The organism is Halomonas sp. SCS19 (genome assembly GCF_040147015.1).
In the GTDB taxonomy this organism is placed as follows: Bacteria; Pseudomonadota; Gammaproteobacteria; order Pseudomonadales; family Halomonadaceae; genus Halomonas; species Halomonas litopenaei.
Window position 1 is genome coordinate 3,146,274 of sequence record NZ_JAMSHN010000001.1, and the last position, 230,686, is coordinate 3,376,959.

192 protein-coding genes, 1 tRNA gene and 1 pseudogene (2 of these 194 only partly in view) are annotated in these 230,686 nt (G+C 63.0%); 116 read left to right on the forward strand and 78 right to left on the reverse strand.

Annotated features, from left to right (window positions below):
- The 3 genes from NFH97_RS13730 to NFH97_RS13740 all read left to right on the forward strand — a co-directional run.
- On the forward strand, nucleotides 1-644 hold the 3' portion of the coding sequence (locus NFH97_RS13730) for a DctP family TRAP transporter solute-binding subunit (RefSeq protein ID WP_375037969.1). It extends 388 nt beyond the left edge of the window; 644 of the gene's 1,032 nt are visible here — the last part of the coding sequence; the start codon falls outside the window, past its left edge; it ends in the stop codon at nucleotides 642-644.
- Between the two features lie 89 nt (nucleotides 645-733).
- On the forward strand, nucleotides 734-1,210 hold the full coding sequence (locus NFH97_RS13735) for a TRAP transporter small permease (protein ID WP_045994089.1): 477 nt from the start codon (nucleotides 734-736) through the stop codon (nucleotides 1,208-1,210).
- Complete coding sequence (locus tag NFH97_RS13740) at nucleotides 1,200-2,495, forward strand: TRAP transporter large permease (RefSeq protein WP_045994088.1); 1,296 nt, start codon at nucleotides 1,200-1,202, stop codon at nucleotides 2,493-2,495. The genes NFH97_RS13735 and NFH97_RS13740 overlap by 11 nt, the downstream gene beginning before the upstream one ends.
- Before the next feature lie 76 nt (nucleotides 2,496-2,571).
- Here the strand turns inward: NFH97_RS13740 and NFH97_RS13745 are convergent, their stop codons facing one another.
- Together NFH97_RS13745 and NFH97_RS13750 are read right to left on the reverse strand one after the other, a co-directional pair.
- Nucleotides 2,572-3,099, reverse strand: a complete 528-nt coding sequence (locus NFH97_RS13745; protein ID WP_204248980.1) for a macro domain-containing protein — start codon at nucleotides 3,097-3,099, stop codon at nucleotides 2,572-2,574.
- 11 nt (nucleotides 3,100-3,110) lie between these two features.
- Nucleotides 3,111-3,977, reverse strand: a complete 867-nt coding sequence (locus tag NFH97_RS13750) for a carbon-nitrogen hydrolase family protein (RefSeq protein ID WP_052704464.1) — start codon at nucleotides 3,975-3,977, stop codon at nucleotides 3,111-3,113.
- A gap of 419 nt (nucleotides 3,978-4,396) precedes the next feature.
- Between NFH97_RS13750 and NFH97_RS13755 the strand changes: the two genes are divergently transcribed.
- The 6 genes from NFH97_RS13755 to NFH97_RS13780 all read left to right on the forward strand — a co-directional run bounded on the left by NFH97_RS13755 (nucleotide 4,397) and on the right by NFH97_RS13780 (nucleotide 12,665).
- Nucleotides 4,397-5,380, forward strand: a complete 984-nt coding sequence (locus NFH97_RS13755; RefSeq protein ID WP_045994086.1) for a TAXI family TRAP transporter solute-binding subunit — start codon at nucleotides 4,397-4,399, stop codon at nucleotides 5,378-5,380.
- A 213-nt stretch (nucleotides 5,381-5,593) separates the two neighbouring features.
- On the forward strand, nucleotides 5,594-8,188 hold the full coding sequence (locus tag NFH97_RS13760) for a TRAP transporter permease (protein ID WP_213229156.1): 2,595 nt from the start codon (nucleotides 5,594-5,596) through the stop codon (nucleotides 8,186-8,188).
- Nucleotides 8,189-8,199: 11 nt separating this feature from the next.
- Nucleotides 8,200-8,628, forward strand: coding sequence for a universal stress protein (locus NFH97_RS13765; RefSeq protein ID WP_213229158.1), 429 nt, complete (start codon nucleotides 8,200-8,202; stop codon nucleotides 8,626-8,628).
- A 221-nt stretch (nucleotides 8,629-8,849) separates the two neighbouring features.
- Nucleotides 8,850-9,668 carry a DUF2189 domain-containing protein gene (locus tag NFH97_RS13770; RefSeq protein WP_045994083.1) on the forward strand — a complete coding sequence of 273 codons (819 nt, stop codon included), beginning with the start codon at nucleotides 8,850-8,852 and terminating at the stop codon, nucleotides 9,666-9,668.
- A 242-nt stretch (nucleotides 9,669-9,910) separates the two neighbouring features.
- A complete protein-coding gene (locus tag NFH97_RS13775) occupies nucleotides 9,911-10,324 on the forward strand; it encodes a putative pterin-binding protein (protein ID WP_240184182.1) in 414 nt (137 codons plus the stop codon).
- Between the two features lie 166 nt (nucleotides 10,325-10,490).
- The gene (locus tag NFH97_RS13780; protein ID WP_108448257.1) at nucleotides 10,491-12,665 is read left to right on the forward strand and encodes an ATP-binding protein; all 2,175 of its coding nucleotides are present in this window, start codon (nucleotides 10,491-10,493) and stop codon (nucleotides 12,663-12,665) included.
- 53 nt (nucleotides 12,666-12,718) lie between these two features.
- Here NFH97_RS13780 and cra read toward each other — a convergent pair whose 3' ends face one another.
- Nucleotides 12,719-13,717, reverse strand: coding sequence for a catabolite repressor/activator (gene cra / locus NFH97_RS13785; protein ID WP_349624959.1), 999 nt, complete (start codon nucleotides 13,715-13,717; stop codon nucleotides 12,719-12,721).
- A gap of 331 nt (nucleotides 13,718-14,048) precedes the next feature.
- Between cra and ptsP the strand changes: the two genes are divergently transcribed.
- From ptsP to NFH97_RS13815, 6 genes are all read left to right on the forward strand, one after another.
- Complete coding sequence (gene ptsP, locus NFH97_RS13790; protein WP_349624960.1) at nucleotides 14,049-16,937, forward strand: phosphoenolpyruvate--protein phosphotransferase; 2,889 nt, start codon at nucleotides 14,049-14,051, stop codon at nucleotides 16,935-16,937.
- Nucleotides 16,934-17,935, forward strand: coding sequence for a 1-phosphofructokinase family hexose kinase (locus tag NFH97_RS13795; protein ID WP_349624961.1), 1,002 nt, complete (start codon nucleotides 16,934-16,936; stop codon nucleotides 17,933-17,935). The genes ptsP and NFH97_RS13795 overlap by 4 nt, the downstream gene beginning before the upstream one ends.
- Nucleotides 17,932-19,695, forward strand: a complete 1,764-nt coding sequence (locus NFH97_RS13800; protein ID WP_108132453.1) for a PTS fructose-like transporter subunit IIB — start codon at nucleotides 17,932-17,934, stop codon at nucleotides 19,693-19,695. The genes NFH97_RS13795 and NFH97_RS13800 overlap by 4 nt, the downstream gene beginning before the upstream one ends.
- A gap of 410 nt (nucleotides 19,696-20,105) precedes the next feature.
- Nucleotides 20,106-20,678 (forward strand): putative antibiotic biosynthesis monooxygenase, encoded by a 573-nt coding sequence (locus NFH97_RS13805; protein ID WP_204248979.1) that lies wholly within the window; start codon nucleotides 20,106-20,108, stop codon nucleotides 20,676-20,678.
- Nucleotides 20,679-20,775: 97 nt separating this feature from the next.
- Entirely contained in the window at nucleotides 20,776-21,981 is a 1,206-nt protein-coding gene (gene nosP, locus NFH97_RS13810; protein ID WP_349624962.1) for a nitric oxide-sensing protein NosP, read from the forward strand.
- Entirely contained in the window at nucleotides 21,965-23,377 is a 1,413-nt protein-coding gene (locus NFH97_RS13815; RefSeq protein ID WP_231498611.1) for an ATP-binding response regulator, read from the forward strand. The genes nosP and NFH97_RS13815 overlap by 17 nt, the downstream gene beginning before the upstream one ends.
- A gap of 35 nt (nucleotides 23,378-23,412) precedes the next feature.
- Here NFH97_RS13815 and NFH97_RS13820 read toward each other — a convergent pair whose 3' ends face one another.
- The gene (locus NFH97_RS13820; RefSeq protein ID WP_108132455.1) at nucleotides 23,413-24,111 is read right to left on the reverse strand and encodes a response regulator; all 699 of its coding nucleotides are present in this window, start codon (nucleotides 24,109-24,111) and stop codon (nucleotides 23,413-23,415) included.
- 147 nt (nucleotides 24,112-24,258) lie between these two features.
- On the opposite strand from NFH97_RS13820, the gene exaC reads away from it, so the two are divergent.
- From exaC to phnX, 3 genes are all read left to right on the forward strand, one after another.
- Complete coding sequence (gene exaC, locus NFH97_RS13825) at nucleotides 24,259-25,779, forward strand: acetaldehyde dehydrogenase ExaC (protein WP_045994075.1); 1,521 nt, start codon at nucleotides 24,259-24,261, stop codon at nucleotides 25,777-25,779.
- Nucleotides 25,780-25,968: 189 nt separating this feature from the next.
- The gene (gene adhP, locus NFH97_RS13830; RefSeq protein ID WP_349624963.1) at nucleotides 25,969-26,997 is read left to right on the forward strand and encodes an alcohol dehydrogenase AdhP; all 1,029 of its coding nucleotides are present in this window, start codon (nucleotides 25,969-25,971) and stop codon (nucleotides 26,995-26,997) included.
- A 148-nt stretch (nucleotides 26,998-27,145) separates the two neighbouring features.
- Complete coding sequence (gene phnX / locus NFH97_RS13835; RefSeq protein ID WP_213229178.1) at nucleotides 27,146-27,979, forward strand: phosphonoacetaldehyde hydrolase; 834 nt, start codon at nucleotides 27,146-27,148, stop codon at nucleotides 27,977-27,979.
- A gap of 3 nt (nucleotides 27,980-27,982) precedes the next feature.
- Here phnX and NFH97_RS13840 read toward each other — a convergent pair whose 3' ends face one another.
- From NFH97_RS13840 to NFH97_RS13850, 3 genes are all read right to left on the reverse strand, one after another.
- Nucleotides 27,983-28,330 (reverse strand): DOPA 4,5-dioxygenase family protein, encoded by a 348-nt coding sequence (locus NFH97_RS13840; RefSeq protein WP_349624964.1) that lies wholly within the window; start codon nucleotides 28,328-28,330, stop codon nucleotides 27,983-27,985.
- Nucleotides 28,331-28,506: 176 nt separating this feature from the next.
- Nucleotides 28,507-30,552, reverse strand: coding sequence for a choline BCCT transporter BetT (gene betT / locus NFH97_RS13845; protein WP_124803252.1), 2,046 nt, complete (start codon nucleotides 30,550-30,552; stop codon nucleotides 28,507-28,509).
- Between the two features lie 416 nt (nucleotides 30,553-30,968).
- Nucleotides 30,969-31,595, reverse strand: a complete 627-nt coding sequence (locus tag NFH97_RS13850) for a hypothetical protein (RefSeq protein ID WP_108448263.1) — start codon at nucleotides 31,593-31,595, stop codon at nucleotides 30,969-30,971.
- A gap of 279 nt (nucleotides 31,596-31,874) precedes the next feature.
- Between NFH97_RS13850 and NFH97_RS13855 the strand changes: the two genes are divergently transcribed.
- On the forward strand, nucleotides 31,875-32,471 hold the full coding sequence (locus tag NFH97_RS13855) for a LysE family translocator (protein ID WP_349624965.1): 597 nt from the start codon (nucleotides 31,875-31,877) through the stop codon (nucleotides 32,469-32,471).
- 27 nt (nucleotides 32,472-32,498) lie between these two features.
- On the opposite strand, the gene NFH97_RS13860 is transcribed toward NFH97_RS13855, so the two are convergent.
- Nucleotides 32,499-33,410, reverse strand: a complete 912-nt coding sequence (locus NFH97_RS13860; RefSeq protein ID WP_349624966.1) for a helix-turn-helix transcriptional regulator — start codon at nucleotides 33,408-33,410, stop codon at nucleotides 32,499-32,501.
- Between the two features lie 291 nt (nucleotides 33,411-33,701).
- Between NFH97_RS13860 and NFH97_RS13865 the strand changes: the two genes are divergently transcribed.
- Nucleotides 33,702-35,225, forward strand: a complete 1,524-nt coding sequence (locus tag NFH97_RS13865; protein WP_349624967.1) for a DUF3360 family protein — start codon at nucleotides 33,702-33,704, stop codon at nucleotides 35,223-35,225.
- A 281-nt stretch (nucleotides 35,226-35,506) separates the two neighbouring features.
- On the opposite strand, the gene NFH97_RS13870 is transcribed toward NFH97_RS13865, so the two are convergent.
- From NFH97_RS13870 to NFH97_RS13900, 7 genes are all read right to left on the reverse strand, one after another.
- Entirely contained in the window at nucleotides 35,507-35,827 is a 321-nt protein-coding gene (locus NFH97_RS13870; RefSeq protein WP_108132465.1) for a helix-turn-helix domain-containing protein, read from the reverse strand.
- The gene (locus tag NFH97_RS13875; RefSeq protein WP_348814726.1) at nucleotides 35,808-36,194 is read right to left on the reverse strand and encodes a type II toxin-antitoxin system RelE/ParE family toxin; all 387 of its coding nucleotides are present in this window, start codon (nucleotides 36,192-36,194) and stop codon (nucleotides 35,808-35,810) included. The genes NFH97_RS13870 and NFH97_RS13875 overlap by 20 nt, the downstream gene beginning before the upstream one ends.
- 237 nt (nucleotides 36,195-36,431) lie before the next feature.
- Nucleotides 36,432-37,139: a response regulator gene (locus NFH97_RS13880; protein ID WP_045994066.1), complete on the reverse strand. Its 708-nt coding sequence runs from the start codon at nucleotides 37,137-37,139 to the stop codon at nucleotides 36,432-36,434.
- A complete protein-coding gene (locus tag NFH97_RS13885; protein ID WP_349624968.1) occupies nucleotides 37,136-38,575 on the reverse strand; it encodes an ATP-binding protein in 1,440 nt (479 codons plus the stop codon). The genes NFH97_RS13880 and NFH97_RS13885 overlap by 4 nt, the downstream gene beginning before the upstream one ends.
- A 148-nt stretch (nucleotides 38,576-38,723) precedes the next feature.
- Nucleotides 38,724-39,851, reverse strand: coding sequence for a LacI family DNA-binding transcriptional regulator (locus tag NFH97_RS13890; protein WP_349624969.1), 1,128 nt, complete (start codon nucleotides 39,849-39,851; stop codon nucleotides 38,724-38,726).
- A 339-nt stretch (nucleotides 39,852-40,190) separates the two neighbouring features.
- A complete protein-coding gene (locus NFH97_RS13895) occupies nucleotides 40,191-41,117 on the reverse strand; it encodes a LysO family transporter (protein WP_222570125.1) in 927 nt (308 codons plus the stop codon).
- Between the two features lie 348 nt (nucleotides 41,118-41,465).
- Entirely contained in the window at nucleotides 41,466-42,155 is a 690-nt protein-coding gene (locus NFH97_RS13900) for a hypothetical protein (protein WP_349624970.1), read from the reverse strand.
- Nucleotides 42,156-42,330: 175 nt separating this feature from the next.
- Between NFH97_RS13900 and NFH97_RS13905 the strand changes: the two genes are divergently transcribed.
- The 5 genes from NFH97_RS13905 (at nucleotide 42,331) to yghU (ending at nucleotide 46,939) form a co-directional block, all read left to right on the forward strand.
- Entirely contained in the window at nucleotides 42,331-42,888 is a 558-nt protein-coding gene (locus tag NFH97_RS13905) for a DJ-1/PfpI family protein (RefSeq protein ID WP_045992037.1), read from the forward strand.
- A gap of 138 nt (nucleotides 42,889-43,026) precedes the next feature.
- Complete coding sequence (locus NFH97_RS13910; RefSeq protein WP_108132469.1) at nucleotides 43,027-43,611, forward strand: TetR/AcrR family transcriptional regulator; 585 nt, start codon at nucleotides 43,027-43,029, stop codon at nucleotides 43,609-43,611.
- 285 nt (nucleotides 43,612-43,896) lie between these two features.
- Nucleotides 43,897-45,003, forward strand: a complete 1,107-nt coding sequence (locus NFH97_RS13915; RefSeq protein WP_045992035.1) for an alkene reductase — start codon at nucleotides 43,897-43,899, stop codon at nucleotides 45,001-45,003.
- Between the two features lie 123 nt (nucleotides 45,004-45,126).
- Entirely contained in the window at nucleotides 45,127-45,885 is a 759-nt protein-coding gene (locus NFH97_RS13920; RefSeq protein WP_045992034.1) for an SDR family oxidoreductase, read from the forward strand.
- 178 nt (nucleotides 45,886-46,063) lie between these two features.
- Nucleotides 46,064-46,939 carry a glutathione-dependent disulfide-bond oxidoreductase gene (gene yghU / locus NFH97_RS13925; RefSeq protein ID WP_349624971.1) on the forward strand — a complete coding sequence of 292 codons (876 nt, stop codon included), beginning with the start codon at nucleotides 46,064-46,066 and terminating at the stop codon, nucleotides 46,937-46,939.
- A 166-nt stretch (nucleotides 46,940-47,105) separates the two neighbouring features.
- Here the strand turns inward: yghU and NFH97_RS13930 are convergent, their stop codons facing one another.
- Complete coding sequence (locus tag NFH97_RS13930; protein ID WP_349624972.1) at nucleotides 47,106-48,050, reverse strand: 2-hydroxyacid dehydrogenase; 945 nt, start codon at nucleotides 48,048-48,050, stop codon at nucleotides 47,106-47,108.
- A gap of 31 nt (nucleotides 48,051-48,081) precedes the next feature.
- Nucleotides 48,082-49,488, reverse strand: a complete 1,407-nt coding sequence (gene ehuR / locus NFH97_RS13935; RefSeq protein WP_108132471.1) for a MocR-like ectoine utilization transcription factor EhuR — start codon at nucleotides 49,486-49,488, stop codon at nucleotides 48,082-48,084.
- A 210-nt stretch (nucleotides 49,489-49,698) separates the two neighbouring features.
- Here ehuR and doeA point away from each other — a divergent pair, with 210 nt between their 5' ends.
- From doeA to NFH97_RS13975, 8 genes are all read left to right on the forward strand, one after another.
- Nucleotides 49,699-50,898 (forward strand): ectoine hydrolase DoeA, encoded by a 1,200-nt coding sequence (doeA, locus tag NFH97_RS13940; protein WP_108132472.1) that lies wholly within the window; start codon nucleotides 49,699-49,701, stop codon nucleotides 50,896-50,898.
- Nucleotides 50,899-51,214: 316 nt separating this feature from the next.
- Entirely contained in the window at nucleotides 51,215-52,228 is a 1,014-nt protein-coding gene (gene doeB, locus NFH97_RS13945) for a N(2)-acetyl-L-2,4-diaminobutanoate deacetylase DoeB (protein ID WP_108132473.1), read from the forward strand.
- 114 nt (nucleotides 52,229-52,342) lie between these two features.
- Nucleotides 52,343-52,828 (forward strand): Lrp/AsnC family transcriptional regulator, encoded by a 486-nt coding sequence (locus NFH97_RS13950; protein ID WP_045992028.1) that lies wholly within the window; start codon nucleotides 52,343-52,345, stop codon nucleotides 52,826-52,828.
- 246 nt (nucleotides 52,829-53,074) lie between these two features.
- The gene (locus NFH97_RS13955) at nucleotides 53,075-54,544 is read left to right on the forward strand and encodes an NAD-dependent succinate-semialdehyde dehydrogenase (protein ID WP_045992027.1); all 1,470 of its coding nucleotides are present in this window, start codon (nucleotides 53,075-53,077) and stop codon (nucleotides 54,542-54,544) included.
- A 109-nt stretch (nucleotides 54,545-54,653) separates the two neighbouring features.
- On the forward strand, nucleotides 54,654-56,063 hold the full coding sequence (locus NFH97_RS13960) for an aminotransferase (RefSeq protein ID WP_045992026.1): 1,410 nt from the start codon (nucleotides 54,654-54,656) through the stop codon (nucleotides 56,061-56,063).
- A gap of 264 nt (nucleotides 56,064-56,327) precedes the next feature.
- The gene (gene eutB, locus NFH97_RS13965; protein ID WP_108132474.1) at nucleotides 56,328-57,362 is read left to right on the forward strand and encodes a hydroxyectoine utilization dehydratase EutB; all 1,035 of its coding nucleotides are present in this window, start codon (nucleotides 56,328-56,330) and stop codon (nucleotides 57,360-57,362) included.
- 58 nt (nucleotides 57,363-57,420) lie between these two features.
- Nucleotides 57,421-58,380 (forward strand): cyclodeaminase, encoded by a 960-nt coding sequence (locus NFH97_RS13970; protein ID WP_287164182.1) that lies wholly within the window; start codon nucleotides 57,421-57,423, stop codon nucleotides 58,378-58,380.
- 61 nt (nucleotides 58,381-58,441) lie between these two features.
- Entirely contained in the window at nucleotides 58,442-59,254 is an 813-nt protein-coding gene (locus NFH97_RS13975) for a DUF1206 domain-containing protein (RefSeq protein ID WP_108132476.1), read from the forward strand.
- Nucleotides 59,255-59,270: 16 nt separating this feature from the next.
- On the opposite strand, the gene NFH97_RS13980 is transcribed toward NFH97_RS13975, so the two are convergent.
- Nucleotides 59,271-60,143: a DMT family transporter gene (locus tag NFH97_RS13980; RefSeq protein WP_108448279.1), complete on the reverse strand. Its 873-nt coding sequence runs from the start codon at nucleotides 60,141-60,143 to the stop codon at nucleotides 59,271-59,273.
- Nucleotides 60,144-60,817: 674 nt separating this feature from the next.
- Between NFH97_RS13980 and dctP the strand changes: the two genes are divergently transcribed.
- The 5 genes from dctP to NFH97_RS14005 all read left to right on the forward strand — a co-directional run bounded on the left by dctP (nucleotide 60,818) and on the right by NFH97_RS14005 (nucleotide 67,947).
- Entirely contained in the window at nucleotides 60,818-61,987 is a 1,170-nt protein-coding gene (dctP, locus tag NFH97_RS13985; protein WP_083970293.1) for a TRAP transporter substrate-binding protein DctP, read from the forward strand.
- 93 nt (nucleotides 61,988-62,080) lie between these two features.
- A complete protein-coding gene (locus NFH97_RS13990) occupies nucleotides 62,081-64,276 on the forward strand; it encodes a TRAP transporter large permease subunit (RefSeq protein ID WP_108132477.1) in 2,196 nt (731 codons plus the stop codon).
- A gap of 292 nt (nucleotides 64,277-64,568) precedes the next feature.
- Nucleotides 64,569-64,958, forward strand: coding sequence for a DUF4168 domain-containing protein (locus tag NFH97_RS13995; protein ID WP_108132478.1), 390 nt, complete (start codon nucleotides 64,569-64,571; stop codon nucleotides 64,956-64,958).
- 362 nt (nucleotides 64,959-65,320) lie between these two features.
- The gene (locus tag NFH97_RS14000) at nucleotides 65,321-67,219 is read left to right on the forward strand and encodes a DUF294 nucleotidyltransferase-like domain-containing protein (RefSeq protein WP_349624973.1); all 1,899 of its coding nucleotides are present in this window, start codon (nucleotides 65,321-65,323) and stop codon (nucleotides 67,217-67,219) included.
- A 5-nt stretch (nucleotides 67,220-67,224) separates the two neighbouring features.
- Nucleotides 67,225-67,947, forward strand: a complete 723-nt coding sequence (locus tag NFH97_RS14005) for a 3'-5' exonuclease (RefSeq protein WP_253552983.1) — start codon at nucleotides 67,225-67,227, stop codon at nucleotides 67,945-67,947.
- A 109-nt stretch (nucleotides 67,948-68,056) separates the two neighbouring features.
- Here the strand turns inward: NFH97_RS14005 and NFH97_RS14010 are convergent, their stop codons facing one another.
- From NFH97_RS14010 to NFH97_RS14055, 10 genes are all read right to left on the reverse strand, one after another.
- Nucleotides 68,057-69,727, reverse strand: coding sequence for a BCCT family transporter (locus NFH97_RS14010; protein ID WP_349591637.1), 1,671 nt, complete (start codon nucleotides 69,725-69,727; stop codon nucleotides 68,057-68,059).
- A 345-nt stretch (nucleotides 69,728-70,072) separates the two neighbouring features.
- Nucleotides 70,073-70,927 (reverse strand): glycine betaine ABC transporter substrate-binding protein, encoded by an 855-nt coding sequence (locus NFH97_RS14015; RefSeq protein WP_045992018.1) that lies wholly within the window; start codon nucleotides 70,925-70,927, stop codon nucleotides 70,073-70,075.
- A gap of 106 nt (nucleotides 70,928-71,033) precedes the next feature.
- Nucleotides 71,034-71,867: an ABC transporter permease gene (locus NFH97_RS14020; RefSeq protein WP_045992040.1), complete on the reverse strand. Its 834-nt coding sequence runs from the start codon at nucleotides 71,865-71,867 to the stop codon at nucleotides 71,034-71,036.
- A gap of 5 nt (nucleotides 71,868-71,872) precedes the next feature.
- A complete protein-coding gene (locus tag NFH97_RS14025; protein WP_045992017.1) occupies nucleotides 71,873-73,075 on the reverse strand; it encodes a quaternary amine ABC transporter ATP-binding protein in 1,203 nt (400 codons plus the stop codon).
- 373 nt (nucleotides 73,076-73,448) lie between these two features.
- Nucleotides 73,449-74,579, reverse strand: coding sequence for a PQQ-dependent sugar dehydrogenase (locus NFH97_RS14030; RefSeq protein ID WP_052704292.1), 1,131 nt, complete (start codon nucleotides 74,577-74,579; stop codon nucleotides 73,449-73,451).
- 121 nt (nucleotides 74,580-74,700) lie between these two features.
- Nucleotides 74,701-75,576: an AEC family transporter gene (locus NFH97_RS14035; RefSeq protein ID WP_349624974.1), complete on the reverse strand. Its 876-nt coding sequence runs from the start codon at nucleotides 75,574-75,576 to the stop codon at nucleotides 74,701-74,703.
- A 16-nt stretch (nucleotides 75,577-75,592) separates the two neighbouring features.
- A complete protein-coding gene (locus NFH97_RS14040; protein WP_349624975.1) occupies nucleotides 75,593-77,842 on the reverse strand; it encodes an FUSC family protein in 2,250 nt (749 codons plus the stop codon).
- Nucleotides 77,842-78,705 (reverse strand): efflux RND transporter periplasmic adaptor subunit, encoded by an 864-nt coding sequence (locus NFH97_RS14045; RefSeq protein ID WP_045992013.1) that lies wholly within the window; start codon nucleotides 78,703-78,705, stop codon nucleotides 77,842-77,844. Before NFH97_RS14045 ends, NFH97_RS14040 begins: the two co-directional genes overlap by 1 nt.
- Nucleotides 78,706-78,924 carry a DUF1656 domain-containing protein gene (locus tag NFH97_RS14050; protein ID WP_108132484.1) on the reverse strand — a complete coding sequence of 73 codons (219 nt, stop codon included), beginning with the start codon at nucleotides 78,922-78,924 and terminating at the stop codon, nucleotides 78,706-78,708.
- An 88-nt stretch (nucleotides 78,925-79,012) separates the two neighbouring features.
- A complete protein-coding gene (locus NFH97_RS14055; protein ID WP_124803206.1) occupies nucleotides 79,013-79,948 on the reverse strand; it encodes a LysR family transcriptional regulator in 936 nt (311 codons plus the stop codon).
- Between the two features lie 570 nt (nucleotides 79,949-80,518).
- On the opposite strand from NFH97_RS14055, the gene NFH97_RS14060 reads away from it, so the two are divergent.
- The 5 genes from NFH97_RS14060 (at nucleotide 80,519) to NFH97_RS14080 (ending at nucleotide 86,602) form a co-directional block, all read left to right on the forward strand.
- Nucleotides 80,519-82,396, forward strand: coding sequence for a ligand-gated channel protein (locus tag NFH97_RS14060; protein ID WP_502878711.1), 1,878 nt, complete (start codon nucleotides 80,519-80,521; stop codon nucleotides 82,394-82,396).
- A gap of 169 nt (nucleotides 82,397-82,565) precedes the next feature.
- Nucleotides 82,566-83,549, forward strand: coding sequence for an ABC transporter substrate-binding protein (locus NFH97_RS14065; RefSeq protein WP_349624976.1), 984 nt, complete (start codon nucleotides 82,566-82,568; stop codon nucleotides 83,547-83,549).
- Between the two features lie 29 nt (nucleotides 83,550-83,578).
- On the forward strand, nucleotides 83,579-84,547 hold the full coding sequence (locus NFH97_RS14070; RefSeq protein ID WP_502878712.1) for a FecCD family ABC transporter permease: 969 nt from the start codon (nucleotides 83,579-83,581) through the stop codon (nucleotides 84,545-84,547).
- A 2-nt stretch (nucleotides 84,548-84,549) separates the two neighbouring features.
- Nucleotides 84,550-85,665, forward strand: a complete 1,116-nt coding sequence (locus NFH97_RS14075) for a FecCD family ABC transporter permease (RefSeq protein ID WP_502878693.1) — start codon at nucleotides 84,550-84,552, stop codon at nucleotides 85,663-85,665.
- 61 nt (nucleotides 85,666-85,726) lie between these two features.
- Complete coding sequence (locus NFH97_RS14080) at nucleotides 85,727-86,602, forward strand: ABC transporter ATP-binding protein (RefSeq protein ID WP_083970345.1); 876 nt, start codon at nucleotides 85,727-85,729, stop codon at nucleotides 86,600-86,602.
- A gap of 267 nt (nucleotides 86,603-86,869) precedes the next feature.
- Here the strand turns inward: NFH97_RS14080 and NFH97_RS14085 are convergent, their stop codons facing one another.
- Nucleotides 86,870-87,472 carry a hypothetical protein gene (locus NFH97_RS14085; protein ID WP_108132487.1) on the reverse strand — a complete coding sequence of 201 codons (603 nt, stop codon included), beginning with the start codon at nucleotides 87,470-87,472 and terminating at the stop codon, nucleotides 86,870-86,872.
- A 384-nt stretch (nucleotides 87,473-87,856) separates the two neighbouring features.
- Here NFH97_RS14085 and NFH97_RS14090 point away from each other — a divergent pair, with 384 nt between their 5' ends.
- On the forward strand, nucleotides 87,857-89,560 hold the full coding sequence (locus NFH97_RS14090; RefSeq protein WP_349591627.1) for a multidrug ABC transporter permease/ATP-binding protein: 1,704 nt from the start codon (nucleotides 87,857-87,859) through the stop codon (nucleotides 89,558-89,560).
- 314 nt (nucleotides 89,561-89,874) lie between these two features.
- Entirely contained in the window at nucleotides 89,875-92,013 is a 2,139-nt protein-coding gene (locus NFH97_RS14095; protein ID WP_349591626.1) for a TonB-dependent siderophore receptor, read from the forward strand.
- Between the two features lie 191 nt (nucleotides 92,014-92,204).
- On the opposite strand, the gene NFH97_RS14100 is transcribed toward NFH97_RS14095, so the two are convergent.
- The 4 genes from NFH97_RS14100 to NFH97_RS14115 all read right to left on the reverse strand — a co-directional run bounded on the left by NFH97_RS14100 (nucleotide 92,205) and on the right by NFH97_RS14115 (nucleotide 96,652).
- Nucleotides 92,205-92,759: a peptide-methionine (S)-S-oxide reductase gene (locus NFH97_RS14100; RefSeq protein ID WP_349624978.1), complete on the reverse strand. Its 555-nt coding sequence runs from the start codon at nucleotides 92,757-92,759 to the stop codon at nucleotides 92,205-92,207.
- Between the two features lie 50 nt (nucleotides 92,760-92,809).
- Complete coding sequence (gene fhuB, locus NFH97_RS14105) at nucleotides 92,810-94,816, reverse strand: Fe(3+)-hydroxamate ABC transporter permease FhuB (RefSeq protein ID WP_124803196.1); 2,007 nt, start codon at nucleotides 94,814-94,816, stop codon at nucleotides 92,810-92,812.
- Entirely contained in the window at nucleotides 94,803-95,777 is a 975-nt protein-coding gene (locus tag NFH97_RS14110) for an iron-siderophore ABC transporter substrate-binding protein (RefSeq protein WP_239452531.1), read from the reverse strand. The genes fhuB and NFH97_RS14110 overlap by 14 nt, the downstream gene beginning before the upstream one ends.
- A 107-nt stretch (nucleotides 95,778-95,884) precedes the next feature.
- Nucleotides 95,885-96,652: an ATP-binding cassette domain-containing protein gene (locus NFH97_RS14115; RefSeq protein WP_045992323.1), complete on the reverse strand. Its 768-nt coding sequence runs from the start codon at nucleotides 96,650-96,652 to the stop codon at nucleotides 95,885-95,887.
- A gap of 383 nt (nucleotides 96,653-97,035) precedes the next feature.
- On the opposite strand from NFH97_RS14115, the gene NFH97_RS14120 reads away from it, so the two are divergent.
- From NFH97_RS14120 to NFH97_RS14135, 4 genes are all read left to right on the forward strand, one after another.
- Nucleotides 97,036-97,647: a superoxide dismutase gene (locus NFH97_RS14120; protein WP_045992322.1), complete on the forward strand. Its 612-nt coding sequence runs from the start codon at nucleotides 97,036-97,038 to the stop codon at nucleotides 97,645-97,647.
- A 158-nt stretch (nucleotides 97,648-97,805) separates the two neighbouring features.
- Nucleotides 97,806-99,605 carry an ABC transporter ATP-binding protein gene (locus NFH97_RS14125; protein WP_124803194.1) on the forward strand — a complete coding sequence of 600 codons (1,800 nt, stop codon included), beginning with the start codon at nucleotides 97,806-97,808 and terminating at the stop codon, nucleotides 99,603-99,605.
- Between the two features lie 395 nt (nucleotides 99,606-100,000).
- Nucleotides 100,001-101,005, forward strand: a complete 1,005-nt coding sequence (locus NFH97_RS14130; RefSeq protein ID WP_349624979.1) for a ComEC/Rec2 family competence protein — start codon at nucleotides 100,001-100,003, stop codon at nucleotides 101,003-101,005.
- The gene (locus NFH97_RS14135) at nucleotides 101,002-102,012 is read left to right on the forward strand and encodes a hypothetical protein (RefSeq protein WP_349624980.1); all 1,011 of its coding nucleotides are present in this window, start codon (nucleotides 101,002-101,004) and stop codon (nucleotides 102,010-102,012) included. Before NFH97_RS14130 ends, NFH97_RS14135 begins: the two co-directional genes overlap by 4 nt.
- 48 nt (nucleotides 102,013-102,060) lie before the next feature.
- Here the strand turns inward: NFH97_RS14135 and NFH97_RS14140 are convergent, their stop codons facing one another.
- Entirely contained in the window at nucleotides 102,061-103,296 is a 1,236-nt protein-coding gene (locus tag NFH97_RS14140) for an oxidoreductase (RefSeq protein WP_349624981.1), read from the reverse strand.
- Nucleotides 103,297-103,433: 137 nt separating this feature from the next.
- On the opposite strand from NFH97_RS14140, the gene NFH97_RS14145 reads away from it, so the two are divergent.
- A complete protein-coding gene (locus NFH97_RS14145) occupies nucleotides 103,434-104,306 on the forward strand; it encodes a LysR family transcriptional regulator (RefSeq protein WP_222515936.1) in 873 nt (290 codons plus the stop codon).
- A 27-nt stretch (nucleotides 104,307-104,333) separates the two neighbouring features.
- Here NFH97_RS14145 and NFH97_RS14150 read toward each other — a convergent pair whose 3' ends face one another.
- From NFH97_RS14150 to NFH97_RS14165, 4 genes are all read right to left on the reverse strand, one after another.
- Nucleotides 104,334-105,638, reverse strand: coding sequence for a TRAP transporter large permease (locus NFH97_RS14150; protein ID WP_349624982.1), 1,305 nt, complete (start codon nucleotides 105,636-105,638; stop codon nucleotides 104,334-104,336).
- Nucleotides 105,639-105,692: 54 nt separating this feature from the next.
- On the reverse strand, nucleotides 105,693-106,250 hold the full coding sequence (locus NFH97_RS14155; RefSeq protein ID WP_108448300.1) for a TRAP transporter small permease: 558 nt from the start codon (nucleotides 106,248-106,250) through the stop codon (nucleotides 105,693-105,695).
- A gap of 156 nt (nucleotides 106,251-106,406) precedes the next feature.
- On the reverse strand, nucleotides 106,407-107,399 hold the full coding sequence (locus NFH97_RS14160) for a TRAP transporter substrate-binding protein (RefSeq protein ID WP_349624983.1): 993 nt from the start codon (nucleotides 107,397-107,399) through the stop codon (nucleotides 106,407-106,409).
- Nucleotides 107,400-107,530: 131 nt separating this feature from the next.
- A complete protein-coding gene (locus NFH97_RS14165; protein ID WP_045992313.1) occupies nucleotides 107,531-107,968 on the reverse strand; it encodes a VOC family protein in 438 nt (145 codons plus the stop codon).
- 315 nt (nucleotides 107,969-108,283) lie between these two features.
- Here NFH97_RS14165 and NFH97_RS14170 point away from each other — a divergent pair, with 315 nt between their 5' ends.
- The 3 genes from NFH97_RS14170 to NFH97_RS14180 are packed head-to-tail and all read left to right on the forward strand — an operon-like array spanning nucleotide 108,284 to nucleotide 110,717.
- Nucleotides 108,284-109,036: a 5-oxoprolinase subunit PxpA gene (locus tag NFH97_RS14170; RefSeq protein WP_349624984.1), complete on the forward strand. Its 753-nt coding sequence runs from the start codon at nucleotides 108,284-108,286 to the stop codon at nucleotides 109,034-109,036.
- Nucleotides 109,033-109,755: a 5-oxoprolinase subunit PxpB gene (gene pxpB / locus NFH97_RS14175; protein WP_349624985.1), complete on the forward strand. Its 723-nt coding sequence runs from the start codon at nucleotides 109,033-109,035 to the stop codon at nucleotides 109,753-109,755. Before NFH97_RS14170 ends, pxpB begins: the two co-directional genes overlap by 4 nt.
- The gene (locus NFH97_RS14180) at nucleotides 109,752-110,717 is read left to right on the forward strand and encodes a 5-oxoprolinase subunit C family protein (protein WP_349624986.1); all 966 of its coding nucleotides are present in this window, start codon (nucleotides 109,752-109,754) and stop codon (nucleotides 110,715-110,717) included. The genes pxpB and NFH97_RS14180 overlap by 4 nt, the downstream gene beginning before the upstream one ends.
- 132 nt (nucleotides 110,718-110,849) lie before the next feature.
- On the opposite strand, the gene NFH97_RS14185 is transcribed toward NFH97_RS14180, so the two are convergent.
- The 5 genes from NFH97_RS14185 to NFH97_RS14205 all read right to left on the reverse strand — a co-directional run bounded on the left by NFH97_RS14185 (nucleotide 110,850) and on the right by NFH97_RS14205 (nucleotide 117,243).
- On the reverse strand, nucleotides 110,850-113,024 hold the full coding sequence (locus tag NFH97_RS14185; protein ID WP_502878694.1) for a TonB-dependent siderophore receptor: 2,175 nt from the start codon (nucleotides 113,022-113,024) through the stop codon (nucleotides 110,850-110,852).
- Nucleotides 113,025-113,379: 355 nt separating this feature from the next.
- On the reverse strand, nucleotides 113,380-114,402 hold the full coding sequence (locus tag NFH97_RS14190) for a helix-turn-helix transcriptional regulator (protein ID WP_348814705.1): 1,023 nt from the start codon (nucleotides 114,400-114,402) through the stop codon (nucleotides 113,380-113,382).
- A 2-nt stretch (nucleotides 114,403-114,404) separates the two neighbouring features.
- Nucleotides 114,405-115,277: a siderophore-iron reductase FhuF gene (gene fhuF, locus NFH97_RS14195; RefSeq protein WP_349624987.1), complete on the reverse strand. Its 873-nt coding sequence runs from the start codon at nucleotides 115,275-115,277 to the stop codon at nucleotides 114,405-114,407.
- 74 nt (nucleotides 115,278-115,351) lie between these two features.
- On the reverse strand, nucleotides 115,352-116,377 hold the full coding sequence (locus tag NFH97_RS14200; protein WP_349624988.1) for a ferredoxin family protein: 1,026 nt from the start codon (nucleotides 116,375-116,377) through the stop codon (nucleotides 115,352-115,354).
- Nucleotides 116,374-117,243 carry an ABC transporter ATP-binding protein gene (locus NFH97_RS14205; protein ID WP_349624989.1) on the reverse strand — a complete coding sequence of 290 codons (870 nt, stop codon included), beginning with the start codon at nucleotides 117,241-117,243 and terminating at the stop codon, nucleotides 116,374-116,376. The genes NFH97_RS14200 and NFH97_RS14205 overlap by 4 nt, the downstream gene beginning before the upstream one ends.
- Nucleotides 117,244-117,789: 546 nt before the next feature.
- On the opposite strand from NFH97_RS14205, the gene NFH97_RS14210 reads away from it, so the two are divergent.
- The 6 genes from NFH97_RS14210 (at nucleotide 117,790) to NFH97_RS14235 (ending at nucleotide 128,412) form a co-directional block, all read left to right on the forward strand.
- Entirely contained in the window at nucleotides 117,790-119,925 is a 2,136-nt protein-coding gene (locus NFH97_RS14210) for a TonB-dependent receptor (protein WP_124803174.1), read from the forward strand.
- Nucleotides 119,926-120,265: 340 nt separating this feature from the next.
- On the forward strand, nucleotides 120,266-122,092 hold the full coding sequence (locus NFH97_RS14215; RefSeq protein ID WP_349624990.1) for an IucA/IucC family protein: 1,827 nt from the start codon (nucleotides 120,266-120,268) through the stop codon (nucleotides 122,090-122,092).
- Complete coding sequence (locus NFH97_RS14220) at nucleotides 122,085-123,356, forward strand: type III PLP-dependent enzyme (protein ID WP_349624991.1); 1,272 nt, start codon at nucleotides 122,085-122,087, stop codon at nucleotides 123,354-123,356. The genes NFH97_RS14215 and NFH97_RS14220 overlap by 8 nt, the downstream gene beginning before the upstream one ends.
- A gap of 8 nt (nucleotides 123,357-123,364) precedes the next feature.
- Nucleotides 123,365-125,473 (forward strand): IucA/IucC family protein, encoded by a 2,109-nt coding sequence (locus NFH97_RS14225; RefSeq protein WP_349624992.1) that lies wholly within the window; start codon nucleotides 123,365-123,367, stop codon nucleotides 125,471-125,473.
- A complete protein-coding gene (locus tag NFH97_RS14230; protein WP_306168585.1) occupies nucleotides 125,467-126,231 on the forward strand; it encodes an HpcH/HpaI aldolase family protein in 765 nt (254 codons plus the stop codon). The genes NFH97_RS14225 and NFH97_RS14230 overlap by 7 nt, the downstream gene beginning before the upstream one ends.
- A gap of 105 nt (nucleotides 126,232-126,336) precedes the next feature.
- Nucleotides 126,337-128,412: an IucA/IucC family protein gene (locus NFH97_RS14235; protein ID WP_349624993.1), complete on the forward strand. Its 2,076-nt coding sequence runs from the start codon at nucleotides 126,337-126,339 to the stop codon at nucleotides 128,410-128,412.
- 78 nt (nucleotides 128,413-128,490) lie between these two features.
- Here NFH97_RS14235 and NFH97_RS14240 read toward each other — a convergent pair whose 3' ends face one another.
- The 6 genes from NFH97_RS14240 to NFH97_RS14265 form a co-directional block, all read right to left on the reverse strand.
- Nucleotides 128,491-129,114 carry an RraA family protein gene (locus tag NFH97_RS14240; protein ID WP_349624994.1) on the reverse strand — a complete coding sequence of 208 codons (624 nt, stop codon included), beginning with the start codon at nucleotides 129,112-129,114 and terminating at the stop codon, nucleotides 128,491-128,493.
- A gap of 273 nt (nucleotides 129,115-129,387) precedes the next feature.
- Nucleotides 129,388-130,470, reverse strand: a complete 1,083-nt coding sequence (locus NFH97_RS14245; protein WP_349624995.1) for a FecCD family ABC transporter permease — start codon at nucleotides 130,468-130,470, stop codon at nucleotides 129,388-129,390.
- Nucleotides 130,467-131,471 carry a FecCD family ABC transporter permease gene (locus tag NFH97_RS14250; RefSeq protein ID WP_349624996.1) on the reverse strand — a complete coding sequence of 335 codons (1,005 nt, stop codon included), beginning with the start codon at nucleotides 131,469-131,471 and terminating at the stop codon, nucleotides 130,467-130,469. Before NFH97_RS14250 ends, NFH97_RS14245 begins: the two co-directional genes overlap by 4 nt.
- Entirely contained in the window at nucleotides 131,471-132,607 is a 1,137-nt protein-coding gene (locus tag NFH97_RS14255; protein WP_349624997.1) for an ABC transporter substrate-binding protein, read from the reverse strand. The genes NFH97_RS14250 and NFH97_RS14255 overlap by 1 nt, the downstream gene beginning before the upstream one ends.
- 138 nt (nucleotides 132,608-132,745) lie before the next feature.
- Nucleotides 132,746-134,305, reverse strand: a complete 1,560-nt coding sequence (locus tag NFH97_RS14260; RefSeq protein ID WP_349624998.1) for an MFS transporter — start codon at nucleotides 134,303-134,305, stop codon at nucleotides 132,746-132,748.
- Nucleotides 134,306-134,510: 205 nt separating this feature from the next.
- Nucleotides 134,511-136,670 carry a TonB-dependent receptor gene (locus NFH97_RS14265; protein ID WP_349624999.1) on the reverse strand — a complete coding sequence of 720 codons (2,160 nt, stop codon included), beginning with the start codon at nucleotides 136,668-136,670 and terminating at the stop codon, nucleotides 134,511-134,513.
- 381 nt (nucleotides 136,671-137,051) lie between these two features.
- On the opposite strand from NFH97_RS14265, the gene NFH97_RS14270 reads away from it, so the two are divergent.
- The 16 genes from NFH97_RS14270 (at nucleotide 137,052) to NFH97_RS21225 (ending at nucleotide 150,201) form a co-directional block, all read left to right on the forward strand.
- Nucleotides 137,052-138,092 (forward strand): hypothetical protein, encoded by a 1,041-nt coding sequence (locus tag NFH97_RS14270; protein WP_349625000.1) that lies wholly within the window; start codon nucleotides 137,052-137,054, stop codon nucleotides 138,090-138,092.
- 392 nt (nucleotides 138,093-138,484) lie between these two features.
- Nucleotides 138,485-138,561: transfer RNA gene (locus NFH97_RS14275), tRNA-Ile, on the forward strand.
- 96 nt (nucleotides 138,562-138,657) lie between these two features.
- The gene (locus NFH97_RS14280) at nucleotides 138,658-139,719 is read left to right on the forward strand and encodes a site-specific integrase (RefSeq protein ID WP_349625001.1); all 1,062 of its coding nucleotides are present in this window, start codon (nucleotides 138,658-138,660) and stop codon (nucleotides 139,717-139,719) included.
- A 152-nt stretch (nucleotides 139,720-139,871) separates the two neighbouring features.
- The gene (locus tag NFH97_RS21215; RefSeq protein ID WP_502878695.1) at nucleotides 139,872-140,348 is read left to right on the forward strand and encodes a DUF2441 domain-containing protein; all 477 of its coding nucleotides are present in this window, start codon (nucleotides 139,872-139,874) and stop codon (nucleotides 140,346-140,348) included.
- Between the two features lie 65 nt (nucleotides 140,349-140,413).
- The gene (locus NFH97_RS14285; protein WP_349625002.1) at nucleotides 140,414-141,013 is read left to right on the forward strand and encodes a DUF4145 domain-containing protein; all 600 of its coding nucleotides are present in this window, start codon (nucleotides 140,414-140,416) and stop codon (nucleotides 141,011-141,013) included.
- A 775-nt stretch (nucleotides 141,014-141,788) separates the two neighbouring features.
- Nucleotides 141,789-142,001 (forward strand): hypothetical protein, encoded by a 213-nt coding sequence (locus NFH97_RS14290; RefSeq protein WP_016416860.1) that lies wholly within the window; start codon nucleotides 141,789-141,791, stop codon nucleotides 141,999-142,001.
- A 58-nt stretch (nucleotides 142,002-142,059) separates the two neighbouring features.
- Nucleotides 142,060-142,935, forward strand: coding sequence for a DnaT-like ssDNA-binding domain-containing protein (locus NFH97_RS21220; RefSeq protein ID WP_502878713.1), 876 nt, complete (start codon nucleotides 142,060-142,062; stop codon nucleotides 142,933-142,935).
- A complete protein-coding gene (locus tag NFH97_RS14295) occupies nucleotides 142,817-143,569 on the forward strand; it encodes a replication protein P (protein ID WP_502878714.1) in 753 nt (250 codons plus the stop codon). The genes NFH97_RS21220 and NFH97_RS14295 overlap by 119 nt, the downstream gene beginning before the upstream one ends.
- Before the next feature lie 433 nt (nucleotides 143,570-144,002).
- Nucleotides 144,003-144,374, forward strand: a complete 372-nt coding sequence (gene traJ, locus NFH97_RS14300; protein ID WP_349625004.1) for a conjugal transfer transcriptional regulator TraJ — start codon at nucleotides 144,003-144,005, stop codon at nucleotides 144,372-144,374.
- Between the two features lie 34 nt (nucleotides 144,375-144,408).
- Nucleotides 144,409-146,190 (forward strand): TraI/MobA(P) family conjugative relaxase, encoded by a 1,782-nt coding sequence (gene traI / locus NFH97_RS14305; protein ID WP_349625005.1) that lies wholly within the window; start codon nucleotides 144,409-144,411, stop codon nucleotides 146,188-146,190.
- A 286-nt stretch (nucleotides 146,191-146,476) separates the two neighbouring features.
- Nucleotides 146,477-147,244 (forward strand): P-type conjugative transfer protein TrbJ, encoded by a 768-nt coding sequence (gene trbJ / locus NFH97_RS14310; protein ID WP_349625006.1) that lies wholly within the window; start codon nucleotides 146,477-146,479, stop codon nucleotides 147,242-147,244.
- A 10-nt stretch (nucleotides 147,245-147,254) separates the two neighbouring features.
- Nucleotides 147,255-147,485: an entry exclusion lipoprotein TrbK gene (trbK, locus tag NFH97_RS14315; RefSeq protein ID WP_224908139.1), complete on the forward strand. Its 231-nt coding sequence runs from the start codon at nucleotides 147,255-147,257 to the stop codon at nucleotides 147,483-147,485.
- Nucleotides 147,486-147,498: 13 nt separating this feature from the next.
- A complete protein-coding gene (gene trbL / locus NFH97_RS14320) occupies nucleotides 147,499-148,995 on the forward strand; it encodes a P-type conjugative transfer protein TrbL (RefSeq protein WP_349625007.1) in 1,497 nt (498 codons plus the stop codon).
- Nucleotides 148,996-149,007: 12 nt separating this feature from the next.
- The gene (locus NFH97_RS14325; protein ID WP_349625008.1) at nucleotides 149,008-149,274 is read left to right on the forward strand and encodes a hypothetical protein; all 267 of its coding nucleotides are present in this window, start codon (nucleotides 149,008-149,010) and stop codon (nucleotides 149,272-149,274) included.
- A gap of 68 nt (nucleotides 149,275-149,342) precedes the next feature.
- The gene (locus NFH97_RS14330; RefSeq protein ID WP_349625009.1) at nucleotides 149,343-149,543 is read left to right on the forward strand and encodes a hypothetical protein; all 201 of its coding nucleotides are present in this window, start codon (nucleotides 149,343-149,345) and stop codon (nucleotides 149,541-149,543) included.
- A gap of 226 nt (nucleotides 149,544-149,769) precedes the next feature.
- Nucleotides 149,770-150,201, forward strand: coding sequence for a plasmid fertility inhibition factor family protein (locus tag NFH97_RS21225; protein ID WP_502878715.1), 432 nt, complete (start codon nucleotides 149,770-149,772; stop codon nucleotides 150,199-150,201).
- 232 nt (nucleotides 150,202-150,433) lie between these two features.
- Here NFH97_RS21225 and leuD read toward each other — a convergent pair whose 3' ends face one another.
- The 4 genes from leuD to NFH97_RS14350 are packed head-to-tail and all read right to left on the reverse strand — an operon-like array spanning nucleotide 150,434 to nucleotide 154,948.
- On the reverse strand, nucleotides 150,434-151,069 hold the full coding sequence (leuD, locus tag NFH97_RS14335; protein WP_253445334.1) for a 3-isopropylmalate dehydratase small subunit: 636 nt from the start codon (nucleotides 151,067-151,069) through the stop codon (nucleotides 150,434-150,436).
- Complete coding sequence (leuC, locus tag NFH97_RS14340) at nucleotides 151,066-152,481, reverse strand: 3-isopropylmalate dehydratase large subunit (protein ID WP_349625010.1); 1,416 nt, start codon at nucleotides 152,479-152,481, stop codon at nucleotides 151,066-151,068. The genes leuD and leuC overlap by 4 nt, the downstream gene beginning before the upstream one ends.
- Complete coding sequence (locus tag NFH97_RS14345; RefSeq protein ID WP_349625011.1) at nucleotides 152,478-153,389, reverse strand: alpha/beta fold hydrolase; 912 nt, start codon at nucleotides 153,387-153,389, stop codon at nucleotides 152,478-152,480. Before NFH97_RS14345 ends, leuC begins: the two co-directional genes overlap by 4 nt.
- A gap of 47 nt (nucleotides 153,390-153,436) precedes the next feature.
- Nucleotides 153,437-154,948 carry an SLC13 family permease gene (locus NFH97_RS14350; protein ID WP_349625012.1) on the reverse strand — a complete coding sequence of 504 codons (1,512 nt, stop codon included), beginning with the start codon at nucleotides 154,946-154,948 and terminating at the stop codon, nucleotides 153,437-153,439.
- A 110-nt stretch (nucleotides 154,949-155,058) separates the two neighbouring features.
- Between NFH97_RS14350 and NFH97_RS14355 the strand changes: the two genes are divergently transcribed.
- The 13 genes and pseudogenes from NFH97_RS14355 to NFH97_RS14415 all read left to right on the forward strand — a co-directional run.
- Nucleotides 155,059-156,021 (forward strand): LysR substrate-binding domain-containing protein, encoded by a 963-nt coding sequence (locus NFH97_RS14355; protein WP_253445323.1) that lies wholly within the window; start codon nucleotides 155,059-155,061, stop codon nucleotides 156,019-156,021.
- A gap of 374 nt (nucleotides 156,022-156,395) precedes the next feature.
- Nucleotides 156,396-158,786: a DNA/RNA helicase domain-containing protein gene (locus tag NFH97_RS14360; RefSeq protein ID WP_349625013.1), complete on the forward strand. Its 2,391-nt coding sequence runs from the start codon at nucleotides 156,396-156,398 to the stop codon at nucleotides 158,784-158,786.
- 107 nt (nucleotides 158,787-158,893) lie between these two features.
- On the forward strand, nucleotides 158,894-159,250 hold the full coding sequence (locus NFH97_RS14365) for a nucleotide pyrophosphohydrolase (RefSeq protein ID WP_092523547.1): 357 nt from the start codon (nucleotides 158,894-158,896) through the stop codon (nucleotides 159,248-159,250).
- A 219-nt stretch (nucleotides 159,251-159,469) separates the two neighbouring features.
- A complete protein-coding gene (locus NFH97_RS14370; RefSeq protein ID WP_349625014.1) occupies nucleotides 159,470-160,246 on the forward strand; it encodes a type IV toxin-antitoxin system AbiEi family antitoxin domain-containing protein in 777 nt (258 codons plus the stop codon).
- Nucleotides 160,236-161,156, forward strand: a complete 921-nt coding sequence (locus NFH97_RS14375; RefSeq protein WP_107181684.1) for a nucleotidyl transferase AbiEii/AbiGii toxin family protein — start codon at nucleotides 160,236-160,238, stop codon at nucleotides 161,154-161,156. The genes NFH97_RS14370 and NFH97_RS14375 overlap by 11 nt, the downstream gene beginning before the upstream one ends.
- 574 nt (nucleotides 161,157-161,730) lie before the next feature.
- Entirely contained in the window at nucleotides 161,731-162,933 is a 1,203-nt protein-coding gene (locus NFH97_RS14380; protein WP_349625015.1) for an ABC-three component system protein, read from the forward strand.
- Nucleotides 162,930-163,430 carry a three component ABC system middle component gene (locus NFH97_RS14385; RefSeq protein WP_146612965.1) on the forward strand — a complete coding sequence of 167 codons (501 nt, stop codon included), beginning with the start codon at nucleotides 162,930-162,932 and terminating at the stop codon, nucleotides 163,428-163,430. Before NFH97_RS14380 ends, NFH97_RS14385 begins: the two co-directional genes overlap by 4 nt.
- Nucleotides 163,427-165,361 (forward strand): DUF3732 domain-containing protein, encoded by a 1,935-nt coding sequence (locus NFH97_RS14390; RefSeq protein WP_349625016.1) that lies wholly within the window; start codon nucleotides 163,427-163,429, stop codon nucleotides 165,359-165,361. Before NFH97_RS14385 ends, NFH97_RS14390 begins: the two co-directional genes overlap by 4 nt.
- Before the next feature lie 607 nt (nucleotides 165,362-165,968).
- Nucleotides 165,969-166,622 (forward strand): hypothetical protein, encoded by a 654-nt coding sequence (locus NFH97_RS14395; RefSeq protein WP_349625017.1) that lies wholly within the window; start codon nucleotides 165,969-165,971, stop codon nucleotides 166,620-166,622.
- A gap of 36 nt (nucleotides 166,623-166,658) precedes the next feature.
- A complete protein-coding gene (locus NFH97_RS14400) occupies nucleotides 166,659-169,175 on the forward strand; it encodes an McrB family protein (RefSeq protein ID WP_349625018.1) in 2,517 nt (838 codons plus the stop codon).
- Between the two features lie 6 nt (nucleotides 169,176-169,181).
- The gene (locus tag NFH97_RS14405; protein WP_349625019.1) at nucleotides 169,182-169,493 is read left to right on the forward strand and encodes a hypothetical protein; all 312 of its coding nucleotides are present in this window, start codon (nucleotides 169,182-169,184) and stop codon (nucleotides 169,491-169,493) included.
- Nucleotides 169,494-169,502: 9 nt separating this feature from the next.
- On the forward strand, nucleotides 169,503-171,611 hold the full coding sequence (locus NFH97_RS14410) for a DUF2357 domain-containing protein (RefSeq protein WP_349625020.1): 2,109 nt from the start codon (nucleotides 169,503-169,505) through the stop codon (nucleotides 171,609-171,611).
- Nucleotides 171,612-171,860: 249 nt separating this feature from the next.
- Nucleotides 171,861-172,042 (forward strand): annotated as a pseudogene (locus NFH97_RS14415) (transposase); the annotation flags it as partial.
- Between the two features lie 54 nt (nucleotides 172,043-172,096).
- On the opposite strand, the gene NFH97_RS14420 reads toward NFH97_RS14415, so the two are convergent.
- Nucleotides 172,097-172,384, reverse strand: a complete 288-nt coding sequence (locus NFH97_RS14420) for a CopG family ribbon-helix-helix protein (protein ID WP_287165860.1) — start codon at nucleotides 172,382-172,384, stop codon at nucleotides 172,097-172,099.
- A 482-nt stretch (nucleotides 172,385-172,866) separates the two neighbouring features.
- On the opposite strand from NFH97_RS14420, the gene NFH97_RS14425 reads away from it, so the two are divergent.
- Nucleotides 172,867-173,223, forward strand: coding sequence for a nucleotide pyrophosphohydrolase (locus NFH97_RS14425; protein ID WP_108133663.1), 357 nt, complete (start codon nucleotides 172,867-172,869; stop codon nucleotides 173,221-173,223).
- Between the two features lie 251 nt (nucleotides 173,224-173,474).
- Here the strand turns inward: NFH97_RS14425 and NFH97_RS14430 are convergent, their stop codons facing one another.
- Together NFH97_RS14430 and NFH97_RS14435 are read right to left on the reverse strand one after the other, a co-directional pair.
- Entirely contained in the window at nucleotides 173,475-173,888 is a 414-nt protein-coding gene (locus NFH97_RS14430) for a DUF6691 family protein (RefSeq protein ID WP_349625021.1), read from the reverse strand.
- Nucleotides 173,885-174,343: a YeeE/YedE family protein gene (locus tag NFH97_RS14435; protein ID WP_349625022.1), complete on the reverse strand. Its 459-nt coding sequence runs from the start codon at nucleotides 174,341-174,343 to the stop codon at nucleotides 173,885-173,887. The genes NFH97_RS14430 and NFH97_RS14435 overlap by 4 nt, the downstream gene beginning before the upstream one ends.
- A gap of 183 nt (nucleotides 174,344-174,526) precedes the next feature.
- Between NFH97_RS14435 and NFH97_RS14440 the strand changes: the two genes are divergently transcribed.
- Nucleotides 174,527-175,441, forward strand: a complete 915-nt coding sequence (locus NFH97_RS14440; RefSeq protein WP_349625023.1) for a LysR family transcriptional regulator — start codon at nucleotides 174,527-174,529, stop codon at nucleotides 175,439-175,441.
- 138 nt (nucleotides 175,442-175,579) lie between these two features.
- On the opposite strand, the gene NFH97_RS14445 is transcribed toward NFH97_RS14440, so the two are convergent.
- Complete coding sequence (locus tag NFH97_RS14445; protein ID WP_349625024.1) at nucleotides 175,580-176,329, reverse strand: 2OG-Fe(II) oxygenase family protein; 750 nt, start codon at nucleotides 176,327-176,329, stop codon at nucleotides 175,580-175,582.
- 192 nt (nucleotides 176,330-176,521) lie between these two features.
- Nucleotides 176,522-177,352, reverse strand: a complete 831-nt coding sequence (locus tag NFH97_RS14450; protein WP_349625025.1) for a CmcJ/NvfI family oxidoreductase — start codon at nucleotides 177,350-177,352, stop codon at nucleotides 176,522-176,524.
- A 397-nt stretch (nucleotides 177,353-177,749) separates the two neighbouring features.
- Between NFH97_RS14450 and NFH97_RS14455 the strand changes: the two genes are divergently transcribed.
- Nucleotides 177,750-178,547 (forward strand): OBAP family protein, encoded by a 798-nt coding sequence (locus tag NFH97_RS14455; protein WP_260425285.1) that lies wholly within the window; start codon nucleotides 177,750-177,752, stop codon nucleotides 178,545-178,547.
- A 192-nt stretch (nucleotides 178,548-178,739) separates the two neighbouring features.
- Here NFH97_RS14455 and NFH97_RS14460 read toward each other — a convergent pair whose 3' ends face one another.
- Nucleotides 178,740-179,432, reverse strand: a complete 693-nt coding sequence (locus NFH97_RS14460; RefSeq protein ID WP_108133670.1) for a response regulator transcription factor — start codon at nucleotides 179,430-179,432, stop codon at nucleotides 178,740-178,742.
- A 117-nt stretch (nucleotides 179,433-179,549) separates the two neighbouring features.
- Here NFH97_RS14460 and NFH97_RS14465 point away from each other — a divergent pair, with 117 nt between their 5' ends.
- Nucleotides 179,550-180,065, forward strand: a complete 516-nt coding sequence (locus tag NFH97_RS14465; RefSeq protein WP_045993821.1) for a putative pterin-binding protein — start codon at nucleotides 179,550-179,552, stop codon at nucleotides 180,063-180,065.
- 3 nt (nucleotides 180,066-180,068) lie between these two features.
- Nucleotides 180,069-182,327 (forward strand): ATP-binding protein, encoded by a 2,259-nt coding sequence (locus NFH97_RS14470; protein WP_349625026.1) that lies wholly within the window; start codon nucleotides 180,069-180,071, stop codon nucleotides 182,325-182,327.
- A 174-nt stretch (nucleotides 182,328-182,501) separates the two neighbouring features.
- Here NFH97_RS14470 and NFH97_RS14475 read toward each other — a convergent pair whose 3' ends face one another.
- From NFH97_RS14475 to NFH97_RS14490, 4 genes are all read right to left on the reverse strand, one after another.
- Nucleotides 182,502-183,917 carry a sigma-54-dependent transcriptional regulator gene (locus tag NFH97_RS14475; RefSeq protein WP_349625027.1) on the reverse strand — a complete coding sequence of 472 codons (1,416 nt, stop codon included), beginning with the start codon at nucleotides 183,915-183,917 and terminating at the stop codon, nucleotides 182,502-182,504.
- A gap of 349 nt (nucleotides 183,918-184,266) precedes the next feature.
- On the reverse strand, nucleotides 184,267-184,683 hold the full coding sequence (locus NFH97_RS14480; RefSeq protein ID WP_045993823.1) for a hypothetical protein: 417 nt from the start codon (nucleotides 184,681-184,683) through the stop codon (nucleotides 184,267-184,269).
- 152 nt (nucleotides 184,684-184,835) lie between these two features.
- A complete protein-coding gene (locus NFH97_RS14485) occupies nucleotides 184,836-185,570 on the reverse strand; it encodes a hypothetical protein (RefSeq protein WP_045993824.1) in 735 nt (244 codons plus the stop codon).
- Between the two features lie 29 nt (nucleotides 185,571-185,599).
- Nucleotides 185,600-186,415 (reverse strand): CsgG/HfaB family protein, encoded by an 816-nt coding sequence (locus NFH97_RS14490; protein ID WP_045993825.1) that lies wholly within the window; start codon nucleotides 186,413-186,415, stop codon nucleotides 185,600-185,602.
- A gap of 621 nt (nucleotides 186,416-187,036) precedes the next feature.
- Between NFH97_RS14490 and NFH97_RS14495 the strand changes: the two genes are divergently transcribed.
- Nucleotides 187,037-187,240 (forward strand): cold-shock protein, encoded by a 204-nt coding sequence (locus tag NFH97_RS14495; RefSeq protein ID WP_045993826.1) that lies wholly within the window; start codon nucleotides 187,037-187,039, stop codon nucleotides 187,238-187,240.
- 513 nt (nucleotides 187,241-187,753) lie between these two features.
- Here NFH97_RS14495 and NFH97_RS14500 read toward each other — a convergent pair.
- The 3 genes from NFH97_RS14500 to NFH97_RS14510 all read right to left on the reverse strand — a co-directional run bounded on the left by NFH97_RS14500 (nucleotide 187,754) and on the right by NFH97_RS14510 (nucleotide 190,794).
- Entirely contained in the window at nucleotides 187,754-188,926 is a 1,173-nt protein-coding gene (locus NFH97_RS14500) for an ATP-binding protein (protein ID WP_349625028.1), read from the reverse strand.
- A gap of 243 nt (nucleotides 188,927-189,169) precedes the next feature.
- Nucleotides 189,170-189,844: a metal-binding protein ZinT gene (locus NFH97_RS14505; RefSeq protein WP_349625029.1), complete on the reverse strand. Its 675-nt coding sequence runs from the start codon at nucleotides 189,842-189,844 to the stop codon at nucleotides 189,170-189,172.
- Between the two features lie 74 nt (nucleotides 189,845-189,918).
- Nucleotides 189,919-190,794: a zinc ABC transporter substrate-binding protein gene (locus NFH97_RS14510; RefSeq protein ID WP_502878696.1), complete on the reverse strand. Its 876-nt coding sequence runs from the start codon at nucleotides 190,792-190,794 to the stop codon at nucleotides 189,919-189,921.
- Nucleotides 190,795-191,016: 222 nt separating this feature from the next.
- Between NFH97_RS14510 and NFH97_RS14515 the strand changes: the two genes are divergently transcribed.
- The 7 genes from NFH97_RS14515 to NFH97_RS14545 all read left to right on the forward strand — a co-directional run bounded on the left by NFH97_RS14515 (nucleotide 191,017) and on the right by NFH97_RS14545 (nucleotide 198,084).
- The gene (locus NFH97_RS14515) at nucleotides 191,017-191,784 is read left to right on the forward strand and encodes a metal ABC transporter ATP-binding protein (protein WP_349625031.1); all 768 of its coding nucleotides are present in this window, start codon (nucleotides 191,017-191,019) and stop codon (nucleotides 191,782-191,784) included.
- Nucleotides 191,784-192,605: a metal ABC transporter permease gene (locus tag NFH97_RS14520; protein ID WP_349625032.1), complete on the forward strand. Its 822-nt coding sequence runs from the start codon at nucleotides 191,784-191,786 to the stop codon at nucleotides 192,603-192,605. The genes NFH97_RS14515 and NFH97_RS14520 overlap by 1 nt, the downstream gene beginning before the upstream one ends.
- A gap of 331 nt (nucleotides 192,606-192,936) precedes the next feature.
- Nucleotides 192,937-193,779, forward strand: a complete 843-nt coding sequence (locus tag NFH97_RS14525) for an ABC transporter ATP-binding protein (protein ID WP_348814650.1) — start codon at nucleotides 192,937-192,939, stop codon at nucleotides 193,777-193,779.
- Nucleotides 193,776-194,606 (forward strand): ABC transporter permease, encoded by an 831-nt coding sequence (locus tag NFH97_RS14530; RefSeq protein WP_348814649.1) that lies wholly within the window; start codon nucleotides 193,776-193,778, stop codon nucleotides 194,604-194,606. The genes NFH97_RS14525 and NFH97_RS14530 overlap by 4 nt, the downstream gene beginning before the upstream one ends.
- Nucleotides 194,607-194,854: 248 nt before the next feature.
- On the forward strand, nucleotides 194,855-195,835 hold the full coding sequence (locus tag NFH97_RS14535; RefSeq protein WP_349625033.1) for an ABC transporter substrate-binding protein: 981 nt from the start codon (nucleotides 194,855-194,857) through the stop codon (nucleotides 195,833-195,835).
- A 114-nt stretch (nucleotides 195,836-195,949) separates the two neighbouring features.
- Complete coding sequence (locus NFH97_RS14540; RefSeq protein ID WP_349591485.1) at nucleotides 195,950-196,738, forward strand: sulfite exporter TauE/SafE family protein; 789 nt, start codon at nucleotides 195,950-195,952, stop codon at nucleotides 196,736-196,738.
- A gap of 41 nt (nucleotides 196,739-196,779) precedes the next feature.
- The gene (locus NFH97_RS14545; RefSeq protein ID WP_349625034.1) at nucleotides 196,780-198,084 is read left to right on the forward strand and encodes an amidase; all 1,305 of its coding nucleotides are present in this window, start codon (nucleotides 196,780-196,782) and stop codon (nucleotides 198,082-198,084) included.
- A 168-nt stretch (nucleotides 198,085-198,252) separates the two neighbouring features.
- Here NFH97_RS14545 and NFH97_RS14550 read toward each other — a convergent pair whose 3' ends face one another.
- A complete protein-coding gene (locus tag NFH97_RS14550) occupies nucleotides 198,253-198,855 on the reverse strand; it encodes a helix-turn-helix domain-containing protein (protein WP_052704543.1) in 603 nt (200 codons plus the stop codon).
- Nucleotides 198,856-199,231: 376 nt separating this feature from the next.
- Here NFH97_RS14550 and NFH97_RS14555 point away from each other — a divergent pair, with 376 nt between their 5' ends.
- The 5 genes from NFH97_RS14555 to NFH97_RS14575 all read left to right on the forward strand — a co-directional run bounded on the left by NFH97_RS14555 (nucleotide 199,232) and on the right by NFH97_RS14575 (nucleotide 204,366).
- The gene (locus NFH97_RS14555; protein ID WP_349625035.1) at nucleotides 199,232-200,296 is read left to right on the forward strand and encodes a type 2 periplasmic-binding domain-containing protein; all 1,065 of its coding nucleotides are present in this window, start codon (nucleotides 199,232-199,234) and stop codon (nucleotides 200,294-200,296) included.
- A 93-nt stretch (nucleotides 200,297-200,389) separates the two neighbouring features.
- Nucleotides 200,390-200,905, forward strand: a complete 516-nt coding sequence (locus NFH97_RS14560; protein WP_108133679.1) for a TRAP transporter small permease subunit — start codon at nucleotides 200,390-200,392, stop codon at nucleotides 200,903-200,905.
- On the forward strand, nucleotides 200,902-202,233 hold the full coding sequence (locus NFH97_RS14565; RefSeq protein ID WP_045992516.1) for a TRAP transporter large permease: 1,332 nt from the start codon (nucleotides 200,902-200,904) through the stop codon (nucleotides 202,231-202,233). Before NFH97_RS14560 ends, NFH97_RS14565 begins: the two co-directional genes overlap by 4 nt.
- 29 nt (nucleotides 202,234-202,262) lie before the next feature.
- Nucleotides 202,263-203,300 (forward strand): Ldh family oxidoreductase, encoded by a 1,038-nt coding sequence (locus NFH97_RS14570; protein ID WP_349625036.1) that lies wholly within the window; start codon nucleotides 202,263-202,265, stop codon nucleotides 203,298-203,300.
- Nucleotides 203,301-203,472: 172 nt separating this feature from the next.
- The gene (locus NFH97_RS14575; RefSeq protein ID WP_349625037.1) at nucleotides 203,473-204,366 is read left to right on the forward strand and encodes a DMT family transporter; all 894 of its coding nucleotides are present in this window, start codon (nucleotides 203,473-203,475) and stop codon (nucleotides 204,364-204,366) included.
- Between the two features lie 113 nt (nucleotides 204,367-204,479).
- On the opposite strand, the gene NFH97_RS14580 is transcribed toward NFH97_RS14575, so the two are convergent.
- Nucleotides 204,480-206,075, reverse strand: coding sequence for an arylsulfatase (locus NFH97_RS14580; protein ID WP_349625038.1), 1,596 nt, complete (start codon nucleotides 206,073-206,075; stop codon nucleotides 204,480-204,482).
- A 1,361-nt stretch (nucleotides 206,076-207,436) separates the two neighbouring features.
- On the opposite strand from NFH97_RS14580, the gene NFH97_RS14585 reads away from it, so the two are divergent.
- Both NFH97_RS14585 and NFH97_RS14590 read left to right on the forward strand, forming a co-directional pair.
- On the forward strand, nucleotides 207,437-209,461 hold the full coding sequence (locus NFH97_RS14585; protein WP_349625039.1) for an Ig-like domain-containing protein: 2,025 nt from the start codon (nucleotides 207,437-207,439) through the stop codon (nucleotides 209,459-209,461).
- Nucleotides 209,462-210,073: 612 nt separating this feature from the next.
- Nucleotides 210,074-212,410 (forward strand): type I secretion C-terminal target domain-containing protein, encoded by a 2,337-nt coding sequence (locus NFH97_RS14590; RefSeq protein WP_349625040.1) that lies wholly within the window; start codon nucleotides 210,074-210,076, stop codon nucleotides 212,408-212,410.
- Between the two features lie 67 nt (nucleotides 212,411-212,477).
- Here NFH97_RS14590 and NFH97_RS14595 read toward each other — a convergent pair whose 3' ends face one another.
- From NFH97_RS14595 to NFH97_RS14630, 8 genes are all read right to left on the reverse strand, one after another.
- The gene (locus NFH97_RS14595; protein WP_045992521.1) at nucleotides 212,478-213,503 is read right to left on the reverse strand and encodes a LacI family DNA-binding transcriptional regulator; all 1,026 of its coding nucleotides are present in this window, start codon (nucleotides 213,501-213,503) and stop codon (nucleotides 212,478-212,480) included.
- 38 nt (nucleotides 213,504-213,541) lie between these two features.
- Nucleotides 213,542-214,069 (reverse strand): gamma carbonic anhydrase family protein, encoded by a 528-nt coding sequence (locus tag NFH97_RS14600; RefSeq protein ID WP_349625041.1) that lies wholly within the window; start codon nucleotides 214,067-214,069, stop codon nucleotides 213,542-213,544.
- A gap of 11 nt (nucleotides 214,070-214,080) precedes the next feature.
- Nucleotides 214,081-215,013, reverse strand: a complete 933-nt coding sequence (kce, locus tag NFH97_RS14605; protein ID WP_045992523.1) for a 3,5-dioxohexanoate:acetyl-CoA acetone transferase — start codon at nucleotides 215,011-215,013, stop codon at nucleotides 214,081-214,083.
- 74 nt (nucleotides 215,014-215,087) lie between these two features.
- Nucleotides 215,088-216,023 carry a 3-hydroxyacyl-CoA dehydrogenase gene (locus tag NFH97_RS14610; RefSeq protein ID WP_349625042.1) on the reverse strand — a complete coding sequence of 312 codons (936 nt, stop codon included), beginning with the start codon at nucleotides 216,021-216,023 and terminating at the stop codon, nucleotides 215,088-215,090.
- 16 nt (nucleotides 216,024-216,039) lie between these two features.
- Nucleotides 216,040-216,813, reverse strand: a complete 774-nt coding sequence (locus NFH97_RS14615) for an SDR family oxidoreductase (RefSeq protein WP_108448356.1) — start codon at nucleotides 216,811-216,813, stop codon at nucleotides 216,040-216,042.
- Between the two features lie 20 nt (nucleotides 216,814-216,833).
- Complete coding sequence (locus NFH97_RS14620; RefSeq protein ID WP_045992526.1) at nucleotides 216,834-218,102, reverse strand: TRAP transporter large permease; 1,269 nt, start codon at nucleotides 218,100-218,102, stop codon at nucleotides 216,834-216,836.
- 2 nt (nucleotides 218,103-218,104) lie between these two features.
- Nucleotides 218,105-218,617 carry a TRAP transporter small permease gene (locus NFH97_RS14625; protein ID WP_348826888.1) on the reverse strand — a complete coding sequence of 171 codons (513 nt, stop codon included), beginning with the start codon at nucleotides 218,615-218,617 and terminating at the stop codon, nucleotides 218,105-218,107.
- Nucleotides 218,618-218,679: 62 nt separating this feature from the next.
- A complete protein-coding gene (locus NFH97_RS14630; protein ID WP_108133688.1) occupies nucleotides 218,680-219,678 on the reverse strand; it encodes a TRAP transporter substrate-binding protein in 999 nt (332 codons plus the stop codon).
- Nucleotides 219,679-220,348: 670 nt separating this feature from the next.
- Here NFH97_RS14630 and NFH97_RS14635 point away from each other — a divergent pair.
- Entirely contained in the window at nucleotides 220,349-221,569 is a 1,221-nt protein-coding gene (locus NFH97_RS14635; protein WP_045992530.1) for a saccharopine dehydrogenase family protein, read from the forward strand.
- A gap of 3 nt (nucleotides 221,570-221,572) precedes the next feature.
- The gene (gene nspC, locus NFH97_RS14640) at nucleotides 221,573-222,748 is read left to right on the forward strand and encodes a carboxynorspermidine decarboxylase (protein WP_349625043.1); all 1,176 of its coding nucleotides are present in this window, start codon (nucleotides 221,573-221,575) and stop codon (nucleotides 222,746-222,748) included.
- 182 nt (nucleotides 222,749-222,930) lie between these two features.
- On the opposite strand, the gene NFH97_RS14645 is transcribed toward nspC, so the two are convergent.
- Entirely contained in the window at nucleotides 222,931-223,944 is a 1,014-nt protein-coding gene (locus NFH97_RS14645) for a zinc-binding alcohol dehydrogenase family protein (protein ID WP_045992531.1), read from the reverse strand.
- A gap of 203 nt (nucleotides 223,945-224,147) precedes the next feature.
- The gene (locus tag NFH97_RS14650) at nucleotides 224,148-225,044 is read right to left on the reverse strand and encodes a glycine betaine ABC transporter substrate-binding protein (RefSeq protein WP_222515866.1); all 897 of its coding nucleotides are present in this window, start codon (nucleotides 225,042-225,044) and stop codon (nucleotides 224,148-224,150) included.
- Nucleotides 225,045-225,219: 175 nt separating this feature from the next.
- Between NFH97_RS14650 and NFH97_RS14655 the strand changes: the two genes are divergently transcribed.
- From NFH97_RS14655 to NFH97_RS14680, 6 genes are all read left to right on the forward strand, one after another.
- Nucleotides 225,220-226,083 (forward strand): alpha/beta hydrolase fold domain-containing protein, encoded by an 864-nt coding sequence (locus tag NFH97_RS14655; protein WP_349625044.1) that lies wholly within the window; start codon nucleotides 225,220-225,222, stop codon nucleotides 226,081-226,083.
- Nucleotides 226,084-226,286: 203 nt separating this feature from the next.
- The gene (gene hutC / locus NFH97_RS14660; RefSeq protein ID WP_108133693.1) at nucleotides 226,287-226,994 is read left to right on the forward strand and encodes a histidine utilization transcriptional repressor HutC; all 708 of its coding nucleotides are present in this window, start codon (nucleotides 226,287-226,289) and stop codon (nucleotides 226,992-226,994) included.
- A gap of 574 nt (nucleotides 226,995-227,568) precedes the next feature.
- Nucleotides 227,569-228,711 carry a CaiB/BaiF CoA transferase family protein gene (locus tag NFH97_RS14665; RefSeq protein WP_349625045.1) on the forward strand — a complete coding sequence of 381 codons (1,143 nt, stop codon included), beginning with the start codon at nucleotides 227,569-227,571 and terminating at the stop codon, nucleotides 228,709-228,711.
- A complete protein-coding gene (locus NFH97_RS14670; protein ID WP_349625046.1) occupies nucleotides 228,708-229,841 on the forward strand; it encodes an acyl-CoA dehydrogenase family protein in 1,134 nt (377 codons plus the stop codon). The genes NFH97_RS14665 and NFH97_RS14670 overlap by 4 nt, the downstream gene beginning before the upstream one ends.
- Nucleotides 229,842-229,864: 23 nt before the next feature.
- Nucleotides 229,865-230,617 carry an electron transfer flavoprotein subunit beta/FixA family protein gene (locus tag NFH97_RS14675; RefSeq protein ID WP_349625047.1) on the forward strand — a complete coding sequence of 251 codons (753 nt, stop codon included), beginning with the start codon at nucleotides 229,865-229,867 and terminating at the stop codon, nucleotides 230,615-230,617.
- Nucleotides 230,614-230,686 carry the beginning of an electron transfer flavoprotein subunit alpha/FixB family protein gene (locus tag NFH97_RS14680; protein WP_045992536.1) on the forward strand. 890 nt of this gene lie beyond the right edge of the window, so 73 of the gene's 963 nt are visible here — the first part of the coding sequence; its start codon is at nucleotides 230,614-230,616; the stop codon falls past the right edge of the window. The genes NFH97_RS14675 and NFH97_RS14680 overlap by 4 nt, the downstream gene beginning before the upstream one ends.

Genomic DNA, 230,686 nt, shown 5'->3' on the forward strand with positions numbered 1-230,686 from the left:
CGATCACCGAAGGTGAGGCCGGCGAGCTGGTGTTCCAGGCGATCGAGTCGCGGGGCGTGGTGCCGCTGGCCTGGGGCGAGAACGGCTTCCGCCAGCTGTCCAATTCCCAGGGCGTGATCGACGAGCCGGCGGACCTGGAAGGCCTGAAGATCCGGGTGGTGGGGTCGCCGCTGTTCCAGGACACCTTCAGCGCACTGGGCGCCAACCCGACCCAGATGAGCTGGGCCGACGCCAAGCCGGCGCTGACCACCGGCGCGGTGGATGGCCAGGAGAACCCGCTGTCGGTGTTCGACGTGGCGCGTATCGACCAGGTCGGCCAGGAGCACGTAACGCTGTGGAACTACATGAACGATCCGCTGATCTTCGCCGCTAACCAGCAGGTCTGGAGCACCCTGTCCGATGACGAGAAGGCGTTGCTGCGTGAGACCGCGGTCGAAGCCGGCGCCTGGGAGATCGCCATGACCCGCGAGCAGGAGAGCGAGCGCCTGGCGGCCATTCAGGAGCGTGGTGTGACCGTCACCGACTTGAACGAGGAGCAGCACGAGGCGTTCGTCGCGGCGACCGAAGGGGTTTACGAGAAGTGGGTACCGCGCATCGGCGAGGACCTGGTCGAGGCCGCCCGAAGCGCCATCGACGCGCGCTGAGCAACCGCTCTGACGCGGCGGTAAACCTTGTGCCGACCCTCATGATCGAGGGTCGGCGTTGATTGACTCCCTACCGACGCCCTTTCTCGATGAAACGTCCTGATGCACGAATCGAGCGCACCCTGGCCACCCTGGCGATCCTGATCATCGGTGCGATCAGCCTGGTCAATGTGGTGGTGCGCTACATCACCGGTGGTTCCTTTGCGTTCACCGAAGAGTTTTCTGTCTTTCTGCTGGTCATGTTGACCTTCGCCGGTGCCTCGGTGGCTCTGCGAAGCCATCGCCATATCCGTATCGGCCTGCTGGAGCGGGCGCTGCCGCCGCTTGGCTATCGCCTGCTGGTGATCTTCCAGGGCTTGTGCGGGCTGCTGGTGCTGGGCCTGATCACCTGGTTCGGTGCGCTCATGACCTGGCAGGAGTACCAGTGGCAGTCGTTGTCGCCCGGACTTGGGCTGCCCCAGTGGTGGTACCTGATCTGGCTGCCGCTATTGTCGGGGCTGATGTTCCTCCGCCAGTGCCAGGCGAGCCTGGAGCGACTGCGCGGAGGTGCTCACGATGACGCCTGATGTATGGATGCTGATCGCCTTTCTGGTGCTGCTGATCGCCGGCGTGCCGGTGGCCTTTTCGCTGGGCCTGTCCGGCGCCGTGGGCATCGTCACCGGGCTGTCGCCGGCGATGCTGGCGACCCTTGGCACCAATACCTACAACAGCGTGGCCAAGTATCCGCTGATCGCCATTCCGCTATTTATCCTGACCGGGCTGATCTTCGAGCGGGCGGGGGTCGCGGCACGCCTGGTGCGCTTCGCCCAGGCGCTGATCGGGCCTCGCCATGGTGGCCTCGCGGTGGTCGCGGTGGTGGTGTGCATGATCATGGGGGGCATGAGCGGCTCCGGCCCCGCCGACGCCGCCGCGGTGGCGATGGTGATGCTGCCGAGCATGACCCGCGCGGGCTATCCGCGGCCCTTCTCGGCGACCCTGATCGCTTCCTCGGCGTCTACCGCCATCCTGATCCCGCCTTCGGTGGCCTTGATCCTGTACTCCATCGTGGTGCCGGGAGTGGATCTGCGGGCGCTGTTCGCCGCCGGACTCTTTCCCGGGGTGCTGGCCGGCGCTTCGCTGCTGATTCCGGCGTTGTGGCTGTCCCGGCGCTATGGTTGGGAAGACCCTGCCGAGATGGAGCGCCCACCCATCGGCAAGAGCTTCCGCGAGGCGCTGCCGGCGCTGTTCGCGCCGGTGATCATACTCGGCGGTCTGCGCAGTGGCCTGTTCACGCCCACCGAGGCGGCGGTGGTCGCCGTGGCCTACGGCATCCTGGTCGGCCTGGTGCTGACCCGTGAGCTGTCGCTCAAGGACCTGTGGGGGCTGATGGGCGAGGCGGCGGTGGTGTCCGGGGTGGTCATGCTGATCATCGCCCTGGCGGGCATCTTCGCCTGGTCCGGGACCATGCTCGGCACCTTCCGTCACCTGGCAGAGTGGGTCATCGGGCTATCCGACAACGGCACCTTGCTGCTGCTGTTGATCATGCTGGCGGTGCTGGCCGCGGGCATGCTGCTGGACGCCATCTCGATCTACCTGATCATGATGCCGATCCTGATCCCGGTGATGCAGCACTTCGGCTGGAATCCGGTGTGGTTCGGCATCCTGCTGGCCATGAACATCGCCATCGGCCAGTTTACTCCGCCGGTGGCGGTCAACCTGATGGTGACCACCGAGGTCGCCAAGGTCAGGCTGGAGCAGACCCTGGGCTGGGCCATGGTGTTCGTGGCGGCGATGGCCTCGGCGCTGGCATTGGTGGTGATCTTCCCGGAGATCGCGCTGTGGCTGCCTCGGGTGCTGGGTTACAACGTCTAGGCCGCCTGGGGCAGTACCCTGGGCAGTGGGGGCACAAGGCGCGAGCATGGCTCGCGCCTTGTTGTGTTCATGGTCTTCAGTCGTTGTCGGTCAGCGTCTCGAGCCAGCGTTGATGGACGTCTCGGCTGGCCTCGTCGAACAGCACGAAGCGTACCAGTTCGATATCGGGGCAGGCGGGCAGGGTGGTCAGGACCGTGGACACGGCAATTTCCGCCGCCTCGTTCAGCGGGTAGCCGAATACGCCGGTGGACAGTGCCGGGAACGCCACTCGACGGATGCCTTGCTGCTGGGCCAGGCCCAGCGCCTCTCGGTAGCAGCCGGCGAGCAGTTCGGCGCTCGGTTCGTCGACGCCGTAGACCGGGCCGAGGCAGTGGATCACCCAGGCGTTGGGCAGCGCAAAGCCTTCGGTGATGACCGCCTGGCCGGGGCGAATCGGTGCCAGCGGCCGCCCGGCCTGGGCCAGCTCCGGGCCGGCGGCACGGTGAAGGGCGCCGGCCACACCGCCGCCGCTTTCCAGCTGGGCGTTGGCTGCGTTGACCACCGCCTCGACGTCGGCCTGGCGGGCGATGTCACCGGTAATGCATTCGATCAAGGGATAGTCCATGGAGACTCCTGTCATTGGCTTGCGGTGGTAACCGTCGGTGACGGTAGCGGCCCTGTGGCCAGCCGGTCGATGTCCTGACGGCGGTCGCCCGCCAGTGGAAGCCGCTTCCTGGCACGCTCCAGGGTGTCGCGCTCGAGCTGCCAGCTGACCAACGCTTCCTCTTCGCCCAGAACCTCTGGCGACGCCTCGGGGGTGACCAGTGGCGGACACAACAGCGAGTGCCCCCAGCCGTTACCGGCCCGGTTGAGGCTTAGCCAGTAGCATTGGTTTTCCATCGCCCGGGTGATGACGAAGCTGTGCCAGCTGGTGAAGGAGAAGTCCCGAGTGAAGGCCACCGGGTGGATCATGAGGTCGACGCCCAACCGGCGGTAGCGGGCGGCCAGCTCACCGAACCTGAGGTCGTAGCAGATCATGAAGCCGACGCGCCAGCCGGCGATATCCAGCGTCACCAGGCGCTCGCCCGGGCTGAAGTGGGCCGCCTCGGCGCTGGCGCCGAACTGGGCGCAGTGCAGCTTGTCGTAGGCTCCCGCCAGTTGCCCCTCGGCGTCGACGACCACCTGGCTGATATGGCGCCAGAGGGAGCCGTCGGCCCGGCGTGATCTGCGCGCCACGCCGAAGGCGATCGGGCACCTGAGTTCCCGAGCCAGCGCGCAATAGTGTGCTGTCACAGGCCCTTGCAGGTCGTCATCGAGTTCATCCATCGCCTCGAAGGCCTGCTCGCCGTACTCCTGGGACGACAGCTCCGGCAGCACGATCAGCTGTGGGCGTTGCTGCGACGCGGCAGTGCGCAGGCGCCCGGCCAGGGCGTCCAGGTGGTCGCGCTGGTCGAGCCGATTGCGGGTCGCCGGGATTGTGGTCTGGCAAGCCAGCAGGCGCATGGATTCCTCGCAGTTGGCGAAAGAGGCAGGGTAACCCGAATCGACAGCGCGACGACATGGGCGGCAGTCGATTGCGTCAGCGGTGCCAAGGGCTATGCTCACGGTAGACCGTCGACGCTCGATTTCCGCTCCGCGAGTGTCAGTGGTCGAGCGCCTTAAGTCCTCGTTGTGTACCTGGCCATCGTTGCAGGCCGACGGGGAGGGAAGGGATATTTCTCCACGCCCTGAGGGGCGTGCAGAAAAAATTAACGCCCACTAAACGTTAGCGGTAGCTAAACTCTCGTTTTACAATGATTCGGCCTGGTCTCTCCAGGTGAATTTATCGCAAAAGGAATGACTGGTGGATCTTTTGCCGGCCCAGGAGGGGCAAGGCACGAGTCCATGCCGTCAACGTCGACAATACCAAAAGAGGTGTGACCATGAAGCGCCATGCTTTCTCCGCCGCTGCACTGTCCAGCGCCATTCTCGGAGCCGCCATGTTCACGTCCCCGGCCATGGCCCAGGACGAAGAACAGTTCATCACCATCGGCACCGGGGGTCAGACCGGCGTGTATTACGTCGTTGGCCAGTCTGTCTGCCGCTTTGTGAATCGCAACAGCGAAGAGACCGGCATCCGCTGTAACGCGCCGTCCACCGGTGGCTCCGTGGCCAACGTCAATGGTATTCGCAGTGGCGAGCTGACCATGGGTGTCGCCCAGTCTGATGTGCAGTATCAGGCCTATAACGGTACCGGCAACTTCGAGGGCGAAGCCTACGAAGACCTGCGTGCCGTGTTCAAGGTGCATGGCGAGCCGCTGACCATCCTGGCCCGTGCCGACGCCGACATCGAGAGCCTCGATGACCTGGCCGGCAAGCGCGTCAACATCGGTAACCCGGGTTCCGGCCAGCGCAACACCATGGAAGTGGTGATGGACGCCAAGGGCTGGACCGAAGACACCTTCTCGCTGGCCTCGCAGCTCGACGCAGCCGAGATGGCATCTGCCCTGTCGGACAACAACATCGACGCCATGGCCTACGTCGTCGGCCACCCCAATGGTTCCATCCAGGAAGCCACCACCACCGTCGACGCCAAGCTGGTGCCACTCAACGACGACGCCATCAAGGGCCTGGTCGAGGAGTATCCGTACTACTCCATGTCCACCATTCCAGGCGGTCTGTACAAGGGCAACCCGGATGACGTCGAGACCTTCGGTGTCGCCGCGACCTTCGTGACCAGCGCCGAGGCCGACGACGAGCTGGTCTACCAGACCGTCAAGGCAGTGTTCGACAACTTCGATCGCTTCAAGCGTCTGCACCCGGCCTTCGAAAACCTGGATCCGCAGGACATGGTATCCAACGGTCTGTCCGCACCGCTGCATGAAGGTGCCGCTCGTTACTATCGCGAGCAGGGCTGGATCGAGTAAGGGTTCTTCCCCTCTCGGGGGAATAGCCAGCTAATCTCTGCGCGGTCGGCCGTTGGGCGGCCGCGCAGTGCGTTGTGGCCCGTCGATGGATCGACACCGGACGTTCGGTAGAGACCAGACAGCGCCAGCACGACTGGCCCGCGAAAGCGGGCATTCGGGGATGGAGGCGAAGCCCTCCATCATGACGATTCCTCTTCCAGGCAGGGCACGCTTATGACTGAGGACAACAAGAGATCCACGCAGTCCGAAGTGGATCTCGAGGACATGGTCGCCTCCAGCGACTCCGGTTCGCGCAACCCCTTGGGTGCGCCCGGCAAGCTGCTGGTAGGCGTTGCGGCGGCATGGTCGCTGTTCCAGCTATGGATTGCTTCGCCGTTGCCGTTCATGGCCGGCGTCGGCGTCTTCAACGCCACCGAAGCGCGCTCTATTCACCTGGCCTTTGCATTGTTTCTGGCCTTCATGGCCTACCCCGCGACCAAGCGCTCGCCGCGGGACCGCATTCCTCTTCAGGATTGGGTGCTGGCGATTCTGGCCGCTTCCGCCGGGGCTTACATGTTCGTGTTCTACGAACAGCTGGCGGATCGTCCTGGCGCACCCATCCTGCAGGACGTCATCGTCGGTGTGACCGGCCTGATCCTGCTGCTCGAGGCAACACGGCGGGCGCTCGGGCCGCCGCTGATGATCATCGCCTCGATCTTTATCTTCTATTCGCTGGCGGGGCCCTGGATGCCGGGTATCCTCGCTCACCGTGGCGTCAGCCTTTACGGCCTGGTCAATCACCAGTGGCTGACCACCCAGGGTGTGTTTGGTATCGCCCTGGGCGTTTCGACCAGTTTCGTCTTCCTGTTTGTGCTGTTTGGCGCGCTGCTCGACAAGGCAGGTGCCGGCAACTACTTCATCAAGGTCGCCTTCTCGCTGCTGGGCCACTACAAGGGCGGGCCCGCCAAGGCCGCCGTGGTGGCCTCCGGCATGACCGGCCTGATCTCCGGCTCGTCCATCGCCAATACCGTGACCACCGGTACCTTCACCATTCCGATGATGAAGCGTGTCGGCTTCTCCTCGGAGAAGGCCGGTGCGGTGGAGGTGTCCTCCTCGGTCAATGGTCAGATCATGCCGCCGGTGATGGGCGCCGCCGCCTTCCTGATGGTGGAGTACGTCGGCATTTCCTACGTGGAGGTGATCAAGCACGCCTTCCTGCCGGCGCTGATTTCCTATATCGCGTTGATCTACATCGTTCACCTCGAGGCGCTCAAGGCCAACATGGAGGGGCTGGAAAGCTCTAACCCGCCCAAGCCGCTGGTACGCAAGGTGATCGGCTTCCTCGGTGGTCTGCTGCTGATGATGGTGGTGGCGCTGGGTGTCTACTACGGCCTGGGCTGGCTCAAGCCGGTACTGGGTGATGCGACTCCCTGGGTGGTGGCCGTGGCGCTCTCGGTGGTCTACGTGGCGCTGTTGAAGCTGGGGGCAAACTATCCCGAGCTCGAGCTCGATGATCCCAACGAGCCTATCTACAAGCTGCCCCAGACCCGACCCACGGTGCTGGTAGGCCTGCAGTACATCCTGCCGGTGATCGTGCTGATCTGGTGCCTGATGGTGGAGCGCCTGTCACCGGGACTGTCCGCCTTCTGGGCGACGGTGTTCATGATCTTCATCATGCTGACCCAGCGCCCGATCATGCACGCCTTCCGTGGGCGGGGTGATCTTGGCAAGGATCTGCGCGAAGGCTGTCTGGACCTGTGGACGGGGCTGGTGACCGGTGCGCGCAACATGATCGGTATCGGTATCGCCACCGCCACCGCCGGCATCATCGTGGGTGCGGTCTCCCAGACGGGGGTCGGCCTGGTGCTCGCGGACGTGGTCGAGATCCTGTCCATGGGCAACCTGATGCTGATCCTGTTCTTCACCGCCATTCTCAGCCTGATCCTGGGTATGGGGCTGCCGACCACCGCCAACTACATCGTGGTGTCGGCGCTGCTGGCTCCGGTGATCGTGCAACTGGGTGAGCAGAACGGTCTGCTGGTACCGCTGATCGCGGTGCACCTGTTCGTGTTCTACTTTGGCATCATGGCCGACGTCACGCCGCCGGTGGGCCTTGCCTCCTTTGCCGCCGCGGCGGTTTCTGGAGGGGATCCGATCCGCACCGGCTTCCAGGCGTTCTACTACAGCCTGCGTACCGCCGCGTTGCCGTTCCTGTTCATCTTCAACACCGACCTGCTGCTGATCGATGTGGCGCCCTTGCAGGGCGTATTGATCTTCGTGGTGGCGACCATCGCCATGCTGATCTTCGCCGCGGCGACCCAGGGCTACATGATCACCCGCAATCGTGTCTACGAGAGCGTCCTGCTGCTGCTGGTGGCCTTCACCCTGTTCCGCCCGGGCTTCTGGATGGACATCATCCATGATCCTTATCGCAGTGTGCCGCCGTCCGAGTTCGTCGAGGCCTACGGCAACGTGGACGAGGACAGCACCCTGCGTCTGCAGGTCAAGGGCGAGGACGCCTTCGGCGATCCGCTGACGACCTACATGACGCTGCCGGTGGCAGACGGCGAGACCGGTGAGGATCGCCTGCTCAATCTCGGTCTGGAATTGATCGTCGAGGACGGTCGCGCCATCGTCGACATGGTGACCTATGGCAGTCAGGCTGCGGATCTCGGCTTCGACTTCGATCAGGAGATCGTCGAGATTCAGGCACCGGTGGACCGCTGGCCGAAAGAGCTGATGTGGATTCCGGCGCTGCTGCTGTTCGCCCTGATCGTGTTGGCACAGCGCCGTCGTCGGCCCCCCGAAACCACTGAGGCTAAGGCCTGAGGAGGTCCGTCATGTACCAGAAGATCCTGTTACCCGTCGATCTCAATGAGCCGTCGTCGTGGGAGAGGGCACTGCCGGTGGCGCTCTCGCTGTGCCGCAACTTTGGTGCCAGCCTGCACCTGGTGACGGTGTTGCCGGACTACCGCATGCCGCTGGTGGGGTCCTACTTCCCCAAGGACTTCGCCAAGAAGGCCCATGAAGCGGTACAGAAGGCGCAGCATGACTTCATCGTCGAGCACGTACCGGAGGACCTGAAGGCTCAGGCGATCATCGCCGATGGCTCCCCCTGGGAAGCCATCATCAAGGTCGGCAAGAAGATCGATGCCGACCTGATCGTCATGGCCTCGCATACCAAGCGCAAGTTCGCCGACTACGTGATCGGCCCCAACGCCGAGCACGTCGTCCATCACAGCAAGTGTTCGGTGATGATCGTGCGTTGACCCAGACGACAAGCGCTAGCGCCATCGACGCCCCCTCACATGAGGGGGCGTTTTCGTAAGCTTGCGTAGGTTGAAGGCGAATCCAGGGCCCATCAACTACAGTCAAATTAGAGTCGATGGGCGCCGGCGATGGTGTGAAGGAACCTCGCATCTTGCCCCTTGACTCCCGTGACAGGTGGGCGGTGGCAACCGTCATCCGTGGGTACAAGGGGGAGTAGATGATGAGTGCAGCAGCATCACGACACGACAAGGAGTCGAGCGGGGCCAGGGTAAAGATCTCCATCAAGAACGTCGGTATGGGGCGGCCCAGGGTGTGGTTATCTTCGGGATTCGAGGACTTTCGGGCCGCCACTGCGGTCAGCCTTTCCTATGGCATGTTCTGGGTCGGGCTCAGCATCGCCGTCACGGCAGGGGCGCTGACGCTGGGACTGTGGCATTGGCTGTTGCCGCTGGTGGCCGGCTTCATGTTCATCGGGCCGTTGGTGGCGGTGGGCTCCTACGGGATCAGCAGGGCGCTGGAAGAAGGCCGCTCCCCGACCCTGGGGGATGCCTTTGGCGCCTGGCGCGGCCACACCGGGCAACTGGCCATGATGGGCGTGATGATGATGATCTTCTTTCTCGCCTGGATTCGCCTGGCCACCTTGCTGTTTGCCCTGTTCTTCGGTCTCCAGTCGCCGGATCCGTCCACGGTCTATGCGTCACTTCTGACCACGCCGGAAGGCCTCGGCATGCTGGTGGTGGGGCTGGCCTTTGGCTGTGTGCTGGCGTTTGGCGCCTTTTCCATTAGCGTGGTCGCGATTCCAACCCTGATGGATCAGGACCTGACGTTCATGGAGGGCATCGAGGCCAGTATTCGTTCGGTGGCACGCAATTTCCGACCGATGCTGCTGTGGGCAGCGATTCTCACCGGCTGCGTACTGGTGGGGATGGCCACCTTCTATATCGGGCTTGCCTTGATTCTGCCGGTACTGGGGCACGCGAGCTGGCACGCCTACGAAGACCTGGTGGTGTGCGAACGGCTGGACGACCCCGGCGCCTGAGGGCGGCAACCTGGTCCGCGAAGACGCCCCGACAGGGGGCGTTTTCCTGAACCAGCAAAGCTCGAGGGGCCCGCAGACTGACCTTTGGCGCTCGATCACGTAATCTACTCCTGCAGAAAGAGTCAGGAGACGTCATGCGGGTGCCAGCTTTCCTTTGCCAGGTGGGTGTCCTCCTGGGGCTGTTGGTAGCAGGGGGAATCGGCCAGGCCCATTCCCAGCCTCTGCCAGCTCCGGAGGGGCCTGTGCTGCTTAAAGTATCGGGCAATATCCAGAACACCAATGTGGATGCACAGCTTCTGCTGGATCGTGCCATGCTCGACGATCTGGAGAGTCGTGCGCTGGTGACCGATACCCCGTGGCATAGCCAGGCCAGCCGTTTCGAGGGGCCGCTGCTCCGCAGCGTGCTGGAATCCGCCGGTGTCACCGCCGACAGCATTCGCGTGCACGCCTTGAACGGCTTCGTGGCCGATATCCCGGTCTCCGATGCCTATCGCTATGACGTCATCCTGGCCATGAAGCAGGACGGCGAAGCGATGTCGGTGCGAAACTTCGGCCCGCTGTTCGTGTTGTACCCTTTCGATGATCATCCAGAACTGCGAAACGAGTCGGTCCAGTTTCGCTCGGTGTGGCAGGTAGATGCCATCGAGGTCCCGTGATCAATGTCACCGGGAGATCGGTCGAAGGCCATCAGGAGGCAAGGCAGGGAGTGCAGCGCCCCAATACCATAGTGAGTGATCCCGGTGTATCGGCTGGTGTCGACCCGAACATTCTGCCAGCAGATTCCCGACCCAAGGAGGAGGGTGCTCGGCGCATCCGTTCCGTATGCGACGCTATCCTCTGAGACTGGTATTCAGCGCCGTGGCGGCACTGACCTTCTTTGCTGCTGCCATGGTGGTGATCGGTCTGGTCGCCTGGCGCCATGACAATCTTTCCCACCAGGTGGTGGAGGACATCACCTGGCATTCCTACAAGCTGGACCGAGACGTGGTGTTGCTGCGCAATCACCTGTTGTTCGGGGAGCATGGACCCGAACAACTGGCCGGCTTCAGGCTCGAGTTCGACCTGTTGTTCAGTCGACTGAACCTGTTTCGCCACAGCGACATTCACGATCTGGTCGAGGAGGCTCCGGCCGCGCGTCGCCAACTGTCGATCATCATCAGCCTGATGCAGGACCTGGATGCCGAGGTCAGTGCCCTGGCGTCCCTCGATAGCGAGGCAGAGGCCGTTCTTGACCAGCATCTTGCCGCGCTATCCACCGAGACCGAAAGGTTGATCATGGCCGTCAACGGCCATCTGGCCGAGATCAATACCGCAGAGCGTGTTCGTCTGCAGCGACTGTACCTGTTGCTGCTGGTGATGATCCTCGGTATGAGCCTGGCCGGAGGGGTCATGCTTGCCGTACTTTTCAAGGAAGCCCGTGACAACGAGGCCTCGCGCAAGGCACTGGAGACGCTGAGCGGCGAACTGGAAATCAGTGCCCGGCGCGCCCAGTCCGCCAGTCAGGCCAAGTCCGACTTTCTGGCCACGGTGAGCCACGAGATCCGCACGCCGCTCAACGGCGTCATCGGCATGAGCGAACTGTTGCGTGATCTCGAACTGTCGGAGCCCGCCAGCCGCTACTCGCACACCATTCATGACAGCGCCCGCCAACTGATGGGCATGATCGATGACATCCTCGACTTCTCCAAGATCGAGGCAGGACGCATGGAGCTGGATGTTCAGCCGGTGGCACTCGATGCCTTGATCGAAGATGCGCTGGAGCTGTTTCGTCCGCGCGCACTCGACAAGCGGTTGCGCTTGCTTGGCCACGTGGACGAGACGCTGCCGGCACGACTCCAGGGGGACCCAGGCCGGCTTCGGCAGGTGCTGCTCAACCTGCTGGCCAACGCCATCAAGTTTACCGACCGCGGCATGGTGAGGCTGTCGGTAGCGCCTGTGGACGAGGGCTGGGTGCAGTTCGACGTGGTGGATACCGGTCAGGGTGTCGAGGCGTCGTTGTTGCCTCAGTTGTTCGAGCCCTTCCGTCAGGGCGATGCCTCCGTCGCCCGGCGCTATGGCGGCACCGGTCTGGGCCTCGCGATTTCCAAGCGCCTGGTAGTAGCCATGGGCGGCGAGATAGGGGTCGATAGCCGCCGAGGCAAGGGCAGTCGCTTCTGGTTCCGATTGCCGCTGGTGCCCTGTGACGAACCCCGCCGTCAACCGCTGACGGTGGCCAGGGCGCGCGCCCATCCCAAACAGCTCGCCGAGGCGGATCTGCTGGTGGTGGAAGACAATCTGGTCAACCAGGAAGTGGCGATCGCGATGCTGGAACGCCTCGGCTGTTCGGCTACCCTGGCTTCCTGCGGCAAGGAAGCGCTGGCTCTCTGCTCACAGCGCCGTTTTGACCTGATATTGATGGATGTCCAGATGCCAGACCTCGATGGTCGCGAGGTCACCCGACGTCTTCGCAGCTTTTCCGACTGGCGTAGTGAGGTTCCCGTGGTGGCGATGACCGCTGGTGGCGCCAGTCACGATGAGTCGGACTGCATGGCCGCCGGCATGAACGACTATCTGACCAAGCCGCTGTTGATGGGCACGCTGCTGATGGTGCTCAAGCGCCACCTGCTGGGAGAGTCCGAGACCTCGACGACTCCGAGGGGTATCACCTCACTGATCAATGCCGATACGCTCGATGCCCTGGACGAAGGACTTGGGGGCGAGCGCCGGGATGCTCTGGTGGACCTGTTCGGGCGACAGGCGCGCGAACGCTTGCCGGAGATCCAGAGCGCCTACCGGCGAGGCGAGGAGGAGCCGCTGGCACAGCTTGCCCATCAGCTCAGGGGCGAGGCCGCCGGCGTCGGTGCCATGGCTCTGGCCGAGGCGGCGCGAGCGCTGGAGCGTTGTGCCCTGGATGGCTGCATCGAGGATGCCAGAGGCGTCATCGATGCGCTGCCTGAGCTGCTTGAACGCACCCTGGCGGCCTTTGCCCGCAGCGAGAGGCGCGCCTCCCAGACCTGAGGTCGGCTTCGGCGTCCCGCTGTGTTGCTGGTGCAGGGGGACGGTTCAGTGGCTCAGTTGCCTTGGGGACGGGGACGCCGCCAGCGCGGATGTCGTGGCACCACCACCCGTTGGGCACGGTACTCACCCCGCACCGCATCCATCGCCAGCGCCAGGGCCTGCTCGGCGATGCCCCGATGATCCTGGACGGCGGAGTTGACCGCCAGCGGCAGGAAGTCCAGCAGGCGGTTGTCGCCGAAACTCGCCATGGCCAGACGCGGGGGCAGGCCGCCGCATGCAATCAGTTCGTCCAGGGCGCCTTCCAGCAGAATGTAGGACGCGGTTACCAGGGCGTCGGGCAGTCCCTTCTTGTCGATGTAGTCAGCCAGCAGCCTGGCGCCTTCCTCGCGGGCATAGTGATCGCCGCTTTCCAGGGTGCACTCGAGCTCGCGTCCCTCCACGCCTGCGCGGAAGCCGGCACGGCGCTCTTCGGTGATCGAAAGGTGCGGCACCGCATCGAGCCATAGCACGCTTTTGACTGCCGGCGTCATCAGTGAGCGTGTGAGCTGTTCGGCGGCCTCGCGGTCATTGCTGACGACGCTGGCGAAGCTCGCCTCGGGCAGGCCCCGGTCGATGGCGATGATCGGCAAACCCTCGTGCATCAATTCGGTATAGAAGGACTCCGGCTGCGCCAGACAACTTGCCACGATCAACGCCTCGCAGCGTTGGGCGCGCAGTGACAGGGCCAGGTCCCGCTCGCTGTCGGGCTGGTCGTCGGAGCCGACGATCAGCAGCTGGTAGCCCTGGGCCCGCGCTCCGCGTTCCAGGTGCTTGGCCAGGCGGGCGTAGCTCGAGTTTTCCAGGTCCGGCACGATCAGCCCCAGGATGCGGCTGCTGCCGCGCCGCAGGGCCGCCGCCTGGGCATCGACACGGTAGCCATGCTCCGCCACCACCGCCATCACTCGGTCCACGGTGTCCTGACGAATACGGCGCTCCCTGGCCTTGCCATTGACGATGTAGCTGGCGGTGGTGCGGGAAACGCCGGCCAGGCGGGCAATTTCGGCCAAGGTCATGCGGGTGTCTCCATTGAAGGCGTCGGGCGTGGTCACGGCGACAAGGTGTCAATTCCCTCTAGTCTACCTGGCATGGCAGCAGTGTCCCCCTGCCAAAGTCGTAGCTTTTGCGACTTGCCATGTGCGCTGAATCGTACCAGCATTGTGGCATGGTGAGGTGACACGATTCAGCTTTCGAGCATTTTGCATTTGCCGAAGCCAGGTGATCCCAGCATCCGGCGTGCGCTGTATCTGTTGCATCCCGGCAGTGCCGGGGCGCTGGACCTCCTCGCCGACACCGTTCAACCGATACCGGTGAGGAAACGCTGCACCTCACCCAGGAGAGCCCTTCATGCTGACGCTGAACGCCGACGACATCCTGCTGGATTGTCGTGCCGAGAGCTGGCGCCACGCCCTCGACGCCGCCTTTGACACCCTGAAGGCGGCCAGCCTGGTCGATGACGGCTACCGCCAGGGCCTGGTCGATCGGGAGTCCCAGTCCTCTACCTGGCTTGGCAATGGCATCGCCATCCCCCACGGCACCCCCGAGAGTCGAGGCGCGGTGCGTCGCACCGGGGTGCGGGTGCTGCAGTTCCCCGAGGGCGTGCGCTGGCACGACGGCAACCTCGTTCATGTATTGGTGACCATCGCCGCCCAGAGTGACGAGCACCTGGATATCCTCAGAAGCCTGACCCACGTGCTCGACCGGGACGGTGTCTCCGAACGCCTGGCCCAGGCGAGCAGCGCCGAGGAGATCACCGAGCTGCTGGCTCGGCCGGTGGTTCGCCCGCGACTGGACCAGGACACCCTGGTGCTGGGCCATCGCGCCGACGACCTGCTCGATCTGGCGCTGGCCGGGGCTCAGCGGCTGCGCCAGCTGGCATTGGTCGATACCGCCTATCTTGCCGAGATGGTCACCTCCATGCCGACGCACCTGGGACGGGGGCTGTGGCTTGCGTCCAGCGAAGCCGGCGTGTCCACGCCGGCACTCGCTGCGGTGACGCCGGCCAAGCCCGTCCAGCATCAGGGCAGCGACGTCGAGGCGGTGTTGTGCCTGGCCTCCCATGGCGAGGCTGGACGCCCGCTGGCCGACGCCATCGTGTCGCTGGTGGCGTCACTGGATGAGTCCGACGCCGCCCATCTGCGCGAGCGGGACGCTGACGACTGGCTGGCGCTGCTGGCTGGCGAAGGTGGCTCGGCCGAGAGTCGTCGCGTACGCCTGCTCAACGCCCATGGGCTTCACGCGCGTCCGGCCAAGGTGCTGGTCCAGAAGGCACGCGAAAGCGGGGTCGCCGTGCAGGTGCGCCTGGCCGAGGGCAGCGGACGCCCGGTGTCGGCGGCGTCGCTGACCAAGGTGATCGGTCTTGGTGCCAGACGAGGACAGGAGCTGATCCTGTCGGCACGGGGCGAGGGTGCCGAACAGGCGCTGACATCGCTGGTCGAAGCGATCAACGATGGTCTGGGGGAGCAGGTGACGCCACTGGCGTCTTCGGCTGTGTCGCAGGCCGGGGCCGAGCAGGCGGTCGCGGAGCCGGTGGCGGCAAGCATGCCGTCCGCCGACCAGCCGCTGGAAGCGGTGGCCGCATCGCCGGGACTCGCGGTGGCGCCGCTTTTCGTGATCAAGACCCCGGACTTCGACTATCCCCGCGAGGCGGCGGACCCCGCCTTGGAGCGACAGCGCCTCGAGCGGGCCATCGCCCAGGGCGGCGAGCAGCTCAAGGCCCTGATCGCCCGGACCGCCGGAGGCGAGGTCGCCGCCATTCTGTCGATGCATGAGGAAATGCTCGAAGACCCGGAACTGGCCCAGGCCACGCGCGAGGGCATCGACGAGGGGCTTTCCGCCGAGGCCGCCTGGTGGCAGGCAATCGACGTCGCCGCCCGCGCCCAGGAACAGCTGGCCGATCGCCTGCTGGCCGAACGAGCCGCGGATCTGCGTGATGTCGGCCGTCGTGTGCTGGGTATCCTGTGCGACGTCGAGCTGCCCGAGCCGCCGGCCGTGCCTTACCTGCTGGTGACCGACGATATCGGTCCGTCCGATGTCGCCCGCCTGGACACCGAGCGGGTTCGCGGCATCCTCACCGCCCGGGGCGGCGCCACCGCCCACAGCGCGATACTCGCCCGGGCACTAGGGATACCGGCGGTAGTCGGCGCCGGTTCTGGTGTGCTGGCGCTCGAAAATGGCACTGAGATGCTGCTCGACGGCGATGAAGGCTGGGTCGTGCCGGCACCCTCGCAAGCGCGTCGCGAGCGCTTCGAGGCGCGCATGGAAGCGCTGGAGGCGCTCAAGGCACGTGCCTGGGACGCTCGCTTCGAGGACGCCCGGACCGAGGATGGTACCCGCGTGGAGGTGGTCGCCAACCTGGGCAATACCGCCCACGCCCGCGACGCCGTATCGCGCGGCGCCGAGGGGGTGGGGCTGCTGCGTACCGAGTTTTTGTTCATGGCCCACGCCTCGCTGCCGGACGTGGAGACCCAGGAGCGCGAATATCGCGAAGCCCTGGATGCTCTGGACGGCCGCCCGCTGGTGGCGCGGACCCTGGACGTGGGTGGCGACAAGCCGCTGGCTTACTGGCCACTGCCCCAGGAGGACAACCCCTTCCTCGGCCTGCGTGGCATTCGTCTGGCCCTCAGGCGTCCCCAGGTGCTGCGCGATCAGTTCAGCGCCCTGGTGAAGGCCGCCGACGGCCGGCCGCTGCGCATCATGCTGCCCATGGTTAAGGACCTGGATGAGTTCCGCGCCGCCCGTGCGATCTTCGATGAGGTGCTGCGCGAACTCGGCGTCAGCCGAGACGGCGACCGCCTGCAGCTGGGCGTGATGATCGAGGTGCCGTCCTGCGCGCTGCTGGCGCCGAGCCTGGCACCCGAGGTCGACTTCTTCTCCATCGGCACCAACGACCTGACCCAGTACACCCTGGCCATCGACCGTGGTCATCCTGAGCTTTCCGGGGAGTCCGACGGCCTGCACCCGGCCGTGCTGCGGCTGATCCAGATGACCGTCCAGGCGGCCCATGCCCATGGCAAGTGGGTCGGCGTGTGCGGTGAGCTGGCCAGCGACCGCCAGGCGATTCCGGTGCTGGTTGGCCTCGGCATCGACGAGCTGTCGGTGAGCGCCCGCCAGGTACCCATGGTCAAGGCACGCCTGGCGTCGGTCTCCACCACCCGGGCCCGGGAACTCGCCGCCCTGGCATTGGCCGCTCCCACCGCCCGGGACGTGCGCAGAGAGCTGGAGGCGAACCAATGAGCGAGATATCCGGCAACGCCGCCAAGCGGCCGGTGCTGACCGTTTCGGCCAACCCGGCGCTGGACCTGTCTGTCGCCGTGGACCGGCTGACGCCAGGTGCGCTGCACCGCGCCGAGTCAGTCGAGCTGACCGCCGCCGGCAAGGGCGTCAACATGGCGCGGGTGCTCGCCGCCCTGGGCCACCCGGTCTGTGTCACCGGCTTTCTGGGCAGTGACAACGACTCGGCCTTCGTCGATGCCTTCGCCGAGATGGGGGTCGAGGACGCCTTTGTGCGATTGCCCGGCGCCACCCGCATCAACACCAAGCTGAGCGAGGCCGACGGCCGTGTCAGCGATATCAATGCGCCGGGACTCAGCGTCGATGCCGACGCCTGGCAGCGCCTGATCGCCACCATCGAGGCGCGCCTGACGACGCCTGCGCTGCGCCCCGCCGCGGTAATGATCGGCGGCAGCCAGCCACCGGGAGTCGGCGCTTCGGCGCTGGCCGAACTGATCACGCGGATCAAGGCCAACGGCGTACCCGTGTGGGTGGACACCAGCGGCGAGGCGCTCAAGGCCGCGGTCAAGGCGGGGGCCGACGCGGTGAAGCCCAACCTGGAGGAGCTCGCCGACTGGGCGGATCGTGACATTGCAACAGACGTCGACGTTCAGCGTGCAGCCCTTGAGCTTTACGCCGCCGGCGTCGGCGACGTGCTGATTTCCGCCGGTGCCGACGGCGTGACCTGGCTGGGTCCGCATGGCCTTTGGCAGTCGTTGCCTCCTGCGGTCAGGGTGGCCAATACCGTATGTGCCGGTGACACCCTGTTTGCCGCCATGCTGCACGGCGTGCTGTGCGAGGCGCCTGTGGAACAGGCGCTGAGGTTTGCCACGGCGCTGTCCGCCGAGGCGGTGCGCCACACCGGCGTGGGCCGGGCCGACGCCTCCGATTTCTCCGACCTTCTTTCCGACACCAGGGTGCGGCGCCTCAATGACGTCGAAGCCCGGGGAGTACTTGCATGAACGTGATCCTGTTGACGACCTGCCCCGGCGGCAGCGTCACGAGCTACCTGGCCGCCCAGCGCCTGACCCCTGCCGCCGAGGCCAAGGGCTGGCAGCTCTCCACCGAGGTGCACTCGAGCCTGGCACCGGTCGAGACCCTGTCCCACCAGACGCTGGCCGCGGCCGAGCTGGTGATCGCGGTGGGCGAACCCATCGCCGGGGCCCACCGCTTCAGCGGCAAGCGCCTGTATCGTGGCAGCCTGGAAGATGCCCTGAGCGACCCGTCGGACTTTCTCGAGCGGGCGGCCCGCGACGCCCAGGTGTTTACCCCCCTCAACGATGAGGCGGCCAGCGCTTCAGGGAATGGCCCCGTGGCTGCAGACGTCAGCGACGAGGCGCGCATCGTCGCGGTGACCGCCTGTCCCACCGGGGTCGCCCACACCTTCATGGCCGCCGAGGCACTGGCCGAGGCCGGGCGTGGGCTCGGCCATCAGGTACGCGTCGAGACCCAGGGCTCGGTGGGCGCTCAGGACCAGTTGACCGACGACGAGATCGCCCAGGCGGATCTGGTCATCCTGGCCTGCGATATCGAGGTCGATCCCACCCGCTTTGCCGGCAAGCGGATCTACCGCACGTCCACCGGCAACGCCTTGAAGAAGTCGCGCCAGACCATCGAGGCAGCGCTGGTCGAGGCCCAGGTGGAAAGCGCGGATGGTGGCGCCAGGGCCGAGTCCGCCAAGAGCTTCAAGGAGAAGGGCGTCTACAAGCACCTGCTGACCGGAGTGTCCTTCATGCTGCCCATGGTGGTGGCCGGGGGCCTCTTGATCGCGCTGTCCTTCGTCTTCGGCATCGAGGCCTTCAAGGAGGAGGGCACCCTGCCTGCCGCCTTGATGGAGATCGGTGGGGGCACCGCCTTCGCCCTGATGGTGCCGGTGCTGGCTGGCTATATCGCCTATTCCATCGCCGATCGGCCCGGCATCGCCCCGGGCATGATCGGCGGCATGCTGGCGTCGAACATCGGTGCCGGCTTCATCGGAGGTATCCTGGCGGGCTTTCTGGCCGGCTACGTGGCCAAGGCGGTGACCCGCTACGTCAAGCTGCCTTCCAGCGTCGAGTCACTCAAGCCGATCCTGATCATCCCGCTGGTCGCGAGTCTGGTCACCGGTCTGGTGATGATCTATGTGGTCGGTGAGCCGGTGGCCGGGGTGCTCGAGGCACTGACCGCCTTCCTCGAGAGCATGGGCTCCACCAATGCGGTGCTGCTGGGGATTCTGCTTGGGGCGATGATGTGCTTCGACCTGGGGGGACCGGTCAACAAGGCGGCCTACACCTTCGGGGTGGGCCTGCTCGCCTCCGAGACCTACGCCCCCATGGCGGCGATCATGGCCGCCGGCATGGTGCCGGCGATCGGCATGGGAATCGCCACCTTCGTCGCCGGGCGCAAGTTTGCCGACCCCGAGCGCGAGGCCGGCAAGGCCTCCTTCGTGCTGGGGCTGTGCTTCATCAGCGAAGGCGCGATTCCCTTCGCCGCCAAGGACCCGCTGCGGGTGATTCCCATCAGCATGCTGGGCGGCGCCATCACCGGTGCCATCTCGATGCTGGTGGGCGCCAAGCTGATGGCCCCCCATGGCGGCGTATTCGTGCTGTTGATTCCAAATGCGATTACTCCAGTGTTGTGGTACCTGCTGGCGATCGTCGCGGGCTCGCTGGTGACCGGGCTCGGTTATGCCGCCATCAAGCGCGGCGAGGCCGCCGCCATGCCGGTGGGCGAGGGGGCCTGATATGGGGGGCTCGGCACTCACCGGCGGTTGACGGCCAGCAAGGTGCAGGTGGCGCCCTGGGTGCCTCTCACTGGTGCACGATGAAGGGTGTTGCTCAATGGCCCGGCCTATAAGGCCGGGCCATTTTTTTGTGTTCTTGACCCTTTGGCGAAATGATCGACTGGTATTTTGCTGGATTCTCAGTAAAAAGGCGGAAAAATTCCGAGCGCATGGCATAATGGCGCGCTTCTTGCCTCATGCTAGGCAGGACCCGGAGCAGGTGGCGACCCCACCTCAGCCGGGACAGGGCCTTACCGGGCCCAGGCGGCCCCCACCCGGGGCCTGACAAGGACGACCGTTTTCTTGTGAAGGCCGGCGAGAGTCGGCGCTAGCTGGCACGAGGCGGTACGTCCGATTGATGAGGAGATCCCATGTCAAGCGAACCCGTGACTCTCATGGTGGCCCGCCGCGTGGCGCGTGGACGCTACCGCGACTTCACCCTGTGGCTCGATGAAGGCCGCGAGCTGGCGGCGGACTTCCCCGGCTATCTCGGTTCCGGCATCCTGGCGCCGCCCCCCGGCGACGACGAGTATCAGATCATCTTTCGCTTTCAGGACACCGATACCCTCGCACGCTGGGAGCATTCCGCCTCGCGCCGTGCCTGGCTCGAGCGTGGTGCCGGCCTGTTCGAGGCCCCCCAGGAGCGGCGTGCCCTGGGACTCGACAGCTGGTTCACCAGCCCCGGCCCCAGGGTGCCGCCGCGCTGGAAGCAGGCGATCGCCATCTGGCTGGCGTTCTTCCCGGTGTCGCTGATGTTCCAGTGGCTGCTGGGCGATACCCTGGCGACCTTGCCGCTGGTTCCTCGGGTACTCGCCAGCACCCTGATGCTGACCCCGGTGATGGTGTTCCTTTTCATCCCCCTGTCTACCCGCCTGCTGGCGCCCTGGCTTCAGGCGCCGCCCGGACGTGGCGCTCGCCTGAGCCTGCGTCTGCGCCGCAGCTGAGGCTGACAGGCGGCCCTCCCGGCTCGCATTGAGTCTGGCCACTGCTCGCGCCTACACTCAGGTCATGCGGCGTTGCCGCGGATCTTGAGGACAGCCCATGGGCAGTGCGAGCACGGCGCCCCGCGTGGAAGGCGACATCACCGCGCGGGAGCGCCCTACACCAGAACAACAAGAGCTTGCGTCGCTGGGACTCAAGGTGGCGGCCAGCCGCCACCCTAAGGCTGAACAGGCGGCGTGTGAGCTGCATCACGAGCTCTATCATCCCGACCTGGGTTTCGTGCTGTTCTTCGTCAGCGCCGAATACGCGCTGGACCCCCTGGCCCAGGCCCTGGAGTCGACCTTCGGTGGGCTGCCGCTGGCGGGTTGCACCACGGCGGGTGAGATCACCCCGCTGGGGTACGAGCGCGGGTCCATCGTCGCCATCGGGTTCGATCGCCGTCATTTTGGCGTGGCCACCACCCTGCTCGAGGACCTCGAGAGCGTCTCCCTGATCGACGCCCAGCGTCGGGTGGAGTCTCTTCTGGCCACCGCCAGGGGGCATCTGGATGGCGAGGCCTTCGCGCTGACCCTGCTCGATGGGCTGTCGGCCAGCGAAGAGCAGGTGCTGACCACTCTGGACGCCGCCCTGGGTGGTATCCCGAGCTTTGGTGGCTCGGCCGGGGACGACAACCGACTGGCGCATACCCACGTGTTTGCCGGTGGGCGCTTTCACAGCGCGGCGGCGGTGGTGGTGCTGATCACTACCCACCATCCCTTCGAGGTGTTCTCGACCCATCACCTGGCGGCACGCCGTGACAAGCTGGTGGTCACCCGCGCCGATCCTGCGGGCCGGCGTGTGCTGGAGCTCAATGCCCTGCCCGCGGTGGACGAGTACGCCCGGCTGGTCGGTGTCTTGCCAAGCGAGCTCGATGAGGGCGTGTTTGCCCGCCACCCGTTGGCGGTCAAGCTGGGCGACGCCTACTACGTCCGCTCGATCCAGCGTGCCAACGCCGACGGTAGCCTCAGCTTCTACTGCGCGGTGGAGACCGGCATCGTGCTGACCGCCATGGCCGGCACGCCGATTCTCGAGGCCCTCGACGATACCCTGGGGGGCCTTCAGCGCCGGCTGGGGCGGCCGCAGTTGATCATCGGCTGTGACTGCTTTCTCAGGCGTCTGGAGTTCGAGGCGCTCGAGCAGATCGGCGACGCCTCTGAGCGACTTTCCAAGGCCTCGGTGGTGGGCTTCAACACCTACGGTGAGCAGCACCACGGCATGCATATCAACCAGACCTTCACGGGGGTGGCGATTGGATCTGGTCGGTGAGCCAAGGCAGGATCGCGCCAGCAGTGCACTGGAACAGGAACTGCTGGAGGAAAACCATCGGTTACGCCGGATCTGCCAGGCGCTGATCGAGCGGGTCGAGTCCGCCGGGGCGGGCGGGGCACCCTATGGTGCCTTCGAGCACGCGGTGCTGCTCGCCGAGCAGGTGCGCGAGCGCACCGAGACCCTGCACCGTACCCTGGATGAACTGGCCGAAACCAATGCCCGTCTGGAGGAGGCCCGGCGCGACGCCGAGGCCGCCAATGCCTCCAAGACCCGCTTCCTGGCGGCGGTCAGCCACGACCTGCTGCAGCCGCTCAACGCCGCGCGGCTGTTTGCCAGCGCCCTGGAAGAGCGAAAGCTGCCGGAAGAATCCGGTCGCCTGGTGCAGCGTATCGATCGCTCGCTCAGCGACGTGGAATTGCTGCTGGGGACCCTGGTCGACATCTCGCGGCTGGATGCCGGGGTGTTGACCCCGGATGTGGCCCCCTTCGCCGTCTCGCAGCTGCTGGATGCGCTCGCCGAGGAATTTCGTCAGATGGCCGGCGCCCGCGGGCTGGCGTTTCGCTATGTGCCGAGTTCTGCCTGGGTCGAGTCCGACCTGGCGCTACTGGCCCGGGTGATTCGCAACCTGATGTCCAACGCCGTGCGCTACACCGAGTCGGGGCGGGTGCTGCTCGGCTGTCGCAGACGTCGGGTAGGCCAGCAGTACTGGCTCGAGATCCTGGTGGGGGATACCGGCCCGGGCATCGACGAGGCTCGGCGCGACGAGATCTTTCTGGAGTTTCGCCGGGGCAACGCCGCAGCCCCGGGGCAGGAGCGCGGGCTGGGACTGGGGCTTGCCATCGTCGATCGCATCGCCCGCCTGCTCGATCATCCCATTACCCTCAATAGCCGACCCGGCCAGGGCGCCCAGTTCTCGGTAAGCGTGCCCTGCGCTCGCCCGGCGCGTGCGGTGGCCCCGTCGGCCTCGACCCTGCAGCAGGCCGGCACGCGTCAACTGCAGAGTACCGAGGTATGGGTGCTGGACAACGATCCCGCCATCCTCGAGGGCATGAGCGCGCTGCTGGGTGGCTGGGGATGTCGGGCGCGCCTGGCGTCGCGAGTGGTTGAACTGGAACAGAGCCTGGCCGAGCGCCACGAGACACAGGGCATGGATAGGCCGTCGCCAACGGTGGTGATGATCGACTACCACCTGTCCAGCGACGAAGAAGATGGCCTGGCGCTGGCGCAGCGCCTGGCCGGCTCTCATGTAGACCTGGCCCCGATACTGATCACTGCCAACCACGACGCCGAGATCAAGCGGCGTTGTCGTGAGCTTGGCTTCCCCTGTCTACTGAAGCCGCTGAAGCCCCTGCGCCTGCGTCAGGCACTGATACACCTGCTCGACGCCGGTTGAGCCGTCTTGCCTTGGTCAGCGAGACGTTCTGCCTTCTAGCGCGCCCGCCGCCTGGCCAGGCAGGCCAGCAGGGTGGGCTCGTCGGCTGCCAGGATCGCCTGGACGCGGCTGCCGACGCCAAGCTTCTTGAGGATCGCCGAGACGTGGGTCTTGACCGTGGTCTCTGCGATATCGAGCTCGCGGGCGATGACCTTGTTGGAGGCGCCGCGAATCAGCAGGGACAGCACCTCGAGCTGCTTGACCGTCAGTTGCTCGAGTGCACCGGCATCGGCTGGACCCGTCATCCCCTGTGTCGCCCCCTGCGTCACAGGCGGGGCACTCGAGGCCTCGGCCGGGCGGCGCATGATCTCGGCGGGCAGATAGATCTGGCCGTCGAGGATCTGCTTGATCGCCGCCAGCAGGTCCGGGCGTGGCGTGGACTTCGGCAGGTAGCCGATGGCGCCCAGATCCAGGGCGCCGAGCACCGTGGCGCGCTCGCTTTCGGCCGACAGCACCGCCACCGGCACCGCCGGAAAGGCCCGGCGCAGTTCGCGCAGTCCGTCCAGGGCCGAGGCGTCGGGCAGATTCAAGTCCAGCAGTACCAGGTCGACGTCGTCGTCGGCGTCGAGGGCGCTGGTCAACGCGGCGAAACAGTCCGCCTCGCGCAGCTCGGTGCCGGGCAGGCCCGATTGAATGACCGCGGCAATGGCGTCGCGAAAGAGCGGGTGATCGTCAGCCACCATCAGGCTGTGCATGTCTGGCGTCCCGGTTGTCTGTGTCCTTGGTCGGTCTCCTACCGAAGGAGGAGGCGCTCTCCTGCCAGGGCAGTATGTCGCAAGCCAGGTTCCTGACCAAGACTGGAGTGGCAGACAACTACAACATCCTTTCCAAGGAGACACGCCATGATCTACGCCAACCCCGGACAACCCGACGCCGTGGTCAGCTTCGACGAGCGCTACGGCAACTATATCGGCGGCGAGTTCGTCGCCCCGGTCAAGGGTCAGTACTTCGACAACGTAAGCCCGGTCAACGGCCAGGTGTTCTGCCAGATCCCCCGCTCCGGTGCCGAGGATATCGACAAGGCGCTGGACGCCGCCCATGGGGCAGCGCCGGCCTGGGGGCGCACCTCCGCCGGCGAGCGCAGCAACATCCTGTTGAAGATTGCCGAGCGCATCGAGGCCAACCTGGAGGCGTTGGCGGTGGCCGAGTGCTGGGACAACGGCAAGGCGGTGCGCGAGACCCTGAACGCCGATATTCCGCTGGCGGTGGACCACTTCCGCTACTTCGCCGGCTGCATTCGTGCCCAGGAAGGCACCGCCGCCGATATCGACGCCAATACTGTGGCCTATCACTTCCACGAGCCACTCGGCGTCGTCGGCCAGATCATCCCCTGGAACTTTCCGCTGCTGATGGCCACCTGGAAACTCGCGCCTGCGCTGGCCGCCGGCAACTGCGTGGTGCTCAAGCCCGCCGAGCAGACCCCGGCTTCGATCCTCAAGCTGATGGAGGTGATCGGTGACCTGCTGCCTCCCGGCGTGGTCAACGTGGTCAACGGCTTCGGCGCCGAGGCGGGGGAGGCCCTGGCCACCAGCAAGCGCATCGCCAAGATCGCCTTTACCGGTTCCACCCCGGTGGGCTCGCACATCCTCAAGTGCGCTGCCGACAACATCATTCCTTCTACCGTGGAGCTTGGCGGCAAGTCGCCCAACATCTACTTCGCCGACATCATGAACGCCGAGCCGGAGTTCATCGACAAGGCCGCCGAGGGGCTGGTGCTGGCCTTCTTCAACCAGGGTGAGGTGTGCACCTGCCCGTCGCGGGCGCTGATCCAGGAGAGCATCTACGAGCCGTTCATGGCCAAGGTGATGGAGCGGGTCACCACCATCAAGCGTGGCAACCCGCTGGACACCGAGGTTCAGGTCGGCGCCCAGGCCTCCAAGGAGCAGTTCGACAAGATCATGTCCTACATGGACGTGGCCCGGGAGGAAGGCGCCGAGTTCCTGACCGGTGGCAACCAGGCCAAGCTCAATGCCGATCTGGACACCGGCTACTACATCGAGCCGACGCTGCTCAAGGGCAACAACAAGATGCGCGTCTTCCAGGAAGAGATCTTCGGCCCGGTGGTGGCGGTGACCACCTTCAAGGATGAAGAAGAAGCCCTAGCGATTGCCAACGACACCGAATTCGGTCTTGGCGCCGGCGTCTGGAGTCGTGACATCAACGTGGCCTTCCGCATGGGGCGTGGTATCCAGGCCGGTCGCGTATGGACCAACTGCTACCACCAGTATCCCGCCCACGCCGCCTTCGGTGGCTACAAGAAGTCCGGCGTCGGTCGCGAGACCCACAAGATGGCACTCGAGCATTACCAGCAGACCAAGAACCTGCTGGTGAGCTACGACACCAATCCCCTCGGTTTCTTCTAACGGGAGTCGATCCGGGCCCGGTACCACCGGGCCCGGGAAGCTTCACCCCAGCGGCCTGACGCCGTTTGACTCTCAGCGCCGCTACCGTTCACCGGGTGTCCCCGGACACCTTTCTCCTCTGTACCGTCCTTCCTTGATAGCGGGCGGATAGAGACCCTTTTTGCCCGGATCAGGGCAAGGAGCACAACAATGCAAAGCACCATGGAAGCCGCCGTCGTTCGTCAGTTCGGTCAGCCCTTGACCCTCGAGGAGGTCGAGGTGCCGCGCCCCGCCAGGGGCGAGGTTCTGGTCAAGATCGCCGCCTCCGGGGTCTGCCACACCGACCTGCACGCCGCCCACGGCGACTGGCCGGTCAAGCCCAACCCGCCGTTTATTCCTGGACACGAAGGCGTCGGCGAGATTGCCGCGGTGGGTGAAGGCGTCAACCACGTCAAGGAAGGCGATCGGGTGGGGATTCCCTGGCTTTACAGCGCCTGTGGCCACTGCGAGCACTGCCTGGGTGGCTGGGAGACCCTGTGCGAGTCCCAGCAGAACACCGGCTACTCGGTCAACGGTGGCTTCGCCGAGTACGCCATCGCCGACGCCGGCTTCGTCGGCCATCTGCCGAGCAACGTCGGCTTCGTCGAGATCGCCCCGGTACTGTGCGCCGGTGTCACCGTCTACAAGGGCCTGAAGATGACCGATACCCGCCCGGGGCAGTGGGTGGTGATCTCTGGCATCGGTGGTCTTGGCCATATGGCGGTGCAGTACGCAGTGGCCATGGGCCTGAACGTGGCGGCGGTGGACGTGGCCGACGACAAGCTGGAGCTGGCACGACGGCTCGGCGCCACGGTCACCGTCAACGCCTTGAAGGAGGACCCGGTGGCGGCGATCAAGCGGGACATCGGCGGCGCCCACGGGGCCCTGGTCACGGCGGTCTCGCCGAAGGCCTTCGAGCAGGCCCAGGGCATGGTCCGGCGTGGTGGCACCATCGCCTTGAACGGCCTGCCGCCAGGAGACTTCCCGTTGCCGATCTTCGATACCGTACTCAACGGCATCACCGTGCGCGGCTCCATCGTCGGTACCCGCCAGGACCTTCAGGAGGCGCTGGACTTTGCCGGTGAAGGCAAGGTCAAGGCCACCGTGTCCACCGACCGTCTGGCGAATATCAACGACATCTTCGGCCGCATGATCGATGGCAAGATCGAGGGCCGGGTGGTGCTCGATATGCAGGGCTAAGTTGACTGAGCAGCAGCGACCGATACAGCAGGGCGGCGACACCGGGTGTCGCTGCCCTGTCATCTTGATGTGATGTCCTTGTCATCCTTGCCTACGCTGGTGTCGCGGCACCATCCATGGCATCTCGAACCCGCAAGGAGCCGACCGCATGAGTACCGACCATCACGTTCCTCTGGCCCTGGAGGCCGTCATCTTCGACTGGGCCGGGACCCTGGTCGACTTTGGCTCCTTCGCCCCGACCCAGGTGTTTGTCGAGGTGTTCGCCGAGATCGGTGTGGCCGTTAGCCTCGACGAAGCCCGCGGCCCCATGGGCATGAGCAAGTGGGACCATATCCGCGCCCTGTGCGATCTGCCCGACATCGCCGAGCGTTTTCGCCAGGCCTGTGGCCACTCGCCGAGCGACGAGGACGTCGACGTGCTCTATCGGCGGTTCATGCCGTTGCAGGTGGCCAAGGTGGCCGAGCATTCCGCGCCGATTCCCGGCGCGCGGGAATGTCTCGCGGGGCTGCGGGGCAGAGGACTCAAGATCGGTTCCTGCTCCGGCTATCCCGCCGAGGTGCTGGCGCCGGTGCGCCGTGCGGCGCGCCAGGCGGAGCTCGAGGTGGACCACGCCGTCGCCGGTGACGAGGTGGTGCGCGGGCGACCCGGGCCGGCTCAGGCGCTGGCCAATGTGGTGGCGCTCGGTATCGGCGATGTGGCGGCTTGCGTCAAGGTCGATGATACCGCTCCCGGCATCGAGGAGGGGCGCGCCGCCGGCATGTGGACGGTGGCGGTGACCGATACCGGCAACGCCATGGGGCTGGATCTCGAGGGTTACCAAGCGACCCCGCCGGACGCGCTCGAGCGGCGCCGGCGCCACGTAGCCGAGCGACTGAGCGCCTGTCGCCCCCACTACCTGATCGCAAGCGTCGCCGAGCTTGACGGTGTGCTGGATCAGATCGCGGCTCGGCTCGCCCGGGGCGAGCGACCCCAGGCCTCGTGAAGGTCAGCTCGGGGAAAAAACGGACAGGTCGAGTGCGTGGCTGCGTCCCAGCCAGATGACGCCCTGGGTATGGTCGAAGAGGTCGTCGTCGGTGCCCAGATGCACGAAGATGTCCAGCTCGCCCCGATGGATGGCGAGCCAGGGCACGATTTCGCCGAAGGCCTCGGCCGCGAAGGATAGCTGGCAGCTCCAGCGCGGATGCGGCCCCACCGGTTGTTGATGAAAACGCCCCACCTGAACGGCAAAGCGCGCCTGGCATTGCTCGGCCAGGGTCCTGGCCTGGGCAAGCCCTTCGGCATCGTCGTAGTAGAGGTGGGCGTGGTAGTAGCGAATCTGCTCGACGTCGGGCATGGGACTCTCCTGGGCGCTCTGCTGATGACGTCGACAAGGATCGCGTCCCTGGCGATGCATGGCAATCGCGGTGTCACGCCCGCCTGCCCACCAGCGTTACATACCAAAGCGGCGGCCCTGGGGCCGCCGCTGTCACTTGCTCCGGCGTCGTCGGTGACGACCTTGCCGGGTCACGCTCAGGGTTCCTGGGTCGTGCCCTGGGGTGGCTCGCCGATAAAGCCCGGCATGGCCGGCGTCGGCGTGCCCTGGCGGGCGATGGCCAGGAACTGCAGGTGGCGCTCGTACTCGCCGAGCACGTCATCGATGACCTGACCCCGGGTGTAGCCATTGAGGTTCTGACCCACACCGCCTTCGGCCAGATGCACGTCCAGGCGCAGGTAGTAGTCATCGTCCGCCGGCAGGAAGCTCGGCGTGCGCATGCGATGGGGGCGGACCTGGTAGACGAAGCTCTGCATCGCCTCGAAGTCCACCTGCAGGGTCAGCCGCGGCAGCGGTTCGCCCTCGATCTGCTCTTCGCTCAGGGTGGCCGACTGGCCGCGACGCTCGAGTTCCTCGACGAACTGTTTCAGGCCCGGGCGCAGGGCGTGCTCCATGGTCGACTCGGCACCGGCGCGGTTGGAGGTGTCCAGCGCCCGATCCAGGCGTTCCTTCCAGTTGCCGCCTTCGCCGCTGGCCGCGACCAGCTTGCGCGCGTCGGCCTTTTCCTTCTCGGTGCGCAGGGCCCGGGCCAGTCCCACCATGATGGCGAACATCACCAGCGAGAACGGCAGGGCGGTGATCACCACCGCGCTTTGCAGGGCGTCGAGGCCGCCGGCCATCAGCAGGGCGATGGTAATCAGGCCGATCACCGCCGCCCAGAAGATGCGCAGGCGGATCGGCGCGTCGTGGTTGACGTCACGCAGAATCGAGGTGAAGTTGGCCAGCACCAGGGCGCCGGAGTCCGCCGAGGTGACGAAGAATACCACTCCGAGCAGGGTGACCACCGAGGCGGTGACGCCGATGTAGGGGTACTGCTCGAGGAAGGTGTAGATGGTGGTCTGGGGAGTGGCCAGCGCCTGCTCGCCGAGCACCGCCAGGCCGTCATTGGCGACCATGTCGATGCCGGCGTTACCGAAGATCGACATCCACGCCATCATGAAGCCCAGCGGAATCAGCAGGGCGCCAAGGGCGAACTGACGAATGGTGCGCCCGCGCGAGATGCGCGCCAGAAACAGCCCGACGAAGGGCGTCCAGGCGATCCACCAGCCCCAGAAGAAGATGGTCCACCAGCCTTTCCACTGCTGGGCGTCGCTGCCGGCGAAGGCGTAGGTGTCGAAGCTCTTGCCGACGAAGCCACTGAAGTAGTCGCCGACGTTGAGCACCAGGGCGTTGAGCAGCGCCAGGGTGTCACCCTGGAACAGCACGAACAGCAGCAGGGCGGCGGCCAGCAGCATATTGAACTCGGACAGCCGGCGAATGCCCTTCTCGACGCCGGTGACCACCGAGATGGTCGCCAGGATCACCACCAGCACGATCAACACCACCTGGGTCGACAGGCTTTCCGGTACGCCGAACATGAAGCTCAGGCCGTAGTTGAGCTGGATGACGCCGATACCGAGGCTGGTGGCGATGCCGAACACGGTGGAGATCACCGCGGTGATATCGACGGCGTTGCCGATGGGGCCGTAGATGCGCTTGCCCAACAGCGGATAGAGGGCGCTGCGGATGGCCAGCGGCAGGCGATGGCGATAGCTGAAGTAGGCCAGTGCCATGCCCATCAGCACGTACATGCCCCAGCCGGTCAGGCCCCAGTGGAGGAAGGTCTGAGGCACCGCCTGCCTAAGGGCGGCGGCGCTTTCCGGGGCCATGTCCGGGGGCGTCAGGTAGTGCGACAGCGGCTCGGCCACGCAGAAAAACAGAAGGTCGATACCGATGCCTGCGGCGAACAGCATCGAGGCCCAGGACAGCAGCGAGAATTCCGGGCGCGAGTGGTCCGGGCCGAGGCGAATGTTGCCGACCCGGGACAGGCTGATGACCAGCACGAACACCAGATAGGCCACGGCGGCCAGCATGTAGTACCAGCCGAAGGTGTCGTTGACCCAGGCAAGACCGCTGTCGAACAGGGCACCGGCCCGCTCGGTGAAGGTCATGGTGAAGAACAGAAAGACCACGATGCCGGCTACCGCGCCGTGAAAGACGACGGGGTTGAGGCGATCGCGGGAGGCGCTCTCGTGATGTGACATGCACGTGCTCCCTCGAGGATGAAGTGAGACAGAGCCTGCCCGGCGAGGCTATCGCCGTTCTCCACGATGCCGTCCTGGCATCCTGATGCTGCTTCCGTGAGCGTTACGCCATTTTGTTAATTGACCGACCAATTAACAAAATGATGATGGCGGAGTGGCCGAATCGTGGCTCGGCACCTGTGGGCGGCTCTTGCGAAGGGTCTGGGCGACCCACCGCGGCCAGGGGCGCGCGGTTATTTTATTGATTGAACGTTCAATAAAATACAGAGATGGGGAGCATCTTTCAACCCGAGGGGGAGAAACGGCGGGCAGGGGGCGCACGAAAACGCCATGCCCGAGGCTCGGAAATGGCGTGTTGGTACAGGGCTTTCTGGTCCCCCGGAGCGGCGCCTATGGCCGAACCGGGGGCGTCAATATCAGGCCTCGGGGGCGTGATGCTTGTCGGGACCATGAGCGCGGTGCTCACCCGGACCACCGCGCGGGTGGTCGCCGTGGCCCGGCATCATGGTGTGCTTCAGTTCACGCAGTTGGCGCTCGTCGAGGATCTCGGCCAGCTGGTCACGGGTGGAGGACATCAGTTCGCGCCAGGCGTCATGACGGGCTTCGCGGTTCTCGAACTCCTGGGCCTTCAGCGCTTCGGCGCCTTCCTTGAAAGATTCGCGAGCGGCGTTGAACGCTTCGCGCTCGTCGTCGGACAGCTCCCACTTGTCGACCAGGGCGTTGATGCGCTCCTCGCGCAGCTCGTGGCGGGCACGTTCGAGGGCGGCGACACCGTCTTCACCGAGGATTTCCATGCGCTGCTCGCGGAAATCGTCGTTGAGTTCCTTGATCTCCTGACGGTGCTCCATGGCGGCCTGCTTCAGGGCTTCGCGGGTCTCGGCGTCGATGCCGGCGCGGTCAAACAGCTCGGCGCGCATCTCGCCCCCTTCGTGGCGCGGGCCTTCGGGGCGGTCGGGCGAGGCCGTCGCGGTCATGGCGACCGGCAGCAGGGCGGCAGAGACAGCGGCGGACAGCAGGGCCTTGCGGGCAAATGTCATTTTCATGGGTCGACTTCCTTCAGCGTTGATGCCTCGTCACAGGACGTGGCGTTATGGCGGGCGATGCCCTTGTTGACGTGATCCATCTTGACCCTGGCTCGTGCAAGGCTGATGCAGCCAATGTGCAGAGAAGCGGCAAGCGCAGACGAGTTTGTGCAACGCAGGGTTCGAATTTTCGGCGGGGCAGTGGAGCCGAGGCCGAGGAGTCGGCGCCGGTGAAATTTTCTTCAATACCGAAGGGCGTCATCGCGTCAGCCTGAAACGCCATCCTGTGAGGCATGTGTGATGACGTTTTCTCTGGAAGAACTGCTGGCGATCTTCGCCTTCTCGCTGGTGGCCTCGATATCGCCGGGTCCGGTCAACCTGCTGATCCTGTCCACCGGCGTGGGTCACGGCTGGCGCCGAGCGATGCCCCTGGTGGTGGGTGCCAGCGGCGGTTTCACCCTGCTGCTGGGCCTGCTCGCCGCGGGGCTCGGGAGTGTCTGGCTGGCGCTGCCCGGGCTTCAGTGGCTGGTGCGCCTGGCGGGCCTGAGCTTTGTGGCCTGGCTGGCCTGGCGCCTGTTGACCGACGCAGGCGACTGGGGCACGGACCAGCGGCGTGAACCGCCGGGTCCCGCCACCGGCGCGCTGATGCAGTGGCTCAACCCCAAGGCCTGGATCGCCTCGTTGGCAGGGCTGGGACTGTTCACGGCGGGACGGGGAAGCGTCGATATCGCGCTGTTCACCCTGGTCTGGGGCAGTGTCTGTCTGGCGAGCGCCATCGGCTGGGCGTGGCTCGGTGGACACGCCCGGGGCTGGCTGTCGTGCGAGGCAAGACGGCGGGGCCTCCAGCGCCTGCTGGCGGCCTTGCTGATTTGCAGCGGCGCGCTGATGCTGCTGTGAGGCAGCTTGCGGCCACCGGTACGACGGTCAGGCGCGCTGCTTAAGGTGCTGAATCTGACCCTTCAACGGGCCTGGCATCTGACCTTTCAACGGGCCTGGCATCTGATCCTGCATCTGGCCCTGGATATAGTGCCCCGGGGTGGTGGCCAGCAGCTTCTTGAAGGTGCGCTGCAGGTGCGCCTGGTCGGCGAAGCCGCAGTCGTTGGCGACCGCAGCGATGGGATCGCCCCGTCGCAGTCGTTGCCTGGCATGACGCACGCGCAGGTCGATCAGCGCCGCATGGGGGGTGGTGGCATAGTGACGTCGAAAGCCCGAGATCAGGCTGGTGGCGCGGCACTCGGCGGCGGCGCAAAGATCGTCCAGGCGCAGCTCTTGCTGCCAGTCGTCGTGAAGCCGCTCCCAGACGCGCACCAGTCGCTCGGGAGGCGCGCCGTGTTCTGCCTCGCCTCGCGCCGGCAGGTCGAGCAGGCCTGTCAGGCGCTCGGCGAGCCGCTCAAGCACGGTCTCGCGCTCAAGCAGGCTGGCATCCCCATCGGCAAGGGCGTCGGTGGCGAGGCGGATGGCTTGGTGAAGGTGGGCGTCTTGCGTCGTCAGTGCCGAGAACACCGCGCCGTCGTCGCCGTCGAGGCCGCAGCGCTCGGTCAGCCAGGCGCTGTCCAGGTAGAGCATGTCGTAGCCCCAGTCTCGCTCGCTCAAGGCGTTGCAGGCGTGGACGTCGCCGGGGTTGATCAGCACCACGTCTCCCTGGCGCACCTCGAGGGTACGGTGGCGGTTGAGGAAGCTCGAGTGGCCCTGGACGATCGCGCCCAGCGAGTGGGTGTCGTGGCTGTGGGGCGCGTGGCTGAGCCGGTGCCCGCCCCTGACCCGGCGCGCCTCGACCTGGGGCATCCGCGGGTCGCGCAGGTAGCGGGAAAAGGTGGCAGCGATCCTGGGGGGCATGACGGTCTTCCTGGCAAGACGCCGTGGCTGCGCCGAGGTCTTCACTCTCGTCGATCCTGGGATGCCAGGCAAGAGACGCCTGCGCTGGATCAAGGGAGAGGGGAGTTTGTCAGGCATTTTTGGCGTCGCAACCCTTGGCGAGGCCAAAGCCTGATAGCCGTCAACGAGGCCCGCGGGGGGCATTGTTAAGGTCTGTCATCTTTTTTCAAGGCGCGCTGTCAATTCGACGAACGGTCAGGGGGACTTGGCTCGGCATCGGACAGCAGCGTCACCTCAGACATCGAGATCCACATGACAGACACCGTGACGTCCACCCGGGAGGCCGGCGAGGCCCCCAGCTATCGCGAGATGCACCGCGATGCCAGCGAATTTGCCAGCCGTTCCGACTACCTCGAGCATGAACTCAAGATCATGCGTCCCCGGCGCTATGGTCTTAATCTGATCGGCCGGGACTTCCACTTCGAACTCGAGGACCTGGTACCGGCCATCGCTGGCACCATCGGCATCATCGCCATGTACTCGGCGGTGATGATGTCCTGGGCCAATGGCCTGTCCGCCGCATGGCCCGATGTCACCCTGGGGCGCGAGTTCGCCATCGCCGTCTCGCGCCTGGAGATGCTGCTGCCGGTCCTGCTGTTCTGCGTGCTGGGCTCAGGTATCTTCAATCCGCGTGCCAACCTGGCCGGCAATCACGGCCCGATGATTCCGCTGATCGCCAGCATGGCCCTTGCCGGTGCCCACCCGCTGGCCCTGGCGCTGTGGATCGGCGCCTTTGGCCTCGGCCTTTCCTGGGTCAAGGGCGGCTCGCGCCTGGTCAACCTGACCTCCCAGGGCACCGCCGGTGGCCTGCTGATCTTTCTCGGCTTTTCCGGCGCCATGAGCCAGATCGGTAGCCTCAAGGCGTGGGGCATGGGGCTCGAGGGCCAGATGGGTTACGTCGCTCTGGTGGTGCTGGCGGTCAATATCCTGCTGTACGCCGTGCTGGCGCGGCTGGGCAAGCGCTGGCTGGCGATTCCCGCCTGCGCGGTCACCGGCCTGGTGGTGGCGCTGGCGCTGGGAGCGGGCTTCGATCTCGAGTTCACCACCGAGACCGGCCTGCCGCCGCTCAGCCCGAGCTACTGGTGGGGCAGCACCGACCGCGGCTGGATGCTGGGGCTGCCGAACATGCAGCACTTCATCGCCTCGCTGCCGTTCGCGATCCTGGCGGTTGCCATGTGGTCACCGGACTTTCTCGGTCATCGCATCTTCCAGGAGATGAACTATCCCAAGGGTACCGATCGGGTGTTGATGGACGTCGACGACACCATGACGATGTGCTCGCTGCGTCAGGTGGTCGGTACCGCCCTCGGCGGTGGCAATATCACCTCGTCCTGGGGCACCTATATGATCCCGGCGGCCATCGCCAAGCGGCCAATCCCCGCCGGCGCCATTTTGCTGGGGCTGTTGACCATCGCCATCGCCATCCTCGGCTTCCCCATGGACGTGGCGGTGTGGCCGCCGGTGATGTGCGTGGCGCTTTTGGTCGGAGTCTTCCTGCCGATGCTCGAGGCCGGCGTGCAGATGATCAAGGAAAGCCGCGACGCCCAGGCCGCCGGCGTTTGCCTGTTCGCCGCGGCGGTCACCAACCCGGTGCTGGCCTGGGCGGTGACCATGCTGCTCGACAACAACGGCTGGATCGGTGATCGCGAACGCGCCACCCGGCTGTCGCTGGCCGACCGTCTGATCATCCCCGCCTCGGTGCTGGCGGTGTGTCTGTTCGCCATGCTGGCGGTGGGCATGTTCGAGGGACAGTACGGGATTCCCGCGCTGTTCTAGATAGGCCGCAAGTGCCATACGCAAGAGGCCGCCCAAGGGCGGCCTCTTGCGTTATTGGTGAGTTGGTCGAGACACTTAGCCGACCGGCTTGCTTGGTGCTGGCGACTGAATCTTCGGGCCTGCCGTCAGTCGAGGCGAAACAGATAGAAGGGGCTCTCGATTACGGCCATGGCAGCGTGACAGAGGGCACAACGTGATATATGGCGGCCCCCCTGAGTACGGTGCTCGATTCGCCTCTCCACGCAAGTGGCCCTTCCACCGGCAGGAATGGAGAGGCGCGCTCAGCAAGCGATGGCCTGAATGCCTTTTTTCTGGATGACTGCCAGTAGCCTCAGCGCGGGCCCTCCAGGACGCTTCACGCCGCGCTCCCAGTCTGAGACCAGGTTCTTGCTGACGTTGAGGTAGCGAGCGAAGACAGACTGAGAAAGATTTTCGCGCTCGCGCAGCGCTCTGATGGCGTCGGGGGAAATCATTTCTACAGTGGTGAGGCAGCTCTCATCGAAGTCGCGCATCGTTTGCTTGTCGACGGCGCCTACCTCGTGCAGAGCTTCCATGGTTTCATGGATCGCCGCCATCGCTTCGCTACGGTATTTCTTCGCCATCGTCTTCCACCTCCAAAAAATGCCCCTTATGAATCAACTCGACCAGGTGCTCTTCTGACAGCTCGAGGATGTGTTGGGCGGCCCGTTTGAACGCAACCTTTTCCTCGTCGCTGATATTGCTCTGTTGGCTCTTGGCGAAGCCGTAAACGAAGAAGGCTCGGTGTGCCTGGCGGTAGAGGATGATCGTGCGGTAGCCGCCTGACTTGCCTTGCCCGGGACGAGCTACCCGCTGCTTGATCACGCCTCCGCCCAGGTCAGCATCGATCAAGCCCCGTTCCGCTCGCTGGATAGCGTCGCGCAGCGCGGCGGCGTCAAGTTTCTGTTTTCTGGCGAAGCGTTCAAACCAGGCGTTCTTGAAGATCCTCACCGGCCGTGTCCTTGCCATTCGTAGTGTACTACATAGTGTGACATCATGCGGCCCGCAGCAACTGTCCTGCCTGCAGCAGGGCGTTGCAGGGCAGTGTCTCCTTTTCGATGCATAAGACGCGGGGCATCAAGCAGAAAAAGAGAAAGGCAGAGCGGCCGGGCGATGTCCAGCCGCCGAGGGACTGCTGCCGAGGGACGGCTGCGGAGGGACGGCTGCCATGACAGGCAGCCCCGGAGATCACTCTTCCGGCTGGTACTTGTAACCGACGCCGTAGACGGAGCGGATGATCTCCCGCTCGGGCCAGATATCGGCGATCTTCTTGCGCAGCTTCTTGATATGGCTGTCCACGGTGCGCTCGGAGACGATGCGGTGGTCGCGGTACATGTGATCCATCAACTGCTCGCGGGCGAAGATTCGACCCGGCGAGTGCATCATCACCTTGAGCAGCTGGAATTCCACCGCGGTGAGGCCCAGGTCCTGTCCGTCGGCCAGGGCGCGCCAGCCGCTTTCGTCCAGCACCAGGTCGTGATTGGCTTCACTGTCCTGCTGGTGTGCCTGGCTGCGGCGCAGCACGGCCTTGACCCGGGCGACCACCTCGCGCGGGCTGAACGGCTTGCAGATGTAGTCGTCGGCACCCAGTTCGAGGCCCAGCAGGCGGTCGACCTCCTCGACTCGGGCGGTCAGCATCACCACCGCGATATCGGGCCAGCGCTGACGGATCTCGCGGCACAGGGTCAGGCCGTCGGTGCCAGGCAGCATCAGGTCCAGCAGTACCAGGCTGGGGCGCGACTCGGCCTCGCTGAGGTAGCCGACCACCTGGTCGCCGTGGTCGATATGGTGGGTGGCGTAGCCGCTGCCCTCCAGGTAGTCCGCCACCAGACGGGCGATCTTGGGTTCGTCCTCGACGATCAGGATGTCGTCGAGACTGGCGTCGGTGTCGTTCATTCATCGTCCTCGTGCTGCTGATGGTCCGGCAGGGCCGGAAAACGCAGGGTCCAGCATAACCCGCCAAGCTCGGAAGGGGAGGGGCGCATGTCGGTGTCGTGGGCGCGGGCCAGGGCGGTGGCGATGGACAGCCCCAGGCCGCTGCCGCCGCTTGAACGGTTGCGCGAGCCTTCCACCCGGTAGAGGCGTTCGGTCAGCCGCGGCAGTTCGTTGACCGGCACCCCGGGGGCGCTATCTTCCCAGCGCAGCACCCAGTCGTCGGCCTCACGCCGCAGCGATACCTTGAGTCGCCCCGGCGCCTGGGTGTAGGCGCAGGTATTGTCGATCAGGTTGTTCCATAGCTGGCGCAGGCGCTGCAGGTCGCCGCGAATCCACGCCGGGTCTTGAATATCGTGCTCGAGGGTCAGGCCATGATCGGCAAGCCAGCCCTCGGCTTCGTCCAGCCGGGTGGCCAGTTGCTCGCCCAGGTCCAGCGGTGCGAGCTGGACTTCCAGTGCGCCGGCGTCGCTCTGGGACAGCAGGCGCAGGTCGGCGACCAGGCGCTCTAGCTGGCCGACCTCCTGGGACAGCGAGCGCAGGTTGTCCTGGTCGAGGGCGCGAATGCCGTCCTGCATCGCTTCTATCTCGCCGCGCAGCACCGCCAGTGGGGTACGCAGCTCATGGGCAATGTCGGAAACCCAGCGGGTACGTGCCTCACGGCTGGCTTCCAGGGTTTCCGCCAGCACATTGAAGTCGTGGGACAGGCTGGACAGCTCGTCGCGACCGCGCTCCGGCAGACGGATGCTGTAGTCGCCCTCGGTCAGCCGGCGGGTGGCCAGCGCCATGCCGCGGGCGCGTCGGCCCATCCACCAGGACAGGGCGGCGGCCAGCAGCAGCGAGGTCAGCGCCAGTGCGATGACGATGATGGTCAGGTTGCGTTGCTGCTGGGCCAGAAACAGCCGGTCCATGCGTGCCATCAACTGTTCCGGTGGGCGATAGCCCAGGGTACCGACCTGGCGGCCCGCGCTCATCACCGGCAGCCAGCGCAGTTCGGCGGCCATGTCGTCCTTGTCCGGGGGCAGGCCGATCACCGGCAGGCCGCTTTCGTCATGGAGCACGAAGTCCCTGGGGTCGCCCAGGTCGCCTTCGATGCTCATCGGCGGCAGGTTGTCGCCGGGCCAAAGCTGGCGGCGTACCAGGTGGTGCCAGGCGCGCGGCGACTGGCGCAGCCACTGCCAGTTCTGGCGTCGCGCCCAGGCCTCGCCGAGGCCTTCCGCCAGGGTCTCGGCGCGCTGGGTCTGGGAGCGGTCGAGGTACTCGATGAAGCCCTGGTCGAGGCTGCGCGAAATCGCCACGAACACCAGCCCGGCGATGGCCACATTGACCACCAGGATGATGACGAAGAGCTTCAGACCCAAGCGTGAGAAGGCCGGGCGAAACAGGCGTTTCGCGGACATGCGACGATTCCTTGACCGAAATGGCGAAAAAGATGAACACAGCATGCCATCGTCGGCGCCAAAAAGGCGCCAATAACGGTGAAACCTTTGTGCAGCCTTCGCCGACGGATGAGTCGAGCGATCACCTCAGTCCGTAGCGGTCAGACCGTCAGGGACAGCTTTCCCCGATCAGCAGTCGCGTTCCCAATAGGCGGTTCTCGGCGGGTTCCAGACCCAGCACCATGCGCGCGGCGACGCGCCCCTTCTCGATGCTGTCCTGGCGCACGGTGGTCAGTCGTGGGGCTCGGTACTGGCCTTCTTCGATACCGTCGAAGCCGGTCAGGCGCAGGTCCTCGGGGACGCGGATGCCACGCTGTTCGGCCAGGGTCAGGACGGTCAGGGCGATGCGGTCGGACATGCACAAAAGCAGATCCGGGCGCTGTTCTGCCGGCAGGTCGAGAATCTTCTCGATCACCGGGGCGCAGACCGCGTGGGTGTTCTCGTCGATGTTCCACACCGGGACGCCGGTGGGGTCGATGTCGTGTTCGTCCAGGGCGCGGTGGAAACCGTCCAGGCGCGAGCGGGTGATGGTGCGATGGGCATCGAGGCAGCGATACTCGGCACTCACCGGGCCATTGTAGGATTCATCGATCAAGCGCAGGCTGAGGATGCCGACCCGCCGTGGACGTTTTTTCAGTGCGTGGCAGGCGATGGCGTGGCAGGCCGGTTCGTTGTCGATATGGACGGTGGGGCGGGCATCGATATGGAAATCCACCCCGACCAGTGGACGCTGGGCCGGCAGCTCGTTGATCAGCCGATCCCCGGGCATCAGACCATAGACGACAAAGCCGTCGGCCATGCTGGCGGAGCCCGGATGACAGAGTGCGTCGGCGTGACGGGGAGATTCGGGCTGACGTCCCGACAGCAGCAGCAGGGTGTGCCCGTGGGCGTCGAGCACCTCGGTGATGCCGGTCAGAAGCTCGCTTGAAACCGCGTCGTTGAGGCTGTAGGTCAGGGTCTCTGCCAGCACCACCGCGACGATGCGGGACTGCCCGGTGCGCAGGCTGCGGGCCCTGGCGTCGGGGCCGCGGTAGCCCAGGCGTCGGGCCTCCTCGAGGATGTGCTCGCGCAGGGCGCGAGACAACTGGTCGGGGCGATTGAAGGCGTTGGAGACGGTGGCCGTAGAGACCCCAAGTCGCTGGGCCAGATTCTTCAGGGTGATGGGGCGGTCCTCAGGATTCACCACGGGCTTGTCTTCCTTGCTGCGTGCACTCGACAGCATAAAGCGCTGGGCCACCAGGCGTCACGGCTTGGCAGCACAACCGGGCATCTTATTCCAGCATCACAGCGCTACCGAAAAGCGCTGAATGAGGGGTTGTCGTGATCCGGCATCAGAGTGCTTCCATAAAGCGCTGAATGAGTGGTTGTCGTGACCCGGCATCATAGGGCGACCATAAAGCGCTGAATGAGTGGTTGTCGTGATCCGGCATCATAGGGCGACCATAAAGCGCTGAATGAGTGGTTGTCGTGATCCGGCATCATAGGGCGACCATAAAGCGCTGAATGAGTGGTTGTTGCGACCCGGCATCATAGGGCCACCATAAAGCGCTGAATGAGTGGTTGTCGTGACCCGGCATCATAGGGCGACCAGAAACAAAATGAGTGGTGGTGACAGCAGCGACAGGATAAAGCCGCTGACCACGGCGATGGGCACGCAGCGCACGCCACCGTGCTGCTGGATCACCGGCAGGGTGAAGTCCATCGAGGTGGCACCGCCATAGCCGATTGCCAGGGGCGCGTAGCGTCGCATGACCAGCGGGATCAGTACGAAGGCCAGCAGTTCCCGGGTCAGATCATTGAAGAAGGCGACGCCGCCCAGCGCCGGACCCAGGTGTTCGCCGATCAGAATGCCGGACAGCGAGTACCAGCCGAAGCCCGAGGCCATGGCCAGGCCCTCGTTCCAGGCGAGCCCGAGCATCGGTGCAGCGGCGAGGCCACCGATCAGCGAGCTTGCCGCCAGGGTCATGGCGATGAACAGGCCATGACGATTGAGCAGGATCTGTTTGAGCGGCATGCCGGAGTTGCGCAGCTGGCAGCCGATCAGCGCCAGCAATACGTAGAGCACCCATTCTGCCAGGTGTTCCGCCAGCTCGAAGGGCGTCGTCCCCCAGCGTCCCACCAGCATCAGCCCGATGACCAGTCCGGCGATCACCACCCCGACCAGTGACAACGAACCCGCCATGGCCGCCAGCTTGCTGGTCGGGGCGCCGTCGATCACGCGTTTTTCGCCAAGGTCCAGGCGCAGTCGACGCGACAGCCACCACAGGGCGGCCAGGTTGAAGGCCGAGATGACCACGAACAGCAACAGCGCCTGGCCGCCCATGCGCGACAGCTGAGTGCCCAGGTCGGGGAGGCCCGCCAGGCTCACCCCCATCAACAGCAGGATCAGGTAGATCGATGCGCTGACGCCGCGATTGATCCAGGCCATGACGCTTGCACGGCGTACCGGCACCAGATAGCCCAGCACCAGCGGCAGCAGCACGATCAACAGACCGGTGAACATGAACGAACTTCCTTGCTCGATGGAGGCGGTGCGTGTCGGTCAGGCACCGCATCGATGAATTGCTGCGCTCGTGAGCCCGTGCGTCGAGGATGAGCAGGACAAATCGGTGGTCAACGGCGCGACCAAAAGCGCAATACTCTATGCAAGTTTCACAAGGGAGAAAAGACGACCAAAGCGTCAGTGGTCGGCAAGATCGGCGCCTTACCCCGGACGCCGACAAGGCATCCTGGCAACGAGCCGCCGGCCTCGGCGGGGCGGAAGGCCGGATGGTGGTGAGGCAGGGCGGCTGAACGAGCGCCTGACCAAGCGCGCAAAAAGGCGCCCGAGGAAGGGAGAGACGGAGCAGCTTCAGTTGTTGGAAGTGGCCAAGGAGGTCAGGCTCAGCCGACTGACCCGCTCGCCGCGTTTGATGTAGTCCACCCCCAGCAGCAGGCCGGGCAGGTCCGGGTGGAAGGCCACGACCATGTGGCGGTCGTCCTTGCCGGGCTCGACCAGGCGGACCCGCAGGGCGTCCACCATGCGCCCGTTCACGTCGATGGCGGCGGTGGGCAGAGGGCTTGCGACCAGGGTCTCGATGTCGCCCTTGTGATCGAGATAGTGAATCTCGCAGCCGCTGGCGCAGCGCTCTCGCTGGACGCTACGTGACAGATCCACCAGTGCGGTCTGACGGTCGGGGTGACGCCGTAGCTGACGGTTGTCCAGTCGGTAGCTCTTGCCGATGCCCAGCAGACGATAGCCACTGGAATAGCCCAGCGCACGCAAGCCGTCGCCGTTCTCGGCGAAGCGCGCGGTTTCCTGACCTTCGGCGATGGCCACCTGGGCGCGCATGTCGCTGCGCCAGTGATCGCCTTCGCGGTACACCCGATGGTGCACGGTGGCATCGGGCCAGCCATCCACCGACAGGTGGTAGCGGGCATCGAAGCTGGCCATCGATGCGGCTTGTGCCGCAAACGGCAGCAAGAACAGTAGCCATAGCAGCCCCGCCGCGAGGCGCGGGCGAAGAGACGGCAAGCGGTAGGCGATGGAGTTGCTGGGCATAGTAGCGTCCGCTGCTTGAGTGGCATATGGAAACGAGCTGTCACCTTGGGAGGCCGGTGCGCCCTGAAGGTTCCCCGGCGGGCTGGCAGAAGCACGGTCCAGTGGTTACGCTGCATTACAGCATGGTCGCCATCATGACCCTGCGCCGCCCCTCAATGACCAAGGAGTTTGCCACATGGCACGTTTGCTGCTGCTCGCGGGAGATTTTGTCGAGGACTACGAAATCATGGTGCCCTTCCAGGCGCTGCAGGCCATGGGGCATCGTGTCGATGCGGTGTGCCCCGACAAGAAGGAAGGCGACAAGGTCAAGACCGCCATCCATGACTTCGAGGGCGACCAGACCTACACCGAAAAGGCCGGGCATCTGTTCGCGCTAAACGAGACCTTCGCCGACATCACTCTGGCCGACTACGACGCCCTGGTCATCCCCGGTGGGCGAGCGCCGGAGTACCTGCGCCTGGACGAGCGCGTGCTGGAAGTGGTGCGCCACTTCGTCGACAGCGAGAAGCCGGTGGCCGCTGTCTGCCACGGCGCCCAGCTTCTGGCGGCGGCGGTGTCACTGTCTGGACATCGTATCTCGGCCTATCCCGCCTGCGCCCCCGAGGTACGCCTGGCGGGTGGCGAATTCGTCGACATCGAAGTCACCGACGCCATCACCTGCGGCAAGTTCGTGACCGCGCCGGCCTGGCCCGCGCACCCGGAGTGGCTGCGCCAGCTCAACGAATTGCTGTAGGCCCGCCAGTCCGGCCCCTTCTGGCCTGGGTACAGGCCCAGGCCAGGAGTGAGACCAGTCCCCCTGGAAACCTGGCCGCTGGGCTCTTGGCAGAAAGCCACTTGACGACGACTAGACGACTGGTCTAGTGTCTGGGGCATGACAACCAAGGCTCCTACACGTGACCTGTTGATACAGGTCGGCATGAACACCTTTGCCGAGCACGGCTATACGGCGACGGGCATCAATACGGTGCTCAAGGCTGCTGGCGTGCCCAAGGGTTCCTTCTACCACTATTTCTCCAGCAAGGAGGCCTTCGGCCTTGCCGTGGTCGAGGTGTTCGCCGAAGACTACGACGAGCGCTTCCAGGCGCTGCTGGTGAATTCCCACGACGCCCCCGTTGCGCGCCTGCGCCACTATTTTGAAGACGTGCGCCAGGCGATGGCCGAGTGCGGCCACACCCGGGGTTGCCTGATCGGTACCCTCGGCCAGGAAATGTCATCCCAGAGCGATTGTCTGCGCGATGCCCTGGACGCCATCTTCAAGCGCTGGGAAGGCTACTTCACCAGCTGCCTCAAGGAAGGCCAGGCCGACGGCAGCGTGCGTGACGACATCACGCCCCAGGCCATGGCGGCCTTTATTCTGGCGGGCTGGCAGGGGGCGCTGCTGCGCTCCAAGATGGCCAGAACCTGTGAGCCACTGACCGAATTCGAGAATACCTTACTGGCCTGTATCAAACGCTAACGCATCGAGGTGAAGGCGTGGCAGGGTGGGTCCTCGATTCCCCTGCCGTTTTCTTGGCCCTAAGTAATAATAGACTGGTCTATAAAAGCCTCTATTTTTGTACAAAACTGCTTGATATGTGATGCATGAATTGTACGGTAAGGGCTGAACATTCGCTAAGACGTTAGTCGAACACCTTGGGCAGCCGTTGGCGACGAGCCAACGAAGCGCCAGCCACCGTGCAGCCGTGCATCCTCGCTGAGGCCGCAGCGCCTCGTGGTATCAGCTTCACGACAGGAGATTTCCATGAGCGAGCAAGATCCCCTCTTTACCCCGCAGGTCCTCGGTGACATCACCCTGCCAAACCGAGTGCTGATGTCGCCGCTGACCCGTTCTCGCGCGGCCCAACCGGGGGACGTGCCCCAGGCGATGAATGTCGAGTACTACCGTCAGCGGGCCGGCGCGGGCCTGATCCTGAGCGAGGCCACCCAGATCTCGCCCCAGGGCAAGGGTTACGCCTTTACCCCGGGCATCCATAGCCAGGAGCAGATCGCTGGCTGGCGCCGTGTCACCGACGCCGTGCATGACGCCGGCGGTCGTATGCACGCCCAGCTATGGCACGTGGGAAGAATCTCGCATCCGGAGCTGCAGCCCGGTGGAGCCGACCCGGTGGCGCCCTCGGCGATCAAGCCTGAAGGCGCCAAGACCTTCATCAGCGCCGAGTCCGGCATGGTCGAAGTGCCGACCCCGCGTGCGCTCGACACCGACGAGCTTCCAGGCATCGTCGAGCAGTACCGCCAGGCGGCGATCAACGCCCGCGAAGCCGGTTTCGATGGCGTCGAGGTGCACGCCGCCAACGGCTACCTGCTCGATCAGTTCATCAAGTCCGACAGCAACGCGCGCACCGATGCCTACGGTGGCAGCCTGGAAAACCGCCTGCGACTGCCTCTCGAAGTGGTGCGTGCGGTGGTCGACGTCTGGGGCAAGGGCCGTGTCGGGGTGCGCATCAGTCCCACCGGCAGCTTCAACGATGTCCACGACCAGAAGCCCGAGGAGACCTTCCCGGCCTTCGCCGCCGCGCTCGACGAGATCGGCATCGCCTACCTCGAGGTCGTGGAAGATTCCTTCCAGGGCAACCACGAGAACGGTCGCCCCGAGTCGATCATCAGCGCCATCCGCGAGCGCTTCAGCGGTGTCTATATCGCCAATGGCGCCTACACCGCGGAGGAAGCACGTGAGCGCATCGCCGCCGGCAAGACCGATCTTGTGACCTTCGGTCGTCCCTTCATCGCCAATCCGGACCTGCCGGAGCGCTTTCGTCGCGGAGCAGAGCTCAATGAGCCGGACTACGACACCTTCTACGGCGGCGATGAAAAAGGCTATACCGACTACCCGTTTCTCGAAGATCGCTAGCGCTTGAAGATCGCTGGCGCGATGACATCTTTTTCTCGATGACCGCCAAGCGGTTCGCCGTCTTGCCAACGTCATCGATCTGGAACATTTCAAGGGGCCTTGGCGGCCCGACAGGAGGACAGCATGGACGTGAACAACCTGAATACCGACGGTATCAAGGACAAGGTCGTGATCATCACCGGTGCCAGCAGTGGGCTGGGTGAGGCCACCGCCAAGCGCCTGGCCAAGGGCGGCGCACGCCTGGTGCTTGGCGCGCGTCGCGAGGACCGCCTCAAGGCACTGTGCGACGACATCAAGGCTGACGGTGGACAGGCAGTCTACCGTGTCACCGACGTGACCAGCCGTGAGCAGGTCGAGGCCCTGGCCAAGCTCGCCCGCGACGAATTCGGGCGCATCGACGTGCTGGTCAACAATGCCGGGCTGATGCCGCTTTCGCCGTTGGACAAGCTCAAGGTCGACGAGTGGGAGCAGATGGTCGACGTCAACATCAAGGGCGTGCTCTACGGTATCGCCGCGGTGCTGCCGACCATGCGCGAACAGCACGAAGGCCACGTGATCAATCTGTCTTCGGTCGCCGGGCATGTGGTGTTCCCCGCCGCGTCGGTCTATTGCGCGACCAAGTTCGCGGTCAAGGCGCTGACCGAGGGCCTGCGTCAGGAATCCAATGGCGAGATTCGCGCGACCAATATCTCTCCTGGCGCGATCGACACCGAATTGACTCGGACGATCAGCGATGATGAGACCGCCGAGGGGGTCAACGAGCTCTACACACTGGCCATCGATGCCGATGCAGTGGCGCGGGCGATCGCTTTTGCGGTAGAGCAGCCGGGGGACGTCGACGTCAACGAACTGATCCTGCGCCCCACTCGCCAGGAGCTGTAAGGACTGGCGATCGACTGGCGTCGCCGTCCAGGGAGACGCCAGTCCGGCCGCGGCGCAATACGCCAGGTCGCTCCAAGGTGCTTCGTCTGACGCTATTTTTCGCTAGGCTTGTGTATCTTTACTGCATCAATGAACCCGGCGGTGCCGGGTGGTGCCCCACTCAACGAGAAGGAACATCATGAGCAACGATGCCGAGTATCAGCCGCCGAAGGTCTGGAAGTGGGAAGGTGAGAGTGGCGGCCATTTCGCCAGCATCAACCGTCCCATCGCCGGTGCGACCCACGACAAGGCGCTGCCGGTGGGCAAGCATCCGCTACAGCTCTACTCCCTGGCCACGCCCAACGGGGTCAAGGTCAATATCCTGCTCGAGGAACTGCTGGCGCAGGGCCACGATCAGGCCGAGTACGACGCCTGGCTGATCCGTATCGGCGAGGGCGACCAGTTCTCCAGCGGCTTCGTCGAGATCAACCCCAACTCCAAGATTCCGGCCCTGGTGGACCACACCACCACGCCGCCGACCCGGGTCTTCGAGTCGGGTTCGATCCTGCTCTACCTGGCCGAAAAGTTCGGCGCCTTCCTGCCGACCGAGCACAAGGCGCGTACCGAAGCGATGAGCTGGCTGTTCTGGCAGATGGGCTCGGCTCCCTACCTGGGCGGTGGTTTTGGCCACTTCTACGCCTACGCGCCGGAAAAGTACGAGTACCCGATCAACCGCTTCACCATGGAGACCAAGCGCCAGCTCGACGTGCTCGACCGTCATCTGGCCGAGCACGAGTACCTGGCCGGTGACGAGTACAGCATCGCCGACATGGCGACCTTCGCCTGGTACGGTCAGCTTGCTCTGGGGCGTCTGTACGACGCGGCGGAGTTCCTGTCCGTGCACGAGTACGAGCACGTCCAGCGCTGGGCCAAGGCCATCGATGCGCGCCCGGCGGTACAGCGTGGACGCATGGTCAACCGCACCTTCGGTGAGCCCGAAGAGCAGCTCCATGAGCGTCACAACGCCAGCGATTTCGAACTGCGTACCCAGGACAAGATCGGCGACGACGCTTGATCCTTTGAACGACAATCTGTCGTTTCAGCACCGACAAGGGCGCCTCCGAGGAGGCGCCCTTTTTTTGTGAATCAATCTGGGGCTTGATCCGGGGGCGGGCCTGGAACGCGAGACGATCGCCGCCTCGTTCCTTACCGGCCCTCGCTGGCACTTGCCGGCTCCTGGGTCAGTAGCCCGCGTCGGGGTCGACGGTCTCGATGTCCTCGCCCTTGTCCAGGGCGTCGAGGCTTGCGGCGACCTGATCGAGCGCTTCGCTCAACGGTGTCGGTCCCGCCATGTGAGGGGTGACGACGACCCGCGGGTGGCGCCACAGCGGGCTGGATTCCGGCAGCGGCTCTGTCGGGAAGGCATCGAGCAGCGCGCCCCGGAGGCGGCCTTCCTGGCGCTGGTCCTTGTCGCCCAGCGCTGTGAGCAGGGCATCCTCGTCGATCAGGGTGCCGCGCCCAGGGTTGATCAGGCTGGCTCCCTCGCGCATCTTGCCGAGTGTCTCGGCGTTGATGATGTGGCGGGTCGAGGAGGTATCGGGCAGCAGCAGCACCAGGGTCTTCACCCGCGACAGCAGCCGGTTGAGCCCTTCGTCACCGCTCAGACATTCGATGCCGTCGATGTCCTTGTGCGAGCGACTCCAGCCGAGCACCGGGAAGCCATCGGCGGCGATGGCCCGGGCCACCTTGGCGCCGATGGCGCCGAGGCCGAGCACGCCCACCGGCCAGTCCGGCTTGTCGATCACCTCGTGCTCACGCCACTCGCACTGCTGCTGCTGGCGAGCGTAGCGGTCGAAGTCGCGCTGGAAGTGGAAAAGACCGTAACGCACGTAATCGGCGATCAGCTCGGCCATGCCGGCGTCACGCAACTTGACGATGGGAACGTCGCGAGGCAGGGCCGGGTTGCCGAGCAGGGCGTCGACGCCGGCCCCCAGGTTGACGATGCCCTTGAGTCCGGTGCACTCCCGCAGCAGCGTCTCGTCTGGCTTCCAGGCCGCCAGAAAGTCCGCCTGGGCGCGCTGTTCGCGGTCGGCCTCCTGACTCTTCCAGATGGTGGCCTGGGGCAGCCGCTCGCTTAGCGCCTGCTGCCACTGGTCGGCCTGGTCGGTGTGTACGATCACCTTCATGACAATTCCGCTCCGGTCGAATGAATGGGGTTCAGTAGACAATCTGCATCATGGGCGGCGGAGCGTCATCCAGCAGGCTGGCAAGGCGCTTGAGGCCGTCCTCGAGACGTTCGATCTCGGGCTCCGCGCCGAGGCTCAGGCGCACTCGGCGTGGCGCCGGACTCTGTTCGACCATGAAGGGGGTCGCGGTGGTGATGGCCACCCCTTCCTGTTCGGCCAGCTGCTGGAGTTCCTCGGCCCGCCAGCTACCCGGCAGCGACAGCCAGACGTGCAGGCTGGTGGGGCGGGAGGCCCTGCCATGGCTGTGCAGGATGCGTGCGGCGAGCTGCTGGCGCTCTGCCAGCAGTTCGCGTTGCTGCTGAGCCATGCGCTCGATAGTGCCGTCCTCCAGCCATAGATTGGCGACCTCGAAGCACAGCGGTGTGGCCATCCAGGAGGTCGCCCGCAGGCGGGGCAGGGTGTGGTGCAGCTGACTGCGTGGCACCGTCAGATAGCCGGCGCGAAGCCCGGGCAGGGTGGCCTTGGTCAGACTGGTGACGTGGAACGCATGGGAAGGGATGCGCGCGCTGATCGGCATCAGCGGCTCGGGCTCGAGCAGGGTGTGGACGTCATCCTCGATCAGCCACACCCCGTGGCGCTCCAGAATGGCGGCGATCTCGTCGCGGCGCGTCTCGTCCAGGGTGGCCCCGGTGGGATTGAGCTGGCACGAGGTAAGGCACACGGCGCGCGGTTTGAAGCGATGACAGGCGGCGTCGAGGGCGTCGGGTACGATGCCCTGGCTATCGATGGTGACGCCACGCAGCTGGAAGCCCAGGGTACGAGACAGGGCGATCAGGCCATGGTCGGTCAGTGCCTCGGTCAGGACCAGGTCGCCGTGCTGTACCACGCTGGAAATCGCCAGCATGATGCCGTGGGCGCCACCGTTGGTCAGGATGCGGTCGTCCGCTTCACCGGGCATGCCCAGGCGCTCGTTCAGCCACCAGCTGGCGCGTTCGCGCTGATGGGGCAGGCCGGCGATCGGCCGGCAGGCCGTGAAGACGTCGGGATGTGCGCTGTCGGCCAGCGTTCTCAGGGCATCGCGAAAGTGCTGGTCATGGCTTGGGGGACAGACCGGATGGGCGATCGACAGGTCGATCACCGCCTGTTCGGTTCGCGGCTCGCCGGCCCTCAGGTAGGCGGATTCGCGGTTGTCATCGAGAGCGTTGATCCAGGTGCCGCTGCCGACCCTGGCCTGCACCAGGCCCATCTTTTCTGCCTGTGAATAGGCTCGTGACACCGTCTGGACGCTGACGCCTATGTGCTCCGCCAACTGTCGATGGGGCGGCAGTCGGGTGCCTGGCGTAAGCTCACCGGAACGGATCGCGCGAGAAAGTGCCCGCGCAATCGCAAGATACTTGGGTTGGCTATCATCCAGATATGGCAGCAGGTCAATTGTCATGATCCAATAAAGCCTTTGACCGGTAGCTTATTCGTAGTGCTAGTATCAGCAAGACGGCATTGATCAGTCATTGTCATGACGCTGTTAAGAGCTTCTCATGACAATTGTGACCTGTCAGCACGCTACAGGGGATGCAATGTCGCTTCAAGGGCGCGCCGGACTCCAATGAGTCCGGTTTTTCGGTGATGACACTGTGTGGCGAGTGGTTTCATGATTCAGGTATCCCTGCCGTTCACTCGTGAGGAATACGCTCAGCGCCTGCAAAAGGTGCGTGCCGAGATGGCCATGCGAGGCATCGATGTGCTGATTGTCAGCGATCCCTCCAATATGGCCTGGCTGACCGGCTATGACGGCTGGTCATTCTATGTCCATCAGTGCGTACTGGTGGGGCTCGAAGGCGAGCCCGTGTGGTACGGACGACGTCAGGACAGCAATGGTGCCCTGCGTACCTGCTGGATGGACCCTGACAATATCACCTACTACCCCGACTACTATGTCCAGAATCCCGAGATGCATCCGATGGAGTATCTGGCACAGTCGATCATGCCGGATCGCGGCTGGTGCGAAGGCGTCGTGGGCATGGAGATGGACAACTACTACTTCTCCGCCAAGGCCTACCAGAGCCTGATCAAGGAGATGCCCCACGCGCGCTTCCAGGATGCCAACGCGCTGGTCAACTGGTGTCGGGCGATCAAGTCACCGCGTGAAATCGAGTACATGCGCATCGCCGCGCGTATCGTCGAGGGCATGCACTCGCGCATCCTCGAGATGATCGAACCGGGCCTGGCCAAGTCCAAGCTGGTCTCCGAGATCTATCGGGTCGGCATCGAGGGCTGGACCGACAGCGAAGGGCGCGTCTACGGTGGCGACTATCCCGCCATCGTGCCGCTGCTGCCCACCGGCAGCGACGCGGCTGCCCCCCACCTGACCTGGGACGACACGCCGTTTCGCGAAGGCGAGGGCACCTTCTTCGAGATCGCCGGCTGCTACAAGCGCTACCACTGCCCGTTGTCGCGCACGGTGTTTCTCGGCAAGCCGCCGCGAGACTTCGTGCGTGGCGAGTCGGCGCTGCTCGAAGGCATCGAGAAAGGCCTGGCCGTGGCCAAGCCGGGCAACCGGACCGCGGACATCGCCCTGGCGCTCGGCGCGGCCATGGACAAGTACGGCTTCGACCGAGGCGGCGCGCGCTGTGGTTATCCCATCGGCATCAGCTACCCGCCGGACTGGGGCGAGCGCACCATGAGTCTGCGTCCGTCTGACGAGACCATCCTGCAACCCGGCATGACCTTCCACTTCATGCCCGGAATGTGGATGGACGACTGGGGGCTCGAGATCACCGAGAGCATCCTGATCACCGAAAATGGCGCCGAGCCGCTGGCGGAGTTTCCGCGACAGCTGTTCGTCAAGTAGGCCGGGGGCGGCTGAGCAGGGCTTGTCGATCAGGCCCTGTTGACTAGCCCTCTGTGATCGGCCCGGTGTGATCGGCCCTGTTGATTAGGCGCTGTCCGAAAAGTCGACGAGCGAAGGTTAGACAAGGCAAAAATCGGTGAGAAAGCGCAGTTTACGGGGTGTAAATGAGCATTTTGATCCGATTTTTAACGCCGTATTACCGAGCGCAGGCACTTTTCAGACAAGCCCTAGCCTTCTGTGATCGGCCCTCGGCGACCGACGTCGCCCATCACCACTACAATCCAATCTGACCGTTGTCCCTGTTTCTGGAGTCACCATGAGCAAGCGCAAGAGCCCCATCTCCGCCACCGTCGACTTCGACGCCCAGGGTGTGCAGCACGGCTTTCTGAAACTGCCCATTTCCAACGACGAGTCCGCCTGGGGCGCGGTGATGATCCCGGTGACCGTGATCGCCAACGGCGAAGGCCCCACCGCCCTGCTGACCGGTGGCAATCACGGCGACGAGTACGAGGGCATCACCGCGCTGCAAAAGCTCTCGACCTCGCTCAAGGCCGAAGACGTCAAGGGACGGGTGATCATCGTACCGATGATGAACACCCCGGCGGCCCAGGTCGGCCGTCGCACCTCGCCGATGGACGGTGGCAACCTGAACCGCAGCTTCCCCGGTGACCCGGACGGCAGCGTGACCGAGAAGATCGCCGACTACTTCACCCGGGAGATGGTGCCCATGGCCGACGTGGTGCTGGACCTGCACTCCGGCGGCCGCACCCTGGACATCATTCCCTTCGGTGCCTCCCACGTGCTCGACAACCCCGAACAGCAGCGTCAGGCGCTGGAAGGGGCCAAGGCCTTCGGCGCGCCCTATGCGATGATGATGTTCGAGCTGGACGCCGCGGCGCTGTTCGATACCGTGGTGGAGAACCAGGGCAAGATCTTCATCGCCACCGAACTCGGGGGCGGCGGCACCTCCACGCCGGAGAGCCTGGCCATCACCGAGCGCGGCATCGACAATGTGCTGATCCATTTCGGGCTCAAGGACGGCGAGGTGGCCATGCCCGAGACCCAGGTCTATCTCGATATGCCGGATGCCAGCTGCTATGTGCAAAGCGAGCACACCGGGCTTCTGGAGTTGACCCACGCCCTCGGCGACAGTATTGCCAAGGGCGACGTGATCGCCCGGGTCTACGACATGACCCGCAGCGGCGCCGAGCCGATCGAGTACCGTGCCGAGCGTGATGGTATCCTGGCGGCTCGACGCTTCCCCGCCCAGGTGAACATGGGCGACACCATCGCCGTCATCGCCGAGGTGGTCGAGACCCTGGGCGACTGAACGGGCCAGGGCTCGGGATACCGTCTTGCCCGAGCCCGCCCGCCGTTTCTCGTCATCAGCGCCCCGCCGAGAGCCTCTCGCGGGGCGGTCCCGTTCAACCACACAAGCCCGGCCATGAAACTCGACCGCTACGACCTCAAGATCCTCTCCATCCTGTCCCGCGACGGCCGCATCACCAAGTCCCGCCTGGCCGAGGCCATCAACCTGTCGGTGAGCCCCTGCTGGGAGCGCGTCCGCCGCCTCGAGAAGGCCGGCATCATCGAAGGCTACTGCGCCCGGATCAACGCAAGCGCCCTGGTCCGGCGTACCCCGGTGTGGGTTCAGATCGAACTCAAGGCCCACAATGCCGAAAGCTTCCAGCGTTTCGAGTCGCTGGTGCATGCCACCGACGCGGTCACCGAGTGCGTGGCGGTGGGCGGCGGAGTCGACTATCTGATCAAGGTCGAGTCCGAGACCATCGACGCCTACCAGCGCTTGATCGACGACTGGCTGACCTCGGATGTCGGCATCGAGCGTTACTTCACCTATATCGTCACCAAGACGGTCAAGGCTCCTCGCGAGGGAGTCGATATCGACGAGCTGGCCAACGGGGCGCTCTGAGCGCCATCGGCACAGGCCCGGAAGTTCTTGTCGGCTTGCAGGTTTTTGCTAAAACAGGCGTTGCAGAAAAAACCGCGTTTTCACGGTTCTGGACAAAAAAAACGCCATCGACAGACGGGCGCTTCAAAAAGTCCGACCCTGGCTTCTCCCTTACCATGACGGCAGTACATGGCGCTGGCCATGACGTCGTTTTCGTGTTCCGCACCCCCTGACCTTGCGGCGGGACACACTTGGGGAGGTAGTGTCATGAAACTCAGCGATCCGCGCCTGTTCCGTCAGTACGCCTACATCGGCGGCAAGTGGACCCACGGTGACGAAGGCCGCGAGGAAGCGGTGATCAACCCCGCCAATGGCGAGGTGATCGGCCATATCCCGCTGCTCGAGCCCGAGCAGATCCGCGCCAGTGTCGACGTCGCCGACGAGGCCTTTGCCCAGTGGCGGGCGCTGCGCGCCGACGAGCGTTGCGAGCGGCTGCTGGCCTGGTACGACCTGCTGCAGGCCCATCGCGAGGATCTGGCCACCATCATGACGCTGGAGCAGGGCAAGCCGATGCCCGACGCCCGTGGCGAGGTCGAGTACGGCGCCAGCTTCGTGCGCTGGTTCGCCGAGGAAGGCAAGCGTACCTACGGCGAGACCATCCCCAGCCACATCCCCAATGCGGCGCTGGGCACCATCAAGGAGCCGGTGGGCATTGCGCTTCTGATCACGCCGTGGAACTTCCCGCTGGCGATGATCACCCGCAAGGCCGCCGCCGCCATGGCCGCTGGCTGTCCGGTGATCGTCAAGCCGGCCAACGAGACCCCGTTCTCGGCGCTGGCGCTGGCGGAGCTGGCCGAGCGTGCCGGTATTCCGGCGGGCATCTTCAATGTGGTGCTGGGCGACGCCGCCCAGGTGTCCTCGCTTTTGTGTGCCGAGGATCGCGTCAAGGCGGTATCCTTCACCGGCTCGACCCGGGTCGGCCGCCTGCTGCTCGAACAGTCGGCGCCCACGGTCAAGCGTGTGTCCATGGAGCTTGGCGGCAATGCGCCCTTTATCATCGGCCCCGACATGGACCCCAAGGAAGCGGCCCTGGCCGCGGTGGCGGCCAAGTTCCAGACCGCCGGTCAGGACTGCCTGGCGGCCAACCGCATCCTGGTCCACGAGTCGATCCACGACGCCTTTATCGAGCATTTCACCGAGCGCATGGCCGCGCTGACCGTGGGCAACGGCATGGAAAGTGAAGTCGATCTCGGCCCGCTGATTCACCGCCGGGCGGTGGAAAATGCCCGCGCCACGGTGGATGACGCCCTGTCGAAGGGTGCCACCCTGGTGGCCGGGGACCAGTCCCAGGCGCCGGGCGAGAACTTCTTCATGCCGGTGCTGCTGACCGGGGTGACCCAGGACATGCAGGTGTGGCGTCAGGAGTGCTTCGCGCCGGTGGCCGGTGTCACCGCCTATCGCGATGACGACGAGGTGATCGCCCTGGCCAACGACACCGAGTATGGTCTTGCCGCCTACGTCTACACCCACGATATCCGCCGCATCTGGAAGCTGTTGCGGGCGCTGGAGTTCGGCATGGTATCGGTCAACTCGGTGAAGATGACCGGCCCGCCGGTGCCCTTCGGCGGCGTCAAGCAGTCCGGCCTTGGCCGCGAAGGCGGCGCGACCGGCATCGACGAGTATCTGGAAACCAAGTACTACTGCCTCGGCGCCCTGGGCTCCGTCTCCGGCAGCTGATGCCCTGAGCGGCAGTGATCGCCGGCCTGACAGCGGGCCGGCCACCTTTCGATGAACAGATGACGCCGCCCTCCCGGCGAGGGCGGTCCAAGGAAAAAAAGGAAACGAGATGAGCACCCATCAGGACCTGATCGACCGCGACCGCAAGGTAACCTTCCACGCCTCCACCCACCTGCGTGACTTCGCCCATGGCGACGCACCGGGTCGCGTGATCACCGGCGGCAAGGGCATCAACATCGTCGACAAGGACGGTCGCGAGTTCATCGACGGTTTTGCCGGGCTGTACTGCGTCAACATCGGCTACGGCCGTACCGAGGTGGCCGAGGCCATCTACCAGCAGGCGCTGGAGATGTCCTACTACCACACCTACGTGGGTCACTCCAACGAGCCGCAGATCGCCCTGTCCGAGCAGATCCTCAAGCTCGCCGGCCCCGGCATGTCCAAGGTCTACTACGGCCTCGGCGGCAGCGATGCCAACGAGACCCAGCTCAAGCTGGTGCGCTACTACAACAACGTGCTTGGCCGTCCGCAGAAGAAGAAGGTCATCTCGCGTCAGCGCGGCTATCACGGTTCCGGTCTCGCCACCGGCTCGCTGACCGGGCTCAAGGCCTTCCACGACCAGTTCGACCTGCCCATGGCCGGCATCCTGCACACCGAAGCACCGCACTACTACCAGCGCAGCGCCGAGCAGGAAAACATGAGCGAGCGCGAGTTCTCCGCCCACTGTGCGGCCAAGCTCGAAGAGATGATCCTGGCCGAGGGCCCGGACACCGTGGCGGCCTTCATCGGTGAGCCGGTGCTCGGCACCGGTGGTATCGTGCCGCCGCCGGAAGGCTACTGGGAGGCGATCCAGGCGGTACTGAACAAGTACGACATCCTGCTGATCGCCGACGAGGTGGTGTGTGGTTTCGGCCGTATCGGCGCCGACTTCGGCAGCCATGCCTACGGCATCAAGCCCGACCTGATCACCATCGCCAAGGGCCTGACCAGCGCCTACCAGCCGCTGTCCGGAGTGATCGTCGGCGATCGCGTGTGGCAGGTGCTGGAGCAGGGCACCAGCGAGCTTGGCCCGATCGGCCACGGCTGGACCTACTCCGGTCACGCCCTGGGCTGCGCCGCTGCCCTTGCCAACCTGGCGATCATCGAGCGCGAGGACCTGACCGGCAACGCCCGTGATACCGGCGCCTATCTGCAGAGCCGCATGCAGGCCGCCTTCGGCGATCACCCGATCGTCGGCGAGACCCGCGGCGTCGGCATGCTGGCGGCGCTGGAATTCGCCGTGGACCCGGAGACTCGCCGTCCCTTCGATCCCAGCCACAAGGTCGGTGCACGCATCGCCGCCGCTGCGCTGGAGCAGAACCTGATCGCCCGGGCGATGCCCCAGGGGGACATCCTCGGCTTCGCGCCGCCGCTGGTCACCACCCGTGACGAGGTCGACGAGATCGTTGCCCGCGCCGAGCGTGCGGTGAACAAGGTCACCGACGAGCTGGTCAAGGAAGGCGTACTGCAGACGGCCTGATGCCTGGTCCGATGATTGGCCTGATGCCTGGTCCGATGGTTGGTCCAAGCCCAGGCCGGTGTCTGGCCTGACGCCCGCACCTTGGCAGGTGCAAAAGGGGCCGCTTCCTTGAAGGAGGCGGCCCCTGTCGGTTTTCATTCAGGTAGGCGAGCGCGGAACAGATAGGCGAGCGCGGAACAGGTAGGCGAGCGCCGAACCGCCGACAGGGCCTGCCCTCCCGGCATTGGCAACCGGTCTTCACGATATGAGTTCAAGGAGAAGGTCATGAAGGTGGATTCACCCCCTTGCCCGAGTCACGGCGTGACCCTGGACGAGATATTCAAGGCCCGGGGACGCATCGCCGGTCAGGTAACGCGCACGCCACTGGTGCTGTCGCGGGCCCTGTCCGAACGCTTCGACGCCGAGGTCTATCTCAAGCTCGAGACGCTGCAGCCCACCGGCGCCTTCAAGCTGCGCGGTGCCACCAACATGATCGCCGCACTGATCGAGCGCCATGGACGCGAGGCCCTGGCCCAGGGCGTCACCACCGCGTCCACCGGCAATCATGGCCGCGCCGTGGCCTACGCCGCCTCCAGCCTGGGGGTGCCGGCGGTGATCTGCCTGTCGCGGCTGGTGCCGGCCAACAAGGTCGCTGCCATCGAGGCGCTCGGTGCCGAGGTGCGTCGCGTCGGCGCCAGCCAGGACGAGGCCTTCGAGGAGGTGGCAAGGCTGGTGCAGGAAGAGGGCATGACGCTGATTCCCCCCTTCGATGATCCGCTGATCGCGGCGGGGCAGGGCACCATCGGCATCGAGATCCTCGAGGACCTGCCGCGGGTCGATCGGGTCATCGTCGGGCTGTCCGGCGGTGGTCTGCTCGGCGGCATCGGCGCCGCGCTGAAGGGCGTTCGACCCCAGGCCAGAATCAGCGGGGTCAGTCTGTCGGCGGGGGCGGCCATGTGCGAGAGCCTCAAGGCCGGCAAGCCGGTGGCGGTGGAAGAGGTCGAGAGCCTGGGCGACTCGCTGGGCGGCGGCATCGGCCTCGACAACCGCTGCACCCTGGCGCTGGTCGAAGCGGTGATGGACGACCACTGTCAGGTGTCGGAAGGCGCCATCGCCCAGGCCATGGTGGACATGCTCGAAAGCGAGAAATTGCTGGTCGAAGGCGCCGCCGCCGTGGGACTGGCGGCACTGGCCGAGGGCCACCTCGAGGTCAAGGGGGAGCGGGTCGTGCTGGTGCTTTCCGGCAACGGGGTGTCACTGGATACCCTCGATCAGGCGCGCCGCCTGGCGGCGGATTGCGCCAGTCAAGGCCAGCGATAGACCGTCAAGGCCACCAACCGACAGACAAGCCCAGCAACAACCCGATCAGGAGCCAAGGATGCAACTCTACAAGCGTGAGCAGATCAGCCAGGCGGTCGCCATCGACCAGGACGCGCTGGCGGCGGTGGAAGCCGGTTTCGCCGCCCTGGGGCGTGGCGAGGTGGTGCAACCGCCGATCCTGTCCATGGCCATCGAGGAGGCCAACGGAGAGGTCGACGTCAAGACCGCCCATATTCGTGGCAACGAGCGCTTCGCCATCAAGGTCAGCCCCGGCTTCTTCGACAACCCCAAGCTGGGGCTGCCAAGCCTCAACGGGCTGATGATGGTGTTCTCCGCGCGCACCGGGCTCGTCGATGCGGTGCTGTTCGACGAGGGCTACCTGACCATGGTACGTACCGCCCTGGCCGGCGCCATCGCCGCCAAGCACCTGTCGCGGGAGAACAGCCGCCGGGTCGCGGTGCTGGGGGCCGGCGAGCAGGCGGTCAAGCAGGTCGAGGCGCTGCGGCTGGTGCGCGACATCACCGCCATCGACGTCTGGGCGCGAAGGCCCCAGGCCGCCGAGGAATACGCTACCCGCATGCGCGCTGCGGGTCTCGAGGTCACCGTCCACGACAGCGTGCGCGAGGCCTGCCGAGCGGCCGACATCATCGTCACCACGACGCCGTCGCAGACGCCGATCCTCGAGGCGGCGGACCTGCCGGAGGGCGTCCACGTCACCGCCATGGGCTCCGACAGTCCCGACAAGCGTGAACTGGCCGAGAGCGTGCTGACCCGCGCGGACGCCTTCGTCTGCGATACCCGGCCCCAGAGCGAGTCCAACGGCGAGCTCAAGGCCCTTGCCGGTCGCGAGGTGCCCTTCAAGGTCCACGAACTGGGCGCGGTCATTGCCCGCGGCGAGCGTCTGCGGCTGTCGGACGCCACCATCACGGTATGCGACCTGACCGGTACCGGTGTCCAGGACACGGCCATCGCCGGGTTCGCCCTGACGCGTCTGTCGGCTGAGGATTCGGCACGATAGGCTTTGCCGAATCAGGCATTTTTGGGGAGGATGGGGGACCCTAATCCCGACAGGAGCCCCCATGCCCTCGCTGCAGTGCCTGCTGCGCCACCGGCGCCGACTGATCGTCATCATCGCCCGCCTGGGCTATACCGCCAAGGGGCTGGTGTACCTGCTGATCGGCGTGCTGGCGGCACTCGGCGCTGCGGGCCTTGGCGGCGACAACGTCGGCACCAAGGAGGCGCTGGCGCACCTGGCTCGCCAGCCCTTCGGCACCCTGATGCTGGGGGCCCTGGTGCTGGGGCTCTACGCCTACGCCGCCTGGCGGGGCTTGCAGGGGCTGTTCGATGTCGAGCATCGGGGGCGTAGCTGGAAGGCCCTGGGTACCCGCCTGGCGCTGGTCATCAGCGGTGGTATCTACGCAAGTCTCGGCTGGTATGGTGTTGAGCTGCTGGACGATCCCCAGGAGACCACCGGCGGCGCTGAGGAGCGCACCGCCATGCTGATGTCGCACCCCGGCGGCGTCTGGCTGGTGGCGATCCTGGGGGCGATCTTTATCGGCGTGGGGCTGCGTCAGTCGTGGCGCGCCCTGGCGCGCAGCTATCTCAATCGCTGGCGTCAGCAGGACATGAGCCAACGCCAGCGTGATCTGGCCTCGGGCCTCAGCCGCTGGGGGCTGGCCGCCAGGGGGCTGGTGTTCGCGCTGATCGGCAGTTTCCTGCTGGTGGCCGCCTGGCAGGTCGATCCCGCCAAGGCCGAAGGGCTCGGCGGCACCCTGGATACCCTGGCCGCCCAGCCCTTCGGCCCCTGGCTGCTCGCCGCCGTGGCCGGTGGACTGATGAACTACGGTACCTACTGCGTCATCAATGCCCGCTTTCGCAAGGTGAAAGTGTAGCGCCTGCAGCGGCCGTTCAGGACGCCCGGGGCTTCTTGGCCCGCACGGTCAGGGCGACGCCGGCAATGGCCAGCGCCATGCCGATCAGGGATACCGGCGGCAGCCCTTCATCGAACAGCCACCAGGCCTCCACCGCGGTGACCGGCGGCACCAGGTAGAACAGGCTGGCGACGCGGGACGCCTCGCCACGCTTGATCAGCATCATCAGCAGCATGATGGCGGCGATGGACAGCACCAGCACCAGCCAGCCCAGCGTCAGCACAAAGGTCAGCGACCACTCCACCTCGCGGGTTTCCAGCAGCAGGCTGCCGGCGCCAAGCAAGGCCAGCGCCCCGAGGTACTGCACCACGGTGCCGCCGAGCAGCGGCATGCCGCTGCAATAGCGCTTCTGGTACAGCGTCCCCAGCGAAATCCCCACCAGCGCCACCAGGGTGCAGGCCAGCGCCGGCCAGCCAAACCCTTCGAAGGACAGCGCCGACAGGTCCATCTTGCCTCCCAGCACCAGGCTGACCCCGGCCAGCCCCAGGGCCAGTCCCATCCACTGCAGCGCAGACAGCCGCTCGCCCAGCAGGGGGCCCGCCAGCGCAGCGGTCAGCAAGGGTTGCAACCCCACCAGCAGGGACGCCAGTCCCGCCGGCATGCCCAGGCTGATGGCGTAGAACACGCCGCCCAGGTAGCCGCCGTGAACCAGACAGCCGGACACCGCCACATGCCCCCACAGACGGGGACTCGACGGCCAGGCCGAGCGGGTCAGCCAGACGATGGGGACCAGCAGCGCCAGGGTGGCGGCGAAGCGAATGCTCAGGAAGGTGAAGGGCTCGGCGTAGGGCAGGCCGAACTTGGCACCGATGAAGCCGGTGCTCCACAGCACCACGAACACCAGCGGCATGGCCGGCAACAGCCAGGACGGCAGGGCGGGGCGGCTCACGCGCACCTCGCACAAGGTGCGGTAAGCGGGCACCCGACAAAAGGTGCGGCAAGCGGCCACCCGACACACGATGCGGCAAGCGGGGGCTGGGCGGTGATCACTGAGGGTGGCATCGCGGGGACTTCCTTGTGGTTCATGTCATCGGCAGGGCGATCGCCCAATCATGATGCCCTATCCCGCCTCCCTCAAGGAGGGGATTGCCAAGCGTTGTTCTCGTGCTTTGGTCGTAGGTCGTGGAGGGAGAGTGAGATTGGTCTGACCACGCCGATGCTTGTTTTTGCGCAGTTTATAGGCGAAATGGCCGCTGGTCAGACCAATAATGCAGACAGGTTGCGTTGAATGGGGCCGTTGGCCGCCTGGGGCCTTTTCGCTAGCTTTCTTTTCGATGACACCCCGGGAGGGGGACGCCTCGCTTGCATCGAAGCGATGTCCCGTTCATGCCCCGAGGAGGTCCTCGCAAGGACGCGCACGGGCAACGCCCGGCTCAAGAGCGCAGCGACGCAAATCGCTTGCAACAGGCGGGCCTCGCTTGCGGCGAAAGTGCCTCGAGCGCTCATGACGATGCCATGGATCGACAACAACAACACACCGGGTGCGGCAGATCGAGACCGCACCGATCCACCAGGAGTTATGCCATGTCCCGGCTAGACAAGCCCCAGCAAGACCTTGATACGGCCTCGCCAACGGCCTCCCTGTCCGAACGCATCGCGACCCCGGACCGCCGCCGCTTTCTGAAGGCTGCTGCGGTTGGTTCCGCCGCCGCGGTGGCGGCACCCTGGGTCGGCAACGTCCAGGCTCAGCAGGGCATCCGCATCCGCATGCAGTCATCCTGGCAGCCCGGCACCACCGGCTACCGCATCTTCGAGGAGTGGGCCGCCGGCGTCGCCGAGGCCACCAGCGGCGAGGTCACCATCGAGCCGTTCCCGGCCGGAGCCGTGGCCGGTGCCTTCGAGGTAGCCGACGCGGTGCGCAACGGCGTGCTCGATGGCCAGAACTGGTTCACCGTCTACTGGCCGGGCAAGATGCCCGCCGGGGTCTTTCTCACCGCCTATCCCATGGGGCTGTCGGTACCCCACCAGTGGGACATGATGTTCGGTGCCTACGGCGGTTTCGGCATCGCCAAGGACCTCTACCGCAAGCAGGGTCAGGAGCTTCTGGGCTACGTCCACCACGACCTCAACCTGATCCACTCCAAGGTACCGCTGAGAAGCTTCGATGACTTCGAAGGGGTGAAGATCCGCATGCCCGGCGGCATCGTCGCCGAGACCTTCGCCAAGATCGGTGCGCGCACCACGCTGCTGCCGGGCTCCGAGGTCTATCCGGCGCTGGAGAAGGGCACCATCGACGCCGCCGACTACACCGGTGCGGCGGTCAACTTCGAGCTGGGCTTCTGGCAGGTGACCGACTACATCATCATGGGCCCGCCCTCGACTCCCTGTCTGCACCAGGCGGTCGACCTGATGGATATCGCGGTCAATCGCCGGGTCTACGAGCGCATGTCCGATCAGACCAAGGACCTGATGCATGACCTGGTCGCGGCCTACTCCCGCGAGCACTACGCCGCCATCCAGAAGGCCAACGCGGAGGCCTGGCCCAAGTACCGCGAGAAGGGCGTCGAGATCATCCACCTGTCCGAGGACGACGCCGACCGCTTCCGCGACGCCGCGATTCCGCTGTGGTTCGAATGGGCCAACAAGGATCCGGACGCGGCCAAGCTGTTCCGTGCCCACCTCAACACCATGCTCGATCCGTCGGTGGCACTGATCACCGAAGAGGACATCAAGGACTTCGAGCTCAACGCCTAGGCCTGCACGTGTCGACCGGGGCGACCCGGTCGACGTCGATGAATATTCCGTGGTCGCCTGGCGAAACGCCAGGCGACCAGCGGAGGAGCGTCAATGAATCTACAGATTGATTTCGTTCTGCCGCACTGGCTCTACTGGGCGGTGCTGGCAGGACTGCCGCTGATCGTGATGCTGCTGGTGGATCGAAGCTTCCGCCGGGGTGGCGAGGTGAGCGGTGGCGATACCGCCGAGACTCCCGTCGCGACGAGCGAGCAGGCCTACGCAGCGCCTGGCAATGTGGTGACCCGCGGCATCGACCGCATTTCCGGCTTTGCCGGGCGCTACGTGGCCTACTGGTCGCTGATCGCGCCCTTCGTGTTCACCTACGAGGTGGTGCTGCGCTACGCTTTCAACTCGCCGACCAACTGGGCTCACGAGTCGATGACCCTGATGTTCGGCATGCAGTACCTGCTGGCGGGTGCCTTCGCGCTGCGCGAGGGCGGGCATGTGCGCGTCGATATCCTCTACCAGCGGGCGGCGCCGCTCAACAAGGCCGCGCTGGACCTGGTCACCTCGATCTTCTTCTTCATCTTCACCCTGGCGCTGTTGACCACCGGCTGGCGTTTCTTCTCGCAGTCGGTCAGCGACGTCTGGTGGTTCGGTGACAGCTACGCCAACGAGGTGTCCTTCACCGAATGGGCGGTGCAGTACTTCCCGGTCAAGTTCATGCTGTTCTTCGGTGCCTTGCTGCTGCTGTTGCAGGGGATCGCGCAGTTGATCAAGGACCTCCAGGCCTATCGTCACCACCGCGAGCACCACGAAGGATCGACGGTGTTTGCCAGCATTCTGGTGGTGCTGGCGGTGATCCTCGGCGCCTACACCATCCACGAAATCGTCAATATCGCCCTGACCGACTACGAGAGCCTGGCGCTTAGCCTTGAGAACTCGCTGTCCACGGTGGGTATCGGCGCGCTGACCCTGTTGATGTTCGGCACCCTGATGGTGGTGCTGGTAGCGGGGCTACCGCTGGCCTTCGTTACCGGCGGTCTGGGGGTGGTGTTCCTCTACCTGGTGGGCGATCAGCACATGCTGAACCTGATGCCTTCGCGCATCTTCCCGATGATGACCAACTACCAGCTCTCGGCCATTCCGCTGTTCATCTTCATGGCCTCGGTACTGGAGAAGGCCGGCATCATCGAAGAGCTGTTCGATGTGGTCTACAAGTGGATGGGCGGTCTCAAGGCGGGCCTGGCGATCGCTACCATCATCGCCTCGACGCTGCTGGCCGCCATGGTCGGGGTGATCGGCGCGGCGGTGGTGACCATGGGCCTGATCGCGCTGCCGGCCATGCTCAAGCGCAACTACCAGCCTGAGATCGCGCTGGGATCGATCATGGCCGGGGGCACCCTGGGTATCCTCATCCCGCCGTCCATCCTGGCCATCATCTACGGCGTCATCGCCCAGCAGTCGGTGGGCGAGCTCTACCTGGGCTCGCTGATTCCTGGCCTGTTGCTGGCCGGCATGTACGCCTTCTACTGCTGGCTAAGGGGCACCCTGAACGTCAAGGTGGCGCCGCCGATGCCGGAGGAAGACCGGGTCTCCACCGCCGAGAAGCTGCGCCTGCTGCGCAATATGCTGGCGCCTATCGCCCTGGTGTTGCTGGTGCTCGGCATCATCTTCACCGGGGTGGCGACCCCGGTGGAAGCGGCGGGTATCGGCACCTTCGGTGCGCTGGTGGTGGCGGCGATGCACAAGCGGCTGACCTGGCCCAACCTGCACGCCGCCTGCATGACCACCCTGGTGGCGACCGCCATGGTCATGTGGATCATCTTCGGTGCCAGCATCTTCGTCGGCTTCTACATCCTGCAGGGCGGCCAGACCTTCGTGCAGGAGCTGATCGCCGGGGCAGGGCTTGGCCCCTACGCGGTGCTGGCGCTGATGATGGTGCTGCTGGTGGCGCTGGGGATGTTCCTGGACTGGGTCGGTATCCTGCTCCTGGCGGTGCCGATCTTCGTACCGCTGATCAAGGGGCTGGACTTCACCGGGGTATTTGGCCTGCCCGGGGTGGACCCCGCCGACGTCTCGCTGTGGTTCGGGGTGATCTACCTGGTCAATATGCAGATGTCCTTCCTCAGCCCGCCGTTCGGCTATGCGCTGTTCTACATCAAGGGGGTGTGTCCGCCGCATATCACCATGGGCCAGATCTTCCGCTCGTCCTTTCCCTTCCTTGCGCTGCAAGCGCTGGGCCTGCTGCTGGTGATCATGTTCCCGGCACTGGTCACCTGGCTGCCCAACCTGGCCTACGGCTAGTCGGGCGGTGTCATGACAACGCCTCCGGCCGACTCGGCCGGAGGCGTTTTTGCAAGATGTTCAGCAGTGGCAGGCAACACGCCTTTTTCGGTGCTTCGCCGAAGAATTGCGTGGCGTATCATGACGCTTATCCCCATGGCCTGCCGTGGCCTCTGGCGGTTGTCGCCGACCGGCGACGCGGAGGCGAAAATGGCTTGCATTTCGTAACACGATTGTGGGGAACCCTCATGCAACTGCGTCGTCACACTGTGCGAGCGATTGACGAATTCTCAACCACCTCCTGGAGGACTTCATGCAACGATTCACCGCCCTGATCACCGCCGCCCTGCTTTCTGCTGGTCTGATGAGCGCCACCGCCCATGCCCAGGAAGCAAACGCGCAGGCGTCAGGCAACGCTGACGTCGAGGCTGCCGCTCAGGCGCAGAATTTCTCTGATGCCCAGCTCGAGAAATTCGCCGACGCTTCCAAGGAGATCGCCGCGATTTCCCAGGACTACACCCAGCAGTTGCAGGAAGCCGAAGGCCAGCAGGCCCAGCAGGATGTGCGCACCGAGGCCAACCAGAAGATGGTCGAAGCCGTCCAGCAGAGCGGGCTCGAGGTCGAGACCTTCAACGCTATCGGTCAGGCTATCCAGCAGAACCCGGACATGATGAAGCGCGTACAGGAGATGGCGCAGTCGTGAGCTGACCGCCACACTCGCCAGTCAAAGAGACTGGCCGCCTAGATCGACGCCCGCCGCCCTCGAGGTCGGCGGGCGTTGTTGTTTGCAGTGCTGAAGATGTTTGCACAGGGCGAGGATTCGAGCGGCCGGTCGGGTGTGAAGTCGTGATCAACGAAGGATGGATCGGTCATCAGGTCGCAGTGTCAGCAATGCCTGGCTCTCCGGGCCACGCTCGATGGCTTCTGCGGCGTTTGGCGAGAGGCCGATCAAGATACTGCTAATGCTTTACAGCCGCTGGCCTCGGCTCCATGCTTCCGATAGTCAGAGGGTGGGGGACCAGGGAGCGTCCTGCTGCCAGCCACGGCGACCGCGCGGAGGACACCATGGAAGCGGAACTGTTGGAAATCAGCCAGCATATGGGGCGCTTTGCGCCCTTTGACGGGCTGTCGGAGGAGTTGCTGGACGAGGTCGCCGGACAGGTGCAGGTCAGCTACTTCAAGGCCGGCTCGACCATTCTCGAGCTTGATGCCGTGCATCAGGAGTTCTGCTACATCCGCAGCGGCGCGGTGGAGGTCACCCGGCGCAACGGAGAGCTCTACAACCTGCTGGGGGAGGGCGACATCTTTGGCCACTTCAGCCTGCTGCGCCACAGTCGCGTGCGCTTCCCGGCCAAGGCGCTGGAAGACAGCCTGATCTACTTCATCCCCGAGGCGATGTTTCACCAGCTGTGCGAAGCGGATGAGCAGTTCGCCGAGTTCGTCGAGGTGGATCGCCCCCGGCTCGAGACGGCGGTGGAAAGTCAGCGCAAGAACAACGACATGATGGTGACGCGGATCCGCAAGCTGCTGACCCGCTATCCCGTCATGGTCGAGGCTCGGGCCACGGTGCAGGAGGCGGCGCGCCAGATCAGCGAGTCCCAGGCCTCGGCGGTGCTGGTGCTGGACAAGCCCGAGAACAACCCGCGCTACACCTTCAAGGATAGTGAAGGTGGCTACTGGCAGGTCACCGGGATCCTGACCGACAGCGACTTTCGCACCAAGGTCGTGGCCGAGGGACTGTCGCCGGATACTCCGGTGGGCGAGGTTGCCGGCCGCCGCCTGATCGCGGTGCAGTCCGATGAGTCGGTGCAGGAGGCGATGCTGTGCATGCTGCGCAACAACATCCACCACCTGCCGGTGATGCACCGCCGTTCGCCGGTGGGCATCGTGCACCTCTCCGACATCATTCGCTACGAGACCCAGAGCAGCCTTTACCTGGTCAGCAATATCTTCCATCAACCGTCGGTGGAGTGTCTGGCCAAGCTGGCGCCGGACGTCCAGGCCGCCTTTGTGCGCATGGTACACGACGGTGCCGACTCGCAGATGGTGGGCAAGGCGCTGTCGACCATCGGGCGCAGCTTCACCCGACGGCTTCTGGAGATGGCGGAAGAGGAGCTAGGACCGCCTCCGGTGCCGTACTGCTTCATGGCGCTGGGCTCGATGGCGCGTAACGAGCAGAGCATCGTCACCGACCAGGACAATGCTCTGGTACTGTCCGATGACTTCGATCCAGCATTGCACGACGAGTACTTCGCGACCATGGCCAAGCGGGTCAGTGATGGCCTGGCCGCCTGCGGTTATACCTACTGCAAGGGGGACGTGATGGCCACCAATCCGAAGTGGCGCCAGCCGCTGTCGGTGTGGAAGGGCTACTTCACCGAATGGATCGAGCGGCCGTCACCGGAAGGGCTGCTGCACAGCTCGATCTTCTTCGATCTGGACACGGTCCACGGTGACAATCCGCTGGTGGAGGAGTTGCAGGACCTGGTCGCCACCAAGGCGTCGAAGCACAAGCGCTTTCTTGCCGCCATGGCGCGTAATGCGCTGAATCGGACGCCGCCGCTGGGTATCTTCCGCACCTTCGTGATGGAGAAGGACGGCAAGCACAACAACTCGATCAATCTGAAGCGTCGCGGCACGGCGCCGATGGTGGACCTGATCCGTATCCATGCCCTGGCCTGCGGTTCCCGCGCCCAGAACAGCTTTGACCGCCTGGACGATATCGATCGCACCCAGTTGCTGGCGCCCGGGGTCAGTGACAAGCTGCGCTACGCGCTCGAGTTTCTGTCCATGTCGCGGATTCGTCACCAGGTCATCGATCTGGAGCACGAGCACGAGCCCGACAACAATATCGAGCCGGAAAACGTCTCCAGCGAGGAGCGACACAATCTCAAGGATGCCTTCCAGGCGCTCAGCAACGCCCAGAAGTTCCTCAAGTTCCGTTATCCCCTTACCAGCAGGTAGCCGCCATGCCGTTGCTTCGCCCCAAGACTCGCTCGGCGCCGGATTGGCACGACTACCTGGTCGCCCGACGTCAGAAGAGCCGCCAGCAGGCGCTGGTGGACTTCTTCGCCGGGGCCGACCTGTCGCCGATCCTGCCGATTCAGGAGGCGCCGCTGATGGCACTGGACCTGGAGACCACCGGGCTCGATCCCAGGCGTGACGAGATCGTCTCGATTGGCCTGGTGCCCTTTTCGCTGTCGCGTATTCGGCTCGCCGAGCGGCGCTACTGGGTGGTGCGTCCCCATCGCACCCTGAACGCCGAGTCGGTGACCTTTCATCACATCACCCACGCCGATATCCAGGGGGCTCCGCGGATCGAGGAGGTGCTCGCCGATGTCTTCCGCGCCATGGCCGGCCACCTGCTGGTGGTGCACTTTCGCCATATCGAGAGGTCCTTTCTGGACGCCGCGGTACGCGCGGCCTGGAAGGAGTCGCTGAGCTTCCCGGTGATCGACACCATGTCGCTGGAGGCGCGCATCCACCGTCAGTCGACCATGGCGCGCTTTCGTCGCTGGATGGGCCGACCACCCAGGTCGATCCGCCTGCACGACAGTCGGCTGCGCTACGGGCTACCGCATTATCATGGCCACCACGCCCTGACCGACGCCATCGCCACGGCAGAACTGCTGCAGGCGCAGGTAGCCGGCAACTACGCCCCGGAGACGCCCATCGGCATGCTGTGGAGCTGAATGGGGGAGTTGAGCTGCCCGTCGATGCGTCAGCCATCTCGCCAAAAGAAAAGCGGCAGCCCGAGGGCTGCCGCTTTTTTCATGCACTTGCTGTCTGCGTAAGGCTGGCCTAGACCGCCTTGGGCTCGCTCATCAGGCCCTTGATGATGGCGTAGCAGGCCACCAGCAGCACCAGGGTGAACGGCAGCCCGGTCGAGACCGCCGCCGCCTGCAGGGCGGTAAGACCGCCGCCCAGCAGCAGAGCGATGGCGATGGCGCCTTCGATGATGGCCCAGAACACGCGCTGCGGCTTGGGTGCGTCGACCTTGCCGCCGGCGGTGATCGAGTCGATGACCAGCGAACCGGAGTCCGAAGAGGTCACGAAGAACACGATGACCAGCACGATGCCGATGAAGGAAGTGATCGAGGCCAGCGGCAGCTCGCCGAGCATGGCGAACAGCTTGAGCTCGAGGGCGGCGTCCTGGACGCCCTGGAAACCATCGGTGATGTACTGCTCGATGGCGGTACCGCCGAAGGAGGTCATCCACAGCACCGATACCAGGGTCGGGACCAGCAGCACGGCGGTGAGGAACTCACGCACGGTGCGGCCACGGCTGACCCGAGCGATGAACATGCCGACGAACGGAGACCAGGAGATCCACCAGGCCCAGTAGAAGGCGGTCCAGCCCTGAACGAAGTTGGCGTCCTCGCGACCGAAGGGGTTGGACAGCGCCGGCAGCTCGGCCAGGTAGTGACCCAGGTTGGTGAAGAAGCCGGTGGCGATGGCCAGGGTCGGGCCCACCAGGATCACGAACGCCAGCAGCAGGAAGGCCAGCACCATGTTCACCTGGGACAGGCGCTGCACACCCTTCTCGACGCCAAGCATGATGGAACACAGCGCAACGCCGGTGATGCCGGCGATCAGCAGCACCATGGTGGTGTCGGTATTCGGCGTACCGAACAGCTCGTTCAGGCCGGCGGCAGCCTGAGAGGCACCAAGCCCCAGCGAGGTGGCCAGACCGAACAGGGTGGCAAAGACCGCCAGGATGTCGATCAGGTGGCCCGGCCAGCCCCATACGCGCTCGCCCAGGATCGGGTAGAACACCGAGCGCATGGTCAGCGGCAGACCCTTGTTGAAGGCGAAGATGGCCAGTGACAGGCCGACGATGGCGTAGGCCGCCCAGGGGTGCAGACCCCAGTGGAAGATGGTTGCCGCCATGCCGAGATCGACCGCGGCCTGTTCGTCACCGGCGGCGGCGCCCAGCGGAGCCCAGTCGGTACGTATGCCGTTTTCGCCGACCGAAGTGCCCCCGAGCGCGGTGGAGAAATGGGTCATCGGCTCGGACACGCCATAGAACATCAGACCGATGCCCATGCCGGCGGCGAACAGCATGGCGAACCAGCCCATGTAGCTGTAGTCGGGCGTGGCCTCGGCACCACCGATGCGGACCTTGCCAAGCGGGGTGAAGATCAGTCCCAGTGCCAGCAGCACGAATACGTTGCCGCCGAGCAGAAAGACCCAGGACAGGTTGCTGGTCAGCCAGCCACGGATGCCATTGAAGAACGGCTCGGCGCCGCCCTGAAAGGCCAGGGTCAGGATCACGAAGACCAGGATCAGCAGCGATGAGACGGTGAACACCTTGCCGTGCAGGTCCACGTCCACGCCGAAGGACTTGGTGACGATATTGTCCTGACCGATAACGTAGTCCGTATCGATCAGGTTGGCTGGCCCCTCCGGGGCCGGTACTCCTTCACTACCGGTATCGGCAGATGAAGGCTTGTGGTTGGGGTCTTTTTCCACGTGCGATCTCCCTTGCGTTGAAAAATGGTAACTGTGGCGTCACGCCATCGACTCGGAGCGGGGTCGCGGCTGGCTTGCCTGTCATCGACACCGTACGGTCCAGCCTGCCTGAAGTGTGGCCTGCCTGAGCCAGCTTGCCAGTTGTGCCGTCAACGGCATCTGTTCGAAGGCCGCCCGGGCACGCCTGGGTCAGCTTGCCACGATCGTCCGAGACCCAAGGTTCTGCCGGCGACCGCTTGCACCGCGTGGGCGACGCAGGTGCTGGCCGCAACGACAGCAGGGGCGCCCCGGGGCACCCCTGACCATTGCCACAGCATCATGACGGTGGCGTGGCATCTATCGGACTCAGGCCTCGCCGAGCCACTCCTTGACCACGTCCTGGTTGTCCTCGACCCACTTCTGGGCGTTTTCGTAGGGATCTGTGTCGTCTTCCTGATTCATCAGCATGACTTCACCCATCATTTCCGTGGTCCACTCGAAGTTCTCGAGGATGGCGTAGGCCTCCGGCATGTCCTCTTCGAGGCCCTGACGGACGATGGTGTGGATCTGTTCGGCACCACCGTAGACGCCCTGGGGGTCCTCGAGGTACTTGAGGTCCCAGCGGGCGAACATCCAGTGCGGGGTCCAGGTGGTGACCACGATCGGCTCGCCACGGTCGATGGCGCTGCCCAGTGCGGCGGTCATGGTAGCGCCGCTGCCGGTGCGCAGGTCCAGGTCGAGCTCGTAGGCGTCGACCACTTCCTCGGTCAGACGCATCAGGCCGGCGCCGGGATCGATACCGATGATCTCGCCATTGAACTGGTCGGCGTGTTCATTGAGCTCATCAATCGAGTTGACCTCGGAATCTGCCGGAACCGCAAGGCCCAGCTTGGTGCCGTCGAGGTTGACGCCGGCATCGACCAGCTGGTCCTGGAGGCGCGCGTAGTAGTCCTCGTGGGTGGTCGGCAGCCAGCCGGCGAGCAGAGCGTCGGCGTCGCCGCTGGCGACGGACTGCCACATGGCCGCGGCAGACAGTGCGGAGGTCTCGACCTCGTAGCCGGCCTGTTCGAGCACAGCACGAACCACGTTGGTCGACGCCACGGTGGACGACCACTCGACGTAGGCCAGGTGCACGGAACCCTTGTCCTGGGCGTGAACACTGGTGGCGGCGGCGCTGATGGCCAGGGCCAGACCGAGAGAACGAGTTGCCTTGGGTGACATGGTGCGACTCTCCTTGCGATAAGAGGTATTAGCGTGAAGCAGGCGACAGTGTCTTGCAAATGCCGCCCCGCAGGCTCCCCCGGCCGAGGGAGCCCGCGTCGAGCGTTTACTGCTTGCGCTCCTTGCGCAGAGACTGGGTCAGGCGATCCAGCAGCATCGCCAGGATGACCACCGCGATGCCGGCCTCGAAGCCATCGCCCGGACGCAGTCGCTGGATGGCTCGCCAGACCTCGCTGCCCAGGCCATCGGCGCCGATCATGGCGGCGATCACCACCATCGACAGGGCCAGCATGATGGTCTGGTTGATGCCGGCCATTACCGTGGGCAGCGACAGCGGCAGCTGCACCTTGACTAGCTTCTGGCCGCGGGTGGCGCCGTAGGCGTCGGCGGCCTCGATCAGCTCCACCGGTACCTGACGGATGCCCAGGGTGGTGAAGCGAATGGCCGGCGGCATGGAGAAGATCACGGTGGCAAAGATCGCCGACACCGAGCCGATACCGAAGAACGGGATCGCCGGGATCAGGTAGACGAAGGCCGGCATGGTCTGCATGAAGTCCAGCACCGGCATGATCAGGCGGTAGAGTCGATCGGACAGCGCCGCGGCGATACCCACCGGCAAGGCGATGACCACCGCCACCAGGGTGGCGATGACGACCAGGGTCAGGGTCTCGATCATCGGGTCCCACAGATCGAGGTTCCAGATCAGGCCAAGGCCCAAGACCGCGCCGATGGCGAGCCTGGGGCTTGCCATCTTCCAGCACAGGCCGGCGATGATCAGCAGCAGGGCCCAGTCGGGCAGCCACATCAGGGCGTCATTGAGACCGTCGATACCGGTCTGGGTAATCCGCGAGATGCCGCGGGTGACGGCAGAGTATTCGGTGGTCAGCCAGCTCAGGCCGGTCTCGATCCAGTCACCGAGGGGAATGCGAGGAATCTCGATCGCCATTAGTGGTCTCCTGCCTGTGCCAGTTCATCCAGTACCGCGCCCTTGACCACCACGCCCAGCAGGCGTCGCTCGTCGTCGATGACGGCGATGGGGAAGCTCTTTTCGTTGAACAGCGCGAACAGATTGTGCAGCGGCTCGTCGGGCCCCACGGTGCGGAAGTCCTGGGTCATCACGCTATCCAGTCGATCCTGTCCGCTCTGGATGGCGCTGTTGGCGGCGTCGGCTTCGACCAGTCCCTTGAGCTTGCGATCGCGGCTGGTGACATAGATCGAGTCCATGGCGTTTTCTTTCATCTTGCGCAGTGCGGTACGCGGGCCGTCGTCCTCGCGGGCGGTCGCGCGCACCGGGCGCATGGCGCTCTCGGCGGTCAGCACCCGGGACATGTCGACGCCCTCGATGAAGCGCTCGACGTAGTCGTCGGCCGGCTTGGTCAGGATCTCCTCCGGCGTGCCGATCTGCACCACCTCACCGTCCTTGAGCAGGACGATGCGGTCACCGATGTTCAGCGCTTCGTCCAGGTCGTGGGTGATGAACACCGTGGTCTTCTTCATGCGGTGCTGGAGTTCCAGCAACTCCTGCTGCATATCCTTGCGGATCAGCGGGTCGAGCGCCGAGAAGGCCTCGTCCATCAGCAGCACGGTGGAGTCATTGGCCAGCGCCCGGGCCAGGCCGACACGCTGCTGCATGCCGCCGGACAGCTGATTGGGGTAGGCGTCTTCCCATCCGTTAAGCCCGACCTGGGTCAGGGCGTCACGGGCGGTCTTGGCGCGGGTGTCGGCGTCGATGCCGCGAATCTCCAGCCCGAATTCCGCGTTCTGCTGCACGGTACGGTGGGGGAACAGGGCAAAGTTCTGGAAGACCATCGAGAAGTGACGGCGGCGGCACTCCAGCAGTGCCTTGTCGGAGAGCTGCGGAATGTCCTCGCCGTCGATGATGATCTCGCCTTCGGTGGGCTCGATCAGCCGGTTGAGGCAGCGGATCAGGGTCGACTTGCCCGAGCCTGAGAGGCCCATGATCACCAGCAGTTCGCCTTCATGGACATCGAAGTCGATGTTCGACAGGCCCAGGGTCTGGCCGGTCTTGTCCAGGATTTCAGGACGCTTGAGCCCTTCATCGCGTAGCTTGAGTGCCTTCTTCGGCTGGTCGCCGAAGACCTTGCTCAGCCCGCGAACCTTGATCTTGACGGATCGGTTCTCGCTCATGGGTAGGGGTGCCTTGTTGGGTTGCGTAAACACGTCCAGCCGGTCGAACGATGAAGGTCGACGTCACGTGCATCCTGGCGTCGGCGTTCATCGTCCAGCGCTGGCGCGGCTGCGTCAGGGGCGGCACTCCTTGCCGCATCCCCACGGCTGAACAGCATGCCAGCTTTCACCGTTGAGGCGCAGAAAGGTGCAATACCCTAAAGGTCTTTGAAAGATCATTCAAATTCAGCATGGGCGCACGTTGACTGAATCGAGAAAGCCCCGATGGGTGCGGTATTGGGTAGAAGTGGGGGAGAAGCCCATGCCGGAACGGCATGGGCAAGGGGAGCTATTTCCCTGTCGCGCTTCCTGTCGCGGTCAGTATCGGCGCCGCTCAGCGTACCCGCGTCAGCCGGATCAGACGACCGGGATCGCTGTCGGTCAGCAGGTAGATGGCGCCGTCGGGGCCGAGTCGCACGTCGCGGATGCGGCCGACCTCGCCATCCAGCACCACCTCGCGCTCGATGATGCTGTCGCCCTCGAGGCGCAGGCGCAGCAGTCGCTCGCCGCGAAGCCCGCCCGCCAGCAGATCGCCCTGCCAGGCGGGAAATTCTTCACCGCTGACCACGGCGAGCCCGGACGGCGCAAAGCGTCCTTCGAACACATGCGCCGGATCGCGCATGCCCGGGGCACTGTCGACGCCCAGCGGCAGGTTGGTGGCGTAGTCGCGTCCGCGGGTCACCTCGGGCCAGCCGTAGTTCTCGCCGGGCAGAATACGATTGAGTTCGTCGCCGGTGCGCGGGCCATGCTCGGTCGACCACAGGGTGCCGTCGGCAGCCTGGGCAAGGCCCTGAGGGTTGCGGTGGCCGATCGAGTAGACCTCGGGGGCCGCGTCATCGTCGAAGCCCGGATTGTCCGGCGCGGGATCGCCGTCTGCGGTCAGCCTGAGCAGGCTGCCGGCGTGGTCTGCCGGGTCCTGGGCGCGGCTCTTGCTGACGCCGCGATCGCCGATGGTCAGCCACAGCAGGCCCTGGTCGTCGAACAGCAGGCGGCCACCGTAATGGCGGCCTGGCGTGGAAAAGCGATTCTGCACAAAAATTGGCGTTATCGCGCCCAGGGCGTCGTCCTCGAACCTGACCCGTGATACCGCCGTGGCGTCGTCCGAGTCGCCGTCCTTGCCGGGCTGCGCCCAGCTGAAGTAGAGCCAGTCGTGGGTGCCATCGCCGAATTGCGGATGCAGCGCCAGGTCAAAGAGCCCACCCTGGCCGCGGTGTGAGACCTGGGGCAGGCCGTCGAGTCTCTGGACATCACCGTCATCCACCAGCGCCAGGGTCCCGGGCTGCTCGGCGACCAGCATGCGCCCATCGGGCAGAAAGGCCAGCGACCAGGGGGTGTCCAGCTCATCGGTGATCAGCTCGAGCGCGACCGGGTGATGAAGCCCCGGCACCTGCTCGGGCAACGACGCCGCCTGGGCGCCTGCAGGCAATGACAATGTCAGCAGGGCGAGGGTGAGGCTTCGCAACATGGAGACTCCGCACGGCAAGTATGGGTTTCCGGTGGCGGACCGCTTCCCAGTCCCGGGCACGCCGAGCGGCGATGGCGTGCCAGGTCGACGGAGACGCTTTTCCTGCCAAGGTCAACAAGCGTTACAGCAGCAGCGCCAGCAGCACCGGTAGATAGATCAAGGATAGCAGTGTGGAACAGAACACCAGGCTCGCCACATAGGCGGGCTCGCGCTGGGACTTCTGGGCAAACAGATAGTTGAACACCGCCACCGGCATGCTCATCTGCAGCACCAGGATCGCCAGTGCCATGGGGGGCAGGTCAAGCCAGATGCCTATGCCCCAGGCCACGCCCGCCGCCAGGGGGATGCGCAAGAGGCTGAACCAGACGCCCGAGCGCAGGCTTCTGACCTGGATGCTGGCCAGCGACACCCCCAGGGTGATCAGCATCAGCGGCACGGTGAAGGCTGAAATCAGATCGACGCTGTTCTGCAGCCACAGCGGCAGTTCGGTGTCGGTGAACAACAGCGCGATGGAGATCAGGATGGCGTAGACCGTGGGCGTCTTGACCAGCGACTTCAGCGGATTGCCGCGACTGGCCAGCATGGTGCCCAGGGTGAACTGGAACAGCGACACCGTCACCATCACCGTGATGCCGAAGGCGAAACCTGCCTCGCCGAAGGCGTAGAGGATCACCGGTAGCCCCATGTTGCCGGTGTTGGGGTACATGGTGGGAGCCAGCAGTACCCGCCAGTCCTTGCGCAGCACCAGCGCCAGCACGAAGGCCAGCGCGGCCATGGCGCACAGCACCAGGGCGGCTGCCAGCATGGTGCGACCGAAGCTCGAGGCGTCGATCTCGGCGCCCGCCAGCGAGGCGATCACCAACGCAGGCGTACCGATGTTGAACACCAGTTTGGTGACGAAGGCCACTGGATAGTCGAAACCGCGGCGGATCCAGAAGAATCCGAGACCGGCGCCGGTGATCACCGGCGCCATCACGGCGAAGAGTTGGGCAAACATGCGAGGATCTATCTCCTTATCGGTCGACACCCGGGGCCTTGGCACCCTGTCGGTCTGGAGTACGCTGCCGGCCAGTGACGCCGACAGCAGGCGCGGCTTGCCGGGCCTGTCGAGAGCGAGCGGCCTGGTGCTCCAGCGACATCGTCAAGCGCTCTATCAGACCCGCCATCAGCCGGTACTCGGCGCTGTCATTCGTCTGCTGTTCAAGCGTCTGCAGCAGCCGGTTGCCGTATTCACGAGCTCTATCTGGTGCGTGGCCTCTGGCGCTGGCGCCGTAGTCGTCGGCGAGGGCGGCGGCAAGGTCGTCAAGGGCGAGGTCGAGCGCGTCACTGCGCCCGCCCAGGCGCCGCCGCAGATTGAGGCTGGCGTAGCCAAGGTCCAGCCCCACCAGGCCCAGCGAAAATAGATAGCGGCGTTCTTCCGGGAGACTGTCGTCGTGCTGGGCGAGCCTGAGTAGGCGGTCCGCCATGGTACCACCGAAGCGTGACTCGGCTTCATGGAAGCTACGCCGGTGAAGCCCGTGGAGGTCGTTCACCGTGGCGCTGACCAGCCGGTGCTTGCGAATGGTGGTGGGGAGTCCTGGCGCCAGGCGAAAGGCCATCACCACGGTGGAGAGCCCGAGCAGCAGGGCGATAGCGCGGCCGAGAAAGCCATCGATGGAAAAGTCCATGCCGTTGCCGGGCATGGTCAGCAGGATGTTGCCGATGGTGAAGGCCAGGCAATAGCCCATCAAGCGGGGGTTGGCGGCGCCCAGCAGACCCAGGAACAAGGGTGGCATGAACACCAGCGCGAGGGTGACGAAGTCGTTGGCCTGGGCCAGCAGTACATGGCCGAACAGCAAGGCGCTGGGCACCGCCGCCAGCATCCCCTTGAGGAAGGTGGTGGCGACCGCTGCCGGATTGTCGCGGGTCGCGAAGAAGGCCGAGAACAGGGTGCCGACCAGCATCGCGATCTGACCATTGTCCCAGGCGGTGTAGCGCCAGACGATGGCCAGCAGGGCGAACACCAGTCCGGCTCGCAGTCCGTTGAGGGCGGCTTCCAGATGATCCCGGTGAAAGGCCAGCGCCGGCGCCTTGAGGCGGCGTTTGCCGGGGGTGTGGATCGCCTCCCGCGCATCGAGGATGACCAGGGCGTGGCCGAGGGCCTCGCGCAGGCCGAGATGGATGCGCCGTTGCAGCAGCGCCTCTGGTGACTCGGTAGTGCGTGTCGGTGCGGGATCGCTGGTGTTAGGCCCACTGGGACTGTGCCCATACTGGGCTGTGGTTTGGCCTGGGGTCTGGTCCGAGGCCTGGTCTAGGGCCAGGTCTGGGGCCGGGGCTATGCCCTCGTCCGAGTCTGCGGCCATGCACTGAAGGGCGCGATGCCTGAGCGCCTGCAGCCGCTGGCGGGCCTGGGCCACGCCGCTGCCCTCGGCGCTGTGGCGCAGGTCATTGGCCATGTCCTCGATCAGGCGTTTGGTGGGCGTTGGCAGCTCGCCGCCGTGGGAGCGCAGCAGTTGCTGCAGCGCGTGGAGGATCGCCAGCAGTCGGGCAGTGCGCACCGTCAGCACATGGCTGGCGCGTAGCCGGCCGATGCCTTCCGGGCCTTCGTAGCGTGCCGCCTGACTGTCGGATTCCAGCTGGGTCAGGGGTTGCAGACTGGCGGTCAGGGTGGCTTGCAGGGCAGCGATATCGGCGCTGTTGTCCAGGCGCAGGGCGCCGTGCAGGAAGGCCTGATTGACCACCCGATCGGCCAGGCCGGCGAGATGATCACGGACCTGAATCGGCCACAGCAAGGCGCTGACCAGGGTGGCGCAGATGGCCCCCAGCGCCAGCTCCGACAGGCGCGCCACGGCCACCGCGAACAGACCCGTGGGGGCGCTGGCGGTGATGATCACGATCAGCATGGCGGTGACGGCCGCCATGATGCAGCCGAAGGAGGCGTTGTTGCGGGTCACCGAGGCGGCGTAGGCGCACAGGATGATCCAGGCGGTCAGACAGATCAGTGCAGGTGTCGGCGACTGCACGAACAGCGACATGATGGCGATGCCGGCGAGGCAGCCGACGACGGTGCCGGTGATCTGGCTGATGCCTTTCTCCAGCACCATGCCGCTCATCGGGCGAATCTGCAGAAAGGCGGCGGAAATCAGCGCCCAGTAGGGACGATCGAGGTCGCACCAGAGGGCAATGTACAGCGCCAGACCCATGGCCAGGGTGGCCTTGATGGCGAACTTGACCGCACTGGCCGGCGGCGTCAGGTAGGCCTGCCACCATACCGAAAAAGGCATTAGCGAGGCTCGGGCCGGACCCGCACCGTGGCGGTCATGCCGGCGCTCAGGTCGAGGTTCGTCGGCACCTCGTCGAGGGCGATGCGTACCGGGATGCGCTGGGCCAGGCGCACCCAGCTGAAGGTGGGCTCGACCTGGGGCAGCAGCTGGTCGTTGGGGGTGGCGTTGTCATTGGCGATGGCTCGTCCGATGCTGTCGACGTGGCCATCCAGCTCGAGGTTGCCGCTCATCAGAATGACCTTGGCTGGATCGCCCACGGCCAGGGCAGGGCGCTTGGTCTCCTCGAAGTAGGCGGTGACGTAGTAGGAATCTTCCACCACCAGCGCCATGACCGAGGTGCCCCGATTGACGTAGTTGCCCTGAGTGAGCTTGAGGTTGATCAGGTGTCCCGAGGCCGGGGCGGTGACCTCGGTGCGCTCCAGGTCCAGGCGGGCGCTGGTCAGGTCACTGCGGGCCTGGTCGAGGGCGGCGGCGGCGACATCGCGGTCACGATTGGCGCTTTCGCGATTCTCGGCGCTGATCGCCTGGCGGCTGAGTTGCTCTCGCCGCGACGCCTCGTGTTCCTTCAGTGCAAGCTCGGCCTCACGCTGGGCGACGATGGCAGAGGCCTTGGCCAGGGCGGCCTGGTAGCGAGCATCGTCGATACGAAACAGCACCTGGCCTTTTTCAACGTGGTCGTTGTCGTCGACCGCAAGGGCGATCACCCGGCCCGAGACGTCGGGTGCCACGGTGATGATGTCGGCGCCGACTCGGGCGTCACGGGTCCAGGGGCTGTACAGATAGTAGCGCCATAGCCACAGTCCGGCAGCCACGGCGGCGGCGACCACCGCCAGGGTGATCAGCACGCGCAGGGTCTTGCGCATTCAGGCGCCTCCGCTGGCAAGCGCACCCCACCAGGCGACCCCGGCGGTGCACAGAACGAAAAGAGAGGTGTCCAGCCACGCCTCGTACCACAGCCGAGAGGTGCCGCATAGGCGGTGCAGGGCGAAGCGCAGTACTGCGGCGAGCAGCAGTCCGATCAGGGCGTAGACCAGCAGTGGGCTGAAATAGATACCGCCAAGCGCGACTTCCTTGAGCGCCATGCTGGGCCTCCCCGGGATTCAACCGTGCGGTTGTGAATCGTGTAACCGAGACCAAGCGTAGCAAACATGCAAGCAGGGCGGGAGGGGCTCACCCCGCCTGACGGCGGGGCAGGGCGGTGGTCTCCAGGGCTCGCCAGGCGTCCGGCACGGCGTCGCGCAGATGGTCGAGCAGGGCGCTGACCTTGCGCGGCTGATGGCCGAAACCGTAAAGCAGGGTCACCGGCAGCGGTGCCAGCGACCAGTCTTCCAGGCAGCGCACCAGTTCGCCGGGGTGATGGCGTTCGCGGGCTTCGGTGGTCCACACCGGCAGGATGCCGAGCCCGCGTCCCCGGGCGATGGCGTCGATATGCAGCATCGACTGGTCGACGCGAAAGCGTGACGCCGGTGGCTGGAAGTGCACCGTGCCGCCGTGACGGTGGGACAGGGTGATGCCGCCCTGACTGTCGCCCATCAGGTCGATCCAGGCGTGATGGCCAAGGGCGTCGGGTGCCTCCGGGGTACCGTGCTTCGCCAGATAGTCCGGATGAGCGTAGATGCCGCGCTCCAGCGCGCCGAGGCGCTCCTGGCGCAGGTTGCCCTCGTCGGTCTCGCCAAGCCATACGCAGATGCCCTGGAAGTCGGGATCCCGTGGTGCCGTTTCGCCGGTACTCAGCGTCAGGCGTATCGCCGGATGACGTTCCAGAAAGGTCTCCATCACGCCGCCCAGCCAGCTTCGCGTCAGGGTGCGATGGGCTTCGACATGAAGCTCGCCGCTGACGTCCTCGCGCAGGCTGTCCAGGGTGCGCTGACCCTGTTCGGCCAGTTCCAGGATTTCCCGACTGATCACGTAGTAGCGCTGTCCGGCCTCGGTGGGCAGGAGCTGGTTGGCCTGACGCTTGAGCAGCGGCTGGCCCAGCCGCGACTCGAGCTGGCTGATTCGCCGGCTCAAGGTCGACTTCGCCAGACCGAGCTGGATGGCGCTCTGGGTCAGGCTTCCGGTCTCCATGACGCGGTTGAAGGCAAGCAGTTCGTCGAGATCTGGCATGGCATCACGCAAGCGGGAAGAGGGGCAACACGAACCGCCAGTATGCCACGGGATCGTGCGGATGAAAATCATTCTCCCTTGTGCTGGCGGCCTCTACCGCATGCCCAGCCGTGCACTTCCTGCGCGTGGTGCGACGCAAGCCGGGGGGGGGCAGGCGGGCAAGGCGAGTAGGGGCGGGCGAATCAGGCAGGCAAGCCAGCTACGGGAGGGGGTTGCGAGAGTTGCAACGTCACGTTCACGAGCAATTGTGCAACTTTGATGGAAGAATCTAAATGATAAATATTCACATTCATTGTTGTGCGCAGGTCGTCTCGACCCAGGGCGGCGGTCCTGAAACGCCAGCCATTGCGCGTGCCACCGGGTGGCTTGCCACCCCTTTTCGGAGTCATGAAGAAGATGTTGCCTCAGCGCTTGTCAGCTCAACCTCTGCCGTCTCAAAACCTGTCTGCTCGTTGCCTGTCGCTTCACCCTCTGTCGCTTCACCCGCTATCGCTTCACATTCGCCGCCTGGCGGCGGGGCTGTCGGGGATCGCCCTGTGTGGCGCAGTGCCGGCGCTCGGCGCCGAAGACATGGCGCTTGATGACGTGGTGGTCACCGCCTCAGGCTTCGATCAGAGCGTGGCCGATGCGCCGGCCTCGATCAGCGTGGTGACCCGGGAGGATCTGGAGAAGCGCTACTACCAGGACGTCACCGACGCCCTGCGTGACGTGCCCGGGGTGATCGTCACCGGCGGCGGTGGTGGCGACAACGGCTACGACATCAGCATGCGCGGCATGCCCGCGGAGTACACCCTGCTGCTGATCGACGGGCGCCGCGTCAGTACCCGTGAGACCCGCCCCAACGGCAGCGCCGGCTTCGAGCAGGACTGGCTGCCGCCGCTGCAGGCCATCGAGCGCATCGAGGTAGTGCGTGGTCCCATGGCCACCCTCTACGGCTCCGATGCCATCGGCGGGGTGATCAACGTCATCACCCGCAAGGTGGCCGATGAGTGGCACGGCAACCTGCAACTCGACACCATGCTGCAGGAAGACAGCGCGTCCGGCGACAGCCGCCAGGCCAACTTCTATACCTCTGGTCCGCTGGTCGAGGGGCTGGCCGGGCTGACCCTCTACGGCCGTGCGACCCAGCGCGATGAAGACAATATCCTCTATGGCTACGAGGACAAGCAGGTCCAGAGCCTGACCGCGAGGTTGTCGCTGACACCCAGCGTCAACCACGACCTGGCGCTGGAGGCCAGTCGCACCGAGCAGCAGCGCGAGGCGCTGGTGGGCAACAGCGTCGATCCGGACGGTTGTCGTGGCGCCTGTGAGGACAGCTTCGACGACTACACCCAGGAGTACGTCGCCCTGACCCATACCGGGCGTTTCTCCTTCGGCACCAGCGAGACCTATGTCCAGCGCGAGGTGTCCGAGAACGAGACCCGCGAGATGGAGATCACCAACACCAACGCCAAGTCGAGCCTGGTGGTGCCGCTCGGTGCCCATATCGTCACCGTCGGCGCAAGCTTCGAGGAAGAGGAGCTGGACGATCGTACCTCGAATCAGATATCGGATCTCACCAATGTCCGCAACAGCCAATGGGCGCTGTTCGCCGAGGACGAATGGATGCTGCTCGACGACTGGTCGCTGACCGGTGGCGTGCGCATGGATCATGACGAGAACTACGGCTCCGAGATCAGCCCACGGCTTTACAGCGTGTGGCACATGACCCAGGACTGGACCCTCAAGGGTGGCGTGTCCACCGGCTATCGCTCGCCGGACCTCAGGGAAATCACCCCGGACTGGGGCCAGGTCAGCCGCGGCGGTGACGTTTACGGCAACCCGGATCTCGAGCCGGAGACCTCGCTCAACAAGGAGCTGGGCCTTCTCTATAACGGGACTGGCGGGTTGTCGGCCAGCGCCACGCTGTTCCACAACGACTTCGACGACAAGATCACGCGGATCGAGTGCCCGGCCGACGTCTGTACCGACGGCCCCAACCAGTTCGGCAGCAACCCCACCTATCGGGTCAACGTCGACGAAGCGGTCACCCAGGGGGTGGAGCTGTCACTGTCGACGCCGCTTGGCGACTCGCTCGAGCTGTCGGCGAGCTACACCTACACCGACTCCGAGCAGAAGAGTGGCGAGTACGAGGGCGAGCCTCTGACTCAGCTGCCGGAGCACGAGTTCTCGGCCAGTCTCGACTGGGAGATCAACGATCGCCTGTCCCAGTGGACCCGGGTCACCTACCGTGGCGACGAGAGTCAGCCCACCACCGGCCCGTCCCAGAGTGAAATCGTCGCGCCGGACTACACCTTCGTCGACACCGGCCTTGGCTATCAGTTGACCGACGCCGCCCGCGTCAACGTCGGCATCTACAACCTGTTCGATGAAGACATCGACTACGACGAGTATGGCTACGTCGAGGATGGCCGCCGGCTGTGGCTGGGGCTGAACGTCGATTTCTGACCCTCTGAGGGACCAAGGCAAGAAATGAGAATGCCTGTCCGCCATGATCGAACGCATCGTTGCGCGAGCCTGGACGAGAAGGGCAGGTATTCTCAAACGAGATTGATTACTATAAGCGTCAATAGTGATGCCCCGCCCCATTGCGGGGGAACCGACAAGGAAGATGAGCATGCGTGGAATGTCACCCCTGGCCCGAGGCGCCGTCGCGCTGGGCCAGAAAGTAGGTCCGGGGATCGGCCTGGCACTCGGACTCAGCCTGGTCACCCTGGGGGTGGCCAGCGCCCAGGAGGAACCTCGCGTCCTCGACACCGCCTTCGGTGAGGTCGAGATCCAGGGCCAGCCCGAGCGGGTTGTCACGCTCTACGAAGGGGCACTGGACACCTCCCTGACCGCCGGGGTGACGCCGCTTGGCGCGGTGGCGACCCGCGCCGCCGAGGACGTGGCCGACTACCTGAAGGATGAGGTGCCCGACATCCAGATCGTGGGCACCGCCGGCGAGGTCAATGTGGAAGCGGTGGTCGGTCTCGAGCCGGACCTGATCCTGGCTTCCTCGCGACTGTCCGAGGATACCTACGCGCTGCTGTCGCAGCTTGCCCCCACCGTGGTACCGGCGACCGAGGGCTTCGACCCCGAGGCCTGGAAGGACGAGGCGCGGCTGTTCGGCAGGGCGCTGGGCCATGAAAGCGAGATCGATCGCGCCATCGAGACGGTCGAAGCGCGCGCCGCCGAGCTCGCCGCTACCTTCGAGGCACAGACGTCCCAGGACAACGCCTTCCTGATTCGCTGGATGCCCCAGGGGCCGCTGGTGATGTCCACCGAGCTTTTCACCACCGGCCTGCTCGCCGCCGCCGGCCTCGACGTCCAGGACGATCAGCTGGTGCCGCAGGGACGGCCCCACAGCGACCCGCTGAGCCTGGAGGCGCTGTCCCGGGTCGACGGTGACTGGCTGTTCGTCGCGACCCTGGACGCCAACGGGGCCGAGGCGCTGGATCAGGCGATGCAGAGCGACGCCTTCAAGCGTCTGGCGGTGGTCGGCAACGACCGTGTGGTAGCGGTGGACGGCCAGTTGTGGACCAGTGCCAGCGGTCCCATCGCTGCCCAGGCGGTGCTCGATGACATCGAGCAGGCCCTGGAGGGCGTCGTGACACCGTGAGTGCAGAGCGCAGCTTACCCGCAAGAATACTGTTCGGCCTTGTCGTTCTGCTTGGGCTCGCCATCATGGCGAGCCTTGTCGTGGGTGCCGGGGAGATCGGCCCGGTGCCGTCGTTTCAGGCGCTGCTGGGCCTGGGCAACGAGGAGGCACGCTTCGTGGTGTGGGACCTGAGGCTGCCGCGGACCCTGGTCGGCCTGGTGGTCGGGGTGGCGCTGGGTGTCTCCGGTACCCTGCTGCAGTCGATCACCCGTAATCCCCTGGCCGAGCCGGGCCTGCTCGGCGTCAGCGCCGGCGCCGCCTTTGCCGTCGCGCTGATGTTGCTGCTGGGTGGCAGCCTGCTGGAGCTGCGCATCGGCGTGGCCCAGCTGGGGGCCTTGCTCGGCTGTCTGTGCGTGCTCGGGGTCAGCCGCATCCGTGGGCTCGGCGCCGATCCGGTGCGCCTGGTGCTGGCGGGGGCGGCCTTTTCGGGGCTGCTTGGCGCGATGACCTCGTTGATCCTGATCACCGACCGGCGCGCCGCCGACGAGATTCGTTTCTGGGTGGTGGGTAGCCTGTCGGGACGGCGGCTCGACGACCTGCTGGCGGTACTGCCAAGCATGGCGCTGGCGGCGCTGGTGCTGGTGATGGTGGTGCGGCCGCTGGCCAGCCTGGCGCTGGGCGAGCGCGCCAGCGCCGGTCTCGGTAACCATCCGGGGCGACTGCGGCTATTGGCCATCCTGATCGTCGCCCTGCTGGTGGGCGGGGCCACCGCCATCGCCGGGCCGATCGCCTTCGTCGGCCTGGTGGTGCCCTTTATCGCCCGTGCCATCGCCGGCCCGGAGCTGCGTCGCACCCTGTGGCTGTGCCTGCCGCTGGGGCCTCTACTGGTGCTGACCGCCGACGTGATCTCGCGCCGCCTGGTGGCGCCCTCGGAGATGCCGCTGGGGGTGCTGACCGCGCTATGCGGGGCGCCGGTGCTGATCAGCGTCGTCCGCGCCCGCCGCCTGCCGAGCCTGTGACCATGCTGGATGATCGTTCCTTGTCTGCCGCCGCCACCCGCTCGCCGGATGTATATCGCGACTGTCACGGCCGCCGCGATGCCAGCGCCACCCCCGACGGCATGTGGCTGCTGCGCAGTGGGCGGTTCAGCCTGCTGGTCGATCGACGCCAGCTTTTCGGCGCCCTGTTGCTCGCTGTCTTGCTGGTCGGGGCGAGTCTGGCCTATCTGTGCCTCGGCGAGAAGCCGCTGTCGCCGGGTAAAATCTGGGCGGTCATCAATGGGCAGGGCGCGATGCTCGATACCTTCGTGGTGGAACAGCTCCGCCTGCCACGGCTGTTGGCGGCGCTTGCCAGCGGCGCCGCCTTCGGGCTGTCGGGCTGCCTGATGCAGACGCTGGCGCGCAACCGTCTGGCCACGCCCGGCATCATCGGCATCGACAACGGTGCCACCGCCTTTGCGGTGGCCTCGGTGGTGGGGATGGGCTTGAGCCTGGCGCCTTCTGCCATGGCGTTGACCGGGGCGGCCACCGCAGCGGCCCTGACCTTCGGGCTTGCCGCCGGGGGCGGTGCCAAGGGCGGTGCCAAGGGCTATCGCTTTATCGTCGCCGGCATCGGCGTCGGGGCGATCTTCGCCGCGGTGACCCAGCTGATACTGTCGCGTGCCGCCATCGATGCGGCCAACGCCGCCTACCCCTGGACCGTGGGCACCCTGAACTCACGGCCGGCCGGAGCCGTCGTCGTTCTCGCCATCGGTCTTGCGCTGCTCACCCCGGTGGCGCTGTGGCTGTCGCGCTCGCTTAGCCTGATGCGTTTCAGCGACGCCGTGGCACTCGGCCTGGGGACGCCGCTCAAGCGTCGCAGGCTGCAGGTACTGGTGGTATCGGTGGCGTTGACGGCGCTGGCGGTATCGGTGGCGGGGCCGGTCGGCATGGTGGGGCTTTTGGGTCCGGAAATCGCGCGCCATCTGTGCGGCAACCGTCAGGTCCCGCTGACCGCTGCGGCCCTGGCCGGGGCGGCGGTGATGGTGCTGGCCGACCTGGCGGGACGATTGATGCTGGCGCCGCTGGAGCTGCCGGTGGGCATCGTCACCGCCGTGGTCGGTGGCCCCTGGCTTCTGTGGATACTGATTCGCCGCTGAATTCATATTGACCCGCTCCCGGGCCAATGGCGGCCGGGGGCGCTTGTGCAAGGGGACCTTGATGTCACTGACGCTGTCTTCACGATCCGATGGGATTCCCCGGGCTGAGGTGGCTTCGCACCCGGATTCGGGCCAGCAGCGGGACACCGCAGTGCCGCATCCCTATGTGGTCGAGGACCTGGTGCTCTGCCACGGCCGTCACAAGGTCATCGATGGTCTCGACCTGACGATCCCGCGGGGCAAGCTCACCGCCATCGTCGGCCCCAACGGCTGCGGCAAGTCGACGCTGCTGGCCGGGCTGTCCCGCCTGCATGCACCAAGTGGCGGGCGCGTCTGGCTCGAAGGCCAGGACCTCAAGCGGTTTGCGGCGCGCAAGCTGGCCCGCTGCATCGCCCTGTTGCCCCAGGAAGCGTCGGCACCGGAGGGGCTGAGCGTCAGCGATCTGATTCGCTTCGGGCGCCAGCCCCACCAGGCCTGGTATCGCCAGTGGAGCGAGGAGGACCAGGCGGTGGTGGCACGCGCCATCGCCGCGGCGGGGCTTGAGGACCTGGCCGAACGCGCCCTCGATACCCTGTCCGGCGGTCAGCGCCAGCGCGCCTGGATCGCCATGACCATCGCCCAGCAGACACCGATCATTCTGCTCGACGAGCCCACCTCGGCGCTGGATCTGGGTCACCAGCTGGAGGTCTTCGAACTGCTGCATCGGCTGGTGGAGCGAGGGCGTACGGTGATCATGGTGGTCCACGATCTTTCCAGCGCCTGCCGCTACGCCGATCACCTGGTCGCCATGCGCGATGGGCGCCTGGTGGCAGAGGGCGAGCCGGAAAAGGTGGTGACGCCGGCACTGGTCAGGCAACTCTATGACGTGGACTGCTCGCTGGTGGAAGACCCGCTGACCGGCAAGCCATTGCTGGCCGGGCTTAGTCGGAGAGCTTAATCGTCGGCAGGTCTTGGTCGGCAGGTCTTGGTCAGAAGGGCCTAGTTGGCGCGAGGCCTAGTCGCCAGGTCTTGGTCGGCAGGGCCTGGTTGGCGCGAGGCATAGTCGGCGCGAGGAATAGTCGGCGGCGGGTCATGGTTGGCGGGGCCGAACGGGTATGCAGGCCTTTAGGGAAGTGAATTCGGGGAGCCAAACGCAACACACCCGGCGCGAAGGCCAGGTGTGTTCTCTGGCTGACGGGCGCTGCCCGTCAGCTTCGGATCGCTCTTAGTTGGTAGCGTCCTGAGCGGCGTCCTGGGCATTGTCGCCCGCGCCTTCGATGGCGTTGCCGGCGCTGGTCAGGGCGTTGGCGGTAGCAGACTTGGTGGTCTGCCAGGCGCTCTGGGCGCCTTCCTTGGTGTCCATCCAGGCCTGCTGAACGCTGGACTTGGTCTGGTTCCACCAGGTATCGGTGTATTCGGGCAGCTGGGACACCTCGTCCTGAGTCATGTCCAGATGAACGCTGTACTCGATGTTGTCGAGGCTGTCGCCGTTGGCAGTCTGCACGGTGAAGTTGCCGGTTTCGACCACATACTCGTTGCCGCCGAGGTCAAGCAGGTCGCCCGCTTCGACGACGATGGCGCGGACCTTCATGTCATTGTCGAGAAGGATGTCCTCGACTTCGCCCACTTCATCCTCGCTCGAACCCTTGGCGAAAACGTCGGCGTCCATCAGCTCATCGGCGGAGTAGAGGCCCTGAGCCTGCTGCTGGTTACCGGCGCCATTATTCTGAGCGGTGTTCTGCTCGGCGAAGGCGTTGGTGCCCACGGCCATGGTGCCGGCGAAGACGGTGCTTGCGATAGCGGTAGTCAGCAGATTCTTGCGGATCATTCCATTTCTCCTTCTCGCGGATGGTTCCAGCGATGTCATCGGTCGCAGCGGGTTCCTGTGCTGCGACTTGCGATGTTGCACGAATCATTGTGGAGGTTATGTACAAGATTTCAAGCCAGTCTTGTGAAAGAAACATGCAAGGCTCTGTTGCCTATCGATGACGCCGCCATAGAGCTTGTTTCAAACGTGCACGAAAGAGCCGACCTGGCGCTATTTCAGGGATGATCCCTGTTTGAAAAGTCAGGTGCGCATGCGGCTTTCCATGGTGTGTTGCCTCTGGGACAATACCGGCCCCTTGCCCGCATTATCATGGCCAGGGCGACGATCGACACCGTTTAAGCGGTGCGAAAGCGCCGTCCGGCCCGCCCCTCGAGGTCCTGTTTCGTGGAATTGTTGAGCGTCGTCTTTCGTCATTATCGCTGGCCCTTTATCGGCGTCATGCTGCTGAGCCTTGCCAGTGCCGGACTGGGTATCGGCGCCATCGCCTTTATCAACCGCCGCTTGATCGAGGTGTCCGGAGATGCGCTCGGCGTGCTGCCGCAGTTTCTCGGGGTGATCGTGGCATTGCTGGCCGTGACTCTGGCCTCTCAGCTGGCCTTGACCACCCTGGGGCATCATTTTGTCTATGGCCTGAGAGGCCGCCTGGTCAAGCAGATCCTCGATACCGATATCGAGCGCCTCGAACGCCTGGGCAGCGCCGAATTACTGGCCAGTCTGTCCAGCGATATCCGCAATATCACCATCGCTTTCGTACGTCTGCCCGAGCTGGTTCAGGGCATCGTGCTGACGCTGGGCTCGGCGTTGTATCTCGGCTGGCTGTCCCCCGGGCTGCTGTTGGTCACCGCGCTGTGGGTCACGCTGACCATGGCAGGAGGGGCCTGGCTGGTAGGGCGGGTCTACCGCCATCTGGCCCAGGTTCGTGCGACCGAAGATTCGCTCTATCGCGACTATCAGGCGGTCATCGATGGACGCAAGGAACTGGCGCTCAATCGTGCCCGGGCGCGAGCCCTGTTCGAGGACACCTACGACCATGATGCCCGCCGCTATCGTCACCATGTCATCCGCGCCGACACCTATCACCTGAGCGCGGTCAATGTCTCCAATATCATGATGCTCGGCGCCATCGGGGTGGTGTTCTATCTGGCCAATGGGCTTGGCTGGGCCACCACCGAGGTGGCGGCGACCTTCTCGTTGACCTTGTTGTTCCTGCGTACCCCGCTGATCTCGGCGGTGGGCGCACTGCCGACGCTGCTAAGCGCCCAAGTGGCCTTCGACAAGCTGCGTGGACTCGATCTGGCCGAGGCCAAGGGCGACTTCGGGGTGCAGGAGGCAGATGGCGAGCGTTGGCAGCGACTGCACCTTGAAGGCGTGGCCTTTCGCTACCCCGAGCCCGCTAAAGCGTCCGACGAAGACGACGGGGCAGGACGAGCGTCGAAAGGCCCGGGTTTCGCCGTGGGGCCGCTGGACCTGACCCTGCGGCGTGGTGAACTGGTATTTCTGATCGGCGGCAACGGCAGCGGCAAGTCGACCCTGGCGAAGCTGCTGACCGGTCTCTACCGGCCCCACCAGGGGCGTCTCTTGATCGACGACCAGGAGGTGGGGGCCGCTGAGATGGGCGCCTATCGCCAGCGCTTTTCCGCGGTGTATACCGACTTCCACCAGTTCGACACCCTGATAGGCCCCGGCGGTGACAAGGCCGACCCCGCGATGGTCGAGGACTGGCTCGAGTACCTGGCGATGCGCGAGAAGCTTCACTTCGACGGCCAGCGGGTCACCAACCCGGAGCTGTCCCAGGGGCAGCGCAAGCGGCTGGCGCTGTTGATGGCGGTGGCCGAGGAGAGAGATATCCTGCTGCTCGACGAATGGGCCGCCGACCAGGACCCGCAGTTCCGACGGGTGTTCTATCGTGAGCTGCTGCCGCGACTCAAGGACATGGGCAAGACGGTGTTCGCCATCAGCCACGACGACCACTACTTTCAGCACGCCGACCGGTTGTTCGAGATGCGCGCAGGGCAGCTTGTCGAACTCACCGGGTCCAGCCGCGAGGCCGCCAGTCGTGATGCCGTGGCCCGGCTCGATCCGCTGTAGGGCGATTCGCTCAGCCGGTAGAGCGCTCTCGCCACCATCCAGCGGTTCATCCATCCCCCCTGCCTGGCTCCCTCGCACCCGAGCACGGCTTGTTCGGGCTTTCGTGTGCCTGTGGTTAATGGGTCGCTCTGGTGTCGCTGATGGCGCGAGGTGGTTTCGCAGCCCTTGATCGACATCGGCCTTTGGCGGGATTTCTGTAAATGAAAGCTGGTCTTGATTGCGTGTAAAAATGAAAACAATTAGCATGCCGCAGATGTTTCACGAACGTTCAACGTCGTTCGTTGTCGTCTTCGATGCGCTCCGAGGCCTACCGCATGCAACCCGCCAGTCCCCGTCCATCCGCCAGCTCACTGTTCACCGACTTCCTGCCCGGCAGCCCTGTCTCCCGTCGCCCGCTTGCCATCGCCGTGCGCCTCGCGCTGGGGCTGGCCCCACTTGCCGGGGCGGGGATGGCGTTTGCCCAGGAGGAGGCGGTCACCGAGGTGACGAGCGACACCATGGTGGTGAGCACCTCGGCGCTGAAGGTCGAGACCCCGGTGCTCGAGACGCCTCGGGCTACCTCCCAGGTCTCCCGCGAGGAACTCGATAACCGCCAGGTCAACAAGTACGACGAGGTGCTGCGCTACCGCAGCGGTGTGGTATCCCAGCCGTTCGGCCAGGACAACAAGGCCGAGTGGTTCTATATTCGCGGCTTCAATGGCGAGGACTCACTGTACCAGGATGGCCTGCGTCAGTTTCGTGAGGGCGGCTACTTCTGGTGGAGCACCGAGACCTTCGGCCTCGAGAGCGTCGAACTGCTCAAGGGGCCGGCCTCGATCCTCTATGGCGAGGCGCCTCCCGGGGGTGTCATTAACGCCATCAGCAAGCGTCCCACCGACGAGCCTCAGGGGCTGATCGAATTGCAATACGGCAGCGACGACCACGAGCAGGTGGGCGTCGACGTCTCGGGGCCTGTGGCAGGGCGCGATGATGTGCGCTATCGCATGGTCGGACTGTTCCGCGAGAATGATGGCCAGATCGAGGACACCGACAATCAGCGGGTCTATCTGGCGCCGAGCCTGGAGCTCGATCTGTCGCAGGATACCAGCGTCACCTTTCTGGCCAGCTACCTGAAGGACCACGGCACGCCTACCAACGGCTTCAAGCTGCCCTACGGCACCGTGGACAACACCCCCTTCGGCAAGCTCGACCCCGAGGACAACCTGGGAGAGCCGGACTACGAGCGCCAGGAACACGAGCAGTGGGCGCTGGGCTACGAACTGTCCCACCGTCTCAACGATACCTGGGACATCGAGCAGAACTTCCGCTACAGCCATCTGGATCTGCTCGAGCGTGACGTCTATGTGTCCTACCTGCTGGACGACCGCAACGCCCAGCGCGGCCTGACCTATCGCGACGGCGACTTCGACGCGGTCACGGTGGATACCCGCGCCATCGGCCGCTGGTACAGCGATCGCACCGAGAACACCCTGCTGGTCGGCGTCGACTACCAGGATCTGGATATTGACTACGACAACTACGACGATTTCGCCTTCGGTTCGCCTTTCGACATCTTCGATCCGGAGTACGGCAACTTTACTCCGAGCTCCCGAAATGGAACCGATCACGAGGAAGGCAAGGAACAACTCGGCTTCTACGCCCAGAACCAGCTTCGTCTGGATGACCGCTGGATCTTCCTGGCCGGCCTGCGTCATGACAGCGTGGACGTGACCAACCGCATCGACGGGGAGGACAACGGTGGCGGCAGCGAGGACGAGACCACCTTCTCCGGCGGCGTGATGTACCTGGGCGACTACGGCATCTCGCCCTACTTGAGCTACAGCGAGTCCTTCTCACCGCAGATCGGCACCGATCCGGATGGTCGTGCCTATCGTCCCAGCGAGGGCGAGCAGTGGGAAGTCGGCGTCAAGTATGCCCCGGACTGGCTGGATGGCTATATTACTGCTGCGGTGTTCGACCTCGAGGAAAGCGATACCCTCTATACCAGCGGTGAGTCGGCCAACCGCCAGGGCGGTGAGCGCGAGTCCCAGGGTTTCGAGATCGAGGGGGTGGGCTATGTCACCGACGACCTCAAGGTCACCGCCGCCTACACCTATACCGACGTACGCGTCGATATCAGCCGTGAGGAGCGCGACCTGCGCGCCGGCCTGATCCCGCGTAACCAGGCCTCGTTGTGGTTGGACTACGCGGTCCCGGGAGCGCTGCACGGTCTGAACCTGGGGGGCGGTGTGCGCTATGTGGGCGAGACCAAGGACAGCCCGCGCTACTCTGATGCCACGGTGGACTCCTACACCCTGTGGGACGCCAAGGTCAGCTATGACATCACGCCCCAGTGGACCGCCCAGGTCAACGTCAACAACCTGACCGACGAAGAGTACGTTTCAGGCTGCGAATACTGGTGCTACTACGGCGAGGAGCGCAGCGTGGTCGGCAGCATCAAGTACCGCTTCTGATCCAGTGGCGGGCTTCCAGCCCCGCTGATCAACTCGCTGAATCGAGACGCCCGACCGGTTTTCCCGGTCGGGTGTCTTGGCATGGAGGCTGCCGGTGGAAGAACAGCGGGCCTAGGCGGTCCGAGTGTTATCGCTATTCCTGTCTTTCTATAGCCATATCTCTCTATCTTTCTATCTCTCTAGCTCTGGCCCTAGCCGTCCTCCGCCGTTACCCCGGCCCGGGCCAGGCGCTCGCCGTCGGCGACGTCGCCGAAGCGCTCGAGCAACAGTTTTAGCTTGGGGGTGATCCAGCGTTCGCAGAAGGGCCGCGACGGGTCGCTGTAGAAGTAGTCCTGGTAGTCCTCCTTCGAGGCGCGAAAGTCCACCAGCGGCAGTACTCGGGTGAGCAGGGGCGCGTCGAAGTCATCCTGCAACTGGGCCAGGGTGTCTCGAGCAGAAGCTGCCTGAGACTCGGTCAGCACATAGACCGCAGAGCGATAGCGGTCGCGGCGCTGGTGGTCTGCGGTGGCCCGGTGGGTGTAAAGGTGGATCTCGATCAGCACGTCGAGGGGCAGGCGAGAGGGGTCATAGTCCACCACCACGGCTTCATGAAAGTCCGAGTGCTCGCCGTCGGCGGCGACCCAGCCCTGGTGGACGGATTCGACCCCGCGCAGCGACTGATAGACCGCCTCCAGGCACCAGTAGCAGCTACCGCCGAGGGCCAGACGGGCGAGGGAAGGACGGAGCAGGGGCAGGCTGTCGTGCATCGGGATTCCCTCGTTGGCGGAGCGGCTTTGTCACCGAAGACGCCTTTAGCTTACAACTTTCGCAGCCCCCACATGAAGTAGCTGCCGCCGATCAGCGAGGCGACCAGGCCTGCCGGGATCTCTTGGGGAAACAGCAACTGGCGGCCGACCCAGTCGGCCAGCACCATCAGCAGCGCCCCGATCAGCGCCGCCCCGGCCAGGTGCGCGCGTGCCCGGGACAGCCCCAACAGACGTGCCATATGAGGCGCCAGCAGGCCGACAAAGGACAACGGACCGACGATCAGGGTGGCCACCGCGGTCAGTATCGCCACCGTCGCCAGCAGGCCCAGGCGGGCGCGCTCGACGTGGATCCCGAGCGCCTTGGCGGTGGCAGCGCCCAGCGGCAGGATATCCAGCCAGCGAGTCAGCGCCTGAGCGGCGACGGCGGCCAGCGCCCCGATACCCAGTACCACCAGCGCCGAGACCGGGTCGACGTAGTAGGTCGACCCTGACAGCCAGGCGATGACCTGCTGGCCACGTGGGTCGCCGCCGGCCAGCACGATCGAGCGCACCGCGTCGAACAGCGCAGTGATGGCCACGCCGCTGAGCAGCAGGCGTTCTGGCTGGAAGCCGCTGGCGCGATTGAGCGCCACCAGCACGCCGAGCACGACCAGCGCACCGACGGTGCCGGCGCCCACCAGCGTCAGGTTGCTCGGCGCTGGCACCAGGAAGATGGTGAGAATCAGCGCAATCGCCGCACCACCGCTGATGCCCAGCAGTTCCGGGCTCGCCATGGGATTGGCGGTGACCCGCTGGATCAGGGTGCCGGCGATGGCCAGCAGGGCGCCGCTGCCGGCGGCGGCGAAGATGCGCGGCCAGCGCCAGTCGAGAACGTCGCTGTGAAGGCTCAATGCCCAGCCGCTGCTGGACTGGCCGATCAGAATGCCGACCAGGGTCGCCAGCGCCAGCAGCACGGCGAGCACCAGCAGCAGGCGCCCGGGTGCCTCGGCACGCAGGGCCTGCGGGTTCGAACTGGGCGGCGGACGCCGGGCGGTCAGGCGCAGGCGCGGGATCAGCCATAGCAGCAGCGGTGCCCCCAGGGCGGCGGTGGTCGCCCCGGTGGGCAGCAGGGTAGGCAGGGCGTCGACGCCGCCCTGGAGGACCAGGTCGGTGATCGCCAGCAGCAGCGCGCCGAACGCGATCGACCAGCCCAGCCGCGCCGGCAGACGCCGGGCACCGGCCATGCGCGCGATATTGGGCGCCGCCAGGCCGATAAAGCCGATGATGCCGACCACCGCCACCACACAGCCGGTGATGAAGACCGCGAGACCCAGCCCGCCCAGGCGCAGCCATTTGAGCGAGACGCCGAGGCTGCGTGCGCTGGCATCGTCCAGCTCCAGCAGCGCCAGCGGGCGCAGCAGCCAGATGGCAAGAGCGCCGGCGATCACCAGACGTGGCAACAGGTAAAGCACGCCGTCCCAGCCGTTCTGGGCCAGTGAGCCGGCGCCCCACACCAGCACGCCCTTGAGCGCCTCCTGGTTGAACAGCAACAGCACCACCGCCAGGGCGCCGAAGTAGAGGTTGACCACCAGGCCGCCGAGTACCACGACGCCGGGTGACAGGCCACGGCGCCAGCCGAGGGCGAACACCAGCCCCATGGCCAGGCCTCCGCCGGCCAGCGCCACCCACTCGCGGCCCAGCACCAGCAGGCCAGGCGCCATCAGGGTGGCGACCATCAGTGCCAGGTTGGCACCGCTGGCCACCCCCAGGGTGGTGGGGGCGGCCAGTGGATTGCGCAACACCTGCTGCATCAGCACCCCGGCCAGCCCCAGGGCGCCGCCGGCGCTCAGCGACATCACCAGGCGCGGCCACCAGCTATAGTGCAGCACCAGCGACTCCGGGTCTGGCGGTTCATTGGCGCCGAGCGCCCCCGAATCGGTCAGGGCAGCAAGCGCCGCCAGGGGGCCGCCCAGCTCGGCCAGGGAGTAGAAGGCGGCCAGCATGCAGGCCACCGCCAGCACCAGGCCGGTGATGCCCAGCGCAGTGGTACGGCGGGCGCGGGATTCAGCGGCGAGCATCGGTATTTCCTTGTGCCTGATCCGGTGTGGTGGCCTGTTCGTTGATGTCGAGGGCGCTGGTGTCGAGAGCGCTGGTATCGGAAGCGCTGGTGTCGGGAGTGTGGGTATCGGGAGCGCGGGTATCTGGCATGTTGCTGGAGAGGGCGTCCCCCAGCAGGGTGGCAAAGCGCCTGGCCGAGGGCAGGGCACCGAAGCTCCACACCGGTGGCAGGGTGACGACGTCGTCGCGCTGGACGCTGCCCAGATGGCGCCACAGGCCACTGTCGGCCAGCGCCTCGCGGACCCCGGCGATATAGGGTTCGACCACCACGATGCGGGCCTCGGGATAGTTGGCCAGCTGTTCGATGCCGATCAGGCTGAAGCCCCAGGCGTTGGTGGTGCCCTGCCAGGCGTTGGTCAGGCCCATGCGCGTCAGCACCGCCTGGTAGAGGCTGTGCTCACCGAACAGGCGCACGTGGCGTTCATCCATGAACTGGAGCAGCAACAGCGGGCGGGTGTCCTCGGGCAGCCGAGCGGCGATGTCCGCGATGTAGGCCTCGGTCTCCTCGATCAGCGCCTCGGCGGCGTTCTGGCGATCCACCAGTTCGCCGAGATGTCGGGTCAGTGCCAGCGACTGCGACCAGAAGGTGCCCTCGCCGCTGTACATGGCGAGCTGCTTGACCTCGGCGATCGATGAAAGCCGCGGCGCCAGGTTGGCGAACATCGGCGAGATCACGATGGCGTCGGGGTCGAGTTCGGACAGCAGTTCCAGGTTCGGCTGGGTACGCAGGCCGATGTCGGTGGCACCTGGCGGCGCCTCGAGCCCCACCCAGCTTTCGTAGTCGTCGACCTGGGCCAGCGCCACCGGTGGTGCGTCAAGTGCGATCAGCGTCTCGGCCAGGGTCCAGTCCAGGCTGGCGATACGCGGCGTGGCACTGGCCGGAGACGTCAGCAGCCAGGCCGACAGCGCCAGCCACGCCAAGCTATGGTAGCCACCCGAGCGAAAAAGGCCGGAACGCAAGCGCAGGGAAGCCAGGGACACCAGAGAAGGGCGGACAGTCAGAGCACGGCGGACATTCAAGGACAACCTCATTGCACCAGCGCCACCGCGTGTTCGCCGGAGGGATGGGGCATCACCTGCATCGGCACGCCGTAGATGTCCTCGAGCAGGTCGCCGGTCATCAGCGTCTGCGGGTCGCCTTCGGCGATGACGCGGCCGCTGTGCAGGGCGACCAGGCGATCACAGAAGCGTGAGGCCATGTTGATGTCGTGCAACACGATGACCACGCCCAGGTCGAGCTCCCGCGACAGCTTGCGTACCAGGGTCATCACTTCCACCTGATGGGCGATATCCAGCGCCGCCAGTGGCTCGTCGAGCAGCAGCAGGCGGCTGCCCTGGGCCAGCAGCATGGCCAGCCACACCCGGGTACGTTCGCCGCCGGACAGGGTGTCCACCAGGCGATCGGCAAAGCCCTCGGTGTGGGTCAGCGCCATGGCTCGGGCCACGTGTTCGTGATCGTCGCGCCGCGAGCGACCCAGGAGCCCCTTCCAGGGGTAACGACCAAAGGCGATCAGCTCGCGACAGGTCAGGCTTTCGGCACTGGGCAGGTGTTGCGGCAGATAGGCCACTTCGCGGGCGAAGGCGCGGCGACCCCAGGCTTCGAGCGGCTGGCCGTTGAACAGGATGCGCCCCTCGCTGGCCGGCTGTTGCTGAGCCATCAGCTTGAGCAGGGTCGACTTGCCGGAGCCGTTGTGGCCGATCAGTCCGTGGACCCGGCCGGCATCGAAGCTCAGGCTGGTCGGCGACAGCAGGGTCTTGCCCGGGATCGCGAAGGAAGCGGACTGAAGATCGAACATGAAAACGGCTCCGCTGGGTGACTTGGGCAGGGTGGCTTGGGCTGGCTGGTCCGGGCAGGAAAGATAATGGATAGGAATGGTTATCAATTTGTTTGTTATTGTCAATGATGCACGTCAGGGAGGCGTTGCGCTGAAAGACTATTGATCAACCCTTGTAGAAGGGGCGTAAAGGATGACACCCTGTGGTCCACGACATCGGGCCTCTTCAACGGCGGCAGGGACGCCGACACCGCCAGGCGGGCAATGCGTTTGGCGTGGAGCACGCTAGCGAGAAGAACGCGTCTTGCCTATAGTATGAGGCCCACGATGACGTAAGCTGGTGAGTGGGATACGATTATCCCCCCTGAACCCAGCCCTATTTCGACAAGGAAGGAGGTATCACCATGGCACATACTCTGCCGGAACTGCCCTACGCCTACGACGCACTGGAACCCTCCATTGATGCGCTGACCATGGAGATCCACCATTCTCGTCACCACAACACCTACGTCACCAACCTCAACGGCGCCCTGGAAGGCACCGGTCTCGAGGACCTGCCGGTCGACGAGCTGATCTCCAACCTGGAGCGTCTGCCGGAAGACAAGCGCCAGCCGGTCATCAACAACGGCGGCGGCCACTCCAACCACTCGCTGTTCTGGACCGTGATGTCCCCGAACGGTGGTGGCGACCCCAAGGGCAAGGTCGGTGAGGCCATCGAGAAGGAACTGGGCGGCTTTGACGCCTTCAAGGATGCCTTCACCAAGGCCGCGCTGGGCCGCTTCGGCTCTGGCTGGGCCTGGCTCTCCGTCACTCCGGACGGTGCCCTGGTGGTGGAAAACACCCTGAACCAGGACAGCCCGCTGATGCACGGCAACACGCCGGTGCTGGGTCTGGACGTGTGGGAGCACGCCTACTACCTGAAGTACCAGAACAAGCGTCCCGACTACATCGCCGCCTTCTTCAACGTGGTGGACTGGGACGAAGTCGAGCGTCGCTACCAGGCCGCCACTGCCTGAGCGAAGCCGGCCTGACGTCGATGTCTCGACGTCATCCGTGCTAGCGCAAGACCCGCGCCGCGGCCCCCAGGGCCGCGGCGCTTTTCGTTGGTGCCCCGGCTGGGGCGCCGTCTGGATTGGTCGTCGCCCTTGTGGTGCGACAGCAAGGAGTTCACGCCGTGTCCCGCTCATCCAGCCTGCAGGCACTAGGGCGCCTGTTGCGCTACGCCCGCGGTTATCGTCGACGGATCGTCGCCGCCACCCTGTGTTCGATGATCAACAAGCTGTTTGATATCGCCCCCGAGATCCTGATCGGAGTGGCCATCGACGTGGTGGTCAACCAGGAGCAGAGCTTCGTGGCGGGGCTCGGCTTCGTCTCGGCCAGCTCCCAGATCATTGTGCTGGGGGTGCTGACCTTCTTTATCTGGGCCGGCGAGTCGCTGTTCGAGTACCTCTATCAGATCCTGTGGCGCAACCTTGCCCAGCGCCTGCAGGCCGACCTGCGTCAGGACGCCTACGAGCACGTGCAGCGCCTGGACATGGGGTTCTTCGAGTCGCGCTCGTCCGGTGAGCTGGTCGCCACCATGAATGACGACGTCAACCAGCTCGAGCGCTTCCTCGACGGCGGTGCCAACTCGCTGATCCAGGTCGCCGTCACCGTGGTGGCGGTGGGGGCGGTGTTCTTCGTGCTGTCGCCGCTGATCGCGCTGCTGGCCTTTACCCCGGTGCCGTTGATCCTGTGGGGTGCCTTCGTGTTTCAGCGCAAGGCCGGTCCCCTCTATGCCGACGTGCGTGAGAAGGTCGGGGTGCTGTCCAGCCGGCTGTCCAACAATATTCAGGGCATGGCCACCATCAAGAGCTTTACCGCAGAGGCCCGCGAGGCGGCTCGGCTGAAGGCCGACAGCGAGGCCTACGTGGACGCCAACAGCCGTGCCATTCGTATCAGCTCGGCCTTTATTCCGGTGATCCGCATGGCGATCCTCACCGGGTTTCTGGCCACCTTCATCGTCGGCGGCATGCAGGCGCTGTCCGGTGAGCTCAACGTCGGCGCCTACGGCGTGCTTGTGTTCCTGACCCAGCGGCTGCTGTGGCCGCTGACCGGACTGGCCCAGGTCATCGACCTGTTCGAGCGGGCCATGGCCAGCACCCGGCGCATCCTCGATCTGATCGCTACCCCGATCCGGGTGCGCGACGATGGACGCCGTGAGCTCGAGACGCCGGTGCGTGGCGAGGTGCGCTTTTCAGAAGTGAGCTTTCACTACCCGGGCAGCGGCGCCGGCATCGACGCCGTGGACCTGGCGGTACCCGCCGGCAGCACCCTGGCGCTGGTCGGGCCCACCGGCTCCGGCAAGTCGACCCTGATCAAGCTGCTGTTGCGCTTTCACGACCCCGACCAGGGGCGGGTCGAGCTCGACGCCGTCCCGGTGGCGGAGCTTCGCCAAGGGGCGCTGCGCGACGCCATCGGCCTGGTCAGCCAGGACGTCTACCTGTTCGAGGGCAGCGTGCGTGACAACATCGCCTACGCTCGTCCCGAGGCCAGTGATGAGGAGGTCATCGCAGCGGCACGCACCGCCGAAGCCTGGGAGTTTATCGAGCGTCTGCCGGACGGCCTCGATACCCGTGTCGGCGAGCGCGGCGTGCGTCTGTCCGGCGGGCAGCGCCAGCGTCTGTCGCTGGCCCGGGCGCTGCTCAAGGATCCCCCGGTGCTGGTGCTGGATGAGGCCACCAGTGCGGTGGACAACGAGACCGAGGCGGCGATTCAGCGCTCGCTGTCGCGTATCGGCGGTGAGCGTACCGTGATCATGATCGCCCACCGGCTCTCGACCATCGTCCACGCCGACCAGATCGTGGTGATGGAGCGGGGGCAGGTGGTCGAGCGTGGAGACCACGCCGAGTTGATCGCCCGGGGCGGGCGCTACGCCGCCCAGTGGCAGGTGCAGACCGGCGAGGCGGCGACGGTGGCAGCCACGTCGCCCTGACCTGGCGCACTGACCTGTCGCCCTGACCTGTCGCGATGCGCGGGGCTTGGCCGCGGGCCCGGTGCCGGCCCATGAACAGGCCCCGGGATCGGCCCCGGAACCGGTTCCGGTGTGGAGGATACGGCTCGCCAGCGCCGTCTGTGCAGTCTAGGGTAAGTAAGTAGTAACTTCCTATGCTGCATGAGGCGTGAAGGATGAGCTGCGTACTGCTCGGGGGCGGAGTCCGTCGCCGGGCGTTCCATCGTCTGCTGTCGGGCTTTGTCGTACCGGGCTTTGTTGTACCGGGCATAGCTGCACCTGCCTTGGCGATGCGGGCCTTGCGAGTGTCGGCGTCTTGTTTACAGGCGGCTTGTTTACTGGCGGCTTGGCGTCCGAGTGCCCTGGTCCGGGCCGCTATGCTGCTGGGTTGCCTGGCAACGACACCGGCCCTCGCCGACCTGCGCATCCTGCACCTCGACGTGGGCATGGGTGACGCCACCCTGGTAGTGGATACCGGCAGCGGTCAGAGTCTGTTGATCGATGCGGGAAATCGCGGTGATGGCCACAGGGTGGTGGCGCCGGCCCTGATCGCACTGGGGGTCGATCGACTCGACTATTTTCTTGCCAGCCACTATGACGCCGACCATATCGGTGGCTTCGATGAACTCATCGAGGCGGGCGTCACCGTCGAGACGGTGCTGGAACGACCCGGCATCAAGCCCGAGGTGCTGTCTCCCACCGGCCGCGACACCCAGTACGGCGAGTACCTGGCGGCGGCCCGGGCCGTGGGGGCGCGGCTGGTCGAGCTTATCCCCGACTGTCGTCCCGATCATCCCCAGCTGCGACTGGGCGCCGACACCCGTATCCAGGTGGCCGCTGCCGGCGGCAGGCACCTGGCCGGGGATATCGGTTTCTGCGAGGTCGGTGAGCAGTCACTTCATCCACGGCGTGAAAACGCCCGCAGCGTGGCACTGATCATCGAGCACGGGCGCTTTCGCTACTTCACCGGCGGCGACCTCACCGGCGGCGGCGCTCGCAGCGTACCCATGGAAGCCTTCGTCGCCGCCCAGGTGGGCAACGTCGACGTGCTCAAGCTGAATCACCACGGTTCCGACACCAGCACCAGCGACACTTTTGTGCAGACGCTGAGACCCGAGGTGGCCGTGCTCAGCGTCGGCGATGGCGGAGTGAACCTGCGCTATCGCCTGCCGCGTCAGGCTCCGCTGGATCGCCTGGCCAAGCTCAGCCCGGCACCGCTGCTGTTCCAGACGCGCCAGGGCGAAGGTGGAAGCTACCTGGGGGCTTACGTCGAGAATCGCCACCTCGTCGTTCATACCGATGGCGAGAGCTACACCATCAACGGCCTGATCTGTGTGGTGGACGAGCGCACCCAGGCAAGCGAGGGAGGACACTGTCGATGAGCAGTTCAGAGCAGGAGGGGCCTCGTCGCGATCGCAGGGACGATGATGCCGACGGCGGCAGCGATAGTGACAATGTTAACGGCAACGGCAACGGCAACGGCAACGGCAACGGCAGTGAAGATGGCTGCGGAGAGCGTATCCGCAAGCTGCTCGACGACACCACGGCGCTGCTGGACTACGCCCAGGAGTTCGAAGGTTACCCGCCGGAGATCGACCTGACCGCCTACTTCGTGGCCAAGGAAAAGACCGATCGCAAGGAGCTGTTGACCACTGAAGAACTGGCCGGCGTGGTGGATTGCTACCGGCGCCTGTCCCGGCTCTACCCAGGTATTTCGCCGCGTACCCTGGCGGCGACGCGCCCGGACAGCGATGGTCGAATGCGCGACAGCCGCACCGGCAAGTACTTGATTCGTCTTTGGTGGTGGACCGGGGCGGTGGTGATGGCGGTGATCGGCTCCAACGTGCTGATGTACGCCATCGATACTGGCCGGCCGTCCTCGGGGCTCGACTGGACCCACTGGAATACCGCGCTCGACTTTATCTACGAGGGACTTCGCCACACCGAGCCCTTTCTTTATGGCGCCCTCGGGGCCTTCGCCTTTGTGCTGCGGGTGACCGCGACCCGGCTGTACAGTCGCACCTTCGATCCCGCGCGGATCGGTGAGCATGTCAATCGCATCGTGCTGGGCACGCTCTCCGGTGGCGCCATCGTGTTGTTCGTCTCCCAGATTCCTACCGATCAGGGCGCACAGGTGGCGCTGAGCGGCGCCGCCCTGGGCTTTCTCGCCGGCTACAGCATCGACTTTCTGTTCGGCACCCTGGACCGGGTGATCTGCGCCTTGCTGGCAAATGACGCGGGCGACAAGACTGGCAAGGCGGCGCGGGCTCGCCGTGACGCCGACGTGGTTCAGGTGCTGGATGATCTGGTCGCCGAGCAGCCAGACGGCGAGGCCAGGCGTCGTCTGGGAGAGGTGATCGAGACGCTCAGGCAGCGCCACCAGGCCTGAGCGCGAGGGCCGAGGAAGCGTTCAGGGGCTTTGGAGCACGACGCAGCATCAACCCGGGGTCGAATAGAAGTGGCGACGCCAGGCTAGCGTGCGGGTCTGGTCGCGGGCCTCGTAGTCAGCCAGCGCCTGCTCGAGGGATCCCGGCGACTCGTCGTCGCGATCCTCGGCCAATTGCGTCAGGCGCATGGTGTACCAGGCGGTGATGCCGCCCTCGGGCGGGGTGTCGAAGCGTGGGAAGGTCGGGCCCGCGCTCTGACCTTGCTGCCAGTGGCGGGGCAGCTCGGGCTTAATGGCCAGGGCCCGGGCCAGTCCGATGATATCCACGCTCCCTTCATCCACCGCGCTGCGTGCCTGGGACAGTGTCTTGAAGCCACCGGTCAGCATCAGCGGCAGCGTCGTGTGTCGGCGAGCCCGACGTGCAAACGCCAGAAAGTAGGGGCTGCCAGCCGCCGTGTCCGTGTCGGAGGCAGAACGGGCGCCGGGAAAGTAGGTGCCACCGCTGATATCGATCAGGTCGATGGGCTGGTTGTCCAGCGACTTCACCACCTCGAGCGCATCCTCCTGGTCGAGCCCGCCTTCGAGCTGGTCGCTGGCGTTGAGCTTGACCGCCACCGGAAACGCCGGCCCCACGGCGTCGCGTACCGCCTGGATCACCTCGAGCAGCAGGCGTCGGCGTCCCGTGATCGAGCCACCGTAGGCATCGTTGCGGCGGTTGAACAGGGGCGACAGAAACTGGCTGAGCAGAAAACCGTGGGCGGCGTGGACCTGCACGCCGGCGAAGCCTGCCGCTCTGGCCAGTGCGGCGGTGCGTGCAAACTGATCGGGCAGGGCGTGGATCTCGCCTGGGCTCAAGGCCGCGCAGCGTAGACCCGGCAGGTCGAGGGCGCTGGGACCCCTGGCGACACTGGTCGGCGGATAGGCCAGCGCACCGGCGTGACCGAGCTGCAGCCACAGGCCGCTGCCATACTGGTTGCCACGTTGGGCCAGTCGCTCGAAGGCCGACAGGTCCGAGTGGTCGTTCAAGACCAGATTGCCGGGCTTCTCGGCCACATCGGGCCTGCCCTGCACCTCTCCGATGAGAGATAGGGCGACTCCGCCCTGGGCCCAGCGCTCGTAGAGTCGGCCCTGTGCTTCGGTAGGATGACCGGTGCCATCGCCGAGTGAGTCCGACATGGCCGCCTTGGCGATACGGTTTTTCAGCACCAGGCCGCAGGGCAGCGTCAGCGGCGAGAACAGCGGACCGACGTCGTTGTCGTCGTGCGCGGTGTCGCAGGAAGGGATCATGGGCAAACTCCGGGCGTCGATGGGAAGGGAAAAGGGAACGGTAGAACGGCACCTGAGCAGGAGCCGCCATCCTGGCACGCCGCCGGGGCAGCGATAATCCCTTGTCGAGGCACAGGACTTGTGACTATAAGGAACAGATGGATACTGTCAGCGAACTTTCCGTCTTCCATGCCGTCATCGACGCCGGCACTTTTTCAGGGGCCGCCCGCCAGTTGGGCGTCACCCACTCGGCCGTAAGCAAGCGCATCAGCCGGCTGGAACAGCGGCTGGGTGTCCCCCTGATCCTGCGCTCTACGCGACAGATGAGCCTGACCGCAGCAGGAGAGACCTTCGCCAGCGAGACCCGGGGGCTGCTGGAGCGGCTTTCCCAGGTGGAACAGGGTATCGCCGAAGGCCGCAGCGAGCTGCGCGGGCGTATTCGCCTCACGTCGCCCACAGCGCTGGGCAAGCAGCGGTTGATGCCGCTGCTGCTGGCGTTCATGGAGCGCTATCCGGCGGTGGAGATCGACCTGACGTTGACCGACGCGATGGTCGATCTGGTGCACGAGCGTATGGACCTGGCGATTCGCAGCGCCACGCTTGACGATTCGAGCCTGATCGCTCGGCCCTTGGTGGCGCATCCCCGGCTGATCTGCGCCTCAACTGCCTACCTGGCTCGCCACGGCAGGCCGCTGGCGGAAGATGAGTTGCCCCGGCATGTGGGGCTGTTCCTGCATCAGGGCCGGGGCGCCGTCATGTGGGGAATCAAGGACAGCAGGCTCCCGCAACCCGGGTTTCTTTCCAATTCGCTGGAGACACTGCACGCCGCCTGTCTGCAGGGGAGAGGCATCGCCTGCCTGCCCGCGTACATGGTCGACGAGGATCTTCAGGCGGGCCGGCTTGAACGGCTGCTCGATGACGTCGTCGCCAACGAGCCGACGACGACAGTGTCCATCGTGCGGCCGGCCACGACCCTGCTGCCCAGACGCGTTCGCGTGCTGATCGACTTTCTGGTGGAGCGCTTTGCGTAGACAGAAAGCCATGGATGGCCCCGTTCCTCAGCCGCTCATCGCCTGGGGCAGATAGGTGGCGATGCCCGGGAACAGGCTCATCAGCACGATGGCTACGATCATCAGCAGGAAGAACGGTAGCGTGGCGCGGGTGATCGACATGATGTCGCGTCCGGTCAGGCCCTGGATCACGAACAGGTTGAAGCCCACCGGCGGGGTGATCTGCGACATCTCGACCACGATGACCAGGTAGATGCCGAACCAGATCAGATCGAAGCCGGCGGTCTCGATCACCGGCATGATGATCGAGGTGACCAGCAGGATCAGCGAGATACCGTCGAGAAAGCAGCCCAGCACCAGCAAGAACAGGGTCAGCACCACCAGCAGCCAGGCCGGTGACAGACCCATGGCGCCGATCTTCTCGGCCAGGTCCATGGGCAGCTGGGTGAAGCTCATGGCCGAGGACAGAAACGAGGCCCCGGCGATGATGAAGGCGATCATGCAGGAGGTGCGCACCGCGGCGAACAGGGCGTCTTTGAAGATAGTGCTGTTGAAGTGGCCGTTGGCTCGAGCGATCAGCATCGACAGCACGACCCCCGAGGCGGCGGCCTCGGTAGGCGAGGCAAGCCCGCCGTAGATGCTGCCGAGGATGCCGCCGATCAGCGCCAGCAGCGGCAGCAGTTGCAGGCTTCCCGACAGCTTCTGGTGCAGCGGCATGTCGCTGTCGCGCTTGCCCACTGCGCCACGACGATTGCCCACCAGCAGCGACCAGCCGATCACGTAGGTCATGAACAGGCCCAGCAGCATCAGTCCCGGCCCGACGCCGGCGATGAACAGCCGCGAGATCGACTGTTCGGTGACCACGCCGTAGACGATCATCATGATCGATGGCGGAATCAACAGCCCCAGGGTCGAGGCGCTGGCCAGGGTACCGATGGCCAGATCGTTGTCGTAGCCGCGCTTTTCAAGCTCCGGCAGGGTCATCTTGCCGACGGTGGCGCAGGTCGCCGCCGAGGAGCCGCAGACCGCGGCAAACAGCCCGCTGCCGATGATGTTGGAATGCAACAGACGTCCGGGAATACGACCGAGCCAGGGCGACAGCGCCTGGAACATGTTGTTGGCGAGCCCCGAGCGAAACAGGATCTCGCCCATCCACACGAACATCGGCAGCGCGGTCAGGTCCCAGCCGTAGCTGGCGCCCCAGAAGTCCGAGGCCAGGATCGGGCCGGGCTCCAGCGGGAAGAACAGCGTCAGCACGATAAAGCCGGTGCCGAGCAGGGCGTAGGCGATCCACACGCCGCTGCCGAGCAGCACCGCCAGCGCCAGCAGGGTGACCAGACTGATCGTCAGCATCTCGGCAAGCCCTCCTGGCAAGACAGGCGCTGCAGGCGAACAGGAATCCTCGGGTCAGTCATGGCTGGGTTCCTCGTCCGGGGCCTCGAAGCGGCGTGGCGCCGTCAGCGCCTGTCTGGCGGTGTAGATCAGCGCTTCGGCCAGGGCCAGGCTCATCAGCGCCATGCCGACCAGCAACGCCAGCTGGGGAATCCAAAGCGGAACGGCGAGCAGTCCCGAGGAGACGTCGTCGAACTCGAGGCTCTCGTGCATCAGTTGCCACAGCGATACGCACAACAGCGCGTTGAGCGCCGAAGCCACCGCCAGGCAGAACAGTTCGGTGAAGGCGCGCACCGCCGCCGGCAGACGCTGGATCACCAGCGACATGCGGATGTGGGCGTGGTGGCTGAAGGTGTAGGCCATGCCGAGAAAGGTCGCGCCCACCAGCAGGAAGGACGCCAGTTCCGACACCCCGGTGATCTCGAGGCCAAGACGCGCGCCGCCGAACAGCACCAGCAGGGCATCCAGCAGGCGAAACAGCACCTGGATGGTGATCAGGCCGCAGATGGCGACCATGGAGGCGGCCGCACCTAGCCCACCAAGGCGGTAAAGCGGCATCAGGCGAAACTTCATGGGCGATCCTTGGCGTCAGTGGAGCGATACGTTGTCCGTGAGTCGTTGACCGCCCCCTTCTTGCAAGGCGTCGTGACGTGGCGTGTTGCGAAAGACAGGCCGTGAACGGGACAACGAACGAGCGGCGAGGACACCCCTCACCGCTCGTCCCGAGCGCTATTCGGTATTGGCGCGGTAGTCCTCGATCAGCGCCTTGGCTCGGTCATCGGCGCGGCTCTCCCAGTCCTGGAAGAGCTTGTCGCCGGCCTCGGAAAGGGCTCCGGCCACCGCCTCGTTGGGCTCGCCAATGGTGATGCCGTTTTCCTCCAGGGCCTGGGCGCTGCCTTCCATATCGGCCTTGCTGGCCTCCCAGCCGCGCTCTTCGGCCTCGGCCGCCGCTTCCATCAGCGCTTGCTTGGTCGCCTCATCCAGGCGATCGAAGGCCTTCTGATTGACGAAGATGATGTTCTTCGGAATCCACAGGTTGGCGTCGGAGAAGTGGGAGACATAGTCCCAGGCCGCCATCGACTCGCCGGTGGACACCGAGGTGATCATGGCGTCGACCCGGCCGGTGGAGAAGGCGGTGGGGATGTCCGATTCCTCGGTCTCGGTGGGCAGGCCGCCGAGGTTCTCGGTCAGGCGCTGGGTATTGATGTTGGGCGCACGTACTCTGAGCCCTTCGAACTGGGCGGGGTCATTCAACTCGAAGTCGGTGTAGATACCCTGTGACGGCCAGGGCACCGCGTACAGCGGCTTCATGCCCTGCTCGGCGAACAGCTCCTCGATCACCGGCTTGCTCGCCTGCCACAGCTCCCAGGCCTCGTCGTAGCTGCCGGCGAGCCCCGGCAGGGTGTCCAGCTCGAACACCGGCGACTCGTTGGACAGGATCGACATGAAGATCTCGCCGGCCTGGACGGTACCACGGCGCACCGATGGCTTGATCTCGCCGTGGCTGATCAGCGAACCGCCGGAGTGCACGGTGATGTCGAGCTCGCCCTCGGTGGCCTCGCGCACGTCTTCGGCGAACTGCTTGGTGTTCTCGGTGTGGAAGCTGGCATCCCCGTAGGGCGTCGCCAGATTCCATTCGGCGGCCTGGGCGCTGCTGACCGCAGTGGCGGTGGAGAGTGTGGCCACGGCAACGGCCAGCCCCAGGGAGGAGTATCGAGTCATGATGCCTACCTTGTTGTTGTAGAAACGTGGCGGTGAAAACGACGTGTCGTGATGGAGGTATCAGTCTGACTATGCAGCATCGGGCAGGATGGCGTTGAAGATCAAGCCGCCTTGCCGATGCCGCTGGGCTCTCAGGCCTTCTTGAACAGCTGGCTTTCGCGATCCTTGAACGCCTTGAACTCCAGTGCGTTGCCGGACGGGTCCTTGAAGAACATGGTGGCCTGCTCGCCGGGCTCGCCCTTGAAGCGGATGTAGGGTTCGATCTCGAACTTGACGCCATGGGACTTGAGCTTCTCGGCCAGGGCCTCCCAGGCGTCCATTTCCAGTACCACGCCGAAGTGCGGCACCGGCACACCGTGGCCGTCCACCGGGTTCTTGTGGGCAGCGTCGGCGGCGTCCTTGAGACCGGGGTTCAGGTGGCAGACGAACTGATGGCCGTAGAGGTCGAAGTCGACCCAGGACTCGGAGCTGCGGCCTTCGGGGCAGCCGAGAAAGTTGCCATAGAACTCGCGGGCCTCGTCGATATCACGGACCTGAATGGCAAGATGGAAGGGATCGCTGACGGCCATGGGGGAAACTCCGGAGTAGGTGAAGGGGTATATCACTGATTCTTGGCCGGGGGGGATCGTGGCGTCAATCTTCTTGCCGAATTTGTCGGGAATCGACTCGGGCGTTAGATTCAACTGACAAGAGGAGATTTTGTGGCGCCCCGGCAACGTGATCGAAGCATTCGCGAAAGGGCTCGAAGGAAAGCGCTCGGAGCGCGCGCTGGACGCCACGATGGCGACAGAAGACAGCGGAAGACGACGATAACAGGTAAGTTAACCACCTGATGTCCACTGGCGAAGGTTCACCAAAGGACGTCGACAACAGAGGCTGCCCCCATGCCGATACCCCGACTCAACTGCGACGTTGGCGAGAGCTTTGGTGCCTGGAAGATGGGCCGTGACGCCGACGTGATGCCCTATATCGACTGCGCCAATATCGCCTGCGGCTTCCACGCCGGTGACCCTGACGTGATGCGGCGCACCGTAGGCTACGCCGTGGCCAACGAGGTGCTGGTCGGCGCCCACCCCGGCTATCCCGACCTGGTGGGCTTTGGCCGGCGCAGCCTGGCGGTGTCCCCGAGCGAAGCCGAGAACCTGCTGCTCTACCAGATCGGTGCCCTCGACGGCGTCTGTCGTGCCGAGGGCATCAGGGTCGGCTACGTCAAGCCCCACGGCGCGCTCTACAACGACATGGCCACCAATATGGAATTGCTGCGCGCCACCATGCGGGCGGTCAAGGCCTATGACGAAAGCCTGCCGCTGTTGGTGATGTCCACCGCCGACACCGCCGCAGTGAGGGCGCTGGCCGAGGAGGAGGGCGTCAGCCTGTGGTTCGAGGTGTTCGCCGACCGTGCCTATGACGGCGAAGGTCGGCTGGTGTCCCGGCGTGAGCCAGACGCGGTGCATCACGATGAGGACACCATCGTCGGCCAGGCGGTGACCCTGGCCCGGGGCGAGGCGCTGACCGCCCGCGACGGCACCAAACTGGTCCTTCCCGCCGATACTCTGTGCGTGCACGGCGACAACGAGAGTTCAGTAGCGGCGGTGCGCGCCATCCGTGAGGCCTTCGACCAGCTGGAGGGGGCATGACGCCGAGCCCACGTCTTGAGACAGTCGCCTTCGACAGCCTGATCGTGCGGCTGTTCGACGCCATCGACGAGTCGCATATGCCCTGGGTGCTGGCGGCGGTGGACGCCATCCGCGAACGGCTGGGCGAGGATGCCCTGGAGGTGGTGCCGTCCTACACCACGGTGCTGGTGCAGCTCGATATCCACAGACTGTCGCTTGGCGAGGCCCGAGCGCGCCTCGGCGAGGCCCTGGCGAACCTTTCGCCCCGGGCGACGGAGGACGGCAGCCTGCACGAGATCCCGGTGTGGTATGACGCAAGCGTCGGCCCTGAGCTTGAGCTGATCGCTCAGCGCGCAGGCATCACCGCCGACCAGGTCATCGAGCGCCACTGTGCCCACGACTACAGCGTGTTCGCGCTGGGATTTGCCCCCGGCTACGGCTTCATGGGACTGGTCGAGGACGCCCTGGCCACGCCTCGACTCAAGACACCGCGCCAGAAGGTGGCCGCGGGCAGCGTCGGCATCGCCGATCGCCAGACCGCCGTCTATCCCGCGCCGTCGCCTGGCGGCTGGAACCTGATCGGACGCACCGCCACCCGGCTGTTCGATCGCGAGCGCGAGGGTTACATCCTGTTCAAGCCCGGCGATCGCGTGCGCTTTGTGGCCATCGACCGCGCCACCTTCGAGGCGCAGGGTGGCGACACCACTCCCCAACCCCCGGCCGAGGAGAGCGGCGCATGAGTCTCAAGGTGGAACGCGCAGGTCCCCTGGCGCTGGTGGTCGATGGTGGTCGTCAGGGTGTGCGCCATCTGGGCGTGACCCAGGGCGGTGCCATGGACTGGATGGCGCTGGGCTGGGCTAACTGGCTGCTGGGTAATGCCCCGGACGCCCCCGGCATCGAGATCATGGTGGGCGGCCTTGCGCTGGTGGCCGAGGCCGACGTGAGCGTGGCGCTGGCCGGGGCCGACCTGGGCGCGACTCTGGACGGCGAACCCATGACTTTGGCGGAACCGGTAACGCTCAAGCGTGGTCAGCGGCTGGTGTTCGAGAGGCCGAAAAGTGGCCTGCGCACCTATCTGGCACTGCCGGGCGGGATCGAGGCGAGCGCCATCATGGGCAGCGTCACGAGCACCGTGCGTGAAGGGCTCGGTGGCCTCGACGGTTTCGGCAAGCCGCTGGCCCAGGGCGACGTGCTGACGCCAAAGCAGGATCGGCCCTCGGGCGGCGATCGTCGCCTGCCACGGCGGGACGCCGACAAGGGGCAGCGGGACGCTGATCGAGAGCAGGGGGCTCAGGTCACGGCAAGCGACGGGCCACTGGCGCTGTCGCTGGTGCCCGGGGCCCAGATCGCGAGCTTCTCGGGCACCAGCCTGTATCGCGCCTTCAATGACGTCTGGACGCTGGATCAGCGCGCCGATCGCATGGGGATTCGCCTGACCGGGCCGCAGCTTGAGGGCAGCATGAGCGGTATGGTGTCGGAGGGCATTCCGCTGGGGGCGGTGCAGGTACCGCCGGACGGCCAGCCGATCATTCTGATGAACGACCGCCAGACCATCGGCGGCTACCCGCGCCTGGGGGCGCTGACCCCGCTGGCCTGCGCCCGTCTGGCCCAGTGCCTGCCTGGCACCGAGGTGCGCCTGGTGCCGGAGTCGCCGGAGCGTGCCCGCGATGACCATCTGAGGCAGCTTGCGCGTTGGGAGTAGGGGCGGAGGGCTGCCCTCCAACAAGGCCTTGCAGCGGATTCCGATGCAGCAGCAGGCGAGGGTAGCGGTCGGGCCGAAACGCAAAGCGCCCCGTTCATGGACGGGGCGCTTTTCCTTCATTTGGGTCAGTGGCTAGAAACGATAGCTCAGGGTAGCGCTGACGCTGCGCTCGGCGCCGAAGTAGCAGAATTCGAGCGAGTTGCAGGAGGCCACGTAGTCCTCGTCCAGCAGGTTGCTGACGTTGAGGCGGCCGCTGACGTTGGTCAGCCCCACCTGGCTGAAGTCATAGCCCAGGGTGGCGTCGACCAGGGTGTAGTCCGGGACCGACTTGGTGTTGTCGCGGTCGGCCTGGATATCGGCGTGGTAGCGCACCCCGAGGCCGGTGTTGAGCCCGGCCAGCGGTCCCTTGAGGAAGTCGTAGTAGCCCCACACCGAGGCGATGTGCTTGGGCGAGTAGATGGCGTCGTTGCCTTCCTCGCTGGGGTCATCGCTTTCGGCGTAGGTGATGTCGGTGTAGGCGTAGCCGGCCTGGAGGCTCAGTGCCTCGGTGAGCTGAGTGCGCGCCTCAAGCTCGATCCCCTGGGATTCGATCTCGCCCACGGCGCGATACGGATCGGTGGGCTGCTCCTTGGTGGCCACGTTTTCCTGGGTGATATGGAACAGGGCGATGGAGTACTGGTCCCGAGTACCCAACGGCTGGTACTTGAGCCCGGTTTCCACCTGCTCGCCCTCCATCGGCTCGAGCAGATCGCCGGAGGCATCGACGAAGCTGGTCGGGGTGAAGGCGGTCGAGTAGCTGGCGTAGGGCGAGACGCCGTTGTCGAAGGCGTAGAGCAGGCCAGCGCGGCCGCTGAACTGGGTTTCGTCGAGATCCGAACTGTCGCCGCTATCGAGGTTGGTGTTCTCGATATCGACCCAGTCATAGCGGCCACCCAGGGTCAGGTGCCAGCGATCCCAGCTGATCTGGTCCTGCAGGTAGACGCCGGTCTGGTCGAGTTCGTGCTTCTCGCGGGTGGTCACGACGATATCGCCGATGGGGCCAGCACCGTAGCTCGGGTTGAAGGCGTCGATGTTGGGGAAGGTGCCCCCGGACCAGACCACGTCGTTCTCGCGGGTCTGGTAATCGAACCCGGTCAGCACCCGGTGCTCGAAGCCGCCGGTGGAAAAGTTGGCTTCGAGCTGGTTGTCCACGGTCCAGGCCTCGAGATCCTCGTCGGCGCCGGAGTAGTAGCGGTTGAGCTCGGTGTCGTTGGCCCAGCCGTAGGCGTAGACCTGATCCATCTCGACGTCGGATTCCAGATACTTGAGCTTCTGGCGAGCGGTGATGCCGTTGCCGAAACGGTGCTCCAGCTCATAGCCCAGCAGGGTCTGGTCGCGCTCGAAGTTGTCGTAGTCGTCCTCGCCCTCGAAGAAGGTGTTGTCGATATGCCCGCCGGCATGGCTGGTCACCGTGCCGTCGTAGGGCAGACCGGCGTGATAGCCGCCCTCGGGCTCACGCGAGACGTAGGCGTTGAGGTTGAGGGTGGTGGCGTCGGTGATGTCCCAGGTCAGCGACGGCGCGATGGCGTAGCTTTCTTCTTCGGCTTGATCGAACTGGGTATCCGAGGAACGGGCGATGCCGGTCAGGCGGAAGGCGGCACGCTGGCCTTCGTCGACGCTGCCGGTGACGTCGAAGGCGGCGCGCTGCTGGTCATTGTTGCCGAAGCCGACCTGCACCTCGCCGGTGGGGGTGTCGCTGAACTCAGGGCGCTTGCTGGTCAGCGCCACCAGGCCGCCGGGGGAGGCGCGACCATAGAGCACCGAGGCCGGCCCCTTTACCACCTCGATGCTTTCGAGCATCCAGGGGTCGACCTTCAGCGAGCTGAAGCTGTTGGTGTCGCCCATCAGCTTGAGGCCATCGAGGAAGGTATTGCTCAGGCTGCCGTCGGAGAAGCCCCGCAGTACCAGATAGTCGTAGCGGTTGGACGACCCGAGCTGGTTGGTATAGACCCCGGGGGTGTAGTCCAGCGCCCGCTGCACGGTCTGGGCACCACGTCGCTCGATCTGTTCGGCGCTGACCGTCGAGGTGGCCTGGGGCGTCTCGAGGAAGGGCGTATCGGTCTTGGTGGCGGCCTGGCCGGTAACCGTCATGGTGCCCAGTTCGGTACTGGTGGAGGTGCCAGCATTGACGGCATTGTCACTGAGGGTGGTCTGGGCCAGTGCGGCGGAGGATACGCTGGCCGCCAGCAGCGCCGGGCCAGCTTTCAAGGCGAAAGGTTTCAGGGCGAAAGGCGTCAGCGCGAAGGGCAGGGTCGAGGTGATACGCATGTTGTCGCTTACCATTGGGAGCAGGGAAAGGCGCCGCGGGGTAGGCACCTGAACAAAGCGGTCATGTTTCGGTAATGCGAATTATTACATTTTGCGAGTGGGCCTGTTTATGCGCGGCGCCAAGAACCTTATGCGTGGTGACAGGACCTGCGCCGATAATGAAACCTCAGTAGACAAGTGCGATCGGCGTAGCGAGTGCTATCGGCGTAGCGAGTGCTAGCTGATGTAGTGGATCCATTCATCGACGAAGCACCGCCCGACGGCTGGGTGCCGTTGCGGTGTACTGTGTCCAGTTGAGGTCTCTGGGGGAGAGGTGCCCAGGGGGCTGGGCGAAGGGCGAAGGCTCTGGAAGCGTCTAGCCAACGTCGCGGGGTGAGACTCCGAAGCGCCGCCGAAAGGCAGTGGAAAAGTTGGAGGCGTGGCTGTAGCCGCTCTCGAAAGCGGCCTGCTGCACGCTGGCGCCCTGGGCCAGCAGCTCGTGGGCCAGGGTCAGTCTGCGTTCTCGCAGGTAGTCGAAGACCGAAACGCCGAACAGGCGCTGGAACTTGGCGCGCAGGCCCGAGGCGCTCATGGACGCCATCGCCGCCAGCTGCTCGAGGCAGTAGGACTCGGCGGGAAAGTCGTGCAGCCGCTGGCGGATCCGCTCCAGCCGCTGGCGCTCCGGCAGGGGCAGGTCACCGCGCTGGCGCGGGCCGGGATGTCGCAGGCCGTGGGCCAGTAGTTGCAGGCCAATGGCCTCCATCAAGAGCTGGCGCTGGCCGGGGGAAGGCTGCGGCATGACCGCCTGTTCGAGCATCGGCGCCAGGTAGCCGGGCAGTGGCCAGACGTGCAGATGGGGACGCGGGGCGTCGAGCAGTTCGGTGATGTCCGGGCGCTGGCTCAACGAGGCGATCGCAGCCTGGTCCAGCGACAGGTTCAGGGTGCGCAACCGCTGCCCCTCATCCTGATGCACGCGCAGGGAAACCTGATCGGCGAGCCGGGCGCTCAGTGCGCTGCCGGCGGTGAGCCGCTGCCGCCGTCCTCCGGTGTCGACCACGATGGCGCCTTCCATCACCACGCACACAAACAGCGGCGAGGCCATGGTGGAGCAGGAGTCGTAGGGCTTGAGCACCTCGACATCGGAAAAGGTCAGATGCCAGCCGCTGCGCACCTCTTCCTCGATGACGCGGCCTCTGAGAATTTCCAGGTGGTGGGCCACCGCCGGGAAGCGGGCGCCGTCGAAGCGGTAGTCGATGCCATGGCGCTGGCCAAAGCGTAGAAAGTCCCGCGCGCGGATGACCCGGGTATCACCAAGTCCCGCGGCGGCCCCGGCCAGCGGGCGCGAGCGAGGCTGATCACCACTCGACTCGCAGGCCTGCGCGTGGCTTGCAGTGCTCATCTTCAGCTTGCGACCAGGCGGCGGGCGTCGCCGCGAGAGGGGAAGGTCTGCACCACTTCCCCCGTGCTCTGGGGCATCGCTGTGGTCCTGGGCTGCCTGACCTTGTTGCCGGTCGTGCTGCTGGTCTTGTTGCTGGTCGTGCTGCTCGCCCTGGCAACGGCGGCATCGTCCAGCGGGCAGTTGCCGCAGCAGCCGAAGTCCTCGAGTCGATAGCGCAGGCAGCACAGCCGCCGTGTGCGCTGGGTCTCTCCGTGTTCGTCGGGCAGGTAGCGCACCGGCATGAACAGGGGATTGCGCCGGCCATCCGGGTAGACCCGGTGGTCGATCAGGCGCAGCGCCTCGTCGCCGAGCCCAGGTGAGGCCATGGGGTGGTGCACTGCAGCCTTGGCAAAGTACTCGAAGTAGTTGCCGAAGTTGCTCCAGAACACCTTGGGGGAGGCCCCGGAGACGCAGCCCAGCATGTCGACCAGCGGTGCCACATGCCCCTGCAGCAGGCGTTCGAAGCGCTCGAAGGCGTCGAGCGACCCCAGCGGGGTGCCTTCGTGGGGCAGGGCGATGCCAGTCGTCTGGCCGCTGTCGCTGAGATACAGGCCCATCTGATCCAGCGCTACCGGCAGGTCGCGCTCCAGCAGCAGGTTGGAGGCCAGGGTATGGGCGGCCATGGCGCTGAAATGCCACTTGGACCAGAGCGAGGCCACCGCCTTGAGGTCATCGCCCTGGTACTGGGCGGCGAAGCGCTCGAGCAATTCGTCCAGCACGCCAGGTTCGAGCAGACGCTCGGCAGGCATGGCGTCGTCGGGTAGCTCGGCCGCGACGGTGGGTACGGCAAGGTGTTCCAGGGGACCGCAATACAGACGAGGCAGCGCTGATGTCATGGGGTGTCCTGCAGGCCGGAGGCTTGAGGTCATAAGACCAACGGTGCACACCATAAATTAAATGCGAATTGTTATCAAGAATATTGCCGATAGCCGGCGTCGATCGACTGAACGCTGGCGGCCCGCCAGACCTGGCTGGGGCTGGGCCCCTGGTCGATATCCGAGCACATGTCGATCCGTGCAAGCGTGAGGGTATGGCAATGGACGACCAGCTCACCGCTCGCTCCCCCGCCCTTGCCCTTGCCCTTGCCATCGCCGGACTGGCGCCAGCGCCAGACCTGACGGCGGTATTGCGGTTCGTTGTCGCCGTCGTTGTTGTTGTCGTTGTATGTGTGCTGGCCGGGCATCTCTTGCGGGTCCAGGGCGTTGTCCTCCACCAGCGCCAGTTCGACGCAGGGCAGGGCCGAGTCCCTGGCCAGCCACTGGAGCGCGGCGACCTCGGCGCACTGCTGGGCCGGGGTCAGGTGGGAGGCTCCGCGATAGCCGGGCAGGAAGCGCTGCCCCTGCGCCTCGGCTTGCAGCATGGGCAACGCCTGGTCGGGCTCGATACGCCCGTATTTGCGCACCGGTGACAGCAGGATGATGCTCGCGGCGAAGCGGCAACCGCCCAGGTGGCTGCTCTCCCAGACGTCGAAGGGCAGGCGATGTTCCTCCACGGCGCGGGCCAGCGCCTTGTAGCTGCGATAGCCGTAGCGCGCGCAGCACTTGTCCTTCTTGCCGTGGGTGCAGCACAGCACCAGGTCGTGGTGCTGTGGGATGGACGGCCAGCGCTCGAGATCCTCGCCCGCCGCCAGCGCCTCGACAAAGGCCCGCAGTGCGCTGCGCTCGAGCTGGAGACGCCGACGCTCCGGCATCAGGATCACCTCGTGGACCTCGGCAGGCTGATCACGACGATGGATCAGATTGACCCGACGACCGCTGGCGGCCAGGGCGTCGAGTTGTGCTGCCAGCTCGGGGGGCATGTCGCTGGCGTGGCGCAGGTTGCGCTGCCACCTGGCCCGGGGCCAGCTGATCAAGAGGTTGCGCTCGGCGTGGGCGCCGCTGCCAGGCAGCGGATCCCCCGCTTCGCGAGACAGGTCGGTGCAGAAGACGTGGCTCATGGCCTCGGCCCTGACGTTGTCGAAAGATGCATTGCCTGAGTGTGCGACGCCGGCGACTCGTCGGTTGGTTTCTGCCGCGGCGTCTGCGATTCACGGCGCCCCAGCAAAGGTACGCACAGCGGCTTGCCGCTTTCCGGGTCGACCATGACGTGGGCCTCCAGGTCGAAGACGCGCTTCAGATTGTCGGCGGTGAACACTTCTCGCGGCGCGCCGCTGGTGAGGATGCGGCCGTCGCGCATCATCACCAGCTCGTCGGCGTAGGCGGCGGCCAGGTTGAGGTCGTGCAGCACCAAAAGCAGGGTGCGCCCCTGGTCGTGGGCCAGTCCCGAGAGCAACTCCAGCAGGTCCACCTGGACCTTGAGGTCAAGAAAGGTGGTGGGCTCATCGAGCAGGATCAGGTCGGTCTGCTGGGCCAGCACCATGGCGATCCAGCAGCGCTGGCGCTGTCCACCGGACAGGGTGTCGACGTGGCGTTCGGCGAACTCGGTGACCCGGGTGTAGGCCATCGCCTGCTTGACCACCTCTGCGTCGCGACGGGCATCGCGTTGCCACAGGCGCTGGTGGGGAAAGCGTCCCATCGCCACCAGCTGGCGCACGCTCAGCCCCTCCGGTGCCGTCGGCCCCTGGGGCAGCAGCCCCAGATGCTGGGCGACCTCGCGGGTGGAGCGACGGTGAATATCCTGACCGTCGAGCAGCACCTGGCCGCCCTGGGGCTTCAAGGTGCGTGCCAGGGTCTTCAGCAGGGTCGACTTGCCGCTACCGTTGGGACCGAGCAGCACCGTCAGCTTGCCTGGTGCCACCGCGATATCCACCCCGTCCAGTACCAGCCGTTCCTCGTAGCCGACCTTGAGAGATTGCCCCGCCAATGGGTGGTCAAGCGCGGACGCCGCGGTCGATCCGTCTGACGACACGCCTGACGATGCATCGGACCGGTGTTGGGGTGCCGCGCTGGAAGAGGGTGTGGTCGGCAAAGAAGGCTGAGATGAGGTCATGCAAGGCCCGCCTGGGGGTGTGTGGCAGCAGCACGGTATGACAAAAAATTCTCATTTTCAATCCGGCCAGGCCCGTATCGGCGCGGTTTGTCGGCATGGCGCGCGGCGTTTTAGCACAGTGTGTTGTTAGCTTATGCCGAACGAATGGTTCGCATTTCGTGGACATCAGGAAAGCGATTAATTAGGATAATCGTTCTCATTTGTATGTGAGATGGCAATAAACGACGCAATGCGGCATCGAGGCTTCGGTAAGGTGCGGCCCTTCGGGAGGGTGGCGAATCGCATCGCCACCGCTCGCCGGGAGCGGCAGCACGGGGCAGGGACGACGTCCGAGAGCAACGTCCTGGCGTGAGGGACTCGCCAGACCTCGAGTCAGCGTTTGCGCGATCATTCGATTTAGCAAAAGGAACGATGCACGACATGAAACGTCATGCTCTCTGGCCCACCGTTTCACTGCTTGGCCTGGTGGCCGCACAGCAGGTCGCGGCGCAGACCTCCGTCGATACCTCTTCCTCGAACGGCGCCCGTGCCGACGAGGCCCCGACCATGGTGGTGACCGCCTCGCGGACCAATACCACCGCGGAAGATTCGCCGCAGACCGTGCGCATCATCAGCGAGGAGGAGATCGCCCAGCAGCTGGACGTGACCACCGACTCCTCCCAGATTCTGAGCAACCTGCTGCCATCCTATTCGCCCAACCGCCAGAAGATGACCGGCAGCGGCGAGACCCTGAGGGGCCGCACACCGCTGTTTCTGATCGACGGCATTCCCCAGTCGAATCCGCTGCGTCCGACCGGTCGTGAGGCCCATACCATCGATTTCTCCCAGGTGGAGCAGATCGAGGTGATCCAGGGCGCCAACGCCACCAATGGCGTCGGCGCAGCCGGCGGGGTGATCAACATCATCACCAAGCGTCCGGAGCCGGGTTCCTTCAATCAGCACTTCGGCGTGCAGATGACCACCCCGACCAGCGAGCTGGACGAGGACACCCTGAGCTACAAGACCGACTACGGCTTCAGCGGCAACAAGGGCAACGTCGACTACCTGTTTGGTCTGAGCTACGAGGACCAGGGGCTGTACCTGGACGCCAAGGACGACCCGGTCGGTGTCGACAACACCCAGGGCGACCTGATGGACTCGCGCAGCTATGACCTGCTCGGCAAGATTGCCTACTGGATCGACGATGACCAGCGCATCCAGTTCACCCTCAATCACTATGACATCGAAGGTCACAACGACTACGTCAGCGTGACCGGCGATCGCGACGCCGGGATTCCGACCACCTCCGTGCGTGGCACCCCCGAGGGCGACGCCCCCTTCAATGAGGTCTGGACCACTGGGCTTAGCTACGAGAACTACGACCTGGCCGGCATGCACCTTAGCGCCCAGGCCTACTATCAGGACTACGAGGCGTTGTTCGGCGCCACCGACTCCAGCAGCTTCCAGGATCCGTCACTGGCGCCGGTAGGCACCTACTACGACCAGAGCTCGGCCAAGACCGAGAAGTTCGGCACCAAGATCTCGCTGACCAAGGACGACCTGTGGAATGACCGGCTCAAGCTGACCGGTGGCTTCGATACGCTGTTCGACGAGACCGAGCAGTACCTGTATCAGAGCAACCGCACCTACGTGCCGCCCACCGATTACACCGACCTGTCGCCGTTCTTCCAGGCCGAACTGCAGCCGATCGACTCGTTGCTGCTGTCCGCCGGGGTGCGTTATGAGTACGCCGAGCTGGATATCGATGACTATCAGACGGTGTGGGCCAACAATGGCGTCGACGTCGAGGGCGGCAATCCCGACTTCGACGAGACGCTCTACAACGTCGGCGCGGTGTGGAAGCCGGTCGATCGCGTCAGCCTGTTCGCCAACTACTCCGAAGGCTTCTCGATCCCTGATGTTGGTCGTGCGCTGCGCGGCATCGATACCCCGGGACAGTCCGTCGACAGTATCGACAACCTGCGTCCCATCGTGACCGAGAACGTCGAGACCGGCGTGCGCTTCGAAGGGGATCGCCTGTCGGCAGAGCTGAGCTACTACGAGTCCACCTCCGACTTCGGCAGCCGCCTGACCGAAGAAGACGGCGTCTTCATCATGAACCGCCAGGAGACCCAGATCACCGGTATCGAGGCCTCGGTGGACTACGCCTTTACCGAGCGCCACTCCGGTCGCCTGGCCTACTCCCACATGACCGGGCTGTATGACAGCGACGACGATGGCGACCTCGATGCCGAACTGTCCGGCCTGGATGTCTCGCCGGATCGTCTGATCGGTAGCTGGTCCGCCAACTGGACCGACAAGGTGTCCACCTTCCTCCAGGCCAACTACTCGTTCGATGAGACCTATGACGAGGACGATCGCGAGTTCGACGGCTATCTGCTGGTGGACGCAGCGGTGGGCTACCAACTGCCTACCGGCAAGCTGAATGTGGGCGTGTCCAACCTGCTCGACGAGGACTACATCACCTACTACTCCCAGAGCGCGCTGGTCAACGACGACCGTTACTTCGCCGGTCGTGGTCGTACCCTGACGGTAGGGTATAGCGTCGACTTCTAAAGGCTGCGTTTGTAAGCACTACGGCTGGAAAGCGCTACTTTTCGTAAGCGCCGCTAGTCGGCTGACCCGGACCGCCGCCAGGACGGCGGCGGTCCACGCGGACGGGCCGTGGTGCCGCTTCGATGACACCAGGCAACGCCTGAGGCTGTTTTCAGGCCATCTGCAGAATCAGTTTCCAGATCAACGACTTCATAACAACGTACGCAATAACAACTACGCCATAACAACAACCCTTCGCCAAGTGACTAGCCAGGAAAGCGCGGTTTCCCCTGACGAAAGGCGTCGATGATTCGACGTCCGGGGAAGCAAAACAAGGAAGGAATCCTTGCGGAGGTTGCACATGCAATTCCCCCCATGTACTCGCACCCCTGGCGAGATCGCTCGGCATGCCTCACAGCATGCCCTGCTCAACGGCATCATCAAGGAAGTGGCTATCCCCCACGACCTGTTGAGCCACCACTGGCCCGCCAACAGGCGTGGCCTGCCAACGAGCCTCCAGGGCCTGCCATTGCAGGTCGCCTGGTCGTCTTCTTTAACCTTGTTCGTGCTGGTCGATCGCCACTCGGCGATGGGCTGCCATCAGGTTGTGTCGCCGCTGTATCTGCGCCGCAGCCTCGATCAGCCCTGGCGGGAGGCCGATACCGACGAGCTGGTATCGGCCCTGCTGGAAGATGGCCCCTGGCGCGAGGCCAGCCCCAACCCCGAGTTCGGCGACCAGGTGCTGCAGAGCCAGGCGGTGATGGCCTCCATCATCGAGGACGCTCGGCGACGCCCCCATGACCCGCTCAAGGACTACGCCGCCAGCGAACAGGGGCTGTGGTTCGGCCATCCAAATCACCCCACCCCCAAGGCCAGGCAGTGGCCGAAAGGCTTGAAGGGGCAGGGCAGGGACTGCTCCCCCGAGTTTGGTCAGGGTACCCGCTTGCACCAGTTCTCGTTTCCGGCGCAAGGGCTACGGATCGCCTGCAATGGCCTGGAGCCCGGTGAGGTGCTCAGCCAGGCCGCGGACCAGAGCGCGGAGCCCGAGGCCGGGCGGGTGGTGCTGGCCATGCACCCGGTCCAGGCCGAGCTGTTTCGCCAGGTGCCGGATGTCGCCGCGCGGATCAACGACGGCAGCATCCGCGACCTGGGCAGAAGCGGCCCGCTGGCGCTGCCCACCGCCTCGATGCGTACCTGGCATGCGCCTGAGCATCCCTGGTTCATCAAGGGCTCGCTCAACGTGCGCATTACCAACTGCGTGCGCAAGAACGCCTGGTACGAGCTCGAAAGCACCCTGGTCATCGATCGCATCATGAGTCGCTTGATCGACAGTGAAGACCCGGCGCTCGAGACCCTCGAGCTGGCTCGGGAGCCCGCCACCCTGCACTGGGCCCCGCAGGACGCTGACGACGACCAGCGCCGCTGGTTCCGCGAGCAGACCGGGGTCATCCTGCGCGAGAACTTCTGCCAGCGCTTCGGCGCCGAGCGTTGCCTGCTGGCGGCGACGGTATTCGCCCGTGACACCGAACTTGAGCCGATGGCGCCAACGCTGGTGGCGCGCGCGAGTTCGCCTGCGTCCGCTGCTGTGAGCGGCGCTCACGCCGACGATGTGCCCGAACACAGGATTGTCGACTGGTACAAGGCCTATCTTGGCGCCCTGGTCGAGCCGGTGCTGGCGCTGTATTTCCGTCATGGCATCGTGGTCGAGCCGCATCTGCAGAACTGTGTGCTGATCCATGACCAGGGCTGGCCCCGTCGCGTACTGCTGCGCGACTTCGAAGGCGTCAAGCTGACCGAGGATCATGGCCTTGACTGGCTCGCCGGCGAGACGCTGGATGAGCGCGTGCGCGCGTCGATGACCTACAGCCGCGACAAGGGCTGGAAGCGCATCGCCTACTGCCTGCTGGTCAATCACCTGGCCGAGGCGATCCTGGCGTTGAGCTGGCGCCGCCCGGCCCTGGCCGAGCGTCTGTGGGAGGCCACCGGGGAGGAGCTTTCGCGGGTCAGGCAACGGCTCGGAGTCGCCACGCCCGAGCTCGATGGCCTGCTCGCAGGCGGCGACTTGCCGTGCAAGACCAACCTCAAGCTCAGGCTGATGGCCCGGGCCGATCGTCACGCCGACTATGTGTGGCTGCCCAACCCCTGGCATCAGCTCGCAGGTGAGCGTCTGGAGGTGGCCCATGGCTGACAGTGTTGCTGTCTCGGGGCGCAGCGAGGCCCAGCGGCTGCCGCCAGCGGTGCGGGAGGCGATACGTTGCCACCAGGCCGAAGCGCAAGATCCTATCGCCGCCTTCTTCTATGACCTGGAGGCGCTGGCCGCCCGGGCGCGTTCGATCAAGTCCGCACTGCCCGACGGTGTCGAGCTTTACTACGCCATCAAGGCCAATAGCGAGGCGCCGGTCCTCGGGACCTTGGCCCCCATCGTGGACGGCTTCGAGCTGTCCTCCGGTGGCGAGATCGGGCGCATGCGCGAGGCGACGAGCACGCTGCCCTGGGTGCTGTCGGGGCCGGGCAAACTCGACACGGAGATGGCGTTGGCCATGGGCGAGAGCATCGAGGCCTTTCACGTGGAGAGCCTTGGCGAGATCGCGCGGCTTGAGCGACTCGCCGCGGCCAGGGGGCGTCACCAGGCGGTGCTGATCCGCATCAATCCGACCCTGCCCGAGGCGCTGTCGAGTCGTCTGCGCATGGCCGGTATCGCCACCCCCTTCGGCATCGACGAAGCCAGGCTTGGCGAGGCGGTGGCGGCGGTGGACGCCGCTGCCCATCTCACCCTGGTCGGCTTTCATATCCACGCCATGTCCCACCAGACGAGCGTGGCGCGCCACCAGGCGTTGCTTGACGGTTACCTGGCGCGCTGGCCCGAATGGCGCGCGCTTGCCGCCTCGCCCGCCAGGGTCACCCAGCTCAATGTCGGGGGGGGCATCGGCGTCGACTACATGGCGCCGTTCGAACCCGAGCGTCAGTTCGACTGGCAGACGCTGTGCGCCCATCTGGACGCCCGACTCAAGGCGATGGCTCAGGCCCCGCGGGTGCGCTTCGAGATCGGCCGTTTCCTTAGTGCCTTCTGTGGCTACTACGCCATCGAGGTGCTGGACACCAAGCACAGCCATGGTCAGGGCTTCGTCGTCTGTCGTGGCGGTACCCACCAGTTCCGGCTGCCCGCGGCCCAGGGCCACGACCACCCGGTCATCCACCTGCCGAGCGGGGAGCGCGGCGAAGCGTCGTCCGGCGAGAAGCGACCCTGGACGGTGGTGGGGCAGCTATGTACGCCCAAGGACGTGCTGGGGCGTGATCGACTGCTTGGCGACGTCGCCCCGGGGGATCTTCTGGTGCTGCCGCTGGCCGGGGCCTACGGCTACAACATCTCCCACGCTGACTTTCTGTGCCACCCAAGGCCGCCGCAGATCTTCATTGGCGCCGACAGGGCGTCACCCGACACCGCACGCTGAGGTTATTCATGTCATCACCTTCCTACGTTGCCGAGCCAGCGACGGGGTCCGCTGACGCCGTCGCAGACGTCGCCGCACCTCGAGTTGCCCCCTGTGTTGCTCCCAGTGCTGTTCCCGCTGCCGTACCCTTTGCCAGTTCCGACGACTGGCGTCATCGCCCGCGCATCGAGCGGCGGGTTATCGGCCAATTGCTGCAGACCCTGCTGTACGAAGACGTGCTCGAGTATCGCTGCGAGCACCTGGCCCCGCCTGAGGGTGAAGGGCAGGGACGTGAAACCACCTTCGTCGTCTCCCTGGGGGAGCGCGACTATCGGGTGCGAGGCTGGCTGTGCCACAGCTTCTCGCTGATTCGCCTCGATCATCAGAGTCTGGCTGTTGCGTCGACTCAGGCGCTGGCTCGGGCGCCGGCTCGGGCGTCGACAAAGGCGCCGGCTCTGGCCGGACGCGATGGCCGGACCCAGTCGCCATCGCTCTCGGAGTTTCTGGACGACCTGGCGTCCACACTGAGCGCCAGGGCCGAGGGAGACCTTCAAGGGCGGCTGCAGCCGGGGTTCATCAACGAGCTCAAGCAGACCCTGATCAAGGACCTGCAGTCTTCGACGGCAGCGCCCGTCGACGGCCAGAGCGCGCCCCACACGCTCGACGCCGACGCCCTGGAGCAGTACTTCACCGACGCCCACAGCTACCATCCCTGCTACAAGTCTCGTCTCGGTTTCACGCTTGGCGACAACTGTCGCTTCGGTCCCGAGTTCGGCCAGCCGCTGCGGGTGCTGTGGCTGGCGCTGCCGGCGCGGCTGGCTCATCAGGGGGCTGTTCCTGGTCTCGGCGCCCTGGCGACGTTTGCGGCCATGGCCGATGCCGAGCTGGGTGACGAGGGATCGCCGGCCAGGCAGCGTCTGGCCGAGTGGCTAGGCGAGCGAGGCCTTGCGCGCGAGCAGGCGGTGCTGCTGCCGGTGCACCCCTGGCAGTGGGAAAACGTGCTGGTCGGCGCGCTCTACCCGGAGCTTGCCAGCGGCGAGATCGTCCTGCTCGGCGAGGGCGAGACCCGCTATCGCCCGCAGCAGTCGATTCGTACCCTGGCGCCGCTGGATCACGATCGGCGCGCGTCCCCGACGCCCTATCTCAAGCTGGCGCTGGGGATCACCAACACCTCCAGTACCCGCATCCTGGCGCGCCATACCATCACCAACGGCCCCATCATCACCGCCTGGCTCAAGCAGCTTCTGGAGAGCGACGCCGGCGCCGGGGCGGCCAACGTCGTGATCCTCGGCGAGGTGGCCGGGGTTGCCCTGGACGAACGCGCCTTTGGCGGCCTGCGCCATGACGAGGTGTACGGCCAGGCCGGCGCCCTGTGGCGTGAGCATATCGACGGCTTTCTCGCCCCTGGCGAGCAGGCGGTTCCCTTCAACGGCTTGAGCCAGTGTCTGCGCGACCCGGACGGGGCGCCCACAGAGCCCTTTATTGCCGACTGGATCGCCCGTCACGGGCGCGACGCCTGGACCCGCCAACTGGTGAGCGTGGCGACACTGCCGATCATCCACCTGCTGTTCGCCGAAGGGGTGGGGCTTGAGTCCCACGGCCAGAATATCGTGGTGATCCACCGAGACGGCTGGCCAGTGCGAGTCGCGCTCAAGGACTTCCACGACGGGGTGCGCTACTGCCCGTCGGCGCTGGCCCGCCCGGAGCTGGCCCCCAGCCTGGAGCCGCTGCCGGCGGCCCACGCCGCGCGCAACCGCAACTCCTTTATCGTTACCGATGACCTGGCGGCGGTGCGCGACTACTCCTGCGACGCCTTCTTCTTTATCGCCCTGGCCGAGATGGCGATCTTCCTCGAGCGTCACTTCGGACTCACCGAGGGCTCCTTCTGGGCCATGGTCGCCGACGTCATCACCGCCTACCAGGACGCCCATCCAGAGCACGCCGAGCGCTATCGCCAGTTCGACGTCTTTGTCCCCGAGTGGGAAGTGGAAGCACTGACCCGCCGGCGGCTGTTCGGCGACGAGATGCCTCAGATCAAGCGGGTGCCCAATCCCCTGGCCTTGCATGCACCGGTGCAGCGCCCTGCGTCTGTGACCACGGGGAAGGCTGCAGCGATACAGGAGCGTACCCCATGCTGAGAACCAATCGCCTGAAACGTGCGCTAATCGAGCAGCGCGAGATCTACGGAGTGCTGGCGTCGTTGCCCACGGCGGCGTCGATCGAGCTGATCGCCGAAGCCGGCTTCGACTTCGTGGTGATCGACACCGAGCACGTGCTGATCAACCCGGAAACCGTCGAGCACATGATCCGCACCGCCGAGAGCTACGGACTGACGCCGTTGGTGCGGGTCGCCGACGACAACCCCAAGACCCTGCTGCGCCTGCTCGACGGCGGCGCCCAGGGCATCGTGTTGCCGAGCGTCGAAGACCCCGAGCGACTGGCCGCCGCGGTGGGTGCCTGCAAGTACGCGCCCCAGGGCACGCGCAGCCTCAACGCCGGGCGCCCCGGCGCCTTCGGCAAGCACTCCCTGGCCGAATACGTTCAAAAGGCCAACGACGAGATCCTGGTCGTCGCCATGATCGAGAGCCGGGCCGGCGTCGAGCGCATCGACGAGCTGTGCGCCGTCGATGGTCTCGACCTGGTGCTGGAAGGTGCCGCCGATCTGTCCCAGTCCCTGGGCGTGAGCTGGCAGACCGCCCACCCTGAGGTGCTAAAAGCGCTTTGCCGAGTGCAGCAGCGGGCGGCGGACCACGGCCTTCCCTACGCCGCCTTCCTGCGCCATGCGGACGCCAAGGCCGAGTGGCGCGAGCGCGGTGTGCGTACCTTCCTGCTCGGCGACGAGCGGGGCATCGCCTTTCGCGCCCTGACGAGCGCCTTGAAGGAGGCACGCGCATGAGGTGCCTGTCGCTTGCTTCCGGTGCCCCTGTTGCCCGAACCCCGAACCCTGCTGTCGCGCCTTCGTCGGTGCCCCCGATTGTTGCAGTTGCAAGGAGAGCCCAATATGGCCGCGTTTGATTCCGTTTCTTCACCCGTTCCTTCACCCCAGGCGAGGCGCCTGGCCAGCGAGCAGATCCTTCAATCGCTGGTCGATGGCCTGCTGGTCGAGGGGATCCTCGAGATCGACTCGCTGGCCGGTGATGACAGCGATGCCCGTTCGTTTGCCGCTGAGCTGTTTGGTGATGAGGTGCTGGTGGTCCATCCAGCAGCGCGATTGTGGCGCCAAGAGCGGGATCAGGGCGCTAGCCAAAAGATCAGCCTGGTGATGCTGCTGGAGCCCGGTATTGCCCAGGACTGGCAGAAGGTGCCCGGCACGCCGGTGTTGGCTCACGATGGGGGGACTCCGTCGCCCCTGGATCCCGTGGCATTGATGCGCCGGGTGTTCGGCGGCGATGAACAGGCCCTGACGCCTGGCCAGCGCGTCTTTCTCGACGCCCTGGAGGACAGCCTGTGGCAAGCCACGGCCTCCATGGCGCACGGCGTGGATACCCGCCATCTCGCCTCCCTGGGTACCCTTGAGCACTTCACCATTCTGGAACAGTGGGCGTCGCTGCTCGACCGGCCCTACCATCCCACCGCCAAGGCCAAACAGGGTTTAAGCGCTGCCGAGTACCGTGCCTATATGGCCGAGTTTGCCAACCCCGTCGAGCTTTACTGGGTGGCGGTCGCGCGTCACCGGCTGACCCATGGCGCAGGGGTGGGGGCGCTCGCAGCCGGCGCGGCTTCGGGCGCCGATAGAGAGAGCGCCCCTTTGGAACAACCCGCAGACTGGCTGCTCGCGGCCGAGGAGCGTCAGGCACTCTCCGATGAGATGCGCGCCATGGGCATCGCCGACAGCCACCTGGCGCTGCCGGTGCACCCCTGGCAGCACGATCATGCCCTGCCGAAGTGGCTCGCCGAGGACTTTGCCGCCGGTCACTGCATCACCCTGGAGACACGGGCCGGGCGCTGGTGGCCGACCTCGTCGCTGCGCTCGCTGCTGCCGGCTGCGCCCTCATCAGATGGCGCCGCGCATAGCCTCAAGCTGCCCATGGCCATCCACTCTCTGGGGGCCTCGCGCTACCTGCCGGCGGTGAAGATGATCAATGGCGATCTGAGCGCACGGCTGCTGGAAGAAGCCCAGCAGCGTGATCCACTGCTGGAAAGCGCCCTGCACCTGTGTGACGAAGGCAAGTGGTGGGCCTACCTGCCCGAGGACGCCAGTCTGTTCGATGAGGCCCCGCGCCATCTGAGCGCCATGGTGCGCAGCTATCCTCAGGCGCTGCTCGAGCAGGCCGGCACCCAACTGGTACCCATGGCGACCCTGGGTACGCCGCTACCGATGGTCGGGACGTCAGGTCCAGCACGCATCAGCGCCCATCACGTCTTCGATGACTGGATGGTGCAGCGTGGCATGGAAGCCAGCGCCACGAGCGCACAGGCGCTGTTCGGCGAGCTGTGTGCGCGCTTTTTCGAGATCAACCTGCGCATGCTGAGGCTCGGCATGCTGGCGGAGGTGCACGGCCAGAACGCCGTGCTGGTGGTGCGCCAGGGTAGGGTCGAGGGCCTGTTGCTGCGTGACCATGACTCGCTGCGTATCAACGTCGGCCAGCTCGAGCGCCACGGCATGCAGGATCCCTGCTACCGGATCAAGCCGGGTCACGCCAACACCCTCTACCACGACAGTCAGGAGGCGCTGTTGTTCTGGCTGCAGACCCTGGCGATCCAGGTCAATCTGCGTGCGATCATCGACACCCTGGCGGGGCACTATGGCCTTTGCCAGCGCGCGCTATGGCGAGATCTGACGGTTCAGCTCGAGGCCCAGCTCGACGCCGTGCCCTTCGATGCCGCCGAGCGCAACGCCTTGAAGTCCGCGCTGTTCGAGCGCGAGCGCTGGCCCTACAAACGCCTGATCGCCCCGATCATCGAGCGTGCCGGCGGCCCCGGCAGCATGCCTTTTGGCGTCAGCGAGACCGTCAATCCGCTGAGGGCCTGCCAGGGCGAGCTGACGCCTCAGAACGCCGAGGCAACTGCTGGTGTTGAACAGGGTGTCGGTACCGCTGGCGAAGCCGACCGTCTGGGGACGCTGCAGCAAGCCTGATCTCACCGTCAGGAAAAAACGCGGCGGCATCGGTGAACACCGATGCCGCCGTTTTTTCGTGCGCAATAGACGGGATATTCAGCGCAGCCATTCGGGATGCTCAGCAAGCATCGCCTCGCGCCGACGAGTTTCGTCCTGCTGCTTGGCCAAGGCTTTTTCGGCCAGCTCGTCGGCCCGGTGCGGGGGCACCACGAACAGACCGTCGTCGTCACCCAGCACCAGATCGCCGGGCGTGACGGTGACTCCGTCGATAGCTACCGGGGTGTTGATCTCACCCTCCAGCGACAGCGAGCGGGTGGTCAGCGGACTGGTACCCGCAGCAAACATCGGCAGGGTCAGCCGAGACAGTGTTTCTCGGTCGGTGACGGCGCCATTGGTGACGACACCAGCGAGTCCCTTGGTCAGCGCCGCGTAGGCGCGAAACTCGCCCCAGCAGGCGCGACGATGGTCACCGGACACGTCGATCACCAGCACGTCACCGGGGCGTGCGAGCGTCAGCGCCTCGCGGATGATGCTGCCGTCGACATGGGGAGTTCTGACCGTCAGGGCGGTGCCGACCAGGCGCACCGGACGATGCAAAGGCTCCAGCGAGGCGATGGCGCCAAAGTCGCTGAAGTGGCCCAGGGTCGAGGTGGCAAGCCCGGCGAAGCGATCGATCTGCGCCTGGCTGAAGCTGTCTCTGCGGGGGGCAATGTGGAACATCGGACCTCCTGTCGGATGTGTTGCTTAGGGCTTGTCTGAAAAGTGCCTGCGCTCGGTAATACGGCGTTAAAAATCGGCTGGTGCGCCAGCCCGGTCAACATGCTCATTTACACCCCGTAAACTGCGCTGTCTCACCGATTTTTGCCTTGTCTAACCTTCGCTCGTCGACTTTTCGGACAGCGCCAAGGGATTGCGGAGTGGTTGCTGAAAAGTTGCTGGCGGTGCTGATAGCGGCGTGAGTGCTGACCGGATCACGACGAGCAGCCGACGCTCTTACTGCCGGGTGCGATAGAGCAGATAGACGAAGAAGGGCGCACCCACCGCGGAGACGAAGACCCCGGCGGGCAGGTCCTTGGGCAGAAAGGCCACTCGGCCGATCAAGTCGGCGTAGAGCACGATCAGCGCGCCACACAGCGCCGCCACCGGCACCAGCCGCGCCAGACTGCGGCCGACCAGGCGGGCCGCTAGATGGGGCGCCACCAGGCCGACGAAGCTGAGTCCCCCGGCAAACGCCACCGCCGCGCCGGCCAGTGCCACGCTGAGGGCCAGCAGGATCAGCCGGCTTCTCAGCACATCGACACCGAGCCCGACGGCCACGGCGTCGCCCAGTGCCAGGGCGTCCATATGCCGAGCCAGGCTCAGGCACAGCGGAATCGCCACCAGCAGCCAGGGCAGCAGCGACAGCACATGGCGCCACTGGGCCGCATACAGGCTGCCGGTGAGCCAGACGTAGGCGTGCAGCGCCGAGGCGTCGTCGCTGATCACGATCAGCAGGGTCGTCGCCGCCCCCATGGCGGCGGATAGCCCGATACCGACCAGCACCACCCGGCTGGGGTTGAGCCCTTTACGCCAGGCCAGCGCCACCACCAGCACCGTGGCTATCACGGCGCCGCCCAGCGCCGCCAGCGGCAGCAGATGGATGCTCAGCTGACTGGCAAAGCCGGCTAGAAATACCACCGCCGCCAGCGCCGCGCCGCTGGTGATACCGATCACATCCGGCGAGGCCAGGGGATTTCTGACGATGCCCTGGAGCACCGCGCCGGCCACCGCCAGCGCCGCCCCCACCAGCACCGCCAGCAGAATGCGCGGCAGCCTCAATTCCCAGACGATAAAGCCAATGTCGCTGGCCTGGGGCGCGGCCAGGGCTTTCAGCACCTCGATGGGGGGAGTGGGGAAGCTGCCCAGCGACAGCGACAGGCCTGCGCTTGCCACCAGCGCAAGCGCCAGCAGCGCTACCAGGCGGCGATAGCGTCGGTTGGCCCGATCTTGTGTATGGCCTTGCGTATGGCCTTGTGAATGGCCCTGTGTCTGATCCTGTGTGGCGGATTCGCCGTTGGCGCCAGACAAGCTGCTCATGCGGATACCTGCTTCTTGCGGGCCAGATAGATAAAGAAGGGCGTGCCGATCAGAGCGGTCATGACGCCGACCGGGATCTCCTGGGGTGCCATCAGGAAGCGCGAGGCGATATCGGCTACCAGCAGCAGCGTGGCCCCGAGCAGCGCACAGGCCGGCAGCAGCCAGCGATGGTCGATGCCGACCAGTCCGCGGGCCATGTGTGGCACGATCAAGCCGACGAAGCCGATCATCCCGGCAAGCGCCACCGAGCTGCCGGCCAGCAGGATCACGCACAGACCCAGGGCAAGCTTCAGGGTGCCGGCGCGCATGCCAAGGCCGGTGACCATGTCATCGCCCAGCAGCAGGGCGTTGGCCTGACGGGCGAGGGCCGCGGTGATCGCAAGGGCCAGGGCAAACAGCGGCAGCAGTGGCACCACCAGTTCAAGCTCGCGCCCGGAGACCGAGCCCGCCAGCCAGTACAGCACGCTCTCGAAGCTCTGCTGGTCGATGATCAACAGGCCCTGACTGAAGGACACGAACATCGCCGTCACCGCCACCCCGGCGAGCACGACCCGAAGCGGCGACAGCTCGCCGCGCCGGCCACGGCTGAGCGCCACCACTGCGAGTGCGGCGACCAGCGCGCCGAGCAAGGCCGCCCACACGTACTGACCGGGGGTGTGCAGCGGCAGCAGCGATACCGCCACCACCACAAAGAACATGGCGCCGGCGTTGATGCCGAGGATGCTTGGCGAGGCCAGAGGGTTGCGCGTCATGGTCTGCATCAGCGCACCGGCCACCGCCAGGCTTGCACCGGTCAGGGTGGCGATCACCGCCCGGGGCAGGCGTTCGCTGAGGATGATGATATGGCTGACCCTGCCACCGTCATAGTCGGTGACGGCCTCAAGGGCGGTCAGCGGCGTGATCTCGGTGGTGCCGAGGATCACGCTGGCGCCAAAGGCCGCCAGCAGCAGCAGGGTACCGAGGATCAGTCCGGCGGCCCGGGTCGAGGTGCGTTCCAGCATCAGGCCGCACCCTCGTCTGTCGTGGGTGACGGCTCTGTGATAACTGAAGGCTCTCCAGTAGCTGAAGGCTCTTTCACAGCTGAAGGCTCCTCACCCAGCGCGTCACCCAGCGCGCAGGAAGAGGAGTGCGCCTGGGGCGCCAGGCCGTAGTGGCGATAGAGGTCATCGAGCATGGCGTTGGCGGCAAGGATGCCACCGCCCATGATCCAGTTGACCGTGTCCACCTCGTATACGCGGTCGGCGCGGGTCGCGGTCAGCCGCTGCCATAGCGGGTGGGCGGTCCAGTGGCGGTAGGTGTTTTCGATCGCCGGGTCGTCTTCCAGCAGCACGAAGATGACGTCGGCGTCCAGCGCGGGGATGTTCTCCTCGCTGGTCAACTTCATGCCCCAGCCTTGGTCTGCGGCGGCGTCAGGCTGGCGGAAGCCCAACTCCTCCAGGATGCTGCCGGCGAAGCCGGAGGAATACAGACGCACGTGGTCGCTCTTGAAGCGCACCACCGCGGCTTTCTGCGGCCAGGCGTCGCCCAGCACCGTGGAAATCTTCGTGCGCAGATCTGCCACCCGAAGGTTCCAGCAGGTCAGCAGTTGTTCGGCCCTGTCCTCACGACCGGTAGCCTTGGCCACCAGCTCGAGCGAGTCCTTGAAGTCAGACACCGTGGACGAGAACACCGTTGGCGCGATCTGCTCGAGCAGCGGGCGCACCCGTTCGTGTCGAAAGCGGGTGGCGACGATCACTTCGGGATCGAGCCAGGCCACTTTTTCCAGGTTGGGCTGGGTCTCCAGGCCCACGTGCTCGACGCCATCGAGCGCCTCGCGCAGGTAGCGATAGGTGGGCTTCTCCATCCAGGCATCGACCACCCCGATGGGCGTTACCCCCAGCGCCACGGCGCTGTCCGTGGCCCCCTGATACAGCGTGACCAGGCGTGGCGTCGAAGCCGAGGAGACTACCGGCGCAGCGGCCGCCGAGTCAGACCTTGCATCAGCGCTTACACCAGAGCTTACACCAGCCCTTTCATCAGCCCTGATGTCGGCCTCGGCAGCGCCTGCAAACAACAGCATCCCGGCGAGCAGGGCGAGTGCCACAAAGGCCAGGACGCCGGCGAACAGCCCGAGCACCAGCAGCAGACTGCGCAGCACTGAGGGTGCCTGCCGAGGCTGGGGCCGGGAGCGGTGCGGCGGCTTGGGTGGCATGTGCGATGAAAATGGCGAGCGCGAGCCTGGTGAGGGTTGCGACGGCGGTCGCAGCGATGGCGTGAACGTCATGGGGATGATCCTTCACCTGTATTGGCGTGTCTGGCGCCCCGACGAGTGGCCGATTTCTCGCCCCAGCGCCCAGGCCAGCGGCAGGCACAGCAGGGCAATGGCGGCCAGGGCGATAAAGGTCTCCTGCAGGGCCTGGGCGCTGGCCTCGGCGGCACTCACGCCTGTGGCGGTGACGCCACTTACGCGGGTGTCGTAGTAAAGCGATAGCGCCACCAGACCCAGCGAGGCGATCAGCCGCCTCGCCATATTGTTCATGGCCGAAGCCTGGGCTATGTCCCGGTCGGGCAGGGCGCGCATGCCCACGGTGGTGGAGGGCAGATAGCCGCAAGCCAGGCCGATGCCACGCGTCCCCATCCACAGCCCCACTACCCAGGCTGGCGTCGCCGACGACATCAGCGCGAGCCCCGCAAGACTGACCGCGGTCAGCACAAGGCCGGCGAGCAGGCACCACTGGGGCGGGTGGCGGTCGATCATCCTCCCGGCGATGGGCGAAGACAGCGACGCCATCAAGGCCGTAGCCAGAAACACAAGCCCGGTGGTCAGCGGACTCGCCCCGAGCACCTGGTGCATCCACAGCGGCACCAGCAGCACGCAGCCGAACAGGATGATGGACTGCAGGCAGGCCAGGATGACGCTCAGGCGAAAGGCGCGGTGCCCAAACAGGGACAGCGACAGTAGAGGCGCCGGGGCTCCCTGGGCTGCTGTGGGGTCGGCTTTCCGTTCCTGCATTCGCCCCGCCTTGAACTCCATACCCCGTTCGACCAGCACGAACCCTACCAGGGCGGCAAGCCCGAGCCCCAGGGGGACGAGCGCCGAGGGCGTGAGCAGTTCGGCCAGGCTGTCGATTCGGCTCAGCGAAAACAGCACCGCGCCCATACCGAGGGTGATCAGCAAAAAGCCCGGCAGGTCGAAGCGCCTGGCACGGTTGGGCGGCTCCCGACGAAGATAGCGCCAGCCGACCACCAGCCCCAGCAGCGCAAAGGGCAGATTCATGACGAACAGCGCCCGCCAGTGGCTGACCTCCAGCAGCAGGCCGCCAACGCTTGGGCCGATGGCCGGCGCGATCATCACCGCAAACCCCCAGATGCCGCTGACGCGGCCCCGCTGCTCGGGCGGATAGGCGGCGAAGATCAGCGCCAGCGACAGCGGCATCATCAGCCCCGCCGCCATGCCCTGGACGCCCCGGGCGATGATGATGCTGTCTAGACTGTCGGCCATGGCGCCGAGGCCAGAACCGGCGATAAAACCGATCAGCCCCAGCAGATAGATCACCCGTCGGCCGAAGCGATCGGCCAGATAGCCGGTCAGCGGCATGGTCATGGCCATGCTGATCATGAACAGGGTGATGACCCAGTTCACCTGGCTGGCGCTGGCATCGAAGGTCGCCATCAGCTCCGCCACCGCCAGGTTCAGCGCACTGTTGTTGAGGCTGACGGTAAAGGTGCCCAGCAACACGCTGACCAGCACCCAGGCGCCCCCGGCGCGGGCCTTCGACGACTCATCGGAAGACAGCTCAGCACCCCGCGACGCAGGGGCCTTGGCGAGTGTGTTGGTGGGCCGGGCCTGGAACATGAACCGTCTCACAGTCCTGAAAAGCGGAAATGCGGAGGGCCAAGAGCATGCCATGATGCAAAAGCAAATGCAATTCATTATCAAATGGGAGGAGTGCTACCCGAAGTCGTCGCGCCAGGTGAGCGACGCCACCAGCCTGAAACCATAAGCGCCGGACCTGAAATGGCCCGGCGCTTGGTGGGGATGGGAATTCCGTGGACGAATATTAGAAGTCCATGGTCCAGCCAAGGGTGAAGGTCCGTCCCCGACCCTGATAGTCGTACAGGTACTCCGGACCGTAGTAGGGCGAGTAGAACATCGCCGCTCGCTGTCCCCAGACGGTGGAATATTCCTCGTCGAGCAGGTTGTCGATACCCAGCGTCAGACGGCCGATATCGATATCCTGTGCCAGCGCCAGGTCCACCGTGGTGTAGCCGTCGATCTGGCGGTCATCGTCATCTTCCAGGTTATGGGCATGGTTGGCCTGCAGGCGGGCGCTGCGTCCTGCCGCCATGTCCTGCCAACCGACGAAGGCGGTGGCGGAGGACAGCGACGCATAGCGGGCGTCACGCTTTTCCCAGCTGCCGTTCTCGTCTTCCTGCTCCGAGCGCACCAGATGCAGGGTGCCGCCGACCTCGAAGCCGCCGTCCAGGAAGCGGGTCACCGCCGCCTCGAGGCCGTAGTCGCGCTTGTTTTCCTCGACCACGCTGACCGACAGGTCTTCGGCATTTTCCACCGCCTTGTCGGACCAGGCGTAGTAGATCGCCGCCTGGGTGCTCCAGTCGGCGTTATTGAAGCGCCAGCCGAGTTCCACCTGGTCTGTCTTGATGGCGTCCAGCGGGTTGTCGTCGACGCTGACATCGGCGCTCTTGCCGTAGTACTTGGCCGGGTCCGGCAGCTCAAAGCCCTGGCTGAACTGGATCCAGTTCTGGTGGCCGTTGCCGTAATCGTAGAGGGCGCTTGCGTTGACCAGGGTGGCATCATAGTCATTCTCGCCACCCGGTACGCCGTTGAAGTCATCGACCTCGACGTCCATATGCTGCTGGCGCACCCCGGCGGACAGGGTCAGACCGTCGGTGACCCGCCAGTCGCCCTGGGCGAAGCCGGCGTAGCCGTCGACCTCGTAGCTTGGATAGCGCGGGCCGATCTCGCGCTCTTCCTGGGTGAGACCGCCACTGGCATTCGAGGTGGCGATGTCGAAGTACATCTGGTCGGCGTCGAAGGACTCACGGTCCATGTCGAGGCCATAGGTCAGCGAGACGCGCTCGCCCAGCTCGGCATCGAACAGCGCCTTGATACCGCCCAGATCGGTGTCCTGCTTGGAGGCGCGGAATTCGACGCCCTGAGTGGTGGCGTAGGGGAAGGCATTGAAGCTGGCCTCTTCTTCCCGATAGAACGCCTGCAGGTAGAAGTCCTGACCCAGCAGGTCGGCGTGGTGGTACTGCAGGTTGACCATGCGACGATCCGTCTCGGGATCGCGATCCGACGAATAGCCGTCGCGGATCTCGGCGCCTTCCAGATTGCCTAGCGCCAGGTTGGGGAAGTAGAGCCCACGGTCACCCTCATAGGCCGAGCGGTATAGCTGAGCGCCAAGCGTCAGCGTCTGCTCGGCGCTGAGTGCCAGATCGACGCTGCCCATGATGTCGATGGAGCGATTGTCCTGCAGGTCGGTCTGGGCGATGTCCGGGAAGATCTCGTCGCCACGCCCGTCATAGAAGCGTCCATTGTCCTGATAGGCCACCGCCAGACGTCCCTGGACACGCTCGCTGCCGCCACTGATCGACTGGGCCAGGCGGAAGTCGGCGTCGTCACTGTCATTGAAGCCGCTGGTGACGCTCGTCGCGGTGGAAAAGTGGCGACCGGGGCCGTCACCTTTCTTCGTCACGATATTGATGATGCCACCGGTGGCGCCACCGCCATAAAGACTGCTGGCGCCGGACAGCACCTCGACGCGCTCGATGTTGAACGGGTCGATGGCGTCGAACTGGCGCGACAGACCCCGGGAACTGTTCAAAGAGACGCCGTCGATCAGCACCTGCACGCTGCGGCCACGCATGTTCTGGCCATAGTTGGTGCGTCCCTGGGGGGCCAGATCCAGCCCCGGTACCAACCGACCCAGCGCGGTCTTGAGGTCGGCTCCCGTCGCGATCTGAGTCTCCAGCTGCTGCTGGTCCACCACCCACACCGCACCGGGAATCTCGCTGATCGACTTCGGCGTGCGCGAGCCGACCACCACCATGGTCTCCTGGGATTGGACAGCTGCCTCGTCGGTGGCCGCCCTGGCGTCGGTGCCTGGCTGATCGGCGCCAACCGCCTGCGCCCAGCTAAGCGACGGAGCAGCGGCCAGCAGCAAAAGGCCTGCACCGAGGGAAAGTGACGCTGACAAGGGAGAGCCGCCATATGACGTAACGCCGGTGACTGGCGCAGTAGTAACGGGCCGCGGGCGTGTGTGGAGCTGAGTCGGAATCTGGGATGGCATGGAATGATCGCTTGGCTGATGTTGACCGGCTTGTCGAGACGAGCCGATGGGACAGTGCGGACCGGGCTTCTGGCGGCCCGTCTCGCGCCACCTGCCGAGGGAGCTGCGTGTTGCCCGTGGGGCAGATGTGCAGTTTCGGCAGCGGCAAGCAATATAGCGAATTGTTAAGAAAATGCGAAGCGTTCGTATTCAAATATAAGGTTTGTGCAAGTCAAGCTCACCCCCTCGCCGACCAGAGGCACAAGGCGTAGGCTGGATGCATCTACCACGCGACGATCAGGAGGCCTGATGGCACGAGTAAAAATCCTCAAGCAGGGCACGATCCACTGCTTTCCTCCCGGCCTGCGTGACGACCAGGGCGAGCTGGTCAACGCCGAGATTTCCGCGGTGGCCTACGACGGCGAGCGACTGTTGATGGCCAGTGACAAGCCGATCCCCGGCCACGAGCGTTCTGCCGCCTTCAGCCTGCCGTTGACCGCCGAGGGGCCCGACGACAGCCGCATCGACTACCTGACCCAGCAGACCATCAAGGAAGCGGTGAAGTATGAAGACTTCGCCCTGACCACCGATGGGCGCCACATGATCGCCACCACCGGCTTCGATCGCATCGATGACGAGACCCACGATCTCAACGCCTACAACCACCTGCTGATCTGGCCACTTCACGAGCCTGACCGGGTCCAGGTGGTGGACCCCGACCCCCGTGACGGTGTGGAAGGGTCGCTCGAATTCCGGCGCAAGATGGATGCCGCCGTAGGCGAGCCCTATTACAAGATCGAGGGCCTGGCCGCGATCCCCGGCGAGCGTGGCGATGGCCTTTTGCTGTTCGGCATCCGCGAGCAGGGCAAGGCCCACGATGACTTCGACTACGTGCGCCGGGTCATCGGTGCTCACTACATCATCAACGACGACGACAACCTGGAGTTCGTCGACGCCCTGCACGACGTCTTCAGCTTCGACCCCGGCGAGTACGACGGTGTGGAGCACATCTGCGGCCTGTCCAGCCTCGAGTACGATCCCTACCACGGCCAGCTCTACCTGCTGACCAGCTTCGAGACGGAAGAGGGCGACGACGAGCTCATCGGCGGCTATCTGTGGGTGATGTCGCTGCACGACTTCCGCCAGGGCAGGGCACCCACCCTGGTACGCGACGAGAACGACAAGGTGCTCGAGTTCGAACACAAGGCCGAAGGCCTCGCCGTGCTCGACCGCGAGCGGCTGTTCGTCGCCTACGACAACGACCGCAACTACGACCTGCACAGCGTCAGCGAACGCGACGAACGCCGCTGCTGCGAAGCCCCCTACACCATCCTTGGGTTGGTGCAGTAGGCACCAAGCGGTTCAGGTATGGCGCATTGCCACTTCGAACCGAGGCAGGGCAGAACGTGGCGGAGGAGCCTGATAGAGAGCCCCGGAGAGTAATACCAAGCCATAGAGGGCGAGCGCGTGAGAAGGAGCGCGGAAAGAGGGGGCGTGTGAAGGGAAAGGGGCGCATGGGGTGGAGCGGGGCGCTGCGGGTACGCCGGCGGTACACCCAGCCGCCAAAACCGGACTTTGAGGCGCTAGAACGATGATTCGAGAAGGGCTATAAGGCGAGAAAGTGCCAGGAAGAGCACAGCCGAAGCGCCTCGAAAGCCGCCATACTGACCAGTGGCAAGCGTCCACCCGAAACCCGCTAGCCTACGGCCGCAGCTTTCGCTATCATACGCCCGCGCTGATAAGGGCCTATAGCTCAGTTGGTTAGAGCAGGGGACTCATAATCCCTTGGTCGCTGGTTCGAGTCCAGCTGGGCCCACCAATAAAATCAGCATCTTACGAATTCTCTCTGGTGAGTCCCATAGTCCAAGGGTACAGTTTCGGTACAGTACCGATTCTTCAGTCCCTGGAGATTTTCATGGCCACCATCGTCAAGACCCCCTCTGGTAGCTGGAAAGCCGTCATTCGCAAGACCGGCTGGCCCACTACCGCCAAGACCTTCCGCACCAAACGAGATGCCCAGGACTGGGCACGCCGCACCGAAGACGAAATGGTGCGTGGTGTCTATATCCAGCGCAGCGCTTCGGAGCGCATGACGCTCGAAGCCGCGCTCAAGCGCTACCTGGCCGACGTCACACCCACCAAGAAGCCCAGCACCCAAAAGAGCGAGCGCCACAAGGCCAGCACGCTGATCGAGCACCTGGGAAAGTACTCCCTCGCGGCCCTGACGCCGGAGCTGATTGCCAACTTCCGTGACACCCGCCTGAATAGCATTGGCCATCGTGGCCAGCCTATTAGCGCCAATACCGTGCGGCTGGAGCTCGCCTTGCTAGGCCATCTCTACACCGTGGCCATCCAGGAATGGGGTCTGGGCCTGACCTACAACCCCGTCCAGAACATACGCAAGCCCAGCCCTGGAGAAGGGCGCGACCGGCGCCTGAGCGCCGACGAGGAGAAGCGCCTGTTCGCCGTGCTACGGCAGCACAGCAACCCCATGCTGGCCTGGATCGCCAGAATCGCCCTAGAGACGGGCATGCGTTCGTCGGAGATCCTGACCCTCACTCGCTCACAGGTCGACGTGAAACGCCGCGTGGTGCGTCTCACGGACACCAAGAACAACGAGGCCCGCCTGGTACCGCTGACCCAGGCTGCCACCGAGGTGTTCAAGCGGGCGCTGAACAATCCGGTGCGCCCGCTCGAGTGCAACCTGGTGTTCTTTGGCGAGCCTGGAAAGGATGGCAAGCGCGGCCCCTACGCCTACACCAAGCTTTGGAACCAGGCGAAGAAGCAGGCCAGGCTCGATGACTTTCGCTTTCATGACCTACGCCATGAGGCCGTCAGCCGGCTGGTAGAGGCGGGGCTATCCGACCAGGAGGTCGCCGCGATCAGTGGGCACAAGTCGATGCAAATGTTGAGGCGGTATACGCATCTTAGGGCGGAGGATTTGGTTGTGAAGCTGGATAGGTTGAGTGAAATTTAATATTGTTAGTACGTGCTTGACTTAATTTCAGTAGAGGATTGAGCGTTTTTGGAAAAACAAGCTATTAGGCTATTTGTTTCCTGTTGAGTTTCTAGGGGGGAGGTTTGAAAAGATTTTTTTCTGTAGACAGAGGAAGAACGTTCAAGGAAGGGATGGTGCTAGAGCTAGTTCGACATGTTGATGTAGAACCAGAGTTCTTGAAAGCACACGTGGACAGTCTTTATCCCTCTGGATTGTCTTTTCATGGCGAACGATACCTCTTAAGCAATAAAAGTAGAGGCGATGTTGCCAGTCCAATAATTGAACTGCTGTTTGAGAATATTCGGAAAGCTCATTTTTCTGGCCGTCCGTCGCGGTTTCAAAGTGTCTTTGCCTGTTGCTCGATAGAAGAGGCTCGGCAATTCAAAGCCTCCTATGGAGATGAGAGCTCTCCAATATGGGAGGTTTATAAAGATGGTCCTATTTTTAAAGGCAATATGCGGCTATTGGATAATAACCAAACTAATCTTATTTGTTCCTATTTGGCTCACGAGTATTGGAGTGGGCGCCAGGGGCCTACGGAGTTTTTAGGGTTGACAGAGGTTGTCCTTGAGTTGCCCGTCACCGTCGGAACTAGGATCGAGGGTTAGTTTGATATTTGCGTGAGACGGATGACTTCAAGCTTCTCTTTGTATTGACCTTTATGGAGTAAACGATGATCCAGTTTTGTCCTCACTGTTGTAATCGAGCAAAACAAGAAAAGCTCAATGAGCAGTTTTACAAATCTGTAGCATGGGGGGTGGACGATGGGGAAGAAGCCGAATGTGAAGGAACATATCATGTTTATAAATGTACAACATGTGGAGAAATTCTTGTTTATCACCACCTTTTTGATTTTGAACCAACTCTTGTCTTCCCAGATATCGGCTTAGATGATTCTGTACCTGAAAGTGTTTCAGTAATATATAATGAAGCGGTTAGGGTTAAGTATATATCACCTAACTCTTTCGCTGTGCAAATCAGAAGGGCTCTTGAAGCTCTTTGTCAAGATCGCGATGCAGTGAAAGGGAGCTTGGCGGGTAAGTTAAAATTTCTAAGTGAAAAAGGAGAGATTCCTGAAAAATTATCTGAAGCCGGAGATGTGTTAAGACTAATAGGGAATTTGGGTGCGCATGCAGATACTATTGATGTTCATCCTTTGCAAGCAATGGCAATAGATGATTTTTTTAAAGCGATTGTAGACTATGTATACGTGTCTCCCGCAAGAATTTCTCGTTTTAATGAAATGCTTCGTATATATAAAAATAAAACGTGATTTTTCTAATTGGTAATATTCGGGAGTATTTTTTGTATTAAAGTTGTTGGCTACCAAAGAGTTTAATGATGATAATAAAATCTGTGTGGCTTTAGGGGGTATATAAATATGTCCAGGCTGCTGGAAGTCGGTGAGATACTTAGTTGAAAAAATTAATTTTTGGTTGATTTTTACTGGTCTTTCCGACACTGCTGTTAATCAATAGGTGTGAAAAGGTATTATGAGTTTTCAGCTATGCTTGGTTGTTTTCCCGGCGATGTGTAGCGTGTAGTATGTTGTAGTATTATACAACATACTACGTCTTACAATTTGATTGCTTTCCCCAAGAAATTTTTTAGCGGCTAAAACTTTATTCTGTGTTAGTTTGCCTCCAGTGGTAAATCTGCTCAACACCCCTTTCTCCCGTCTAGCACTCCGCATGATGAATTACATTTCTATATTTTCAGGTTGTTGAAGGGTTGTGGTGATAAAGATAGCCCCTCAAGTGTCAATGAAATGGAGCGCATTGACCAAGCCCTGTGCGTGAGGCGATTTATCCAGGGTGGTTATTGACACCGCCCACTTGAGGGGCTTGAGTACCTAGGTTTCTGCTTAATTTTCATATGAAGACGTCGTGCTTATTGAATTAATGTGAGTGCTTTTGAGAAAGTATAGGTAAACTTTTTCAAGGCAGGTATAGCTATACTTTTTCTTTTAAATCAATTGCTTGAAAATAACCGCAAGTTGGCGTAGATATTAAAAGCGTAATCTCGCTATGCGCTATCTTGAGGTGATTATGACAACCGAAGAACAGTTGCTTGAACGTTATGGGCCATTGCTCTCCCTTACCGATTTATCGGAATTATTGAAGCGTAGTCCCGATGGTCTCCGAATATCTTTGCAGAGCCAGTCAGAGTTTGCTGTGAAATGGAATGCCGCCAAGAGGAAGGTTGGAAGGCGTGTCTATTTCCGTGCAACCGACGTTGCAGGGCTGATTGATGAAGCCTGAGCGGTTAGAGCGGCAAAGTGAAGCGGATACGAAGGGGTAAGGCGTGAGTATTGTCGCCATGAACTGGGCATGGGATGTCCAACTGAGCTACCTGAGCGAGCGTGACAACAAGGCTGGGCGTCGCCTGCTGTTGGTAGCGTTGGGCGACAACGCCAACGAAGAAGGAGTGTGTTGGCCAGCCATCTCCACTCTGGCACGCCGCTGTGAGTCCAGCACCAAGAGCGTCCGCCGTTGGTTGCGTGAGTTCGAGGAACATCAGTTACTCAGCATTCAGCCGCGTCGGAATGCGGCGGGGCAGACCAGCAACCTGTATCAACTGAGACTAGCAAATCGAGTCGCGGAGAGGCCTTACACCCCCCTGGACACCGAGTCCACCCCCCAGGGACATGGTGTCTGGGGCCCCCGGACACCTGGTGACCAGGGCCCCTGGACATCTGGTGTCCCCCTAACCACCAATGAACCATCAATGAACCTCTCTCACTCTCTGGCGAGAGATTCGATGCTTGGTCGAGCGGATCAGAACAGCGACGCAGTTCCTTTTCAGGAACCTTCGTCAGCCATCCCAATACGTTCTGATCGCTTTCCCATGACCCTCGAATGGACACCGGACCCTACTGAGCTGTCGATGGCCTGTTTACGAGCTGGTCTCTCAGCTGATCTGGCTCCCGAGCGATATCAGCTCGCCAAGTTCACGGCCCACCATGCTGATACTGGCCGCACGGCCAGTACGACTGCCTGGCATACCAAGCTTGCCGACTGGCTGCGCAAAGATGTGCTCGCAGCTCAGTCCACTACCGGAGGACCCGCCAATGGACATCGCCGCCAACGCACCCCATCGCGCCGTGTTACCGCCGCAGAAGCACGCGCACGCGCCAAAGCTCAACAGAGTGGGGGAATCATCGACCAAGACTGGCCCGCTGATCGGAGAAGCTGACGTGGATCAGTTGTTTGATGCCCTGGGTGTGTTGTTCGGCTGGAAGTTCACGAGCCAGTGGGGGGCCTTCGATGAATCAGGCGTTTGGATGGCTGAGCTGGCTTTCCTGACACGTCTACACCTCGAACTGGGTATCAAACGCTGTCGTGAGGCGGTGCAGGAAGCAACGCGGACGGGTAACGAATCCTGGCCACCGCAACCTGCTGCATTCGCGGTTCTCTGTGAGCCGCGCCCAGAGGACTTTGGTATGCCTGGTCTGGAGGAGGCGTGGCGTGAGGTATGCGCCCATGCTCATGAACCGACCCAATGGCACTGGAGCCATGAAGCCGTGAGGATGGCGGGTAGCGCCGTCGGTTGGTGGGATCTGACGCATAGCACGGCGCTGTCGGCTTGGTCACGTCTCGAACGTCACTTCACCCAGGAGTATGGAGCCTTGGTCAATCGGTTGATGAATGGCGAACAACTGGTGGCCTATGCGCTGCTGGAGAGTGACAACAATCGTAGCCCCGCCGACCTTGCAGAGCGAGCTGGGCACGAGGTTGCGAACCGAGCGGTCAAGGCAGCGGGTCTTCCGCATCGAATGAGCTCCGCGCATGGGCTTACAGCACTACGCAACGCGGTCGGCAAGACTTGAGCGCTTTCATTGACACTTGAGGGGCAGCGCTTCTGATTCATTGACATTTGAGGGGCAGTGCGGAAACCGCGTGGAAAGCTGTGTATTTGAATGTGGAGAGCGCAAGGGCGCCGCTATGGGGAAATCGCTGTTAGATCGCTGTTTTACCGCTTCTGGAGTGCTGCATTATCACCGCAAGTATCGACTTCATCAGAGTTCGGGGCTGTTTGTCATGGATGCACAGGAAAAAAAGATTCGTGCAACGAAATGCAGAGAAATAGCGATGCTTTGCACATGGCGTACCTACAAGAATCAACGCTGAAGTGTGGGCAGGATGTGTGATGTAGTCCCACCTCGCAAGCGCGGTGTTCCTCTTCACTGGTCCTTATTCGCACCTGCGGTGCTCAACGGACATCCTGATCTTCGAGGCATGGAATCTGAGATAGGAGATGGCATGAGTGAGAAGCAAAGAGTTACACGGAAGAACAGCACTCCGCTCAAGGTGTACTGCCTTCCGGAAGAGAGAGAACTGATTGAATCCAACGCCAGACAGGCCGGGCTAAGCGTTGCCTGTTATCTGCGCGAAGTAGGTCAGGGCTACCAGGTCAGTGGTGTTATGGACTATGAATATGTCCGCGAGATGGTTCGTGTAAATGGAGACTTGGGTCGTTTAGGAGGTTTGCTCAAGCTCTGGCTGACGGATGACGTGAGAACGGCTCACTTCGGGGCAGCTACCATCCTTAGCCTTCTCGGAAGGATCGAAGCCACTCAGGAGGAAATGAGTCAGGTTTTGAAATCCGTGGTGCAGCCAAGGGCCAGGTCGTGATTTTTTTAGCCGCTAAAATGTGGGGCTGGCACTGATGATCGCCAAACACGTCCCCATGCGCTCCCTGGGCAAGTCAGACTTTGCTGGTCTGGTGAACTACATCACCGACGAGCAGAGCAAGGAGCACCGTCTTGGCGCGGTACGGCTGACCAACTGTGTGGCGTATTCGGTCCAGGATGCCGTCAGCGAGGTACTAGCGACCCAGTTTGCCAATACCCGAGCGAAGAGCGACAAGACCTATCACTTGATTGTCAGCTTCCGGGCCGGGGAACAGGTTGAGGCCGATACCCTGGTGGCCATCGAGGACCGTATTTGCAAGGGGCTGGGCTTTGGAGAGCATCAGCGCATTAGTGCCGTTCACAACGATACCGACAACCTGCACATCCATATCGCCGTCAACAAGATCCACCCGACGCGCAACACCATCCACGAACCCTACTACCCACACCAGACCCTGGCCGAGCTGTGCGAGGTCATGGAACGGGACTATGGGTTGCAGCAGGACAACCACATTCCGCGCCGACGCGGCGCCGAGTCGCGAGCCACCGACATGGAACGTCATGCCGGTATTGAAAGCCTGATCGGTTGGATCAAGCGCGAGTGCCTGGACGACATCAGAACCGCGCAGTCCTGGGCTGAACTGCACCAGGTCATGCGTGACAATGGCCTGGAACTCCGGGCGCGGGGGAATGGGCTGGTTGTCGTTGCCGGTGATGACGCGGCGGTCAAGGCGAGCACCTTGGGGCGGGAATTCTCCAAACCGAAGCTGGAGGCCCGTTTCGGCCCGTTCGAGCCTGACCAGGCACAACAGGCCAAACCCCGCCGCCAGTACCGCAAAGACCCGGTACGGCTGCGCGTGAACACTACTGAGCTTTACGCCCGCTTCAAATCAGAACAGCAGAGCGCCGCAGCCAACAAGACGGCGGCCCTGGACAAAGCCCGGCGGCAGAAAGACCGCCGGATTGAGAACGCCAAGAAGAAAGGCAAGGCCCGGCGGGCGGCCATCAAGCTCACCAGCGGCAGGCTGACCAAAAAGGTGCTGTATGCGCAGGCTAGCAGCGCCCTGAAAGCCGACATTGACGCGATCCAGAAGCAGTACCGGGAGGAACGCCAGGCGATCCATGAGGCCCACGGACGCCGCTCCTGGGCCGACTGGCTCAAACGGGAAGCCCTGCAGGGCGATACCGGGGCCCTGGCCGCGTTGCGAGCCAGAGAGGCCACCCAGGGCCTCAAGGGCAACACCTTGAAGGGTGAGGGACAGGCAAAGCCCGGCCATGCGCCGGTGATCGACAACATCACCAAGAAGGGCACCATCATTTACCGGGCCGGAGCCAGCGCCGTGCGCGACGATGGCGACCGGCTACAGGTGTCCAGGGAGTCCGACCAGTCAGGCATCCAGAACGCGCTAAGGATGGCGATGGAACGCTACGGCGAGCGCATCACCGTGAACGGTTCGCCCGAGTTCAAAGCGCGGGTGATCCTGGCGGCAGTGGATGGACAGTTGCCTATCCGGTTTGCGGACGCCGGGCTGGAACGTCGCCGCCAAGCCCTGGCGAACGGCGAGAACACCGCCCCGGCCAAGACCCGAAGCAAACGGGCGGGAGTGCCGCTCATCGGTCAGCCGCCACCCCCGGTGCGCCGGAACCGGCTGCAATCGCTATCCCAGGCCGATGTGCTTCACCTTGAGGGACAAGCGGGCAAGACTCCGGCACCGCCCCTACAGGGGCCGAGCGAGCAAGAGCGCCGCAAAGCCAAGTTACGGGCAGAGATGGACGCCAAAAGGGCAAAAAGACAACAGAAGGGACGTTCACTATAGTGCTTTCCCTTTGGAAGGCGGCAACAAACAGTAGATGCGATTAACCCTTGGGAAGCCTAACCGTTCCCCAGGACAATGACACCGATGTTCAACAACCATTGGCCGCGCGTTCTGACGGTGTCGCGCAGGTCGGACGCCGGGATAGTAAGTGACGAGCTATCCCTGTAGAGGTCCACACTTCACCGCTGGGTTGTCCGGCAGGGGTAGTGGCTCGCAATCTTCATGAGCGAGCCGCTACAGGTTGGTGAGTGCAACTTAGTCACGATGAAGCTAAGAGCACTCAATCATGAGAAGAGAAAGAATTTTAGCGGCTAAAATTCCTGTCGCGGTCATGTCCCTGGCGTTAAACGCTTCCATGCCTGCCCAAGCGGGCATCCCTGTCGTCGACGGTACCAACCTGCAGCAAAACGTTATGACGGCGATGGAGTCCGTCTCTCAGACTCTCAAGCAGATCGAGCAGTATCAAACGCAGTTGCAGCAGTATGAAAACCAGTTGCAAAACACCATGGCTCCAGCGGCCTATATCTGGGACAGGGCACAATCCACGATTAATGATCTTATCCAAGCCACCAATACGCTTCAGCATTACCAGAGCCAGCTCGGCAGCCTCGATGCCTACCTGGGCAAGTTCCAGGACGTAGCGTATTACCGGAGTTCCCCCTGCTTCAATGGCGGCGGTTGCACGGATGCCGAACGTGCAGCGATGGATGAAAACCGTCGCCTGGCGTCTGAATCGCAAAAAGCGGCCAACGATGCGCTCTTCCGAGGGCTGGATCAGCAACAGGATAACCTGGCGTCTGATGCTCGACAGCTTGAGCTTTTGCAATCCGCCGCCCAGGGCGCGGATGGCCAGCTTGCCGCCATTGGTTACGCAAACCAGCTCGCCAGTAACCAGGCTAACCAACTCCTGCAAATTCGCAGCTTGCTGATTGCTCAGCAGAACGCTGAAGCCGCCCGTCTCGCCGCCGAACTGGACGCTAACGCCAGAGGGGAAGCGCGGGAACGGCAGATGCGTACCTGGAATTACCAACCTAGCGCAGCAGATCGCTATTAAGGAGGCCGCGATGAAGAAGATCATCCCACTTGTGGCAGCTGTTGCCTTGGTAGGTTGTGAGCAGGAAACGGTACCAGAGGCGAGTGCGATCACGTGCGCGCCAGTTGCGTTTCAGCAGACCATCAGCGAGCTGAGCCGCGAATCGAGCCGAAAAGCCTTTACCGAAGCCTGTCGGTCGTTCGAGAAGGCCCAACGCATGAGGGAATGGGAGTTCGAACCCAGCTCCCCCGACAGATATTGAGGGAGGGCATCGCATGAAACGATTCGTTTTTGGTGGTTTGGGCGTGATGGCTGTCGTCATGCTGTCCGATACCGCAATGGCTCAGGAGCTATCCAGCAGCAACATCATGGATGATGTGTTGGACCGCTTTCATTCCGCGGCATCAACGTGGGGGCCTGCCATAGAAGCGGCCGCCAGTCGATTGTTCTGGACCCTGGTAGTGATCTCGATGGTCTGGACGTTCGGCATGATGGCGCTGCGCAAGGCCGACATTGGTGAGTTCTTTGCCGAGCTTGTTCGTTTCACCATCTTTACAGGATTTTTCTGGTGGTTGCTGACCAACGCGACTCAGGGCATGAACATCGCGGGAACCATTGTGCAGTCATTGCAGACCCTTGGAGCACAAGCCGGTGGCCTTTCCAACAGCAACTTGGGGCCGTCCAGCATCCTTGATATCGGTTTTGAGCTGTACGACCAGACGGTGAAGGCTACGTCAGAGTTGAGCTGGAAACAGTTTGCCACTGCGTTGGTGATGGAAGGTATGGCCTTGGCCGTATTGCTGGTGTTGGCGATTATCTCCGTCAACCTGCTCCTGCTGCTAGCCGCCAGTTGGATACTGCTTTATGCGGGAGTGTTTTTCCTGGGGTTTGGCGGCTCCCGTTGGACATCAGACATGGCGATCAACTATTACAAGGCCATTCTCGGCATAGCGGCTCAGTTGATGGCAATGGTGCTCTTGGTCGCCATCGGTAGGGAGTTTATTACTCACTACTACTCGCAGATGAGCGAGAACATGGCGTCCCAGGAGTTGGTCGTGATGCTGGTCGTTTCGGTGATCCTGCTATTTCTGGTTAACAAGATTCCACCGATGATTTCCGGCCTTGTGTCGGGTGGCAGCGTGGGAGCGATGGGTATTGGGTCATTCGGTGCCGGTGCTGCGGTAGGAGCAGCCATGACAGCGGCAGGTATGGCGCTCACGGCGGGCAAGATGGCCGGCGGAGCGATGTTAGGCGGGGCGGCGAATGCAGTAGGTGGCGGGTCAGCCATCAAGGCTGCCTTCGAGAAGGCCCAGTCCAATATGTCAGGGTCAGGAGCGGACATGCCGAGCTTTGGCACTGGAGGTGACAGCAGCGGTGGTGGGAGTGGCAGCAGCTCCACCGGAGATGAAGCTGGCACCGGTGACACCCCATTTGCGCAGGCGGCTGGTTTCGCTGGTTCTGGCTCCCAATCTGGTGGCGGTAGCGGATTCAAGCGAGCAGCATCCTTGGGAGCGGGAACGGCTGGCGAGCTAGCTAAAGGGGTTGGATCGAGGATGGCTGGGAAGTTCCAGGGCAAGGTTGATCAAACCGCTGGGGGCCGCATGGCGTCCTCCATCCGCGCGAGCATGGAGCCGGAAGGGGATAGTGAGGTTGTGGAAGCGGATGATTCTGCTCCCTCATTCGACAGCGACAGCCTGGGCGGCAGTGCACACCAGCAGGACCGTAGCGACGAGATCGCTCGCTTTGTGAACCGTGGCCAGCAGGACACCTAAGGAGACCCCACGATGAAACAACGCCATTTTATGGTAGCCCTGGATATGCTCGACGAAGCGCATGAAGCCCACACTGAAGCCGCTTTTTTACAGGCTGTCGAGCTAGCGGCCGAGGGGGAGAGGAACGCTGAGTCAGAGATTGCCGCCTTTGTGAACCGTCCGGCCCACTCGGGCCGCGAGGAGGCACCACGCAGCACGCATACTAGCAACGATGTAGGAACTGGAACCGGAAAAACCCCGTTTTCAGAGGCGGCGGGATTTTCTGATACGGGCTTCTGACATTATGGGAGCCATTGACCAGCGATAGCTCAGGCGGCCAATGGCCGCCTTTCAGCCAGGAGGAGGACATGGATGAGCAGACACGCTGGCAACGGCGTAAAAAGCTGGAAGACAAGACCGTCGAGCAGGTAGGCGAGGCGCACCTAGAAAGCAGGGAGCCAGCGGTTCGATGGCTGACTTCCGAAGAACTGGATGAACTGCGGCGGGACATGAAAGAAGCCTCTGCTTGGGCGCGGGCTGAGTTGAAGCGGCGGAGAGAGGGCGGGTAGTCAAATTCAAGGTGGTTGGGTAAGAATTGATGGTAACTATCGCGACCCCGGCTTTCTGACCATGCTTAGACGCAGGATTCATGACGTTCTGTCCCGCCACTTGGAATTGCGCCAACTCCGTAAGGCAGCTCAGTCCCATGGAAGACCAGAGCTACCGGAGCTGGTGAAGATCGATCCATTTGAGGCAGTATGGCGGGTTTCGATACCGAATCACGAGCCACGCTTTATGTCGGTTAGATCAGGGGCAGTCAACCACGAGTTCTTTGTCGTGCATCTGGACGCTGAGCGCTTCTATCACGCATGGTTCAAGGCTAGTCTAAGGATACCAAGGCGCCGGGGCTCAGATTGCATTTGCCGATCTCAGATGTCTGCTGACTACAAGTACAAATGGGCAGTGGATGGCTTTTCTCATGGCGTAAACAACCCTGTACCCTTGGCCGAGTCGGGAGCCCATGTCGACGCTGGTGGGCGGCTGTGCTTGGGCTTCACAAACGGTGTAACACGCACCTACTGGCTTCTAGCAAATCACTGCCCCGCTTTTCCCGTGAAAGTCTACGGTGGGGATAGCGCACATCTCCTTCACCAGACAGCCGGCCTCGGCCCAGGTCCAACTGCCTTGGCGGAGCTCTTTTCGAAGACCAACCCACAATACGTATAGAGCTGTATGCAGCCTAGCTTGCAAAAGTGTATGCAGGACCTCGTTGGTGCTTTAGTGTTGGACCACTTTTACAGCCTGTTTCTATGATGTGCTGAGGTATAGCTCCGGTGCTGTGATATTTTTCTAGGTGAGAATTAATTGGCGCCCGTTCCTTGGGGAAGACCAGAGACACGGTTTGTTCAAAAAACAGGCAGCCAGATTCACTATATTGCCCAGTTCTTACTCTAAAGATTCAGAGACGACGATGAGTGATTGCCGCCACGTCACGCAACCAGGGCTGGTGAGTCCAATGTTGGTCAGCGAACTTTGAGATATCGTTTTGATAGGTCAACGAAAGCCCGATACTGTCCAGACCTTCAAGAAACATTTTGAGGTGACGCGGCATCAGTTCAAAATTAGCCTGAACGCTATAGCTCGTAAGGCTTTGCTCCTTGATGTCGATCTCGACCGTATTCCTGGAGGGGGCATCGGCATCGTCCATCAACTGGGCGATTTTCTCTGGCGGCAAGGTCACCAGCAACAACCGGTTGTTCATTGCATTGGAGTAGAAAATTTCGGCAAAACTTGAAGCGATCACGGCTCGAATGCCGAACTGCTGGAGGCCCCAGACCGCGTGCTCGCGGCTTGATCCACAGCCGAAGTTGGAGCCACCGATCAGAATTGATGCGCCGACATATGAAGGTTGGTTGAGCACAAAATCAGAACGTGCCTGTCCCTGAGCGTCGAAACGAAGGTCGTAAAGCAAACCCTCCTTCAGACCTGACTTGTCAATGCCACGGAGGAACTGCTTGGGCATGATCTGGTCCGTGTCGAGATTCTCTATGCGAAGCGACGCAGAGCGTCCCTTGATGCGAGTATGCTCAGTCATTGCAGGATCTCCAGTCGACGTACGTCGGTAAGGTATCCAGCCACAGCGGCTGCAGCCGCCATTGCCGGGCTCATTAGATGGGTGATGGCACCTCGTCCCTGGCGTCCCTCGAAGTTGCGATTCGTCGTCGAAGCGCAGCGTGTGCCTTCGGTTAAAACATCGTCATTCATTGCCAGGCACATCGAACAGCCGGAATTGCGCCACTCGAAGCCTGCCTGCGTAAAGATCCGATCGAGGCCTTCGGCTTCCGCTTGAGCTTTCACGGCCCCGGAACCGGGTACCACCATCGCACGGACGCCCGGAGCGACGTGGCGCTTGTGCACGATGCTGGCAGCGGCACGTAGGTCCTCGATCCGACCGTTGGTGCAGGAGCCGATAAAAACGTGCTGAACAGGAGTGCCTTCCAAGGCAGCTCCCGCCTGCAACCTAGTGTAGTGGAACGCCCTTTCGGCGCTTCTCTGCGCCGGTCCCTCAGGGAGTTCATCTAGCTCAGGGATGCGCTCGTCGATGGCGACCACTTGGTCGGGGCTGGTACCCCAGGTTACCTGAGGGGAGACGTCACTGGCATCGAACTGGTACTCGGCATCGAATGTACATCCTGGGTCGGAATGCAGGTCCTGCCATGCCGCCAGCGCTGCGTCATGATGCTCAGATGTGATGTCCGGTGCGCGGGCCATCACGTAGTCTATCGCCTTTTGATCGGGAGCCACGAGTGCGCCGCGGGCCCCGGCTTCGAGCGTCATGTTGCACAGCGTGAAACGTGCCTCGATCGATAACGCATCAATGGCAGTACCGTAGTATTCGACCACGTAGCCACGAGCACCCTGGGCTCCGATGTGACCGATTACCGCGAGTACTAGATCCTTGGCCGTCGTACCCGAGGGGAGGGTTCCGTCGATGCGTATGCGCATGTCCTTGGCGAGCCGGTAGACCAGCGTTTGCGTCGCCAGTACGTGCTCCACTTCAGTGGTTCCTATGCCGAAGCCCAAGGCTCCTAGCGCGCCATATGTCGTAGTGTGACTGTCTCCGCAGATTACGACCATGCCGGGACGAATCATCCCGTGCTCTGGAGCCACCACATGTTCGATGCCTTGAAGGGCATCGTTCGTGTCGAACAGGGGAATATGGAAATGGTCGCAGTTTTTCTTCAGGTTCGATGCCTGAAGTGCCGATGCGGTGTCTTCGATAACACGAATCCGGGTCGGATGCGTGGGAATGATATGGCTCACGACGGCCACGTTCTGCCCCGGCATCGATACTTCGCGGTCCTGCTCGTACAGCCCCGCAAAGGCTTGCGGGCTGGTGTATTCGTTCATGAGATGTAGATCGCAGAACAGTAGAAGATTGTGCTCGTCCAATGCTGCAACCGTATGTGAGTCGACTATTTTGCGATACAGCGTCTTCGGTTTCATGCGTCCACCTCCAGCAGAAAGGGTAGAACCTTGGCGAGTAGCGCCTCGGGTGCTTCCTCGGCGATATAGTGCCCGCAGGGAAGGGGCTCACCTTCAAGCTTGTCGGCCAGCTTCTGCCACTCCTCAAGTGGTCTGAAGCACTTCTGGATCACGCCGTTTTCGCCCCACATCACGAGCAAAGGTGCTGTGATCCGTCGGTCGGCATCGATATCATTCTGTTCATGTTCAATGTCAATGCCTGCTGAGGCTCGATAATCCTCGCAGACACCGTGAGCAGTACCCTCAAGCGCGAAGCAGCGCCGGTATTCGTCGAGTGCTCGCGGATCGAACGGCTCAAGACCGGCACTACGCCGGCCCATCACGTCGATGATATAGGCTGTGGGGTCGGCTTCGATAAGACGCTCGGGTAGCGATGCGGGCTGAATCAGAAAGAACCAGTGCCAGTAGGCCCGAGCGAACGTATCGCTGGTCTGCTGATACATGGAAAGTGTCGGTGCGATATCGAGCAGGATCAGTCGTGACACTGCTTGCGGGTGATCAACAGCTAGTCGGTGTGCCACCCGAGCTCCGCGGTCATGTGCTAGTAGGTCGAAGCTTTCGAATCCCAAGTAGCGCATTAACGTCAATTGATCTTGTGCCATCACCCGTTTCGAGTAGTTCGAGTGATCCGGTAAGCCAGCTGGCTTCGATGAATCTCCGTAACCACGAAGGTCGGCCGCAACCACGGTGAAATGTTCGGCTAGTGTTGGTGCTACCTTGTGCCAGATCGCAAGTGTCTGGGGATGGCCGTGTAATAATAGTAGCGCTGGGCCTCTGCCGCCGACGATAGCGTTGATGTAGATCTGTGGCTCGACCTCGACATGTTGTATTTCGAAGCCGGGGAATAACTGACAAAGATTAGAAGACATCGTTACTTCTCCTGGTGAAGTTGTGATGAAGTTGGGGGGGCCAATGTTTAGGAAGCCCAGATTGCACCTACAATGAAGTAGCTCAGCATAGTTATCAGCATGATACCGACGATATTTAGCCCAAATCCGGTGGCTACCATGGACTGTATCCGCATGTGCCCAGTGCTGAAGACGATCGCATTAGGCGGTGTCGCGACCGGTAACATAAAGGCGCAGCTGGCGGCTATTGCAGCGGGTATGGCAATCATTTCCACAGAGAAACCTTGGGATACGGCGACCGCCGCAAGAAGCGGCAGAAAGGCTGCTGCCGTTGCAGTGTTGGAGGTAACCTCGGTCAGGAAGATAATGACCAGCGCTACCAGTGCGATCATTCCCAGTAGTGGTAAGGTGCCAAGCGATCCGATGCTATTTGCGATCCACTCGGCCAGCCCGGTTGACTGAATAGCTGCGGCCAGCGACAGGCCCCCGCCAAATAGCAGCAGCACCCCCCAAGGAAGCTTGACGGCGTCTTGCCAGCACATCAGGAAGATGCGCTGCTTGGTATCGACCGGAATCAGAAATAGAGATAATGCGCCTATCAGAGCAATACTAGTGTCGTTGATACCGGGTAGGTAGCTTGTGATGAACGTCCTGAAGATCCAGCCAAGTGCTGTGAGTGCAAAGACCACCAAGACCAGTTTTTCAGCCTTAGACCAGGGACCTAACGTTTCTATTTCTGCACGAATCAGTTCCTGGCTGTTCCCGTTATGGAATTTAAAGCTGCGCCGAGTCAACCACCACCACGTGAAAAGAAGCATTGTCGCCGCGACCGGAATACCCAACAGCATCCACTGTCCGAAGCCGATAGAGACGTCGTAATTCGCTTGTAGAAAACCCGCAAGCATCGCGTTCGGTGGTGTGCCGATCAGGGTTGCAACGCCGCCGATGCTTGCTGCATAAGCGATGCTCAGCAGCAGAGCAGTAGCAAAGCGCGTACGTTCAGCATTGTCCGAGTCGTCGCCATCACGATTAAACAGGTGGATCACGGACATGCCGATTGGCAACATCATAATTGTGGTTGCTGTGTTGCTGACCCACATGCTGAGAAATGCCGTGGACAACATAAAGCCGGCTATCTGTTGCGAAGGGGAACTACCAACCAGCATAAGCGTGTTGAGCGCGATGCGCCTGTGCAGGTTCCAGCGCTCCATTGCGAGGCCGAGTATGAAGCCGCCTAGGAAAAGATAGATGATCGGGTTGGCGTAGGGGGCGGTGGCATCGCTGATTTCGCCGATACCCAATGTTGGAATCAACAGAATGGGCAGTAAGGAAGTGATGGGTATCGGGATAGCCTCGGTCGACCACCAAGTGGCGATCAGTAACGTTATGCCCACGGTCGACCAAGCGGAGACGGGCATGCCCGTGGGTGGGGGAATCACCAAGCACGCAATTAACAGGATCGGTCCGAGATAGAAGCCGATCCGGGCGGCAAGATGGCTAGATGTATTGTCATCCCCATTGGGATGTGCTGTTAATGTACGAGCTGAGGGCGATGATATTGTAGTTGTATTTCTGGTCATGGAGCATCTCTTTTGGTTCTCATGGGCAGCCCTTGTATCGGCTTCGGCGACGAGGACTTTTTTCGTTTTGGGTATCAATTGAGGAGTCGCTTCAGGATCTGTCACTAGCAATGCTATTATTTACGTTACGTGAAGGTAACCTGCTTGGTGTGATGTCTGTGAACACGATTCGTAAACAATGGCCGCTTCCGGAAGACCTTCGTGTATTTCTGATTGTCATTCGGAAACAGAGCTTTACGGCTGCAGCCGATGAGCTGGGTGTGTCACCTGCCTATGTCAGCAAGCGCATAAGGCTTCTTGAGAAGGTATTGAATACTAGCCTGTTTCACCGAACCAGCCGGCGTTGTGCGTTGACAGATGACGGGAAACTGGCCGAGCGTGCTGCGGTGCAGATTCTGGACGATATGCATACCCTGTTCGATGATCTGTCCGATGCACGCCAGAGCCCGCGCGGTCTGCTGCGTATCTGCAGCAGTTTTGGGTTTGGACGCAACCATGTAGCACCCGCCATCGCTGGACTAGCGCAGCAGTTTCCAGAATTGGAGATCCGCTTTGAGGTGTTTGATAGGGTGGTTGATATCGTGGGAGAGGACTTCGATCTGGAAATCCGAGTGGGCGACGACTTGCCCGGCCAGCATATCAGTCGCCATCTTATCTCGAATCAGCGCGTGCTCTGTGCAGCACCCAGGTATCTGGAGCGGTGCGGGACACCGGTTACACTGGATGATTTGACTGAGCACGATTGCCTCGTCATCAAAGAACGCAATAACCCTTTCGGTATCTGGGACCTGGAGTGTGGCGACCGCACCCAGAGTATTCGTGTCAGCGGTCCCTTGTCCTCAAATAACGGCGAGATAGTGCTGCAGTGGGCATTGCACGGCCGCGGCATCCTGCTACGCTCCATGTGGGACGTTGGACCACTTTTGAAGCAGAATAGCTTGGTACGAGTACTAAGCGACTACAGTCAGAGTGCAGATGTTTGGGCAATTTATTCAACTCGAGCTGCCAATTCGGCCAAAATTCGCGTGTGCCTGGATTTTTTGGAACATCACTTCTCGCAATTGGAGGTCTGACTTTTTGATGCGAGTCCTGAATTCTACCAATAAGGTCAAAGCCTGCGGTATTTAGGGCCTTGGAGTGTTGCCCCTGGAGTACTTGTTCCGGTGTTGGCTAACCGGAAGATGTTATCGGCGATCGGGGGCAATTGACTGACCTTTCTCCCCAGCAATAAGGCTTGGACAGCAACCTGCTGAGCTTCAAACTCGATGAATAGTAAGTGCGCGTCAGGGCCGTAGCTGTTTGAAGTAAGTATGGCTCCCCAAGCCCGCTGTGGCTGGCACATGAGCTTCAGGTGATGTTATAGCAGCCAGTTGGGTGCATATGATTATACGATGTATATACATTTATAATTATATAAATAGTTGTTTATAAAAGGAATTTTTAGGGTATGCTGGTCTACAACGCCACCAAGCAGCAGTTCATCAACGATGTACGAGCCAACGTCATCACCGACGCCATCGAGAACGAGGTGGCACGCAGGCTGAACCGCAACTCGCCGCGCAGTGAGGTGTCGTCGTGGGAGAACTCCCTGCGCTTCATGATGAGCGTTCTGCTCGACGAGGGCATTCCCGCATCGGCGGGAGTGGCCATCGAGTACAACATCCCGCTGACCAATCGCCGCGTGGACTTCATCTTGACCGGCAAGAACCACCAGCGGGACGATGCGGCGGTCATCGTGGAGCTGAAACAGTGGCAGTCCGTCGAGGTGACGAAGAAGGACGCCATCGTGCGCACCCAGTTGGGCGGCGGCGTACGCGAGACTAACCATCCGTCGTATCAGGCGTGGTCCTATGGCGCACTGATCGAGGACTACAACGAAACGGTACGCTCCGAGTCGATCCGCCTGGTGCCCTGCGCCTATCTGCACAACATGAAGCAGGGGGACGCCATCAATGATCCCTTCTACGAGCACCACACGCGCCGTGCGCCGGTCTTCATCTCGCAGGATGCCTTGAAACTGTCAGCGTTTCTGAGCCAGCACATAAAGTACGGCGACAGCAACAACATCATGTATCGCATCGAGCACGGTGTGATCAAGCCGAGCAAGAACCTGGCGGATGCCCTGGCCTCGATGATGCAGGGTAACGCCGAGTTCCTGATGATCGACGACCAGAAGCTGGTCTATGAAACCGCGCTTGATCTTGCGCATCTTGCAGGCATTGGCAGCAAGCAGTGCCTGATCGTCAAGGGCGGGCCAGGTACCGGCAAGTCGGTGGTGGCCATCAACCTGCTGGTGGAACTGACGAAGCGCGAGATGATGACGCAGTACGTCTCGCGCAACTCGGCCCCTCGGGAGGTCTTCAAGAAGAAGCTGACCGGTACGCGCAAGAAGACCCATATCGACAACCTGTTCAAGGGCTCGGGTAGCTACGTCAATGCCGAGCCGGATACCTTCCATGCCCTGATCGTCGACGAGGCGCACCGCCTGAACGAGAAGTCGGGCATGTATCAGAACCTGGGCGAGAGCCAGATCAAGGAGGTGATCGCCGCGTCACGCTTCTCGATCTTCTTCATCGATGAAGCGCAGCGCGTAACGCTGAAGGATGTCGGCACGGTCGAGGAGATCCGGCGGCGTGCGGCCGAATACGGAGCCGATGTCCACGAACTTGAGTTGGCGTCGCAGTTTCGCTGCAACGGCTCGGATGGCTATCTGGCCTGGCTCGATCACGCCCTTCAGATTCGCACCACGGCCAACACCGACCTTGAGGACATCGACTACGACTTCCAGGTGTTCGATGATCCGAGTGCCATGCGCCGGGCGATTCTCGAGAAGAACCGCAAGGCCAACAAGGCACGCATTGTGGCGGGCTACTGCTGGCCCTGGGCCAGTAAGAAGGACAAGCAGGCCATGGACATCGTGTTTCCCGAACATGGCTTCGCGGCCCAGTGGAACCTCGATGACGACGGCATGTTGTGGGCGATCGCCGAGGGCTCAGCAGAGCAGGTCGGCTGTATCCACACCTGCCAAGGGCTCGAGTTCGACTACGTCGGTGTCATCATCGGCGACGACTTCGTGATTCGTGACGGTCGCGTGGTGACGGACGCGGCCAAGCGGGCAGGGCAGGACCGCTCGGTGCATGGCTACAAGAAACTGCTCAAGGAGCAGCCCGAGCATGCCCGTGGCCTGGCCGACCAGATCATCAAGAACACCTATCGCACGCTGATGACGCGGGGCCAGAAGGGCTGTTACGTCTATGCCACGGACCCCGAGACCCGTGAGTACTTTGCGGCCTTTGCTCGCTCTCAAGCAGCGGCTGAGCGGCTGGATGCGCCCGAGGAAGCCGAGACGCTGGATGGCTTGCACCTTCCCATCGTGACGCGTGGTCAGGCCGCGCCGTTCGAGCGCCATGTGCCCGTGTACGACCTGAGCATCGCCGCCGGCGAATTCAGCGAGATGCAGATCGCCGACGCCGAGCACTGGGTCGAGCTGCCGGACTTCATGCGGGCAAGCCCCGATCTGTTCGTCAGCCGGGTGGTGGGTGAGTCGATGAACCGCCGCATTCCCAATGGCGCTTGGTGTCTGTTTCGTGCCAACCCAGGCGGCACGCGGCAGGGCAAGGTCGTCGTGGTGCAGCATCGCGCCATCGAGGACCCGGACCACGGCGGCAGCTTCACGATCAAGCTGTACCAGAGCGAGAAGATCGAGGAGTACGGCGAGTTCGTGAACCAGCGCATCGTGCTGAAGCCCCAGACCAATGCCTTCGGCTACAAGGACATCGTGCTCGAGGACGAGCTTGAGGACCTGAAGGTCATCGGGGAATTCCTCTCCGTGCTGTGAGCGAGTGGGCGGCCGGATGGTCGCCTATGCCGATGCTGGCTGGATAGCGAGCGGCAGAGCAGGCATGCTCACCGCTATCCGATACCGCAGAACCAGGTGAGCCCTAGATGTCAGACCCGTTCAAGCAGCTCCGCGACGCCATGGACCAGTTCGCCACCGAGCGTGACTGGGATCAGTTCCATTCACCCAAGAACCTGGCCATGGCGCTGACGGTGGAGGCAGCTGAGCTGCAGGAATGTTTCCAGTGGCTGACCGAGGTGCAGTCCAGGGAGCTGGATGAGCAGCAATTGGCCGCCGTGCGCGATGAGATTGCCGATGTTCAGCTTTATCTTATCCGGCTGGCGGGCAAGCTGGACGTGGATATCGAAGCGGCATGCCGGGCGAAGATGGAGAAGAATGCGGAAAAATATCCCGCCGACCAAGTGAAGGGAAGTGCGAAAAAATACACGCACTATCAGGATTGACGTGATGTGTGGCCACTTTGTCCCCCTGCAGCGGCCTTCTCAGCCTGGCTTCATCCCTCAAGCTTCCTCCCGCTGAATTCGGCTCAAGCAGGGCCGGAGACTCGGCTTAGGTTTAAATTCTTCGCAAAAAGCGGCCTTTAATGGCGTTTATGTGCTTGAAGATAAACCAGCTTGGTTTATTCTTCACCCTGAAGACGGAATTTAAGGCCGCTTTTTTACGTGAAAATAAACCAGCTGCTGCACAAGATCCCGTATGGCGCCGTGGTGACGACCGCCTGGCTGGCGTCACACGGCGTCAACTCGGATCAGGCGCGTAAGCTGGCCAGCAGTGGCTGGCTGCAACGCGTGGGGCACGGCGCCTACTGCCAAGCGGGGGAGCCTCTTACCTGGGAGAGCGCTGTTTTCGCCTTGCAGGCGAGCGACGACACGGGCTTACCACCGCTTTGGCCGGGTGGCCAGACTGCCCTCGCACTGCATGGCTTTTCCCACTACCTGCACATGGGGGAGCGCACGACGCACCTGTATCGCAAGGAAGCCGTTCGGCTGCCCCGTTGGTTGAGTGATGCCGAGTGGGCAGGGCGGATGATGCTTCACTCCGAAAAGGGCCTGTCGGTGCAGCTTCCCGGCAGCTTCACGGACTACGCGCCGGATGGCAGGGCCTTCAGCTTGCAGGTATCGACCCCCGAACGAGCGGTCCTGGAGTGGATCGCCACGACGCCGAATGAGCTGCTGTTCAGCAGTGAGCTGGTGGACACCTTCGGCGGGCTCAATACGCTGCGTCCGCGCCGGCTGCAGGCATTGCTGGAGGGATGCCGTTCGGTGAGAACCAAGCGGGCCTTCCTGGTGCTGGCTCGCCACGCCGGGCATGCCTGGTACGCTCGCCTGGAACCACGCCGACTGAATCTCGGCAAAGGCAAGCGGCAGCTCTGCCAAGGCGGCAAGCTGGATAGGGAATATCACGTGACGGTGCCGGAGGCGTTCCTGCATGCCGATTGAAGTTCGCTACCACGAACAGGTCAGTCTGTTGGTCTCGCTGCTGCCATTTCTCAATGAAGAGCCGTGCTTCGCCCTCAAGGGAGGCACGGCCATCAACCTTTTCGTGCAGCCATTACCTCGCCTATCGGTCGACATCGACCTGGCCTACTTGCCACTGGAGCCCCGTGACGAGGCACTGCGACGCTGTCGCGAGGCGCTGCAGCGACTGGCAGAAACTTTCAGCGCCCGACTGCCAGGTGTGCGGGCCGAGCTTCAGGATAATCGCCGAGACGAGCTCAGGATCCTGGTGCGCCGAGGGCGTAGCCAGGTGAAGGTAGAGGTGTCGCCGGTGCTGCGTGGCACTCTGCACCCGCCCCAGGAGCGCGATGTCGTTGAAGCCGTGGAGGACGAGTACGGCTTTGCTGCGGTGCAGGTGGTGTCACTGCCGGACCTGTATGGCGGCAAGATCTGCGCCGCGCTGGATCGCCAGCACCCCCGGGATCTTTTCGATGTGAAGCTGCTGCTGAACCAGGGCAGCCTGGATCGAAGCGTATTCGAAGGCTTCCTGGTCTATCTGCTGGGGCACCCGAGGCCCTTGAACGAAGTGATCAACCCACGGCTGAAAGCGTTGGATGATGTCTACCGACAGGAGTTTGTCGGGATGGCCAGGGTTGACCTTCCATTGCAGGAGCTGGAGAGCGTCCGCGATGAGCTGCTATCGCGGCTGGGGCAGCTGATGACGGACGAGGATGTTCGCTTTCTTCTGTCCTTCAAGCAGGGGGCGCCTGACTGGACGCTGCTTCCGCTGGCGGGCGTGGATCGGCTGCCTGCCGTGCGCTGGAAGCTAGCCAATATCCAGAGGATGGGGGCTGACAAGCACCGTCAGTCACTAGAGCTATTGGAGCAGGCCTTGGGCGGGCTTCGCCGATGATGCGGCATGCCCTGGCAGTTTAACGGCCTAAGTCGACTTCTCCTTATATCGTTTAAACGCTAGGCTGTTACGCATAATTACGACACGCGCAGGGGATGACACATGGCGAACAGCAGGGAAGCTCAGTTCCAGCGGGACATCATCGAGGCCATAACGGCCTATGGCTGGGAGGTCGGCATAGTCGGCGGCTGCGAATATACGGGGGAGGAGGTCAGCGAGTTTGATTTCACTCACTATCATCCCACCAAGCGAAATGAGAATCGTGTGCGCCAAGAGGGGATGAGGGCTACTACGGCCTCACCCCGGTCAGCGAGGTGGGCTCCGGCAAGCCTCACGACCCTGAGAAGCAGCGCTTGGCCGGGACTATCGACTGGCTCAACGACTTCTAGGGCGCCGAGGTGAGCGACCACGAGAAGCTCAGCATGCCGCTGCTGGAGGCTGAGGATTTGCACTTTTGATCCTTAAGCCTTTGCATAGTGATAAGGACGAAATGAAAAGCCAAGTTAATGAGTCGCTGATTTAAGGTCGAGTAAAGGCTTGTTATCAGGCACATAAAACTTGACAGGGGTGAATGGTGAGTGATTTTACGAGCTTCGATGCAACATCTTCTTTTGTCGGATATCTTTATCAAGCTAGATATGCTTTGTTGTTGGCTTTAAAAAAAATTGATGATGTTGATGATCCGGACAACTGTTTCATTTCCATAGAAAAGCTTGATGATGTCGCGTTTGAAGAGTCGGGCACGTCATCTGAACTGCTTCAGATGAAGCATCATACGAAAGCGGGGAATATAACAGACCGTAGTCAAGATATCTGGAAGACAGTCAGAGTATGGTCTGAGTTTGTAGCGAGCTCAAATGAATTAGAGAGCGCAGTGTTTTCTCTTGTAACAACAGAAGTGGCTGCAGAATCTACCATTGCAGAGTTTTTGAGCTGTGATAAAGATAAGCGCAACCCAGGCTTGGCTCTAGAAAGAATGAGGAGTATTTCTCAGGAAACAAAAAGCGAAACAAATAAAAAAGCTTATGAGGCTTTTTGTTCTCTTGAGCCATGGCAGCAAAACAAGCTAGTCAGTTCGATTTATATCATTGGTTCTTCGCCAAACATAGTGGATATTAGGCATCTTCTGCTTAAAAAATTAAGGTCAGCAGTCTTTGCTGACTATGTCGACCCGTTTCTGACGCGGCTTGAGGGAAAATGGTTTTCGCGTATTATCGATATATTTTGCTCAAGTGATGAAGATGTGATTTGTTTGAGCGAAGTTTTAGATGTAATGGACGATTTAAGAAATCAGTTCTTGCCAAGCAATTTGCCGGCAGACTTTAGTGATGCTATTCCTACTAATATAGATCTTGATGGAGATGCAAGGAGGTTCTTAGAGCAGTTGCGCTTGATTGGGGCTAGCAACAGAGTTTTGACGACTGCTGTTATAAACTTCTATCGTGCTTATGAGCAAAGGTCACGCTGGTCTAAAGATAATCTTTTACGCCCCGGAGAGATAAAGAAATATCTAGATAGGCTGAAGGATGAGTGGGAGAACTATTATGGTTTGTTAGAGATGGAGTATGATTTTTCTCAAGAACAACAAATGGTGAATTTTGGTGCAAAGCTGTATTCAAAATGTCAGTTGGAGGCGGTGATTCCTATTCGGTCTGAATTTTCTGAGCCTTATGTTGCCAGGGGTAGTTACAATACTTTGGCTGATGACTTGGCAATAGGGTGGCACCCGGATTATCAAAGTTATTGTGGGTCAGGCAAGAGTGAGGGAGTTGCATGATGCACAATGAAGAGCTGTTTTCTGAAGAAGAATTTTCATTGTTTAATCCTGCTTTCACTGGGTTTAATTTATATCATGGTGTTAGGGAATTTTGTTCAGTTGATGGTTCTGGTATGCATTGCGCACTTCCGTTTATATTGATACCTATGTCTCTCAATGTTTCTATTAATAGCATGTTGCCAAGTACTTATAGAACTCCAATTTCATCTTGGGTTGCGAGTAATGAAGGACTTCTAGCTACCTTTTCTCTGCAGGCTGAGTCCTATATACCTATAGTTAGATCTGCTTTCGAATTTTTGCTTTCGTATGACTTGATACGACTTTCTAGCTCTGGAAGCTTCCTTTTGGGAGAGGAGTCTTTACCAGTTAATCCCAGACTTTTTAACCAAAGTCATGACATGAAAAGTGCTTTAAAAGCTTCTCGATTTCTAGGAAAGTGGTTTGCTCACGCACAATCAGCTGAAACAATATATGCCCAGTTCGGTGTTAAGCCATGAGTATGCAAATAAAAGCCATATCGCTTTACGGAAAAAACCATGAGCGCCGTGATGTCATACTAAATCCGCACAAGGTTAATATCATAACAGGTGCCTCTAAAAAGGGTAAATCTTCACTAATAGACATAGTCGAATATTGTCTTGGGTCCAGTGAATGTAATGTTGCGAAAGGGCGTATCACTGAGACAGTGTCTTGGTACGCTGTAAAGCTACAGTTTCCAGATTCTCAAGTATTTATTGCACGTTCAGCACCTCTCGAAGGGCAAAAGTCAAGCACGTCATGCCACTTGTTAGTCGCGAAAGAAGTGAGCATTCCAAGCTTTGGTGAGCTTGAAAGTTCAACCAATGTTGATGCCGTAGTGAAATTTTTGACGAGCAAGGTTGGAATAGCTGAGAATGTCACTGAAGTTCCTGAAAATCAGACTCGTAACAATATTTATATAGGTTTTAAGCATTCTCGTTTTTATCTCTTCCAGAGTCAGGATGAGATAGCCAATAAACGAACACTTTTTCATCGTCAAGCTGAGCCACATATCCCACAGGCTATTAAAGATACGCTTCCCTATTTTATGGGAGCAGCTGAGGATGACAGACTAGCAGAGTTGGATAACCTTAGGAGCTTAAAGCGTGAACGTACGAGGCTACTTAAACGTATTAAGGAAGTTGAGAGCCTAAGAGGAGATGGCTTGCAGAGAGGTTATGCTCTCCTTGCAGAAGCAGCTAACATTGGGTTGGCTACAACTAATGTAGTGGCTGGTGATGACCAATTGATTGACGCGTTAAAAGATATTGCTTATGGAAGACAAAAAGTAATAGAAGAACAAGAAATAGGAGATGGTGGTTATTTGGATGTCGAGTTAAAGTATAAAAAGTTAGCCGAGGAGAAAAAGGTAGTTCGTGCAAAGCTTAAAGATGCTGAACATTATTCTTCGACTATGAGTGGCTTTGAGGGGGCGATACAAGAGCAATATCTTAGGTTAAAGTCCATTGGTTTATACAAAAATTCTAAGTCACGTCTTGTTGCATCAGATGGCGAGATTGGTGAAGAAGATTCAGTTGAATCTATTATTTATAAGTCAATTAATAGTCTCAGTGACAAGCTAGAGGGTGTGAATCGTAACCGCCCTAGGCTTGTCACCTATATCAGTAGTTTGCGGGAAAGGGATGCACAGCTTGCTCAAGAGATAAAGAGGCATAGAGGGGCTCTTGAGTCAATGCGGCAGCAAGAAGCAGATGCTTTAGAGAAGGCGACCTTAGAAGAAAGGCGTTCCCGTGTGGCTGGACGTATATCCTTGTATGTTGAAAGTGTGGACTTCGGTGAAGAGGATTTGCCGTCTCTTAAATCTCATCTTGAAACACTCACCGGTGAAATTTCTTCCCTTGAAGAAAAGCTTGACCCTGCCCTTCTTAAAGAAAGATTAGACTCACAGCTAAGCTGTGTAAGTGAAGATATGACAAGGTGGGCGAGAGAACTAGGGCTTGAGCATAGTGAGTATCCTATCAGGTTGGATGCATCGGCGCTCACTGTGGTTGCAGAAACTCCTATGGGGCGAACACCTCTAAATCGTATGGGAAGCGGCGAGAATTGGATTGGCTATCATTTGGTTGCGTATCTTGCTCTAGCTAAGTGGTTTATAGAGCAAAATAGGCCAGTTGGGAGGTTTATTTTTTTTGATCAGCCAACACAGGTATATTTCCCTTCAGAAAAATCAGTAACTGGTAGTCTTGATGAAATAGAAAAAGATGAAGATCGTGAGGCCGTAAGAAAAATGTTCGAGTGGATCTTCAAGACTGTGGGTGAACTATCGCCCGGCCTCCAAGTTATTATTACAGACCATGCCGATATTGATGCGAAGTGGTTTCAAGATGCTGTAGTTGATAATAAGTGGCGAGGGGATGAGGCACTAATCCCGCTTCATTGGTACCGATAGGAAGATATGAATATATAACTAACGCTGGGGCGAAATTTGTTGACTACCAAGCGAATGCCATCATATCACAATCAGTGATTGGGAGTGCTGGGAGGGGTGCTCCCTCCCAGTCTTATTCTTCATACAACATCACGCTGTTAACTTTTTATTCATTGTTTCGTCCATCCAGCAGTACACTCGTGGTACACACACCAGCTTCCTGTGTTATCCTCAACTTTCGCTAACCTACTGATTACAAAGAACTGTACCTTTCGCTCGATTACGGTTGCTTTTCCTTATGTGCCAGTAACTTATTGTTTTAAAAGCGAACTCATAATCCCTTGGTCGTAGGTTCAAGTCCTACTGGGCCCACCATCGTCTCTTCCTTCCTTCCTTCCTTCCTTCCTTCCTTGCTGTTGGTTGTCCTGTCTGGGTTTTACATTGCTCTTGTACGCAGGGGCTTCTCGATGCTTGACTCTCGACGAAGATCGTTCCAGTACTACTTCCTTGAATGAACGGGCGTTAAGCAATGGGCGATCGTCCACTGCCCCCGCAGTCTCCATCTAGATAGTCCCCAGCATTGCTGAAGGCAAAGGGGGGCAATGAGCCCTCCTCTCTAGATGAGGATATGCCAATCTGCGCCATGAAGCTGGGGGAGTTGCGCGTCGATCTGATGCCGGACCATGACGACGTGCTCGGTTTCAGCAATCACTGGTACCCCCAGGCACTGGAAACGGCACAGCCCGTCTCGTTAGGTGGGGATCTTTCCATCCGCGTGGTCGCACCACCGCTTTTCGTTGCCACCAAGCTTGAAGCCTACAAGGGGCGGGGTGAGGACGATCCATTATCGAGCCACGACATCGAGGACCTCCTCAATCTCGTGGATGGCCGTCCTGAGTTACTTGATGAAATGAGAGCCGCCGACAGCGACCTTCGGTCCTATATCACAGATGAGCTCAGCAAACTTCTCGACAATGATCTCTTCGGATATGCCGTGCAGAGTGAGGCCGGAGACCCCGACCGCAAAGCGCTTGCTCTTCGAGCGCCTGGAGGTCCTGACCAGGGAGCGCGGCTGGCAGTGAGTAGCTTACGGCTGGGGGTGGTCCTGGATCTGGGACAGCCCCGCAACCCGTCAAAACTATTCCCACGCGCTGTCGATCCGGGTAATTTGCGGCTTAAGCTGAAACGGCGGCTTGAGGCAGTTGATTCGCACCAAAAGATCGTTGACCGATTTTCCTCGGGTGCTGAGCTGCCGCGGACGGTTGCTGAATTGGCTAGATGAGGTGGACACTATGGCGACTGAGTACTGAGGGACGCAATGAGTATTGAACAGGCGATACAGCAGCTTACGCGCAGCGATGTGATTCGCACCATCGATGCGAACGGCCAGCGCATACCGCCTGGTGAGTGCTTCTCGTGCCTCTATCTGGGGCGCCGTTTCGATCCTAAGCAGCTGTTGGCGGAGGCTCTGACACAAACCAAACAGCACAAGGTCGACTCTGAGGCGCTCGAGCAAGCGCCCTTCGAGCCCTTTGTCGAGGCACTCAAGGAACGCGAATTTTCGGTGGTCGGCAATCCCGACGAGATTGGTGATACTGGTTTGACCGTGATGGTCTACGAGGTGAAGAAGCCACCTCTTGTGCAGGAGAACTTTAAGCGCTTGTTCTCAGCCAACCAGAATCGGTTCTACTGGAACCGCGATAAGTTTGCCAAGCTTGATCGCGGCGCCCCGGTGTTTGTGGTCAACAATAGCGCTGCCCGAGTGCTGTTTGGCTACGTTCAGGACACCATGATCCGCGCGGAGTTTGACGAGCAGAGCAATGTCAGCCGCTTTACTCATCAAGGTGAGACGTTCGAAGTCAGCGGCGAATATCCAGAGTTCGTCTGCATCGAGATCAGATCGCTCCAGCACCCGCCGTCGGGCTGGCAGTGGAAGACCTTTGGTAGCGGTGAACACTCCTACATATCGGGACAACAAGTCGGCGCCGATGCTGCCAGGAACAACTTGGAGCGAGTTAATTTGCTGCTTGAGGTGTTTGCGCGTGAGGAGGAGATCGTCCTACAGCTGCAGACCTGCTACCAGGCGTTGCTCAGCCACCTGGTGGATGATGACGAGCCCGAACAGCAGCGTGAGCCCAAGATTTGGTATGTCATGCAGGGGAAGACGTTCTCGTACCAGAAAGCCCTGTCATACATCTGGGCCCCATTGGAGGGGAAAAGCGGGCGGTCGTTTAGTCACTGGAAGGCCGTCGGCGATGTTCGGCTGGGTGACATCATCGTTCATCATGCGGGAGGTGGAGTCCAAGCCATCACTCGGGCGGCCTCCATGCCCATGGTGGCCCCGCAGCCGGATGCGTTTGACAATGAGTGGCGAGGAAATGGGCACCGCGTCGAGCTAGAGGTACTAGTCCAGCTTGAGCAGCCAGTTGCGCTAGGCACCATCCGTGAGAAGAAAGCGCAGCTGCAGAAAGCCCTAGCCAACGTGCGTGGACCCTACAATCGCGATGGCACAGGAAATCAGGGCTACCTGTTCGAATTTACCTGGGAGGCGCTGGCGATCCTGCTCGATGGGTACACTCTGGCGCTACCCGACGAAATACAGCGCTGGCTGCCGGCCCTCGACCACCTGATCGAGGACGAAGAGGAAATCTCCGACGAAGACGACGCTTCTGAAGCAGCCGAGGAGCGCCGTCTGCCAGTCGCGGTTACCCAGACACCGGCCAGGGAGTGGCTGCCCCGGGTGAAGGCCTATATGGCCAGCCAGGGCTTTTACTACTCGCTGGCGGAGGTGGCCAACTTCTATCTTTGTCTGCGTACAAAGCCGCTTGCGATGCTGGCGGGGATCTCGGGTACTGGCAAGACCCAGTTGGTGCGCCAGTTCGCCAAGGCCATCGGCTATGGAGATTCCGACCACTGCGTGTTAATCGCCGTGCGTCCGGACTGGGCCGATAGCTCGGATTTGATCGGCTACGCTAACATCCAGGGCAAGTTCGAGACCAAGCCGCTGCTGGATGTAATGGCCCGAGCCATCGAACACCCCGATGAGCTCTACTTCGTTATCCTGGATGAGATGAACCTGGCCAGGGTTGAGCACTATTTTTCGGAGTTCCTGAGCTTTATCGAGACCCGCGGGCGTGACAACGATGACGTCATCGTCACCGAGCCGCTGATCAGCCGTGCCGACGTGAACGGTGGGCGCCCGATCTACCTACCCCAGAACTTGATGGTGGTGGGCACGGTAAACATGGACGAGACCACACACGCCTTCAGCCGTAAGGTGCTGGACCGGGCCAATGCCATCGAGATGAACGATATCGACTTGGCGTGGGTGAACCCGCCTCTGAATGTGGGGCCGGTCTCCGACATCCATGCCGATGCGCTGAGAAGTCCATTCCTCAACTCTTTTGACCTGACCGCCGGCCAAAAGCAGGCGCTCGAGACGCCCATGGCGTTTCTTATGAAGGTTAACGCCATCCTGGAGCCTGCCGGGCTCCACTTTGGCTACCGCGTGCGCGACGAGGTCGCCTTTTACCTGACATTGCACCGCGAAGAGGGCCTAGAACGGCTAGATGGCTTCGGTGCCGACGCTGCCTTGGATTTCCAGTTGATGCAGAAGGTGCTGCCGCGCATTCAAGGCAGTTCGCTGAGCGTGCTCAAGGTGCTGATACGCCTGCTGGGCCTGCTGGCCAACAAACCGCTCGATGATGAAGCGGAATACAGCGTTGTCGAGAAGGAGGTAAGCCCAGAACAGACCCGTTACCCCAGAAGCGTCAAGAAGTTGCTGTTCATGCTGCAGCGCTTCCACGACGACGGCTTCACCTCGTTCTGGCTGTAGGTGGGTATGACGGCGCTCTGTTTCGACCACCCCGATGGCACCATCTGCCAACTCGCCGTAAGCGAGGTGGCCCTGACGCCGGCGATCGAGGCTCAGCGGCACCGCGAGCAGCGCTCTCGCTTCAAGGCGCACGGCCTGACGTTCAACGAATTTGAGTCGGAGTTGGAAGGCTCGCTAAACTCGCCGCTGTTCTTCGAATGGCAGCAGCTGGAGTGGCTGTTCGAGCCAGGCCTGGGCTGCCACTGCGAGCCTCCCCTGTCGCTCTACGTCAATGGCGTGCATCAGAAGCGGGTCAGGTCGAGGTCGCTACATGACTAGGTCCGCCTGATGGGCACCATAAACCTCGAGAATAGCGTCGGACTGACGCGCTTCGAGGTGCGTGACGCCGGTGGCAAGGTGCTGTTTGCCCTAGATAGCGAGGTGTTTCCCCAGAAGCTGGATTACAAGGACGACTTCCCGGCGATGCTAGATGAGATCACCGAGATCCTCTACTCGCTAGCTTTCGATGCGTTCACCAGGACCTTTGCATCGACCCGTCCACGCTCTACCTACCACCAGCTCACCTCGGAGTGGCTGAACCTGTTCAAGGCGCTCTATCACAGCTTAGAGCAGAGCCTGGACACGCTGTTGCGTTCGCCCAAGTCGGATCTGCGCAAGGAGTCACGGGTAAAGCCCATTCACCGGGTGAAGCGGGCGACACCTCGGGCGATCAAGGCCGCCACCCAGCGCCCCGACCGCTACTGCCGCGGCGGTGGGCTGCAGGTGGTTCCTGGGGTTCAGCTTTCGCACCTGACCGAGCAGCATAAGCGTATCAGTTACGACACCCAGGAGAACCGTTTCGTCGCCTGGGCAATCACCGATATCCTGCGTCAGATTCAGCGTGCCGTCCGCCATCTGAGCGGCGGTCGGGGCTTGGACAGTCAACGGGTCCAAGTGGAAGTGGAGGCGCTGGAGCGCAGCAAATCCCACCTGCGGCGCCGCCTGAGAGGTCCGGTGCTGGCCGAAGTAGGGGCCTTCAATCACCAGATGTTCTTCTCGACCACCCTGACCATGGCGCCGGGGTACAAGGACTTCTATCACCGCTTCCTGCTGCTGCGTAAGGGCCTTACCATGGCCGAGCACCCGCTGTTCAAGATGGACTATAAGGACATCGCCACCATCTACGAGTACTGGTGCTTCCTGAAGACAGTGAAGCTACTGCGGGAAAATCCCAAGTACGAATTGGCCAGCAATGACATCGTCAAACTGGAGCACCACCGATTTAAGGTGAACCTCCGCAAGGGCACGGAATCTGCGGTCAACTTCGTGCAGCGTGGTACCGGCGATGATATCGCTATCTACTTCAACCGCACCTTCCCGCGGAAGGACTACACCTACACCTTTGACCAGAAGCCGGATCAGTTCATCGAGTTCTCTCGGAGCGGGTTCGGCAGCAGCCGTGACAAGAAGTCGTTCAAGGTGATCATGGATGCCAAGTACCGCTTCGATCGTGGCTCAAAGGGGTACCCCACCGGCCCCGAGGACACGCCCTATGGTCCACCGCTGGATACCATCGCTCAGCTGCATCGTTATCGTGATGCCATTTTGTGGGAGGACAAGGGGGAGCAGCAGAAATCCGTCAAGATGGCCAACAAGAGTATCGGCGGGGTAATCCTGTTCCCCTATCCGGAAAATGAGCAGGATTTTGTGGCCCACCCCTTCTACCAGAGCATCGAGAAGGTCAATATCGGAGCGGTACCGCTACAGCCGGGTAGAGCGCGCGAGAACCTACTGTTCCGGCAGTATCTGGATAGCCTCTTTGAGCAACCCGGCGAGGTGATTACCGAGTCGCTTTACCACTACGACGACCGTACCTACCAGCAGCGCCGGCAGTCTAGTCAGGACCTGGTAATGGTGGGCATGATTCCCGCCAGGGATCGGGAAGCCAGGCTGCACTACCATCGTAACTGCCAGATTTTCTACACCCAGCGTCCGGACTCACCACGCTATCCGCTGCATGAGGTAAAGGCGGTGGCGCTCTATGACCAGCAAGAGAGAAAGATCATCGGCTGGGCCAACGTCGTGGGTATTGAGGTACTGCTAGGCAAGGAGCTCAAGCAGACGGGCACCACTTGGGCTCCGAACCGGCCTGACCATCCTTACTACGTCTATCGTCTTGAACCGATACAGCACGCCGACTTGCATGCTGGTGGCCAGATGAAGGGTAATCGCACAGGGCGTTACTTCATCACCCGACTGGGCCTGGAAGTGGCGCTCCAGGAGTTGGAGCCAGAATTGCAGTTTCTCAGCAGCTGGGAAAAGTTCATTGAATGGAAGACGCTGAAGACGCGCTTCCCCTCAGTTCGTATTCAGCGGCAACGCTTCACTGACCCAGTCACTTGGCAGCCAGAGAGTGAGCTTGAATTCATCGCTCAAGCAGACGTGGAGTCGTCATAATGTCACTGAAAGCCTGGCGAGATGTCGTCATGCCACATAAGGACGTGCTGGGAGGCACCCTCAAGTAGTCGGAATGCGCTGCGGATATCACCCAGGTGGCAACCGGCACGGCCGCCGAGGAGTATTAAGATGCCGAGAAGTTCTTCTCTCGCGCCTACATTACCGAAGGCATGCGTCTGCTACTGATCTCGGTGGCCCAGCACCTCTCGGGCAATGGCGGCGGCCGGCAGTGATCTGCCACTGCTCTAACCGATGGCGAAGGCGTTATCGACACTCAAGCGACATGCTGAACAAGTGATGAGGCGTGGGACTCGAGGCCGACCAACGCCCGGCTGGAAGGTATGAACGGACTGTTTCAGGCTGCCAGGTCAGGTGCACGTGGATACCGGAACGGGGCCTATTTCATCACCATGATCTACCAGATCGGCAGCCTGTGGAGCGTATGCGGGATCAGGTCAAATCCACATGAAGTGACGAAGAACCCATCATTTAGTCTTCTCCAGACGTGCACGGGTAGACGCACGGCGGGCAGCAAACCTGGCTTCCACATCTGCGGCAGGTATTAGATTGCCAGCTTCTGCCGAGGCCCGTGATTGCTCGACCTTGGCAACCAGCCAGGCATCATAGTCCTGCGCTTCCTGCTGCTGGGCTACATAGTTGCGCATGAAGTCGCGTAGGAGCTGTGCCCCGGTCCGATCGTGGGCCTTGGCTGCACTGGCAAATTCTGCTTTCAGGCCCTCATCGACCCGAAAGGTGAAGGTAGCATCGCTCATGACACACATCCTCATGTGTTACACGGTGACCACGGGATAGCACGGGAAGTATGCCATGCATCCACTCGCATCTTCCCTGAACAGGTACACCACCGGTACTGAATCGCACCGACTATTCGAGACACACGTCAGGCTCTGGATATCACGCTGTTTTTGCTCAATGGTAGATAGACCATCGTTTGTGCGGTGAGGGCGCATCCCCAACGGCGCCTGGTCCGCGCCAATCCTGGTGACACACGGCAAGGCAAGATCGTTGTGGTGCAGCATCGCGCCATTGAGGGCCCGGACCACGGCGGCAGCTTCACGATCAAGCTGTATCAGAGCGAGAAGGTCGGGGACCTGACTGGCATCGGAAAATTCCTCTTCGTGCTGTGAGCTAGTCGCCAGCCGGATGGTCGCCTTTGTTGGTGCTGGCTGGATAGCGAGCGGCAGAGCAGGCATGCTCAGCGCTATCCGATACCGCAGAACCAGGTGGCCCCCAGATGTCAGACCCGTTCAAGCAGCTTCGTGACGCTATGGACCAGTTCGCCACCGAGCGCGACTGGGATCAGTTCCACTCGCCCAAGAACCTGGCCATGGCGCTGACGGTGGAGGCCGCTGAACTGCAGGAGTGCTTTCAATGGCTGACCGAGGCGCAGTCCAGGGAGCTGGATGAGCAGCAACTGGCCGCCGTGCGCGATGAAATCGCCGATGTTCAGCTCTATCTGCTCCGGCTGGCAGGCAAGCTGGACGTGGATATCGAAGCGGCGTGCCGGGCAAAGATGGAGAAGAATGCTGAGAAATATCCCGCAGATAAGGTAAAGGGGAGTGCGAAAAAGTACACGCACTATCAGGATTGACGTGCTGTGTGGCCGTTTCGTTCTCTGCAGCGGACTTCTCAGCCTGGCCTCGTCTCTCAAGCTTCCTCCGACTGATTTTGGCCTCAAGCAGTGCCAGAGACTCGGCTTAGGTTTAAATTATCTGCTAAAAGCGGTCTTTTATTCCGATTTCAGAGTGATAAATAAACCAGCTGCCGCACAAGATCCCGTGTGACACCGTTGTGACGCCCGCCGGATGGCCGGCGTTTGCTGGGCGAAGCGTGGCACTCGGGTCAGTGACGGCGAGTCAGGCGTGTGGCCAGCCACCAGCCCAGTAGCATCGTCAGCAGAAAACCCGCCAATGGCAGACTCATGGCGCTGCTGGAGACGATGGCAGGCCCGGGGCAGTAACCGCTCAGGCCCCAGCCAATACCGAACAGGGCCGCGCCGAGCAGCAGGCGGCCATCGATATCGCGACGCGTGGGCAGTTGGAAGCGCTCGCCCAGCAGGGGAGTGCCACGCCGCCAGACGAGGCGATAACCGATGAAGGTGGTGATGACGGCACCGCCAAGCACGAAGATCAGGGTGGGGTCCCAGTCACCGGCCACGTCGAGAAAGCCGACGACTCGCGCGGGATCGGTCATGCCGCTGAGTGTCAGCCCGAGGCTGAAGACCAGGCCGGTGATGAAGCCGATGATCGCTTTCATGGTGACTCTCCCAGCAGGTGTAGGCTCACGAAGACCGTCAGCATGGCGACGGCCACGAACACCGCAGTGGCCACCAGCGAGCGGGGTGAAAGACGAGCGATACCGCAGACGCCGTGGCCACTGGTACAGCCGCCCCCGATGCCTGTTCCCACGCCTACCAGCAGGCCTGCGAACATCATGCTCAGGCCCCCGCTGGTGGGATCGCCGATCAGCGCATCTGAGCGCTCGGCCACATTGCCCCAGTCAAGATTGAACAGCACAAGGAGCAGCGGGCCGCTGATCAACCCGAGCACGAAGGCAATGCGCCAGCGGTGGTCCGGGCCTGATTCCAGAAGCGCTCCCCGCGTGATGCCACTGATACCCGCGATACGTCCCAGAAAGGCCATCAGCATCACTGCCGAGAGGCCGATCAGGACGCCGCCGGCGAGTCCTTTCATGCTGCTCATGATGTCCATGTCATTCGTCCTCCCTTTCGGCCATCCAGCGTTGCGACGATGATATGCTCGAGCCCGACCATCGCCAACCGTCATCGCCAGGCGACTTCGTCCACCGACTGCCGAGTCTACTGGTCAGGTGATTGGCCAGCCGGTTGACCTGTGGGGCATGCGACAGGGGCGCCGAGGATTCGCAGGAGCACCATGAACGAACTGACTCAACGCCTGCGCACCTTTCTCAAGGTGGCGGAGCATCAGAGCTTCAATGTGGCGGCGCGGGAGCTGGATATCGCCAGTTCCACGGCGACGCGTCATGTCAATCATCTGGAGCGCCAGCTGGGCGAGCCGCTGTTGGTGCGCACCACTCGCCATGTGCGGCTGTCGCCCGCTGGAGAGCGTGCCCTGATCCGCTTTCGCGCCATTCTGGCCGAGGTGGAACAACTGGAAGATGAGCTCGAGACGCTGAGTGAGCGAGTCGCGGGGCCGCTGCGTATCTCGGTGCCCTGGCGCTATTCACGCCTCTATCTGGCGCCGCTGCTGAGCGAGTTCATGCAGCGCTATCCCGAGGTGGCGCTGGATATCGTCAGCAGCGACCAGTGTGTGGATCTGATCGAGGACCACTTCGACGTGGCCCTGCGCATCGGTCACCTGGAAGATTCGAGCCTGATCGCGCGGCACATCAGTGATCAGTGCTTCGTGCTGGCCGCCGCGCCGTCTTACCTCGCGGCCCAGCCCCCGATCCATCGGCCGGAAGACCTGGAGCAGCACCGTCTGCTGACCTTCAGCTATACCACCGCCAATCATCACTGGCGACTGGTGCAAGGGGATCGGGAGCATCGTATCTCGGTGCGGGCCCGCGCGTTGCGCACCAACAATGCCGACATTCTCACCCTGGCTGCGCTGGGCGCCGCCGGCGTCGTGGTACAGCCGCTCTGGGCCATACGGGAAGAGCTGGCAAGCGGCCGCCTGATGCCGGTGCTGGAGGACTATCAGGTCACCTCATCGGATTTCGACACCGGTATCCATGTCGTCTACGCGCGCGAGAATCAGCATAATCCGCGCGTGCGCGCCTGGATCGACTTCTTGCTGGCCCGCCGCGAGCGGCTGTCCTGTCACTAGCCAGCCGTGAGCGCTGTCCGTCGTCCAGATACACGAAGGGCCCGATCTAAAGGGAGATCGGGCCCTGTGCGCACGTCGCGACTGCTGGGACGATACTCATCAGGCGGTGTTTATCAGATGGTGCTCATCTGACAGCCTTCAGTAGAGGATATCGCTGCGGATGATGTACTTGGCTCCGTCGCGGATCGGCTCGCTGGCGTGCACGCAGTGCTGCGGATGCGAGCCATGCGGGAAGCACAGTACGCCACCCTTGGGCGTGGAGACCGAGACCGTCTGGATATCGTCCCGCGACTGAGCCGGCTTGTCGGGATCACGGCGGCTGACCAGAAACTCGGTGCGCCCGCCAGTGTAGCCATCGCTTAAGAAGATGAGGAAGGTGTACTGGCTCATCAGGCCCGGATAGGCGTCCTGGACGACCTCGCCATTGATGACGCGACTGCCCGGCCAGGCGCCATCGGTGTGCGGCTTGAAGAAGTCGTCGGCCTCGTAGCGATAGACACGAAAGCGCGCATTGATGCCTTTGGCTCCCTCGCCCTGGATCTGCTCGGTGACCCGCGGCGCCGAGCGCTGCCAGATGACCTGATCGACCGCTTCACTGACGACCCAGTTGACGTTGTGATTGTGGCGTACCGAGCGCGGCAGGGAGACGGGCGCATCTTCCTCGAAGCCCATGTCCTCCACAACGGCAACGAAGTTGTCGGCCTCGGCAGGTGTCAGCACATTGAGCAGCTGGAAGGCGCCGGGGACACCCTCGACCTCCTGACGGACAACCTCTGGCGTCGCGTCGGCTTCGAAGAGGTCAGACACGTCGCCGTTGTCCGTCCAGATGGGCAGGGGCATGGGGGAGAAGCCGCGTTCGTGGCTGACGACATGGAATGACAAGCTCATGGCAAAGCTCCTGAATGACGAAGAATGTGAGACGAAAACGTGGGGACAGCGATGCCTGCCGGGAGGAAGGCCTGGATGACCGTCAACTGGCGGTGAGTGTCGGTACCGAGGAGAAATAGTCAGCTACCTGGATGGGCCCGGTATCCGCCATGTTGACCGTGGAACTCAGCCGCCACCAACGGCCGATGCACCTCAGTCGGGATAGCGGACCAATACCCGCGTCTCCAGGCTGGTGCGTGTCGGCGCATCTTCGGGCGTGTCGAGCAGCTCGGCCGCGGTATGCGCTACCGGTGGCTTGCCGGCGCTGTCGAAGGCATTGAAGACGATGGCTTCGTCGGGGCGCATGTGTGAGACGAAGTACCAGCGGTGATCCGGGTTGTGGACGAGGCCCTGGATCTGGCCGCAGCGATCCGGATAGAGGATGTCGATGTTGACCCAGTCCTCGTGGTGCACGCTTTGGGTATCGGCGAATGCCAGCGGGTCACGCGCGACGGCCTGCTCGACGGGCTGCCAGACATTGACGATGCCGTAGTGGCCGCTCAGCCACTGCTCGGCCTGCTCGGGCGGCAGCAGATCGCGCACGCGCTGCGGGCCAGAGCGTGGCGAGTAGTCGACATGCACATGCTGCGCCGGCACGCGTTCACCTTCGAAGCCACGCAAGGTGTGGTCGAACACAAGCACCTCACTGACACCGAGCTGCTGCTTGAGCAACGCCTCGATGGCTGGCGTGTGCAGGCGGTCGCGCGCCTTGGCGTCGCGTACATCCACGGCAAGCTCGGGCGTATCGAGAAACAGCAGGCCATGGGACGCGAAGCTTGGCGGAGTGGCGCGCAGATCCTGCAAGCTGACGCTTTGGCGATCATGTTTCGGCTCAATACGCCGACCGGTCTCGCCGTCCGGGTCCACCTTGATCTGCAGACCTTCCGGGCGATCGAGCTGATAATTGACGAACGCCAAGCGGGTAAGGATGGGCGCTGACATGATCGAGACCTCCTTCACGATGAGTTGCCAGAGGATGAGCACTGGCATGCACTTGGGCCGGCCGCCTGTGCTGTGGCGAGTCCAAGAGGCTGGTTCGCGAGCTTAGTGCATTGGCGCAGACACAAAAAAGGCGCCTGTCTGCAATTTGTTATTGCACGAATGGCAATAATCAACGGCTGCCAAGCGTCCGTGGCTTCCGCATGTTGTTTCCGTCTCCGTCCTTATTCCCATCCTAATAAACCGCTAAGTAACTGATAAACAAAGGCTGGGAGAGCCGCCAAGAGCAAGGCTGACGTCATAGAAAGTTGGCATTCGACGTGTTGATGTAGATAAGGGCCGGCTTGTATAGTCAAGTTGCTATTGCAACGACGTCTCCCAGGCGCATCTGTCAGTTTATGCGATGGGTGAGCGTGATATTCATCGTGCCAAGGGAATGGTCATGAAAGATAAGCGTGTGTCTGTAACTCCAGTGTTTTATCGCGGTGCGTCAGCGGCTCTGTGTGTCGTCGTTCTAAACGGCTGTACAGGGATGGCCGAGACGGGCCCTGCAGCCGACGTGCCCGGACAGCCAGAAAGCACCAAGACCAATGTGCTGGAAGCAGGAGCCAGTGCATTGCAGACCGACGCACCGACGGATCAGCTCAATATCTATCTTGTCGGTTTCCATCCCATGAAGGATGAGCCAAGCCATCAATTCGAAGCGCATCATTTCTGCCAGCAGATCAATGAAGACTTCATGCAGTGTGCGCTTTACGATGGAAATACTGCGGATGCCCACCTCACCGGGGTGGAATACATCATATCCGAAAGCGTTTTTGAGACCCTGCCTGAAGAAGAGAAGCAATATTGGCATCCCCATAACGGGGAGATTCTGTCTGGCCAATTGGTCGCGCCCAACCTGCCTGAAACCGCTGATCATGAGCTGATGCAATCCAAGATGAACAGCTATGGCAAGACGTGGCACACATGGAGCAGTTCACACAGCGATGAACAAGACCAGGCGTTGCCGCTGGGTAAGCCCGAGCTGGCTTGGTCCTTTAATCGTACCGGAGAGCCGCAGCCGGGCCTGGTCGAAGATCGAGACCAACGTATGGGGATCGACACAGAGGAGCGGCGTCAGGCCAGGCAAGATCTGGTGCCGCTGGCCAATCCCCAGTCGGGTGTTGATGTGTTGAAAGGAGAGTTTCCCAGGTCAACCCAGCCCATCCCTGGTGTGGAAGCCAAGACCAGCGAGTGATGTTGACGTTCACAGCTTTACCGGTCGGCTGCGCTGATGTTTCGCGTGGCGCTGACCATCCCCTTGATGTCGGTTTAACTACCGGGTTGACGCATGCCGCGCTACAAACGCGACAGATGGCCCACAGTTGGTTGTCGCGTCGTGTTGTTGCCTTGGCGGGGCTCGGAGGAGGGGGCGTCGCGTGGCAGAGGTTTAGTGCTGGCTCAGTTCAAGACGATAACCTTGTTGATAGACGCTCTTGAGTCGGTGGTTCTGTTGCCCATCCAGCTTCAGCTTGCGCCGAAGGCCGCTGATGTGGGTGTCGACGGTACGGGTATTGAGGTCACCACTGACGCTCCAGATTCGCTCAAGCAGATAGGCGCGCGTGAAGAGCTGACCGGGATTCTGGAGAAACAGGGCAGCCAGCCGATATTCCCGATCGGTGAGCTCGACGATATCGCCATGCAGGCGGATGATCCCTGCCGTCAGGTCGAGCTGGAGGGGGCCGCATTCGAACAGCGTCGTTCCAACGCTGTCTACGTGACCTAGCCGGCGACCCAGGGCTTCGATCCGAGCCCTGAGCTCGGGGACCCGCAGCGGCTTGTGCAGAAAGTCATCGGCCCCTGCCCCGAGGGCTCGGACGACGTTGTCTTCGGCGTCGTCGGCAGTAATGAACAGCACCGCGCCTGGCCACTGATACGCATTGCGCAAGGTCTCAAGCACTTCGAACCCATCGACCTCCGGTAAACGCCAGTCGAGCACCAGTAGCTCGAAACTTGTGTTCTGCATTGCCCGAAACAGGTCGTGGGCCGTGGTGAAGGGGGTCAGCGTGGCTGTGCCGTCGCCTAGCGCCGCGGCGATCAAAGCCTGCTGGTCGGGGTCGTCTTCGAGGATAGCGATGCGCATACCGAAGTTTCCTGTCTTGGTGCCTCGCAGGAGCAGGTTTGACAAAGTTTCACAAACCTACATCCAAAATTAGCATATACCGAATAGGTAAGTGCTCAAACGTTTGGAGATGCGTCGATGAAGACCTTGTGGTGCAAGACTCCTGTCCTGCTGGTCCTGGCGGTTGGGCTTGTTGCGAATCAGGCAATGGCGCTGGAGTCGCCTGCCGGCAAGACGGTACTGGTGGTGAGCGGTGACATCACCCAGACCAATGTCGGTGACGAGGCACATTTCGACATGGCCATGTTGGCGAGCCTCGAGCAGGGCGAGATCGTGACACAGACTCCCTGGCATGAGGGGAAGGTGTCCTTCAGTGGACCGCTGGGCGTCGCCTTGCTGGCGGAGGTGGGAGCACAAGGGAGTGATCTGCGCGTCACCGCGCTGAACGATTACGCCGCCGATGTGCCGGCCTCTGACTTTGCTGAACATGGGGTCGTGCTGGCGACCCACAAGGATGGTGAGCCGATGAGCATTCGCGAACAAGGGCCTCTCTTTATCGTCTACCCGTTCGATGACAATCCCGATCTACTGACCGAGACCTATCTCACCCGCTCCGTCTGGCAGGTAGCCGCCATTGATGTATACGACAACTAGTCGATGAAGGAGGCGCGCGGTCTCAAGTTATCCGCGGCAGCGGCACTTTTGCTGTTCGCGGCCTGTCTTGTCATTGGTGTGACCGCTTTCCAGCGTCACGATCGACTGCGACATGAAGGGCTGGAGAACGTCACCTGGGCGATCTATCAACTGGATCGTCAATCACGTGAAGTCGAAGTGGCGCTGGAGCAGGTGGACAGCCAGCTTACGCACGGCGTATCAGGTACTCGTGGCGAGCTTTCTTCCTGGACCCGGCTGATGGAGCGTTTCGACATTCTCTACGGCCGGATAAAGCTGCTGCAGCAAGGACAATATCGAGAATATCTGGCTTCACAACCTGAGCTCCTCGAAGCATTGTGGCACCTCGATGCCCGCCTTGAAGATATTGATGTACTGCTGCAGCCACTCTATCAGGAAGCGCTGGCACCGCTGCCTGCTCAGCGCCGGCAATTGTCACAGCTGATCAGCGCCATGCGTGACGATGCGGAACGGTTGCTGCTCGACCATAACAAGGCGCTCGCGAGCGTTCGTGAACAGACCCGGCAGGGCATGCTGCGGGTGTACGTCCTGCTGTTCGTGCTGATGATATTGATCATGCTGGCAGGAACTTATCTTGTCATGGCGCTGTGGCGCGAGGCGCGCTCTCGTGCTCGCCACGGTGAGCGTCTGCAGCAGCAGTCTCAGGAACTTCAGCGTGCTGTGCAGCAGGCAGAAGCGGCGAGTCAGGCCAAGTCGGAATTCATGGCGATCATGAGTCACGAGGTCCGCACCCCGCTCAATGGTGTGGTGGGCATGCTCGATGTGCTCGAGGATGAGCCCTGCCAGGAAAAGCGTGAGCAGCACTTTGCGACCCTGAGGGAAAGCACCGCCTCGCTGCGCGCGGTCATCAATGACGTACTGGACTACTCGAAGATCGAGGCCGGACGTCTTGATCTTGACCATTCTCCATTTCCCTTGACGCGGATGGTCGCGAGGCTTGCCGAAGGATATCGATCACGTCAGACCAGAGACGTGTCGTTTATCGTGCAGTTAGGTGATGACTTGCCTGCGGTGGTGATCGGTGATGCGACCCGCCTACGACAAGTGCTGATGAACCTGATGGACAACGCCTTCAAGTTCACCCAGGCCGGCAGCATTACGCTCGCTGTCCAATCGCGAAAGCCTGCGTCGATCATCTTCGAGGTGCGTGATACTGGAGTCGGCATCGACAAACAGGCCCAGGCCGCGCTTTTCGAGCCATTCACGCAAGTGGATACATCTCTGTCGCGCCGTCACGAGGGGACCGGTCTTGGCCTGGCGATTTGCTACCGGCTGATAGAAGCCATGGGGGGAAACCTTGAATTGAACAGCATGCCGGGCCTGGGCAGCGTCTTTCGCTTTTGTCTTCCACTGAGCGCCGCCGAGGGTGTCAGCGAGCGTCTGCTCGACGATCCGTCTGAAGCACTGGCCTCACGACATCTGCTGGTGGTGGAAGACAACCCTGTCAACCGGGATCTGGTGGCCGCTTTGCTCAAGCGCCTCGGTCAGACCTTCGACCTTGTCGAAGACGGAGAGCAGGGGCTGGCTGCGATGAAGTGCAAGGACTATGACCTGGTGCTGATGGATATGCAGATGCCCTGCATGGATGGCGTGGAGACGACTCGGCGCTTTCGTGCCGAAGAGGGCGAGGGCCACCTGCCTATTGTGGCCATGACGGCCAATGTCATGCCGGAGCATCGGCAGGCATGTCGTGATGCGGGAATGGACGACATTCTGAGCAAGCCTTTCACGCGGCTGGAGCTGGCCGATGTCCTTCGCGCTTACCCACCCAGGCGCCGTCAGGCTGCTTTGCATGTCGTGCCTTTTGACTACGCGCCCGAGCAGGTTGCCGATGTTGACGCCGCCAGGCCCGTGCAGGATCACAGCTGCGTCGGGAGGGGCGGCCTGGATGCTGACACCGTGATCGAACTCAAGCAGAGCCTGGAGCATGAGACGTTGAAGTCGCTGCTCGCAGCGTTTTTCTCTCGACTCGATGGTCGGGTCGAAGCGTTGCGCGAGGCTGTCGATGGCAGTGACCGTGAGCGGATCAAACGCGAGGCGCACTCGCTCAAGGGCGCGGCGGCCTCGTTGGGGTGTCGGCAGCTTGCCGCGGAAGCGGCGCGCCTGGAGCAGTTGGCGCCGAAGGCAAAAATGTCGCACTGTCGCGAGCAAATTGCCCGTATCGAGCGCGGGGGTAGTGACGCGGTTTGCCAATGGCGTGGCGGGGGTGTCGATCTGTCCTGAGCGGCCTAGCGGCACCGATGCATAAGGTCTTGTCGCAGTGTCATCGGCGATGGACCTTGGCGTTCGAGTGTCCCATGTCAGGTACCGAGGAGGCGGGGACCGGCGCCCGCCCCAGGTTTGTCTGAGGACAGTGTGTGAGTTTGCTGGTGTCCGGGCCGCTGGTCTCGACATGCCTCAGGCGGCCTGGCGCCTGCGCCGTCGGTGCAAGGTGGACGCCGCCACTCCGAGTTGCCGGGCGGCGCGTTCTATACAGCCGTCGCAGGCTTCCAGAGTCGCTTCGATGGCCGCGTCTTCTATCTGGCGCAAGGTCATGCGACCTGGGCTGAAGTGTATACCGACGCCAGACGGCGCTTGCGAGGGCGGGAGTGCGGACGGAAGGCGCTCGTCATCGTTCAGCATCAGGTTGTTGACCGTTATCGCTTTTCCGTCGCATAGCAGCAAGGCGCGCCTCAGACGATTTTCCAGTTCTCGGACATTGCCGGGCCAGTCGTGCTGCTGGATCCAGTTTCTGGCCTCCTCATCCAGGGGGCAGACTGCGATACGTTCTTCTCTGGCCAGCGACTCCAGCAGGTGATCTGCCAGCATCAAGGCGTCCCCTTGTCGCTCGCGCAGGGGTGGCAAGGCAAGACTCAGAACGTTGAGACGGTAATAGAGATCCTCCCGAAACGCCCCCTCTCGCACGGACTGCGCCAAGTCTCGGTGGCAGGCGGTGATCACCCGGCAATCGACACGAACGTCTCGCGTGCTTCCCACGGGAGTGATGGTGCCGGTCTGAAGTGCGCGCAACAGCTTGGCCTGGAAGGGAAGTGGCATATCGCCGACTTCGTCGAGAAACAGGGTGCCCTGGTCGGCCGCTTCGAAGAAACCCTTGTGATCCCGCGTGGCCCCACTGAAGGCTCCTTTGACGTGACCAAAGAGCATGGATTCGATCAGTGCCTCGGGAAATGCTGCGCAGTTAACGGCCACAAACGGACCGGAGGATCTTGGGCTGCAGTAGTGCACACTGCGCGCTGCGAGTTCCTTTCCGGTCCCGCTTTCTCCGTGTAGCCACAAGGGAGAACGCGACTGCGCCAAGCGTGGGATGAGCGTGCGGAGGTGTTGCATGGCGGCGCTCTGACCGATCAGCAGATTTTCGGGGGCATGGTCGCCGGGGCCTTCGCCGTGAACTGCAGTCTGTACCTTGTGCACGAGCTTTGCGGTCCACTGCAGCAGCGTCTGACAGCCGAGCGGCTTGGTCAGACGTATCGCCTCGCCGCATCCGGCCTCCTGGTCGTTCAGGCGGTCGGCGGACACCATCATGCAGGCGACTGGGTGTTCAAGGTCACGACAGGTGGCCATGACTTCGATACCGGTCATGTCGGGAAGGTGGTAGTCCAGTACCACTACGGCAGGGCCTTGGTGGCTGACCAGCCTGGCGACGGCTTCACTACCGCTGTGGCAGACGGCCACGTAGTGGTAACGCGTGGCCAGGATGGTCTGATAGAGGTGAGCGGTATCGGTGTCATCCTCGACTACGATGATCAGCACTCCAGGCTTGGGGAAACATGTGGTTGAAGTAAGGTGATGCTCCTGCGCATTGTAAGACGTCATGGCAATACCCTTGGCTAGCTCTAAGCCGGTTTCAGAGCTTGTACGAGTTGTCACTCGAGGTGCTCTTTGGATGCGTGCGTCGCCATCTTTCAGTGCGCCGTCCGATCAGCGCTTGGCGATCGGGTTTGATGACACCGATGGCTTCGGTATGAACGGGTGTACCGGTTGCCGCAGCCTTTCTGATTCGTACAAGAGTCAATTGCCACCCTAGCCAGACTCGAAGCAGCTTTCCTTGTTTTAAAGGTTGCTTTAACAGTGTTTGACATTGTCTGGGATTTGGCTGGTACTCCATTCGTAGTTATTCCACTTTGAGTACTGAATTTCTCATTATTGCTAGGGCAAGTTATTGCTACTTCGCTGTTTGTTCGTTGGAAAGCACGTCCTCTGAGCTCTCGGCATCCAGGTTCAGCGTGGTATTGATCTTTGACAGGGCGTTGGCCTCGGCTTCATTAGTCTGATGGTTTTCGGTCATGATCAGACCCTCTGCCCCATCGCCCAGAGTCATTTCGATCTGTTGCCAGTTGCCCACGGCGATCGACGTGGAATTGTTGTTGACGATGGCACCGGCATTAATGCTGCCGCTGCCGCCAGATCCTGAACCTCCACTACCGTTATTGCGACGCCGTGCCTCCTGCAGGATGAGGGAACCCTGGATGCTGGCTCGCGCGGGGAAGTCGTAGGGGTAGGGGCCGACGAGCGGATCTCGATCTCTCGCCTCAGCGGGGCCACCGGCAGATAGAAGCGCTGCGCCAAGGGCTGCGGCCATCCAGCTGGCCCATCGCCGAGAGGGAAGGGCACCAGAGTCGAGGGGGAGGCAGTCAATGTCGGAAACATGTCGGTTAACTGTGCGTGTCATGAGAGAACTCCCAGGGCATCCGTGGAGGCCACGGATGCCCGAGCCAGGGTTGAGATGAGGAATCAGAAGTTGCCATCCACCTTGACCGACAGGTTGTTGCCCACGGCGGTGGCGGTGGAGGATACGGCGGCGGTATCGCCTCCTCCCATACCGTTGATGCCGTTGAACAGCACACCGTCGGCAGTGGCAGTGCTGGTGACCAGTGCCACAGAGAGCTGTTCGTTGTTGGTGATGGCGAAGGCGTCGTTGTCAGACAGGGTGGTCAGGTCGACGGTCATGTTGTTGCCTACGGCCGTTGCGTCAACGTCTACTGTGGCGTTGAGGATGGCGAGTGCCGAGGCGGTCGCGGTGACGGCACCAGGCAGCGTGGCATCCACCAGTTCACCGGTCAGCGGCGTGCCGACTGAGGCGTCGAGCCCCGCGTACACCTGAGAGTTGTCGGTTTGGGTCGACACATCGGACTCGATCGCGGCGTTGTTACCCACTGCGGTCGCGATGCTTTCTACCGCCGCCAGGTCTTCAAAGGCGTTTCCATCGAGCAGCGGTATGATGGTGTTGTCGACGGCGGTGACCAGGCTAGTGGCGCTGATGGTGCCCAGGGCGGTCTGGTCATTTTCGGTCATGTTCAGGCCTTCGGGGGCGACATTGACTTCAGACAGCGCCGAAGTGTCGACCGTGCTGTTGACCGTGGCATCCCACACCCAGGTCACCGAGTCGAAGGCCAAGGCCGAGGAGGCTGACATCAGACCAGTGAGGGCGATAGCAGCGGACAGTGCGGTTTTTTGCTGAGTTTTCATGACGGCGTTCCTTGTTTTTTCGGATGTTTTCAAGCCGCAGGGTAATGCCCGTCTGCCACCTGACACGCTTGGGTGTCGTTGATCGGCAGGCCGAGCCCTTCCGTCAGGATCTGGTATGCAGCCATTTCCACGACGGATCGAACACCGAGCTGGAGAGGTTCGTTCCTCACCGTCCCGGCATCGAATTCCACGAGCTGATTGTCGAAGAAGCGATAGACGCCCGCTTCCACCTGGTTGCCGACAATCTGCTTTTGCAAACTGGTGACGTAGACGGTCTGAAAGGTAGTGGCGTCCACCACTCGGAGATCCAGGCCTACGTTGATGACCGCTTCTCGGTTGCTTGCGCCTATCAGTCCTACATAAAGGCGTGCCCCCTGGGTCAGGATGTTGTAGTTGAGCTCGGTGAGTGCGCCGAGAATGACGTAGTTGACGGGCTGCACGTTGAGCGCTGCGGGCGCGCGTTGCATGGCTCCGGCATCCTTGAGCTGGCGCTCGGCTAGCGGAATGCGAATGTCGAGGCGCTCGGCCAGGCGTACCTTGCGCGTCTTGTAGAGCGCGCTGATCAGCATTTCAGACACGCCCTGGGTCAAGGTGCGGCTCTCGGTGATGGTCGAGTAGCTGACTTGGCCGGTCCGGTCGAGGATCTGTCCTACGCTGACCACTGGCAGGTTTTCACCGGGTTGTTGGCTGAGTGCGCTCAGGCAGCGGGTGTAGGGCGTGTGGTTGGTCATCACTCGCGAGCCTTCACGGGGTGCCACGGGATCGGTACCGATGGAGGCGCAGCCACCCAGGGTTGCAGTGAGTGCTAAGGCGGTGGTGAGTTTGTGGGGCAGCGAGACCTTCATCCTGGCGTCCTCCTGTGATTGACATGGCTATTGCTCAAGTCGTGCCAGAAAGACCAATTAGTCTTTTTATTCAATAGGTTGGGGTAGTGAATAGCAGCGAGGAGATGATTTGAGGTAGCCGTGTTCGGCCAACCGAAGCGTTTTGCTAGAGGGAAAGCGTGGCGAATCGCCAGACTCTGGCGTTTTGCACGACTGAATTAGGAGAAACCGTCGTACACATGCGGCGCGCGATTGACAGGAGTGCTGGGCCGAGAGCAGGACGAAAGCGTGGGTGATTGCCGCCATCGCCTGGCCGTACCGGACGATGCCAATGTCGATCACGCAGGCTGATTTCGTGTAAGTGATTAATAATTCAGTTTTTTATCGGATCTTGATGATGTTTTTTCGATCGTCCCGAGGACCAGCAGCGCAACGTGCGAAAGTTCTGTTGCCATGCTATAAAAAGGTTTGACAAGGCGCGGCGAGCCGTGAGACGATGCTTCTCGTTGGTTAGCAAGTCGTATATTTCAGTAGTGATCGAATCATTCGGTAGCCTGGCAATATCCCCCTTGTTATATCCATATTTCTGGGATGACACCCGGCAAACTGTAATGACAACGCTCTGCGTTAAGGAAATCGATCATGGCAACTGGCACAGTTAAGTGGTTCAACGACGCTAAAGGTTTCGGCTTCATTTCTCCGGCCGACGGTGGTGACGACCTGTTCGCCCACTTCTCCGAAATCAAGGCTGAAGGTTTCAAGTCCCTGCAGGACGGTCAAGAGGTCTCTTTTGACGTGACCCAGGGCAAGAAAGGCCTTCAGGCTTCTAACATCAAGGTTATCTAACTTCTAGTTAGCTGACTGAGATGGATGACAAGACCCGCTTCGGCGGGTCTTGTCGTTTTTGTGTGTGAAAAGTTTAGGTCTGGCCGTGTGTGGCCGGCGTTGAGCTTCATTTCGCGCTCAGCCTGCTCGGGTTGTCTTGCGTAGATCAATCTCTGGCGATGATCTGTCTTTGTAGATCGTCTGCTTCTAGCGGCCCGGGTACTGGGTGGGCAAGGCTGCCATCCCTGTAAGAGTGTTTCTGGATACGGCTTAGGGCTTGTCTGAAAAGTGTCTGCGCTCGGTAATACGGCGTTAAAAATCGGCTGGTTCGCCATCCCGGTCAAAATGCTCATTTACACCCCGTTAACTGCGCTTTCTCACCGATTTTTGCCTTGTCTAACCTTCGCTCGTCGACTTTTCGGACTGAGCCTAGGAGGCCTTCGTGCTGGACCAGCGGGATTGGCAGGCCGGTAGCTCAACCTGCCCAAGAGGCGATAGTGGTGGATAGCAAACTTTGCTGACGGCTTTAACGCGTCAAGGGGGCTTCGCTGGGCTTGCCTCATCAGCATAGCGCAGCCAGTCTCCCATGCCGCTGTCCTCAAGGGCGTAAACTCCCCGACCAGAGCGCCACACCAGGCCCTTCGCGCGAAGCGAGTCGAGCGCCCGTTGAATGGTGGATGCCGAAGGCTGGGTCTTGCGCTTGGCAAGAGCCTGGATCTCCTTGAGCGTATCCTTGGTGAAGGGTGTAAAAGGGCGCTGTTGCGCCGATGTTCGGGCCAGGACGAGCAGGATGGCGCGCTGTAGCTCGGGCAGTTGATCAAAGTCGGACTGGAAGAGGGCCTGGTAGTCTGCCTGGATCGATTGTGCACCTTGCTCCAGCAGCTCTCCGAGGTCGTCGGCCCGCCCGTGCTCCAAGGCAACGCGCTTGATGACGTCCCACAGCAGTTCAGGACGGCGACCCACACGTTCGAAGGTCTTGGCGACATCTGCGACCTGGAAGGTGTTGCCAGGAGCCAGTCTTGCATTGACGTGGTAGGTAAATGCCTCCACGAAATCATCCCCCAGCAACGGGAAGGGTGTGACGGTATTGCCGAAGAAGGGCTGGTCGCGGCTCAACACCAGTTGGGCCAGCTTGTCACGACTGCTCCCAGTGAACACCAGACGCAGGCCTGGTTTCGCCCTGCCCAGGGTCAGCGCATCGCGAGCGGCCTTGAGTGCGAACATGGTGTTCATCCCCTGCTCGCTACTGAGTGCATGCTGTGCCTCATCGATGAAGAGTACGACCAGACGTTCCGATGCTTCGTGCAGTGCCTGCAGGGCTTCCGTCAGGGTGGCTTCATCCGGCAGAGCGGAACCTGTCAGGTCCCACGTCAGCCTCTTGTGTAGCGTGACGGAATCGACGCCGGCAGCACTCCAGAGCTTCTTGATGCGCGGCGCGTAGGTCTGCAATCTGGCCATGATGGCGCGTTCGATCAGCAGGCCTGGATCCATCTGGCGGTCTGCCCAGAGGTCGACGTAAACCACTTCCCAGCCGTGCTGTTCGCAGGCAGGCATCAGGTCCTGCCGCAGGAAGGTGCTCTTGCCGGTGCGCCGTGGTGCGGCGAGGAATAGCCCGCCGCTGTAGTCGATCAGGCCATCGCCAGCCAGGCCTGTCACGATCGACTGTGCGAGGGCTGGTCGGTGAAAGACATAAGTTGCGGAAACCATGGAATACGCCTCTTTACGCAGCTATGCGTAAAATTATGCATCATGGCGGTAAAGGGCGATAATGCGGGCCTGCATCGCCAGCACGATAGGCGAGTTCAGCAGGATGGCGCTGGCGAACCGTTTCTGGTGGGTGAACGGTTCGTCCGGCGCACTGCTGTGCATTCCGGCTAGTGCACCGACTCACCGATAAAACAAAGCCCCTCGATCGAGGGGCTTTGGTCTCTCTGTGCCTATGCCTGGGCCTTAGTGGGCCAGCATTTCATCGACGATACCCTGGCCGTCCAGTTCGGAGGGGTAGTAGGTCGGCCAGTTGATGACTTCTTCAAGCAGGGCCGCACGGTCGTCACCCCAGTACAGGTGGTAGTGATCGGCCTCGGTCGGGTAGATGGCATGGTCGCTGAACTGGATGTAGTTCGGCAGGCTGTCGTCTTCACCCTGGTACTCGAAGATGTAGCGAACGCCGCGGTTGCCGGCCTTGTAGGTCAGCACCTCGTAGCCGTCGGAGGCGTATTCGCCGGAGAGTACCTGACCATCTTCGTGGAAGGAGACGGTAGAGCCATCGATGACGATACGGTCGACGTCGGTCTCGTAACCGATCTCGTAGTACGCCTTGTATTCCTCGGCGCTCTTGTCATCGCTCTGCTGGGCCTTGTGGGCGAACACTTCGTCGAGGGTGCCGTCCAGCAGGTAGGGGTAGACGGACTGCCAGTCGCCTTCCCAGTCGGACAGCGGTCGGTCCTTGATCTGGTCGTCGTCGAAATAGCCGGCGTAGATGTCCTTGGCGTGATCATGCTCATGATCGTGATCGTGCGCTTCGCTGGCCGCGGAATCGCTTTGTGCGAGGGCCAGGGGGGCGGTCGCCAGTGTCAGGGCGCTGATTGCGGCGACGGCCATGCGGCGGGTCAGAATCGGGTCCATCGTCTTGCTCCTTGGGATGATCGGTGGGGCGTTGTGGCCTCCCTGGGGAGGCCTTGGAAAGAACAGGGCTTTCATCACTCGGCCTCGGCGGCGCAGCGGGCGACGCCGTCGGCCAGTTGGCGCAGCAATGCGGGATAGAGCTCGGTACCAAGCGGCAGGTCGACGCCCAGGGGGTCGATGACCAGCGACGTCTCGACCCCGGTGCCTGCGAAGACGCTGTCCACCAGCGCCGGGTTGAACTGGGGCTCTCGGAAGACGCACTGCACGCCGAGTTCGGCGACACGCTGCTGGATCTCTCGGATACGCGCAGGGCTCGGGTCCGAGGCATCCCCCAGGGAGATCGCCCCGGCCGCCGGCACATCGAAGCGGCGCTCGAAGTACTGGTAGGCATCGTGGAAGACGATGAAGCGAGTACCCTGGGTCTGCTGGAGGCGGGTCTCCAGTTCATCGATCAGGTCGTCGAGCTCGCTGCGGGCTTCCTCTGCGTTGTGTCGATAGATGTCGGCGTTGTCGGGATCGAGTTCGGCCAGTGAGGTGGCGATGGCATCGAGCCAGGCCTGGGCATTGACCGGGTCCAGCCAGCCGTGGGGGTCCCAGCCTGAATGGTCGTGATGGTCGTGGCCGGCATGCTGCTCGTGCTCGTGCCCGTCATGCCCTTCGTGGTGCCCGCGGCCCTCATGCTCCTCGTGCTCATCATGATCGTGGGCCTCGAAGGTGGCGCCCTGTCGATAGGTAAGGCGCTGTGTGCCGGCGCTTTCCATCAACTCCACCTGCTGCGCATCCGCCGCCAGTGACTGGCGTGTCTTGGCAAGCCAGGGCGTCAATCCATCGCTGACCCAGAACACCACGTCGGCCTGCGCCAGGGCTTCGGCCTCGGAAGGACGCATGGCGTAGCCGTGGGGGGAGGCCCCAGGCTGGATCACCAGTTGCGGCGTCCCCAGGTCTCCCATCACGCGCTCCACTAGGCTGTGGACCGGCGGAATATCCACGGCCACCGAGGGGACCTCTGCGGCAGCCATCGCAGGAAGCAGCAGGCAAGGGAGGAGAAGGGGGCGTAGCGAGGTGTGCATCGTCATCGATCTCTTGGGGCGTTCTCGGGGCGGCTGATTGTGACATGTTTTGTTATGATATAACATTGTTTTCGAAATCGAGAAAGGCTCTGGAGAATGTTCATGCCGCTATTGTCGATCGATGATCTGCGGGTCGTCCTGGGAGGGCAGACCATCCTCGAGGGCATAGACCTCAAGCTCGAATACGGAGAAATCGTGACGCTGGTCGGCCCCAACGGGTCGGGCAAATCGACGCTTTTGCGTACCATCATCGGTGCGCTGACGCCCGCTGGCGGACGTTTGGTGCGAACGCCCGGGCTTACCATCGGCTATGTACCGCAGCGACTGGCCATCGATCCGACCCTGCCGATGACGGTCACGCGCTTTCTCAACCTGCCTCGTCGACGTTCCCGCAAAGCCGTGCAGCAGGCCCTGGCGCAGGCCGGCGTGCCTGAGCTGGGTTCGCAACAGTTGCTGTCGTTGTCAGGCGGCCAGCGACAGCGTGTTCTGCTGGCGCGAGCCCTGCTCGAGAAGCCCGACCTGTTGCTGCTCGACGAGGCAACCCAGGGACTCGACCACCGGGGTACGGCGGATTTCTATCGCCAGATCGAGCGGGTGAGGCGCGAAACGGGCTGCGCGATCCTGATGGTCAGCCATGAGCTGCATGTGGTGATGCGCACCTCGGATCGGGTGATCTGCCTCGATCGCCACGTCTGCTGCCAGGGCACGCCTGAGCGAGTGCTGGCGTCCCCGGCCTATCAGGCGCTGTTTGGCCCCGATACCGCTGACGCGCTCGCCTTCTACCGCCACGAACATCTGCGCGAAAAAGACGCCGCTAGCCCGGCCTTGGCGCAGGTGGGCGCTGCCCGCTCCTTGGGGGTCTCGGCCTGATGCTCGATGACTTCATGCTGCGTGCGGCGCTCGCCGGGATCGGTGTGGCATTGGCCGCCGCCCCCCTGGGCTGTTTTGTGGTGTGGCGCCGCATGGCCTACTTCGGCGATGCCACCGCGCACGCCGCCATCCTTGGTGTGGCACTGTCGCTGTTGCTGTCGACCTCGATCTTCGCCGGAGTGCTGGTGGTGTCGCTGCTGATGGCGATCCTGGTCTCACTGCTCAGTGGTCGCGGCTATGCCATGGATACCTTGCTCGGGGTCATGGCTCATTCGGCGCTGGCCTTCGGGCTGGTGGCGGTGTCCTTCGTGTCCGGGGTGCGTATCGACCTGATGGCATATCTGTTCGGTGACATTCTGGCGGTCGGCAAGGGGGATCTGGTGTTGATCGCCGGCGGCGCCTTGCTGGTCATGGCGCTGGTGGGGTGGCGCTGGTCGTCACTGTTGACGGCGACCCTGGACGCGGATCTGGCGCGGGCCAATGGCATCCATCCCGGGCGCGAGCAGCTGGTGCTGACACTGTCCCTGGCGGTGGTCGTGGCGGTGGCGCTCAAGGTGGTGGGGGTACTGTTGATCGCTGCACTGCTGATCATTCCCGCCGCCGCCGCCAGACCCTTCTGCCGTACCCCGGAAGCCATGGTGCTGGTGGCAGCGGTGATCGGTGCCGCGTCTACTAGCGGCGGTCTTCAGGCGGCCTACTGGCTCGACACGCCCACCGGTCCGACCATCGTCAGCCTCGCCGCTGTGGTGTTTGTCCTGTGTAGCCTGGTGGATATCGGCAGGCGCCGGCTCGCAAGAATGTCTTCCAGCGTCTCGTCCTGAACGGGTGACCCGTGCGTTGCTGCTTTGGGCGCAGAGAGGAAGGCGGGCGACCACCCCCGTGCTCTCGTCGCGCGTCCCGAGGGCGATGAGAGGTGGCTAGAATCGGGGCGAGGGCGCTGGAAAGCTTACGAATCCGTCAGCAGAGCGCCTTGGTGCATGGGGATGGTGCGCTGCACCACAAAGAGGTGAGCGAAACAGCACACATCTGACTCATGTACATGAATTATTTGTTATGGAGTTGATTGGTAAGGAAAACCGCTTTTGTGGCACCGGTTATGCCTGAGTAAAGGTCACATGATCTTGGATACTGGCCTTGCTCAGGAGGTAACGAATGAATGCCCCGGTGTCGCACGCACTACCCTTGGAACAGCCGCAGGCGATAGCTCCGCCGCGCCCGAGTGTCATCTCGCTGGAGGGGGTAAGGAAGACCTTTTCCAGTCCAGGCAATGACAGCGTCGAGGTGATAAGAGACATCACACTCGATATCAAACAGGAAGAGTTTGTCAGCATCGTCGGGCCCAGCGGGTGTGGCAAGAGCACGATGTTCAACATCATCTCCAGCCTGCTGGAACCCACGGATGGAAAGATCACGCTGCGCGGGAGCGATCCAGTCTGTGGGGCGCGGATCGGCTACATGCTGCAGCGTGACCTGCTCTTTCCCTGGCGTACCATCATCGACAACGTCTGCCTCGGGCTTGAAGTCAAAGGCGTATCCAAGGCGAAGCGCTATGAAATGGCCAGGGAGCAACTGGCGCGCTATGGCCTGGCCGATTTCGCCGATCAGTATCCCAATACGCTGTCGGGAGGTATGCGTCAGCGGGTGGCACTGATACGCACCCTGATCACCGAACCCGATCTGATTCTGCTCGATGAGCCGTTCTCCGCGCTCGACTATCAAACCCGCCTGGTGCTCGAGGAAGAGATCGTGTCGATCCTCAAAGAGCATCGCAAGACGGTGGTGCTGATCACCCACGACATCGGCGAGGCCATCGCCATGTCGGATCGTGTCGCCGTCATGACCAAGCGACCCACCTCGGTCAAGAAGGTCTATGACGTGGGCCTGTCCAGGGAGCTTGGGTCCTGCCTCAAGGCACGCAGTGACGTCCGCTATCAACAGCTGTTCGACCGCATCTGGGATGACCTGGATATCCAGGTAGCCGGAGGTGCGGCATGAGTGAGGCCCAGGTCTACACCCATACGATCCAGTCGGGCAGCAACAGGGAAAACTGCGAAGCGCCCGGTCGCTCGATCCTGCTGACGGACAACCTCTGGCGTGGCGCGGGCATCGCGCTGGTGGTGGTGCTGTGGCAGATGGGCGTCAATCTCGGCTGGATCAATCCGTTCTTGATGGGCTCGCCGGCAGGCATCGCGGAAGAGGCCTGGCGCCTGTTGCAGTCGGGTCAGCTTCTGGATGACACCCTGGCCACGGTCTCTGCCACCATCGCGGGCTTTCTTCTCGGCAGCGTGCTCGGCTCGGTGTGTGGCCTGCTGTTGTGGTTCTCGCGTACCACGGCAAGGATCATCGATCCCTTCATGGTGGCCTTGAACGGTCTGCCGAAGATCGCCCTGGCACCGATGATCATCATCTGGTTCGGCTCGGGCATGTTTTCCAAGATCATGCTGGCCTTCGTCGCGACCTTCGTGGTGGCGTTGCTGTCGGCCTACCAGGGTACCCATCAGATCGATCGCAACATGATCAACCTGATGAGGTCGCTGGGTGGCACCCGCCGCGAGATCTTTACCAAGGTGGTCGCCCCGGCAACCCTCCCCTGGATCATCTCGGCCTTCCGTCTGAACATCGGCTTTGCGTTGATCGCCGAAATCGGTGGTGAATTCATCTCATCCGATCGCGGGCTGGGCAGAATGATCTTCGTGGCGGGCAACCTGTTCAACCTGAATGTGGTCTGGGTAGGCGTGATCGTCCTGATGATGGTGGCTATCGCACTTTACGTGGTGGTATCGAAGGTAGAGAAGCGCCTTCTTCCATGGGAAAACAAGTAGAGATTGCCGTCACAGAACGTTGTGTCAGGTGGTGAGTGTAACAAGCAATAAACGCGGTAAAAGGAAAGAGTGGCAAGAGTGGCAAGAGTGGCAGGTGTGGAAAGTGCAGAAGATGTAGTGAAGGTAGTGAAGGTAGTGAAGGTAGTGAAGGTAGTAAGCGTAGTGAGTATGGAAGGTGTAGTGAAAGTAGTGAGTGTAGTGAGCGCAGTCCCGAAGCTGAAAATATAACGACAAGGAACAGAACCATCATGAATTCATTTGCGTGCTCCAAGAAAGTTGTCGTCGGTCTTGGCCTCTTGGCCAGCGTGTCTTCGTTCCAGGCCCAGGCCGAAGACATGGACACCATCTTGATTAACGAGGCGTTTCACTCGCTGCTCTATCTGCCGGTCTACGTGGCCAAGCACGAAGGGCTGTTCAACGAGTACAACATCGAGGTCCCGGTGGTACGTTCGGCGGGCTCTGGCCCGGCGGCTCTGGCCTCGGTGCTGGCCGGCGAATCGCAGTTTTCCGTGCATGGACCAGAGCATGTCGGCTTTGCCCAGGAGCAGGGGGGCAGCGGCAAGGCCATCAGCGCGGTGGCCAACAGCGCCCCTGTCTGGGTGCTGGCGAGCCCCGATCTCGACTACAGTTCGCCTGCTGATCTGGCCGGCAAGGAAGTCGTCGTGGGGCTGGCGCCTGGTACGTCCAATACCTTGATCAAGCGGCTGATCGAAGACGCCGGGCTCGACGGCGAGGTGTCCATCACCGAGGTGCAGAATGGCTCGGAGCTGGGGCCGGTGCTGTCCGGGCGTGGCGACATCGCCGTGGCGTACCAGCCTCAGGTCGAGCAGGGGATTTCCCAGGGACTGGAGGTAATCCACGCCTTCACCGACGACTATCCCGAGTACGCGTTTTCGACCATCAACACCTCCCAGGAGATGATCGATGACAATCCGGACCTGGTACTGCGCTTCGTCAATGCCATCAATGACTCCCTGGCGCTGATCCATTCCGACGCCGATGCTGCCAAGGCGGTGGCGCGCGAGGAGTTCGGCGATCTTTCCGGCGAGGTCGTCGACGCGGCGGTGCAGCGCATGATCGACAACAACGTCTATCCCGAAAGCGTGACGATTACCGAAGACGCCTTTACCAACGCCATCGAGATGCAGCAGTTCGTCGGCAACATCCAGGGCGAGATGTACTACGAAGATATCGTCGATGACTCCTTCGCCGCCAAGGTCGTGAACTAAGGCGCGTTCCCGGGTCGCTCGTCGACCACCGTAACAGGGCGTCGAGTACGCCATAAGCGAGAAGGTGGGGTGGAGGAGGGCCTCCGCCCATCTTCGATGCTGGAGGAAAAGTGAATGCTAGCGGCACTGTTGTTCTTCAGCGCGGTCGGTGGACTGGCGGGGCTGGTCGCGGGGCTGTTTGGCATCGGGGGCGGCATCATCATCGTGCCGGCACTGTCACTGGCCCTGGCCCATCAGGGCGTGGAAGCGGGCCTGGTGATGCACCTGGCGATCGGTACCTCGCTGGCCATCATTGTGGTGACCGGCGCCTCCTCGGCCTTCAGCCACTGGAGGAAGGGGGCGGTGTCGCTGGATCTGCTCGCGCGCATGCTGCCCGGGTTGATGTGTGGTGCGGTGCTCGGGGGGCTGGTGGCCGAGCAGCTGGACGCACAGCAGCTCGAGCGCTACTTCGGTGTGTTCATGCTGTTGCTGGCGCTTCACATGTTGCTGTCCAAGGGTGTCAGTGAAGCCGACAGTGGCGCCGGTCGTCCGGCCATGTTCGCTGCGGGCACCGCCATCGGTACCTTTTCGGCGCTGTTCGGGGTAGGCGGTGGCGTGCTCAGCGTGCCCTGGCTTGCCCGAAACGGCGCCGGAGTCACCCACGCTGTCGGCACATCAGCAGCGTGTGGCCTTCCGATCGCCGCCGCCGGTGCCATCACCTTCCTGTTCACCGGGCTTGGGCATTCCGGCCTGCCGAGCGGTAGCTCCGGCTACCTCTACTGGCCGGCCTTCTTCGGCGTCGCCTTGTTCAGTGTGCCGGCGGCCCGGCTGGGCGCGAAGCTCGCCCACTTTCTTCCCCCCCACCGGCTGCGCCAGTTGTTTGCCGCGGTGATGCTGGTGGTGGGGCTCAAGTTGATCCTCTGACGTCACAACAACGCTTTCAACAATCCTCGAGGATGATCCATATGCAATCAGGTCCTGACACCATTGGCGCCTTTCGTAACAGGCTCGACCAGTCCGACGCCGAGGCGCTGGACTGGTGGCACGAGTGCACGGCAACAATCGAACACAGCGAGGCCTCGGTAGGGGCCTGGGAGGCGCTCGCCGAGTCGCCGCCGGCGCTGGATCCGGCGCTGGCGGATCGCCCCCTCTACGGTGTGCCGGTGGGCATCAAGGACATCATCGATACGGTGGACCTGCCGACAGCCTGGGGAACCGGCGGCTACCTGCGTTCTGCCGGCGCGCTGGTCGATGCGTCCCTGGTCACCCTGCTCAAGCAGCAGGGCGCGCTGATCATGGGCAAGACGGTATCGACGGAATTCGCCTATTTCACCCCGGGCAAGACCCGCAATCCCCACGACGAAGCGCGTACGCCGGGCGGCTCATCCAGTGGGTCCGCCGCCGCGGTGGCGGCGGGCATGGTGCCCATCGCCTTCGGCACGCAGACCGCCGGCAGCATGATTCGTCCGGCCAGCTATTGCGGCGTCTATGGTTTCAAGCCGACGTTCAATACGCTCAGCACCGCAGGCGTCAGAGGCTTCGCCCCATCGCTGGATACCCTCGGCTGGTTTGCGCGCAGCATCGGTGACATCTGTACGGTATTCACCAGTCTGACCGGCGCGGCCGAGATCGCCCCGCAGCAAAGCCTTGTTGGCGTTCGCATCGGCACCTTCAGCCTGCCGGCAGGCCAGCCACTGGCGCCCGACGTGCAGAAGGTGATTGCCGAGGCCGAAGCGCTGGCGAAAGAGGCCGGTGCCGAGATCGTGCCGCTGGTGCTCGGTGATGACTTTGAACAACTGGTCGAACATCAGCGGGTGGTCATGGCCTACGAGTCCGCGGGCACCCTGGCCAGTGAGTACGACCGCTTCGCGGACCAGATGGGCCCCAAGCTGGTCGAGCTGATCGAAGAAGGGCGCAACATCAGCTGGATGCGCTACTGCGAGGCAATGCGGACCGTCGCCAGTGCCCGGCAAACGCTGACGCAGATCTTCGACACCCAGGTCGATGCGATCCTGGCAGCCAGCGCCACGGGCGAGGCGCCATTGGGGCTGGAGGCCACAGGCGATCCACTCTACTGCCGCGCCTGGACCCTGTTGGGGGTGCCTTGCCTCAACCTGCCGATCGGGCAGGGCAGCAATGGCATGCCCATCGGCGTGCAGTTGATCGCCGATCGCTGGGCCGATGAGCACCTGCTTTCCCTTGCATCCGGTCTGGTTGGCGGGCTCAACCCCGTGGCCGTTGCCGAACGGGAGCCAGCGCTGTCGGCTTGATGCCTGGCGTCGCTCGCACTGGAGCCATCGCTCGTCTGCCTGCACGCAAGCGCTTCGGGCGACGAGCGTGGTCGGCCCCTGTGTGGCCGGCCACGCCGGCGCTTGTCCCGGGCCGGCGCAGTGTGCATGGGGCTCGATATCGGGACGAGCCTACGGCTGCCGGGCCCCTCAGGACGTACAGATCCACAGTATCCGCGCCGGCTCGTCGCCGACCGATATCACCGCGTGGCCCATCTGGCTGTCGAAGGACATGCTGTCGGCGACCTTGAGCCGGGTCGGTTCGTAGTGCTCCGTCCATACCTCCACTTCACCCTGCTGCACCACGATCTGCTCATGTCCGGCGTGGCGCTGCAACTCGCCGAACTCCTCGATACTGGTGTTGAGCACCGTCGTGGAAAACACCAGAAAGTCCTTGGCCACCATATCGTTGCACAGAAGCTCGAAGCGATAGTTGGGCGTCTCGACCACCGGCCCCTGGCCCGCCCGGGTCAGGGTGCGCCAGCCGCTCAGGGCGCTGCGTTCGTTGTGATAGAAGAGTTCGCTGACATCGACCTCCAGGGCCGCGGCCAGCTTGACGATCACGTCGTAGGTCGGGGATAGCCGGCCGTTCTCGATACGCGAGATGCTGGCGGCGGAACTGCCCGAGGCCTCGGCCATCTGGGCGATGGTCAGGCCCCTATCGCTTCTGAGTGCCTTCAGGTTGGTGCCGATGGAACCTGCCTTGCGCGGGCGCTCCCTGACGCGTGGGGGCGGGGTGACGGTGTCGCTCATGCTGGCCTCCGACGCCTTTGTCTCGAATTTTTCAAGAAAAAGCGTTGATTATTGGTCTTTTTTTATAGTTTTGACTGAATATTGCGTATATGCAATCCTCATTCACGAACGCGACAATAGCAAGGTATGTGCGTGTGAGCGGGTGCTCCGGCGTGATCCCGGGGTTGCCAAAGCGCTTGCCAGCACGGTCATTGCGCTCCTAGGGCTTGTCTGAAAAGTGCCTGCGCTCGGTAATACGGCGTTAAAAATCGGATCAAAATGCTCATTTACACCCCGTAAACTGCGCTTTCTCACCGATTTTTGCCTTGTCTAACCTTCGCTCGTCGACTTTTCGGACAGCGCCTAATTTCCACAAGAAAATCCAATGGGGATAATAATGTACAAACTGAATCGACTGGCGGGCGGTGTCGCCCTGGCGGCCGCGCTGGCGGGTGCCTCGCTGAGTGCAAGTGCCGAGGAAATGAACTGGAAGATGGCGACTCCCTGGGGCGGCGGTCCCTGGCTTGAGCGCGATGCCCAGACGTTTGCCGACTACGTCGACCAGCTGACGGCCGGCGACATCGCCATCGAGGTATTCCCCGGTGGCACCCTGGGGGGCGCGCTGCGGGTCACCAATACGGTCAAGGCCGGGGTGGCCGAGGTCAGCCACAACTACGTCAACTACGACTACGGCACCGATCCCACCGCGGCGCTGCTGGCCGGGCATTCCAGCGGCCTTACGCCGGAAGAGTTCATGATGTGGATGTATGAGGGCGGCGGCGTGGAGCTTTACGAAGAGTTCCGCCGTGACGTCTTCGATGTGGTGGCCTTCCCCTGTTCGATTCTGGGCACCGAGATCTTCCTGCACTCCAACAAGAAGGTCGAGACGCTGGAGGACTTCCAGGGTCTGCGCCTGCGCACGTCCGGCGCCTGGGCCGAGATCGCCTCCCAGCTGGGTGCGTCCACCGTGGTCATGGCGGGCAGCGAGATCTACAACGCCCTGGACCGTGGCGTGATCGACGCCGCCGAGTGGGGTAGCCCCGAGATGAACAAGCCCACCGGCTTCCAGGATGTGGCGCAGTACGTGATCCTGCCTGGTGTGCACCAGTCGGGTGGCTTCCTCGAGTGCCAGGTCAACCAGGACGCCTGGGATGGGCTGAGCGGCGAACAGCAGGAGCTACTGCGTCTGGCCGGCAAGCTCAGCGTGTTCGACTCCTGGCTCGCGAGCTCCTACGCCGACCTCGAGGCCTATCAGGAGCTGGTCGACGGCCCCAACGAGATCGTCCAGCTGGATCAGTCGTTCATCGACGCCATCTATGAAGAAACGCGCAAGTGGGAAGACGAGAACGCCGAGAGCAACGAGTGGTTTGCCCGGGTGCTCGAGTCCCAGCGTGAGTTCAAGGCCAGCATGACCAACTGGCAGCAGTATCGTCTGCCGATCGGTGCCATGGGTCGCGACTGACCACACGCCTTGCGGCCCGGCCAGACAGCAGGAGCTAACCCCCTTGCTGCCTGGTCGGGCCGCTGTCTTTACCACCACCTGTGGGCAAACGAGATGAAGCTTATTCACGCTATCGAGCGGCTGACCCGCCTGGCGGGAGGGCTGGGCGCCATGCTGACCTTTCCGCTGATCGCGGCCCTGGTCTATGAGGTGTTCAGCCGTTACGTGCTGGGCCGCCCGACCCTGTGGGCCTTCGAGGTCAGCTACATGGTCATGGGTGCCATCTTCATGCTGGGCATGGCCAACGCCCTGCGCCTGGGCCAGCACGTCAGCGTTGATCTGTTGACGTTGCGCTGGTCGGATCGCACCAACGCAGCGGTGCGCCTGGTCGGCTACCTGCTGTTTCTGCCGGTGCTGGGCTGGCTGGTGTGGGAGCTGGGGCAGTATGCGCTGGAGGCCTTCGCCTCGAACGAGCGCTCTGGCCGCTCGGCCTGGAACCCGGTGATCTGGCCCGTATTTCTGACCTGGTGGGCCGGCTTCGTGCTGCTGGCGCTGCAGGTCGTGGCCGAGATCCTCAAGGCGGTTCATATCATGCAAGGGCGCACGCCCGAACAGGGGGGCGCGGCATGAGCGACTATCTTGCGCTGGTGATGTTCCCGGCTTTGATCGGTTTCATCATCGCCGGCTTTCCGATCGCATTTTCAATGATTCTGGTGGCGACGCTGTTCGGCATCATGCAGTTCGGCGACGCTGCCGCCTATCAGTTGCTGACCAAGATCGAGGACACCGCCTCCAATTCGATCCTGGCGGCGGTGCCACTGTTCATCTTCATGGGCGCCATGCTCGAGCGCTCCGGTATCGCCGAGCGGCTGTTCACGGCGATCCACTTCTGGACCCGTCGGCTGCCGGGGGGGCTGGGCGTCGGCGCGGTGGTCATGGGGACCTTGTTCGCCGCGGCCAGTGGCGTGGTCGGTGCCACCGAGGCGGTGATCGGGCTCTTGGCCATCCCGGTCATGCTCAAGCATCAGTACAGCAAGTCGCTGATGTCCGGCACCATCTGTGCCAGCGGCTCGCTGGGGACGGCGATCCCGCCGTCGATAACGGTGGTGGTGCTGGGCCCGGTGGCCAGCGTCTCGGTGGGGTCGCTGTTCAGCGGCCTGATGTTCCCGGGCTTTCTGATGGCGCTGTTCTTCCTGCTCTACATCGTGCTGATCGCCTACTTGAAGCCGGAGATGGCGCCGCGCATGGCGCAGGATGATGCCGAGCGGGCGACCCTCGGCGAGAAGCTCAAGATGACCTTCGGTGCGCTGCTGCCGACCATGGCGCTGATCATGACGGTGCTCGGCACGATCTTGCTCGGCATCGCCACGCCGACCGAGGCGGCCGCCTGCGGTGCCCTGGGATCGGTGGTGCTGGCGCTGGCCTATCGCAACCTGACGCTGGACGTGCTGTGGAACTCGGCCAAGCGGACCTTGAATATCTCGGCGATGATTCTGCTGATCGTGCTGGGGGGCAACATGTTCGCCGGGGTGTTCTTCGCCGCCGGTGGCATGGCCACGGTGCAGTCGCTGTTGATGGACACCGGCATGAGCCCCTGGATGATCCTCGGCATGATCCTGCTGATCGCCTTCCTGGCCGGCTTCGTGCTTGACATGATCTCGGTGGTGCTGATCGTCATCCCGGTGGCCATGCCCATCGTGCGTGCACTCGGCTTCGACGAGATCTGGTTCTGCGTGGCCTTCCTGGTGGTGATGCAGACTAGCTATCTGACGCCGCCGCTGGCACCGTCGATCTTCTACCTTAGGGCGATCACGCCGCCGGAGGTGACGCTCAAGCACATGTACATCGGGGTGGTGCCCTTTATCGTGGTACAGCTAGTGGTGCTGGCGCTGGTACTGAGTTTCCCATCGCTGGCGCTGTGGCTACCCGAGCAGTTGAGCGGCCCCTCGTGGAAATGACCCCGGACACTGACAAAGGAGACGCCCCCATGAAGGACACCGACACCACCGTCGACAACGGGGCCTACCTGACCCGCGAGGCGCTGATGTCGCTCAGTCGCCGCGTGCTGGAGCACCAGGGCTTCAGTGCCGAGCAGGCCAGGGCCCTCGGCGAGACCCTGGTGGCGGCGCAGATGGACGCCAGCCACTCACACGGGCTCTACCGTCTGCTGGGGATCGTCCAGACGCTGCGCCAGGGCGCGGTGGTCGCCGACGCCGTCCCGGAGGTAGAAGACGTGGCCGCCGGGGTGGTGCGGGTTGATGCCGGCGGTGGCTTTTCACCGCTGGCCTTCGAGCTGGGGCTGCCGCTGTTGGTGGACAAGGCCCACGACGCCGGGGTCGCGCTGATGGCGATCAATCACTGCGTGCATTCCACCGCCTTGTGGGTCGAACTCGAGCGGCTGACGGAACAGGGCCTGGTGGCGATCGCCTGTAACCCCACCCAGGCCTACATGGCGCCCCACGGCGGCAGTCGTCCGCTGTTGGGCACCAACCCGCTGGCCTTTGGCTGGCCCAGACCAGGGCGTGAGCCACTGGTGTTTGATTTTGCCACCAGCGCCATCGCCCGAGGCGACATCGAGCTGCATCGCCGCGAGGGCAAGCCGATCCCCGAGGGCTGGGGGGTCGATCGCGACGGGGCGCCCTGCACCGATCCCGAAGAAGTGCTGGATCACGGCGCCATGCTGCCGTTTGGTCAGCACAAGGGATCGGCACTGGCGCTGATGGTCGAGCTGATCGCCGGCCCGATGATCGGTGACCTGCTGAGCGTCGAGTCAAGCGAGCACGACGCCGGTCGCGCAGGACTTCCGTACCACGGCGAACTGATCATCGCCATCGACCCGGCGCGCACCGCAGGCGCCAGCAGCGAGGCGCACATGGACAGGGCCGAGCGGTTGTTCGACGAGCTGCTGGGCCAGGGCGCACGCTTGCCGGCCCAGCGTCGTTACCGTGAGCGGGCGCTGAGTGAATCCCGTGGCGCCTGGGTGCCCCAGGCGCTGCTCGATGATATCGAGGCGCTGCTGGCGTGAGGTGACGCGGGGCGCCTTAGCCGAAGGTGTCGCCGCCAGACCGAAGGTACATGAGGCTTACACGAAGTCATTGCCGCGCCTCTAGGACGCGCCGTGATCATTTCCTACGCTGGGGTACGGTTGGGCAGCGACGCCCGACCGAGAGCTCATTTGTTCGAAGCGAGGGCATGTCATGGCAATGACAGGGACGTTATTGGTGATGCTGGCATCGCTGCAGTGGGGGCTCGCCGGCGGTTTCGGCAGCCTGCTGTTGCAGCGCGACTGGACGCCTGAGGCGGTGTCCTTCTGGCGGGCGCTGGTGGGGGTGGGTGTGATGCTCGTGTGGCTGGCGCTGTCCTGGTGGCGGCGCGGGCGACCGACGGTCAACCGCCGGATGGTGATGTGGGCGATGCTCGCCGGGTGCGGTATCGCCGCCAACTTCACTTTTTACTTCATCAGCATCAGTGAGAGCAGTGTGGCGGTGGCGGCGACCCTGATGTACAGCGCGCCGATCTTCGTGTTCGTCGTGTCCTTCATCACAGGGGCCGAGCGTCCGTCACTGGTGCAGTGGCTGGCCATGGCGGTGGTGATGGGCGGTATCGTGCTGTTGACCGGCATCTATCGCGCCGACGCCGGGGTGGTGACGCCGTTCGGGATTGCCGCCGGTTTGCTGGCAGGCGTCGGTTACGCCTTCTTCATCTTCGGCTTTCGCTTTGCGGCATTGCATGGCTCGGCCACGGCGGCGCTGCCGATGGCGCTGGCCACCGCCGCCCTGTTGATCCTGCCGCTGGCGGATTTCTCGACGCTGGCCTCGGTGCCGGCGTCCGCTGACGTTTCGTTGTTTCTGCTGGTCGGTGTGCTGGGCGGCGCGCTGTCGTTCTTCTGCTACGTTGTCGGCGTGCGCTATACGCTGCCGACCATGGCCTCCATCGTCGCCATGGTCGAACCGGTCACCGCGACCTTGTTCGGGCTGTTCGTGCTGGACGAGAGCCTGACCCTGCCTCAGGTCGGGGGCATGTTGCTGATTCTCGGCGCGGTGACCGGTATCAGTCTGCTCAAGCACCGTGCGGCGACAGCCTCAGACTAGGCACGTCGCCTCGATAGCGCGGACGTCGTCGGCGCCACGGTCTTCACCGTCTGCCGACCTGGCAGAGACGAGTCCTGCGAGGGGCGCTGCGGGCCTTGAGCTCGGCGCCCGGGCTACTCCAGTCCGATGTTCTTGGCCGGGAATTTCTCGAAGGTGGCGCGATGGGCGCCGGCTTCGGCCACCATGGACGCCTGCCAGGCGTTGCGTCGGTGGCCGACGGTCATCTGTTCCTTGGGGTCGATGTAGAGATTGAACAGCCAAGGGGCCAGGGCGGTCCTTTCCACCGTCGCCATGTCGATCCAGCGCAGGCCATCGTCGGCGCGCACCACGGCGGTATGCATCTTGTACTCACGCATGCGCAGGGCGGTGAACTGGTTGCCCAGCCACATGTAGACCTGCTCGCGGTGGGACTGACCGTTCTCGGTAAGCAGGAAGGACGTCTGGTCGATGCCGTCGATGTAGCGGTCCTGAGGGATGCCGTCTTCGGCGCCGCCCAGGGTGGCGAAGGTATTGAACAGGTCCATCAGATCGAACAGGCCGTCGGAGCGCTGGCCGGGCGGGATCATGCCCTTCCAGTAGGCGATGCCCGGGACCCGCACGCCGCCTTCCCAGGTGGTGCCCTTGGCGCCACGGAAGGGGGTGTAGCCGCTGTCCGGCCAGCTATCCATCTGGGGCCCATTGTCCGAGGTGACGAAGATGAAGGTGTTCTCCAGCTCGCCGCTGTCATCCAGCGCCTGAACGATGTCACCGATATAGCTGTCGACCTCGACGACGGCGTCCTTGTAGGGATACTTCGATGGACTGGCGCCGAGAAACGCCTCCGATGGCCAGTTATCGGCGTGCACCTTCATGAAGGCGTGGGTGATGAAAAAGGGCGCGTCCTGCTGCGACAGCCGCTGGATGCTGTCGACGGTGTAGTCCCTGAGTCGGGCGTCACCCTCGGCCATGTCCTCGATGGAGCTGACCTGGCTGACCACCTCGGTGGTGCCGTCGGCGAGGCCGTGGATCAGGTTGTCATCGGCCTTGATCCGGTCGTAGCGCTCAAGCTTGTCGTCATCCAGTACCAGGTCGGGATAGCGACGCTCATCGAAGCGCTGGGTGTATTCCTTCTGCGCCCGGTAGTAGCCGTAGAACTCGTCGAAGCCCACATCGTGGGGGCGCATGCCTTCTTCTTCCCCGATATGCCACTTGCCCACCAGCAGACTGTAGTAGCCCTGGTTCGACAGCAGCCTTGCAATGGACGTCTCGCCTTCCCATGGATTCACGCTGACGCTGTCGCCGGCAAGGATCGGGCGGATCAGCCCGGTGCGTACCGGCAGTCGGCCGGTAAGGATGGCGGCGCGGGTCGGCGTGCAGGTGTACTGCGAATAGGTCGACGTCAACATCAGGCCTTCATCGGCCAGCCGGTCCATATGCGGGGTGGGGGCGCCGATGGCCTCGCCACCACCGAAGGCGCCGGGGTCACCGTAGCCCAGGTCATCGACGATAAACAGCAGGATATTAGGCTTCTGGCCCGCGCGGGCCTCGAAGTCCGCCAGTGCCTGGGCGGCCGCAGCCTGCTGCTGGGGGTGGGGAATGGCCGGTTGGCGATGGTCGTTTTCCGCCACCGCCCGGGACAGCGTGCTGGCCATGGCGATGGGGGCCTTGGCCGCCAACAGGCCTGCCGACAGGGCCACGGTCAGCATTGTCGCAGCGATGGAAGTCCTCATTTTCCACTCCATGTGTCGGGCCCAGGGAAAGAAGAGAGCCGCGGTGCCAGGGGAGACATGTGATCACTGAAGCAGGACGCTGTCTGGCGCCTGATGTCTTCCCGGTATCCGTCGGGTGGTGCCAGGATGTGCAGCATTGGCGTGTTGCTCGGGCGTGGTCGCAGTGTGGCGAGTGAGGTGGGAGGGCGCCATCCCCCGAAAGGCATAACGGCCTGGGCTCCATCGCCAGGCGGGTGCTTCCTGATCTTGCCCAACAAAAGTGGACACCGGTCTATGCGATCATTCGAGCTTCGAAGGCTGCTGGGCTGATCATCCCAATGGCGCTGTGGCGGCAGTGACAGCGGCGCAGACAGCGAACAAGCGCTGGCCCTGAACGTCGCCGGTGCCGGCGACACCACCCTGGAGCGCATCGGCCAGGAGGCCGCGCTGCTGGTGGAGTAGGCAGTGGAGTAGAGAGTGGAGTAAGCCGTGGAGCAAGTGGTGGATCACTCCAGAGAAAGTCCCCTTCGATCACCCGGCCCTTGGCCGGGTGATGTTTTTTGCATAGCGACGAGCCTCCCTCGAGTACGAGACGCCACGGCTATCTCGCATCGCTACGAGCCCTCCCAGCCCTCTCTCCCAGCCCTCTCTCCCAGCCCTCTCTCCCAGCCCTCTCTCCCAGCCCTCTCTCCCAGCCCTCTCTCCCAGCCCCCTCCCAGCCCCCTCCCAGCGACAGGGCCGTGCACTGCACCCTGCAAGCGCAGCAACTATCGGCTGTTCTTCGGGGGTGATCTCGACCCACAACATCAGCACGTGAATCCAGCCAATCGGGGTTTGAATCAAAAGGTAATCATTTTTTGTTATGGCGTTATAACGGCTTGCGCAAAGGCCGGCGTGTACTCGCTTATGGAAAGATGGAAGCGTGGTTTTTGTTTTTTTAGTTGTCGAACTGACAAGGGAGGAAAATCGTGACTTAAAGTCTAGAGTGTTTTGTGTGATTGTTCGCAGTCATCGTTGCCCGGGGCGTGGAATAAGCATGCAAAAGTGTGCTTAATCGATTGTGAAATCGTTTAATGGCAGCGACCTATTTTTTATTTATAAAATAAAGCAACGAATTATCAATTGTTTAAAAATTTGTGAATTTTTTATCACAAAGTGTGAATTGGTGCCTGAGATGTTTTCTGACGTGCAATTGTCTGTTTTATAAAAAAGAAAATTTTGATGTCGGAAAACAAGGAGGCTTTGAGTGATGATGGTGTTCGCCAGTCCAGTGTCGAGAGCGAAAATCAGTGCCTAGGTTTAGGGCAGACGCAGGAATAAAACCGAGCTTGTTGCCTTGTTTTCGTTGTTTGCCGCCACCAACCGGTGGCGAGGACGCTCCCATGAATACCGACACCGAAAGAGCCAATGCCAGCGCCACTGCGCTGATGAATACCCGCGGCGTGGATGCCCCCATCACTCCCGAGACCGACGATGATCCCGCCACCGGTCCCGACAAGGCCGTGGTCGACGAGGATGGCCTGGCCGGCGGCATCCACGGCGGTGTCAGGGATGCGCTCACCGAGCAGACCGTGGAGACCGGCGTCTTGGGTTACGACGCTGGCGATGACGGTCTGGGCGGCTTCACTTGGCACACCGATGGCCTGCCGGCGCTGACCAGCGGCGGCGACCCGGTGAGCTGGAGACTCAATGGCAATGGTCGCTCGCTGGTGGGGTTCGACGGCAACGGCGATCGGGTGATTTCGGTGCAGCTTACGGATGTGGCGAGCGGCAGCTACAAGGTGGCGGTGGCACAGCCGCTGGATCACACCTACGCCGGCATCGAGGACGATCTCAACTTCAGCGTGGGCTATACCGTCACCGACCGAGACGGCGACAGCGCCTCAGGCGTGCTGCGTATCACCGTGGACGACGACAGCCCGCAGGTCAGCGACGGCAGCGCCACCACCGGCACCAAGACACCGGTGACCGTGGACGTGCTGGCCAATGACGCCTTCGGTGCCGACGGGAGTGGCGGGGTGGTCGCGGCCAGCGTCCAGGGAGGGGCGAGCGTCGGCAGCGTCAGCGTCAATGGCGACGATACCCTGACCTTCGTGCCTGGCGACGGCTTCACCGGTAGCGCCCTGATCGACTACAGCGCCAGCGATGGCGACGGCGACACCAGTGAGGGGCGGCTTACCGTCACCGTCAGGGACCCGCAGGGGAATGGTATCCCCACCACCCCCTCCACGCCGCCCTGGGTTCTCCTCGACGAGGACGGTCTGGTTGACGGTATAGGTGGTGGTCCTGGCGATATTCCTGACCCCGCTGGCACTTCTTACAATGGTCAACTGGGCTATGACTTCGGCGATGACGGGCCTGGCAGTTTTACCTGGCTGACCGAGGACCTGCCGACGCTGACGAGTCGGGGATCTTCGATCGATTGGCAGCTCAGCGACGACGGTCTTGTGCTCAGGGGCGCTGCCGATGGGCGTACGGTAATACGGTTTGAACTCACCGATGTCCTCAGCGGGGACTATCAGGTGTGGTTGGAGCAGTCGATGGACCATGACGATGCCTATGTGGAAAGCAACATCGACTTCGATATTGGTTACCGGATCACCGATGGCGACGGTGACAGTGCCGCAAGCAAGATACAGGTACGGGTAAACGATGATAGCCCCTTCGCCGTGGCCAGCATGGAAGCAACCATCGAGAGTGGCTCCACGGTATTTTTCGGCAATGTACTGCGCTTCTCCAGGTCCGGTGCCGACTATGGCCTCGACTTCAGCGTCGAGGTTCAGGGGGGTGACGCGGTCGGCAGCGTCAGCACCACCAGCGCAGGATTTTTCTTCACGGCCCATCCCGACTTTACGGGAATCGCCACCGTCTACCTGAACGTCATCGACGGTGACGGCTCCATCGATGTGGACGATGTTTCCATCACAGTGGAGAGCAATGTCGATACCGGTGACTACGCCAGGGCCAACTCGAGTCTCACCCCGGTTGTCGTCGCTGAGGACGGTCTGGCGGACGGTATCACCGATGGCGGTGATGACGCCCCCGGTGAGTCCAGCATCCAGTCGGGATCGCTGCCCTACGACTTTGGCTCCGTGAGTGTCCTCGAAGCCGAGGCTCAGGACGACGTCCTCGGCAACGCTTTGGACAACGCCCAGACGGGCCGGCTGGCGCTGTCGGAATTGCTCGATGACGAGAGCGACGAGGAGGTAGCGGCCTGGCTGCCGCCGGACCAGACCGACAGCGTAGGCCCCGCGTCGGCAGGGGGCAGTGGTGGCGGCAGTGGTGGCAGCAGTGACAGCGGCGCAGACAGCGAACAGACCCTGGCCCTGAACGGAGCCGGTGTGCCGGGCGCAGGCGACACCACCCTGGAGCGCATCGGCCAGGAGGCCGCGCTGCTGGTGGAGTAGGCAGTGGAGTAGGCAGTGGAGTAGAGAGTGGAGTAAGCGGTGGATCACTCCAGCGAAGATCCCCTTCGATCACCCGGCCTTTGGCTGGGTGATGTCTTGTCGGCTATCGCAATATTTTTTTGCGTCTTTTTTAAGTCGATAAACCGGCTGAAACGCTACCTCGACTTATCGATGATTGATGGGTGTTTGTCCTGTCGCGTGGTCAATGTTGATCGATCAATATTCCAAAAAGGTGGCGGTGACCTACAAGGTGATATGTTGGCTTTTATAAGCCAGGTCAGCGCCGGCGCTTATCCGGCCTACAGAACTGTGTTGTTTCGAGTTTTTCGATGCCGGAATCTCATGTTTTCAAATCGGCGGAAAAGAAAAAAGTGTTTTTTATCAGTCAGTAACGCATTTAGTGAGTTTTCTTTCGTGTGTCTTTAAGTGCGAAATAGTTTTTTGCTGATTCGCAAGTATCGGTTTTTTATGAAAGTCGCGTTTGGCGCCAGATATCGAGGAGTAATGGGGCGAAAAGTGGTGGCCTCCAGTCCAGTGTCGAGGTCGGTATCGACCGCCTAGCTTCAAGGAGTCATACGCGAATTTCGACCCACCCAAGGACAGGAGACTGTCATGAATACCGATTCCGAAACAGACAATGCGAGCACCTACACCTCGATCGACAGTCCACACGACCATACCCCGACCGCCGGTCTGATCAGGTCGGTGGTTGACGAAGAGGGCCTGCCCGGCGGCATTCGAGGTGGCGTAGGGGACGCCTTGACTTTCCAGAGCTTTACCGCCGCTCGTTTGAACTATGACGTCGGTAACGACGGCGTGAGCTCCTTCACCTGGCACACCGCCGGGCTGCCGGCACTGACCTCCGGCGGCGTCCCGATCAATTGGCAGCTCAGTGGTAACGGTCGTTCGCTGGAAGGATTCGACGACAACGGTGACCGCGTTATCTGGATACTGCATGGCCCTGAAACGGCCTATTACAAGTTGTTTGTCGAAGGTCCGCTGGACCACCGCAGCGGTACGTTTGAAGACGATATCAAGTTCACGGTGGGCTACACCGTCACGGATGGGGACGGCGACAGCGCTGACGGAGCTGTGCAGATCATCATCGATGACGACAGCGGAATCGCCCATGACGACAGTGCCACTACCGCCAGCGGCACGCCGGTGCGTGTGGATGTGCTGGCCAACGATGAGCATGGTGCCGATGGCCCGGGCGATGTCATCAGGGCCAGCGTTCAGGGTGGTGCTGGCGTCGGCAGCGTCACCATCAACCCCGACAGCACCCTGACCTTCGTCCCGCACCAGGGCTTCGCCGGTGACGCAGTGATCGACTACAACGGCACCGATGGCGACGGTGATATCACCTCGGCGTCACTGACGGTCGATGTGATGGCGGGCCGGGAAGATGGTGAACTCTATGTCGGTGACAATGGGGACAATCATGGGTCGACCGGCCCGGGTGATGACGTCCTGATCGGCGACCTGGGCGGCAAGCAGGGATTGATTGCGTCAGGTGTCGACTACAACATCTCGATCCTGATCGACGAGTCCGGCAGCATGCGCCAGCCGTCCGGCACGGATGGTCTGAGTCGGCTACAGCTATTGCAGCAGAACCTCAATCTGTTGCTGACACGTCTGGCGGGTCACGACGGAAATGTGGACGTACAAGTGGTGCGTTTTGACGACAAGGCGCATTCACCCAGAGCGGTCGATGGTCTGAACGAACATAACGTGGCTGGCCTTGTCGCTTATGTCAACGGTGCGGCCGCCCAGGGCTCCACCAACTATCAGGCAGCCCTCTCCGCCGCCAGAAAATACCATGTCGCAAAGGAAGATGAAGGTGACAGGTCGCTGACCATGTTCCTGACCGATGGTCTCCCAACCTCCTACCGGGAGGGTGGACACATCGTGGAGAGCGATGTGGCGGGGGCCTTTACCCCTGTCCACAAGGCGTATCAACAGTTCCTTCAACTCGGTCGGCTGTCCGAGGTGCATACCTTCGGTATCGGTGAAGAGGTAGCGGGGGAGCCGGATCCTGCGGGTCTGCTGCGCAAGGACTATCTGGACATCTTCGACAATACCGAGACCCAGGGGACTCGCACCATCACCCTGCAGGACGGCACCGAGTGGACGTCACCCGCCGGTGAGTCGGTCATCGTCAACACCCAGGAGGTACTGAATGCCGCGCTGGCGCAGGGTGGCCCCGACGCACCGCTCGAGGTGCTCGGTGACGATGTGCTTGCCGGCGGGGTGAAGGCCGATATTCTGTTTGGCGACACCGTCAACACCGACCACCTTCGCTGGAGAGACGGCGATACCAACGAGAGCTTTGCCGCCGGCAGCCACGACGGCCTCGGCTACGAAGGGCTGACCGAGTACCTCAAGTGGTCGGTTCACCATGGCAATGGCGCCGAGGCGAGCGACGCCGAGATCATTGCCTATATCCAGGACCACTACCGGGAGCTGATGGATACAGACCGTGTCGATGGCGGCAACGATACCCTGCTTGGGCAAGGGGGGCGCGATGTGCTGATCGGCGGTGGTGGTGACGACGTGCTGATCGGCGGTCGCGGTGGCGACGTGATGTGGGGCGGCTTTGGCGCCGACACCTTTGGCTACGAGGCGGGGGATGCGGGCAGTGTGCGCAGGCCTGCAGAAGACGAGATCAAGGACTTCACCCTGGGCAACACCGCCCGCAACCCTGAGGCAGACCGGCTCGATCTGTCTGATCTGCTCGATGACGCCCGTGACCACCAGGTGTCGGACTTCCTGCACGCCCGTCAGGAGGGTGACGATACCGTCATCGCGGTCAAGTCCGAAGGTGGTATCGGCGCACACGGCGCCGGCGCCGATCAGTTTATCGTCCTGGCCGGCGTGCGCATGGGCGGAGCATCCAGCGACGCCTTCCTCGATCGATTGATCGACCATGGACAGCTCGAGGTGGAATAGGCGCTGGCTCATTCGCCGGCGCATGCTCACGCATGCGTCGGCGGATGGCGAGAGGGTCGTCGCTTCACTAGGTGTCGTTGACGTCGCCTGAAGGCCGCCTGACGCTGCCGCGCAGCATCGGCGTGACCGGCAGGGTGATCTGCTGTGGTGGGGTGTCCGGTTGGTCGATCTGGGCCAGCAGCAACTCGGTGGCACGCATGATCATGGTCTGTACCGGCTGCTGCAGGGTCGTCAGCGAGTGGCTCGGCCAGGCGGCCATGGGCACGTCGTCGAAACCGATGACCGAGACGTCCTCGGGCACCTTGAGGCAGAACTCGCTCTGGATGACTTCCATGGCGGCGATGGCCATCAGGTCGTTGGCGGCAAACAGGGCGTCGGGTGGGGTGGTGCTGGCGAACAGCAGACGGGTGGCCTGGCAGGCGCTGGTGTATTGGTAGTGGCCGATGCCGCTGTCGTGAAGCGCGGCACCCATGGAGGCCAGGCCCTCGACAAAGCCTGCTCGACGCTGGATGTCGGTGGAGGAGTCGACCAGGCCAGACAGGTAGGCGATGCGGCGATGGCCCAGAGAGACCAGGTGGCGGCCCGCCCAGTAGCCGCCCTGGAAGTTGTCACAGGCGACCTGGCTGATGCCCGCGTAGTCGACCGTACGGTTGATGATCACCACCGGAATGCCGTAGTCGCAGACCAGAGCCGCCTGGTCGTCATTGAGGGTAATCGCCAGCATCAGGATGCCTTCGACCTGGCTTCTCAGGATGTCGTCGAGCACGTCATCGAAGCCGTCGCTGCTGGACGCCGAGAACAGCAGCAGGTGGTAACCCTGCTGCTTGAAGAAGCGGGACGCCTTTTCCAGCATATAGCTGTAGAAGGGATTCTCGAGGCTGTAGACGACTACCGCGATGGTGCGACTCGATCGCGTGATCAGAGAGCGGGCGATGGTGTTGGGCCGATAGCCCAGTTGCCGCGCCGCTTCCATGACCTTCTTGCGTGTCTTGTCCGACACCTTGGCATCCGGCGAAAAGGTCCGGCTGACGGCAGACTGCGAGACCCCGGCAAGACGGGCGACATCGTGTGAGGTGACGGATTTCTTTTTCATCGAGTCATGTCGTGTCGGGTGGCAGAAATGGCCGGCGATCACGCCGGCTCGACAGGCTCCAGAGACGCATAGGCGGCGATCTTGTCGGTGTAGACGCGGGCATTGTCGCGCACCGACTGTATCTCGTCCTCGGTCAGTTCTCTGACCACCTTGGCTGGACTGCCGACGATCAACGAGCCAGGGGGAAAGCGCTTGCCCGAGGTGACGAGCGCGCCGGCGCCGATGATACATCGATCACCGATGTCGGCACCGTTGAGTACCGTGGCATTCATTCCCACCAGCACGTCATCGCCGATGCGGCAGCCGTGCAGCATGGCCAGGTGACCGACCGTGACCTGGCGTCCCATGGTAACCGGATAGCCGGGGTCCGAGTGAACCACACAGCCGTCCTGCAGGTTGCTGTCGTCTCCCACCACGATAGGCGCATTGTCGCCACGAAGCACGGCCCCGGGCCACACGCTGACGCGCTCACCCAGGCGTACGTCGCCGATCAGCGTGGCCTCGTCGAACACCAGCGCGCTGGCGGCGATATCGGGGGCCTCGCCCCCGAGTCGATACAGAGTCATTGCCCGTCTCCCTAGAAGCCGACCTGGTCGGCGCCCTTGAGTCCCAGCATCTGACGCGCTTCGTCCGGGGTCGCCACCTCAAATGACAGACCCTCGAGGATCTCGCGCACCTTAGCGACCTGGCTTGCGTTGGTCTCGGCCAGTTTGCCCGGGCCCAGCCACAGCGAATCCTCGAGCCCGACCCGCACGTGTCCCCCCATGGCGGCGGCCTGGGCGGCGATGCGCATCTGGCTGCTGCCGGCGCCCAGCACCGACCACTCGTAGGCGTCGCCGAACAGCCGGTCCGCGGTGCGCCGCATGTGGATCACGTCCTCCGGGTGAGGACCGATGCCACCGAGGATGCCGAACACGCTCTGGACGAACACGCGGCCGCCGATGACGCCGCGGTCGAGCAGGTTGCGCAGGGAATAGAGGTGTCCGATGTCGTAGCACTCGCACTCGAAACGGGTACCGTTCTCGGCGCCCAGGGTCATCGCCTTCTCGATGTCGGCGAAGGTGTTCTTGAACACCAGGTCGCGACTGTTCTCCAGGTGCTCACGCTCCCACTGGTGCTCAAGCGACGCGTAGCGGTCGAGCATCGGGAACAGCCCGAAGTTGATCGAGCCCATGTTCATGGAGGCAAGCTCGGGCTTGAACTCCATGGCCGGGCGCATGCGCTCCTCCACCGTCATGTGCGGACTGCCACCGGTGGTGAGGTTGATCACCGCGTCGCAGGCGTCCTTGATGCGAGGCAGGAAGCGCTCGAACATGGCCGGGTCCTGGGTCGGCTTGCCGTTGTCGGGATCACGCGCATGCAGGTGCAGAATCGAGGCGCCGGCCTCGGCGGCGGCGATGCCTGCCTCGGCGATCTCTTCCGGGGTGACCGGCAGGTGCGGCGACATGGACGGGGTGTGGATCGCGCCGGTGACCGCGCAGGTGATGATGACCTTGCGTTGCTTTGCCATGGGTCGGGTCCTTGAATGATGGATAGGCGGGTAAGGTGGGATAGTGGCTGGTCTGGGTCAGTCGTTGGCCCGGGTCAATCGTTTGTCAGCGACTGCTGGTGGGCGATCAGCGCCATCAGGCGTCGGTCGCGCCAGGCCTGTCGCTCGCCCAGGCGCTGGGCCGGCAATTGTTGACGGCGCTGCTGGTCGAGTGCCGCCAGGGTCGTGGCTTGCCAGGGATCGTCGTCACCGCGCTCGCGGTCGACGTCGCGATACAGCGGCCCATAGCGGTTGCCATAGTCGACCACGCCGTCGGGCGCATTGAGGTCGATGGTCTCGAAGGGCCCCATGAACGACCAGCGCAGGCCCAGCCCGTGCTTGACCGTCTTGTCCAGATCCTCGGCGGAGCACACCCCGTCTGCGAACAGTCTCAGCGCCTCGTTGAGCAAGGCGCCTTGCAGGCGATTGAGCACGAAGCCAGGGACTTCCTTGTTGACCAGGATCGGTGTCTGCCGGGCCCGCTCCATCAGCGCCATGGTGGACGCCACCGCGGCTTGCCCGGTGGCCGGCGCCGGCACCACTTCCACCAGCGGGATCAGGTAGGGCGGATTGACCGGATGGGCCACCAGGCAACGGTCAGGGTGATGGAGGTGATCGGTGAAGCGCGAAGCGGCGATACCGGAGGTCGAGCTGGCCAGCACCGTGTCCTTGGCCACCACGGCTTCAAGGTCGCTGTAGATGCGCCGCTTGGTCTCGACATCTTCCGGCCCGCACTCCTGCACGTAGCCGACCCCGGCCATGGCCGATGCCAGGTCGCTGTCGTAGCGGATACGCGACATCGCCCGCTCCGGGTCCTCGATCAGCCCCGCCTGGTGGAGGTCGTCGAGGGAGGTGGCGATGGCGTCGCGGGCCCGTTCGAGCGCCTCGTCTGCGGCGTCATGCAGGCGCACGTCGATGCCGGCTCGGGCGAACACGATGGCCCAGGCGCGGCCGATCAGGCCGGCGCCGAGAATACCTACGGGTCTGGTCATAAGGAGGCTTCCGTGGTCACAGGGATTCGACGTTGGCGCAGACGCTGAGTGCCTGGCCGCTGATGTTGGTGCCCCCCGGCGCCGCCAGGAACAGTGCCATGGCGGCGATATCGGTGGGCTCGACCATGCGCCGCATGGAGATCTTCGACAGGTTCTCCGTTTCCATCTCGGCGTAGCTGATGCCGCGCTTGGCGGCACGGTCCTCGATCACCTTCTCGATGCGAGGCCCGCGCACGATGCCCGGGAGGATGGCATTGACCCGCACGCCGTCCGGGCCGAGCTCGCAGGCCAGGCTCTTGGTCAGGCCGACCACCGCCCACTTGCTCGCGGCGTAGGGCGTGCGGTAGGCGAAGCCAAGCCGTCCGGCCACCGAGGCCAGGTTGACCAGCAGTCCCTGGCTTTCGCGCAGCAGCGGCGCGGCGCGGTGGGCGACGCGGTACTGGCCGTTCAGGTTGATGTCGATGGTCTGGGTCCAGCTTGCGTGATCGATCTCGTCGATGCCCGCGGTGGGGCCGGCGATCCCGGCGTTGTTGACCACCACATCGAGACCGCCGAGTGCGCGGGCGTCATCGAACAGGCGGGCGACCTCGTCCTCGCGGCTGACGTCGCAACGGGTATGGGTGATGCCGTCTGGCAGGGCGGCCAGGGCCTCGCTGTCGATGTCGCAGACGTGGACCCTGGCGCCGGCCTGGACGAAGGCCTCGGCGATGGCCAGGCCGATGCCGGAGGCGCCGGCGGTGACCAGCACGCGCAGTCCCTGGCGCGGGGTGAGGCTTTCAACGACGTTCATGGTGTTCTCCTTGTGTGGGGTCACAGCGACGGCAGCCAGGTGGACAACACCGGCAGCAGGCTGATGATCAGAAGGTTGGCGAGCACGATCGCGACAAAGGGCATGACCGCCCAGGTCAGACGAGCGATGCCGATGTTGGTGATCTGGGAGGCGACGAAGAGGTTGAGCCCGACCGGCGGGGTGAACATGCCCATGGCCAGGTTGACCACCATGATGATGCCGAAGTGGATCGGGTCGAAGCCGTAGCTCACCGCGATCGGCAGCAGGATCGGCACGAAGATCAGGATGGCGGCGGCGGCCTCGATGAACATGCCGGCCAGAAGCAGCAACAGGTTCGCCAGCAGGATGAACAGAAGCGGGCTGTCGATGGCCGAGATCACGAAGTCCGAGATCATGTCGGGGACCCGCAGGCTTTGCAGGATGCGCCCATAGAGCCCGGCGGCGCCGATGATGCTGAGCACCACCGCGGTGGTCACGGCGGATTGCTTGAGGATGCCGACCAGGCTCGCGAACTTGATCTCGCGGTAGATCAGGGTGCCGATGACGAAGGAGTAGGCGACCGCGATGACGGCGGCTTCGGTGGGCGTAAAGACACCCCCATAGATGCCACCGAGGATGATCACCGGCATCAGGATGGCCAGAATCGCCTTTTTACCGGCGCGAAAGACGTCGCCGAGCGAGCTTTTTTCTCCGCCGCCAAGTCCATTGGCACGGGCAAAGAAGTAGGCAAACACCAGCAGGGTCAGGGTCACCAGGATGCCCGGCAGAATACCGGCGATGAACATGTCGCCAACCGAGACGTTGGCGGCGATGCCGTAGAGAATCAGCGGGATGCTGGGCGGGATGATCACGCCGAGGGCGCCGGAGGCGGCCTGGTTGGCGGCGGCGTAGCCACCGGGATAGCCCTTGGACAGCATGGCCGGAATCAGGATGGCACCGATCGCGGCGGTGGTGGCGGCGCCGGAGCCGGAGATCGCCGCGAAGAACAGCGACGTGACGATGGCCACCATGGCCAGGCCGCCGGTCATGCTGCCCACCAGGGTGTTGGAAAAGTCGACCAGGCGCTTGGAGATGCCGCCACCCTGCATCAGGTAGCCCGCCAGGATGAAGAACGGGATCGCCATCAACGGAAAGGAATTGACCGAGGCCAGCATCTGCTGGGCGACGATCAGCATCGGCATCAGGTCGCCATGCCAGACGGTAATGGCCGAGGCCAAGCCCAGCGAGAAGGCGATGGGGACGCCAAGAATGAACAGTGAAATCAGCAGGACGAACAGTAACAGTGCCATGGTCAGTTCACCTCCTGATGGTGGTGGACCGGTTGGCCCAGGGCTTCGTCGATCAGCAGGCCGAGGCTATTGACCATGATCACGATGCCGCCTGCCGGGATGGCGAGGTAAGGCCACATCATCGAAATACGGGTGCTGGGGGCGGTCTGGCTGGAGACCCGGCCGACCAGCTCGAAGCCGTACTTGATCATGACGTAGGCGAACACCGCCGAGCACAGCACAACCAGGATGCGCATCAGGCGGCCCACGCGTTCGCCGCAATACTCCAGCACGATGTCGACCGAAATCAGGGTGCCCTTGCGGTAGGCGTAGCCGGCACCGATAAAGGTCAGCCAGAGCATCGAAAAGCGCGCGATCTCGTCGGAGAAGAACAAGGGACTGCCGACCACGAATCGGGCGAAGACTTGCCAGAAGATCAGTACGGTCATGACCAGCAGCAGCAGCGCCAGGCCCCAGCCGATCAAGCGGTTGAAGTGCCCGATCCCGACGTTGACGAATTGCAGGAAGGATTGCATGGGATGCCTCGCAGGAAGAGACGGCGCCCGCCTTGCCATGGGCTCGGTGGGCGCCTTGTTGCTTAGTGGTCGAAGTTGATCGCGGCGTCGACCAGGTCCTCGCCCACGGTCGGCGCCCACTTGTCGATGACCGGACGGACGGCCTCACGGAAGGGACCCAGGTCCGGCTCGGTCACGGTCATGCCGAGTTCCGCCAGTTCACCCTTGTAGCGCTGCTCCAGTTCCTGGCTGGCTTCACGCTGCACCGGCAGTGCGATCTGCGCGGCTTCGAGGATGATCTGCTGATCTTCTTCGCTGAACGAGTTGAACAGGTTCAGGCTCATCATCAGCGGCGCCGGCGAATAGACGTGCTGGGTGATGTTCAGGTAGTCCTGGACCTCGTAGAAGTTGACGTCGTAGATGGTGGCCAGCGGGTTTTCCTGGCTATCCATGACCCCCTGCTGCAGCGCGGTGTAGACCTCGGTCCAGGCCATCGGCGTGGCGTTGGCGCCCAGCGCTTCCCAGGTGTCCACCTGAACGCGGCTTTCCTGGGTGCGGTGATTGATGCCGTCGAGATCGCTCGGGTGCTCGAGCGGGCGTACCGAGTTGGTGTTGTGGCGGAAGCCGTTTTCCATCCAGGCCAGGAACTTGACGTTCATCTGCTCTTCGGCGAGTTGAGCGAGCTGTTCGCCGTGTTCGCTGTCGAGGAAGCCGTAGGCGTGCTCGTGGTCCTCGAAGATGTAGGGCAGGTCGAACAGCAGGAACTCGTCGACAAAACCGCCCATGGGGCCGGTGGAGGCGATGCCGGCGTCGATGATGCCAAGCCCCATGCCCTCGATGACCTCACGCTCGGCGCCCAAGGCGTTGTCGTAGTGAGGTTCGATGGTCAGACGGCCATCCGACAGGCGCTCAAGTTCCTCACCGAACTTGAGGATACCGATGCCCTGCTGTGACTCGGGTCCCAGCGGCAGGCTGACGTCGATGGTGCGTTCCTGCTGGGCAAGGGCGGTCGCGGACAGGCCAAGACCGACAGCGGCGGTCAGGGCGGTCAGGCTGAAGGGGAGGGGGTGAAAGTGGCGCATGGAGCTCTCCTGTTGTCGTTGTGAGCCCCTGGCCGGCAGCGAGGGGCAATCGGCGGCGCTCGAGGTGGTGGCGCTGCGGAGTGCACACTTGTAAATCCAAACGACATACGTATTCAACAATAGAAAATTCCATGATCCATGTATGTGAAGTAAGTTGCTGAATAGTAATTAAATATACTTTAGTTTAATTTAGTGACTACGTAGTCTTTGTTTGTGGATTGATGGGTAGCGTGCGCGCTCTGTAGCGTCGGGTGGAGGCTGGGGCAAGTGACGTCAGGTGACCTGAAGTGGAGTGAGCTGGAATGAGCTGACGTGAGGTGGAGTGAGCTGGAGTGGGCTGGCGTGAGGTGGAGTGAGCTGGCGCGAGGTGAGGGCGGCTCGTTCATGGGCTCGCACCAGGCGCTCGACAGCGTCACATCAAGCTGTCATCTGGTGGTGATTGACTACACTGTCGCCAGGTCGGTGGCACGCCTTGACGTCCACCTCGGCGACGCACAGGCAAGGGGCGAAAAGCCGTGGCGTGAAACGGCAAATCTGGTTAGCATGCGCCGTCCGGTAGTAGGGTAGGGGGCTCGTCGGGTGGACGAGCCTCGTGGGTCGCGATTCGGCTCACCTCGACCGGGCCTATCCATCTTGACGGGTCGTTGTACTCAGGCGGGAGCGTATTGTTATGTCAAAAGTGATCATCATCGGTGCCGGCGGTGTGGGCAGTGTCGTCGCTCACAAGTGTGCGCAGCTTGAATCGGTGTTTACCGATATCCTGTTGGCGAGTCGCACCGAGTCCAAGTGCAAGGCCATCGCCGAGCAGTTGCCGCGCCCGATTCGCACAGCCCAGGTCGACGCCGACAATGTCGCCGAGCTGACTGCCCTGCTCGAAGCCGAGAAGCCGGAGCTGGTCATCAACGTGGCGCTGCCCTACCAGGACCTGAGCATCATGGATGCCTGCCTGGCCGCCGGCGTGCACTACCTCGACACCGCCAACTACGAGCCGCTGGATACCGCCAAGTTCGAGTACAAGTGGCAGTGGGCCTACCAGGATCGCTTCAAGCAGGCCGGCCTGACCGCGCTGCTCGGCAGCGGCTTCGATCCGGGCGCCACCAACATGTTCACCGCCTATCTCGCCAAGCACTACTTCGACGAGATCGAGGAGCTGGACATCATCGACGTCAACGGCGGCGATCATGGCTACCCCTTCGCCACCAACTTCAATCCGGAGATCAACATCCGGGAGGTCAGCGCGGACTGCCGCCACTATGAAGATGGCGAGTTCGTTACCACGCCGCCGATGTCCAAGATGGCGCGTTTCAGCTGCCCCGAAGAGGTCGGTGACTACAACATCTACCGTCTCTACCACGAGGAGTTGGAGTCGCTGTCCAAGCACTTCCCGAGCCTCAAGCGTGCCCAGTTCTGGATGAGCTTCGGCGACAGCTACCTCAAGCATCTGGAGGTGCTGAAGAATGTCGGCATGACCGGCATCGAGCCGGTGGAGTACAACGGCCAGCAGATCGTGCCGATCCAGTTCCTGGCCAGCCTGCTGCCCGACCCCTCCACTCTGGGCCCGCGCACCAAGGGCAAGACCTGCATCGGCACCGTGGTGCGCGGCAAGAAGGATGGCCAGGAAAAGGTCATGTACCTGTACAACATCTGCGACCACCAGGACTGCTACGCCGAGGTGAAGTCCCAGGCGATCTCCTACACCACCGGCGTGCCGGCGATGATCGGCGCCAAGATGATCCTCGAGGGCCACTGGAAGCGTCCGGGCGTGTGGAACATGGAGCAGTGCGATCCCGATCCGTTCATGGCCGACATGAACGAGTACGGTCTGCCGTGGAAGGTCATCGAGCTGGATCCGTCGTTCCGTCTGGACGTGCAGAAGGGCGAGGACCTCTAAGGCGTGGAGATCCTTCAGTTCACGGATATCACGCGGCTGGACGCCGAGGCGCTGCCGTCACCCTGCTACGTCGTCGACGAGGTGGCGGTGGAGCGCAACCTGGCGATCCTCGCCGAGGTCGCCGAGGCCAGCGGTGCCAAGGTGCTGTCGGCGCTCAAGGCCTTCAGCATGTGGCACTTCGCGCCGATGGTCTCGCGCTACTTGAGCGGCACCTGCGCCAGCGGCCTGCACGAGGCGCAGCTCGGGCGTGAGCACTATGGTGGCGAGGTCCACGTCTTCGGCGCCGCCTACAGCGACGCCGATCTGGCCGAGATCCTCAAGATCGCCGACCATGTGGTGTTCAACAGCTCGGCCCAGTGGCGTAGGGCCCAGCCGCTGGTGCGCGAGGCGCTGGCGCGTCGCCCGGGGCTGCGCTTCGGGCTGCGCATCAATCCGGAGCACTCCGAGGGCGATGTGCCGATCTATGATCCCTGCGCACCGGGGTCGCGGCTCGGTATCCCGTTGTCCGAGCTCGACGAGCAGAGCCTCGACGGCATCAGCGGCCTGCACTTCCATACCCTGTGCGAGCATGACTTCCCGCCGCTCGAGCGTACCCTGGCGGCGGTGGAAGAGCGCTTCGGCCATCTGCTCGGGCGCATGCAGTGGGTCAACTTCGGCGGTGGCCACCATATCACCCGTCCCGACTACCAGCGCGACGACCTGATCCGCTGCGTGCGTGACTTCGCCGAGCGTCACCAGGTGCAGGTCTATCTGGAGCCCGGCGAGGCGATTGCCATCGGTTCCGGGGTGCTGGTGACCACGGTGCTGGACACGAGCTTCAATGCGCTGAACCAGGCGATCCTCGACACCTCGGCCACCTGCCATATGCCGGACGTGCTGGAGATGCCCTACCGCCCTGGTCTGCTGGGGGCGGGGGAGCCAGGCGAGTACCCGCACACCTATCGACTGGGCGGGCTGACCTGTCTGGCCGGGGACGTGATCGGCGACTACAGCTTCTCCGAGCCGCTTGAGATCGGCCAGAAGCTGATCTTCAAGGACATGTCCCACTACACCATGGTCAAGACCACCACCTTCAATGGCACGCGCCTGCCGGCCATTGCGGTGTGGAACTCAGAGACCGGTGAGCTCAGGGTGATCCGCGAGTTCGGCTATCAGGACTTCCGCGAACGCCTGTCCTGACGGCAGAGTGGAAGGTGCGAGGCCGAGGTCAGGGCCTGATTCGGCTCTGGGGTTCGAAACCGAGGTTCTGGAGCTCGACTGACGCGGATCGTGGTATCGATTCGATCGGACCGTCTTCGATACGCAAGCCGCCCGCCCCGTTCGGCAGTGCCGAGCGGGGCGGGCGTCTTTTCGTCTGCGCCTTAAAAACCTTCGAGCACGATCTTGCCCTTGGCCTTGCCACTCTCGATCAGCGCATGGGCGCGCTTGAGGTTGTCGGCGTTGATGGTGCCGTAGCTGTCGGTGGCGGTGGAGCGAATCCGACCCGTGTCGATCAGCCCCGCCACCTTGTCGAGGATCTCGCCCTGGCGGGCGATGTCGTCGGTGGTGAAGAGCGCGCGGGTAAACATCAGCTCCCAGTGGATCGACACCGCCTTGGGCTTGAACGGCGTGATGTTCAGCGTCTCTGGGTCATCGATCAGCCCGAAGCGGCCCTGGGGGGCGATCAACTCGGCCACCTGGGGGGCATAGTGCTCCGAATAGTTGGTCGAGAAGACGAAGGCTGGCGCACCCAGGCCCAGCGCCTCGACCTGTTCGGGCAGCGGTTGGCTGTGGTCGATCACATGGTGGGCGCCGAGTTCCTTCACCCAGGCCTGGGTCTCCGGGCGTGAGGCGGTGGCGATGATCTGCAGGTCGGTCAAGGCACGCAACAGCTGGATGGTGATGGAACCCACGCCGCCGGCACCGCCGATCACCAGCACCGCACGGGCGGCACCGGGGACCGGATCAAGCACCCGCAGGCGATCGAACAGCATCTCGAAGGCGGTCAGGGTGGTGAGCGGCAGTGCCGCTGCCTGGGCGGTGGGGATGGAGCGAGGCGCATGCCCGACGATGCGCTCGTCGACCAGATGGTACTCGCTGTTGGTGCCCGGGCGGGAGATATCGCCGGCGTACCAGACCTGGTCGCCCACGGCGAAGCGTGAGGCCTGGTCACCGACCGCGACCACCTCGCCGACCGCGTCCCAGCCAATCACAGCAGGCTGACCTTCTTCGGGGGCGCGGGCCTGGCGAATCTTGACGTCCACCGGGTTGACCGAAATCGCCTCGACCTTGACCAGCAGGTCAAAACCGCTGGCCTGTGGTGTGTCGAGGGTCAGATCGACCAGGGCGTCGTCGCGGTCGATGGGGCCGGGGGCGTGGTAACCGATAGCTTTCATGGGATCTCCCGTTAGGTGTTCATCAATGGCAACACCTTAGCGTGCTATGGAGTCGTGAAACACCGGCGGCCGCCAAACACACTATTCGGAATTCCCGGACAATGGCGCCCTCAGGATGCAGACGAAATAGCGGCCACAAACCGCCTGCCAGGCCGTTTGTGACCGGTTGGTGGGGAAGGGATCTTGGGGATGTTGGCGTATGGTCAGTCGATCAGTCCCTGGTCGACGAGAAACTGCTCGGCGACCGTCTCGACGACGTCGCGGTTCACGTCCACCTGTTCGTTGAGGCGGGTCATCACCTCGTCATCGAGCTTGGCAACGAGAGCATTGAGCTGGGCTTCCAGCTCGGGGTGGGTGTCCAACGTCTCCTGGCGCACCACGGGGGTCATGGCGTAGGGCGGGAAGAAGCCCTTGTCGTCCTCGAGGATACGTAGATCGAAGGCCGATACGCGTCCATCGGTGGTGGTGACCATAGCGATGTCCACCTGATCGTCTCTCAGCGCCGTGTAGGTCAGGCCGGTATCCATGCGCTTGATGTCGGAACGCTCGAACTGAAAGCCGTAGATGTCCTGCATCGGCCGCAGTCCGTCAGGTCGGGCGTAGAATTCTGCATTGGAGGCAAACAGCAGGTCCTCGCCGGCGTTGACCGCTTCTGCCATGTCCGAAATGCTGGTGATCTCCATGGCCTCGGCGTCGGCCTCTCGCATGGCGATCGCGTAGGTGTTGTTGACGCCGGAAGGTTCGAGCCAGGCAAGTCCCTTCTCGGCATCCAGCGCCTTGACGCGGTCATAGGTTTCCTGGGAATCGAGCTTTTCCTCGACCCCATTGAAGACGATCAGGGAAGTGCCGGTGTACTCCCAGTAGAGGTCTACCTGGCCGTTTTCCTGGGCCTGACGCAGTACCGCCGAGCCCATGCCAGCGCGCTTGTCCACGTCGTAGCCGAGATGGTCAAGGTACTGGGCGGTCATGCTCGAGATGATCTGCTGTTCGGTGAAGTTCTTGCCACCGACCACGATGTTGTCGTCAGCGTGAGATGTCATGGCAAAGAGGGTGAGCAGTCCGACGGTGATTGTTGTCGTGGCACGGCGTTGAAGTGTCATCTAGAAGTCCGGTTATGGGGTGGAGCCTTAAGTCTAGGCCAACGGGGCTCGCTGCCAAGGGGGGACGCACGAGTCTTTGCAATGGGCACGATTGCAGATGCAAATGCCTGAAAGTTGCAGAAATCGCTACCATGATCTCACGCTTCATTATGTGGAAAGGTGCCCGGAAAGCCGCATGGAAATCGAAGAGTTCATCAACTGTTATCAAAAGGGGCTCAACCAGCTTGACGGGATGACAGTCGCCGACTCCCGGCTTGGCTATGAGCGCCTGTGCGAGAGTTTTCAGGTGAGAAGTTCGGCAATCGCTTGCGACGTCACCGAAATCGCCGGTGTGCCGGTCACCAGGTTGTGGGCGCGTGATGGCGTGGGTCGAGGCGATGGCGTGGTGGTGTATGCCCATGGTGGAGGCTGGTCGCTCGGGTCCAGTCGTAGCCATCGCGGCGTCGCTGAAGCCCTGGTGCTGGCGCTGGGCCGCGAAGTGGTCAGCGTGGACTATCGCCTGCTGCCTGAAGCGAATTACCGCGAAGCACTGGCGGATGTGCTTGGCGTGTGGCGAACCTGTGATCCTGTCGCCGCGGTAGGGGATAGCGCCGGGGGCAGGCTGGTAATGGATGCAGCAGCCACGCTAACTCGGGAAGGCGTTGGCGTACCTCCGCTGGGGCTGATCTATCCAGTCGTCGGTACGCCGCACATGACGACGCTGGGGCCGGACGCACCGCTGCTGACACGCGACGATGTCATGGCGTTGTGGCGGTCGGTCGCGGCCGATATTCCCTGTCATGATGTGAGCCTTCCGCCGTCGCGCTACGTTCATGTGCTGGCGGCAGAGCACGACCCGCTGACGGCAATGACGGCAGATGCCGTGGAGCGATGGTCGGGCGCTTCAGTGCATGTTTCTCTGGATATCGCCGAAGGCATGGTGCATAGCGCGCTGCATGGCCTTCCCAGGCTGAGACCCATGCAGGCTGCCTGGCGGACTTTTTGCTCGCGGCTCAACGCTTCAATCGAGGCAGCAGCGAGTCATGACGGGAGTGAGTGAGCAGCAGGGGGGGGGGCGACGGAGGTGAAGTTCTGCCGCCGGGCGACCAAGAGACGGTGTTAGCGCTGTGCTCGGAGGGGAGCCGGAATCCCTGCATCGAGACGTGCCTGCCGTTGACGACGATGCTTTGATGTTCACCTCGGCTTCCCTGGGGCCGGGAGCATGGCTACACTTGGCGTTTCCCATTGCCCACAGGACGTTGCATGGCAAGCTCGCGGCCCAGCTACGCAAGAATAAAGGAATATCTGCTGTCCGAGATCGAGAGCGGGGCCTACGTCGCCGGTGATCGAATCCCTGCCGAGAATGCGCTGGCCACCCAGTTTGGGGTCAGCCGCATGACCGCCAACAAGGCCATACGCGATCTGGTACAGAAGGGCTTGCTGGTGCGCCGGGTGGGGTCCGGTACCTTCGTCAGTCAGCGCAAGTCCGAATCGTCGCTGTTCGACATCCGCAATATCGCCGACGAGATCCGCCTGCGAGGCGGTGAGCACTCAAGCCAGATCATCGCGTTGAAGGAGGTGGCCGCATCCGAGGAGGTCGCCGTCTTTCTGGGGGTGAGGACCGGGACCCGGGTGTTCTACTCCGAGATCGTGCATCGGGAAAATGGCGTGGCGATCCAGCTCGAGCGACGCCACGTCAACCCGAAGCTGGCGCCGGACTACCTGCAGCAGGACTTCGAGCGCCAGACGCCCAACGCCATCCTGGTGGCGCGTTATCCGGTCACCGATGTCGAGAACAGCGTCGAGGCGATGCTGCCAAGTGACGAGGAAGCGGCGCTGCTGGAAATGTCTCCCAGCGATGCCTGCCTGCTGGTGGTGCGGCGTACCTGGTCAGGAGAGCTGTTGATCAGCTACACCCAGCTTCTGCATCCCGGCAAGCGTTACAAGCTGAACGCCTCCCGCAATACCTGAAGCTCCCCTGGCGCATTGCCGCCGCTGTTCGGACGGCTGCCTTCGCAGGTCTTTGCTGTGAAGGTGGCGACGGCTGTGGCTTGGTGTCATGCAGCGCTTGCGTTTTCACCTCCCTCTCTCAGTGATCTCCCCCGGCAAGCTCTCTCGCCGAACTCCCTCCTATCACCCTGCTATCTCTCTACTGGCAGCGCTGACGAACGCTTGGCGCCCGTCGTTCTCCCCCCTCCCTGACGTTGCCCTCGATGACCATCTCTCGGGTTCCCGGCGGGCTTCAGGGTGTCGTGCCGCGGACTCCCTCGACATCGGTGCGGGCCGTCGATGACGCTAGATGTATATACCAATATGTGCCACAAGCGCCTGGTGTCACCATTTGTCATTAGACCTTGGTCGATAATTCTCAAGGCTTATTTTATAGAAAACATTTAAAAAACAATAAATAAATTTCGTTCTGAGATTTTTGGCAAGAATGTCTGGGTGGAAAGCCGGTCACTTTAGCGATAGAAATGTATATACATATTGAGCGGCCATCAGCGCTCGATGTCACTGCCAACAACAAGACCGGAGGCAAGACGCTATGCAACCACTCAAGGGGATCACCGTCCTCGACCTGTCCCGGGTGCTCGCCGGGCCCTACTGCACCGCCATGCTGGCCGACCTGGGCGCCGAGGTGATCAAGGTCGAATCGGGGCAGGGCGATGACAGCCGTCATATTGCGCCTTACGTCGAGGGTGAGAGCCTGTACTTCTCGATGCTCAATCGTGGCAAGAAGAGCCTGTGTCTGAACCTCAAGGACCCCCAGGACCTCGAGCGCTTTCATCGGCTTTGCGAGCGCGCCGACGTGGTGGTGGAGAACTTCCGGCCCGGGGTTACCGAGCGCCTGGGAATCGACGAGGCGACGCTGCGTGCGCGCTACCCCCGTCTCATCTACTGCTCGATATCCGGCTTCGGTCAGAGCGGTGCCATGGGCGCCAAGCCAGCCTACGACATCATCGCCCAGGCGCTGTCGGGCATGATGGCGGCCACCGGTCCCGATGGCGGCATGCCGACCCGCATCGGCGAGTCGCTGGGAGATGTGTGCGCCGGAATGTTCGCCAGCTGGTCGATCGCGGCGGCGTTGTTCGCCCGTGAACGTGACCCCGAGCGCCAGGGCTGCCATCTGGATGTGTCCATGCTCGATTGCCTGTTCTCGATGCAGGTCACCAACCTGGCGCAGTTCGTCGCCAGCGGCCAGGCGCCTTCTCCTATCGGCAACCGCCATCCGCTGTCGGCGCCCTTCGACAGCTTCGAGGCCAACGATGGCCAGGTGATCATCGCGGTGATCAACAACACGCTGTTTTCTCGCCTGGCCGAGTGCATGCAGGCGCCAGAGCTCGCCGAGGATGCGCGCTTCGTCGACGACGAGCAGCGCTGTCTCCACCAGGCCGAACTCAAGTCGCTGATCGAAGACTGGACCGGCCAGTTCACCGTGGAGGAGGTCTGCGCGCGTCTCGATCAGGCGGGAGTGCCGGCGTCTCCGATCTGGAACATCGCCCAGCTTGCCGAATCCCGGCATGCCGAAGACCGCCAGCTGCTGCTCGATATGGGGCACTGGCGCTCGCCGGCTCAACCGGTTTTCTTCAATGGCCGACGGGTCGTCTGCGATCGCCCTGCGCCGACGCTTGGCCAACACAACGCCTGTCTCGAATCACAGCACCTCGACAAGGAGATCGACGCATGAACTTTACCTTCAATGAAGATGACATCGCCTTCCAGGACGCCGCTCACCGCGTCTGCGCTGAGGTGCTCAAGACCAATGCGGCGCGCTACGACGAAACGCGGGAGTTCTGCCGCGAAAGCCTCGACGCCCTGGGCGAGCTGGGCTTCTGGGGCATGAACCTGCCCGAGCAGTACGGCGGTGTGGAGATCTCGAGCATCGCCATGTCGCTGGCGGTGGAAGAGATCGCCTACCACTGCGCGGCCACCTGTTCATCGCTGACCGCTCACTTTCTGGCCACCGACTCGGTGCTGATCGGCGCCACCGAGGATCAGAAGCAGACACTGCTTCCCCAGTGCGCCAGCGGCGAGAAGCTGGGCGCCTTCGCCCTGACCGAACCCGGGGCCGGCTCCAATCCTGCCGAGATGCGCACCCGGGCGGTACGCACCAGCGACGGCTGGCACCTGACCGGCACCAAGCACTACATCACCAACGGCGCCTTTGCCGACTTCCTGGTGGTCTATGCCAAGACCGACCCCGATCAGGGCCACCGCGGCATCTCGGCCTTTCTGGTCGACCGCCACACCGCCGGCATCGAGTTCTCGAGTCCCGAGAAGACCCTGGGCCTGCGCGGTAGCCATATCTACGAGATCGGCTTCGACTGTGTGCTGCCATTGGATGCGCTGATGGGCGAGGAGGGGGCCGGATTCGCCACCGCCATGGAGGTGCTGGATCGCGGCCGGGTCGAGGTGGCGGCGATGAGCGTCGGTATCTCGCGGGCCGCTCGGGATGCGTCGTTGGCCTGGTCAAAGGAGCGCATCGTCGGTGGCAAGCCGCTGTGCCGGCACCAGGGCATCCAGTGGATGCTGGCCGAAATGCACGCCCAGCTCGAGGCCGCCAAGCTGGTGACCTACAAGGCGGCCGACGCACGTGACTCCGGCCAGCGTTTCAGCCTGGAGTCGGCGGTGGCCAAGCTGGTGGCCTCCGAGGCGGCGGCCAAGGTCACCGACGCCGCGGTGCAGGTCCATGGCGGCTACGGCTACATCTCCGACCTGCCGATCGAGCGCTACTACCGTGACGCCCGCATCACCCGCATCTTCGAGGGCACCTCGGAGATCCAGAAGATCATCATCGGCCGTGCCATCACCGCCTGACCGCCCAGCAAGGGAGATAGCCCATGAAAATCCTTGTCGCGGTCAAGCGCGTCATTGATCACAACGTCAAGATCCGGGTCAAGCCGGACCACTCCGGCGTTGACCTCACCAACGTCAAGATGGCCCTCAACCCGTTCTGTGAAATCGCCGCGGAGCAAGCGGTTCGCCTCAAGGAGGCCGGCCTTGCCAGTGAGGTACTGGTGGTCAGTGCCGGGCCGAAGGCGGTGCAGGAGCAGTTGCGCACGGCGCTGGCCCTCGGCGCCGACCGTGCCCTGCACATCGACACCGAGGTCGCGCTGGAATCGCTGGCGGTGGCGCACCTGCTCAAGGCGGTCGTCGAGCAGGAGCAGCCGGAACTGGTGCTGCTCGGCAAGCAGGCCATCGACAGTGACAACAATCAGACCGGCCAGATGCTGGCCGCCCTTGGCGGCATGCCCCAGGGCACCTTTGCTTCCGCCCTGGAGGTGGAGCAGGGCCAGATCAAGGTCACCCGCGAGATCGACGGCGGCCTCGAGACCCTGGCGCTGGCGCTGCCGGCGGTCATCACCACCGACCTGCGCCTCAACGAGCCTCGTTACGCCAAGCTGCCGGACATCATGAAGGCCAAGAAGAAGCCCCTGGCGGTGACCACGCCCGACTCCTTGGGCGTCGACGTCAGCCCTCGGCTCAGGCTCAAGGCGGTCGAGCCGCTGCCCGAGCGACTGGGCGGTATCAAGGTGGCCTCGGTGGCCGAACTCGTGGACAAGCTCAAGAACGACGCCAAGGTGATCGCATGAAGATTCTGGTTGTGGGGGAACATCACAAAGGACAGCTCGGCGAGGCCACCGCGCGGGTAGTCGCCGCCG

Coding starts and splice junctions, on each gene's coding strand:
- NFH97_RS13735 (WP_045994089.1), top strand. CDS start 734: ATGAAACGTCCTGATGCACGAATCGAGCGCACCCTGGCCACCCTGGCG.
- NFH97_RS13740 (WP_045994088.1), top strand. CDS start 1,200: ATGACGCCTGATGTATGGATGCTGATCGCCTTTCTGGTGCTGCTGATC.
- NFH97_RS13745 (WP_204248980.1), bottom strand. CDS start 3,099: ATGGACTATCCCTTGATCGAATGCATTACCGGTGACATCGCCCGCCAG.
- NFH97_RS13750 (WP_052704464.1), bottom strand. CDS start 3,977: ATGCGCCTGCTGGCTTGCCAGACCACAATCCCGGCGACCCGCAATCGG.
- NFH97_RS13755 (WP_045994086.1), top strand. CDS start 4,397: ATGAAGCGCCATGCTTTCTCCGCCGCTGCACTGTCCAGCGCCATTCTC.
- NFH97_RS13760 (WP_213229156.1), top strand. CDS start 5,594: ATGACTGAGGACAACAAGAGATCCACGCAGTCCGAAGTGGATCTCGAG.
- NFH97_RS13765 (WP_213229158.1), top strand. CDS start 8,200: ATGTACCAGAAGATCCTGTTACCCGTCGATCTCAATGAGCCGTCGTCG.
- NFH97_RS13770 (WP_045994083.1), top strand. CDS start 8,850: ATGAGTGCAGCAGCATCACGACACGACAAGGAGTCGAGCGGGGCCAGG.
- NFH97_RS13780 (WP_108448257.1), top strand. CDS start 10,491: ATGCGACGCTATCCTCTGAGACTGGTATTCAGCGCCGTGGCGGCACTG.
- cra (WP_349624959.1), bottom strand. CDS start 13,717: ATGACCTTGGCCGAAATTGCCCGCCTGGCCGGCGTTTCCCGCACCACC.
- ptsP (WP_349624960.1), top strand. CDS start 14,049: ATGCTGACGCTGAACGCCGACGACATCCTGCTGGATTGTCGTGCCGAG.
- NFH97_RS13795 (WP_349624961.1), top strand. CDS start 16,934: ATGAGCGAGATATCCGGCAACGCCGCCAAGCGGCCGGTGCTGACCGTT.
- NFH97_RS13800 (WP_108132453.1), top strand. CDS start 17,932: ATGAACGTGATCCTGTTGACGACCTGCCCCGGCGGCAGCGTCACGAGC.
- NFH97_RS13805 (WP_204248979.1), top strand. CDS start 20,106: ATGTCAAGCGAACCCGTGACTCTCATGGTGGCCCGCCGCGTGGCGCGT.
- nosP (WP_349624962.1), top strand. CDS start 20,776: ATGGGCAGTGCGAGCACGGCGCCCCGCGTGGAAGGCGACATCACCGCG.
- NFH97_RS13820 (WP_108132455.1), bottom strand. CDS start 24,111: ATGCACAGCCTGATGGTGGCTGACGATCACCCGCTCTTTCGCGACGCC.
- exaC (WP_045994075.1), top strand. CDS start 24,259: ATGATCTACGCCAACCCCGGACAACCCGACGCCGTGGTCAGCTTCGAC.
- adhP (WP_349624963.1), top strand. CDS start 25,969: ATGCAAAGCACCATGGAAGCCGCCGTCGTTCGTCAGTTCGGTCAGCCC.
- phnX (WP_213229178.1), top strand. CDS start 27,146: ATGAGTACCGACCATCACGTTCCTCTGGCCCTGGAGGCCGTCATCTTC.
- NFH97_RS13840 (WP_349624964.1), bottom strand. CDS start 28,330: ATGCCCGACGTCGAGCAGATTCGCTACTACCACGCCCACCTCTACTAC.
- betT (WP_124803252.1), bottom strand. CDS start 30,552: ATGTCACATCACGAGAGCGCCTCCCGCGATCGCCTCAACCCCGTCGTC.
- NFH97_RS13850 (WP_108448263.1), bottom strand. CDS start 31,595: ATGAAAATGACATTTGCCCGCAAGGCCCTGCTGTCCGCCGCTGTCTCT.
- NFH97_RS13855 (WP_349624965.1), top strand. CDS start 31,875: ATGACGTTTTCTCTGGAAGAACTGCTGGCGATCTTCGCCTTCTCGCTG.
- NFH97_RS13860 (WP_349624966.1), bottom strand. CDS start 33,410: ATGCCCCCCAGGATCGCTGCCACCTTTTCCCGCTACCTGCGCGACCCG.
- NFH97_RS13865 (WP_349624967.1), top strand. CDS start 33,702: ATGACAGACACCGTGACGTCCACCCGGGAGGCCGGCGAGGCCCCCAGC.
- NFH97_RS13870 (WP_108132465.1), bottom strand. CDS start 35,827: ATGGCGAAGAAATACCGTAGCGAAGCGATGGCGGCGATCCATGAAACC.
- NFH97_RS13880 (WP_045994066.1), bottom strand. CDS start 37,139: ATGAACGACACCGACGCCAGTCTCGACGACATCCTGATCGTCGAGGAC.
- NFH97_RS13885 (WP_349624968.1), bottom strand. CDS start 38,575: ATGTCCGCGAAACGCCTGTTTCGCCCGGCCTTCTCACGCTTGGGTCTG.
- NFH97_RS13895 (WP_222570125.1), bottom strand. CDS start 41,117: ATGTTCACCGGTCTGTTGATCGTGCTGCTGCCGCTGGTGCTGGGCTAT.
- NFH97_RS13900 (WP_349624970.1), bottom strand. CDS start 42,155: ATGCCCAGCAACTCCATCGCCTACCGCTTGCCGTCTCTTCGCCCGCGC.
- NFH97_RS13905 (WP_045992037.1), top strand. CDS start 42,331: ATGGCACGTTTGCTGCTGCTCGCGGGAGATTTTGTCGAGGACTACGAA.
- NFH97_RS13910 (WP_108132469.1), top strand. CDS start 43,027: ATGACAACCAAGGCTCCTACACGTGACCTGTTGATACAGGTCGGCATG.
- NFH97_RS13915 (WP_045992035.1), top strand. CDS start 43,897: ATGAGCGAGCAAGATCCCCTCTTTACCCCGCAGGTCCTCGGTGACATC.
- NFH97_RS13920 (WP_045992034.1), top strand. CDS start 45,127: ATGGACGTGAACAACCTGAATACCGACGGTATCAAGGACAAGGTCGTG.
- yghU (WP_349624971.1), top strand. CDS start 46,064: ATGAGCAACGATGCCGAGTATCAGCCGCCGAAGGTCTGGAAGTGGGAA.
- NFH97_RS13930 (WP_349624972.1), bottom strand. CDS start 48,050: ATGAAGGTGATCGTACACACCGACCAGGCCGACCAGTGGCAGCAGGCG.
- ehuR (WP_108132471.1), bottom strand. CDS start 49,488: ATGACAATTGACCTGCTGCCATATCTGGATGATAGCCAACCCAAGTAT.
- doeA (WP_108132472.1), top strand. CDS start 49,699: ATGATTCAGGTATCCCTGCCGTTCACTCGTGAGGAATACGCTCAGCGC.
- doeB (WP_108132473.1), top strand. CDS start 51,215: ATGAGCAAGCGCAAGAGCCCCATCTCCGCCACCGTCGACTTCGACGCC.
- NFH97_RS13950 (WP_045992028.1), top strand. CDS start 52,343: ATGAAACTCGACCGCTACGACCTCAAGATCCTCTCCATCCTGTCCCGC.
- NFH97_RS13955 (WP_045992027.1), top strand. CDS start 53,075: ATGAAACTCAGCGATCCGCGCCTGTTCCGTCAGTACGCCTACATCGGC.
- NFH97_RS13960 (WP_045992026.1), top strand. CDS start 54,654: ATGAGCACCCATCAGGACCTGATCGACCGCGACCGCAAGGTAACCTTC.
- eutB (WP_108132474.1), top strand. CDS start 56,328: ATGAAGGTGGATTCACCCCCTTGCCCGAGTCACGGCGTGACCCTGGAC.
- NFH97_RS13970 (WP_287164182.1), top strand. CDS start 57,421: ATGCAACTCTACAAGCGTGAGCAGATCAGCCAGGCGGTCGCCATCGAC.
- NFH97_RS13975 (WP_108132476.1), top strand. CDS start 58,442: ATGCCCTCGCTGCAGTGCCTGCTGCGCCACCGGCGCCGACTGATCGTC.
- NFH97_RS13980 (WP_108448279.1), bottom strand. CDS start 60,143: ATGCCGCTGGTGTTCGTGGTGCTGTGGAGCACCGGCTTCATCGGTGCC.
- dctP (WP_083970293.1), top strand. CDS start 60,818: ATGTCCCGGCTAGACAAGCCCCAGCAAGACCTTGATACGGCCTCGCCA.
- NFH97_RS13990 (WP_108132477.1), top strand. CDS start 62,081: ATGAATCTACAGATTGATTTCGTTCTGCCGCACTGGCTCTACTGGGCG.
- NFH97_RS13995 (WP_108132478.1), top strand. CDS start 64,569: ATGCAACGATTCACCGCCCTGATCACCGCCGCCCTGCTTTCTGCTGGT.
- NFH97_RS14000 (WP_349624973.1), top strand. CDS start 65,321: ATGGAAGCGGAACTGTTGGAAATCAGCCAGCATATGGGGCGCTTTGCG.
- NFH97_RS14005 (WP_253552983.1), top strand. CDS start 67,225: ATGCCGTTGCTTCGCCCCAAGACTCGCTCGGCGCCGGATTGGCACGAC.
- NFH97_RS14015 (WP_045992018.1), bottom strand. CDS start 70,927: ATGTCACCCAAGGCAACTCGTTCTCTCGGTCTGGCCCTGGCCATCAGC.
- NFH97_RS14025 (WP_045992017.1), bottom strand. CDS start 73,075: ATGAGCGAGAACCGATCCGTCAAGATCAAGGTTCGCGGGCTGAGCAAG.
- NFH97_RS14030 (WP_052704292.1), bottom strand. CDS start 74,579: ATGTTGCGAAGCCTCACCCTCGCCCTGCTGACATTGTCATTGCCTGCA.
- NFH97_RS14035 (WP_349624974.1), bottom strand. CDS start 75,576: ATGTTTGCCCAACTCTTCGCCGTGATGGCGCCGGTGATCACCGGCGCC.
- NFH97_RS14040 (WP_349624975.1), bottom strand. CDS start 77,842: ATGCCTTTTTCGGTATGGTGGCAGGCCTACCTGACGCCGCCGGCCAGT.
- NFH97_RS14045 (WP_045992013.1), bottom strand. CDS start 78,705: ATGCGCAAGACCCTGCGCGTGCTGATCACCCTGGCGGTGGTCGCCGCC.
- NFH97_RS14050 (WP_108132484.1), bottom strand. CDS start 78,924: ATGGCGCTCAAGGAAGTCGCGCTTGGCGGTATCTATTTCAGCCCACTG.
- NFH97_RS14055 (WP_124803206.1), bottom strand. CDS start 79,948: ATGCCAGATCTCGACGAACTGCTTGCCTTCAACCGCGTCATGGAGACC.
- NFH97_RS14060 (WP_502878711.1), top strand. CDS start 80,519: ATGGCGCTTGATGACGTGGTGGTCACCGCCTCAGGCTTCGATCAGAGC.
- NFH97_RS14065 (WP_349624976.1), top strand. CDS start 82,566: ATGCGTGGAATGTCACCCCTGGCCCGAGGCGCCGTCGCGCTGGGCCAG.
- NFH97_RS14075 (WP_502878693.1), top strand. CDS start 84,550: ATGCTGGATGATCGTTCCTTGTCTGCCGCCGCCACCCGCTCGCCGGAT.
- NFH97_RS14080 (WP_083970345.1), top strand. CDS start 85,727: ATGTCACTGACGCTGTCTTCACGATCCGATGGGATTCCCCGGGCTGAG.
- NFH97_RS14085 (WP_108132487.1), bottom strand. CDS start 87,472: ATGATCCGCAAGAATCTGCTGACTACCGCTATCGCAAGCACCGTCTTC.
- NFH97_RS14095 (WP_349591626.1), top strand. CDS start 89,875: ATGCAACCCGCCAGTCCCCGTCCATCCGCCAGCTCACTGTTCACCGAC.
- NFH97_RS14100 (WP_349624978.1), bottom strand. CDS start 92,759: ATGCACGACAGCCTGCCCCTGCTCCGTCCTTCCCTCGCCCGTCTGGCC.
- fhuB (WP_124803196.1), bottom strand. CDS start 94,816: ATGCTCGCCGCTGAATCCCGCGCCCGCCGTACCACTGCGCTGGGCATC.
- NFH97_RS14115 (WP_045992323.1), bottom strand. CDS start 96,652: ATGTTCGATCTTCAGTCCGCTTCCTTCGCGATCCCGGGCAAGACCCTG.
- NFH97_RS14120 (WP_045992322.1), top strand. CDS start 97,036: ATGGCACATACTCTGCCGGAACTGCCCTACGCCTACGACGCACTGGAA.
- NFH97_RS14130 (WP_349624979.1), top strand. CDS start 100,001: ATGCTGCTGGGTTGCCTGGCAACGACACCGGCCCTCGCCGACCTGCGC.
- NFH97_RS14135 (WP_349624980.1), top strand. CDS start 101,002: ATGAGCAGTTCAGAGCAGGAGGGGCCTCGTCGCGATCGCAGGGACGAT.
- NFH97_RS14140 (WP_349624981.1), bottom strand. CDS start 103,296: ATGATCCCTTCCTGCGACACCGCGCACGACGACAACGACGTCGGTCCG.
- NFH97_RS14145 (WP_222515936.1), top strand. CDS start 103,434: ATGGATACTGTCAGCGAACTTTCCGTCTTCCATGCCGTCATCGACGCC.
- NFH97_RS14150 (WP_349624982.1), bottom strand. CDS start 105,638: ATGCTGACGATCAGTCTGGTCACCCTGCTGGCGCTGGCGGTGCTGCTC.
- NFH97_RS14155 (WP_108448300.1), bottom strand. CDS start 106,250: ATGAAGTTTCGCCTGATGCCGCTTTACCGCCTTGGTGGGCTAGGTGCG.
- NFH97_RS14160 (WP_349624983.1), bottom strand. CDS start 107,399: ATGACTCGATACTCCTCCCTGGGGCTGGCCGTTGCCGTGGCCACACTC.
- NFH97_RS14165 (WP_045992313.1), bottom strand. CDS start 107,968: ATGGCCGTCAGCGATCCCTTCCATCTTGCCATTCAGGTCCGTGATATC.
- NFH97_RS14170 (WP_349624984.1), top strand. CDS start 108,284: ATGCCGATACCCCGACTCAACTGCGACGTTGGCGAGAGCTTTGGTGCC.
- pxpB (WP_349624985.1), top strand. CDS start 109,033: ATGACGCCGAGCCCACGTCTTGAGACAGTCGCCTTCGACAGCCTGATC.
- NFH97_RS14180 (WP_349624986.1), top strand. CDS start 109,752: ATGAGTCTCAAGGTGGAACGCGCAGGTCCCCTGGCGCTGGTGGTCGAT.
- NFH97_RS14185 (WP_502878694.1), bottom strand. CDS start 113,024: ATGCGTATCACCTCGACCCTGCCCTTCGCGCTGACGCCTTTCGCCCTG.
- NFH97_RS14190 (WP_348814705.1), bottom strand. CDS start 114,402: ATGAGCACTGCAAGCCACGCGCAGGCCTGCGAGTCGAGTGGTGATCAG.
- fhuF (WP_349624987.1), bottom strand. CDS start 115,277: ATGACATCAGCGCTGCCTCGTCTGTATTGCGGTCCCCTGGAACACCTT.
- NFH97_RS14200 (WP_349624988.1), bottom strand. CDS start 116,377: ATGAGCCACGTCTTCTGCACCGACCTGTCTCGCGAAGCGGGGGATCCG.
- NFH97_RS14210 (WP_124803174.1), top strand. CDS start 117,790: ATGAAACGTCATGCTCTCTGGCCCACCGTTTCACTGCTTGGCCTGGTG.
- NFH97_RS14215 (WP_349624990.1), top strand. CDS start 120,266: ATGCAATTCCCCCCATGTACTCGCACCCCTGGCGAGATCGCTCGGCAT.
- NFH97_RS14220 (WP_349624991.1), top strand. CDS start 122,085: ATGGCTGACAGTGTTGCTGTCTCGGGGCGCAGCGAGGCCCAGCGGCTG.
- NFH97_RS14225 (WP_349624992.1), top strand. CDS start 123,365: ATGTCATCACCTTCCTACGTTGCCGAGCCAGCGACGGGGTCCGCTGAC.
- NFH97_RS14230 (WP_306168585.1), top strand. CDS start 125,467: ATGCTGAGAACCAATCGCCTGAAACGTGCGCTAATCGAGCAGCGCGAG.
- NFH97_RS14235 (WP_349624993.1), top strand. CDS start 126,337: ATGGCCGCGTTTGATTCCGTTTCTTCACCCGTTCCTTCACCCCAGGCG.
- NFH97_RS14240 (WP_349624994.1), bottom strand. CDS start 129,114: ATGTTCCACATTGCCCCCCGCAGAGACAGCTTCAGCCAGGCGCAGATC.
- NFH97_RS14245 (WP_349624995.1), bottom strand. CDS start 130,470: ATGAGCAGCTTGTCTGGCGCCAACGGCGAATCCGCCACACAGGATCAG.
- NFH97_RS14250 (WP_349624996.1), bottom strand. CDS start 131,471: ATGCTGGAACGCACCTCGACCCGGGCCGCCGGACTGATCCTCGGTACC.
- NFH97_RS14260 (WP_349624998.1), bottom strand. CDS start 134,305: ATGTTCCAGGCCCGGCCCACCAACACACTCGCCAAGGCCCCTGCGTCG.
- NFH97_RS14270 (WP_349625000.1), top strand. CDS start 137,052: ATGGCACGAGTAAAAATCCTCAAGCAGGGCACGATCCACTGCTTTCCT.
- NFH97_RS14280 (WP_349625001.1), top strand. CDS start 138,658: ATGGCCACCATCGTCAAGACCCCCTCTGGTAGCTGGAAAGCCGTCATT.
- NFH97_RS21215 (WP_502878695.1), top strand. CDS start 139,872: ATGGTGCTAGAGCTAGTTCGACATGTTGATGTAGAACCAGAGTTCTTG.
- NFH97_RS14285 (WP_349625002.1), top strand. CDS start 140,414: ATGATCCAGTTTTGTCCTCACTGTTGTAATCGAGCAAAACAAGAAAAG.
- NFH97_RS14290 (WP_016416860.1), top strand. CDS start 141,789: ATGACAACCGAAGAACAGTTGCTTGAACGTTATGGGCCATTGCTCTCC.
- NFH97_RS21220 (WP_502878713.1), top strand. CDS start 142,060: ATGAACTGGGCATGGGATGTCCAACTGAGCTACCTGAGCGAGCGTGAC.
- traJ (WP_349625004.1), top strand. CDS start 144,003: ATGAGTGAGAAGCAAAGAGTTACACGGAAGAACAGCACTCCGCTCAAG.
- traI (WP_349625005.1), top strand. CDS start 144,409: ATGATCGCCAAACACGTCCCCATGCGCTCCCTGGGCAAGTCAGACTTT.
- trbJ (WP_349625006.1), top strand. CDS start 146,477: ATGAGAAGAGAAAGAATTTTAGCGGCTAAAATTCCTGTCGCGGTCATG.
- trbK (WP_224908139.1), top strand. CDS start 147,255: ATGAAGAAGATCATCCCACTTGTGGCAGCTGTTGCCTTGGTAGGTTGT.
- trbL (WP_349625007.1), top strand. CDS start 147,499: ATGAAACGATTCGTTTTTGGTGGTTTGGGCGTGATGGCTGTCGTCATG.
- NFH97_RS14325 (WP_349625008.1), top strand. CDS start 149,008: ATGAAACAACGCCATTTTATGGTAGCCCTGGATATGCTCGACGAAGCG.
- NFH97_RS14330 (WP_349625009.1), top strand. CDS start 149,343: ATGGATGAGCAGACACGCTGGCAACGGCGTAAAAAGCTGGAAGACAAG.
- NFH97_RS21225 (WP_502878715.1), top strand. CDS start 149,770: ATGTCGGTTAGATCAGGGGCAGTCAACCACGAGTTCTTTGTCGTGCAT.
- leuD (WP_253445334.1), bottom strand. CDS start 151,069: ATGACTGAGCATACTCGCATCAAGGGACGCTCTGCGTCGCTTCGCATA.
- leuC (WP_349625010.1), bottom strand. CDS start 152,481: ATGAAACCGAAGACGCTGTATCGCAAAATAGTCGACTCACATACGGTT.
- NFH97_RS14345 (WP_349625011.1), bottom strand. CDS start 153,389: ATGTCTTCTAATCTTTGTCAGTTATTCCCCGGCTTCGAAATACAACAT.
- NFH97_RS14350 (WP_349625012.1), bottom strand. CDS start 154,948: ATGACCAGAAATACAACTACAATATCATCGCCCTCAGCTCGTACATTA.
- NFH97_RS14355 (WP_253445323.1), top strand. CDS start 155,059: ATGCTATTATTTACGTTACGTGAAGGTAACCTGCTTGGTGTGATGTCT.
- NFH97_RS14360 (WP_349625013.1), top strand. CDS start 156,396: ATGCTGGTCTACAACGCCACCAAGCAGCAGTTCATCAACGATGTACGA.
- NFH97_RS14365 (WP_092523547.1), top strand. CDS start 158,894: ATGTCAGACCCGTTCAAGCAGCTCCGCGACGCCATGGACCAGTTCGCC.
- NFH97_RS14375 (WP_107181684.1), top strand. CDS start 160,236: ATGCCGATTGAAGTTCGCTACCACGAACAGGTCAGTCTGTTGGTCTCG.
- NFH97_RS14385 (WP_146612965.1), top strand. CDS start 162,930: ATGATGCACAATGAAGAGCTGTTTTCTGAAGAAGAATTTTCATTGTTT.
- NFH97_RS14390 (WP_349625016.1), top strand. CDS start 163,427: ATGAGTATGCAAATAAAAGCCATATCGCTTTACGGAAAAAACCATGAG.
- NFH97_RS14395 (WP_349625017.1), top strand. CDS start 165,969: ATGCCAATCTGCGCCATGAAGCTGGGGGAGTTGCGCGTCGATCTGATG.
- NFH97_RS14400 (WP_349625018.1), top strand. CDS start 166,659: ATGAGTATTGAACAGGCGATACAGCAGCTTACGCGCAGCGATGTGATT.
- NFH97_RS14405 (WP_349625019.1), top strand. CDS start 169,182: ATGACGGCGCTCTGTTTCGACCACCCCGATGGCACCATCTGCCAACTC.
- NFH97_RS14410 (WP_349625020.1), top strand. CDS start 169,503: ATGGGCACCATAAACCTCGAGAATAGCGTCGGACTGACGCGCTTCGAG.
- NFH97_RS14420 (WP_287165860.1), bottom strand. CDS start 172,384: ATGAGCGATGCTACCTTCACCTTTCGGGTCGATGAGGGCCTGAAAGCA.
- NFH97_RS14425 (WP_108133663.1), top strand. CDS start 172,867: ATGTCAGACCCGTTCAAGCAGCTTCGTGACGCTATGGACCAGTTCGCC.
- NFH97_RS14430 (WP_349625021.1), bottom strand. CDS start 173,888: ATGAAAGCGATCATCGGCTTCATCACCGGCCTGGTCTTCAGCCTCGGG.
- NFH97_RS14435 (WP_349625022.1), bottom strand. CDS start 174,343: ATGGACATCATGAGCAGCATGAAAGGACTCGCCGGCGGCGTCCTGATC.
- NFH97_RS14440 (WP_349625023.1), top strand. CDS start 174,527: ATGAACGAACTGACTCAACGCCTGCGCACCTTTCTCAAGGTGGCGGAG.
- NFH97_RS14445 (WP_349625024.1), bottom strand. CDS start 176,329: ATGAGCTTGTCATTCCATGTCGTCAGCCACGAACGCGGCTTCTCCCCC.
- NFH97_RS14455 (WP_260425285.1), top strand. CDS start 177,750: ATGAAAGATAAGCGTGTGTCTGTAACTCCAGTGTTTTATCGCGGTGCG.
- NFH97_RS14460 (WP_108133670.1), bottom strand. CDS start 179,432: ATGCGCATCGCTATCCTCGAAGACGACCCCGACCAGCAGGCTTTGATC.
- NFH97_RS14465 (WP_045993821.1), top strand. CDS start 179,550: ATGAAGACCTTGTGGTGCAAGACTCCTGTCCTGCTGGTCCTGGCGGTT.
- NFH97_RS14470 (WP_349625026.1), top strand. CDS start 180,069: ATGAAGGAGGCGCGCGGTCTCAAGTTATCCGCGGCAGCGGCACTTTTG.
- NFH97_RS14475 (WP_349625027.1), bottom strand. CDS start 183,917: ATGACGTCTTACAATGCGCAGGAGCATCACCTTACTTCAACCACATGT.
- NFH97_RS14480 (WP_045993823.1), bottom strand. CDS start 184,683: ATGGCCGCAGCCCTTGGCGCAGCGCTTCTATCTGCCGGTGGCCCCGCT.
- NFH97_RS14485 (WP_045993824.1), bottom strand. CDS start 185,570: ATGAAAACTCAGCAAAAAACCGCACTGTCCGCTGCTATCGCCCTCACT.
- NFH97_RS14490 (WP_045993825.1), bottom strand. CDS start 186,415: ATGAAGGTCTCGCTGCCCCACAAACTCACCACCGCCTTAGCACTCACT.
- NFH97_RS14495 (WP_045993826.1), top strand. CDS start 187,037: ATGGCAACTGGCACAGTTAAGTGGTTCAACGACGCTAAAGGTTTCGGC.
- NFH97_RS14500 (WP_349625028.1), bottom strand. CDS start 188,926: ATGGTTTCCGCAACTTATGTCTTTCACCGACCAGCCCTCGCACAGTCG.
- NFH97_RS14505 (WP_349625029.1), bottom strand. CDS start 189,844: ATGGACCCGATTCTGACCCGCCGCATGGCCGTCGCCGCAATCAGCGCC.
- NFH97_RS14510 (WP_502878696.1), bottom strand. CDS start 190,794: ATGGGAGACCTGGGGACGCCGCAACTGGTGATCCAGCCTGGGGCCTCC.
- NFH97_RS14515 (WP_349625031.1), top strand. CDS start 191,017: ATGCCGCTATTGTCGATCGATGATCTGCGGGTCGTCCTGGGAGGGCAG.
- NFH97_RS14520 (WP_349625032.1), top strand. CDS start 191,784: ATGCTCGATGACTTCATGCTGCGTGCGGCGCTCGCCGGGATCGGTGTG.
- NFH97_RS14525 (WP_348814650.1), top strand. CDS start 192,937: ATGAATGCCCCGGTGTCGCACGCACTACCCTTGGAACAGCCGCAGGCG.
- NFH97_RS14530 (WP_348814649.1), top strand. CDS start 193,776: ATGAGTGAGGCCCAGGTCTACACCCATACGATCCAGTCGGGCAGCAAC.
- NFH97_RS14535 (WP_349625033.1), top strand. CDS start 194,855: ATGAATTCATTTGCGTGCTCCAAGAAAGTTGTCGTCGGTCTTGGCCTC.
- NFH97_RS14540 (WP_349591485.1), top strand. CDS start 195,950: ATGCTAGCGGCACTGTTGTTCTTCAGCGCGGTCGGTGGACTGGCGGGG.
- NFH97_RS14545 (WP_349625034.1), top strand. CDS start 196,780: ATGCAATCAGGTCCTGACACCATTGGCGCCTTTCGTAACAGGCTCGAC.
- NFH97_RS14550 (WP_052704543.1), bottom strand. CDS start 198,855: ATGAGCGACACCGTCACCCCGCCCCCACGCGTCAGGGAGCGCCCGCGC.
- NFH97_RS14555 (WP_349625035.1), top strand. CDS start 199,232: ATGTACAAACTGAATCGACTGGCGGGCGGTGTCGCCCTGGCGGCCGCG.
- NFH97_RS14560 (WP_108133679.1), top strand. CDS start 200,390: ATGAAGCTTATTCACGCTATCGAGCGGCTGACCCGCCTGGCGGGAGGG.
- NFH97_RS14565 (WP_045992516.1), top strand. CDS start 200,902: ATGAGCGACTATCTTGCGCTGGTGATGTTCCCGGCTTTGATCGGTTTC.
- NFH97_RS14570 (WP_349625036.1), top strand. CDS start 202,263: ATGAAGGACACCGACACCACCGTCGACAACGGGGCCTACCTGACCCGC.
- NFH97_RS14575 (WP_349625037.1), top strand. CDS start 203,473: ATGGCAATGACAGGGACGTTATTGGTGATGCTGGCATCGCTGCAGTGG.
- NFH97_RS14580 (WP_349625038.1), bottom strand. CDS start 206,075: ATGAGGACTTCCATCGCTGCGACAATGCTGACCGTGGCCCTGTCGGCA.
- NFH97_RS14585 (WP_349625039.1), top strand. CDS start 207,437: ATGAATACCGACACCGAAAGAGCCAATGCCAGCGCCACTGCGCTGATG.
- NFH97_RS14590 (WP_349625040.1), top strand. CDS start 210,074: ATGAATACCGATTCCGAAACAGACAATGCGAGCACCTACACCTCGATC.
- NFH97_RS14595 (WP_045992521.1), bottom strand. CDS start 213,503: ATGAAAAAGAAATCCGTCACCTCACACGATGTCGCCCGTCTTGCCGGG.
- NFH97_RS14600 (WP_349625041.1), bottom strand. CDS start 214,069: ATGACTCTGTATCGACTCGGGGGCGAGGCCCCCGATATCGCCGCCAGC.
- kce (WP_045992523.1), bottom strand. CDS start 215,013: ATGGCAAAGCAACGCAAGGTCATCATCACCTGCGCGGTCACCGGCGCG.
- NFH97_RS14610 (WP_349625042.1), bottom strand. CDS start 216,023: ATGACCAGACCCGTAGGTATTCTCGGCGCCGGCCTGATCGGCCGCGCC.
- NFH97_RS14615 (WP_108448356.1), bottom strand. CDS start 216,813: ATGAACGTCGTTGAAAGCCTCACCCCGCGCCAGGGACTGCGCGTGCTG.
- NFH97_RS14620 (WP_045992526.1), bottom strand. CDS start 218,102: ATGGCACTGTTACTGTTCGTCCTGCTGATTTCACTGTTCATTCTTGGC.
- NFH97_RS14625 (WP_348826888.1), bottom strand. CDS start 218,617: ATGCAATCCTTCCTGCAATTCGTCAACGTCGGGATCGGGCACTTCAAC.
- NFH97_RS14630 (WP_108133688.1), bottom strand. CDS start 219,678: ATGCGCCACTTTCACCCCCTCCCCTTCAGCCTGACCGCCCTGACCGCC.
- NFH97_RS14635 (WP_045992530.1), top strand. CDS start 220,349: ATGTCAAAAGTGATCATCATCGGTGCCGGCGGTGTGGGCAGTGTCGTC.
- NFH97_RS14645 (WP_045992531.1), bottom strand. CDS start 223,944: ATGAAAGCTATCGGTTACCACGCCCCCGGCCCCATCGACCGCGACGAC.
- NFH97_RS14650 (WP_222515866.1), bottom strand. CDS start 225,044: ATGACACTTCAACGCCGTGCCACGACAACAATCACCGTCGGACTGCTC.
- NFH97_RS14655 (WP_349625044.1), top strand. CDS start 225,220: ATGGAAATCGAAGAGTTCATCAACTGTTATCAAAAGGGGCTCAACCAG.
- hutC (WP_108133693.1), top strand. CDS start 226,287: ATGGCAAGCTCGCGGCCCAGCTACGCAAGAATAAAGGAATATCTGCTG.
- NFH97_RS14665 (WP_349625045.1), top strand. CDS start 227,569: ATGCAACCACTCAAGGGGATCACCGTCCTCGACCTGTCCCGGGTGCTC.
- NFH97_RS14670 (WP_349625046.1), top strand. CDS start 228,708: ATGAACTTTACCTTCAATGAAGATGACATCGCCTTCCAGGACGCCGCT.
- NFH97_RS14675 (WP_349625047.1), top strand. CDS start 229,865: ATGAAAATCCTTGTCGCGGTCAAGCGCGTCATTGATCACAACGTCAAG.